General features: G+C 65.2%; 184 protein-coding genes, 2 tRNA genes and 1 other RNA gene (1 of these 187 cut by a window edge). 66 read left to right on the top strand and 121 right to left on the bottom strand.

Annotated elements, in window-relative coordinates; all coding sequences use genetic code 11:
* Both CEY05_RS23265 and CEY05_RS23260 read right to left on the bottom strand, forming a co-directional pair.
* Positions 1-600, bottom strand: the start of a protein-coding gene (locus CEY05_RS23265; protein ID WP_088599644.1) for a CaiB/BaiF CoA-transferase family protein. The gene continues 600 nt to the left of window position 1, outside the view; 600 of the gene's 1,200 nt are visible here — the first part of the coding sequence; the start codon lies at positions 598-600; the stop codon falls past the left edge of the window.
* Positions 601-688: 88 nt separating this feature from the next.
* Positions 689-1,675, bottom strand: coding sequence for a tripartite tricarboxylate transporter substrate binding protein (locus CEY05_RS23260; RefSeq protein ID WP_088599643.1), 987 nt, complete (start codon positions 1,673-1,675; stop codon positions 689-691).
* A gap of 165 nt (positions 1,676-1,840) precedes the next feature.
* Here CEY05_RS23260 and CEY05_RS23255 point away from each other — a divergent pair, with 165 nt between their 5' ends.
* The 8 genes from CEY05_RS23255 (at position 1,841) to CEY05_RS23220 (ending at position 11,816) form a co-directional block, all read left to right on the top strand.
* Positions 1,841-2,569, top strand: coding sequence for an IclR family transcriptional regulator (locus CEY05_RS23255; protein WP_088599642.1), 729 nt, complete (start codon positions 1,841-1,843; stop codon positions 2,567-2,569).
* Positions 2,570-2,820: 251 nt separating this feature from the next.
* Positions 2,821-3,870, top strand: a complete 1,050-nt coding sequence (locus CEY05_RS23250) for an NADP(H)-dependent aldo-keto reductase (protein ID WP_088599641.1) — start codon at positions 2,821-2,823, stop codon at positions 3,868-3,870.
* 184 nt (positions 3,871-4,054) lie between these two features.
* Positions 4,055-5,614 carry an ABC transporter substrate-binding protein gene (locus tag CEY05_RS23245; protein ID WP_088599640.1) on the top strand — a complete coding sequence of 520 codons (1,560 nt, stop codon included), beginning with the start codon at positions 4,055-4,057 and terminating at the stop codon, positions 5,612-5,614.
* Positions 5,611-6,576: an ABC transporter permease gene (locus CEY05_RS23240; RefSeq protein WP_088599639.1), complete on the top strand. Its 966-nt coding sequence runs from the start codon at positions 5,611-5,613 to the stop codon at positions 6,574-6,576. Before CEY05_RS23245 ends, CEY05_RS23240 begins: the two co-directional genes overlap by 4 nt.
* Before the next feature lie 146 nt (positions 6,577-6,722).
* Positions 6,723-7,538, top strand: a complete 816-nt coding sequence (locus tag CEY05_RS23235) for an ABC transporter permease (RefSeq protein WP_233161671.1) — start codon at positions 6,723-6,725, stop codon at positions 7,536-7,538.
* Complete coding sequence (locus CEY05_RS23230) at positions 7,535-9,265, top strand: ABC transporter ATP-binding protein (RefSeq protein ID WP_198952879.1); 1,731 nt, start codon at positions 7,535-7,537, stop codon at positions 9,263-9,265. Before CEY05_RS23235 ends, CEY05_RS23230 begins: the two co-directional genes overlap by 4 nt.
* Before the next feature lie 74 nt (positions 9,266-9,339).
* Positions 9,340-10,506 (top strand): LLM class flavin-dependent oxidoreductase, encoded by a 1,167-nt coding sequence (locus CEY05_RS23225; RefSeq protein WP_158219401.1) that lies wholly within the window; start codon positions 9,340-9,342, stop codon positions 10,504-10,506.
* Entirely contained in the window at positions 10,503-11,816 is a 1,314-nt protein-coding gene (locus CEY05_RS23220; protein WP_088599635.1) for an LLM class flavin-dependent oxidoreductase, read from the top strand. The genes CEY05_RS23225 and CEY05_RS23220 overlap by 4 nt, the downstream gene beginning before the upstream one ends.
* An 88-nt stretch (positions 11,817-11,904) precedes the next feature.
* On the opposite strand, the gene CEY05_RS23215 is transcribed toward CEY05_RS23220, so the two are convergent.
* The 5 genes from CEY05_RS23215 to CEY05_RS23195 all read right to left on the bottom strand — a co-directional run bounded on the left by CEY05_RS23215 (position 11,905) and on the right by CEY05_RS23195 (position 17,646).
* Positions 11,905-13,197 carry a c-type cytochrome gene (locus CEY05_RS23215; protein WP_088599634.1) on the bottom strand — a complete coding sequence of 431 codons (1,293 nt, stop codon included), beginning with the start codon at positions 13,195-13,197 and terminating at the stop codon, positions 11,905-11,907.
* Positions 13,198-13,300: 103 nt separating this feature from the next.
* On the bottom strand, positions 13,301-14,086 hold the full coding sequence (locus CEY05_RS23210; RefSeq protein WP_088599633.1) for an ABC transporter ATP-binding protein: 786 nt from the start codon (positions 14,084-14,086) through the stop codon (positions 13,301-13,303).
* Entirely contained in the window at positions 14,080-15,165 is a 1,086-nt protein-coding gene (locus tag CEY05_RS23205) for an ABC transporter permease (protein WP_088599632.1), read from the bottom strand. The genes CEY05_RS23210 and CEY05_RS23205 overlap by 7 nt, the downstream gene beginning before the upstream one ends.
* The gene (locus CEY05_RS23200) at positions 15,152-16,195 is read right to left on the bottom strand and encodes an ABC transporter substrate-binding protein (RefSeq protein ID WP_088599631.1); all 1,044 of its coding nucleotides are present in this window, start codon (positions 16,193-16,195) and stop codon (positions 15,152-15,154) included. The genes CEY05_RS23205 and CEY05_RS23200 overlap by 14 nt, the downstream gene beginning before the upstream one ends.
* A 215-nt stretch (positions 16,196-16,410) precedes the next feature.
* A complete protein-coding gene (locus CEY05_RS23195) occupies positions 16,411-17,646 on the bottom strand; it encodes a multidrug effflux MFS transporter (RefSeq protein ID WP_158219400.1) in 1,236 nt (411 codons plus the stop codon).
* Positions 17,647-17,930: 284 nt separating this feature from the next.
* Between CEY05_RS23195 and CEY05_RS23190 the strand changes: the two genes are divergently transcribed.
* Positions 17,931-18,773 (top strand): putative nucleotide-diphospho-sugar transferase, encoded by an 843-nt coding sequence (locus CEY05_RS23190; protein ID WP_233161670.1) that lies wholly within the window; start codon positions 17,931-17,933, stop codon positions 18,771-18,773.
* A gap of 7 nt (positions 18,774-18,780) precedes the next feature.
* On the opposite strand, the gene CEY05_RS23185 is transcribed toward CEY05_RS23190, so the two are convergent.
* On the bottom strand, positions 18,781-19,707 hold the full coding sequence (locus CEY05_RS23185; protein ID WP_088599629.1) for a LysR family transcriptional regulator: 927 nt from the start codon (positions 19,705-19,707) through the stop codon (positions 18,781-18,783).
* 119 nt (positions 19,708-19,826) lie between these two features.
* Between CEY05_RS23185 and CEY05_RS23180 the strand changes: the two genes are divergently transcribed.
* From CEY05_RS23180 to CEY05_RS23165, 4 genes are read left to right on the top strand one after another with little or no spacing between them, the layout of a single operon-like run.
* Positions 19,827-20,957 carry a C45 family peptidase gene (locus CEY05_RS23180; RefSeq protein WP_088599628.1) on the top strand — a complete coding sequence of 377 codons (1,131 nt, stop codon included), beginning with the start codon at positions 19,827-19,829 and terminating at the stop codon, positions 20,955-20,957.
* 30 nt (positions 20,958-20,987) lie between these two features.
* The gene (locus tag CEY05_RS23175) at positions 20,988-21,983 is read left to right on the top strand and encodes a tripartite tricarboxylate transporter substrate binding protein (protein WP_088599627.1); all 996 of its coding nucleotides are present in this window, start codon (positions 20,988-20,990) and stop codon (positions 21,981-21,983) included.
* A gap of 9 nt (positions 21,984-21,992) precedes the next feature.
* Complete coding sequence (locus tag CEY05_RS23170; protein ID WP_088599626.1) at positions 21,993-22,823, top strand: polysaccharide deacetylase family protein; 831 nt, start codon at positions 21,993-21,995, stop codon at positions 22,821-22,823.
* On the top strand, positions 22,820-23,701 hold the full coding sequence (locus CEY05_RS23165; RefSeq protein ID WP_158219399.1) for a polysaccharide deacetylase family protein: 882 nt from the start codon (positions 22,820-22,822) through the stop codon (positions 23,699-23,701). Before CEY05_RS23170 ends, CEY05_RS23165 begins: the two co-directional genes overlap by 4 nt.
* A gap of 237 nt (positions 23,702-23,938) precedes the next feature.
* Here the strand turns inward: CEY05_RS23165 and CEY05_RS23160 are convergent, their stop codons facing one another.
* Entirely contained in the window at positions 23,939-24,913 is a 975-nt protein-coding gene (locus CEY05_RS23160; protein WP_088599624.1) for a tripartite tricarboxylate transporter substrate binding protein, read from the bottom strand.
* Between the two features lie 22 nt (positions 24,914-24,935).
* Positions 24,936-25,973, bottom strand: a complete 1,038-nt coding sequence (locus CEY05_RS23155) for an alpha/beta fold hydrolase (protein WP_088599623.1) — start codon at positions 25,971-25,973, stop codon at positions 24,936-24,938.
* 115 nt (positions 25,974-26,088) lie between these two features.
* Between CEY05_RS23155 and CEY05_RS23150 the strand changes: the two genes are divergently transcribed.
* From CEY05_RS23150 to CEY05_RS23140, 3 genes are all read left to right on the top strand, one after another.
* Positions 26,089-27,024, top strand: a complete 936-nt coding sequence (locus tag CEY05_RS23150) for a LysR family transcriptional regulator (RefSeq protein ID WP_088599622.1) — start codon at positions 26,089-26,091, stop codon at positions 27,022-27,024.
* Positions 27,025-27,245: 221 nt separating this feature from the next.
* Complete coding sequence (locus CEY05_RS23145) at positions 27,246-27,890, top strand: LysE family translocator (protein ID WP_198952878.1); 645 nt, start codon at positions 27,246-27,248, stop codon at positions 27,888-27,890.
* Between the two features lie 82 nt (positions 27,891-27,972).
* Positions 27,973-28,710 carry a hypothetical protein gene (locus CEY05_RS23140; protein WP_158219398.1) on the top strand — a complete coding sequence of 246 codons (738 nt, stop codon included), beginning with the start codon at positions 27,973-27,975 and terminating at the stop codon, positions 28,708-28,710.
* A gap of 40 nt (positions 28,711-28,750) precedes the next feature.
* Here the strand turns inward: CEY05_RS23140 and CEY05_RS23135 are convergent, their stop codons facing one another.
* From CEY05_RS23135 to CEY05_RS23120, 4 genes are all read right to left on the bottom strand, one after another.
* Positions 28,751-29,344 carry a cysteine hydrolase gene (locus tag CEY05_RS23135; protein WP_088599620.1) on the bottom strand — a complete coding sequence of 198 codons (594 nt, stop codon included), beginning with the start codon at positions 29,342-29,344 and terminating at the stop codon, positions 28,751-28,753.
* A 119-nt stretch (positions 29,345-29,463) separates the two neighbouring features.
* Positions 29,464-30,219, bottom strand: a complete 756-nt coding sequence (locus tag CEY05_RS23130) for an SDR family NAD(P)-dependent oxidoreductase (RefSeq protein ID WP_088599619.1) — start codon at positions 30,217-30,219, stop codon at positions 29,464-29,466.
* A 1-nt stretch (position 30,220) separates the two neighbouring features.
* Positions 30,221-31,774 (bottom strand): MmgE/PrpD family protein, encoded by a 1,554-nt coding sequence (locus CEY05_RS23125; protein WP_088599618.1) that lies wholly within the window; start codon positions 31,772-31,774, stop codon positions 30,221-30,223.
* A 9-nt stretch (positions 31,775-31,783) separates the two neighbouring features.
* Positions 31,784-33,232, bottom strand: a complete 1,449-nt coding sequence (locus CEY05_RS23120) for an FAD-dependent oxidoreductase (protein WP_088599617.1) — start codon at positions 33,230-33,232, stop codon at positions 31,784-31,786.
* 133 nt (positions 33,233-33,365) lie between these two features.
* Between CEY05_RS23120 and CEY05_RS23115 the strand changes: the two genes are divergently transcribed.
* Positions 33,366-34,331: a LysR family transcriptional regulator gene (locus tag CEY05_RS23115; protein WP_088599616.1), complete on the top strand. Its 966-nt coding sequence runs from the start codon at positions 33,366-33,368 to the stop codon at positions 34,329-34,331.
* Here CEY05_RS23115 and CEY05_RS23110 read toward each other — a convergent pair.
* The 14 genes from CEY05_RS23110 to CEY05_RS23045 form a co-directional block, all read right to left on the bottom strand.
* Complete coding sequence (locus CEY05_RS23110; RefSeq protein WP_088599615.1) at positions 34,279-35,088, bottom strand: aspartate/glutamate racemase family protein; 810 nt, start codon at positions 35,086-35,088, stop codon at positions 34,279-34,281. The genes CEY05_RS23115 and CEY05_RS23110 overlap by 53 nt on opposite strands.
* A gap of 40 nt (positions 35,089-35,128) precedes the next feature.
* Positions 35,129-36,100, bottom strand: coding sequence for a tripartite tricarboxylate transporter substrate binding protein (locus tag CEY05_RS23105; RefSeq protein WP_088599614.1), 972 nt, complete (start codon positions 36,098-36,100; stop codon positions 35,129-35,131).
* A gap of 99 nt (positions 36,101-36,199) precedes the next feature.
* Positions 36,200-37,918: a heparinase II/III family protein gene (locus CEY05_RS23100; RefSeq protein WP_088599613.1), complete on the bottom strand. Its 1,719-nt coding sequence runs from the start codon at positions 37,916-37,918 to the stop codon at positions 36,200-36,202.
* Positions 37,919-38,245: 327 nt separating this feature from the next.
* The gene (locus CEY05_RS23095; protein ID WP_088599612.1) at positions 38,246-39,505 is read right to left on the bottom strand and encodes a polysaccharide lyase family 1 protein; all 1,260 of its coding nucleotides are present in this window, start codon (positions 39,503-39,505) and stop codon (positions 38,246-38,248) included.
* Positions 39,506-39,596: 91 nt separating this feature from the next.
* Positions 39,597-41,726, bottom strand: coding sequence for a Vi polysaccharide transport protein VexE (locus CEY05_RS23090; RefSeq protein ID WP_233161669.1), 2,130 nt, complete (start codon positions 41,724-41,726; stop codon positions 39,597-39,599).
* On the bottom strand, positions 41,719-42,744 hold the full coding sequence (locus tag CEY05_RS23085) for a sugar ABC transporter (RefSeq protein WP_088599832.1): 1,026 nt from the start codon (positions 42,742-42,744) through the stop codon (positions 41,719-41,721). Before CEY05_RS23085 ends, CEY05_RS23090 begins: the two co-directional genes overlap by 8 nt.
* A 121-nt stretch (positions 42,745-42,865) precedes the next feature.
* Positions 42,866-43,585 carry an ATPase gene (locus tag CEY05_RS23080; protein WP_088599611.1) on the bottom strand — a complete coding sequence of 240 codons (720 nt, stop codon included), beginning with the start codon at positions 43,583-43,585 and terminating at the stop codon, positions 42,866-42,868.
* Between the two features lie 9 nt (positions 43,586-43,594).
* Positions 43,595-44,935: an ABC transporter permease gene (locus CEY05_RS23075; protein ID WP_088599610.1), complete on the bottom strand. Its 1,341-nt coding sequence runs from the start codon at positions 44,933-44,935 to the stop codon at positions 43,595-43,597.
* Positions 44,936-44,942: 7 nt separating this feature from the next.
* Positions 44,943-46,058, bottom strand: a complete 1,116-nt coding sequence (locus CEY05_RS23070; RefSeq protein WP_088599831.1) for a polysaccharide biosynthesis/export family protein — start codon at positions 46,056-46,058, stop codon at positions 44,943-44,945.
* Positions 46,059-46,220: 162 nt separating this feature from the next.
* The gene (locus CEY05_RS23065; protein ID WP_088599609.1) at positions 46,221-48,281 is read right to left on the bottom strand and encodes a glycosyltransferase; all 2,061 of its coding nucleotides are present in this window, start codon (positions 48,279-48,281) and stop codon (positions 46,221-46,223) included.
* Complete coding sequence (locus tag CEY05_RS23060) at positions 48,278-50,755, bottom strand: hypothetical protein (RefSeq protein WP_088599608.1); 2,478 nt, start codon at positions 50,753-50,755, stop codon at positions 48,278-48,280. Before CEY05_RS23060 ends, CEY05_RS23065 begins: the two co-directional genes overlap by 4 nt.
* 39 nt (positions 50,756-50,794) lie before the next feature.
* The gene (locus CEY05_RS23055) at positions 50,795-52,054 is read right to left on the bottom strand and encodes a nucleotide sugar dehydrogenase (protein ID WP_088599830.1); all 1,260 of its coding nucleotides are present in this window, start codon (positions 52,052-52,054) and stop codon (positions 50,795-50,797) included.
* Positions 52,055-52,576: 522 nt separating this feature from the next.
* Positions 52,577-53,209 carry an FMN-binding negative transcriptional regulator gene (locus CEY05_RS23050; RefSeq protein WP_088599607.1) on the bottom strand — a complete coding sequence of 211 codons (633 nt, stop codon included), beginning with the start codon at positions 53,207-53,209 and terminating at the stop codon, positions 52,577-52,579.
* Between the two features lie 74 nt (positions 53,210-53,283).
* The gene (locus tag CEY05_RS23045; RefSeq protein WP_088599606.1) at positions 53,284-54,807 is read right to left on the bottom strand and encodes a PLP-dependent aminotransferase family protein; all 1,524 of its coding nucleotides are present in this window, start codon (positions 54,805-54,807) and stop codon (positions 53,284-53,286) included.
* A 234-nt stretch (positions 54,808-55,041) separates the two neighbouring features.
* On the opposite strand from CEY05_RS23045, the gene CEY05_RS23040 reads away from it, so the two are divergent.
* From CEY05_RS23040 to CEY05_RS23015, 6 genes are all read left to right on the top strand, one after another.
* Complete coding sequence (locus CEY05_RS23040) at positions 55,042-55,944, top strand: dihydrodipicolinate synthase family protein (RefSeq protein ID WP_088599605.1); 903 nt, start codon at positions 55,042-55,044, stop codon at positions 55,942-55,944.
* A gap of 100 nt (positions 55,945-56,044) precedes the next feature.
* Positions 56,045-57,463 (top strand): MFS transporter, encoded by a 1,419-nt coding sequence (locus CEY05_RS23035; protein ID WP_088599604.1) that lies wholly within the window; start codon positions 56,045-56,047, stop codon positions 57,461-57,463.
* Positions 57,447-58,031, top strand: coding sequence for a GAF domain-containing protein (locus tag CEY05_RS23030; RefSeq protein ID WP_143220592.1), 585 nt, complete (start codon positions 57,447-57,449; stop codon positions 58,029-58,031). Before CEY05_RS23035 ends, CEY05_RS23030 begins: the two co-directional genes overlap by 17 nt.
* 54 nt (positions 58,032-58,085) lie before the next feature.
* Positions 58,086-59,333 carry an amidohydrolase family protein gene (locus tag CEY05_RS23025; RefSeq protein ID WP_088599602.1) on the top strand — a complete coding sequence of 416 codons (1,248 nt, stop codon included), beginning with the start codon at positions 58,086-58,088 and terminating at the stop codon, positions 59,331-59,333.
* Complete coding sequence (locus CEY05_RS23020; protein WP_088599601.1) at positions 59,330-60,328, top strand: 4-hydroxyproline epimerase; 999 nt, start codon at positions 59,330-59,332, stop codon at positions 60,326-60,328. Before CEY05_RS23025 ends, CEY05_RS23020 begins: the two co-directional genes overlap by 4 nt.
* 107 nt (positions 60,329-60,435) lie before the next feature.
* Positions 60,436-61,659: an FAD-binding oxidoreductase gene (locus CEY05_RS23015; protein ID WP_088599600.1), complete on the top strand. Its 1,224-nt coding sequence runs from the start codon at positions 60,436-60,438 to the stop codon at positions 61,657-61,659.
* 29 nt (positions 61,660-61,688) lie between these two features.
* Here the strand turns inward: CEY05_RS23015 and hpaH are convergent, their stop codons facing one another.
* The 5 genes from hpaH to CEY05_RS22990 are packed head-to-tail and all read right to left on the bottom strand — an operon-like array spanning position 61,689 to position 65,609.
* Positions 61,689-62,471, bottom strand: coding sequence for a 2-oxo-hept-4-ene-1,7-dioate hydratase (gene hpaH, locus CEY05_RS23010; protein WP_088599599.1), 783 nt, complete (start codon positions 62,469-62,471; stop codon positions 61,689-61,691).
* Positions 62,461-63,354 carry a fumarylacetoacetate hydrolase family protein gene (locus tag CEY05_RS23005; protein ID WP_088599598.1) on the bottom strand — a complete coding sequence of 298 codons (894 nt, stop codon included), beginning with the start codon at positions 63,352-63,354 and terminating at the stop codon, positions 62,461-62,463. The genes hpaH and CEY05_RS23005 overlap by 11 nt, the downstream gene beginning before the upstream one ends.
* Positions 63,351-64,223 carry an amidohydrolase gene (locus CEY05_RS23000; protein WP_088599597.1) on the bottom strand — a complete coding sequence of 291 codons (873 nt, stop codon included), beginning with the start codon at positions 64,221-64,223 and terminating at the stop codon, positions 63,351-63,353. The genes CEY05_RS23005 and CEY05_RS23000 overlap by 4 nt, the downstream gene beginning before the upstream one ends.
* On the bottom strand, positions 64,220-64,624 hold the full coding sequence (locus CEY05_RS22995; protein WP_088599596.1) for a RidA family protein: 405 nt from the start codon (positions 64,622-64,624) through the stop codon (positions 64,220-64,222). Before CEY05_RS22995 ends, CEY05_RS23000 begins: the two co-directional genes overlap by 4 nt.
* 13 nt (positions 64,625-64,637) lie before the next feature.
* Positions 64,638-65,609: a tripartite tricarboxylate transporter substrate binding protein gene (locus tag CEY05_RS22990; protein ID WP_088599595.1), complete on the bottom strand. Its 972-nt coding sequence runs from the start codon at positions 65,607-65,609 to the stop codon at positions 64,638-64,640.
* Positions 65,610-65,870: 261 nt separating this feature from the next.
* On the opposite strand from CEY05_RS22990, the gene CEY05_RS22985 reads away from it, so the two are divergent.
* Both CEY05_RS22985 and CEY05_RS22980 read left to right on the top strand, forming a co-directional pair.
* Positions 65,871-66,500, top strand: a complete 630-nt coding sequence (locus CEY05_RS22985) for a flavin reductase family protein (protein ID WP_088599594.1) — start codon at positions 65,871-65,873, stop codon at positions 66,498-66,500.
* Complete coding sequence (locus CEY05_RS22980) at positions 66,497-67,288, top strand: IclR family transcriptional regulator (RefSeq protein ID WP_088599593.1); 792 nt, start codon at positions 66,497-66,499, stop codon at positions 67,286-67,288. Before CEY05_RS22985 ends, CEY05_RS22980 begins: the two co-directional genes overlap by 4 nt.
* Positions 67,289-67,346: 58 nt before the next feature.
* On the opposite strand, the gene CEY05_RS22975 is transcribed toward CEY05_RS22980, so the two are convergent.
* The 7 genes from CEY05_RS22975 to CEY05_RS22945 all read right to left on the bottom strand — a co-directional run bounded on the left by CEY05_RS22975 (position 67,347) and on the right by CEY05_RS22945 (position 75,988).
* Positions 67,347-69,473 carry an FUSC family protein gene (locus CEY05_RS22975; protein WP_088599592.1) on the bottom strand — a complete coding sequence of 709 codons (2,127 nt, stop codon included), beginning with the start codon at positions 69,471-69,473 and terminating at the stop codon, positions 67,347-67,349.
* 64 nt (positions 69,474-69,537) lie between these two features.
* A complete protein-coding gene (locus CEY05_RS22970) occupies positions 69,538-70,956 on the bottom strand; it encodes an NAD-dependent succinate-semialdehyde dehydrogenase (RefSeq protein ID WP_088599591.1) in 1,419 nt (472 codons plus the stop codon).
* Between the two features lie 97 nt (positions 70,957-71,053).
* Positions 71,054-71,863 carry a helix-turn-helix transcriptional regulator gene (locus CEY05_RS22965; RefSeq protein WP_088599590.1) on the bottom strand — a complete coding sequence of 270 codons (810 nt, stop codon included), beginning with the start codon at positions 71,861-71,863 and terminating at the stop codon, positions 71,054-71,056.
* 108 nt (positions 71,864-71,971) lie between these two features.
* Positions 71,972-72,712: an SDR family oxidoreductase gene (locus CEY05_RS22960; RefSeq protein WP_088599589.1), complete on the bottom strand. Its 741-nt coding sequence runs from the start codon at positions 72,710-72,712 to the stop codon at positions 71,972-71,974.
* A gap of 32 nt (positions 72,713-72,744) precedes the next feature.
* Positions 72,745-73,866, bottom strand: coding sequence for an alkene reductase (locus CEY05_RS22955; protein WP_088599588.1), 1,122 nt, complete (start codon positions 73,864-73,866; stop codon positions 72,745-72,747).
* A gap of 100 nt (positions 73,867-73,966) precedes the next feature.
* Positions 73,967-74,572, bottom strand: coding sequence for a TetR/AcrR family transcriptional regulator (locus CEY05_RS22950; protein ID WP_088599829.1), 606 nt, complete (start codon positions 74,570-74,572; stop codon positions 73,967-73,969).
* Positions 74,573-74,662: 90 nt separating this feature from the next.
* Positions 74,663-75,988: an acyl-CoA dehydrogenase family protein gene (locus tag CEY05_RS22945; protein ID WP_158219397.1), complete on the bottom strand. Its 1,326-nt coding sequence runs from the start codon at positions 75,986-75,988 to the stop codon at positions 74,663-74,665.
* 180 nt (positions 75,989-76,168) lie between these two features.
* Between CEY05_RS22945 and CEY05_RS22940 the strand changes: the two genes are divergently transcribed.
* From CEY05_RS22940 to CEY05_RS22925, 4 genes are all read left to right on the top strand, one after another.
* Positions 76,169-77,143: an acetamidase/formamidase family protein gene (locus tag CEY05_RS22940; RefSeq protein ID WP_088599586.1), complete on the top strand. Its 975-nt coding sequence runs from the start codon at positions 76,169-76,171 to the stop codon at positions 77,141-77,143.
* A 348-nt stretch (positions 77,144-77,491) separates the two neighbouring features.
* Positions 77,492-77,698, top strand: coding sequence for a hypothetical protein (locus CEY05_RS22935; RefSeq protein ID WP_143220590.1), 207 nt, complete (start codon positions 77,492-77,494; stop codon positions 77,696-77,698).
* Positions 77,695-79,092, top strand: coding sequence for an amidase (locus CEY05_RS22930; RefSeq protein ID WP_088599584.1), 1,398 nt, complete (start codon positions 77,695-77,697; stop codon positions 79,090-79,092). The genes CEY05_RS22935 and CEY05_RS22930 overlap by 4 nt, the downstream gene beginning before the upstream one ends.
* 9 nt (positions 79,093-79,101) lie before the next feature.
* A complete protein-coding gene (locus CEY05_RS22925; RefSeq protein ID WP_088599583.1) occupies positions 79,102-79,737 on the top strand; it encodes an isochorismatase family protein in 636 nt (211 codons plus the stop codon).
* 18 nt (positions 79,738-79,755) lie between these two features.
* Here CEY05_RS22925 and CEY05_RS22920 read toward each other — a convergent pair whose 3' ends face one another.
* Together CEY05_RS22920 and CEY05_RS22915 are read right to left on the bottom strand one after the other, a co-directional pair.
* Complete coding sequence (locus CEY05_RS22920) at positions 79,756-80,136, bottom strand: hypothetical protein (RefSeq protein ID WP_088599582.1); 381 nt, start codon at positions 80,134-80,136, stop codon at positions 79,756-79,758.
* A gap of 93 nt (positions 80,137-80,229) precedes the next feature.
* On the bottom strand, positions 80,230-81,138 hold the full coding sequence (locus CEY05_RS22915) for a LysR family transcriptional regulator (RefSeq protein WP_088599581.1): 909 nt from the start codon (positions 81,136-81,138) through the stop codon (positions 80,230-80,232).
* Positions 81,139-81,321: 183 nt separating this feature from the next.
* On the opposite strand from CEY05_RS22915, the gene CEY05_RS22910 reads away from it, so the two are divergent.
* From CEY05_RS22910 to CEY05_RS22890, 5 genes are all read left to right on the top strand, one after another.
* Complete coding sequence (locus tag CEY05_RS22910; RefSeq protein ID WP_158219396.1) at positions 81,322-82,308, top strand: tripartite tricarboxylate transporter substrate binding protein; 987 nt, start codon at positions 81,322-81,324, stop codon at positions 82,306-82,308.
* 13 nt (positions 82,309-82,321) lie between these two features.
* Entirely contained in the window at positions 82,322-83,260 is a 939-nt protein-coding gene (locus CEY05_RS22905) for an amidohydrolase family protein (protein ID WP_158219395.1), read from the top strand.
* A 9-nt stretch (positions 83,261-83,269) separates the two neighbouring features.
* The gene (locus CEY05_RS22900; protein ID WP_088599578.1) at positions 83,270-84,265 is read left to right on the top strand and encodes a hydroxyacid dehydrogenase; all 996 of its coding nucleotides are present in this window, start codon (positions 83,270-83,272) and stop codon (positions 84,263-84,265) included.
* 115 nt (positions 84,266-84,380) lie between these two features.
* Positions 84,381-85,082, top strand: a complete 702-nt coding sequence (locus CEY05_RS22895; protein WP_088599577.1) for an RraA family protein — start codon at positions 84,381-84,383, stop codon at positions 85,080-85,082.
* Between the two features lie 151 nt (positions 85,083-85,233).
* A complete protein-coding gene (locus CEY05_RS22890; RefSeq protein ID WP_088599576.1) occupies positions 85,234-86,223 on the top strand; it encodes a tripartite tricarboxylate transporter substrate binding protein in 990 nt (329 codons plus the stop codon).
* Between the two features lie 64 nt (positions 86,224-86,287).
* Here the strand turns inward: CEY05_RS22890 and CEY05_RS22885 are convergent, their stop codons facing one another.
* Together CEY05_RS22885 and CEY05_RS22880 are read right to left on the bottom strand one after the other, a co-directional pair.
* Positions 86,288-86,755 (bottom strand): hypothetical protein, encoded by a 468-nt coding sequence (locus CEY05_RS22885; RefSeq protein ID WP_143220588.1) that lies wholly within the window; start codon positions 86,753-86,755, stop codon positions 86,288-86,290.
* Between the two features lie 214 nt (positions 86,756-86,969).
* Positions 86,970-87,251: a DUF3253 domain-containing protein gene (locus tag CEY05_RS22880; protein WP_088599574.1), complete on the bottom strand. Its 282-nt coding sequence runs from the start codon at positions 87,249-87,251 to the stop codon at positions 86,970-86,972.
* Between the two features lie 34 nt (positions 87,252-87,285).
* Between CEY05_RS22880 and CEY05_RS22875 the strand changes: the two genes are divergently transcribed.
* Positions 87,286-87,690: a cupin domain-containing protein gene (locus CEY05_RS22875; protein WP_233161667.1), complete on the top strand. Its 405-nt coding sequence runs from the start codon at positions 87,286-87,288 to the stop codon at positions 87,688-87,690.
* A 138-nt stretch (positions 87,691-87,828) separates the two neighbouring features.
* Here the strand turns inward: CEY05_RS22875 and CEY05_RS22870 are convergent, their stop codons facing one another.
* Complete coding sequence (locus CEY05_RS22870; RefSeq protein ID WP_088599572.1) at positions 87,829-88,602, bottom strand: aldolase; 774 nt, start codon at positions 88,600-88,602, stop codon at positions 87,829-87,831.
* 104 nt (positions 88,603-88,706) lie between these two features.
* Positions 88,707-89,687 (bottom strand): tripartite tricarboxylate transporter substrate binding protein, encoded by a 981-nt coding sequence (locus CEY05_RS22865; RefSeq protein ID WP_088599571.1) that lies wholly within the window; start codon positions 89,685-89,687, stop codon positions 88,707-88,709.
* A gap of 185 nt (positions 89,688-89,872) precedes the next feature.
* Here CEY05_RS22865 and CEY05_RS22860 point away from each other — a divergent pair, with 185 nt between their 5' ends.
* A complete protein-coding gene (locus CEY05_RS22860) occupies positions 89,873-90,460 on the top strand; it encodes a helix-turn-helix domain-containing protein (protein ID WP_088599570.1) in 588 nt (195 codons plus the stop codon).
* 21 nt (positions 90,461-90,481) lie between these two features.
* Here the strand turns inward: CEY05_RS22860 and CEY05_RS22855 are convergent, their stop codons facing one another.
* Positions 90,482-91,864 carry a PLP-dependent aminotransferase family protein gene (locus tag CEY05_RS22855; RefSeq protein WP_088599569.1) on the bottom strand — a complete coding sequence of 461 codons (1,383 nt, stop codon included), beginning with the start codon at positions 91,862-91,864 and terminating at the stop codon, positions 90,482-90,484.
* A gap of 176 nt (positions 91,865-92,040) precedes the next feature.
* On the opposite strand from CEY05_RS22855, the gene CEY05_RS22850 reads away from it, so the two are divergent.
* The gene (locus tag CEY05_RS22850; RefSeq protein WP_088599568.1) at positions 92,041-92,274 is read left to right on the top strand and encodes a hypothetical protein; all 234 of its coding nucleotides are present in this window, start codon (positions 92,041-92,043) and stop codon (positions 92,272-92,274) included.
* A gap of 230 nt (positions 92,275-92,504) precedes the next feature.
* Here the strand turns inward: CEY05_RS22850 and CEY05_RS22845 are convergent.
* A tRNA-Lys gene (locus CEY05_RS22845) sits at positions 92,505-92,580 on the bottom strand.
* 515 nt (positions 92,581-93,095) lie between these two features.
* Between CEY05_RS22845 and CEY05_RS22840 the strand changes: the two genes are divergently transcribed.
* Together CEY05_RS22840 and CEY05_RS22835 are read left to right on the top strand one after the other, a co-directional pair.
* A complete protein-coding gene (locus CEY05_RS22840; RefSeq protein ID WP_088599567.1) occupies positions 93,096-101,099 on the top strand; it encodes a type I polyketide synthase in 8,004 nt (2,667 codons plus the stop codon).
* Between the two features lie 7 nt (positions 101,100-101,106).
* Positions 101,107-102,456, top strand: coding sequence for an aminotransferase class I/II-fold pyridoxal phosphate-dependent enzyme (locus CEY05_RS22835; RefSeq protein ID WP_088599566.1), 1,350 nt, complete (start codon positions 101,107-101,109; stop codon positions 102,454-102,456).
* Here the strand turns inward: CEY05_RS22835 and CEY05_RS22830 are convergent.
* From CEY05_RS22830 to CEY05_RS22755, 16 genes are all read right to left on the bottom strand, one after another.
* Positions 102,436-103,956: a glycosyltransferase gene (locus CEY05_RS22830; protein WP_233161666.1), complete on the bottom strand. Its 1,521-nt coding sequence runs from the start codon at positions 103,954-103,956 to the stop codon at positions 102,436-102,438. The genes CEY05_RS22835 and CEY05_RS22830 overlap by 21 nt on opposite strands.
* Before the next feature lie 10 nt (positions 103,957-103,966).
* Positions 103,967-105,052 carry a glycosyltransferase gene (locus CEY05_RS22825; protein WP_088599564.1) on the bottom strand — a complete coding sequence of 362 codons (1,086 nt, stop codon included), beginning with the start codon at positions 105,050-105,052 and terminating at the stop codon, positions 103,967-103,969.
* 30 nt (positions 105,053-105,082) lie between these two features.
* Positions 105,083-106,381, bottom strand: coding sequence for a glycosyltransferase family 4 protein (locus tag CEY05_RS22820; protein WP_088599563.1), 1,299 nt, complete (start codon positions 106,379-106,381; stop codon positions 105,083-105,085).
* Positions 106,378-107,382: a polysaccharide deacetylase gene (locus CEY05_RS22815; protein WP_088599562.1), complete on the bottom strand. Its 1,005-nt coding sequence runs from the start codon at positions 107,380-107,382 to the stop codon at positions 106,378-106,380. The genes CEY05_RS22820 and CEY05_RS22815 overlap by 4 nt, the downstream gene beginning before the upstream one ends.
* The gene (locus tag CEY05_RS22810) at positions 107,375-108,337 is read right to left on the bottom strand and encodes a polysaccharide deacetylase (RefSeq protein ID WP_088599561.1); all 963 of its coding nucleotides are present in this window, start codon (positions 108,335-108,337) and stop codon (positions 107,375-107,377) included. The genes CEY05_RS22815 and CEY05_RS22810 overlap by 8 nt, the downstream gene beginning before the upstream one ends.
* A gap of 127 nt (positions 108,338-108,464) precedes the next feature.
* On the bottom strand, positions 108,465-109,256 hold the full coding sequence (locus CEY05_RS22805) for a polysaccharide deacetylase family protein (protein ID WP_158219394.1): 792 nt from the start codon (positions 109,254-109,256) through the stop codon (positions 108,465-108,467).
* 4 nt (positions 109,257-109,260) lie between these two features.
* Positions 109,261-113,868 carry a glycosyltransferase gene (locus CEY05_RS22800; RefSeq protein WP_158219393.1) on the bottom strand — a complete coding sequence of 1,536 codons (4,608 nt, stop codon included), beginning with the start codon at positions 113,866-113,868 and terminating at the stop codon, positions 109,261-109,263.
* Positions 113,869-113,903: 35 nt separating this feature from the next.
* A complete protein-coding gene (gene wecC / locus CEY05_RS22795) occupies positions 113,904-115,169 on the bottom strand; it encodes a UDP-N-acetyl-D-mannosamine dehydrogenase (RefSeq protein ID WP_088599558.1) in 1,266 nt (421 codons plus the stop codon).
* 15 nt (positions 115,170-115,184) lie between these two features.
* A complete protein-coding gene (gene wecB, locus CEY05_RS22790) occupies positions 115,185-116,303 on the bottom strand; it encodes a non-hydrolyzing UDP-N-acetylglucosamine 2-epimerase (protein WP_088599557.1) in 1,119 nt (372 codons plus the stop codon).
* A complete protein-coding gene (locus CEY05_RS22785; protein WP_143220586.1) occupies positions 116,300-118,510 on the bottom strand; it encodes a hypothetical protein in 2,211 nt (736 codons plus the stop codon). The genes wecB and CEY05_RS22785 overlap by 4 nt, the downstream gene beginning before the upstream one ends.
* Positions 118,511-118,530: 20 nt before the next feature.
* On the bottom strand, positions 118,531-119,676 hold the full coding sequence (locus tag CEY05_RS22780) for a chain-length determining protein (RefSeq protein ID WP_198952877.1): 1,146 nt from the start codon (positions 119,674-119,676) through the stop codon (positions 118,531-118,533).
* Between the two features lie 2 nt (positions 119,677-119,678).
* Positions 119,679-120,335 carry an ABC transporter ATP-binding protein gene (locus CEY05_RS22775; RefSeq protein WP_088599555.1) on the bottom strand — a complete coding sequence of 219 codons (657 nt, stop codon included), beginning with the start codon at positions 120,333-120,335 and terminating at the stop codon, positions 119,679-119,681.
* The gene (locus CEY05_RS22770) at positions 120,332-121,171 is read right to left on the bottom strand and encodes an ABC transporter permease (RefSeq protein ID WP_233161665.1); all 840 of its coding nucleotides are present in this window, start codon (positions 121,169-121,171) and stop codon (positions 120,332-120,334) included. The genes CEY05_RS22775 and CEY05_RS22770 overlap by 4 nt, the downstream gene beginning before the upstream one ends.
* On the bottom strand, positions 121,168-122,379 hold the full coding sequence (locus tag CEY05_RS22765; protein ID WP_198952876.1) for a polysaccharide biosynthesis/export family protein: 1,212 nt from the start codon (positions 122,377-122,379) through the stop codon (positions 121,168-121,170). Before CEY05_RS22765 ends, CEY05_RS22770 begins: the two co-directional genes overlap by 4 nt.
* A 243-nt stretch (positions 122,380-122,622) precedes the next feature.
* Positions 122,623-124,260, bottom strand: coding sequence for an LTA synthase family protein (locus CEY05_RS22760; protein WP_088599554.1), 1,638 nt, complete (start codon positions 124,258-124,260; stop codon positions 122,623-122,625).
* Positions 124,247-125,044: an SDR family oxidoreductase gene (locus CEY05_RS22755; protein WP_233161664.1), complete on the bottom strand. Its 798-nt coding sequence runs from the start codon at positions 125,042-125,044 to the stop codon at positions 124,247-124,249. Before CEY05_RS22755 ends, CEY05_RS22760 begins: the two co-directional genes overlap by 14 nt.
* Positions 125,045-125,207: 163 nt before the next feature.
* Between CEY05_RS22755 and CEY05_RS22750 the strand changes: the two genes are divergently transcribed.
* The gene (locus CEY05_RS22750) at positions 125,208-126,827 is read left to right on the top strand and encodes a sensor domain-containing diguanylate cyclase (protein ID WP_233161663.1); all 1,620 of its coding nucleotides are present in this window, start codon (positions 125,208-125,210) and stop codon (positions 126,825-126,827) included.
* Between the two features lie 95 nt (positions 126,828-126,922).
* Here the strand turns inward: CEY05_RS22750 and CEY05_RS22745 are convergent, their stop codons facing one another.
* Positions 126,923-129,331 carry an AsmA family protein gene (locus CEY05_RS22745; protein WP_088599552.1) on the bottom strand — a complete coding sequence of 803 codons (2,409 nt, stop codon included), beginning with the start codon at positions 129,329-129,331 and terminating at the stop codon, positions 126,923-126,925.
* A gap of 285 nt (positions 129,332-129,616) precedes the next feature.
* On the opposite strand from CEY05_RS22745, the gene CEY05_RS22740 reads away from it, so the two are divergent.
* The 4 genes from CEY05_RS22740 to CEY05_RS22725 all read left to right on the top strand — a co-directional run bounded on the left by CEY05_RS22740 (position 129,617) and on the right by CEY05_RS22725 (position 135,173).
* The gene (locus tag CEY05_RS22740; RefSeq protein ID WP_088599551.1) at positions 129,617-131,623 is read left to right on the top strand and encodes an LTA synthase family protein; all 2,007 of its coding nucleotides are present in this window, start codon (positions 129,617-129,619) and stop codon (positions 131,621-131,623) included.
* A 210-nt stretch (positions 131,624-131,833) separates the two neighbouring features.
* Positions 131,834-132,208, top strand: a complete 375-nt coding sequence (locus tag CEY05_RS22735; RefSeq protein ID WP_088599550.1) for a response regulator — start codon at positions 131,834-131,836, stop codon at positions 132,206-132,208.
* Entirely contained in the window at positions 132,205-132,891 is a 687-nt protein-coding gene (locus CEY05_RS22730; RefSeq protein ID WP_088599549.1) for a hypothetical protein, read from the top strand. The genes CEY05_RS22735 and CEY05_RS22730 overlap by 4 nt, the downstream gene beginning before the upstream one ends.
* Before the next feature lie 152 nt (positions 132,892-133,043).
* Positions 133,044-135,173, top strand: a complete 2,130-nt coding sequence (locus CEY05_RS22725) for a bifunctional diguanylate cyclase/phosphodiesterase (protein WP_158219392.1) — start codon at positions 133,044-133,046, stop codon at positions 135,171-135,173.
* Position 135,174: 1 nt separating this feature from the next.
* On the opposite strand, the gene CEY05_RS22720 is transcribed toward CEY05_RS22725, so the two are convergent.
* On the bottom strand, positions 135,175-135,561 hold the full coding sequence (locus CEY05_RS22720) for a hypothetical protein (RefSeq protein WP_088599547.1): 387 nt from the start codon (positions 135,559-135,561) through the stop codon (positions 135,175-135,177).
* A 202-nt stretch (positions 135,562-135,763) separates the two neighbouring features.
* Complete coding sequence (locus CEY05_RS22715) at positions 135,764-138,466, bottom strand: hypothetical protein (protein WP_088599546.1); 2,703 nt, start codon at positions 138,464-138,466, stop codon at positions 135,764-135,766.
* A 570-nt stretch (positions 138,467-139,036) separates the two neighbouring features.
* Between CEY05_RS22715 and CEY05_RS22710 the strand changes: the two genes are divergently transcribed.
* Complete coding sequence (locus CEY05_RS22710; protein WP_088599545.1) at positions 139,037-139,642, top strand: RNA polymerase sigma factor; 606 nt, start codon at positions 139,037-139,039, stop codon at positions 139,640-139,642.
* Here CEY05_RS22710 and sctC read toward each other — a convergent pair.
* The 17 genes from sctC to CEY05_RS22625 all read right to left on the bottom strand — a co-directional run bounded on the left by sctC (position 139,636) and on the right by CEY05_RS22625 (position 156,419).
* Positions 139,636-141,519: a type III secretion system outer membrane ring subunit SctC gene (gene sctC, locus CEY05_RS22705; RefSeq protein WP_088599544.1), complete on the bottom strand. Its 1,884-nt coding sequence runs from the start codon at positions 141,517-141,519 to the stop codon at positions 139,636-139,638. The genes CEY05_RS22710 and sctC overlap by 7 nt on opposite strands.
* Positions 141,520-141,534: 15 nt before the next feature.
* A complete protein-coding gene (gene sctU, locus CEY05_RS22700) occupies positions 141,535-142,692 on the bottom strand; it encodes a type III secretion system export apparatus subunit SctU (protein ID WP_158219391.1) in 1,158 nt (385 codons plus the stop codon).
* Positions 142,689-143,486 carry a type III secretion system export apparatus subunit SctT gene (sctT, locus tag CEY05_RS22695; protein ID WP_088599542.1) on the bottom strand — a complete coding sequence of 266 codons (798 nt, stop codon included), beginning with the start codon at positions 143,484-143,486 and terminating at the stop codon, positions 142,689-142,691. Before sctT ends, sctU begins: the two co-directional genes overlap by 4 nt.
* 12 nt (positions 143,487-143,498) lie before the next feature.
* Entirely contained in the window at positions 143,499-143,765 is a 267-nt protein-coding gene (gene sctS, locus CEY05_RS22690) for a type III secretion system export apparatus subunit SctS (RefSeq protein WP_088599541.1), read from the bottom strand.
* Between the two features lie 21 nt (positions 143,766-143,786).
* On the bottom strand, positions 143,787-144,455 hold the full coding sequence (sctR, locus tag CEY05_RS22685) for a type III secretion system export apparatus subunit SctR (protein WP_088599540.1): 669 nt from the start codon (positions 144,453-144,455) through the stop codon (positions 143,787-143,789).
* Positions 144,452-145,672, bottom strand: a complete 1,221-nt coding sequence (sctQ, locus tag CEY05_RS22680) for a type III secretion system cytoplasmic ring protein SctQ (protein WP_088599539.1) — start codon at positions 145,670-145,672, stop codon at positions 144,452-144,454. The genes sctR and sctQ overlap by 4 nt, the downstream gene beginning before the upstream one ends.
* Positions 145,669-146,475 carry a type III secretion HpaP family protein gene (locus CEY05_RS22675; RefSeq protein ID WP_143220584.1) on the bottom strand — a complete coding sequence of 269 codons (807 nt, stop codon included), beginning with the start codon at positions 146,473-146,475 and terminating at the stop codon, positions 145,669-145,671. Before CEY05_RS22675 ends, sctQ begins: the two co-directional genes overlap by 4 nt.
* Positions 146,472-146,981, bottom strand: a complete 510-nt coding sequence (locus CEY05_RS22670) for a YscO family type III secretion system apparatus protein (RefSeq protein ID WP_158219390.1) — start codon at positions 146,979-146,981, stop codon at positions 146,472-146,474. Before CEY05_RS22670 ends, CEY05_RS22675 begins: the two co-directional genes overlap by 4 nt.
* Before the next feature lie 16 nt (positions 146,982-146,997).
* Positions 146,998-148,341, bottom strand: a complete 1,344-nt coding sequence (gene sctN, locus CEY05_RS22665; protein ID WP_088599824.1) for a type III secretion system ATPase SctN — start codon at positions 148,339-148,341, stop codon at positions 146,998-147,000.
* Positions 148,328-149,017: an HrpE/YscL family type III secretion apparatus protein gene (locus CEY05_RS22660; RefSeq protein WP_088599536.1), complete on the bottom strand. Its 690-nt coding sequence runs from the start codon at positions 149,015-149,017 to the stop codon at positions 148,328-148,330. Before CEY05_RS22660 ends, sctN begins: the two co-directional genes overlap by 14 nt.
* On the bottom strand, positions 149,014-149,652 hold the full coding sequence (locus tag CEY05_RS22655) for a hypothetical protein (protein WP_088599535.1): 639 nt from the start codon (positions 149,650-149,652) through the stop codon (positions 149,014-149,016). Before CEY05_RS22655 ends, CEY05_RS22660 begins: the two co-directional genes overlap by 4 nt.
* A complete protein-coding gene (gene sctJ / locus CEY05_RS22650) occupies positions 149,649-150,557 on the bottom strand; it encodes a type III secretion system inner membrane ring lipoprotein SctJ (protein ID WP_088599534.1) in 909 nt (302 codons plus the stop codon). The genes CEY05_RS22655 and sctJ overlap by 4 nt, the downstream gene beginning before the upstream one ends.
* Positions 150,557-151,375 (bottom strand): hypothetical protein, encoded by an 819-nt coding sequence (locus CEY05_RS22645; RefSeq protein ID WP_143220581.1) that lies wholly within the window; start codon positions 151,373-151,375, stop codon positions 150,557-150,559. The genes sctJ and CEY05_RS22645 overlap by 1 nt, the downstream gene beginning before the upstream one ends.
* A gap of 247 nt (positions 151,376-151,622) precedes the next feature.
* Positions 151,623-152,834, bottom strand: a complete 1,212-nt coding sequence (sctE, locus tag CEY05_RS22640; protein ID WP_088599532.1) for a type III secretion system translocon subunit SctE — start codon at positions 152,832-152,834, stop codon at positions 151,623-151,625.
* Between the two features lie 59 nt (positions 152,835-152,893).
* Positions 152,894-153,859 (bottom strand): hypothetical protein, encoded by a 966-nt coding sequence (locus CEY05_RS22635; RefSeq protein ID WP_143220579.1) that lies wholly within the window; start codon positions 153,857-153,859, stop codon positions 152,894-152,896.
* Positions 153,860-153,897: 38 nt separating this feature from the next.
* On the bottom strand, positions 153,898-154,368 hold the full coding sequence (locus CEY05_RS22630; protein WP_088599530.1) for a hypothetical protein: 471 nt from the start codon (positions 154,366-154,368) through the stop codon (positions 153,898-153,900).
* On the bottom strand, positions 154,365-156,419 hold the full coding sequence (locus tag CEY05_RS22625) for a hypothetical protein (RefSeq protein ID WP_088599529.1): 2,055 nt from the start codon (positions 156,417-156,419) through the stop codon (positions 154,365-154,367). Before CEY05_RS22625 ends, CEY05_RS22630 begins: the two co-directional genes overlap by 4 nt.
* Positions 156,420-156,973: 554 nt before the next feature.
* On the opposite strand from CEY05_RS22625, the gene CEY05_RS22615 reads away from it, so the two are divergent.
* From CEY05_RS22615 to CEY05_RS22580, 8 genes are all read left to right on the top strand, one after another.
* Entirely contained in the window at positions 156,974-157,423 is a 450-nt protein-coding gene (locus tag CEY05_RS22615) for a hypothetical protein (protein ID WP_143220577.1), read from the top strand.
* Positions 157,424-157,429: 6 nt separating this feature from the next.
* Positions 157,430-157,789 carry a M48 family metallopeptidase gene (locus CEY05_RS22610; RefSeq protein ID WP_088599526.1) on the top strand — a complete coding sequence of 120 codons (360 nt, stop codon included), beginning with the start codon at positions 157,430-157,432 and terminating at the stop codon, positions 157,787-157,789.
* Between the two features lie 20 nt (positions 157,790-157,809).
* On the top strand, positions 157,810-159,909 hold the full coding sequence (sctV, locus tag CEY05_RS22605) for a type III secretion system export apparatus subunit SctV (protein WP_088599525.1): 2,100 nt from the start codon (positions 157,810-157,812) through the stop codon (positions 159,907-159,909).
* A gap of 25 nt (positions 159,910-159,934) precedes the next feature.
* Positions 159,935-161,290, top strand: coding sequence for a type III secretion system inner membrane ring subunit SctD (sctD, locus tag CEY05_RS22600; RefSeq protein WP_088599524.1), 1,356 nt, complete (start codon positions 159,935-159,937; stop codon positions 161,288-161,290).
* 46 nt (positions 161,291-161,336) lie between these two features.
* Positions 161,337-161,603: an EscF/YscF/HrpA family type III secretion system needle major subunit gene (locus tag CEY05_RS22595; RefSeq protein ID WP_088599523.1), complete on the top strand. Its 267-nt coding sequence runs from the start codon at positions 161,337-161,339 to the stop codon at positions 161,601-161,603.
* 151 nt (positions 161,604-161,754) lie between these two features.
* Positions 161,755-162,636, top strand: a complete 882-nt coding sequence (locus CEY05_RS22590; RefSeq protein ID WP_088599522.1) for a DNA-binding response regulator — start codon at positions 161,755-161,757, stop codon at positions 162,634-162,636.
* Between the two features lie 271 nt (positions 162,637-162,907).
* Positions 162,908-163,780 carry a DNA-binding response regulator gene (locus tag CEY05_RS22585; protein ID WP_088599521.1) on the top strand — a complete coding sequence of 291 codons (873 nt, stop codon included), beginning with the start codon at positions 162,908-162,910 and terminating at the stop codon, positions 163,778-163,780.
* A gap of 182 nt (positions 163,781-163,962) precedes the next feature.
* Positions 163,963-164,601: a response regulator transcription factor gene (locus CEY05_RS22580; RefSeq protein ID WP_088599520.1), complete on the top strand. Its 639-nt coding sequence runs from the start codon at positions 163,963-163,965 to the stop codon at positions 164,599-164,601.
* Positions 164,602-164,679: 78 nt separating this feature from the next.
* On the opposite strand, the gene CEY05_RS22575 is transcribed toward CEY05_RS22580, so the two are convergent.
* From CEY05_RS22575 to CEY05_RS22555, 5 genes are all read right to left on the bottom strand, one after another.
* Positions 164,680-167,262, bottom strand: a complete 2,583-nt coding sequence (locus CEY05_RS22575) for a hypothetical protein (protein ID WP_088599519.1) — start codon at positions 167,260-167,262, stop codon at positions 164,680-164,682.
* 391 nt (positions 167,263-167,653) lie between these two features.
* A complete protein-coding gene (locus CEY05_RS22570; RefSeq protein ID WP_088599518.1) occupies positions 167,654-168,160 on the bottom strand; it encodes a type III secretion system chaperone in 507 nt (168 codons plus the stop codon).
* A 121-nt stretch (positions 168,161-168,281) separates the two neighbouring features.
* A complete protein-coding gene (locus CEY05_RS22565; RefSeq protein ID WP_088599517.1) occupies positions 168,282-170,450 on the bottom strand; it encodes an AAA family ATPase in 2,169 nt (722 codons plus the stop codon).
* Positions 170,451-170,657: 207 nt separating this feature from the next.
* Positions 170,658-172,271 carry a hypothetical protein gene (locus CEY05_RS22560; RefSeq protein WP_088599516.1) on the bottom strand — a complete coding sequence of 538 codons (1,614 nt, stop codon included), beginning with the start codon at positions 172,269-172,271 and terminating at the stop codon, positions 170,658-170,660.
* A 75-nt stretch (positions 172,272-172,346) separates the two neighbouring features.
* Positions 172,347-173,330 (bottom strand): LysR family transcriptional regulator, encoded by a 984-nt coding sequence (locus CEY05_RS22555; RefSeq protein WP_158219389.1) that lies wholly within the window; start codon positions 173,328-173,330, stop codon positions 172,347-172,349.
* A 172-nt stretch (positions 173,331-173,502) separates the two neighbouring features.
* On the opposite strand from CEY05_RS22555, the gene CEY05_RS31050 reads away from it, so the two are divergent.
* Positions 173,503-174,645, top strand: coding sequence for a mandelate racemase/muconate lactonizing enzyme family protein (locus CEY05_RS31050; RefSeq protein WP_158219388.1), 1,143 nt, complete (start codon positions 173,503-173,505; stop codon positions 174,643-174,645).
* Positions 174,646-174,725: 80 nt separating this feature from the next.
* Positions 174,726-175,697 (top strand): tripartite tricarboxylate transporter substrate binding protein, encoded by a 972-nt coding sequence (locus CEY05_RS22540; RefSeq protein ID WP_088599513.1) that lies wholly within the window; start codon positions 174,726-174,728, stop codon positions 175,695-175,697.
* A 79-nt stretch (positions 175,698-175,776) separates the two neighbouring features.
* Here CEY05_RS22540 and CEY05_RS22535 read toward each other — a convergent pair.
* The 6 genes from CEY05_RS22535 to mnmD form a co-directional block, all read right to left on the bottom strand.
* Positions 175,777-175,853 (bottom strand) — tRNA-Lys (locus CEY05_RS22535).
* 116 nt (positions 175,854-175,969) lie between these two features.
* Positions 175,970-176,767: a MetQ/NlpA family ABC transporter substrate-binding protein gene (locus CEY05_RS22530; protein WP_088599512.1), complete on the bottom strand. Its 798-nt coding sequence runs from the start codon at positions 176,765-176,767 to the stop codon at positions 175,970-175,972.
* A gap of 146 nt (positions 176,768-176,913) precedes the next feature.
* On the bottom strand, positions 176,914-177,567 hold the full coding sequence (locus tag CEY05_RS22525; protein ID WP_088599511.1) for a methionine ABC transporter permease: 654 nt from the start codon (positions 177,565-177,567) through the stop codon (positions 176,914-176,916).
* Positions 177,524-178,612: a methionine ABC transporter ATP-binding protein gene (locus CEY05_RS22520; RefSeq protein ID WP_088599510.1), complete on the bottom strand. Its 1,089-nt coding sequence runs from the start codon at positions 178,610-178,612 to the stop codon at positions 177,524-177,526. The genes CEY05_RS22525 and CEY05_RS22520 overlap by 44 nt, the downstream gene beginning before the upstream one ends.
* Before the next feature lie 145 nt (positions 178,613-178,757).
* The gene (locus CEY05_RS22515; RefSeq protein WP_088599509.1) at positions 178,758-181,001 is read right to left on the bottom strand and encodes a TIM-barrel domain-containing protein; all 2,244 of its coding nucleotides are present in this window, start codon (positions 180,999-181,001) and stop codon (positions 178,758-178,760) included.
* Between the two features lie 266 nt (positions 181,002-181,267).
* A complete protein-coding gene (mnmD, locus tag CEY05_RS22510) occupies positions 181,268-183,604 on the bottom strand; it encodes a tRNA (5-methylaminomethyl-2-thiouridine)(34)-methyltransferase MnmD (protein WP_088599508.1) in 2,337 nt (778 codons plus the stop codon).
* 198 nt (positions 183,605-183,802) lie between these two features.
* Here mnmD and CEY05_RS22505 point away from each other — a divergent pair, with 198 nt between their 5' ends.
* On the top strand, positions 183,803-184,690 hold the full coding sequence (locus tag CEY05_RS22505) for an inositol monophosphatase family protein (RefSeq protein WP_088599507.1): 888 nt from the start codon (positions 183,803-183,805) through the stop codon (positions 184,688-184,690).
* Between the two features lie 93 nt (positions 184,691-184,783).
* On the opposite strand, the gene CEY05_RS22500 is transcribed toward CEY05_RS22505, so the two are convergent.
* Positions 184,784-186,460, bottom strand: coding sequence for an AMP-binding protein (locus tag CEY05_RS22500; RefSeq protein ID WP_088599506.1), 1,677 nt, complete (start codon positions 186,458-186,460; stop codon positions 184,784-184,786).
* A 121-nt stretch (positions 186,461-186,581) separates the two neighbouring features.
* On the opposite strand from CEY05_RS22500, the gene CEY05_RS22495 reads away from it, so the two are divergent.
* Entirely contained in the window at positions 186,582-187,781 is a 1,200-nt protein-coding gene (locus CEY05_RS22495) for a M20 aminoacylase family protein (RefSeq protein ID WP_088599505.1), read from the top strand.
* Between the two features lie 105 nt (positions 187,782-187,886).
* Here the strand turns inward: CEY05_RS22495 and CEY05_RS22490 are convergent, their stop codons facing one another.
* Positions 187,887-188,816, bottom strand: coding sequence for a LysR family transcriptional regulator (locus CEY05_RS22490; RefSeq protein ID WP_088599504.1), 930 nt, complete (start codon positions 188,814-188,816; stop codon positions 187,887-187,889).
* Positions 188,817-189,324: 508 nt separating this feature from the next.
* Here CEY05_RS22490 and CEY05_RS22485 point away from each other — a divergent pair.
* The 4 genes from CEY05_RS22485 (at position 189,325) to pagP (ending at position 193,172) form a co-directional block, all read left to right on the top strand.
* Complete coding sequence (locus tag CEY05_RS22485) at positions 189,325-190,377, top strand: YeiH family protein (protein ID WP_369825982.1); 1,053 nt, start codon at positions 189,325-189,327, stop codon at positions 190,375-190,377.
* A 111-nt stretch (positions 190,378-190,488) separates the two neighbouring features.
* Complete coding sequence (locus CEY05_RS22480) at positions 190,489-190,902, top strand: acyl-CoA thioesterase (RefSeq protein ID WP_088599502.1); 414 nt, start codon at positions 190,489-190,491, stop codon at positions 190,900-190,902.
* 12 nt (positions 190,903-190,914) lie between these two features.
* Complete coding sequence (gene mgtE / locus CEY05_RS22475; protein WP_088599501.1) at positions 190,915-192,402, top strand: magnesium transporter; 1,488 nt, start codon at positions 190,915-190,917, stop codon at positions 192,400-192,402.
* 281 nt (positions 192,403-192,683) lie between these two features.
* On the top strand, positions 192,684-193,172 hold the full coding sequence (pagP, locus tag CEY05_RS22470; RefSeq protein ID WP_088599823.1) for a lipid IV(A) palmitoyltransferase PagP: 489 nt from the start codon (positions 192,684-192,686) through the stop codon (positions 193,170-193,172).
* A 10-nt stretch (positions 193,173-193,182) separates the two neighbouring features.
* On the opposite strand, the gene CEY05_RS22465 is transcribed toward pagP, so the two are convergent.
* Positions 193,183-193,752 (bottom strand): gamma-glutamylcyclotransferase, encoded by a 570-nt coding sequence (locus CEY05_RS22465; protein ID WP_233161662.1) that lies wholly within the window; start codon positions 193,750-193,752, stop codon positions 193,183-193,185.
* Between the two features lie 318 nt (positions 193,753-194,070).
* Between CEY05_RS22465 and CEY05_RS22460 the strand changes: the two genes are divergently transcribed.
* Positions 194,071-196,407, top strand: coding sequence for a molybdopterin-dependent oxidoreductase (locus tag CEY05_RS22460; RefSeq protein ID WP_088599822.1), 2,337 nt, complete (start codon positions 194,071-194,073; stop codon positions 196,405-196,407).
* A 22-nt stretch (positions 196,408-196,429) separates the two neighbouring features.
* Here the strand turns inward: CEY05_RS22460 and CEY05_RS22455 are convergent, their stop codons facing one another.
* From CEY05_RS22455 to CEY05_RS22445, 3 genes are all read right to left on the bottom strand, one after another.
* Complete coding sequence (locus CEY05_RS22455) at positions 196,430-197,149, bottom strand: VOC family protein (protein WP_088599499.1); 720 nt, start codon at positions 197,147-197,149, stop codon at positions 196,430-196,432.
* 34 nt (positions 197,150-197,183) lie between these two features.
* Positions 197,184-199,922 carry a preprotein translocase subunit SecA gene (gene secA / locus CEY05_RS22450; RefSeq protein ID WP_088599498.1) on the bottom strand — a complete coding sequence of 913 codons (2,739 nt, stop codon included), beginning with the start codon at positions 199,920-199,922 and terminating at the stop codon, positions 197,184-197,186.
* Positions 199,923-200,108: 186 nt separating this feature from the next.
* Positions 200,109-201,161: a M23 family metallopeptidase gene (locus CEY05_RS22445; protein WP_088599497.1), complete on the bottom strand. Its 1,053-nt coding sequence runs from the start codon at positions 201,159-201,161 to the stop codon at positions 200,109-200,111.
* Positions 201,162-201,201: 40 nt separating this feature from the next.
* Here CEY05_RS22445 and CEY05_RS22440 point away from each other — a divergent pair, with 40 nt between their 5' ends.
* Positions 201,202-201,693, top strand: a complete 492-nt coding sequence (locus tag CEY05_RS22440) for a DciA family protein (protein WP_088599496.1) — start codon at positions 201,202-201,204, stop codon at positions 201,691-201,693.
* A 125-nt stretch (positions 201,694-201,818) separates the two neighbouring features.
* Here the strand turns inward: CEY05_RS22440 and lpxC are convergent, their stop codons facing one another.
* From lpxC to acpA, 17 genes are all read right to left on the bottom strand, one after another.
* Positions 201,819-202,742 carry a UDP-3-O-acyl-N-acetylglucosamine deacetylase gene (lpxC, locus tag CEY05_RS22435; protein WP_088599495.1) on the bottom strand — a complete coding sequence of 308 codons (924 nt, stop codon included), beginning with the start codon at positions 202,740-202,742 and terminating at the stop codon, positions 201,819-201,821.
* Between the two features lie 214 nt (positions 202,743-202,956).
* Positions 202,957-204,153, bottom strand: coding sequence for a cell division protein FtsZ (gene ftsZ / locus CEY05_RS22430; RefSeq protein WP_088599494.1), 1,197 nt, complete (start codon positions 204,151-204,153; stop codon positions 202,957-202,959).
* Between the two features lie 381 nt (positions 204,154-204,534).
* Positions 204,535-205,761: a cell division protein FtsA gene (gene ftsA / locus CEY05_RS22425; protein WP_088599493.1), complete on the bottom strand. Its 1,227-nt coding sequence runs from the start codon at positions 205,759-205,761 to the stop codon at positions 204,535-204,537.
* Between the two features lie 4 nt (positions 205,762-205,765).
* Positions 205,766-206,584, bottom strand: a complete 819-nt coding sequence (locus CEY05_RS22420) for a cell division protein FtsQ/DivIB (protein WP_088599492.1) — start codon at positions 206,582-206,584, stop codon at positions 205,766-205,768.
* A 12-nt stretch (positions 206,585-206,596) separates the two neighbouring features.
* The gene (locus CEY05_RS22415) at positions 206,597-207,556 is read right to left on the bottom strand and encodes a D-alanine--D-alanine ligase (protein WP_088599491.1); all 960 of its coding nucleotides are present in this window, start codon (positions 207,554-207,556) and stop codon (positions 206,597-206,599) included.
* A complete protein-coding gene (gene murC / locus CEY05_RS22410) occupies positions 207,553-208,959 on the bottom strand; it encodes a UDP-N-acetylmuramate--L-alanine ligase (RefSeq protein ID WP_088599490.1) in 1,407 nt (468 codons plus the stop codon). Before murC ends, CEY05_RS22415 begins: the two co-directional genes overlap by 4 nt.
* The gene (murG, locus tag CEY05_RS22405) at positions 208,956-210,077 is read right to left on the bottom strand and encodes an undecaprenyldiphospho-muramoylpentapeptide beta-N-acetylglucosaminyltransferase (RefSeq protein ID WP_088599489.1); all 1,122 of its coding nucleotides are present in this window, start codon (positions 210,075-210,077) and stop codon (positions 208,956-208,958) included. Before murG ends, murC begins: the two co-directional genes overlap by 4 nt.
* On the bottom strand, positions 210,074-211,267 hold the full coding sequence (gene ftsW, locus CEY05_RS22400; protein WP_088599488.1) for a putative lipid II flippase FtsW: 1,194 nt from the start codon (positions 211,265-211,267) through the stop codon (positions 210,074-210,076). The genes murG and ftsW overlap by 4 nt, the downstream gene beginning before the upstream one ends.
* The gene (murD, locus tag CEY05_RS22395) at positions 211,264-212,865 is read right to left on the bottom strand and encodes a UDP-N-acetylmuramoyl-L-alanine--D-glutamate ligase (protein WP_088599487.1); all 1,602 of its coding nucleotides are present in this window, start codon (positions 212,863-212,865) and stop codon (positions 211,264-211,266) included. Before murD ends, ftsW begins: the two co-directional genes overlap by 4 nt.
* The gene (gene mraY / locus CEY05_RS22390; protein ID WP_088599486.1) at positions 212,862-214,031 is read right to left on the bottom strand and encodes a phospho-N-acetylmuramoyl-pentapeptide-transferase; all 1,170 of its coding nucleotides are present in this window, start codon (positions 214,029-214,031) and stop codon (positions 212,862-212,864) included. Before mraY ends, murD begins: the two co-directional genes overlap by 4 nt.
* Entirely contained in the window at positions 214,021-216,927 is a 2,907-nt protein-coding gene (gene murF, locus CEY05_RS22385; RefSeq protein WP_088599485.1) for a bifunctional UDP-N-acetylmuramoyl-L-alanyl-D-glutamate--2,6-diaminopimelate ligase MurE/UDP-N-acetylmuramoyl-tripeptide--D-alanyl-D-alanine ligase MurF, read from the bottom strand. The genes mraY and murF overlap by 11 nt, the downstream gene beginning before the upstream one ends.
* Positions 216,924-218,654: a penicillin-binding protein 2 gene (locus CEY05_RS22380; protein ID WP_088599484.1), complete on the bottom strand. Its 1,731-nt coding sequence runs from the start codon at positions 218,652-218,654 to the stop codon at positions 216,924-216,926. Before CEY05_RS22380 ends, murF begins: the two co-directional genes overlap by 4 nt.
* Positions 218,651-218,941 (bottom strand): cell division protein FtsL, encoded by a 291-nt coding sequence (gene ftsL / locus CEY05_RS22375; protein WP_088599483.1) that lies wholly within the window; start codon positions 218,939-218,941, stop codon positions 218,651-218,653. The genes CEY05_RS22380 and ftsL overlap by 4 nt, the downstream gene beginning before the upstream one ends.
* The gene (rsmH, locus tag CEY05_RS22370) at positions 218,941-220,095 is read right to left on the bottom strand and encodes a 16S rRNA (cytosine(1402)-N(4))-methyltransferase RsmH (protein ID WP_088599482.1); all 1,155 of its coding nucleotides are present in this window, start codon (positions 220,093-220,095) and stop codon (positions 218,941-218,943) included. The genes ftsL and rsmH overlap by 1 nt, the downstream gene beginning before the upstream one ends.
* A gap of 8 nt (positions 220,096-220,103) precedes the next feature.
* Positions 220,104-220,532: a division/cell wall cluster transcriptional repressor MraZ gene (gene mraZ, locus CEY05_RS22365; RefSeq protein WP_057655355.1), complete on the bottom strand. Its 429-nt coding sequence runs from the start codon at positions 220,530-220,532 to the stop codon at positions 220,104-220,106.
* Positions 220,533-220,779: 247 nt separating this feature from the next.
* An RNA gene (gene rnpB / locus CEY05_RS22360) (RNase P RNA component class A) lies at positions 220,780-221,195 on the bottom strand.
* 146 nt (positions 221,196-221,341) lie between these two features.
* Complete coding sequence (gene acpA, locus CEY05_RS22355) at positions 221,342-223,078, bottom strand: acid phosphatase (protein WP_088599480.1); 1,737 nt, start codon at positions 223,076-223,078, stop codon at positions 221,342-221,344.
* A gap of 365 nt (positions 223,079-223,443) precedes the next feature.
* On the opposite strand from acpA, the gene CEY05_RS22350 reads away from it, so the two are divergent.
* Together CEY05_RS22350 and CEY05_RS22345 are read left to right on the top strand one after the other, a co-directional pair.
* A complete protein-coding gene (locus tag CEY05_RS22350; protein ID WP_198952875.1) occupies positions 223,444-224,964 on the top strand; it encodes a cytochrome-c peroxidase in 1,521 nt (506 codons plus the stop codon).
* A 182-nt stretch (positions 224,965-225,146) separates the two neighbouring features.
* The gene (locus CEY05_RS22345) at positions 225,147-226,991 is read left to right on the top strand and encodes an ATP-binding cassette domain-containing protein (RefSeq protein WP_088599479.1); all 1,845 of its coding nucleotides are present in this window, start codon (positions 225,147-225,149) and stop codon (positions 226,989-226,991) included.
* 34 nt (positions 226,992-227,025) lie between these two features.
* Here the strand turns inward: CEY05_RS22345 and pyrC are convergent, their stop codons facing one another.
* A complete protein-coding gene (gene pyrC, locus CEY05_RS22340) occupies positions 227,026-228,090 on the bottom strand; it encodes a dihydroorotase (protein ID WP_088599820.1) in 1,065 nt (354 codons plus the stop codon).
* Between the two features lie 163 nt (positions 228,091-228,253).
* Positions 228,254-229,447, bottom strand: coding sequence for a M20 aminoacylase family protein (locus tag CEY05_RS22335; protein ID WP_088599478.1), 1,194 nt, complete (start codon positions 229,445-229,447; stop codon positions 228,254-228,256).
* A 150-nt stretch (positions 229,448-229,597) separates the two neighbouring features.
* On the opposite strand from CEY05_RS22335, the gene CEY05_RS22330 reads away from it, so the two are divergent.
* Positions 229,598-229,876: an SWIB/MDM2 domain-containing protein gene (locus CEY05_RS22330; protein ID WP_088599477.1), complete on the top strand. Its 279-nt coding sequence runs from the start codon at positions 229,598-229,600 to the stop codon at positions 229,874-229,876.
* Positions 229,877-230,015: 139 nt separating this feature from the next.
* On the opposite strand, the gene CEY05_RS22325 is transcribed toward CEY05_RS22330, so the two are convergent.
* Entirely contained in the window at positions 230,016-230,381 is a 366-nt protein-coding gene (locus CEY05_RS22325; RefSeq protein WP_088599476.1) for a hypothetical protein, read from the bottom strand.
* Positions 230,382-230,686: the final 305 nt, after the last annotated feature.

The raw sequence follows: 230,686 nt of genomic DNA, 5'->3' as shown, positions 1-230,686 counted from the left end.
CACATCGATGAAGCGCGCGCTGTCACGCTCGCGCTCGGCCAGGGCGGCCGCCACCGCGAAGGCCGCCGTCATGCCGCCGATGGTGTCGGCGATGGGATAGCCGACGCGATAAGGCGCGGTGTCCGGCGCACCGGTGATGCTCATGACGCCGGACATGCCCTGCACGATCTGGTCATAGGCCGGATAGTCGCGCAGCGGCCCCTGCTGGCCGAAGCCGGAAATGGCGCAATACACCAGGCGCGGCTGGTGCTGGCGCAGCACTTCGAAGCCCACGCCCAGGCGATCCATCACGCCCGGCCGGAAATTTTCCACCACCACGTCGGCCTGGGCCACCAGGCGCAGGAACACTTCCTTGCCGCGCGCATGCTTCAGGTTCACGGTGATCGAACGCTTGCCGGCGTTCTGCGCCAGGAAGGAGACGCCCATCAGGCCGCGGTTCAGGTCGGCATCGGCACCCAGCTGACGCGCCAGGTCGCCGGTGCCGGGCGTCTCCACCTTGATCACATCGGCGCCCATGTGCGCCAGCTGGTGGCAGCAGAATGGCCCCGCCAACACATTGGTGAGGTCCAGCACTCGAATGCCGTGCAGGGGCTTGGACATGAATGATTCCTCTAAAAAAATCCCACGCGATACGCACGGATGCACACCGCCAGCCACGCAGCGGCCGGCAGCGTGTCCGCTTCATGCTTTATTCCATCTTGGCGCCCGAGGCGCGCACCGTGTCGCCCCAGCGCTTGTATTCCGACTTCAGGAACGTGGCGAAGTCTTCCGGCGTCCCGCCGATGGGCGTGCTGCCTTCGGCGGCGAAGCGCTCGATGGTCAAGGGCTTTTTCAAGGCATCGTTGACCACGGAGTTGATGCGCTGCACCGCTTCAGCGGGCGTGCCGGTGGGGGCTACCAGGCCCTTCCAGTCGCGCGCGTCGAAATCGGCATAGCCCTGCTGGGCGATCGACGGGACATCGGGCAAGGCCGCCAGGCGGTCCTTGGACGTCACGGCCAGGGCGCGCAGCTTGCCGGTGGAGATCAAGGGCAGCACGGTGGCGGGCGTGGCGAAATAGATGTCGACCTGGCCGCCGATCATATTGGTCACGGCAGTGGACGCGCCCGGATGCGGCACGTGCAGGAACTTGACGCCCGCGGCCTGCATGAACATGGCGCCGGCCAGGTGGCCGACGGTACCGATGCCAGCCGACGCCATCGTGATGGCTTCCGGCTTGGCCTTGGCAGCCTTCACCACGTCATCGAGCGACTTGTACTTGCTGGCGGCGCTGACCACCAGCACCACGGGCTGGCCGGCCACCAGCACGATGGGCACGAAGTCCTTGAGCGAGTCATAGGGCATCTTGGGGTACAGCGACGGATTGATGGCCAGGTTGGACGTCTGGCCCATGCCTATCGTCAGGCCATCGGCCTTGGCGCGCGACAGCAGACCCAGGCCAATGTTGCCGCCGGCGCCCGCCCGGTTTTCCACCACGATGTTCCAGCCGGTGGCCTGGCCCATGAACTGGGCAATCAACCGCGACGCGGCATCCGTACCGCCGCCCGGCGGGAAGGGCACGATCATGGTGATGGGGCCCGAGGGGTATTTGGACTCGGCGCGCGCCAGGGTGGGCAGGGTAAAGCCGGCGGCGGCAGCGGCCATGCCGGCGAGCAATACGCGGCGTTGATGATCCATGTTGTCTCCTGAGTGATCTGGATGAGATCGTTAAGAACCGTCGGTGGATGCGGTTTCAGCCTTGTGTCGGCTGATTTCATTAGATAGAATACTGTTCTATCTATGATGACCGGCGGAAGTTGCGGCTGTCAAGCCGGGGCCCGCAGATCCACGTTCCCTGCCGCCATGCCCAGAAAATCCGCCATCCCTTCCCTCGCCGATGAGAATGCCGCCGCTGGCGGCGTCGCCGCGGTGGACCGCGCGCTGTCCTTGCTCAACGCTTTTTCCGCGTCGCTGCCGCAGCCGGACCTGACCGAACTGGCCGAGCACACGCGGCTGCACAAGAGCACCGTGCTGCGCCTGATGGCCTCGCTCGAACACGCGCATCTGGTCCGGCGCCGGCCCGACGGCCGCTACACCCTGGGCCCGGGCGTCGCGCGCCTGCACCAGGTCTATGCGACGTCGTTTTCATTGGCCTCGGTGGTAATGCCCGCGCTGCGCGAGCTGGTGGCGTTGACCCAGGAAAGCGCCGCCCTGCACGTGCGCCAGGGCGACCAGCGGCTGTGCCTGCATCGGGTCGATTCGCCCCGGCCGGTGCGCGATCACACCCGCGCCGGCGACCTGCTGCCGCTGGATCGCGGCGCGGGCGGCCGCATCCTCAGCGCCTATGGCGGCGGCAACGAAGAGATCCATGCACGCATCCGCCGCGAGCAGGTGGTGGTGCTGGTGGGCGACCGCCTGCCCGAACTGGCCGGCATCGCGGCGCCGGTCTTCGGCGCCGACGGCGAGTTCGTCGGCTCCATCACCTTGACCATGCCGGCGGAGCGCTTCGACGCCGGCTATGAAAAACCGGTCAAGCAGGCCGCGCGCGCATTGACGGCGTCCCTGGGCGGCACCTATCCGCCGCCTGGATAAGCGAGCCACGACACATTTCCGCCTATCCTGCTCAGGCTACGCCGTCGCCGCCCGCCCCCGCGGCGCCGGCCTGCCTTGCGATTCGCTTAAAGCCTTACCCCGCGAGAGCCGCGATGGCTAACTCGCGGACGCCGGGAGTAAGATCGGCCCCTATGCGGGCAGCCGCGCCCCCGGCGCCACGCCCCTCATTCATGCCACCGAGGCCGCAAGCTTGCCGCGCGGCCCACGGCCCATCCCTCCGGAGCACTTCCTTGAAATACCGCAAACTCGGCGATACCGATTTGAACGTCAGCCTGATCGGCCTGGGCACCATGACCTGGGGCGAACAGAACTCCGAAGCCGAAGCGCACGAACAGCTGGACTACGCCCTGGCGCACGGCGTGAACCTGGTCGACACGGCCGAGATGTACCCGGTGCCGCCCAAGGCCGAAACGCAAGGCCGCACCGAATCCTTCATCGGCACCTGGCTGGCCCGCACGGGTCGCCGCAAGGAAATCGTCCTGGCGAGCAAGTGCGCCGGCCCCGCGCGCGATCCCAAGCGTCCCGGCCATATCCGCGACGGCAAGACCTTCTTCGATCGCAAGAACCTGACCGCCGCGCTGGACGCCAGCCTGAAGCGCCTGCAGACGGACTATCTGGATCTGTACCAGTTGCACTGGCCCGACCGCACGACCAACACCTTCGGTGTGCCCTACTACCCGTGGGTGCAGGACGAGCACACCGTGCCCATCGCCGAAACCCTGGACGTGCTGCAAGACTTCGTCAAGCAAGGCAAGGTGCGCCACGTCGGCGTGTCGAATGAAACGCCCTGGGGCGTGGCGCAGTTCCTGAAGCATGCGGAGCAAGGCAACCTGCCGCGCATCGTATCGATCCAGAATCCCTACAGCCTGCTCAATCGCCAGTACGAGAACGGCCTGTCGGAATTCAGCCATCACGAAGGCGTGGGCCTGCTGGCCTACTCGCCGCTGGCCATGGGCATGCTCACCGGCAAGTACCTGGACGGCGCGCGCCCGGCCGGCGCCCGCCTGTCGCTGTTCACGCGCTTCACGCGCTACAGCAATCCCCAGGCTGAAGCCGCCACCGTCGAATACTGCAAGCTGGCGCGCGAGCATGGCCTGACGCCGACGCAACTGGCGCTGGCCTTCATCAACACGCGTCCCTTCACCACCAGCAACCTGATCGGCGCGACCAATCTCGATCAGCTGAAGGAAAACATCGACAGCGCCGAAGTCGAGTTCGGTGCCGACCTGTTGAAGGCGGTCGACGCGATCCACGCGCGCTGGACCAATCCGGCGCCGTAAGGACGACGCCGGGCACAGGCTGCACGGCAGGCGCAGGCGCGGGGCGACAGCAGTCAGCCCTGCGCCTTTTTTTTGCCACAGCCACGGGCTTCTTGCATTTCCAAATGGGCATTGAGTATTTAAGCCTGCGGCTGGCGCCGTTTAGAGTGTCATGCACCGTCGTGACCTCCGAGGCCGTCCACTCATGCAGTGCAGTAAATTCCTTAACCTTGCCGCAGCGCTGCTGCTATGCGGCGCGGCCACCGTGCAAGCAGCCGAGCCGCAGGCCGGCGGCGTACTCAAGGTTGCGCTGGACGGCGACCCGCAGTGTCTCGATCCGCAGCAGGCCGGCAATAATACCGCCCTGAACATCGGCCGCCAGATCACCGATTCGCTGACAGACCAGGATCCGCGGACCGGCGCCATCGTCCCCTGGCTGGCAACGCGTTGGGCCGTCGAGGATGACAGCCGCCGTTTCACCTTCGTGCTGCGCGAGGGCGTCTCCTTCGCCGACGGCACGCCAGTGGATGCCGACGCCGTCAAGGCCAACTTCGAAGCCATCGTCAAGATGGGCGCACGGTCATCGCTGGCATCCACCTACCTGGCCGGCCTGGAGAACGTGCAGACCCCCGACGCCCACACCGTGGTCGTCCGCTTCAAGCAGGCCAATGCGCAATTCCTGCAAGCCACGTCCACCATGAGCATGGGCCTGCTGTCCAAGGCGACGCTGGCGAAATCCTATGATGAGCGCTGCCAGGGCCAGCTCATCGGGTCCGGCCCCTTTGTCCTGCAAAGCTTCGTGCACAACCAATCCGCCAAGCTGGCTCGCCGCAACGATTACGGCTGGGCGTCGTCGCTGGCCGGCCACTCAGGCCGCGCGTATCTCGACGCCATCGAATTCCGTGTGATCGCGGAATCCGGGGTGCGCACCGGCAGCCTGATCTCGCGCCAGATCGACGTCAACACCAGCGTCCTGCCGCAGGACGAGAAGGTCTTGCAGGCGCAAGGCCTGCCCATCCTGGCGCGCAGCAATCCAGGCTTGGTCTACAGCTTCTATCCACAGGAATCCCTGCCCATCGGCGGCGACATCGCGGTGCGGCGCGCGCTGGTCAAGGGCATCAACCGCCCGGAACTGCAGACCATCCTGTCGCAGTACCAGCGCGCGGCCACCTCCCTGCTGGCGCAGACCACGCCGCTGTACATCGACCACTCGGCCGACCTTGCCTACGATCCCGAAGGCGCGGCCAAGCTGCTGGATGACGCGGGCTGGAAGCCCGGCGCCGACGGCATCCGCGTAAAGGACGGAAAGCGCCTGGCCATTGCGCTGGAGTACTGGCAATCGGTCACGTACCTGGAACTGGTGCAGCAGCAGTTGCGCGCGATCGGCATCGACCTGCAGTTGAAGAAAAGCGTGATTGGCCAGGTCAACGCCAAACGCGACAGCGGCCAGTTGGCGTTGCAGTTCTATAACCTGACCCGTGCCGATCCCGACATCCTGCGCACCGTGTTCCTGGCCAGCGGCCGCAACGTCAACTTCCGCCAGCCGGCCGAGGTCGACGACGTACTGGCCCGCTCGGCCGGCACACTGGACACCGACACCCGGCGCAAACTGGTCGACCGGGCGGTGACGCTGCTGCTGCGCGACGGCCACGCGATTCCGCTGGTCGAGCTGGCTACTGTGGGCGCCACCGGTAAGAACGTTCACGGCCTGCACTACGAAGCCTCGTCGCGACTGCAATTCTTCGACACCTGGATAGAAAAATGACTCGTGGCACAACGGCCCGCGGCTATCTTGTTACCCGGCTTGCGCAGGCCGTGTTCGTGCTGTGGGCCGCTTATACCCTGTCGTTCCTGATTCTCTATATCCTGCCCAGCGATCCCATCAGCATCATGCTGAACCAGGGCGATGGCCAGGCCGATCCCGCGCAAGTCGCCGCGCTGCGCGCCGTCTATCACCTGGACCAGCCCCTGATCGTGCAATACGGCATTGCCCTGGGCCATGCACTGATGCTGGACCTGGGCCATTCCATCCAGACCGGCCAGCCCGTGGCCGGCATGCTGGCCCAGGCGGCACCCGCCACGGCTGCGCTGGCGCTGACCGCACTGGTATCTGCACTGGTGCTGGGCGTATTGCTGGCGCTGGCCGCCAGCAATACACGGTCGCCGCGCCTGCGCCAGGTGCTGCATTCCCTGCCTTCGCTGGGCGTGTGCCTGCCCACCTTCTGGATCGGCCTCCTGCTGCTGCAATGGTTGTCCTTCGGCTGGCCGCTGTTCCCCGCCATGGGCAACGAGGGCTGGCGTTCGCTGGTGCTGCCCGCGGCGACCCTGGCGGTCCCCAGCGCGGCCACCGTGGCGCAGGTGCTGCTACGCTCGCTGGAAGGCGTCTGGCACCAGCCCTTCATCCACGCGCTGCGCGCCAAAGGGCTGACGCGCTTGCGCTTGCTGCTGGGGCATGTGCTGCCCAACGCCGCCATTCCGCTATTGACCATGGCCGGCCTCATCATGGGCAATCTGCTGGCGGGATCCGTCGTCACCGAGACCGTGTTCTCACGCGAGGGCGTAGGCCGGTTGGCGCAGAGCGCCGTCGCGGTCAAGGATATTCCCGTCGTGCAAGGCGTCGTAGTGCTGGCCGCCACGGTGTTCGTGCTGGTCAATCTGGCGGTTGACCTGGCCTACCCCTTGCTCGATGCGCGCATCACGCGCCAACGCGGACGGGCGCTCGCATGACGGACGCTGTCAGCACATCTGCCAGCGCATCCGAGGCCGTTTCCAGGTCGGGTTCCGGGTCCACCTCTGCGCGCGCAACCAGCCGCGCGGTGGACTCCCTGGGCTTACCGAGCGCCCCGAACGCCGGCGGCCGCGGGCGCGCTGCCTTGCACGGCGTCGCTTGCCTGCTGCGCCGGCCAGCGTTGCTGGCCAGCATCCTGATCCTGGTGCTGGTCGTCGCCTGGGCCCTCGCGCCGGGCCTGTTCACCAATGCGGACCCGTTGCGCGGCGTACCGCGCGATGCACTGCAGGCGCCCTCGGCGGCACACTGGTTCGGCACCGACCATCTTGGCCGTGACATCTACGCCCGCACAGTCCATGGCACGTCCACCTCCCTGCGCGCGACCGGCCTGGCGGTGCTCATTGCCCTGGCCAGTGGCGGTGCCATCGGCCTGCTCGCGGGTTTCCTGGGCGGCCGCGCCGATACCGTGCTGATGCGCGCCACCGACGTGCTCATGGCCATCCCTACCCTGCTGCTGTCCATGGCCATCGTCACGGTGCTTGGATTCGGCACGGTGAATATCGCCGTGGCGGTGGGCCTTTCCTACATCGCCACCTTCGCCCGCCTGATGCGTGGCGAGGTGATGCGCTGGCGTGGCGCGGTCTTCGTCGAAGCCGCCGTGGCTGGCGGCGTCCGCACCGGGACCATCCTGCTGCGCCATGTGCTGCCGCATGCGGCCGGTCCGGTGCTGGCATTGGCTGCGCTGGAATTCGGCTCCGCCGTGCTGGCCGTCTCGTCGCTGAGCTTCCTGGGGTTCGGCGCACCACCGCCCCAACCGGAATGGGGTCTGCTGATTGCCGAAGGCCGCAACTACATGGCGGCCGCCTGGTGGTACACGACCATGCCCGGTGCCGTGGTGGCCTTGGTGGTGCTGGCCGCCAACCAGGTGGCGCGCGCCGTGCAAGAACAGGGAGCCCCATGATGCCTCAAGAAAAGTCGCCGCTGTTGGCGGTCGAAGACCTGCGCGTGTCCTATGACAACCAGGCAATGCCCGCACTGGATCGCGTCAGCCTGCAGGTGAGACCGGGCGAGATCGTCGCCGTGGTGGGCGAGTCAGGATCCGGCAAGTCGACGCTGGCAGCGGCCCTGACCGGTTTGTTGCCGCCCACGGCCCGCCGGCACGAGGGCACCATTCTTTTCGAAGGCCGCGATGTGGCCACCGCCGGGGAACGTGCGTGGGTCGCCCTGCGCGGCGGCCGTATCGGTTTCGTGCCGCAGGATCCGGGGCTGTCGCTGGATCCGATCCAGCGCGTCGGCGTGCAGTTGCGAGAGGCCATGTTCGTCCATGGGGTACCGCGCCGTCACGCTGCCGCCCAGGTGCCCAGGTTGCTAACGGAGGTGGGACTTGCACGAGCGGAGCACATCGCGCGCAGCTTTCCGCACGAGCTGTCCGGCGGAATGCGGCAGCGCGTGCTGATCGCCATGGCGATCGCGAACGAGCCGGCCCTGATCGTGGCCGACGAGCCCACCAGTGCACTGGACGTCACGGTGCAGCGCCAGGTGCTGGATCATCTGGAAGGCCTGGCCCGGCGCAAGGACATCGCGGTGCTGCTCATTACGCACGATCTGGGCGTGGCCTTGGACCGGGCCGATCGCATCGTGGTCATGCAGCAAGGACGGGTCGTCGAAAGCGGCACCACCGCGGCCATATTCGACCAGCCGCGTCATGCGTATACGCGGACGTTGCTGGCCGCGGCGCCCATCCTTGCCGCGACAGTGCGGCCGGTCGACGCTCGACCCGTGAATGTCATCAGCCTGCCGATCCGCCGGGATGCGCTTTCGACGGACGCCGCCGGCAGCGGTGGCGATGGCAGGATGCTTCCGCGGGAGCCTCGCCCGGACACCCCGGCGCGGCGCGGCGCGCTGCTGGCATTGCGGGGGCTGAGCAAGGAATTCGGCGCGGGCCCGAAGGCTGTCGACGACGTGTCCTTCGACGTGCCGCGCCACGGTACGACGGGCGTGGTCGGTGAATCCGGCTCCGGCAAGTCGACCACCGCACGCATCGCGCTTTGCCTGGAACGGCCCAGTGCGGGCAAGGTTCTGTTCGACGGGCAGGATGTCACGCATCTGTCGCGCGGCGCCCTGCGCGATTTCCGTCGCCGGGTCCAGGTCGTCTATCAAAACCCCTACGCTTCGCTAGACCCTCGCTTCACGCTCGCACGCATCATCACCGAGCCGCTGGAAGCCTTCGGGGTCGGTAATGCTGCCAGCCGTCGGCACCGTGCCGCGCAACTGCTGGAGCAGGTGGAATTGTCGCCGGCCCTGCTGGACCGCAAGCCGGCCCAGTTGTCCGGCGGCCAGCGCCAACGCGTCGCCATCGCGCGCGCGCTGGCCATCGGTCCGGATCTGCTGGTACTGGACGAGGCCGTGTCGGCCCTGGACGTTTCCGTGCAGGCCCGCATCCTGGATCTGCTGGCGCGGCTGCAGAACGACTTGGGCGTGAGCTATCTGTTCATCTCGCACGACCTGGCCGTGGTGCGCCAGATCTCCGATCACGTAGTAGTGCTGCGTGCAGGCGCCGTAGTGGAACAGGGGCCGGCGCAGCAGGTCTTCGATCACCCTCGCCATCCCTATACCAGGGCGCTGCTGGCCGATAGTCCGGGACAGCTTGGCAATGCCCGGCAACGAGCGCTGCATCTCGCGGCATGAAGACCTCGCCCTTGGGGATCGGGGCTACGCCTGGCAGGGCCTTTCTCACAAACAACCGCCCCTTTACGCATACCATGACGCAGACATCTTCCTTTCATTTCGGGTTGGGCCTGAACGCGGCCGCCCACCATGGTCACGCAGCACACCCGGTGCTGCATTGGGAACGGGCCATCCTCGACGCCGACGCCGCCGGCGTGGACTTCGTCACCCTGGATGATCGCGCTGGCCGTGCCAGCGGACCGGGGCAGACGCCGCTGGATGCCATCCTGCTGGCCGCACGCGTGGCGCCGCTCACGCGCCACCTCGGCATTCTGCCAGGAGTGGTGGTGCCCTTGAACGAGCCATTCCATGTTTCCACGGCGCTGGCTACCCTGGACTATGTCACGGGCGGACGCGCCGGCCTGCTCGCCCTGGTGCCGGACACGGGCCATGCGGCGGCGGTGGCGCAACTGGCAGGGGCCGGCCTGCCCGGTTTTCCGGTGCCGCGCGGCGATGCGTTGTACGCCGATGCCGACGATGCCTTGCAGGCCATCAGGCTGCTATGGGACAGCTGGGAAGACGGCGCCATCATCCGCGATGCCGCCAGCGGGCGCTTCATCGACCGCGACAAGCTGCACTACATCGACTTCCAGGGTGCGGGGTGGTCGATACGCGGACCGTCCATCGTACCGCGGCCACCGCAGGGCCAGCCGCCAGTTGCCATCGCGGTGCGCAGCGAGGCAGACGGGGCGTGGGCCGCCCGCCACGCGGATATCGCTTTCATTCCCATCGATGGCGACAACAGCGCGCAGGCTGCGCTGCGCGCACGCCTGTCGGCGGCGCGCCAACTCGCTGGCGCTGCCCTGGCGCCGCTGCGCCTCTACGCCGACCTCGTCTTCTCGCTCGATCCACTGGTGGAGGAAGACAGCTGGGAGCAGGACGCCCACGGCACCTATTACGCCGGCACCCCCGACACGCTGGCCGCACGCATCGTCGATCTGCGGGCGCGCGGTTATGACGGGGTGCGCGTGCATCCGCGCAATCTCACGCGCGACCTCGCTGCCATCGACGAGGCCCTGCTGCCGCGCCTGCGCGATGCCGGCCTGCTGTCCGGGAACAGCGCAACACCCCCCAAGTCGCTACGCCAACGACTGGGCCTGGCGCCGGCTTTGAACCGATATCGGGATATTTCGCAGACTGGCTTGCCTACGTCGGCAGCAGCCGGGAGCACAGGTGAATGGCAAGGAGCACAGCAATCATGACGCGCAAGCAAATCATTCTCGGCGCGCACTTCCCGGGCGTCAACAATATGACGGTCTGGAGCGATCCCCGCGCGGGCAGCCAGATCGAGTTCGATTCCTTCAAACGATTCGCGCAGGCGGCCGAACGCGGCAAGCTCGACTTCCTGTTCCTCGCCGAAGGCTTGCGCCTGCGCGAGCAGCGTGGCCGCCTGCACGACCTGGACGTGATCGGCAGGCCCAATACCCTGGTGATACTTGCCGCGCTGGCCGCGGTCACGTCGCGCATCGGCCTGGCCGGCACCTTGAATGCAACATTCAACGAGCCTTACAACCTGGCCCGCCAGCTTGCCACGTTGGATCATGTGTCGGCCGGCCGCTCGGCCTGGAATGTCGTGACCTCGCCCGGCGCATTCACGGGCGAGAATTTCCGCCGTGGGGGGTACCTGCCCTTCGAACAACGCTATGACCGCGCGCGGGAATTCGTCTTGCTCGCCCGCAAGCTATGGGACGCCGGACGGCATGACTTCGATTACCAGGGCCCGCAGTTCAATGTGCGGGGGCGTTATGACGTGCCGACGCCGCCGCAGGGGCATCCTGTGATCTTCCAGGCGGGGGACTCCGGCGCCGGGCGTGAATTCGCCGCGGATACCGCGGATGCCATTTTCACCCGCCATGGGGCGCTGGCCGAGGGCCAGGCCTTCTACGCTGACGTCAAGGGGCGGTTGGCGCGTTCCGGGCGCGCGCCCGGCGAATTGAAGATCCTGCCCGGCGTGGGCGTGGTGCTCGGCGACACGGCGGAGGAAGCGGCGTGGCGCCATGCCGAGGTGCGCCGCCAGCAAGTCAGCCCACAAACGGCCATCGTATTGCTGGAGCAGGTGTGGAATCGCGACCTGTCCGCGTACGACCCGGAAGGTCCCCTGCCGGACATCGAACCGGATCTGCAAGGCGGCATCGTCGCGCGCGGCCGTACTCGCCAGCACGACGACAACGCAGCCACCGCGCGGCGCTGGCGCGAGCTGGCGCAGCGCGAGGGATTGAGCATCAGGGATCTGATCATCCGCGTGACCGGACGGCAGCAGTTCGTCGGCACACCTGCACAGGTGGCCGATGACATCGACCGTTATGTGCAGGCGGATGCGTGCGATGGCTTCATCATCGCGCCGCATCTGATCCCCGCGGGCATAGAGGAATTCGTCGACCGTGTCGTGCCGCTGCTGCAGGAAAAAGGCGTCTTTCGCCGCGAGTACCAAGGCCAGACCTTGCGCGACCACCTGGGGTTGCCGCCGGTCCGGCGGCATTCGGTTCCCCAGGGCGAAGCGATGGCGTATTGATGCTCGTGGCGCGGCGCGGGCACGGCAACGCGGGCCAGGATGGCGGCCCGTGCTACCGCCACTCCCCCTGGATCGCGCGTGGCGATGGCTACCCGCGCCGGTAACGATCCGGTGCGATCGGGCTGGCGTCCATGGCCTTGAGGATCTGGGCCAGGCCCTGCACGGGCAACGCGACGTGCAGGCGACCGCTCGGTCCGCAGACATCGTCACCGCTAGTCCAGGCGGGTTCAGCGCCGCCTGCGTGGCGGGCGCGCAGCCAGCCCTGCCGATCGACCAGGAACTGGGCGCCGGCCAGGTTATCGGGCGTGACGCCAGCCAGGAAGGCATAGGCCTGCCACGCGTCTGCGTCCGCGCTGCTACATTCGGCGTCGACGGCGTCGCGTGGATCCAGCGGGTCGAGATGAACATTGCCGACCGGCCGGCCCGCCGCCCCGCGCGTCAACACCACCGTGACCAGGCGGGGATCATCGCGCTCGTCCTCCTCGGTCGAGGCGCCATGCGCGACGATGCGCACGGGCTGGCCGCGCAGAGACGACAAGGAAACACGTCCCCGGCCCCGGCAGGACAAGGCAATTTCGGGTGCGGGCACCGACGGCATCCCCACCCCGCCGCTGGCCCCATAGGCGATGGCACGCAAGTAATCCACCACACGCCACGCCGCATCGGCATCCGGCGCCGGCACCCACGTCGTCGAGCTGGTCGTTGCGCCGCCCGCATGGCCCGCATGGCCTGCATGGCCTGTATTGCCCTGCTCGCCACCCGCGGCGCTGGCGCCAGCACTGGCGCTTGCGTTGGCGTCGGTAACGCGCTCGCCACCGACATGGCGGCCGGCGCCGACAGGCGGATGATGCAAGATACGCCAGTAGATTTCCCCCTCCAGGCGATTCTGGAATAGCGCTTCCCCCAGCGTGCTTGGCCAAAGGGCCAGCGCCGCGGCGCGCGGGCCCTGGCCATCGGCGGCCACGCCATGGCAACTGGCGCATTGCGCCTCGTAGGCCACCCTGCCCTGCAGCAGGCTGGTGGGTGTGTAAGCAAGAGACGATCGCTCGAACGAAGTCGGCAACGCGGGCGCCAGATACAGGGCCGGCCTGGGCCAGGAGGCGTTCACCAGCAGCAGCGCGCCCGCGGCCAGGGCGCCCCACCGCCAACGGCGGTGCCACGCTCCGCGCCACACCAGGATCACCCCGCCCGTGGCGCTTGCCACCGCCAACCAGAGCTTGTGCCACACGTAGGGGCTGACCGGAAGGTCCGCGTCGTAACGCCAGGCAAAGGGCCAGGGCACCCGATCCACCGGCCATCCCGGCATCGGCCACCCCGACCATGCCGCCACCACGGCGGTGGCAAGGCCCAGCACCACCAACACCAGTGCGGCGAATAGCAAGCGCTTCCCGGCCGGGCGCCGGGCACGTACCGGTTTCGGCCCTTTCGATGGCGCCCCCGAAGCGCCGCTCACGCCGGGCTGCGTCGCGGGCATGCGCGCCCCCTTACCATGTGGCAGCCAGGCCCAGCAATGACAAGGCACGCCGCCGCAAATCCGCGATGCGGGGATCGCCCCGGTGGCGGGGATAAGGCAGATCGTTGATCAACTCGTCCTTGATGCGTGCCGGACGGTCGCTCAAGACGACGATGCGCGTGGCCAGGAACAGCGCCTCCTCGACATCGTGGGTCACCAGCAGCGCCGTCACGCCGGACCGCTGCCACAGGTCCACCAGCTCCGACTGCATCGCCAGCCGCGTCAGTGAATCCAGCTTGCCCAGGGGCTCGTCCAGGATGAGAATGCGCGGATCATTGACCAGCGCACGGGCCAGCGCGGCGCGCTGCGCCATGCCGCCGGACAACTGATGCGGATAGGCAGACCCGAATGCCGTCAATCCCACCCGTTGCAAGGCATCGTCGATGCGCGCGCCATCCCGCCGCAACAAGCCGCGCGCCTGCAAACCCAGCGCCACGTTGTCGCGCACGGTCCGCCAGGGATAAAGCGTGGGGTCCTGGAACACCAGAATGCGGCTGGGATCCGGCCGTGTAACCGCAATGCCGTCAGCCTCGATCAGGCCTCGATCGGGCGTTTCCAATCCCGCCACCAGCCGCAACAAGGTGCTCTTGCCGCAACCGCTGGGTCCCAGCAACGCGACAAATTCTCCCGGCTGGACATCCAGGTCGATATCGTCCAGCACCGGCAATGCCGCGCCTTCCAGGTCGAAAGCATGGCTCACGCCGCGCACATTCAAACGCACCCCCAGACGGGCACTGCCTTCGCTCACGGCTACCATTTCACCACTCCCTTCTGCCACGCCAGCACGCGATCGCGCACCGCGAACAGCAGCGTGATCAAGCCCGAGAACGTCAGCGCCATGACGATCAGCGCACCATACATGTTGGCGTAGGAAGCCCAGCCCTGAGCCCAGGACAGGTAGAAACCCAATCCCGATTTCACTCCCATCATCTCCGCGGCCACCAGCACCGAGAACGACGCGCCCAGGCCCATGAACAAGCCCACGAACACATGCGGCAGCGCCGCGGGGACAGCCACGCGAAAGATCAGGAACCGGCCGTTCGCACCCAGGGTACGCGCCACGTCATAGAAAGCGCGATTGACGCTGGCCACCCCGGACCACGTCAACACGGTTACCGGAAACCACGTCGCCAGCGCGATCAGGAAGACCGCCGCGGCCCAGCTGGACGGGAAGAAGAAAAATGCCATGGGCAGCAAGGCCGTCGACGGCACCGGGCCAAGAAAGCGCAGCACCGGATGCACCCAATATCCCAGCCCCCGCGACCAGCCTATCGCCACGCCAGTGACGAACCCACTGATGGCCCCCAGCACATAGCCATTGGCCAGCAGCCACAGCGAATTCACCAGGCTGTCGAGCAGACGCTTCCAATCGCCGACGTAGATCTCGATCAAGGACTGGGGCGGCGCGAAGAAGGGGCTGGGCAGCAGGGCCAGCTTGGCCGTGACCACCTCCCAGATTCCCACCAACACCGCCAACAGCACCAGCCAGGGCCCGGCGCGCTGTAGCCTCTGCGCAGCGATCCGCAACCAGGATCCGGGCGTGAACGAGGTCCCGGCCCGAGCCACAGCCTTGGCTTGCCCCAGTTTCCCGTGGGTCACCGCACAACTCAGCGCGACCACCGCCAGCAACACCGCCCACGCCACGGCGGCCAAGCCGAACTCGCGGGTATAGCCCCACTCCTTGAAGCCGACCTCCTGGTTGGGCCACGACAGCGTCAACCCCCCGACCGCCGCCCACAACAGGGCGGCGGCCAGCCCGGTCAGCCAAAGGCGCCCGGGCCGCCGTACCGTCGCCGCGGCATCGGCGACGGCCAGTGCAGTGTCAGCCGATGACATCGGGCACCACCACCTTGGCGTACTTCTGCACATCCAACCCGGGGCTGAGCACCTTGATGCCCTTGAGATCTTCCGCGTAACCGACGATCTCCGTGCGCAGCGCCGCGCCCGTGGAAGCGTGGCCATGCGTATGCGAACGCAGGATCGCGGCGACGCGTTCAGCCGGTACCTTCTGTGGAATATAAGGCGCGAAGATGCGCGCGGTCTCGTCGGGATTGGCGGCGGTCCACTTCTGCGCGGCGATCACCGCGCGCGCCGCCGCCGATGCGGTCTCCGGATCCTTGCGCACCAGATCCCCGCGCAATCCCAGCACGCAGCAGGTGCGGTCCGCATAGGCGCCGTCCAGGTTGGTGGCGATCTGCCGCAGATGATTGTCTTCGCGATACACGAACAGCTGCGGATCGTCGCCGGCGATGGCATCGACCTCGCCCTTGCGCAGCACTTCGGCGAACAGATCCTGCGGATACTGCTTCCACTCGACGCTGTCCGGATCGATACCGAGCTGGGCCGCGCGGATGGCGAAGTAATTCTTCACGGGGCTCGCCTGGTCGGAGACCGCGACACGCTTGCCCTTCAAATCCTTGATGTCCTGGATGGAAGAATCCGTTGGGGTAAGCAGGCGCATGCAACCGCCATGCGTGCCCACCGCGAGCTTCACATCGAAGCCCTGCTCCAGCGGCTTGAGCCAGCGTAGCGCCATGCCGATGCCGCCGTCGGCGTGCCCGGTGGCAATGGCCTCCAGCAACTGGTCCGTGCTGCCGCTGAAATTGATGCGTTCGACCTTCAGCCCATACTGCTCGAAGAAACCGCGCTCCAGCGCCACTGAAACGGGCGACTGGCACACCGCCGTCTGGCTCCAGGCGATGCGCAGCGTGCGCGGTGCCGCATCCACCGCCAGCACGCGCGAGCCCAGCATGCCCAGGGGCGCCACGGCGCCTATCACGCTCGCCGCCCGCAACAGCGCGCGCCGCGACATCCCGGAACGTGGCAGGCCAGCCGGCCCGCCGGTAGATCCAAACCGATGCGTCATGATGACCTCTTTCCTGTTTATCCGCTGTGTTGCGGCTTAGCCGGCAGTATCGGCGCGCCCGCGGGACGAACCAAATACAAAGCCGGGATAAACAAAGCGGGATAAGGAAATACGATGAGGTTGAATCGGGTGAATCCAGGATTGCCGCCGTCAAGGCGTGGCCAACCGGCGCGGGGCGTCCGCGTGGATCGTCGCCGCGCCTGGGCCAGCGGCCTTCAAATCGCCGCCGTGCCCGGCGTGCGCAGCTTCACCATCAGCACGTACACCAGCAGGGCCAGCGCGCAAAAGATCGCCATGGTGCCGGTCACCGCCAACACCCCGATGCGGCCGAACAGGTCGCTGACCAGCCAGCTGGAGAAGGCGCCGATACCCATCATCAGCGCATTCATCACCGCCGCCGCCGACCCGGCGATATTGCCCAGGGGCTGCAACGCCCCCTGCTGGGTACTGGGCGTGATCAAGCCGTAGCAGAAGGCGTTCAACATGAACAGCGGCGCCAGGTTCCACGCGCGCACCAGATGCGTCACCGTCAGCAGCAGCATGATCACGGCGGACACCAGGGCGATGCTCAAGCCGATCTGGATCAGGCGATCGCCCGGCACGTAGCCCGCCAAGCGGCCGCTCAAATACGACGCCAGCATAATGCCCGCGGCCGCCGCGCCGAACAGCAGGCCGAAGGCCTGCGGCGGCACGCCCAGCGCTTCCATCAACACCAGCGACGACCCCGTGACGTAGGCGAAATGGCTGCCGAAGCCCAGGCCGCAGATCAACATATAGGCGATGCACACGGGCTTGCGCAGCAACGCCACGTAAGCGCCTCCCACGGACACCGACGGCGCGCGCTGGTCCGCACCCGCGCGCAGGCGGGGCGCGGATTCTTCCAGGCCCAGCCAGACAATGCCCAGCACCACGACCCCGCCCACCATCATCATGGCGTAGATGGCGCGCCAATTGGCCACCTCCAGCAGGAACGCCCCCACCGACGGCGCCACCATCGGCGCGATCACGCGGATGATGGCGATGTTCGACAACAGCGTGCGTACTTTCACGCCTTCGAAGTGATCCCGCACCAGGCTCATCGACAGCACCGCGCCGGCGCCGGCCCCCGCGCCTTGCAGCAGGCGCCAGGCGAGAAAGGTATCGATGGTGTTGGAGAACGTGCATCCCACGCCCCCCAGCGTGTAGATCACCAGGCCGAACAGGAGCACCGGCCGGCGTCCCCAGCGGTCCGACAACGGTCCATACACCAGCGGCGCCGCGGCGAAACCGACGAAGAAGATGCTAAGGCTCAATGCCACCCGCGCCGCATCGGTATTCATGTCGCGCGCCACCGCGCCGAAAGCGGGCAGGCCCACATCGATGGACAGCGAGGCCAGCGCGGCCAGCGCACCGCAGAACAGGATGAAATAGAAGGAATGCGGGGAAATGCGGAAACGGGGGCGGGAGATCATCGACGGGGGTAGGCGAAGGGGAACGGGACTCGACCGCTTTTGGCGGTCGGACGCCGTGGGAGGCGCATCTGAAAATCGCATGCAAGTTTAGCCCGCCGTGGCTGACAGGTCCCCGTCAGTGTCCCTGCCTGCACATTTCCCACACTTCCTCCATCACTCGATGCAATTTTTTCCAATGCTGAGTTTCGGTGAATTCCGCGCCCGGTTTACAGGATTTCGACGCCAGCACCCCTAGAATCCGCCGCACTGACCCAGGCCACTTATGTAATGACAAGAGGTACTCCATGTGGCGCCGCCTGCAACGCAAACTGTCCGCGTGGACACCCGAACATCAGCGCGTAGCCGTGGATTTTCCCGACGCGCGCGAACTGCGCCGCCGCTCGGCGCGCGCCGGCCAGCCCCAAGGCATGATCGCCGGCTTCTATACCCGGGACAGCATCTACGAAGCGGAAAAGAACCGCTTCGTGCGCTCGGCCCAGCTGATCGGCCTGCCGGCCGACGTCGTGCAGGTTTCCTCCACCGGCAGCTGGGTACGCAATGCCGCCATGAAGCCCGGCGTGCTGGCCACGCTACGCGCCAGGCATCGCGGCGCCTTGCTGTATGTCGACGTCGACGCGGTGTTCCATCGCGATCCGTGGCCGGTGCTGCTGGACCTGGATTGCGACATCGCCGCCTACTATGAACCGGAAGGACATCTTCTCAGCGGCACCTTGTTGATCAACGACACGCCCGCGGCAGCCGCCTTGCTCGACGCGTGGCGCCTGGCATGCGCGGCCGATCCGCAGGCCTGGGACCAGGTCGTGCTCGAACGCCTTATCGCCGAGGACGCCGCGCGCGCGCAGCCGCGCTACCGGCTGGCCCGCTTGCCGGTGTCGTTCTGCTGGATCTTCGACAAGACCAATAACGAAGCCTGCGACGCCGTCTTCATCGAACACCTGCAGGCCAGCCGCGAAGCCAAACGGCGCAAGCGCCTGTTCGGCCGCCCCGGCAAGGCCTTGCGGCGCCGGCGGGAACGTACGCTGGCGATAGAACGCATCCTGTTCGACCAGGATGGCTACCCTGGCGGCGAGAAACAGGACGCGCGGCACACAGTAGACAGCCGCTACGCGCGCCCAGCCTCCCACTAAGCGCCCACTAAGTTCCGCCCTCGTCGCGCATCAATCCCGCCACGGCCTCGCGCATCCAGCGATGCGACGGCACCTCTTCCCACCGTGCGTGCCACACCATGTTGTAATGCGACTTGGGCAGCTCGAACGCCAGATTCCTGACGTGCAGGGGATGAAATCGGGCAATGTAGTTGGCCAGCTTGCGCGGCATCGTCACCGCCAGGTCGGTCTGCTGCAGGATCAGCGGCACGTGGCTCATGCTCGATACATACAGGTCGAACTCGCGCTGATACCCCGCATGGCGCAGCCAGGTATCGACCTCGTTGTCCTTGCCATACATGTCCGTGGTCGTCACGAACCGCAGCGCACTGAAGGCTGCCGGCGTCAGGCGCCGCCGTGCCGCCGGATGGCCGTGGCGCAACAGGCAGACGCGGTCGTCGTCGAACAGGCCCTGGCTGCGGAAGCGTGACCCTACTTCCTCGAAACGGCCCAGCGCGATATCGACGGAATGGTCCTCCAGCTGCTTTTCCGGCAGCGCCACGCCCAGCATATTGACGAAGCTGAAGCGGACCATGGGCGCGTACCGGTCGCAATACCGGCGTAGTCCCGGCGCCAGCATCCATTCCAGCGTGTGGCGCGCGGCGATGCGAAAGGTGCGCGTTGACTTCAAGGGATCGAAGGCGCCGCCCTCCTCCATCAGCCCGCCGATGGCGGCCAGGGCCTCGCGCACGGTGGGCCGGATCTCGATCGCGCGCGGCGTCGGCACCAGTTGCCGCTTGACCAGCACGAACAGCGGATCGGCGAACAGGCGCCGCAACTCCGCCAGCTTGCGGCTGATGCCCGGCTGCGTCGTATGCAGCCGCGCCGCCGTCTCCGTGGCGCTGCGCGTTTCCATCAGCAGTTCGAACACGGTCAACAGATTCAGGTTGACCTTGCGCAGCGTGTCCAGCTCCATGACACCACCGAGTTCATATCAAAAAAAGCATTATATGTTTCATTTAAATGATTTGATGTTATGACAAAGCATCTTTAGGATTTCCCACGCCAGGCATGAGCCGAACCAGGAGATCATTGATGAGCAGGCAGCCCCAGACGCCGTTTCCGCTGTACGAAATCGCCGGCACACCGCTGGCGCGCGGCCGTGCCTACGGCGAACAGGCCAAAAAACGCATCGCGCGGTCCATCGAGCACTACAGCGCGCAGGCCGCGAACCTGAAGATGGCGCCGGCCGAGATGGATCAGGTCATCCACAGCTACATCCCCGTGGTGCGCAAGTTCGACGAGAACTACCTGACTGAAATGCAGGGCATCGCCGAAGGCGCCGGCGTGCGCGTGGAAGACATCTTCCTGCTCAATGCCCGTACCGAAGTGATGAAGCTGGCCGTACGGCCCGAACTGCGCGCGCGCCTGCTGGGCGAGACCAACGACGGCTGCACCTCCGTCAAGGTGACGCGCGCGGCGACCCAGGACGGCGAGCTCATCCACGCGCAGAACTGGGACTGGAAAGAGGAATGCGCGGAAACCGGCGTGGTGCTGCGCATCCTGCGCGACGATGGCCCCGACCTGCTGACCTTCACCGAAGCCGGCATGCTGGCGCGGTCCGGTTTCAATGCGGCGGGCATCTCCATCACCGGCAACAACCTGGAATCCGATCGCGACTACCGCCAGATCGGCGTGCCCCTGCCCCTTATCCGCCGCAAGGCCCTGGAAAGCAGCTTCGTCGCGCATGCCATGCACGCCGTGTACGCCACGCCCAAGACGGGCTCCAACAATATGGCGGTGGCGCATATCGGCGGCGTGATCATCAACTTCGAATGCGCGCCCGACGAGACCTTCCAGCTGCATCCGGACAACGGCCTGCTGGTGCACTCCAACCACTGGCTCAGCCCCATCGCGCTGACCAAGCTCAAGGATACCGGCATCGCCTTTTCGCCCTGCACGCTATACCGCGAACACCGCGTGCGCGAACTGCTGGCGCCGCGGGTAGGCAAGATCACGCTGGACGACGTCAAGAACGCGCTGCTGGACGACTATCAGTCGCCCTGGTCGGTGTGCCGCCCGCCGCGCGGCGACTTCGGCCGCGCCACCCGCAGCGCCACGGTGTCCACCGTCATCATGCAACCCGCCCACGGGTTCATGGAAGTTGCCAACCTGCCGGCACTGGATCCCACCTTTACGCGCTACGAGCTGCCGCGGCGCGGGTAATCCCATCACAAAACCAAGGGGAATCATCACATGAAAGCCAAACTCACCACGCGTCTCCTGCGCCTGGCCGCCGGCGCCGCCAGCGCCGTCCTGCTGACCGCACCGGGCCTGTCCGCCGCCGCCGACAGCTATCCCGACCATGCCATCCGCCTGATCGTGCCTTTCGCCGCGGGCGGCGGCACCGACATCATGGCCCGCATCATCGCACAGGACGTGGGCAAGGAATTGGGCCAGACCATCGTCGTCGAGAACCGTCCGGGCGCCGGTGGTGGCATCGGCGCGGCCTTCGTCGGCCAGGCCAAGCCGGACGGCTACACCCTGCTGATCGGTTCCACCGGCACGCACGGCGCCAACCAGTACCTCTATTCCAAGCTGCCCTACGATCCGGTCAAGGACTTCACGCCCATCTCGGTGCTGGCCACCTTCGACAACGTGGTGGTGGTGCCGGAGTCGTCCAAGGTCCATACGCTGAAGGAACTGGTCGACCTGGCCAAGAAGAACCCCGGCAAGCTGAACTACGGCGTGACCACGGTCGGCAGCTCCTCGCACCTGGCGGTGGAGAAGTTCAAGCGCGACGCCGGCATCGAAGCGGGCGCGGTCCCGTACAACGGCGCGGGCCAGGCCTCCACCGACCTGCTGGCCGGCCGCCTGGACTTCATGCTGGACCTGGTCGGCACGCAGCAGGGCAATATCAAGGCCGGCAAGGTGCGCCCCATCGCCACGACGGACGCCAAGCGCAACGCGCTGCTGCCTGACGTTCCCACCATCGCGGAATCCGGCTACCCCGGCTTCAACGCGGTCGGCTGGATCGGCTTGTTCGGCCCCGCCAACCTGCCGCCCGCGGTGGTCGACAAGTTGTACAAGGCCATCGACAAGGTCTACAACTCGCCCGAATTCCAGGCCACCATGCGCTCGCGCTCCTTCGACATCGCCCACATGCCGCCGGCCGAGTTCACCAAGTTCCTGGCCGGCGAACGGGACAAGTGGGGCACCGTGGTACGTGAAGCGAATATCAAGCTGGATTGAGGAGACGCAATGAATCAACGAACGAACCTGCCCGAAGCCATGCGCTGCGTGGTGTTGATAGGCATCGATTTCGACGGCCCCAGCCATGAAGTGGGCCGCGGCATCGCGCCGCTGGGCAAGCATTCCTGGGGCAATTACTCCGCGCGTTGCGGCGTGCCCCGGCACATGGACATGCTGGCGGGCCATGGCATCAAGGGCACGTTCTTCGTCCCCGGCTACGACGCCGAGCGTCATCCGGACACCATTGCGCAGATCGACCGCAACGGCTTCGAAGTGGCGGCGCATGGCTATCTGCACGAAGCCTGGGAATTGGGCCTGGAAGAAGAAGAGGCCCTGCTGCGCAAGACCGATGGCATCCTGCGCGACATCATAGCCAAACCCGTGCTGGGCTGGCGCTCGCCCTCGGGCCGCAAGAGTGACCGCACCATGGCGGTGTTGAAGTCCATGGGCTATATCTACGACTCCAGCGACAAGGACTACGACCGTCCCTATCGCCTGCGTTTTGGCAAGGGCGCGGAAGACGTCATCGTCGAACTGCCCAACAACACCTACAGCCTGGACGACTTCCCCTTCTACAAATTCAGCCATACGCCGCCGTCCGAAGTGCTGGGCCAATGGAAGTCCGAATTCGACGCCATCTACGGCGCCGACCGCTTCTTCGTCATGTCGCTGCATCCACGCGCGGGGTGGGGTTCCGGCACGCCTTCGCGCACCCGGGCCCTGTCCGACCTGATCACCTATATGAAGGGCCACGACGGCGTGCAGTTCATGGACTACCGCAGCTTCGCACTGTGGTGCCAGGAGCACCGCGACAACCTGGAAGAGGTCTCTTTCGCATGAACACCTACACCTGGCCCCAAGGCGCCCGCACGGTGGTGCTGCTGACCGTCAACTTCGACGCCGAAACCTTCGACCTGAAGGAAACCCCGCCCGAGCGCCTGTTCGGCCGCTATTCCTACGGCCGCTACGCGGTGCGCGCGGGCTTTCCGCGCCTGCGTGAACTGTTCGCCCGGCATGGCGTGCCCGCCACGTTCTTCGTGCCTGGCGGCGACGCCCGGCGCCATCCCGACCTGGTACGCGAACTGGCCGCGGACGGCCATGAAATCGCCGCGCGAGGCATCGACCTGGAAAACTTCGCCACCCTGGGCGACAAAGAGGTCGAGGTGCTGCGCACCGCGCGCACCGTGCTGGCCGACATCACCGGCACGGCGCCGGTGGGGTTCCGCGCGCCGGGCGGTGAGTTGTCCTCGCGCACGCTGGGGCATCTTGCCGAACAGGGGTTTCTCTACGACGCCACGTTCCAGGATGCCGATCATCCTTACGTGTATGGCCTGGCGGGCGGCAAGCGTATCGTCGAACTGCCGTCCAACTTCGCGCTGGACGACGCGCCCATCTACTCCGCGCGGCACACGCATGCGCGGCTGCACACGATCTGGCGCGACGAGATCCAGGCATTGCACGCGGAAAACGTCCTGATCCCCATCACGCTGAATTTGCGTGGCGACTTCGGCTCCACGCGGGCTGCCCGTATCGCCGTGCTGGATACCCTGCTGACGGAGATCAAGCAGCTGGGTGATGTGCGCTTCATGACCTGCCAGCAGCTGGCCGAGCATACCTTGTCGCTGAACCTGGCCACGGAGCCGGATCCCTTCCTGGCCCATGCGGAAACGTTGTCGCGCACGGAGTATCGGGGCGACCTGGCGATCAAGCCGTTGTAGGCGCTGGCAGCGGCAGCCAGCGCCGAGCGGTCCGCGCACCCGGACCGCTTGCAGGGGCATCGCAAAAGTAAACGGGCGGCTCCGTCAGGAGCCGCCCGTCCTTTTTCCCTGGCGTCGCCGCCCGGGCCGTTCTTCCCGTGGTCACATCACCCCCGGCCGAGGCGCGAGGGCTTACTGCCTGCTTCTTACTACTTGCTGCCTGCTTCGTACTACTCACTGCAAATCAGGCACGCGCCATCAATCCAGCTTGATGTTCGCCGCCGCGGCGACGTCCTTCCACTTGGCGATTTCCGAGGTCATGATGGCCTTGAACTGATCCGGCGTGTTGCCGACCACCGTGCCGCCCAGTTCCTTGAAACGCTTCTGCAGCTCGGGATCCTTCAGCACTTCCACCGACGCCTTGTACAAGGTCTCGGCGACTTCAGGCGACAAACCCTTGGGGCCGAGCAGACCGTTCCAGGCCGACACGTCGTAGTTCTTGATGCCCGCTTCGGCGAAGGTCGGCACATCGGGGATTTCCGGCAGACGCTCCGGCGAAGCCACCGCCAGCGCGCGCAGGCGGTTGGACTTGATGAAAGGCAGCGACGACGGCAACGGTTCCCAGATCATCGACACCTGGCGGCCGATCACATCGTTGAAGGCCGGACCGGCACCCTTGTAGGCCACGTGCATGATCTGCGCGCCGCTGTTCTTCTTGAACAATTCCATGGCCAGATTGCCCAGCGTGCCGGCGCCCGACGACGCATAGGTGTACTTGTGCGGCTGGGCCTTGGAATCGCTGACCAGATCGGCCAGGGTGGCCGCTTTCACATCCTCGTTGACGCTCAGCACGCCCGGCACCGTGACGATCTGCGTGATCGGCGTGAAGTCGGCCACCGCATCATAGGTCAGCTTGGTATAGATGGCGGGGTTAGCGGCATGCGTGCTGGAAGAGGCCAGCAGCAGCGTGTAGCCATCGGCCTTGGCTTCGGCCACATACTTGGAGCCGATCACGCCGGCGGCGCCCGCCTTGTTCTCGACCACGATGGTGGCGTCCAGCTTCTGGCCCAGCTTCTGCGCGAACAGGCGGCCGATGACGTCGGCCGTGCCGCCCGGGGCGAAGGGGATGATCAGGCGGATGGGCGCGGACGGATAGTCCTTGGCCATGGCGGCCGGGGCCGCGCCCACAAAGGCGCCGATTGCGGCGAGAGCCACGATGGAACGCTTCAGCATTGTTGGTATCTCCTGTTGTCTTTCATTTTGAAGGGAGGTGGGGAGCCTGGGAACGGCTGCCCAAGGTGGCGTAGAGCCACGCGGTGACGTGCGCAAGCACTTCATCGCTATTGCGGTCCAGCATGCAGGCGTGGCTGTTGCCATGTAGGCCAGCGGCGGGAAGGTCCAGCACCGTCATGGGCGCACCCCGTTGCCGCATGGCCTGGACGTAGCCGTCGACAGCGTGGCGGTAGGTGTGCCACAGCGGGCTGTGGTCCAGGTAGTCGCCCCACAGCACGAGTTGGGGGATGTTCGTGTGGTGGATGCCGCCAACGGTCATGGCTGCTGGCTGGATTGCCGGCGTGCGCTCGGCCACGGGCTCAGTCGCTATTTCCGCTACGGCGGGCATGCCCGTAGGCTCCACCGCGACGACCGCGCGCACCAGCGCGGGGTGGCGCTGCGCGGCGTGGGCCGCGTGGCCGCCGCCCTGGCTGTGGCCAAGGACGATGCAGGGCCCCACCGCGGCGATCAACTCATCGTAGGCAGCCAGCGCCATCTCCCCGTGGTCCAGCCAACGCGGCACGAACTGGCGGGCGAACTGGTCGAAGTGCTCGACGGGGAATTGCGTGCAGGGGTGTGCCGCGGACGGATAGCCTCCGGAAGGGCCTAAGCGAAACACGTCCCAGGCTTCTTCATGGCTGCGGAAGATCGGCGCCGACCGGTAGATTTCCGGGAACATGGCCCATGAGGCACGGCCGCGCTCCGGCGCGTCGCAGACCCACACATCGAAACCGGCCTCCAGCAGCCGCCACAGCCAACCGGGCCGCCCATCGGGAGTCGCTTCCCACTGCGCGCCCGTCATGCCGCCGCCGTGCCACAGCAAGATGGGCAAGGGGAAGCGCGGCTGCGCCAGGGCATACTGCATCGCATACATCTGGCCGACGCTGTAGGTGCCGTTCATGTCGACGGGCCGCGCCGTGCCGGCCGCCACGGTCCTGTCCAGGACCGGCAAGCCTTGCACCTGCGTGGTAACGCCGCCGAAGAAGTGCGAACGGATGCTGCGTAGGGAAACGTTGGACATGATGCGAGCCAGGTCGAATGCGGCGCAGCTTAGCCGCTTTCATGGTGAATTCCGGTGCATGAATACGTTAAGCTGTGCCGAATCAGCACAACTCGAAATTCACGCGGAATCTGCCATGGACGCCCTGCCCAAGGATCTGGACCTCGATCTCACCCTTTTGCGCGACCTGCTGGCCTTGGGCCAGGCCGGCAACCTGAGCCAGGCGGCGCGCCACCGAGGCATCACGCATCCGGCGTTTGGCAGGCGTATCCGTGCGCTGGAGGACTGGGCCGGCGCCGCCCTGGTGGAACGCGGCAGCCGCCGCAGTCCGCTCACCGATGAAGGCCGCAAACTGGCCGCCGCCGCCCGGCAGATCGAAGCCATATTGCGCAACACCCGTGCCGTTTTGGCACATACGCCTGAACAGGCGCTGCAGACCATCACCATCGCCGCCGGCCGCACCTTGTCGCATACCCTGCTGCCGCAGCTGGTCGCCGACATCCGCGATGCCTGCGGTGATCTGCTGTGGAAGGTCAAGACCACCAGCCTGCGTCCCGGCCTGGAAATGCTGCGGGAACGATGGGCCGATTTCATGCTCGGCCATGCGCCGGAGGGGGCGATACCGCCGGGCATGGAAGACCTGTTGTCCTGCTCGGTGGGCCGGGACGCCCTGGTCGCCGTCTCCGCGCCCCTGGTGTCCGGCTATCCCAAATACGCGGTGCCGCAGAATCTGTCCCAACCCATGGTGCCTTACCTGGCCTATGCGCCGGGGATGGCGCTGGGGTCCATCCTGGACAACGCCTTGCAGCAGCAGGCGTGCCGTGATCGCCTGTTCACCATCTACGAGGCCGATCTGGCCGATTCCATCCATGCCATGGTGCGCCAGGGGGTCGGCCTGGCCTGGCTGCCGCTCAGCCTGATCCGAGAGGATCTGCTGCAGGGCCGCATCGTGCGGGCGGGCGCCAAGGCCGAGGACATCGACATCGACGTCCGCCTCTACACCCGCCAGGCGGCCCTGGAGGACGCCAGGACGCGTGGCGTATGGGAAGCGGTCATCGGTCTTTATGGATAGCGGAGAAGGGAATGGAAGAAGGGATCGGGTAAAGGGAAAAAGCGGAACAGGTGGAATAGGCGGGATAGGCGGGATAGGTGGGATAGGTGGATAGGTGGGATCGGCGGGAGCAGCGGCGGCGGGTGAGACGGGTGGGGCCAGGGCCAAATAAAGCGGGGTCGACACTGCGGGTAATATTCCCGGCGAGACCTATTCCCCCTTTTTTTCTGTCCTCGCCCGCCATGCCCACCCTGCATATGCTCCTGCTCTTCCTGGCCGCCGACCTGGCCTTGAAACTCACCCCCGGCCCGGACATGGCATTGACCCTGACGCGCGGCATGACGCAAGGGTTTCGCATCGCCTGGCTGAGCGTGCTGGGCAACTTCTGCGCAGGCTTCGTGCAGATTCCCCTGGTGGTGCTGGGCCTGGCCGCGATCTTCAAGGAATCGCCCACGCTGTTCCTGTTCGTGAAGCTGGCCGGCGCCGTGTACATGGTTTACCTGGGCGTCCAGGCCCTGCGCCGCAGCCGCAAGCCGCGCGACCTGACGGCTGCGCCCGCCAAGGGCGAAGGCCGCCAGGTGTTCATCCAGGGCTTCATGACCAATCTGCTGAATCCCAAGGTCTTCATCTTCCTGGTCGCCTTCCTGCCGCAATTCGCCGACCCCGCCGTCGGGCCGGTGTGGCTGCAGATGCTGATCCTGGCGTGTATCTCCAAGCTGTTCGGCCTGTGCTCCGGCGCCACCTACGCCTACGGCGCGGCGCGCATCCGCAACTGGTTGACGCGCAATCGCTGGTTCCTGCAGGCGCAGGACGGCGTGTTGGGCACCTGCATGCTGGCGATCGCGGGCTACCTGGTATTCAGCGCGGACACGTCGGCATCGAAATAGCTTGCCAGTAACCGACTAGAATCGCGGTTTCCCTCACTCTTGCGAGCGTGTGTCGATGAAAAACCTGGCCTGGATTGCGGCTGTGTCATTAGCGGGTTTGCCTTGGGGTGCGCATGCGGTCACCTTCGACTGCACCAAAGCGCGTTCGGCACCTGAAAAGCTGATCTGCAGCACGCCTGATCTTTCGCGGGCCGATGATCATCTGAAGCAGAGCTTCGAAGCCGCCCGCGCCCGCGCCACGGACAAGAAGGCCTTCAACGACCGCGCCAGGCAGGAATGGCAGCGCCGCGAAAAGACCTGCACCGACGCTGCTTGCGTGCGCCAGTGGTACGCCGACCAGGAACGCCTCTATGCGGCCACGGACGCGACACCGGCCGTCCCCGCACAGCCGGCGCCGAAGCCAGCTACGGCGCAGTCACCGTCCGCGGCTCCCGCGTCAGCGCACCCCGCGGCGCCGCAATCCACGCCCGACACGCGCCCGGCCGCCTCGCCGCAGGCCGCGGCCAACGCCCCTGAAGTCGCGGCGACAGTGCTGTACGCCGATTACCAGCAGAGCGAATCCGCGGCCGACCGCAAGTACAAAGGCAAGACCATCAAGATCAGCGGCACCGTTGCCGGCGTCACCGCGCCGGCCAATGGCGATCCCTATCTCGAACTGACCGCGGCCGACAGCGCCATGCCCAAGGTCCACCTGGATTTCCCCAGGACGGCGTCAGCACAAATCGCCGCGATCAAGAAGGGCCAGAAGATAAGCCTGCCCTGCGTAGGCCAGGGGCTGGTCATCGGCGACCCCGTCCTGCGCTGCGCCGACGCGCCCTGACAAGGCGTCAGTTTTTGGCCGGGCCCCGCGAACCGCACTCTCAGGGGTTGGCGAAAACCACGGTTTCACTGTTTTCGTTCTTGCAGAAGCGGGCGATGCTGCCCACCGAATTGGCGTGCTCCTGGGCGCTATGCGCGGCGCACAGGTCCTCGAGCAGCACCATTTCGTAGTCGCGGTCGTGACCGTCACGCGCCGTGGCCTGCACGACCGCCTGCGTGGAGACGCCGGAGAAATAGATGCGCTGGATGTTCTGCGCGCGCAACTGCGCTTCCAGCGTCGTCGAATAGAAGGGGCTGACCCGATGCTTGATGACCTGGATGTCGCCCACCTTCTGTTCGAGTTCGGGATGGATCTCCGTGCCCCACGCACCCAGCTTGAACAGGCCATGCTGCGGCGCGGCCGAGAATACTTGCGAGCCTTGCGGGCACTCCGGATAGCCTTCGGAGAAGCCGACCCGCACGAACCCCACGGCGATGCCGGCGGCGCGCGCACGCGCGATGGCCTTGGCGGTCTTGGCAATCACCTGGCGCTCCCGCACCTGCTCGCCCAAGGGGCTTTTGCCATTCGGGCCATCCACGTGCACGAGGTCGTTTTGCATGTCGAGGACGAGAAAAAGGGAGCGGGCTTGTTGCATGGTTGAATCTGCCTTGTTGGAAGTTGCGTTACGAACTTGCGTTACGAAATTGGGTTACCTGGACGCGGTGAGCGACCCGGCGCCGCCGTGAATCGTTTTGCTGGCGTGGTTGATCCTTGCTAATCGCACCAGATGCCGCCGTTGACGTCCATGATCTCGCCGGTGACGAAGCCGGAGCGCGGTGACGCGAGAAACAGCACGGCCGCGGCGATTTCATCGGCCGCGCCCATGCGCCCCACCGGGATCAGGTCGCGCAAGGTTTGCGGGAAATTGCTGGTCATCGCCGAAGCGACCGGACCCGGCGCCACCGCGTTGACAGTGATATTGGCCGCGGCCAGCTCCTTGGCCAGGAAGGCTGTCATGCAGTGTACGCCCGCCTTGGACACGCCATAGGCGACGTTGCTGGCGCGCTCCTGCTCGCGCGGATCCAGCCATGGACGCGGATTACCGCCGTTCTTGCCGATGACCGAACCCAGGTTGACGATGCGCCCGCCGCCGCTGCGCTTCATGTGCCCGATGGCGGCCTGGCAGCAGAGGAAAGTGCCCTTGAGGTTGATGTCGATGACGCGGTCCCATTCGGCCTCGGCCAGGGTTTCCGCATTGCCCAGCGAGACGATCCCGGCCACGTTCACCAGGATGTCCAGGCGGCCCAGGCGCGCCACGGCATCGTCCATGCAGCGCAAGACATCGGCACGCCGCGTGACATCCAGGGACACGCACTGGACACCCGCGCAAGGCGGTTCGAATGCCACGCGATCGGCGGCGATGACTTGCGCGCCATGCGTGGCCAGCGCGATGGAGACGGCGCGTCCGATGCCACCCGCGCCGCCGGTGACCAGGGCAACCTGGCCTGAAAACAGATCACTGCTGTACATATCATGCGTCCTTGTAAGCCATGTCGAATGCCGCCAGCACGCGGCCTTCCATAATTGCGTCCCACAAGGCGCCAGCCTGGCCGTCGCGCCCCGCGCGGTCTCCCCCACCGTCCGCCATGTCTTTTGCCGCGCGTTTCGCTGTGCCTTTCGCCGTGCCTTCAGCCGCGTCTTTCGCTGTGCCACCCGCCGCGCTGTTCTCCGCGCCGGCATCAGCAAAATCCAGGCAGTCGTCGAATTTCGCCCGCGCCTGCAAAGCGTCGACGCCCAGGTCTTGCGCCACGAAACGACTCTGCTGAAGCACCTGCTCGCCATCCAGCAATGCCAGAACGGCCGGCGGATGGCCGGGGTTATCAGGCAAACCGTCCTCCAGCTCGATCCGCTCGGCCATGTGCAAGACATCCTTGTCGGACAGCACCTGGCTGGAAAACCCTTGCAGCGTGGGCGCGCCGTGGACCAGGGTGTACGCCGTCATGAAGGGGATGCTGTACTTGGCGTCTTGCAGGGTGACCGGACGGCGCCGCTGGGCCAGCGGTCGGCACAGGCGGCCGGAGGAGGGATTGACCGCCACGCGCACCCGCGCGGCGGGATGCGCCAGGCTGGTGGCGCGGGCCGCCAGCGCCACGGCGATATAAGGGTGGGACAAACGGCAGCTGGGCCAGGGCTTGATGTCCACCTGGCGCGCGTGCCACTGCGAAAAGTCGAGCAGCATGGCGCGCTGCCGCGGCGCCAGCGCCCCCGTCAGATACAGGCGGAACAGTCCCACCGCGCCGTCCAGCGCGCCCGCGGGCCCCGTCACGCCGGCACGCGCCAGCAGGGCGGCCTGCAGCCCGCCCTGTGCCGCGAATGCCGGATAAAGGCCGCGCGCCGTGGCGCCGGTGCCGAAGCCGGCCTCCTTGCCGCCCGCCAATTGCATATAAGCCAGGCCCAGGGTCGAAACCAGCTGGCGCTGGTCCAGCTTCAACACCAGGCCGGCCGCCATGCCGGCGCCCAGATAGCCGAACAACTGTGTGAGAAACCATTCCGAGCCCGGGCCTTCGCCCTGCGGCGCGCAGATCACACCCAGGCGGCACACCAGTTCATTACCCAGCGCCACGGCGTCGACCACTTCCTCGTCCGTCGCGCCCGCCAGCGAGGCAGCGGCCAGCGCGGCGGGCAGCACGCACGTGCTGGGATGCAGTCGGCCCAGGTCGTGGATGTCGTCGTAATCAAGGATATGGATAAGCGCGGAATTGATGAAGGCGGCTGCCAGTGGCGCGGCACGGCCGCCGCCGATGAGGCCGCAGGCGCCCTCGCCATGTCCGGCTTGCAAAGCGTCGATGACCTGGCGGCCCAGGTCGGTGCCGCGCGCGGCCAGGGCGATGCCCAGCGAGTCGGCAATGTGCAGCAGAGTCTTGGCTCGCAGGTCAGCGGGGAGATCGCCTTGGCTGGCCTGAAATCCCGGAGGGGCGCCAGCCAGAGTCCCCGCCCGCGACCCGGCTGGCGCCCTGGCGTGCGACCAGACCTGCAATAGCGCCTGCGCCAGTTCCCCGCTTAGCGATGCGATGTCCGCTGCCATATCGAGCCTCTACTGGCGGCTGTCCGCGATATGTTGCGCCGACCGGCGGCCGAACACCAGGCCCTTCAGCACGGAGGTGGCACCAGTGTAATTGGTGTAGTACGTTCCGACGATCTCGCCCGCCGCATAGAGGTTCTTCATCGGATTGCCATCCGTGTCCAGCACCTGCCCGGCCGGATTGATCTTCAGGCCACCGAAGGTGAACACGTTCGAGGAAATGATGGGATAGGCGATGAAAGGCCCCTGCTCGATGCGGCGCGACCAGTTGGATTTGACGGGCGCCAGACCCTGCGTGGCCAGGCCGTCGAGTTCCAGCGCCTTGAATCCGGCCTCTGCCGGGCAGGCCGCGTTGTAGCGCTCGATGGTGGCCTGCAGCGCGCTGGCGGGCAGGCCGATCCTGGCAGCCAAGGCCTCCAGCGTGTCGGCCTCGATGGCGGGTTGATCGGTACGGATGGCCAGGCGATAGTTGGGCACATCCTTCACACGCTGATCCAGGATGACATACGCGATGCCCTGTTCCTGCTCGTAGATGCGGCGGGTGACGCGCTCGTAATAGGCGTCCACCGTGCCGGGCGCTTCGTCGGTGAAGCGCTGGCCTGCCTTGTTGACCAGCACGCCATACGGAAAGATGAAGATCGACGGTTCCGACACACCCGAGCGCGGATCCACCGGCTCGGCGTGATAACTGCCGAATTCGCCGCTGGGTGCCGCACCGGCGGCGAACGCCATCTCGATGCCTTCACCCCGATTGAAATACCCCCCTTTGCACACCGGCCGCAGGTACACCGAGCGCGGACCCAGGTACTTGGCCATCAGCGCCGAATTGCCTTCGAAGCCGCCGCAGGCCAGCACCACCGCGCCCTTCAGGCGCACGCCACCCTCTTGGGCATGGTGCGCGAGCAAGCCATGCACGATGCCGTCTTCGTCGGTCAGCAGGCGGCGCGCAGTGGTGTGATACAGGAAGGTCACGCCCAGGCTTTCGGCCTTGGCCGCGAGCGCCTCGACCAAGGCCTCGCCGCCGCCGACGGGCAACAGGCGGGGCTGCGTCTTGGTCAGGAATTGCGTAGGCAGGAAGTCGAACTTCACGCCCATGTCCTGCAGCCAGGCAATGGTTTGCGGCACATGATCGGCGAAGCAACTGATCAACTCCGGGTCCAGCACCGACAGCGTGCGCGCGGCATGCGACCAGGACTCGCGCCCCTGCACCATCTCGGCGGTGAAATCGGGGTCCATATAGACGCCGGCATTCTCCGCCAGGTGCTCTTCGAAATCGTCGGACACCTGGTCGATCGCCTTCATGCGCAGATAGGCTTCGGTGTAGCGGCTCTGGCCGCCGCGGTCGGCGCGGCTCGCACGCTCCAGCACCGCCACCGTCAAGCCACGCTCGGCCGCGGCCACCGCCGCCGACAAGCCCGCCACGCCGCAACCCGCCACCACGACATCGAATGTACGTTCCATGCTCTCCATCCTCAATGAAATAGGCATCTGCACCGTATGCGTCGGCGCTACACTCGACAGATTAGGTGCTGCGATGCCTGCGTGTTAGCCCCCGCCGGCTAATGCACGATTAAAAAAAAACGAAAGGAGACACATGGACAAGCTCTGGGCCATGCAGGTATTCGTGCGGGTGATGGAATGCGGCAGCCTCTCGCGCGCGGCCGAATCACTGGACCTTGCCAATGCCACCGTGACCACCAGCCTGCGCAATCTTGAAGCGCATCTGGGCACGACGCTGATACAGCGCAATTCCCGCCATTTGCACCTGACGGAAGAAGGCCGGATCTTCCTGCCGCATTGCCAGGAGATCCTGCGCAACGTCGCGCGCGCGGAGACCGACGTCAAGCGGCAAGGCAGCGATGTAGCCGGCACGCTGCGCGTGGAAGCGCCGTTCGCCATCGGCCACAACCTGCTGTGCCCCGCGCTGATCGAACTCACGCGGCGCCACCCCGGCCTGTCCGTATCCGTGGCGCTGACCAACGACACCCACAACCTGATCGAGCGGGCCACCGATGTGGCCATCCGCATGGACCGCGTGGAGGACGCCGACCTGGTGGGCCGGCCCATCTATGAGGCGCAATACATCGTGTGCGGCACACCGAAGGCGGTCGGCGCCATGGGAACAGCAATGCGGGCCGCGACCCCGTCCGATCTGGATCCTGCCCGCTGCCTGGGGCTGTTCGCCGAGGGTCACCACACGCCCAATCCCTGGCACTTCTCCAAGGACGGCAACGTCGTGGTGGTGAACCCGGTCGGACCGCTCAGCTTCAACAATACCGCCGCCTTGATCCAGGCCGCCTTGCAGAACGTCGGCCTGATCTACGTGCTCGATGTCTTCGTCAGCGATCTCATCAAGCGGGGCGAGCTGGTCGAATTGTTCCCGGACTGGCAGACCAGCAAGCGCACCTTCCACGCCGTGACGGTGAAGTCGCGTTTCGCGGCGCCCAAGGTGCGAGCCTTCATCGATTTCCTGCTGGAAATCTTCGATGCGCGGCGCCGGCCCAGCGTCACGACGATGGTTGCCATCGGTCCAGACCGTAGAAAGAAAAAACCTCACTGACGCGATCGGCCTCGGGGGGATTATGGTAGTAGCCCTTGCGACAGGTCTTGATGCCGCAGATGGTACGCAAATCGTGCATGGTCTCGGCCTGCTTGACCCAGGCGGCCAGCGAATCCAGGACGGGCACCCCGTCCACTTCGACCACGCCATTCTGCACCAGCAATACGTTCAGCGGCGCTTCGCCCGGAATGATGACGTCGGCGCCCTGCGCGATCAGCTTGCGCGCCGAGGTCTTGAAGCGCTCGATCAGTTCGGTGGGGTCGCTGAATCCCTTCAGGACATCACTGAAGGTGAAGCCCACCGGCATGGCGCCGGCGAAGCGCGATTCCAGGCCATGGTTGCGGGCGTTCTCGGCGATCAGTTCGTTCATGTCATCGATGAACAGCAGCACGCCGAATTTGCGGCCCAGCATGCAGGCGGTCAGCATGGCGGACTCGCCATGTCCCACCACGGGAATGTCCACCAGGCTGCGGATCTCGCGCAGGCCCGGTTCGGGCAAGGTACTCAGCGAGAACACATCGTAGCCCTGCTCCTGCGCCTGCACCGCGGCCGCCATCAACTGCATGCTGTGCATGTACTGGAAGGCCACATGGCGGATGTCGGTGCCGGGATAGTTGCTGCGGTACGTGCCGGCCTGCATGCCATGCATGTCGATCTGCGTATCGGGCCGCGCCACCTTGGCGAAATGCCGCTTCAGCGCGTCGCTGTAGGCGCCCAGGTCGGAGAGTACGGTGAAGCTTTGATGCCAGATTTTCATATCACTTCGCTATTGAACGGGTTGATGACCAGGAAGAAGATCAGTCCACGCGGACGTGGGCCTCGTCGACGACCTTGGCCCACTTCTTTATTTCCGATTTGAAGAACGTGTCGAATTCCCGCGGGCTGGTACCCATCGGATCGCAACCGACGGCCTCCAGCGCGGCACGCACTTCAGGCGCCTGCGTGGCCTGCGCGGCCGTTGCGCTCAGCTTCTGGATGACCGCGGCGGGCGTGCCGGCAGGCGCGAACAGGCCGAACCAGGCGGTGGCGTCGTAGCCAGGCAAACTGGATTCCGCCACGGTGGGAATGTCGGGCGCGGCGCGCGAGCGGGTCTTGGTCGTGACCGCCAAAGCCCGCAGCTTGCCGCCCTTGACCAGCGGCAGCGTGGTGACGATGTTGTCGAAAGTCAGGGGCACCTGGCCGCCCAATACGTCGGACATCGCCGGCGCCGCCCCGCGGTAGGGAACGTGCTGCATCTTGACGCCCGCCTGCATATTGAACAGCTCGGCGAACAGATGGGCGCCGGAACCATTGCCGGCGCTGGCAAAATAGATGGGCTTATCGGACGGCTTTTTGGCGGCGGCGATGAGGTCGGCCACCGAGTGGTAAGGCGTGCCGGGATTGACCACCACCAGGAAAGGCGTGGACGCCACCTGCGCCACGGGGGCCAGGTCTTTCAAGGGGTCGTAGCTGAGCTTGGGATACAGGCTGGGATTGACCGCCAGCGAGATGGTGCCGAACAACACGGTATAGCCATCGGGCGCTGCCTTGGCCACATAATCGGAGCCGATGTTGCTGGCCGCGCCACTCTTGTTCTCGACCACGATAGCCTGGCCCAGCAACGCGCCCATCTTGGCGGCGATGGCACGCGCGGCCACATCCGAGGCGCCTCCGGGCGGAAAACCCACGATCAGCCGTATGGGCTTATCCGGATAAGCGGCCTGGGCCGCGCCGGCGACGCCCAGGGCAGCCAGCACGCCGCCGGCGAGCAAAATCTTCAGGTACTCCACGTCTCGTCTCCCTTTTTATGAATGGCTTCGCATTGTGTTTGCGAGCCATTCTGCCTGCCCCGGGAGGATAGGAGAACGTGAAGAAGCCGAACAGGCGTTTCAGTTATCTTGAATGCTGGCCGGCATGCACGAATCGTTCATCATCTCGCTCCAGGGAACACTGGCCGGCAATGCGGCATCGCGTTCGGACAGGGAGAACTCGGACAGGAACAACGCGGTCCTGCATTTCCAGCTCACCGCCTCGCGCACGGCGATGCGCAACACCCAGGTTTCCACTTTCCGGCCCATATCCGGAAAGACATAACCCTTGGGATGACCGTCGGGCCCCTCATCGCCGTGCCCCAGGGTCAATTCGGCCAGGGCATCGGACTCCACCGCAAGCGTGGCCACCGTGCGGCCATCGCGCCGCAGTTGAACCTTGCGCTCGGCCAGGACAGGCACCAGGCCCGGCGCGAACTGCCACAGCAGGGCCATGGGCTGCGCTGCGCGGGTTTCCACATAGTCTTCCACCTCGACCTGGTTACGCTCACGCCGCAGCGTCAACGTGCGGCGATGCAGCACGCCCGGATAGCGGCGATTCGTCGCACTCACCACACTGGTCGCGGGCAACTCGCTCAACAGGTCGATGCTGACCAGGCCGGCCTCGTTGCAGGGCACGGCATCAGGCAAACAAAGGGTGCTGTGGCCGGCCGACGAGTATCCGTGGATGGACATGGGATGCCTGTACTCATATCCGTAGGGTCCGCTCTCGTAGATGATCCAGCCGTCCGCATACAGCATCATGGACAGGTCATCCTGATGCTTGTGATAGTCGCCGTGATGGCTGGCGCACAAGACCGCGAAGGTCTGCGCCGGCCCCTTGCCGGGATCATCGCGCAGGATGGCATAGCCGCCGTCGAAGAACACCGCGCTGCGGTCCGGTTCGTTGTCGCCGTAGCCGAACAGCTTGTTGTGCTTGGCCGCGTTGATCGACACCGGGGAGGTATCGCCGATAGGCGGGTAAGTGCCGTCCGGCGCAATGATGTTGAGGCCGTAACGCCGCATCCCGCGCAGCAATTTCCTCAGACGTTCCCCGCATGGCGCATCCATGCTCTCTATCAAAGCCAGGTGCCGTTCGATATTGTCGGCGATCAGAAAGTGATAAGCGGGCGAATGCTCCTTGTGGACGCCGTCGCTGCTCACGGCACGCTCGAAATAATCCAGCAGGCGGGCCAGGCTTCTTTGCTTTACCGCTTCGACGCCCACGGCAAGTTTGCAGTAGTACAGCAAGGCCAGGTTCTGGAACATGCCATGATTATTGTTGCCGCCGTACATCGCATCCAATCCCAGCAGGTCCACCAGCGCTTCCACCCGCGCCCAGTGCGCTGCCGCGTCAGCGACGCGCCCCTCCTTGCGCAGGCTGACATACAGCCGTAACCAGTAACTGAGGCGGCGTGCGGAAGTTTCGTCGTGGAACGCCATGGCGCGGGCATCGCGGGGATATTGAAAGCGCGCGCACCAGCTCTCGATCAGCGTCAGCGCGGTATCGAACCAGTCCGGCTCCGCGGACCGCACGGCGTACGCCGCCACCAGGTCGCCGATGAACGCGTGCATGTGCAGCGAGCGCTGCTGCGAGCGCAACAGCTGATCAGCGCCACGCCAGTCCGGCCGGATCTTGAATTGCGTGCCGTCGTGCAGGGCGACGAGGCGCCGGCCCACGATGGCGCGCGCGGATTTCAGATAGCCGTTCGTGACCCGTCCCGGCAGCAGCCGATCCAGCAACGCATACTCCTGGGCGAAATCCGCATCCGTCAATTGACCACGCAAAGGACCTGGCATCCGGCGCTCCAATTCAATTGTTTTCAAAGGACCGTGTTGCTGACAACAAGCTTGTGCAAGGCCGATGATAGCGGTCAGAAAGCTGTCGAGGGACGACAGCAGCGCGACAGAAAATGCTTGTCACAATAAGTTGACGTTGGCGTGCGCCGGCCGTTACTCAGCCGGAACCGCTTTGCCAGTCGACGCGATCCAAGACGTATGCGTACTTAAAAGGGCTGCGACATCGTCATCGATTTGATCGCCAGAACATATGGCGGCCAGCAGGCGCCCTGAACGGGAGCAGCCAGGGCCTGGTGAAATCGGAACAGGCCCTGGAACACCTTTTTGTCACGGACAAACGCCGGTGCGCGGCGTCGTCAAAGAAGTATCCTCGCGCGTATTACCCGCCAGCTTGCGGATCTTGTCCACCAGCTCCGGCGTTGGCTTGTCATAGCCATAGCAGTAAGGCGGGGCCGGGACCGCATCCGGCTGGTGGTCTTCCAGTGCCGGCTTGGCGTCCCCCAGGTACAGGTTGTCCTTCAGGCGCAGGGATGCCAGATAGTCCATCTTGTAGCCATATTTCCCCTTCGACCGATCCCAGTTCTCGCGATCGGACTCGCCGTTGCCAAGGGCGCTACGCTTGGGCGCGCCCGGGATATAGCTGCAATAGTTGGCCTTCACGCCTTCCGTCGTCGGGAAAAACTCCGGCTCGGTGCATTTGCGCTGGGCGTAATTGCTGAACATATTCCCTTCGACCAGGGCGCGCGCCTGCAGGCTGAAACTCATGCCGTAGAAATCCCAGTTCTCCAGCAGGTTGTTGAACAGGTGGAAGGTGCCGAATTGCGCGCGCGGATTACGCTGCATGGTGTCCACGAAATAATTGTGGTGCAGCGTCACCCGAGCGATCTTGTCGCGTTCGTAATTCTCGAACAGGTTCTTGGAGGTGATGTTGTTGAGCAGCATCACCTTGTTGGAGTTATGAAACTTGTTCCATGACACCGTGACGTCGGTCGAGCCGTTCTTCACATTCAACAGCCGGTCCGACATGCGCGACAAATCCATATGGTCCACCCACACGTCCCGGCTGTCGTTGGCCACATTCACGGCCTGGGTGAAGCGCTTCAGGCGGCCGTCTATGGTGACGTGGGTCAGGATGACGTTCTTGCTGCCGTACACCCCTATGCCGTCATCCAGCAACGTGACCTGCTTGCCGCGTCCATCGACGGTGGTGTTCGAGGGCACGCGCAGTTGCTTGTCCAGCGTGATGGTCAGGTCGGACGCGAAACGTATCCACGTCGGTCCCTTCTTCGCATGTTCCAGCGCGGCCCGCAGCGTGCCGGGTCCGGTATCCTGGTCGGATGTGACCACGACGACCTGGCCATTCAAGCCACCCGTCGCCTTGGCGCCGTAACCTTCGCGCTGTTGCAGCAGCGAAGTGACGAACGGACATTGCTGGTCCGCGACCTTGCACGATTCATTGGCACCGGCACCGGCATTGGCACCACCGGTCCTGGCGGCACTGGCCGCCTGCGCCGCGCTACCGACCGCGACGCCAAACACTACCGCGCAGGCAAGCAGCCCGCGCATCATTCTCTTGTTCGCCTTCATGAAACATTTCTCCCATCTTCGCTTTCAGTTCACTGAAACGTCGGGATGGTCGAACGCTGCGTTTCGGTGAATCAGCTCAGTCCAGCGCTTCTCAGCCCTGGGGCAACGCGGATCGATCCGGCGCCTGCACATGGCGCCAGATGCCGCCGCTCATGCGCAGGTTCTCCGGCGGGCCGGCCAGGTGTTGCCTGAGGTGTTCGAAATAGGCCTGCTGCCAGCGCTGCGCATAAGCCTCCACATCTTCACCCGGCTTGGCCACGGGAAGCATTTCGAGGGTGTACGTAACGTGACCGTCTTCCCAACGGGGCGCATAGAACACCGACGGCACGCCAAGGCGATGCGCCATATGGGCGGCGAAACCCGAGTAGGTGACCTCCTGCCCTTCGAAGGTGGTACGCGGCGCGGCGGGGTTGGCCGCACCGTCGATCGCCAGACACAACACGTAACCCGATCCCAGCGCGCGCAGGCAAGCCTTGGCGACCTGCGCCTCGGTCTGGTCGGCGGTGGAAATCAAGGCCGGGGCATAGCTGCTCTGGGCAATGGTCGGCGCGGTGGCAAGCCAGCGCGACGGAATGCCGAGCAATTCCAGGGCCATCAGCCCCGCGTACATCGGCCCGACGTGCGCCGTGGCAACCACGACGCCTCGGCCCGCGGCAAGCAGCGGCGCAAAGAAACGTTCGCCTCGGTCCAGGTCGCCGAGCAGGCCCATGGCTTCCTCGACGCGATCCTCGCGGCATTCGAGCCAGTCGAACAGCAGATGATCGATCAGATGGCCCCAGCGCGCCTTGCGCTCCCACTCGGCGCGATCCATGCCGGTGTCGGCGCGCATGGCCCACGCCCAGTCGAAGCGCGCCCGCGGGATCGGCGCCGTATCCAGCCGTTCGTCAAGATTCGCCAAGGCTTCCTGAAAGGTCTCTGGAAGCTGTGCGCTGCGCTTGGCCACGTACAACTTGAACAGGGCTTCCGCTTCGTCCTTGCGGCTGGCCTGGGATAGCGCCCCGATGGTGGCGCGCTGCCACAGCACCTTATCTGGCGCTTTTTCCAGCAATGCCAGCATCTGGTCGGCGGCCTCGCCGTACTGCATGGAATAACGCAGCGCGCGCGCATACAGGCCGCGCGTCTGCTCCAGTTCCGGCGCAAGTTCGACGGCCTGCTTCAAAGGCGCCAACGCGGCCTTGTAGCGTCCGGCGCGCAGCAGGGTCTCGCCGTTCAAGGACAGCAGCCGCACATCCGTGGGCGCCAACGCCAGGCCGGCTTCGAAGTGGGCCAGCGCGTGCACCTTGCGATCTTCCTCGCTGCCGCGCTTCAGATAGGCCTGGCCCAGGCTGGTGCGCAGGGCCGCGCAATCGTGGCCCGCGCCCAAGGCCGCATCGCCCAGCTGCACGGCGGATTGCACCCTGCCATCCTCCAGCAAGGCGCGCACGGCCATCGTCGCCACGCGGTCGTTCGGCAGCTTCAGCGGGTCCAGGTTCGCGGCGATGCGCGCGGCCTCGGCTCCGTCGCCGTTGCGCATGAAGGCCAGCATCCAGATGGACGCGTCGACGGCGACGACGCTGGCTGCGGCATTGGACGCCGCGACATGCGTTGCGCGGGGCGTCGCACTGGACGCTGAATCTGTCGCGGCACTGGACGGATCGGCGGTGGCGTTACTGGCGTCGCCGTCCCGCGTGCCATCGACCAGGCCCAGCGTGGCGCGTGCGACGGCCGCGGCATCGGCCACCCGGCCAGCCTGCAGGCGCAGTTGAATCCGCGCGCCATGCAGCATCGCCGCATCAGGCTCCAACGCACCGGCCGCATCGGCCTCGGCGATGGCGCGGTCCCATTGCTCCGTCCGTCCCAACAGGCTGGCCAGCATGCGGTGATCGTCGGCGTGCGAAGGATAGCTGGCCACAAGTATGTCCAGCGCGGCGATGGCGGGCGCGAACGCGCCTTCCTTCACGAAGGGCGATACCAGCAGGCGCTTGATCTCGCGCCGGCCATTGGCCGGCCGTGCCTGCGCCAGTACCGCGGCCAGCCGGGGCAGTTCCGCGGCAGGCTCCGCCGCGCCGCGTATGGCCTTGATCACATCCAGCAGCGCGGCCATGGCCGCGGCGTCCGGCGAAGCGGCGGCCCGTGACGCGGCGGCGGCAGCGGCATCAGCGGCGTCCGCACGTGCAGGCGAATTTTCAGCAGCGGGTGCCGCACCATTCGCAGGCCGGCCTACGATAACCGTATCAACCATGGCGTAGTCCTCTCAACAAAGCCAGCCCGATGCGGAAGATGAACATCAGCACGAAACCGACGGCCAGCGCTTCCAGCAGCAGGATCCCCAGCTTCGGGCTGCTGGGCCGGTCGGTGGGCACCGGCTGCGCGATGATGGACAGATAGCGCTGCAAGCGCAGCGTGTCCACCATGGCCTGCTGGTACGACTGCTGCGCCAGGGTCAGGTTCGATTCGGCGAATACCTGGGTATTGCGCAGTCCTTCATAGGACTTGAGCATGGTCGCTTCCGTGGTGCCCTGCCCGCTCAGGCGATGCCGCAGGTTCACCAGGCGCTTTTGCAGCGCCACCACCTGTAGCTCGGCCGGCCGCAGCATGGGATGGTCCGGGTTGCCCAAGGCGCGGATCTTGTCCAGGTTGATCTGGGCGCTGCTGAGCTCCCCTTCGAGCTGGCCGGTGAGATTCAGCAGCATCGACACCGTCGCGGTGGGGTCGATATTGCCGTGTTCCGTGCGCCACGCCGTCAGCGCATCGCGCGCCTCGCGCGCCTTCGCTTCCGCTCGGCTGAGCTGCTCCTGGCTCACCTTCAACTTGTCCGACACGCCCTTCTCGTTCATCTGGCTGACGAAGTCTTCGGCCAGGCCGATCAATGCCTTCGACAGCGTCTCCGAGTCTTGCGGCGAGTACGCGCTGACCCGCACGACGTCGATCTGTTCAAGCACGTTGAAAGACACATTGACGGCAGCCTGGTAAGCGCGATAAAGATCGTCCTCGCTTGAGTCTTCGGCCAACCGGTTGGCCGGGTCCATCCCTTTGTTGACCAGGTAATGGCGCAAGTTGATCTTCTGGTCGAGTTGCCGCATGCAATCGCGCGACTTGAGGAAGTCGCTGACGGCCCAGCCGTCGACGAAACCGCCCAGCATGCCGCCCATGTTCCCGGTGGTCAGCAGGTTGGCCGCGCCCCCAGGCTGCTGCCCCCCACTCGACTGCACGAAGAAGCGCGATTCAGCTTCATAGCGTGGCGTCGCCACGTGGAACACGTAGACCAGGGCAAGCACCACCGGCAGCACGACGATGACCGCATTGACCCAGCGGTAACGACGCCGGCCACGCAGCGACGACTGGCGCTCGCGGCGACGACGCTCGATTTCCGATGAACCTTCAGAAGCCGAGCTGGCCGTCGCCGAAGCTGCCCCCGAGGGCGTCCTCGCCTGCGCTGCCGGATTCGCTCCTCGATCGTCTTGGGGGGAATTTGCGGATGCACTGGTCGAGGTCGTCTTCGATTCTGAGGGTGCTTCGTTCATAGATCAGGCCTTTGAGGCAGTAGTCTGCCATCTGGTTCTGGCGATAACTGGAAAAAATGAGCGTCCGGCCGACCAGCCGCTCTTCGAACAGGGACAGCCATAGACGGGTGAAACGGCAGGGCTCGAAGGGGATGGCCCCTTCGATGACATAGACGTCGAACGCGGGCGCCAATGCCAGCGCGAACGAGAATTCCTGCCGCAGGTAGAGCGGCCAATGCTCCATGGGGCGGGCCAGCACGCGGGGATCGCTGATGATGTCCGCAACGAGTTCGAACGTCGCATCCGCGTCGATCTGATACAGGTCGGCGACGAACTCGATGATGTTCAGCCCGGTGGCCTTGCCGCGTATGAAGGCCTGCCGCCCGATCGCCCACGAGACGCTGCCGTCGTGGGTGACGAAGCCCTGGCGTGGTGGCCGCAAGCGGCACAGCACGTCGATGATTTGGCGATGCAGCTCGGGCGCGGGTGAAAGCATCGCATAACGCCCGACGGGTATATCGATGTCGACATCGGCCAGCAAGGCCTGCTTGTCGCCAAAAGCATAGGGTTCGTCGGTTACGCCGTGGAGATGGATCATGGTTGTCGCTCACATCGGCTGGATCTGGCTGCGGGCAAGACGCTCCGCGGACAGCGCGATGACCACCAGGAACACCAGGGCAGTCAGGAAATAGGCCAGGCTCGCGTTCTGCGAGGGATAGTTGGTGAAATACACCGACCGCAACAGCTGCATGCCGTGCGCGAACGGCGACCACAGGAAATAAGGGCGCAGCTGTTCCGGCAATTGCTCCGAGACGAAGAAGACGCTCGAAAATATCTGCAGGAAGCGCTCGATCACCGGCGCCAGGCGCAGGAAGAAATGCCACCCCGTTGCCAGCGCGCCGAACAGCACGCCCATCGCCGCGCCGCCCACGCCCATCAGTACCACGAAGAGCACGAAGGCAGACACATTGTCCGGCAGCGAGATCAGGTCCAGGGCATGCCCGGCCGTGATCAACACGCCGAATACGACAAGGTACACCGTCACATAGATCATCGCCTGCACCAATGCGCACATCAGTGGTGTGACCCCCTGGAAATTCAACATCGCCCGCGCGGAGACATAGCCCGTACTGCTGCGGAAGATGATCTGCCGGAACATGATCCAGGTGGTCGCGCCCAACAGCGAAAAGGTCGGCACATCCATCCCCAGGATGTAGTGCGTACCCATCAGGAAATACAGGGACGAGATCAGCGTCAGCAGGACGACCGGGCCCACCAGGGACCACGCCAGGGCAATCCGGCTTTCGCCGTGCATCACATGCAACTGATAGATGAACAGGGGCAGCAAGGTACGCAAGCGCGGCCGGCCCTCTTCCGTATCGCCCGCCCGATAGCCGTCGTGCAAACCACGCATGCGGTCGCGCAGGATCGCCAGGTCGCCGACTTCTTCCGGCAACAGTTCGATCTCCATCGCGATATCGTTACGCGACGCATGGCGGCGGGCGCTCTGCGCCTCCTCCGTCTTGCGCCGCTGCACGCGCCGTTCGTTCGCGACTCCCAGGCGTTCGTCTTCCGCCGCCAGCTTGGCCGGCACATAGCCCGGCTCGTACACCGCCACGTCCGCCCGGATATCGTTTTCCAGCAGGCGCACGATGATGCGCAGGCGCCGCTTGGCGAAGTCGGCCGCGAGGTCGTCATGGCCACTGCGGGTTATCTCTTCGTCCAGCTCCGTCTGCAATGCGTCATAGACCGCGCGGCGGGCAGCCACGCTACCGTGCGGCTCCCCCTGCAGGCGTGCCACCAGCTGCTTCAGCACGGACGCTACCGGCTTGTCCGTGTCGAACAACGCCGTCAGGTCCAGGCGCCATGCGGCCACGCCCGTGCCTACCGCGTAGGTGCTGTCCTGCCGGCGCGACCGCCAGCCCTTGATCCTGTCCTCGTTACTCATCTACGCGCTATTGAGTAACGTTGTTGGTGTTGGTGGAGCCGCCGCCGGAATCCTGGTCGATCGCTCGCGTCGCGCTGAAGCCCGCGCTCATCGTCACACGGAATGCCGACAACACCTTCTGCACCTGGGTAAACGGTGCGTCTGAAATATAGATGGCTTGCCCCTCGCGTACGCTGAACTGACCGGCCAGCGCCACCTGCGCCGGCTGGGTCAGGTCGAATTGATACACGATGGGCAGCGTGTCCGGCGCCCCCTGGGTACCGGGCTTGGAAGGCGTGAACAGGAACACCGAGCGCGGGTCGGCCGTCTTGTCGTCCAGTCCTTTCGAATCCGCCAGGGCATCCAGCACGCTGTAGTTGCGCTTGCTGATGGCCACGCGGCCTTGCGTGCCCGCCGCGCCGAGCACGGTCAGGAATTCACGCGAGTCGTGGGCGGTGATGACATCGCCGGCATGCAGCAGGATGTCGTTGTCCTGGTTCCGATAAATATCCGACAGCCGCAAGGAAGTGATCTCCTTGCCGCGCCGTAGCGTGATGACCAGCGCCTCGGGATTGGTCTGCACCGGGGCCGCTTGCGCCAGCGCGCTGCTCAGGCGCTGGGTGGTCTGCGTGATGGGATAGAGCCCGGGCTTGGTCAGGTTGCCCTGCACCGTCACCATCTGTCCGCGCGCATCGCCGACACGGGTCACGCTGACATCGGACCCGACGATCAGCTTGCTCAAGCGAGCCACCACAGCGTCATGCAGCTTCGACAGCGTCATGCCGGCAGCGTGGAACTTGCCCAGCATGGGCAGGTAGATATAGCCACTCCGGTCTATTTCCTGGTTGCCCAGGTCGCTCACCCCGGAAGGATTGGCTGCGAACACGCCCAGTCCGTCGCGCTCCCAGACCGTCACGTTGATGCCGTCGCCGGGGACCAGCACGTCGAACGTGGAATTCGCGGAATCGCGGTAACGCGCGGGAAAGTCCATGACCTCCGGCACATTGCTTTGCATGGCGTTCTGCCGCGTGACGGGCACCACGACGACATCCTTGTCGTCGTGCGCGCCCACCATCTCGCTCAGCATCGGACCGGAACGCGGCAACTGGCACCCCGTCAGGGCGAGACCGGCGAACGCCAGCATCACCAGGGTGGCCAGGCGCTTCAGCCGCTGCCGCGAGCCGGTGTGCCGCAGGTCAGGATGCTGTGAATCGGGGTGCTGTGAACCAATGTGCTGTGAGCCAGCGGCCAGGCAGTTCTTCATCACTGTCATTATTTTTGGGGTCGCGCAAATATTGCCGGGCAATCAGGCCTCCATCAGACGCATCGGCCCGAGATCGATGCGTTCATCGTTTTCCGGTACGCGCATGAAAGGCACGCACAGGCTGAGAAATTTCTCCAGCATCGCACTGAGTGAAAACAACTCGCGCGCCCGTTGCCGGCAGTGTTCCCGCAACACGTCATTGCCACGGACCATGTCCACCATGGACGAAATCTTGCCGCATGCCTCGGTCAGGTTCGGATGATCCAGGTCGTCGATTAGATGACCCGTCACATTCTGCACAAAGCACTCACCCGCACCGCCGGCTGGTGTAGACACCACCGGCACACCCAGCAACTGGGCTTCGATGAGAACATTGGGAAGACCTTCGAACCGCGACAACAGCACGCTGGTGTCCATCCGCGAATACCAATAACCAACGTGATTCGACAGGCCCACCAGCAAGATTCGTTCCGTCACCTGTAATTCTTCCGCCAGCGCGACGATGTTCTCTTGCAGGCGCCCATCGCCGACAATGACGAAGCGCGCTTGCGGCCGGTCCTTCAGATACTGAGCGGCAAGTTTTATCCACAGTTGCGGACGTTTATCGGGTTCCAGGCGGAACACGCCCCCTATCGTCTCGGTGGCATCCGTGGTCCTGGCCTCGAACTCCGTCCACTTGCGCTCGTCTTCTTCCGAGGAACCCGTCGTCAGCTCGGGCACGCCGTTGTAAAGAATGTGGAAACGCTCCAGCGGAATTCCCAGCCATTGCGAGTACGCCTGCGCCGCCGCCAGGCTGTTGCTGGCGAAGCACACACCGGGCACGCGCGCCAGCGCCTGGTACAGCACCGGATACTCCTCGCGGAAACGGTCCTTGCGTATATTCGGCGGCAGCCCACGAAACACCAGGTGTATCGTGGGCACGCCGGCAAGCAGGGCGGCCAGCGCCCCGAACAGGCACGTGCCGTCCTGCCACAAGCTGACGACGTCGAACTCGTGCGCGCGCAAGTGCGGCGTGAGCCGCGTGACGCCATAGTGAACCGGCGGCGGCAACTGTTCCAGCAAACGGTTCAGGCCCGCATCGGCCACCGGTTGATGGGCAATCGACACCGGCGGCAGTCCGTTGATTTCCGTCACTGGGATCCGCGCATTGAGCAACACGGGCAGGAAGAAATTCAAACCCTGCTTCTTTCCCGTTCCGGAAGGCTCGGTATGCTGCTTCACCAGCACGGCAACGTCGGCCGGCCGCAAGCACGTCGGTGCCGGCAAGGCCTCGCCGATATCCGCCAGGCGGTTCAGTTCACCGGCAAGCCGCGTCAACTGGCGCTCGGCGCCGCCGGGCCCCAGGCTGCCGGTGACCAGCGCGATCGACACCGGCCGCTCCGGCGGCTGCTCGGCGATCTGGCGATTGCGGAAGTGCAGGATCGCGTGCTTCATCGACACGATCCTGATGTCCTGGCCAGTGAGTTCATCCTTGGACGCGAAGCCCTGGTAGAACGCATAGTCGTTGGCCAGCGCGCTCGCCAGCTCGGCCGCCTTGCTGCCGGGGACCAATGCACCCATGACGGGCTCGATGGCCTCGAAGGCATCGGCCAGCAAGCCCCGCTTGCGCAGGCGCTTGGCGAACTCGATACGAACGTTGCGGTCTTCGCGCTGCGCGATGAGACGGCGGAACAAGTCGTCCGACTGCTCATATGCGCGGATGTCGTTAAGCAACTTGGCGCGGGCGAACAGCAGATCCCAGTTACCGCTCGTCTCCGGAACGTGCTTCTCGATCAAGGAAAGGGCTTCGTCCAGATGCCTTTCCTTGACGAGACGCGTGGCGCTATACCGGACGATCAGCAAATCGTCCGGGCATTCGCGCAGCAGTTCCGCCCACTGCTCGGCCATCCCCTCGTTGACACCCGCCACTTCCTTCAGCCGTAGCAGAAGAAAGCGGACTTTGGGGTCGGCCATGTGGTCGCGGGCCAGCACGATGGCGCGCGGCAGGTTGCCTTGCGCCAGCTGCACCCGCGGGGATCCCGCGACTATCTCCTCCAACTGAGCATGAACCGATCTGAGATCGGATAACTCGTTCTCTTGTTCGGCAGCCAGAGGGGAGTTCATGCGGCTTTCCTCCGATTGATCTTCTCAATCCAGACTTGGCAACGCTTGATTTGATGATCGAACTGCTGCCCCTCTTCACGCTCATTGAGCGCCTGCCAGTAGGGCAAAGCCTGCTCGAAACGGTGCAGGCGCATGGCGCCGACCGCGGCCAGGCGCAGGCCGATGGCGTCGTCGGGAACGAGTTCCAGGATGCGCTCGCCCAAGGCCAGGCGCTCGGTCGTGCTGGTGGGCTCCAAGGCGCGCGCCTCGGCATACAGGGTTCCCAGGATGCGACGCTTCTCGTGGGGAACTTCCGTCATGTCCGGCCACGACTGCGCAATGCGGTCCAACAGCTTCCAGGCCGCACGCTGATCGCCCGTGGCAAGGATCTCGCGCGACGCGCGGATGGCGCGCGGTCCGAGCCTGGCCAGCTGGCGCTGCGCTTCGTCCTTCGCCGCCTGATCGGCCGACGGATGATTCAGCACCGCGTTATAGGCATCGATGGCCTCACCGAACCAGCCGCCGTTGAACGCCACCCGGGCGAAATACAGCTGCGTGCTGAGCTGGGCGGAATCGTCCGCCGCCGCCTGTTCCAGGTGGTGCATGGCGGTTTTCTTGTCGCCCAGTGCGTCGGCGGCGCGGCCGCGCATGGCATCCAGTTCCGGAAACTCGATCTGGGTGTCCAGCGCCAGGTCCGTCAACTCGATCACTTCCTTGTGGTTACCCGCCAGCAGCGCGGCGCGCACGCCCAGGCGCAGGGCCCGTTCGAAGGCGCGTTGCGCACGCACGCTGGTCAGGGTGCCCGGCGCCAGCAGGCGGTGGCCGCAGATCATGTCCGCGGCATCGCGCAGGCGCCCTTCTTCCAGCGCACGGGCGCCTTCCTCGGACCACGCCTTGGACTGCCCTTGCAGCCATGACGTGATTTCTTCGTTGTCGCTCTTGTCCAGGCCGCAAGAGACGGCCAATGCGCAAGCCGGCATGACGCAACCGCGCCACGACGCTTCCTTGACCAGTTCCAACGCTTCCTTTTCCGAAAGCACCGGCGCTTCCGCGGCCAGGGCACGCAACCCCGCGCGGTCGCCGGCCAGCAGGCGGTCGCGCCACAGCATGATGAAGCTGCGGCCATGCGACGGCAGCGTTTCGCGCACCTCGCTCACCCAGCGCGTGACGCCTTCCATGTCGCCGCTTGCCTGCAGCATGGCCAGCACCGTGTCGGCGGCTTCCGCGGCCCACGGGTCAGTAGGCGCGGAGACGCGGAACAGCTGCTTCCACTTGCCCAGCGACTCATCGCCATTGCCCAGCTGGGCGCCGGAGATGGCGGCGATACGGATGATTTCCGGCGTTTCGATTTCGTCGCCCAGCAGACCGGCCGCCAGCGAGTACGCCTGGTCGTGATGGCCCAGCTTGAAGTGGTTACGCATCAGGATCTGCTCGGCCTTGCTGCCCGTGGCCAGCGCGCCGTCGGCGGGGCCCAGCAGGGCCAACGAGCCGTCATAGTCGCCCAGTTCTTCCTGGATGCGCGCCAACAGCAGCGTATGGTCGGGCAGCGCGGGATGGCGGCGCAGCACTTCACGAACACGGCGCGATGCTTCGCGCAGATTGCCCGCATCCCATACCTTCTCGATGCGGTCGGCGCTTTCTTCGGCGGTCAGCTTCGGCGCCGAGGACTGCGGCGTGGAGGCACTCATCTTCGGCCGCATGAAATTCTTGTACCAATCGGCGCACAGGCGCTCCGAGAAGGCTTCCGAATAATGCGTCAGGTCCAGCCCGCCGTCTTCCAGGGCATCGGCCTGGCCGAGCTTGTTCATCAGGGGCGTGGGATCGTAGCAAGGCACGCCGATACGCTGGGCCGCGGCCGTGACAGCGGCAATCAGCTGCTCGCGGTGCTCGATCGTCACGTTGTCCGGCGTCACGGCATTGACGTGGGTGACGAAGACCACTTTGCCCTTGCCGAGCAGATCGACGATCTCGCGCATTTCGCTTTCGATCTCTTCGTCCGTCAGGTCGCGCCTGACGATGCGGGCCAGCAATTCCTTGTCTTCCGTGGGCAGGCTCTTGAACAACGGTTCCTGGTCCAGCCAGGCGCGCCGTTCCGCCAGCTTGTCGGGAACAGCCATGGACCAGTACGTGCGGGTGCGCGTACGGTCAGCGAAGAACTCGCTGAAATAACGCCCCATGTAATTGGATTGGATGGGATGGCCGTCGATCGTCAGCAGCTTGCGCGAAGACAATTCGACGATGTACAGGTCAGCCGGCTTGTGCGTCCCGCGACGTGCCTGATCGCCATTCGAGGGCCGGAAAACCAGCCTTTGAACGGCAACGGGAATATCGCCTTTGCCGAACATGAAGCGCGCCTGTTGCAGCGCCTCCGTGCTGGTATGCACGAAACCGTAGTTGCGTCCGAGTTGCAGCTTGATCGGGTAGCGCCCTACTGCCCCCCGCAAGGGGGTATGGATTCGGCAAGTTCCAATTGGAGCGGTCGTGAAAGCAACCATTCATGGTCTCCTGAAGTGTTAGATCGACGGCCGGAACGCTTACAGCGTCCAGTACAAGACGTCAGACTGAAGGCGGTTGCTGTCCAGCACCGACTTCAGGTCGCACACCATGCCGCCGCTCTTGACCAGATCGGGCATGTCTTCCCAGATCGTGTCCATGGTTTCGCGGTGGGGGACGGCCAGGATCAGCACGTCCATGTCGTTGAAGTGCGCGCGGTCGACCAGCTTGATGCCGTACTCGTGCTCCATCTGCGCCTTGTCGACCATGGGGTCGCAAGCCACCGGCTCGATACCGTATTGACCCAGGGCGTTGTACAGATCGACCACCTTGGAGTTGCGGATGTCCGGCACGTTTTCCTTGAACGTCATCCCCAGGATGCCGACCTTGGTCTCGGCATTCAGGCGGCCGTTGCGAGCCAGCGTTTGTACCACTCGCGACGCCACGTGATTCGCCATGCCGTCATTGATGCGGCGGCCCGACAGAATCACTTCGGGGTGATAGCCCAGTTCCTGCGCTTTCGACGTCAGGTAGTAGGGATCGACACCGATGCAATGGCCACCGACCAGGCCCGGCGTGAAGCGCAGGAAGTTCCACTTGGTGCCGGCGGCTTCCAGCACTTCCGAGGTACGGATGCCGACCAGATCGCAGATCTTCGACATCTCGTTCATCAGCGCGATATTGATGTCGCGTTGGGTGTTCTCGAGTACCTTGGCGGCTTCCGCCACTTTGATCGAGGACGCGCGATGCACACCTGCATCGATGATCTTCTCGTACACGCCGGCGACGGTCTCCAGCGACTCGGCATCCTGGGCCGACACGATCTTGACGATCTTTTCCAGCGGGTGTTCCTTGTCGCCCGGATTGATCCGTTCGGGGCTGTAGCCCAGCTTGAAATCGATGCCGCAACGCAGGCCGGAGGCTTTCTCCAGCTCCGGTCCGCAGATTTCCTCGGTGGCGCCGGGATGTACGGTGGATTCGAAGACAACGATGCAGCCGGGGCGCAGCACCGGACCGATCAGGCGGCAAGCCGAGACCAGCAGCGAGAAGTCCGGGTTGTTCTTTTCGTCCACGGGCGTGGGAACGGCGACCACGAAGAAGTCGCAGCCCTCCACGTCGGTGATGGTGTCAGTGAAGCGTATTGGAGAATCAATCAACAGTTGACTTTCGATCTCGCCGGTCCAGTCGTCCCCCTCTTTGAGGCGTTCGATTCGTCGTTTATCGACATCAAAGCCGATCACATCAAAGCGCTTGGAAAGCGCCACGGCTACCGGAAGGCCCACATACCCAAGGCCACACACTGCGATTTTCTTGACCACTGCTACCTCTCAATTTCTCATCGTGTCGCGGACACTAGAAGTCGACGCGCCTAGACAATTCGACATATATCGGAAACGTCTTGTCTTATTTAGCGCGAGTGCACCACTAAGAACGTTCACAGATCGTCGGCGGGCTGTGGCCATTTGGCGTAATGCACACCGACGGCGAATCCTAGACGGAGGTCAGAGCAACTTTCTTTCTAAAAATTTTGATTGCTCTGGAAATGAATCAAGCGACCACGGGCAAACCCGCAATTCACCGCAATAAATTACACTCTTTACGCAAGTGGCAACACGCCCGCTACGCCGAGTTATTTGTAGATATTTAAAAGCGTTTCTTTTGTCTTATTTAATATGAACGCAAAGAAATAATGACTCATCCACGCGGTGCTTGTCTAGGACAAATAGATGCCTACCGAGTAGTTACGCCCCGGGATGAACGTTGTCTCGGCATGGTAAACGCGTGGTAACGACGCCGTAAGAATTGAGTAGATATAGAGGGTCTCAACTTTTCTTTTCGTTCGCACAGGCCAGCATCGCCGCGCCGATCTTTGCGCCGCCTTGTGCCATCACGCCCTCACCCGCGCCTTCGATATCGCGCCGCTCCTTGTTCTGGCTCAGCTTGTACTTGCCGACCAGACGCGTGACTTCCACCTGGATGCCGACGATCGCCTTGAGCAAGGTGTCGATGTATTCGGCTTTGCTGTCCGTCATCTTCCACGGCTTGGGTTGCGTGGCCTCATGCGTACGCGTCAGCCGCGCGACGACACCACGGACATAGCGCTCGTCGTCCCTGACCGTGATCCTGCCGTGCGCATGCGCCACCATGTAGTTCCAGGTCGGCACCTGCTTATGCAACTCGTGCTTGCTCGGATACCAGTTCGGCGAGATGTACGCATCGCCCGCGCGGAAGACGACCAGCACTTCATCGCCATCCTTGACGTCCTGCCACAGGGTGTTGGCACGCGCGACATGCGCATGCAGTGCCGTGGTGGCGCCGGTCTCCAACTCGAATGGCAGATGGTTGGCATCCAGCCCGGCACTGCCATGGGTAAGCAGCATGCCGAAGGGGTTGGCACGAATCAGGTCGTGTATTTTGTCGACATCCGGGACGGCAAAGTGCTCGGGAACGTACATGGAGTGGCCTGCGAGAAAGGTGGAATCGGATAGGCTGGCAACGAGGCGCCATCTTCCCGCAAAACTGGCCTTGGCTAAAGTTCCAGTTTTTGCTTATCTTTCCGGACCACTTCCGGGAACTTGCGCAACGCCGTCGCCAGCCGGCGTACGCCCGGGACAATGTGTTCCACCGGCAAGCTGGCATAGCCGATGACGTATCCCGCGCAATCCCTCTGCCGGCTGGAAGACGCCGACGCATACAGCGGCGACAACGGACGTATCCCCACACCATGCGCTCGCGCGTGTTCGGCGAAGCGCGCTTCGTCTTGCGCCGGAACGCGCGCCAACCAGATGACCATGTGCAGGCCCGACGCCGCGCCATCGACGATCACCGCTTCAGGCAGATGCTTTTCCAGGGCCTGCAGCAAGGTGCCACGACGCTGTTCATTCATGCGCCGGCAACGGCGCACATGGCGTTCGTAGGAACCGTCTTCGATCAGCGCCGCCAATACCAGCTGGTCCAACCTGGGCGCATGCCGGTCGGCCAGGCATTTGGCCTGGCGAAACAAGGCCACCAGAGAGGTCGGCAGCACCACATAACCCAGTCGCAGCTGCGGCGACAGCGCCTTGGAAAACGTGCCGACATAGATGACGCCGTTGGAATCATCGATGGACTGCAAGGCGTCGACCGGCCGCATGCCATAGCGGAATTCGCCGTCGTAATCGTCCTCGACGATCCAGGCCCGCTGCCTGACGGCCCAGGCCAGCAACTCCTTGCGCCGGTTGATCGGCAGCACGCCCCCGAGCGGAAACTGGTGCGACGGCGTCAGGTAGATCAGCTTGCAAGCCTTGGCGGGCAGCCGGCGCGTATCCAGGCCCTGCTCGTCAACCGGCACAGGCAGCACCTGCGCACCGGCCGCTTCGAACACCCGCCGCGCCATCACGTAGCCGGGATCCTCGACGACGACACCATCCCTGGGATTTACCAGCAGCTGGGTGCATAGCGCGATCGCTTGCTGTGAACCATGCACGATGACGATCTGGTCCGCCTCGCACCGCAGCCCGCGCGCCCGGTGCAGATAGCCGCGTAGTGCTTGCCGCAACGGCGCTTCGCCTTCCGGCTCGCCGTAACCCAGGCGCTGCTGGCGTTGCACCAGGATTCGGTTATAGGCCTTGCGCCAGGCCAGCAGGGGGAAGTCGTCCGCCGACAAGGCCCCGTAGCGGAAGTCGATGACCGATGCGGGCTCAGTGCCGGTACCTGTGGCGGGGTCGAAGCCCGAGATCCGTCTGGCATAGCTGCTGACGTCCCGGTGGTTGAAGTCCTGGTCGCCGACCTCCCGGTCCTGCCGGGGTGCAGGCGCGACGCCCGCGGCGACGACAGCCCGTTTGCCCCGCTGCGTCTCCAGATATCCTTCCGCCGCCAACTGCTCATAGACGGCGGTCACGGTGGAGCGCGACACCGCCAGCTCGATAGCCAGCGCGCGTGTCGACGCCAGCGGCGCGCCCGCACGCAGGCTCCCATCGAGGATCTGCCCACGGAGAGAGCGATAGATGCGCTGGCTGGTCTTCGTCGGCGCGACGGCGGCGGCTGGTCGTCGGCTCGGCGGCAGAACGGACATTTCCAAGTACCGAGAAGTCAAAGAGCTCCCTTTATCTAGGGAAAACCCCTGGAAATCAAGCCCCCTTGCGTTTTCGTCTTGGCATATATTGGATCCAGGATCCCGTCGTCAGCATCGTGTCCTCCTTTCCAGACAGCTCGCTGACGCTTTTTTCGGCGGTATAAATTGGATCCAATATAAAGTAACCAGCGATTCAACCGCCATCTTCTCCCTCATTTCTCAAGGAAGCCAGACATGACTATCCAGTGGCAAGGCGTTTTCCCCGCGGTCACCACCAAACTCAAAGCCGATTTCTCGCTGGACGTGGACGCCATCCGCGCCGGCCTGGAACGCCTCATCGCCAATGGCGTGGGCGGCGTCGTGATGATGGGCATGGTCGGCGAGAACGCGCAGTTGTCGCCCGAAGAAAAGCTGACCGTCCTGCGCACGGCCAAGGAAACCATCAAGGGCCGTGTGCCCATCGTGTCGGGCGTGGCGGAGACCAGCACCGAAAAGGCCGTGGCTTACGCCAAGGAAGCGGAAAAGCTGGGGATAGACGGGCTGATGGTGTTCCCCGCCCTGACCTATAAATCGGACAACCGGGAAACCATCGCCTTCTACAAGGCCGTCGCCAGCGCGTCCAAGCTGGAAATCCTGCTTTACAACAATCCCCGCGGCTACGGCGTCGACCTGACGCCTGACGTCGTGGCGGAACTCCTGCAGGCGCCGACCATCACCGCCATCAAGGAGGAATCCTATGACACCACGCGTGTCACCGACCTCATCTCGCGCTTCGGCGACAGGCTCAATGTCGTCTGCGGCGTTGACGACCTGATCCTGGAAAGCGCGGCCCTGGGCGTGAAAGCATGGGTGTCGGGCATGGCCAACGCCCTGCCGAAGGAGTCGGTCGAATTGCTCAAGCTGGCCGTTGCCGGTGACTTCGCCAAGGCGCGCAAGCTCTACGCGGTGCTGACGCCCCTGTTCCACCTGGACACGGTGGTCAAGCTGGTCCAGCACATCAAGCTGGCGGAAAACATGGTCAGCGGGTCGTCCGAAACCGTCAAGCCGCCGCGCCTGGACCTGGAAGGCGCGGAGCGCGAAAAGACCATCGCCATCGTCAAGAAGACGCTGGCCGACCTCAAGGCCCTCGGCTACTGACCCAGGCCGGCCGAAGCGATGCGCGCTTCGGCCGGACGCAAACGACATGACGACGCCAGTGCCACCGCGCGTACTTCACCAGAACAAGGGAAATACCAACATGTCCACGGTCTCAGCGCGCCTTGAGCGCATTCCATTCTGCCGGGTCCACCTGATGCTTCTGCTCATGGGCGGGCTCGGCTTCGCATTCGAAGCATTGGACGCCGGCATCATTGCCTTCGTCCTGCCCGTATTACGCACGCAGTGGGAGTTGAGCAGCATCCAGGTGGGCGTGCTGGCCAGCAGCACGTATGTTGGCTTCCTGATCGGCGCCCTGGCCGCGGGCCTGCTGGGCGACCGCTTCGGCCGCCGCGGCGTCATGATGTGGGCGCTGTCCATTTTCTGCATCATGTCGGTTGCCAATGCGCTGACCCATGACTGGCACTGTTTCCTGGCCTTCCGCGTACTGGGCGGCATAGGCATGGGCGCTGAAGGCGCCATCATCGCGCCCTTCCTGGCAGAGTTCGTCGCCAGCCGGTACCGCGGGCGTTTCACGGGCGCGCTGGCGGGATTCTTCTCGTTCGGCTTCGTCACGGCGGCGCTGCTCGGCTACTTCGTCGTACCGCTTTCGGACGATGGCTGGCGCTGGGCGCTGTTCATCACCGCCGCGCCGGTACTGGTCCTGCTGTGGTGGCGCAAGGCGCTGGACGAGTCACCGCGCTGGCTCGAAAGCCAGGGGCGCGACGCCGAGGCCGACGCCGTCGTCAGCAAGCTGGAAGCGCAGGCGGAACGCATCCTGGGTACCTCGCTACCGGCATTGCAGCCTGACGCGGCGCCGCCGGTTGCCCAGGCCGCCAAGACCACGCCGTTCCATCTGCAGCTGCTGGCCTTGTGGCAGCCGCCCTGGCGCGGCATCACCGCGATGACGTGGACGTTCTGGCTGTCGATCACCTTCTGCTCCTACGCGTTCTTCACCTGGATCCCTGGTCTGCTGGTCCAGCAAGGGCTGACGATCACCAAGAGCTTCTCGTATTCCATCGCCATCTACCTGGCCCAGATCCCGGGCTACTACTCCGCCGCGTACTTCAACGACAAGATAGGCCGCAAGGCGACCATCGTGATGTACATGGCCTTCGCCTGCGCGGCGGCCATCGCGCTGGTGTTCATCAAGGACCCGACCGGCATACTGGTCGCATCGATCTTCCTGTCCTTCGGCATGAATGGCGTGAATGCCGGCCAGTACGCCTACACCCCCGAGCTTTACCCCACGCATATGCGCGCCACCGGCATGGGCGCCGCCTCGTCCTTTGCCCGTCTCGGCGCCATTGCGTCGCCGACCATCGTCGGCGTGATCTATCCCGCGCTGGGATTCGCGGGCGTGTTCGGCATGACGACGCTGGTGCTGCTTACGGGCGCCCTGGCGGTCCTCTTCTTCGGCATCGACACCACCGGCCGCACACTGGAAGACATCGCGGCATCCAATGCACACGCAGGCGGCGCAATCGCTGCTTCGGGAGATCGCCTTGCAGGATCACGATAAGCAAGCCGTCGATGAGCAAGCCGCCGACTCGCTGGCCGTAGCCAGGCTGACGATACTCGCGCAGCTGGCGGCAGCGCTCGGCGCCGCCACATCCCATGCGCGGATGTGGCAGGCCAGCGACCTGGCGCTGCAGCAGCTGTACGGTCATCGGCTGTACACGATACTCGCCTTCGACACGAAGGCCGGGCTGCTGCAGCGGCTCCACAGCAGCCGGCCCGACATCAACCCCGTGGGTGGCGTCAAGCGCGTTACGCAAAGCGCCTGGGTGGACCGTGTACTGCTGACGGGCACGGGCTACCTGGGCTCGACGCCCGCCGATCTGGCCTCGGTCTTTTCCGATCATGCCTTGCTGACCAGCCATGGGCTGGGCAGCGTATTGAATGTCCCCGTGCGCAATCGCGGCACCGTGGTGGGGTCGCTCAACCTGCTCGATGGTCCCGCCCACTATGACGGCGCGGACCCGGCCGCCGCCAACGTGGTCGCGCAACTGCTCTCCGCCGCCTTGACCGAAGCAGCCTCGACCCTGGACGGCGCATTGCCGCCAGGAGTCACGCTGGAAACGGTCTGAAAAAAGGTCTGAAAAAAACGTCTGAAAAAAAAGGTCCAAACCATGAAAACCCAGATGATCATCCTGAAAAACTGCAAGGTCCTCGATATCCATCATCCCGACGACCAGACGCTTTATTCCATCCTGGTGGCCGACGACAAGATCCAGGAAATCGCCGCCGGCGACCTGGCCAACAAGGACGCGGTCGTCATCGACGTCGCCGGCAAGACCGTCATGCCGGGCATGATCGACTGCCACGTGCATGTGATCGCCTCCGTGGCCAACCTGGGCCTCAACGGCCGCCTGCCCAATACCCTGGCCATCCTGCGGGCCGTGCCGATACTCCAGGGCATGATAGAACGGGGCTTCACGTCGGTGCGCGATGCCGGCGGCGCCGACTACGCCCTCACACGCGCCATCGAGGACGGCACCATAGACGGCCCGCGCCTGTTCATCAGCGGCAAGGCCCTTTCGCAAACCGGCGGCCATGCCGATTTCCGCGACCGCTACGACGGTTCGGACCCGGACCCATGCGGTTGCAACCGCAATGCCGGCGCCATCGGGCGTATCGTCGATGGCGTCGATGCGATCCGCAAGGCGGTGCGCGAGGAAATGCGGTCGGGCGCCAACCAGATCAAGATCATGGCGTCCGGCGGGGTTGCGTCGCCGACGGATCCCATCGGCAATCTGCAGTTCTCCGTCGATGAGATCAAGGCCGTGGTGGAGGAAGCGCAGTCCCACCAGACCTATGTCATGGCCCATGCCTACACGCCGGCCGCGATCAGCCGGGTCGCCAAGCTGGGCGTGAAGACCATCGAACACGGCAACCTGATCGACGACGAGGCTGCTGCCGTCATGGCGCAACACGGTACCTATGCCGTCCCTACGCTGGTCACCTATGACGCCATGAGCCGCGTGGGCAAGCAGCAAGGTTTGTCGGACGATACCCTTGCGAAAAACGAAAACGTGCGCCTGCAGGGCATCGAAGCCCTGAAGATCATGCAGCGCCATGGCGTGAAGATGGGTATCGGCAGCGATCTGCTGGGCGATATGCAGCAGTACCAGACCGAGGAACTGGAGATCCGGGCCAAGGTGCTGGGCAACTTCGAGGTGATCTGCCAGGCCACTGCGATCGGCGCGGAGATCCTGGACCGCAAAGGGAAGCTGGGCGTGATTGCCGTGGGCGCCTGCGCCGACCTGCTGGTGGTCGACGGTGACCCGGTGAAGGACATCTCGGTACTCGTCAGGAACCAGGGCGAGAAGATCGTCGGCGTGATGAAAGCCGGGACGTGGATACGCCAACCGTCAGGACTCATGCAATGAATCACACCTTTTTTTGTATCGACGGGCATACCTGCGGCAACCCCGTCCGGCTGGTCACGGGCGGCGCCCCTGCCTTGCAAGGGAACTCGATGATCGAGCGGCGCGCACATTTCGAACGCGACTACGACTGGATCCGGACTGCCCTGATGTTCGAGCCCCGCGGACATGACGTCATGTCCGGCACGATCGTCTACCCCCCGACGCGGCCGGACTGCGATGTGGCGATACTCTTCATCGAAGTCAGCGGCTGCCTGGCCATGTGTGGCCACGGCACCATCGGCACCGTCACCTTTCTAATCGAGAATGGCCTGGTCCAGCCGCGCGAGCCCGGCGTGCTGCGCCTGGATACACCGGCCGGTCTGGTCCTGGCCCACTACACCATGGCTGGCGAGTACGTCGAATCCGTGCGGCTGACCATCGTGCCGTCATTTCTGCACTCGCGCGACCTGGTGGTCGACGTCGATGGCTTGGGGGAGATCCGCTTCGATGTCGCTTATGGCGGCAACTTCTACGCCATCGTCGAAGCCCAGCCCAATTTCGCCGACCTGGACAGCCTGGCGCCCTCGGACATCCAGCGCCTGAGCCCCATCCTGCGCCGCAAGGCCAACGAGAAGTACACCTTCGTGCATCCCGAGACGCCCGCGATCAACGGCCTGTCCCACGTCATGTGGACCGGCAAGCCGCATATGAAAGGCGCCAGCGCGCGCAATGCCGTGTTCTACGGCGACAAGGCGATAGACCGCTCGCCCTGCGGCACGGGCACGTCCGCGCGGATGGCGCAGCTGGTCGCCAAGGGCCAGCTGGCGATCGGCGAGAAGTTTGTCCACGAGAGCATCATCGGCACGTCGTTCAACGGCGTTGCGGTGGAACCTGTCAAGGTGGGCGACCATGACGGCATCCGTCCCAGCGTCGAAGGCTGGGCCCGCATCACCGGCCACAACACGATCTTCGTCAATGACCGCGATCCGCTGTACAAGGGCTTCCTGGTGAAGTGACCGAGCGCTCCCGGTACCCTTGGACCGTTGGACCGTTGGATCCTTGGAAACGTCCAGGCCCACAGCATTGCAGGCCGGACGAGCGTCATAGAACTTGAAGGATTGAAATGCGTCATCTCGTCGTGGTGGGGGCTGGCATCATCGGCCTCTCTTGCGCGTGGGCGGCCCGGAAGCGCGGCTTCACCGTCACCGTGGTGGATCCGGACTTCGAAGGAGACCGGGCCTCCCATGGCAATGCCGGCGGCATCGCCGTCTCCGAATGCGTGCCGCTTAGCCTGGCCGGCATGGGACTGAAGCCGCTGCGCTGGCTGCTGGATCCGCTGGGGCCGCTGGCGATCCGGCCCGGTCACGCGCCACGTCTTCTGCCCTGGTACCTGGCGCTGCGCAAAGTCGGCGACCCGGGCAATTACGCGCGCATCGGTGACGCCCTGGCGTCCTTGAACCGCCTGTGCCTGGCGGACTTCGAAGCGATGCTTGGCGACCTGGACCTGTCCGGGGATCTGCACAAGCGTGGCGCCCTGACCGTCTATGAGACCGACGCGGCCTACGCCGACGAGCGGGCCTCGTGGCAGTTCAAGCGGGAGCGCGGCGTGCGCTGGCGACCCGTCGATCTGGCGGAACTGCGGGAACTGGAACCCGGCCTGGCACCGGTCTTCAGGCACGCCGTCATGCTGGAAGACTGGGCCCACATCGACGATCCCAAGCGCATCGTCGACGTGCTGCGGCAAAAACTGCGCGAGCGTGGCGTGGAATTCGTGCGTGGCGAAGCCGCGCGCATCGAGGGGAACGCGGTGTGCACCAGCGACGGCAGGCAGGTGACAGGCGACAAGCTCCTGGTCGCCGCCGGCGCATGGTCGGCCCGGCTGGCAGGCACCGTGGGCGACCGCGCCCTGGTCGAAAGCGAGCGCGGCTACAACACCACGCTTCCGCGCAGCGTCGGACGCCTGAATCGTGAAGTCATCTTCGCGGAACGGATGTTCGTCGCCACGCCCTTGGCGATAGGCCTGCGCATCGGCGGCGCCGCCGAATTCGCCGGACTCGAAGCGGCGCCCAACTTCAAACGCAGCGATGCCCTGCTGCAATTGGCGCGCCGTTATCTGCCGGACCTGCAGGATGCCGACGCCAGGCAGTGGATGGGTAATCGGCCCACCACGCCCGACTCCCTGCCCGTCCTGGGCCTGTCACCGCGGCATCCGGACGTCCTGTATGCATTCGGCCACGGCCATCTCGGCCTGACCCAGTCCGCCACCACGGCGGCGCTGATCGCGCAGCTACTGGTGAATGAGCGCCCGAGCGTAGACCTGGCGCCATTCACCATCGCGCGGTTCTGATCCGCCGCGCCGACCGATCGCCTGCCGCCTCAGGAGAAATGAACGGAGATACCGCCCAGCTTGCCGTAGTCGGCATGCAGGGTGTCGCCCGGTCCTACGGCGACGGTTCGTGTGAAGGAGCCGGCCAGGACGATGTGGCCGGCTTCCAGCCCGGCGTCATGCAGGGCCAGCTTGTTGGCCAGCCAGGCGATACCCAGGCCCGGATGCCCCAGCACGGCGGCTGACACGCCGGATTCCTCGATGACGCCGTTCTTCAGCAGGATGGCACCCACCCAGCGCAGGTCGATGTCCATGGGCCGTACCGGCCTGCCGCCCAGGACGATGCCGGCGCAGGCCGCGTTGTCGGCGATGTTGTCGACGATGGTGCGGGGATAGCGGCTGCGGCCATCGATGATTTCCAGCGCGGGCACGACATAGTCCGTGGCGTCCAGGACGTCGAACAGGGAAACAGCCGGGCCACGCAGCGGCTTGCCCAGCACGAAAGCCAACTCGACTTCGACACGGGGCACGATGAGCTTCTCCGTGGAAATCGTCTGGCCATCCTGGAAGAACATCGTATCCAGCAGATGGCCGTAGTCGGGCTCGTCTATGCCTACGGTGCTCTGCATGGCCTTGGACGTCAGGCCGATCTTGTGGCCGCGCAGGCGCGCACCATCGGCGATCTTGCGGTCGATGATGCGCTGCTGGATGGCGTAGGAGTCGGCGATCTCCATCCCCGGAAAGGCCTGGGCCAGCTGCTGCGTGGGCACACCGGTGCGCTCGGCCTCCAACAGCAGTTCGGCGGCGCGTGCACGGTCCTCGTCATTGAGCATGAGCAGCTCCCGGTTCGTCGGCAACGGTGTTCGAAAGCGTGCCGATGCCAGGCACCTCCACTTCGACGACGTCGCCCGGTTTGAGATAGCGCGGCGGATCGAAACGCACGCCCGCCCCGACCGGCGTGCCGGTGGAAATGACGTCGCCCGGCTCCAGCGCGGTCCACAGAGAGATATAGCGGATCAACTCGGCGAAGGGGAACATCAGGTTCGCCGTGGTGTCATGCTGGCGTTGCTCGCCGTTCACGCGGGTGGTCACGGTCAACGGCGCGGCGGGATCGAACTCGTCCGCCGTCACCATCCACGGTCCCATCGAGCCGCTGGCGTCGAAATTCTTGCCCTGTGTCACATTGAACTTGCCATGGCGCACCCAGTCGCGCACCGTCCCCTCGTTGCAGCAGGTCAGGCCGGCCACGTGGGACCAGGCGTCAGCGGCCGGGATATGGCGGCCCCGCTTGCCAATGACGAGGGCGATTTCTCCCTCGTAGTCCAATTGCCGCGACACGCGTGGCCGCAGCAAGGCCTGGCCATGTCCCACGAACGAACCCGGGAAGCGGGGAAACACGCTCGGATACGCCGGCGGCGCGCTGCCGTCCTTGTACTCTTCGTTGCGATTGCCGTAGTTGACGCCGACGCAGATGATTTTCTCCGGCGCGGGAATGGGTGGCAGCAGCTGCACGTCCGCCAGGCGCAGCGGGGTGCCGGCGGCGGCGGATGAAGCGGCCAAGGCCGCCGCGCGCCGCGCCAGGTCGGGCAGCGCCCCGGCCGCGATGGCCTCGCGCAGGCTGGCATGGCCCAGCGCGCCCAGGTCGACGATCTCATCGTCACCGCGCAGCAGGCCGTAGCTGGCGCGGCCTTGGTATTCGAAGGACAGCAGTTTCATTTGTCGTATCCAAATAGCTGGGCCGGGTTATCGACCATGATTTTCTTCAAGGTGGCCGCGTCGCCGGCGTAGCGAGCCAGTTGATCCACCAAGCGGCCTTCGTCGGGCGTGGCCTTGACAGAGACTGGATGGGGCCAGTCGCTGCCCCAGATCACGCGATCAGGGTTGGCCTGGATCATGGCCTGCGCCAGGGGTATGACGTCGTCCCACGGCTCACCCGTGCGGGACAGCTTTTCCGACAACGACAGCATCACCCAGAAGTTGCCGCGCTCGAGCAGTTCCAGCAGTTTGCGACGGCTGGGATCGCCCTCCCCCGCTTGCGGGTTGGCGCGGCCCATATGGTCGATGACCACCGGGATGTCCAGGTCTTCGAACTGCGCCACCTGGGCCATGATGCCGTCAGGCTCGGGCTGGAATTTGGCGTACCAGCCCAGCTCGCGCAGGCGTGCGATCGAGCGCTGGTAGACCGCAGGCTCCATGCTGATGCCCAGCCCTTGGCGGGTATAACGGGCGCCGCGCACGCCGGCATCGTGCAGCCTGGCGATATAGGCATCGTCGCGCTCGGCCAGCACAGCCGCGTTGGCACACCCGCGATAGTTGGGACCGGCCACCGCCAGGCCGTCGAGGACCACTTGGTGGTCAGCGCCATAGGTGGTCGCCTGCACGATGACGCCACGTTCGATGCCGAGCAGGCGGTGCAGTTTCAAGGCGACCTCGATGGTCGCGCTGGGCATTTCGTAGGCGGCGCCCGCGCGCACCGGATAGCGCTCGACCGACCCGAACACATGGAACTGGCTGTCGCAGGCGCCCGCCGGCAGCCGGGTGCGGGGCGCGGTGGGATGCGGCTGGAAGGATTGGTAGTCGCTCATGCCGCCGCCCCCTTATCGTGGCCAGCGATGACCGCGATGAAATCGCATTCGATGAGCTTGTCGCCGTCCAGGTCTGCCTTCATCGTGTGGCGTGCGGGACGATCATCAGGATTCGGAAAAGCGCGCAGCCAGGGCGCATTCAGGGCGGCCCGCTGATCGCGGTCGCGCATCCACACCGTCATCTTGATGATGTCGGCGAGCGACCCGCCGCCGGCCTCGACAATGCGGCGGACATGATCGAACATCAGTTCGCACTGGCGCTCTATGGTTGCGCCATAGGCGCCGCTGGCGGGATCGGTGCCCTGGATGCTGCCCGAATAAAGCATGGCGCCGATACGGCAGGCGGCGGGAATGGGGTTCTTGTGGCTGAAGCCTTCGGCGTAGATGCTGCGTCTGGTCATGGCGATTCCGTGGTCAGTTGGCGGTGATGTGGGCGCTCTCGATGATGGGCGTCCAACGGGCGTCCTCGGCGGCCAGGTAATGGGTGAATGCTTCCGGCGAGCTGCCGCGCGCTTCCGCGCCCAGGTCGGCGAAGCGCTTGATGATGTCGGGCTGCTCGAGGATGCCTTCCAGTGCCTTGCTCAATTTGGCGAGGATTTCCGGCGAGGTTCCCTTGGGGGCCAGCAAACCGGTGAAGGTCGACGCGTCCATGCCCGTCACACCCGCCTCGGCGAACGTGGGCACATCCGGCAGCATCGGCACGCGCTGGGAGGTGGTCACGGCCAGGGCGCGCAGCTTGCCGTCCTTGATGAAGGGCGAAGCCACGGAGATCTGGTCGAACTGGAAGTCGACCTGGCCGCCCAGCAGGTCGGTATTGGCCGGCGCATTGCCCTTGTATTGAGCCGTGGTCCAGCGCGCGCCGGTGATGTGCTGCAACAGTTCGCTGACCAGGTGGTTGGTGGTGCCGGCGCCGGGCGACGCCATGGTCAACTTGCCCGGCTCCTTCCTGGCCAGTGCGATCAGCTCAGTCAGGTTTTTCACCGGCAGCGACGGCTTCACTTCCAGCACCAGCGGGGTGTAGGAGATCGAGCTGATCGGCGCGAAGTCGCGGTTCCACTTGTAGGCGTCGCGCTTGAAGATCAATGGACTGAACAGCAAGGGGCCGTTGGCCGCCATGAACAGCGTATAGCCGTCGGGATCGGACCGCGCGACGAACTCGCCGGCGATCATGCCGCCGGCGCCCGGCCTGTTCTCGACGATGAAGGGTTGGCCCAAGGCCGCTTGCAGGCCGGGAGCGATCAGGCGGGCGGCGACGTCCACATTGCCGCCGGGCGGATACGGCACGATGACGCGTACGGGTTTATCAGGCCACGCGGCATGGGCGAGGGAAGTCAGGCTGGCGAGCGCGACGGCGGCGCAAGCCCGGGCCAGGAAATGGCGGGTCATGTGTCTGTCTCCGATATCGGGTTTGTTGTTGTTTTGAACTCGTGAACTTCTGCAGACAGACTCTAGGAATTCGCGCGGCGGGCGACAATGCGAGAATCACCAAAAAGTCCAAATGACGGACTTATTCCGCGAAAGGCTTTTTCGGCAGGATCGCGCCACCATGCGAATACACCGAAAATGGCTCGTGAACGGTCGATCGGAAAGTTCAATAATTGGACATGCCGGCAAGAGCATGTCGTAAAACACAGAGACAGCCTCATCATGCGTATCGCCGCAACGGAACTCACGCCGGAACAGACCTACAAGCTCATGAGCGGCATCGTGGTGCCGCGCCCCATCGCCTGGATCAGCACGCTGGGCCCGGGCGGCAAGGTCAACCTGGCGCCCTTCAGCTGCTACACCTTCGTCTCCAACACGCCGCCGATGATAGGCGTGAACCTGGGACGCAAGGCGGGCCAACGCAAGGACACCGCGCGCAACATCCTGGAGCAAGGCCATTTCGTGGTGAATGTGGGCGACGAGACCCTGCTCGATGCCATCCATGACAGCGCGGAGGAGCATCCGCCCGAGGTCAGCGAAGTGGAGTTGCTGGGGCTGGAGGTGATTCCTGGCGAGGCCGTGGCCACGCCGCGCCTGGCCGCCGTGCCCGTCAGCATGGAATGCCGCTTCCATAGCGTCACGCCCTTCGGCGATACGGGCGCCGAATTCTTCGTCGGCGAGGTGCTGGTCTTCCACATCCGGGATGGCCTGGCACGGGACGGCAAGATCGATACGGCGCTATTGCGTCCGGTGTGCCGCATCGGCGGACCCAACTATGCGTCGCTGGGTCCCATCGTCACCAAGCGGACGCTGCGGCAGACGCCCAAGTCCGTCCTGGCGGACGGCCAATGACAGACGCTGCCGAAGACACGCCGACGGGTGCGCAGACGGTACGCCGCGCCGTCGCCATCCTGCGCCTGGTGGCCTGCGGCCAGGAGCGCGGCGTGCGGCTGATCGACCTGGTGCGCATGTCGGGCCTGAACCGCCCGACCGTGCACCGCCTGTTGAAGACCCTGATCCAGGAAGACGCCATCGAGCAGGATCCCGAGACGCGGCGCTACCTGATCGGCCAGGAAATCAGCCTGCTCGGGCTGGCGCGCACGCGCCGCTTTCCCTTGCAGACACTGGCGGATCCTTATCTGGCGGAACTGGCGGACCAGGTAGGCGATACCGTGTTCCTCAGCATCCGGCACGGCCACGATTCGATCTGCATAGGACGGCGCACGGGGCATCATCCCATACAGGTCCTGTCCATCGAAGTGGGCGTGCGGCGGCCTCTGGGTGTCGGCGTTTCCGGGGTGGCCTTGCTCGCCTGCCTGCCGGAGCAGGAGAGCACCGCCGTGGTCGAGGCAAACGCCGCGCGTTTCGCGGTGCTGGGCGAAAGTCCGGCCGACATCCTTGCCCGGGTGGCCAAGGCACGGGCAAGCGGTATCGCCCATGCCCCCCTGGGACTGATGCAGGGCACCAGCGCGGTGGCGATCCCCATTCCTGGCCCGGACGGCAGCGCACTGGGGGCCGTGACGGTCACCGCCATGGCCGAGCGCCTGGCGCAAGACAATTTCCCCCGCGTGGTGGAGCGCATGCGCTACGCGGCCCAGGCCATCGCACGCCGCCACGCGGAGATTGCGGCAAGGCGGTGAGCGGAACGCGGCCGGGACATGGACGTAACGTCGCCGGACGGCATCGCCCACGGTGCCCTCAACTGGAAATCCGCTTGCTGAATAGCTTCGTGCTGGAAATACTCGCGTAGTGGTTCACTTCGGCAACGAGATTGCGGATAGCCTGGTCCAGATCATCCACCGGCGCCGTCGACGCTGCCATGGATGGAACCGGGCCCGACTTGGCCAGGGCGGCCACCAGGCCGGCGGCCAACGCGTCGTAGTCGTCGGCCCGGCGACGATTCAAGTCGCTCGCGGTCCCATCGGCCAGGACTTCGACAACGGCCGCGGCGCCGCAAACCGAACGTATATCGACGATCAGCGCGCGCAGGCAGTCCAGGCGTGCCGAGCGCCGCCGCCCCTCCAGGAGCAGACGTTCTCTCGTCGTTTCGAGCCGGGCGCTGGCCAAGCCCGCCTGGCGTTGCTGTACATCCAGTTCGGGGGTGGCACCGTCCTGATTTCTCAGCGCCGCCGCCGCGAACTTCATATTGGCCGATATCGCATCGCTGATCGTCGACTGGATCACGTTAGTGCCCTTCTCCGGCCACAGGAGAAAGCTTGCCGCGATGGCCAGGGCCGCACCCAGCGCTTCATTGAGGAAGCGCGCATAGATCAATCCGTGGGCGGGATGGATGAGATCCGACGTCAGCATGAACATCGGCGTGAGGAATACGACCAACAGACCGTAGTTGACCAGCCGGGAGGCAATCGCTGCCGCCGCCAAGGGAATGATGGCCAAGGCCATCGCGCCGGGACTGGATACCTGCGTCAGCAATAGCGCGGCGATGGCACCGCCAATGACACTGCCGACGGCGCGCTCCAGGACACGCGTCCACGTACTCGTCGACGCCGGCTGCGTCACGATGATGGCGGCAATCGCGCCCCAGTAGGCGAACGTCACGCTTAGCCAGGAACCGACTGCGTACGCGACCACGGCAGCAACGCTCACCCGCAAGGCATGGCGCCAGACGATCTGGTCGACACGGTGCCTGGCAGCCGCGCCGGTGATCCAGTTCGATAGACCGCGCGCCGACCGCGAAGATCGCACCGGCGCGGGACCGGCTTCAACGAGGGGCGGACTGGATACATCGTGCTTCTCGGACAGGCGCGCCAGCGCAGCGGCGGCGAACACCACCGCGCGCGTGATGGCGTCATCGAGCGCGCAGGTGCCAGGGGATTGCAGGCGAGCCTTGGCGTCCCGCAGCAAGCCGGTGGCCTGGACTTCATAGGGCGCGCCATGCAATAGCGCCAGGCCGTCGGCCTCGGCGATGACACTCAACAGCTGGCGCAGGCGCGCGAGCAACTTTCTCGAAACCTCGTCCGGCGACCGGGAAGCCCCGCGCCGCGCGTGGCCGATCGCGACCAGCGCTGAAAACACCCGGCCGGCGGCATCGATGCCGCGCTCGAAGTCCGCACCGATACCTGGATCGCGGGCCGCCAGCGCTCTGGCGCGTTCGATGGCAATGCGCACGCCGCGGCGATAGACCGTGTCGTATTCATTCCACTTCTGTGCGTTGGCGCCATCGACGGTCGGCGCCGCGTCCAGCGTTTGCAGACAGGCTGCCATGCCTTCCAGCCGTCCGAAAACAGCCAGGAACGTCAGCGTGGCGGTACGCCGCAGGGGAATCGGCCACAGGAATACGCAGAACACGATGGCCCAGACAGACCCGAGCAGAAAGAAGCCTGCCAGTTCGACTGCTGGAAGAAAGGGCCTGGCGGAGGCGATACCGATGACCACCGCCAGCTGGGCGATGAATCCTCCTTGCGCGGGCATGGGGCCCAGCGCCGGCTTGAACGAGCGCGCCAGGCCGCACAGGAATACCAGGAGGAACAGCACCGCAAGGCTGGCCACCTGGCCCAGGTGCGCAATGTACGCTGCCATGGGCAGGACGATGGCGCCCAGCACCGTGAAGCTGGCCATGCTGCGCAAGCGCTCCGGCCTGGCGCCCTGGGGGTCGCAAAGGCAATTCCAGAACACGCCGATGGCGGCGAAGGCCAGTTCGGACCGGTTCATCACCGCCGCTGCCGCCAGCAGCGGCGCCATCGCGATGGCGGCTCTCAATCCCTCCGCCAGCGCGATGCGTTCAGGCGTAACGGCGAAGACATGGCCATCCGCCCATTGGGTCCGGCGACTTACGAACGACACGAGGCGAGCGATAAGTTGCATGGCACTGTCTACTGGAAGATGGAGAGAATCGAGGACACTTTACCGCTCCGGCGTACGCTGGATATCAAGCGATTTTCCTTGCCCACACGGCCTGGGCATTGGTGAATTCGCGCAGGCCAAAGTGCGACAGTTCGCGCCCGTAGCCGCTCTTCTTGACGCCGCCCACCGGAATCCGCGCATTCGTTGCGGAGAATCCATTGATGAAGACACCGCCGGTTTCAAGGCGCCGGGCAATGCGTTGAGCGCGAGCCACGTCGCCAGTCCACAGATTGCCGCCCAAGCCGTAGTCACTGGTGTTGGCGAGTTCGATGGCGTGCTCCGCATCCTCCGCAACCGTGATCGCCGCAACCGGGCCGAAGGTTTCCTCGTCGAATGCCGCCATGCCTGGCTTGACGTCCGCCAGTACGGTCGGCGCATAGAAATTTCCCGGACCGTCGATCTTGTTCCCGCCCAGGAGGAGCGTGGCGCCGGCATCCAAGGTGCGTTGGACCTGGCCGTGCAGTTCATCACGCAGATCGCCGCGCGCCATCGGGCCCATGGTCACCGACGCGTCCAGCGGATCGCCCGCCGTCAGTTGGGCAGCGGCGGCGACGAACTTGCGGGTGAATGCTTCGGCAACGGGCTTTTCCACGATGAAACGCTTGGCGGCAAGGCAGACCTGGCCGGCATTCTGGAACCGCGCCTCGATCGCCGCTTTCACGGCCAGGTCGATGTTGGCGTCCTTCAGTACGATGAAGGCATCGGCGCCCCCGAGTTCAAGCAGGCTTTTCTTGAGGGCCTTGCCGGCCAGCGCGGCAACCGCCGCGCCAGCGCGCATGCTGCCGGTAAGCGTGATGGCGGCAACGCGGCCATCCTCGATGACATGAGCCACGGTCTCGTTATCGGCGTTCAGGTTCGCGAACAGTCCAACGGGGAAGCCAGCCGTCTCATACAGGCGTTGAAGGGCGTACGCCGACCCCATGACGTTCGGGGCATGCTTCAGTATGAAGCCGTTGCCGGACAGCATGATGGGGGCGGCGGCGCGCACTACCTGCCACAAAGGGAAGTTCCAGGGCATGACCCCCAGGATGCTGCCGATCGGCAGATACGAAACATGTACCTGGTCATCGCCATCGACCGAAACCGGTTCGTCGGCGAGGATGGCCGGCCCGTTGTCAGCGATCCACAGGATGGTCGCCGCGCACTTTTCGACTTCAGCCCGGGCCGCGGCAATCGTCTTGCCCATTTCAGCGGTGATGATGTGGGCCAGGTTCTCGCTGTTTTCGCGCAGTGCCTGTGCCAGCCGGCGATAGGCGGCGACGCGCTCGCCCATGGGGGTTGCACGCCACATGCTGTAGGCCGCCGCGTTGTCCTGCAACAGTCGCTCGACTTCGGCGGGAGTCTGGAATGGGTAGGTGGCGATGAGCTCACCGGTAGCCGGGTTGCGGGAGACGGCGGCGGCGATCTGCGGATTGGCGATCTGGGCGGAGTTGAGTTGCGACATGTCTTTGCCTTTGGTGGGTTGAGAGCAGTGTTCAAGAACTGCTCAGACGTCACTTTAGGCAGTCACGGCGCCCCCAGTAAGGCGTCTTGTTATCCTATTACTCGCGGTCCCTGGCAGAAGAATGCGGCGTGGGAATATAGGTAACCAGCGACAGATCCGGCCGCCCGGCCGGCGTCAACGCCACATAAGTGAACGCCGTGATCTCACCAGAGGGCAAACGCATACGCTTCGCGCCCTCGTCGAATCCCTTTACCTCGGTGTCCTGCCACCACACACGGAATTCCGGACTCAATTCGTTCAGCTCGGCGATCAGGCTGTTGAACGGCGCTTTGTCCGGCGCCTGCGCGCGGGCGGCCCGGAAGGCGGATATCATCCCGCGCGTCATCTGCTCCCAGTCGAGAATTTGAGTGCGGTAAGGGGGATAAAGAAAGAGCAGACGCAAGGTGTTGCGTTCGTGCGCCTGCAGAAGACCGTAGTCGACGAACATGTCGGCAATCGGATCGTTCCAGGCCAGGATATCCAGCCGCGTATTGCGGACATAAGCCGGCACGTGGATAGACCGCACGAGCATTTCGAGTCCCTCGCTCAGCGCGCCTCCCGTAGCGACGGCGGGTGCCTCGCGCGAAGACAGCGCGAACAAATGGGTCGATTCGACCTGATCGAGCTTGAGTACCCTGGATATCCGCCGCAGCGCATCGGCAGACGGCTGGATTTCCCGCCCCTGCTCCAGCCAGGTGTACCAACTGACGCTGACGCCGGCCAGCACCGCGACTTCTTCGCGGCGCAGCCCCGGGGTACGGCGGGGTCCCGTCTCCAGTCCGTATTCTGCCGGCTGCAAGCGCGCACGCCGGCTGCTCAGGAACGTTCCCAACTCGCGGCGTTGCTCGGGCGATGGTCTGCTTGGCATGGTGTACTCAGCGAAGAGAGGGTGGACATTCAAAAAGCGCGGGGCCGCTCTTGGAAGAGCGGCCCCAATCATACGGCGCAATCGAGGATTTCGAGCCGGCTACGCGGATCAGAATTCTTGCCTGGTCGGGCGAAGCACGATCTCGTTGATGTCTACGTCGGCGGGCTGTTCGATGGCAAAAGCGATGGCGCGAGCGACGGATTCGGCAGGGATGGCGTCCTTGTAGAAATTCAGCACGGTTTCCGCGGCCGTGCCGGATGTGCTGTATTTCAGCTCGCTGTCAACGGCGCCCGGCTCGATCGAGGTGACGCGGATCTTGTCGCCGACTTCCTGCCGCAAGCCTTCGGAGATCGCGCGCACCGCGAACTTGGTTCCCGAATAAACCGTGCCCCCCGGTGCGAATACCTTGACCCCGGCAACCGAACTCAAGTTGATGATATGGCCATCGCCCTGGGCGAAGAAGCGCGGCAGGACGGCAGCGATACCGTAAAGCGTTCCCTTCAGGTTGACGTCGATCATGGCGTCCCATTCATCGGTGTTCACTTCCGCCATCGGACGAATCGGCATCAGGCCGGCATTGTTTATCAACACGTCTACCTTGCCGAAATCCCGCACGGTTGCCGCGACGACCGCTTCCACCTGGGCCTTGTCGGTGACGTCCAGTTCGTAGGCACGCGCGGTGCCCCCCGCGGCCGTAATTTGCGCCACAACCGCGTCCAGCTTCTCCTTGCGTCTTGCCGCCACCGCGACCTTGGCGCCGCGCGCGGCAAGGAACTTGGCGGTTGCGGCGCCAAGGCCGGTGCTGCCGCCAGTGATCAGGATGACTTTATTTTCGATACCGTTGTTCATGGAAGGACCTCTTTGATGTTGAGTGGAGTGGTTCATGCGTAGGCTGGATAATCCGTGAACCCCTGCTCCGCACCGCCATACATCGTGGTCGGGTCGAGCGGGGCCAGGGGCCAGCCGTTGGCGATTCGTTCGGGCAAATCCGGATTGGCGATGAAGGGACGGCCGAAGGCGATGAGGTCGGCCAGTCCCGTGTCCAGCAGCCGGGCGCCACGCTCGGCGGTGTAGCGCCCGGCGTACAGAATGCGTCCGCTGAAAACGCGGCGGACTTCCCGGCGGAAGGTCTCCGGCAGATCAGGCGCGTTATCCCAGTCGGCCTCGGCGATGGATACGTAGGCGACACCAGCCGCTTCCAGGACCTTGATGGCTTCGATATACGTCTCGTGCGGATCGTCTTCGACCAGTCCGATATAGACCCGGTCCTGGTCCGTGCTGGTGAACAGCGGCGTGAACCGCACGCCCAGTCGATCCGGCCCGACGACGGCGCCAACGGCGGCCACAATCTCGGTGAGAAAGCGCAAGCGGTTGCGCAGCGATCCGCCATACTCGTCGTCGCGCAGATTGGCATGGGCCGAGATGAACTGGTTGACCAGGTACCCATTCGCGGCGTGGATTTCGACACCGTCGAAGCCGGCCGCCAGGGCATTCTTCGCAGCGTTGGCATAGGCGGCCACGAGTTCCTTCACCTCGGCGGTCGTGAGTGCGCGCGGTGCCGAAGGTTCGACCAGCACACCGGCGCCGGGACCGGTTTCGATAAAGGCCTTGACCTTCTTCGCCTGTAGGGCGGAGGGCGCGACGGGCGCGGCGCCATCCGGCTGCAACGCTGCGTGGGAGACCCGGCCGACATGCCACAGCTGCGCGAAGATGATGCCGCCTGCGGCGTGGACCCCATCGGTGACCTTGCGCCAACCGTCGACCTGGGCCTGGCTGTGGATTCCGGGCGTCCACGCGTACCCTTTGCCGCGCGGTTCGATCTGGGTACCTTCGGTGACCATGAAGCCCGCGCCGGCTCGTTGTCCGTAATACGTGGCCATCAGGTCGGTAGGCACGTCCCCAGGTTGGCCGCTGCGCTGGCGCGTCAGTGGCGGCAGGACGATGCGGTTTCTCAGCGTATGGCGGCCCAGGGTGACGGGCGCGAATAGAGCGGGATACTGCATTGGAGCTCCTTGTACGGACTGGACCGTCACTATTAGACCAGTCGTCTAGTCGTCGATTAAAAAAAGACGCACTTGAAAAAATGCGTCGTGTGCTTCTACTTCAGTTCTTCGGCTGCAGGATTACGCGGGTGGTCGCAAGCGCGGTCGCGAAAGGCTGGGTGCTACGCTGGATCTTGACCATCACACTGGCCCCGAGCCACAACTGATACAAGCTCTGGGCAATTACTTCGGGCTGGCCCTGCACGGCAAGGGAGCCTTCCGCCACACCCGCTGCGATTGCCTGCGCCAGCCGGCTGGTAATACCTTCCGTGCCGCGCTTCAGCGACCGGCGCATGGCGTCCGACAGGTCAGCCACTTCCGCGCCCAGCTTCACCGCCAGGCATTTTCCCTGGCAATCGGCGAACGATTGGTTGTCCTGCCATGCCGTCCAATAGTTCATCAGGCGCTGCGCCATGCTTAGCCCCGGCTCCCTCAGGGTGCGATCTATCTCGGCAAGGTAGTCCTCGAAATAGTTCTCCAGCAAAGCCTCACCGAAGGCATCCTTGGATCCGAAGTAATGATAGAAGGACCCCTTGGGCACAGCGGAAGCCGTCAGGATCTCGTTGATACCAACGGCGGAATATCCTTTACCCGCCATGATGCGCTGCCCATTCGCGAGTATGGTCGCTCGCACATCGTTGGTCGCTGGGGTAGTGGCTGTGTTCATGGGCTGCACTTTAGAACACATTAGACCGGTCGTCTAGTAATTTTTTATCAGGCTCGCTGCGGAACATACCGGCACCAACGGCGCGCGCGCTCACACCCCCAGCGCCGCATCCTCGCTTTCGCCACCGAGCGCCGCGGTCTGGGTGTTGGACAGGAAGTTGTACGGCGGGTTGCCGTTGAGGCGGTTCTCGCCCAGCTGGCGATGGCGGTAGATCAGGGGATTGTGGGACGCCAGGGTGCGCACGTTGCGCCAGTGGCGGTCCAGATGGCGATTGCGGTCCACGGCCGACGAGCCGCCCACTTCGAAGATCTCCGTCGTGGTCTTCAACGCCAATTCGAAAACCACCGCCTGCGCGCGATACGTATCCAGGCCTGCTTCGATATCACGCTCCTTCAGCGCGGCGAGGGCAGCTTCGGTCCGCGCCGCTGGGGGCCCGACTCGCAAGGCCCATTGCGCGTTCGCCACGTCGTCCAGCGTGGCCGCGGCCTGCAATACGATGGCCTGCAAGGCATATGCAGTGGCATCGGCCCGCCCAACCACGGCCTGGATCAAGGGATCGTCCTTGGCGATGGCGGCGCTGGCCTGCCGGTAGGTCCGCGCCCGCTGTTTGACGAAGTCCGTAATCTCGTCGGTCGCCCGGCGCACGATGCCGGCGGTCGTGGCCAGATGCGACAGCTGCACATGCGCCCAGCGCGCGCCCGATCCGCCAACCGGCGGCGCAACGTTGGCCGCATCCACTGGCGTATCGCGAAACACCGTGGTGCCGCTGCCGCTGCCCTTCTGGCCAAATCCGACCCAATCATCCACGACCTCCACGCCCGGCGCCCTGGTGCCGACCACCACGGTCGCCAGTTCGCCGTTCTCCGTGGTGACGGATACCGACACGTAGTCCGCGTAAAGCGAACCCGTCGTGTAGTACTTCTGGCCGTTCAAGACATAGCCGTCGCCTTGACGCCGGATATTGGTGGCGAACTTGCCATGCTCGCCCGTGCGCTCGGCATTGCCGGCGCCGATCACCGCGCCATCGGCGATGCGGCGCAACCATTTCTGGCTTTCCGGCAGGTCGCGCTGCGACCAATGCCCTTCCGTGAACCTGAAGTGCACACGCAATGCATGCGACAAGTTGGAGTCCGCCGCGGCCAATGCGATCAAGAGCAGGTGCAACTGGCGCAAGCTGGCGCCGCCACCGCCCAGGGCACGCGGCACACGCACGGCGGTAAAACCCGACTCGCGTAGCCATTGCACCGCTTCGGTTGGATGCTGCCCAGCACGTTCGCGCGCCAGGGCACCCTCGGCGATGCGTTGGAACACGGGCGTAAAGCGCGCAAGCAAGGCCTGGTCGTCTGGCGCTTGATCGTCTGCAACCTGTTCATCGGTGATGGCGGCACTATCGATAGATCGGGCGGTATGGCTCAACGTGGACTCCTTGGGAAACAGCAGCAAAACTAACCCGTCGCCGCGTTGCCTTCAATTGAGCACGTGAGCATGAACTTATCCGGACATGAGCTTATGCTTGCGCCTAGGGATAAGCCCCATTCAATGAATCGCGGCTCGAGCTCATCATAGAAGCCTCGACCATCCTGAATCGATCGGACCATGCCCTCCCACCACATATCCGCTTCGCCCGAGACCATCCACTGGGGCTACTTGAGCGCCGCGCTCAAGCCCTCCGTCATCATCGACTCCGGCGACACTGTCGTCATCGATACCGTCAGCGGAGGACCGGGCTACCTGAACGAACTGGGTCTCGAACTCCTCCCCGAACATCGCCTGATACACGAACAATGCAAGCCCATGTTCGCCGGCCACATCCTGACGGGTCCCGTCGGCGTGCGCGGCGCGGAGCCTGGCGATGTGCTGGAGGTACGGGTGCTGGACATCAAGCTGCGCTACCCGTGGGGCTGGAACTCGCAGCTTCCCTTGCGCGGCACCTTGCCGGAAGACTTCCCCAACCGGCGCATCGTCGCCATCCCCATCGACCGCGAACGCATGACGGCCGAAATGCCCTTCGGGCCGTCGGTACCCCTGGCGCCGTTCTTTGGCGTCATGGCCGTTGCGCCCCGTCCTGAGTACGGCCCGGTCAGCTCCATCGAACCGCGCGAATACGGCGGCAACATGGACAATAAGGAGCTCGGCGTCGGTTCGACCACGTTCTTTCCGGTGCAGACGCCCTTGGCCTTGTTCTCCACAGGAGATGGACACGCCGTGCAGGGAGACGGCGAGGTCTGCCTGACGGCGCTGGAAACGTCCTTGACCGGCACTTTCCAGCTCATCCTGCACAAACGCATTGCGCTGGATCTGCCGATCTCGAAGACCGACACCCACATCATCACGATGGCCTTCCACGAAGACCTGGATGACGCCGCCAAGATTGCGCTGCGCAAGATGATCGCCCTGCTGTCAAAGACCCAGGGGTGGTCGGAGCAGGACGCCTATACCTTCTGCAGCCTCGCCTGCGACTTGCACGTGACCCAATTGGTCGATGGCAATAAAGGCATCCACGCCATGGTCCGGCGCGAACTCCTTGCAACGGATATAAGCATGGCGCAACTGGGTGCGTCGCTACGTTAATGGCTACGGCAATGGCGCCGCGATGCGCATCGCACCAAACCAGGGACACGCCGACGCACAACATTGGGGTGACCCCGCCTGCGCGCCGCGAACGCCGGGGTTAGGGAACACCATCCGGCCGAGGCCATGCGCCGGCGCCTCATAGCGCGGCGCCGGCGGTACGAAGTGCGATCGCACCCAAAGGAAAGTTTGGCATACATGTTGCTTGCCTCTTTCGAGACGACACGATGATCCATCACCCGGCCTTCGCCACGGACTCAGCCGACCTGTTGCGCGGCCTGTGGCAAGACCGGGCGCAAGATTTGGCGCAAGACTTTGTGCGAGACCCGCCGCAAGGAGCGTTTCATCATGACCGAAGAAGTGATCAGCAAGGAAGCCTTCGACCTGCTTCTGGCGCAAACGGGACTGCCCAGGCTGGATGCGCGCCAGACCGAGGATTTGCGGTCCGCGTATAAGTTCGTCGAAGCCATGAAGATGCGTGTGCGCACGCCCCGGGGGTTCGACGCGGAGCCCGCCCTGACCTTTGCCCTGCCGATCCCGGGTGATGCCAAATGAGCCAGGAGTACCTTCCCACCATCGCCCAGGCGTCACGAGCCATCGCGGCCGGAACGCTTTCTCCTGTCGCGCTGACCGATCTGCTATTGAGCCGGATCGAGTCGCATAACGCGACGCTCAACGCCTTCATTACGGTGACCGCCGACCTGGCGCGCAAGCAGGCCCGCCAGGCGGAGACGGATATCAAGGCGGGACGCTATTGGGGTCCGCTGCACGGGATTCCGATCGGCTACAAGGACATCTTCCAGACAGCGGGCATCCGCACCACAGGCCACTCGCACTCCCTGATCGATCGCGTGCCCAGCGAAGATGCCACCGCGGTCGCCAAGACGGCTGCCGCCGGCGCCATTTGCCTGGGCAAGCTCGCCACGCATGAGTTCGCTTTCGGCGGGCCCAGCTTCGACCTGCCCTGGCCGCCCGCCCGCAATCCCTGGAACACGGACCACTTCACCGGCGGCTCCAGCAGCGGCACCGGCGCGGCGGTGACCGGCGGCCTTGCGCTGGGCGGCTTCGGCTCGGACACGGGCGGGTCCATCCGCTTGCCCGCGGCGTTCTCCGGCCTGGTCGGCATCAAGCCCACTTATGGACGCGTCAGCCGCCACGGCGTCTATCCGCTCTCGTTCAGCCTGGATCATGCAGGTCCCCTGGCGTGGACCGCCGAGGATTGCGCGCTGATGCTGCAAATCATGGCGGGCCACGATCCCGCCGATCCGGCCAGTGCGAACGTACCGGTACCGGACTATGGAAAATTGCTGGATCGTGATTTGACCGGCATTCGCATTGGTGTGGTGCGCCATTTCTGGGAAGAGGCCGATGCCACGGCCGAGACCGCCCAGGCCATGGAAGCCGCGCTGGCCGTGCTGAAAAAACTTGGCGCGCACCTGGTCGACATACAACTGCCGTCCTTGCTGGACTATGCGGAGACCACGTCGCTAATCCTGCTGGTGGAGGCCGCTGCCGTGCACCAGGAAGTACTGCAGAAGTCACCGGAACTGCTGGGGGAAATCCTGCGCAAGCGGCTTTACCTGGCCTCCATGTTCTCCGGCGCGGATTATGTGCAGGCCTTGCGTCGCCGGCGCGAACTCTGCGATGCCTATGAGCAAGCGACGCAGGATGTCGACGTGGTCTTTACCGCAACGGCAGCCGGCCCGGCCAAGCGACTGGAAGACATGCACTGGTTCTACACATTCACCACGCCATCGCTGACGATGCCCTTCAATCTGACCGGTAGTCCTGCGGTGGCGACACGCGCGGGGTTTTCTTCGGATGGACTGCCGCTATCCTTCCAGCTGGCCGGAAAGCCGTTCGACGAGGCGACGGTACTGGCCGTAGCGCACGCTTATGAAAAGGCGACTGACTGGGTCAATATGCGCCCCGCCATCGCCAGGCTTTAGGATCGAGCGATGACCGACTTCTTCGATATGGCAGGCTACGGCGAAAATCCGGTGGGGTTCGGTAAGACGCCCGCCGTTCTCGTCGTGGATTTCCAGCGTGCATTCACAGACCCCACGTTGCCCGCGGGCAAATCGCCCCATATCCACGCCGCGGTCGAAAATACCGTTCCCCTGCTGGCCGCGGCACGGGCAGCCGGCGTGCTGGTCGTCTCTTGCTACACCGCCTGGAGCAACGAGCGCGGCATGATCCCCTGGAAGACCACCGCGGTGCGCAGCGGGATGTTTTATGGCGACCCCGCCACGGAGATGGACTCCCGCATCTACGACCCGCGCCACGACGTCAATCTGGTCAAGGCGGGTCCTTCCATTTTCTTTGGCACGCCACTCAGCACCATCCTGCACAGGAATGGCGTCGATACCGTAATCATCGCGGGCTGCACGACGTCAGGCTGCGTGCGCGCATCGATCATCGACGCGTTCTCCTACGGTTTCCGCACCATCGTGGCCAGCGATTGTTGCGGCGACATGGAAGCCGGCCCCCACGAAGCGAACCTGCTCGATGTCAGCCGCCGTTATGCCGACATCGTCGACTCCCAAACATGCATCGACTATTTTGACCAGATCAAGGCGGTCGCCGTCGGATAGTTGCAGTTTCTGGGCGCCCTAACCCTTGGGCAGCGCGATGCGCCCGCCCTTGCGCCTGGGCTTCGGTTCCACGCCTATGCGTTCATCGCGCGCCAGCACCAGCGTCGCTACCTGCTGGGCCGTGTCCTCGAACTCGGGGGCGCTTTCGGGAACGTACAGCCACTTGCCCAGCACAGGATGCGGACGCAATGCCGGCAGGTCTTCAACCAGCGCCGCATGGCGGTCGCGCGAGGTGCATACCAGCAGGCCGTTCCAGGGATCGCCACGGTCGGCGGCCACCAGGCATAGCTGGCCGTCCAGGTACGCGGCCAGGCAGCCGAACATGGGCTTGCATAGATAGGTCTCCTCGCGATCGAGGAGGTCGAAGATCCAGGCGAGTGTATTCAAGGCGGCAGGCATCGGTAAATTCCTTCAAGACGATAGCGACGCTGCGCACACCGGAGCCCCGGATGCCGTGGGCCCGGCAGGGGGGAGTCGCCTTGCGCCATCGCATCAGTCCATTTTATGGAACAGCGCCTGCCCATGCTCGCGCAACAACTCCACCAGCTTCTCCGCCGCGGGTGACAGGCTGACATCCTTCGGATAGGTCAGCCCGAAATTGCGCACCAGCGTGGTCGTCTCCAGCGAAATCTCACGCAAGCGCCCGCGGCTGGCCTGGATGGTGCGCCGGGAAACGAAGCTGAGCAGATGCGTATCGGCAATGACGCGCGGGATCAGCGGAATGGAATTGGTCTCGATCTGCGTCTGCGGCGGCGCCAGGCCGCGCGATTCGAAAACCTGGTCCAGCCACACGCGGCTGGCCACGCTGACATTTGGCAAGGCCCAGCGATAACGCGCCAGCTGCTCCAGCGTCACCGGCTTACGGGCGCGCAAAATGGGATGTCCGGCGCCCGCGGCCACTACTACGATGTCTTCAAGCAAGGTGTCGTAGACGAACTCGGCATCGTCATGTTCAGGCACGAAACCCAGAACGAGATCCAGATTCCCATCACGCAGTTCGATACGCGACTCGTAATTCATGCGGATCAACAGCTTCAGCTGGACGTCGGGGGCCTCCTGCAGCAGGCGCTGCGAAATGGTCGGCAGCAGGTATTCGGCACCCAGCGGCCCGCAGCCCAGGCGCACGATGCCGGCCGTGCCCTGCCCCAGCGCGGCGACCTCGTCGCGCACGGCGTCCGCGGCATTGAGCAGCGGTGTGGCCCGCGTGAGCAGGGCCATCCCTGCCGCGCTCAGGCGCTGCCCACGGCCCACGCGTTCGAACAGTCGCGCTCCCACCGAGGCCTCCAGGCGCGTGATGGCCTTGATCAGCGCCGGCTGGGAACGATGCACCGCATCCGCCGCGCGCCGGGTATTGCCGGTCTGGGCGACAGCAACGAAATACTTGAGATCACGCAGGTCCATGGACTTTGATATCCAAAAGGATTCAATTGATCAAAATTTTACAGTAGACCTGATCAATCATCCGCGTCGACAATTTTGGCAGTGCCGGGACATGACGCTCTCGATGCGTCGGCACACCGCAAAAGGGCCGCACTCAGCCCCATGCAATGACAACAACAGCAACAACGAGACGGAGACGACATCTTGACCTCATCGCCTGGCGCCCTGGCCGGACGCGTACTATGCGCCGCCGCCCTCAGCCTGTCGGCCGCGGCACACGCCGACGACCATTACCCTGCCCGTCCCATCACCCTGGTCGTGCCTTTCGCGCCGGGTGGCAACATCGATACGACGGCCCGCATCATTTCCGCCGAGCTGGGCCGCCAGCTCGGCCAGTCCGTGGTAGTGGAAAACCGCGCCGGCGCGGGCGGCGTGATCGGCGCCACCTACGTGGCGCGCGCCAAGCCCGACGGCTACACCTTGCTGCTGGGCAACTCCGGCCCCAATGCCGTGGCCAACGCCGTCAGCAAACGCGTGCCCTATGACGGCGTCAGCAGCTTCACACCCATCTCCCCGATCACCACCAATCCTTCCGTACTGACGACCTCGACCAAGGTGCCCGCGCGCGACTTCAAGGGGTTCCAGCAGTACGCGCAGTCCCGGGAGAAAGGCGTCACGGTGGGCATCGCCGGATATGGCTCCTACACCCATCTGGTGGCCGCGCTGATCAATGACAAAGGCGGACTCAAGGCGACCATCGTGCCATACAAGGGCACCGGACCGGCCGCGACCGACCTGATGGGGCAGCAACTGGACGCCATGGTCGACCAGATCACCACGGCCGCGCCGCTGGTGCGCGATGGCCGCGTCAAGGCAGTGGCCCAGACCGGCGAACAGCGTTCGCCCCTGCTGCCCGACGTGCCCACGATGGCCGAACAAGGCCATCCCGAGCTGACTTCGATTATCTATACCGGCCTGTTCGGACCGGCGGGCATGCCGGCCGACGTCACCGCCAAGCTGGCGGCAGCCATGGACAAGGTGCGCGGCAACGACGCCGTGCGCCAGCGCTTCAAGGAAATCGGCGCGGATGTTTCCACCGTGTCGAACGCCCAGTTCCCCGATTACGTCCGCGCCGACGCGCAGCGCTGGGCGCTAGCCGCCCAGCAGGCGCACGTGTCGGTCGATGAGTGAAAGGGAGATGACGATGGCAGCGTCGTCCTTGCAGGCAGGGTGCCTGGCACCAGGTGAGGCAACCGCAGGCTCCGGCGCTTCAGCGTCGGGCGTCTGCGACTGCCACATCCATATCAACGATCCGGCCTATGCCTATGCGCCTGGCGCGGATCTGCACCCTCCCCCCGCCACCGTGGCCGCGTACCGGCCCCTGCGGCAGGCCCTGGGCATCACTCGCGTGGTCGTCGTCCAGCCATCGAGCTACGGCCTGGACAACCGCTGCACGCTCGATGCAGTGCAGCGCTTCGAAGCGGAAGGCGTGGCGGCGCGCGCGGTGGTGGTCATCGATGCGGACATCGCCGAAGCCGACCTGGTTGCCCTGCACCAGGCCGGCGCGCGTGGCGTGCGCTTCAACCTGCTGCGTCCCACGCCGGTGTCCGGCGACGCGCTGGCCCGGGTTGCACGCCGCATCGCGGCCTGGGGTTGGCACCTGCAGTTGCATGCCGGCGCGGACACCATCGCGGCGATGGCGCCGGCGCTGCTGGACCTGCCGGTGCCGCTGGTGATCGATCACATGGCACGCCTGCCCGCCAGGCAGTGGGACGCGCATCCCGCCATGGCGGCGCTTGCCAGGCTGCTGGCGCGCGGCCGCACCTGGGTCAAGCTGTCCGGCCTGGAACTGGACGGCGCCGCGGACGCGCCGGCTTACTCGCCGCAAGCCGCGCTGGCGCGCCGACTGCTGGATATGGCAGCGGACCGCATGGTGTGGGGGACGAATTGGCCGCATCCCGCCACCGCCTGCCGCGGCGAGCCCATGCCGGACGATGCCGCCCTGCTCGACTGGATGGCCACCGTGGCGCCCGATGACGCGCTGCGCCGCCGTGTCCTGTGGGACAACCCGGGCCAGCTGTATGGCTTCGAGCAGCACATCGCTGAGCCCGCCGCGACGGCCGCCACGCCCATTTCTTCCTGAGAGCCTCCGATGACCCATACCGTTTTCGTTACCGCCCCCAAGCTCGCGCAAGCGGGCGTGGACCTGCTGCAAGCCGCCGGCGCGCGCGTGATCTATCTGCCGGATGCCGATGACGTCGAGGGCGTGCGCGCCATCATGGCCCGCGAGCCCATCGATGCCGTCATCTCCCGCACCGTGGCCCTGGATGCCCAGGCGATCGCGGCGTGCCCGACATTGAAGGTCGTCTCCAAGCATGGCGTGGGCGTCAGCAATATCGATGTGGCCGCCTGCACCGAACGCGGCATCCCCGTCTACATGACGCCCGGCGCCAACGCGCAGTCCGTCGCGGAAATGACCCTCGGCTTGCTGTTCGCCGCCGCGCGCCGCATCAACTGGATGGATGGCGAACTGCGTGCCGGCCGCTGGTCACGGGCGCAGGATGGCCTGGAACTGCAGGGCCGCGCGCTGGGCCTGGTGGGCTTCGGCCAGATCGGGCAACGCGTGGCGCGCGTATGCCTGGCGCTGGGCATGCGCGTGCATGCGCACGATCCGGCCTTGCGTGGGGCATCCAGCCCGGTTGCCGATGTCACGCTGTGGGACACGTTGGACGACATGTTGCCGCGGTGCGACGTGCTCAGCCTGCACGTGCCTTTGAACGCCCACACGCGCAATCTGCTGGATGGCGAACGCCTGGCGCGCCTGCCCAGGGGCGCCATCCTCTTGAACACCGCGCGCGGCGAAGTCGTGGACGAGGCCGCGCTGGTGCGTGCGCTGCAGGACGGCCAGCTTTATGCTGCTGGCCTGGATACCATGACCATCGAGCCCCTGCCGTCCGGCAGCCCGCTGCTGCAGCTGCGCAACGTGGTGCTGACGCCGCACGTCGGCGGGTCGACGCCGGCGGCGCTGGCGGGCATGGCCTCCGGCGCCGCTCGCAATGTGCTCGGCTACTTGCGTGGTGATACCGTCGATGCCGCGGCGTGCGTGAACGCGGAAGTGCTGACGCGCGCCGCCACGTCGGCCGCCTAGCGCGGAATCTTTCTTGTGAAGCCACGCCGGCGGCTTGAGGCAGCATTTTTCTTGCGCTGCCACGCCGGTGGCTTGAAGCGGGCCTTTTCTTTTTGAAGATTTTCTGGAGCGATCTATGACGACAACCTCGACGCAACCTTCCTGGCCGGCCGGCTACCGCATCAATCCGCGTGCGGCCGGTCCCGCGGCCGACATCGTGCAGGGCTTCCAGGGTCTGCCCGCGGCAGCCATCGGCGATGCCATGAGCCGCAATGTCGGCACCCTGGGATTGCGCCAATATCACGCCAGGCTGGACACGACGATCTGCGGGCCGGCCTTCACGGTGCGGGTGCGCCCGGGCGACAACCTGATGATCCACAAGGCCCTGATGATGGTGCAGGCGGGTGACGTGCTGGTCATCGATGGCGGCGCCGACCTGACGCAGGCGCTGGTGGGCGGCCTGATGCGCACCACTTGCGTGGCGCGCAAGCTGGCGGGGCTGGTGATAGACGGCGCCGTGCGCGACCTGGTCGAATGGGCCGAGGACGGCATGCCCATCTGGGCGCGCGGCCACACGCACCGTGGGCCGACCAAGGACGGTCCGGGAGAGATCAACGTGCCGATCACCTGCGCGGGCATGGCGGTACTGCCGGGCGATCTCATCGTCGCCGATGCGGACGGCGTGATCGCCGTGCGTGCCGATGAGGCCGCCGACATCCTGGCCCGCACGCGCGCCCATCTGGAGAAGGAAGCCAAGATCCGCGAGACGAATCGCACCGGTAGCGCGGATCCTGAGCGCTTCGATGCGGTGCTGCGGGCCAAGGGCCTGCCTGTCTGAACGGGCGTTGCTTTTTTTGTGCAGTCCAGGCGCCGGGGCAATGTGGTGCCATGTAGGACCATGAGCGCCGGCGCAGCCGTTACCATGAAGCCAGCGCTGGCATCGGCGCGATATACAGCGGCAAAACCGCGATAAGAAACAGGAGACTCACATGGATCGACGTCATTTCCTCCAGGCAGCGGCGACCGCCGCGCTGGTGCCCTCCGCGCTGATGCCCGCCTGGGCGAGGGCGCAATCGGCCGACTGGCCCAAGTCGCCCATCAAGCTGGTGGTGCCCTTCCCGCCGGGCGGTGGTACCGATACGGTATCGCGGCTGGTCGCGGAAAAGCTGACCGTGCTGGACAAGTGGCAGGTGATCGTGGACAACCGCCCTGGGGCGGCCGGCAATATCGGCCTGGACCAGGTCTCCAAGGCCCGCCCCGACGGCTACACGCTGGCCATGGCGCAGACCTCCAATATGGCGATCAATCCGGCGCTGTATGCCAGCATGCCTTTCGATCCATTGAAGGACCTGACGCCCATCGTCGAAGTGTGCGCGCAACCCGTCGTGCTGGTCGTGCGCAACGAGTCGCCCTTCAAGACCTTGGCGGACCTGGTGCAGGCGGCCAAGCGCGAGCCGGGCAAGTACACCGTGGCCCAGGCCGGCCTGGGCACGGTGGGCCATCTGGCTGGCGAGATGCTGGTACGGGCGGCGGGCATCCAGATGATGCAGGTGCCGTACAAGGGCGCGGGTCCGGCCATGACCGATCTTCTGGGGGGCCAGGTGGACACGTACTTCGGCAGCGCGGCGTCGGTGATGCCGCAATTGCAGGCCAGGAAGATACGCGGCCTGGCGGTCACGTCCGCGCACCGCTTGCCGGGGCTGCCCGACCTGCCGACCGTGGCCGAACAGGGTTATGCGGATTTCGAAGCCACGACGTGGCTGGGGTTGGTAGGGCCGGCGGGATTGCCGCCGAACGTAGTGGCGGCCGTGAACGCCGCGGTCAATGCCGTGGTCGCCCGCAAGGAAGTCCAGGATCGCCTGCTCGCCGAGGGCAATGCCCCGCTGGGCGGCACCGCCCAAGCGTTCGCGCAAGTGATACAGGGCGAACATGCGAAGTGGGGCAAGCTGATACGGGAGGCGAAGATCAAGGTGGAGTAGGAAGGATCGTCAGCGTCCCGTTGCCGCGCGCTTGCCTGGAGACAGCGAGTCCGCGTGCGGCAGCTTAGTCCTGCAGCGTCTTCACCCAATCGCGAAAGTTCTCGTTCTCGAACTCCCACGTCTCGTTGGGCGTGCGTGTGAGGACCATGAGGCGGCTCAGCGCGCCCAGGGCCTTCTGCACAGACGTTGCTTTAAGACCCGGGACGCCAAGCTGCTTGCCCAAAATGGCGCGGGATGCCTGTGAGTATGGCCGGCCTAACTCCAACTGGATTTCCCCGCCTACCCCGGCAGCCTTGGCACTGGCTTTCACATTTTTCACCGGCTTGAGCAGTGCGAGCACGCGGCCCATTGCACCCTTGGGCTCAGCCGCCTCCTCCAGCGCTTGCAGCAGCGCAAGCGCCGGGCTCTGCGTCTGCCACAGGTCGGCGCAGGCCACGGTGAAACCCGCTTTTTCCGCCGCGGGCTTGAGGTCTCGCATCAAGAACTGCGTCTTGCCGGGCCGGCGTGGCGCGAAAATGGTGGTCGACTGCACGGGCCCCGCCGTCAGGAGCCTCAGGAACTGCTGCGCCAGGCTGCGCCGAGGAAAGTGCCAGGGGACTGAGATGTCCACAATTATCCCAATTATCTTCAATCTGGATATTTATACCGACCAAGGATAATGCAGATAACGCGCGTTCACTGCTGCAAGAGTGCCTTCCTCCACGCACGACCGCCTGGCTCACAACGCTGCTCACATCCCTGGCCGCTCAGCCAACCTTCCCTGGAAACCTCGGACCACGTCGCAAGCGGATCGGGCCATGGTCGATCGCGGCGGGATCCAGGGTGGCTTCGCCTTGCGTGATCACGATGATCTGCTTGCGCGCCAGTTGCGCGGCCACTTGCCGGACGGCGGGCATCGAGGCGCGCCAGTCGGCCTGCTCGTCCACGAGGGCCCGCGCCACGTCGGACGGGCAGATCGAGGCGGTGGCGGCACGATGGCCGAGCAGGTCCAGCATGCAATGTTCGATCCGCGCATTCGTCAGGGCCATGGGATTCTCACGCCGAACAGTCGGCTTGGTTAATATGTCGCGCACTCAGGATAAATCCGTCCTTGATCCACCGACAAATGAAGGCAGTTCGATGACCATACAGAAATTCGCCCAGCTTGAAGTTCCCGGTCTGCTTGGCGAAAAAGAGGTACACCCCGGTTCGTTGGGGGACGTGAAAGCCGAAACCCGTTCGCTCGACGTCACGATAGCCAACCGGCCGGGGTGCGAAACCGGTTTCTGGGAATGCACGCCGGGAAGCTTTCCAAGGACGATCAAGTCTGGCGAAATCATGCACATCCTGGCGGGCGCCGGAAGCTTTCAGCCGGAGGACGGTGACAAGGTGAACTTCGCCGCTGGCGATACGCTGTTCTTTCCCGCCGACACGCGCGGTCTCTGGGAAATCCGTGAGACGGTGCGCAAGCTGTACGTGATGGTGTGATATTCACGACAATTCGCCCTGACGATGAAACGCCACCTTTTCAAGGTGGCGTTTTTTTTCCTGATCCCGTGCGCAGAGCCCCGCACTGCGGGGGGGCGGGCGGCCGCCAGCAGGGTGATCGGCACCTCGGTCAGCCGATCAAAGCGGCGGCAGTTCCCGCCGCGCGCGCCGCGAGTAATAGGCGAACGTCGCCTCAAACCGTCGCGGCGTGCTGACCCACTTCTGCGCCTCCGCGCCCAGGTCATGCGGAATCGGCTGGATCTCGCCCGCGGCCATCGCCAGCAACTGCAGCCGCGCCGCGCGTTCGAACATCACACCCAGCACGCAGGCTTCTTCCACGCTGGCGCCGCACACCAACAAGCCATGGTGCGAAAGCAGGATGGCCTTCTTGTTTCCCAGCGCGCCGCTGATGATCTCGCCCTCCTCATTGCCCACCGGGATCCCGGGCCACTTCCCCAGGAACGCGACCTGGTCATACAGCACGCAGGTATCCATGTGCGAGATATTCAGCGGCACTTCCAGCATCGCCAATGCCGACGCATGCGGCGCGTGCGAGTGGACGATACAGTTGATGTCGGGCCGCGCGCGATACAGCCACGAATGAAAGCGGTTGGCGGGATTGGGCATGCCTTCGCCCTTCAACACGTTAAGGTCTTCGTCGACCAGCAGCAGGTTGTCGCTGGTGATCTCGTCGAAGCCCAGGCCCAGGCGCTGCGTCCAGTAGGTTCCCGGCGTCTCCGTGCGCGCGGTGATCTGGCCGGACAGACCGGAATCGTGTCCGAAAGCGAAGAGGATGCGGCAAGTCTCGGCGACCGCCTCGCGCAGCGGCATCTTCTCCGTGCGCAGATCGCTTTCCATTTTCTTGAGCGAAGCACTGACGATTTCGCTCTTCTTCAGTTGCATGGTTTCCATGTATGTCTCCTGATTCGAGAAGAGTGTAAAGGGAATATCCGAAGGAATCCGTAGCGGGGCATGTCGTGCCGTGTGCGAGGCACGCAGTCGCCCCGTTCAGGCGGTCACTTTTCTTTCGCCTTGGCCATGATCTTGGCCCAGCGCGTGTCTTCCTCTGCCACGAGGCGCCGGAACTCCTCTGGCGAGGACGACGCCGTGGCCGTACCCTGCTTGAGCAATGCGTCCTTGAATGCGGGATCCGCCACGACCTTGGCCACCGCCGCATTGAGTGTGCTGACGACCTCGGCCGGCAGGCCGGCCGGGCCGATCAGCCCCGACACCGAGCCCGACACGATGCCCGGGAAGCCCAGTTCCGTCGTGGATGGCACATCGGGCGCGCTCGCCAGACGCTGGGTATTCGCCACCGCCAAGGCGCGCAGCTTTTGCGAAGCGACGAAGGGCATTACCTGCGGCGTTGCCTCGAACGTCATGTCCACCTGCCCGGCCACCACACCGGTCACCGACTCGGCGCCGCTCTTGTAGGGCACGTGCAGGAACTGGATGCCCGCCGCCTCCTGCAGGATCTGCATGCCTTGATAGGGAGAACTGCCCACACCCGCGGTGCCGAAGCTGATCGAGCCGGGCTTGGCCTTGGCCAGCTTGATCAAGTCGCCCAAGCTGGTCGCTGCCACGCCCGCGTTCACGGCGATGAGATGCGGTGTATTGCCGACGAGGGAAATGAAGGAGAAGTCCTTCTTGCTGTCGAATGAAGCCTTCATGTCCGTATGCGGGTTCACGGCCAGGACGCCCATCGTGGTGAACATCAGCGTGTAGCCGTCGGGTTTGGCGCGCCGGATGAAGTCGGCCGCGATGTTGCCGCCGGCGCCGGGGCGGTTCTCGACGATGATGCTCTGGCCAAGCTGTTCGCCCAAAGCCTTGCCGGTGGCGCGCGCCACGATGTCCGTGATCCCGCCCGCGCCGAAGGGGACGATGAGGGTGACCGGGCGGTCCGGATAAGCGCCGGCCAGCGCCGGCGCCGAGCACAGCGACAGTGCGGGAACACAGGCAAGCACGCTGAGCAGCGCGCGGCGGTGCGATGGCTTCATGGATATATCCCCTTTTGCTGAGAATGCATTGATGTCGATCAAAAGACACTGCAGTGTTTATAATGACACAATGGTGTCCTATCGGGCAACTCAAGTTGATCCGGTAAAACCCTCGGTCTAGAATTTCCGCTTTGCGCAAAGCAGCCCGATACGGCTGCGGCGCGGTCAGGGGTATTTGCAGGGACATGGAAGACAAACCGCGCGACAACGCCTTGGGGGAACGCCTGGCATCGTTTCGGAAGCTGAACGCACTGACCTTGGAGCAGGTGGCGGAGCGCGCCGCATTGACCAAGAGCTATCTTTCCAAGCTGGAACGTGGCCTGTCGTCCCCGACCATCGGCACGTTGCTGAGGTTGGCGAAGGCGCTGGATATCAGTGTCGACCAGTTGATCGGGACGTCCGCGCAGTCCAGCGAGGTTTTGCTGGTGCGCGCTGCCGACCGGGTTCCTTTCAGCCCGTCGCGGGAGCGCCTTGGCTACACCTATGAAGCCATCGCCTCCGAACGCCTGGACAAGGCGATGACCCCATTCATGATGACCCCGCCGTTTTCGGTGGAGGCCGAACACGAACTGGTCAGCCATGCGGGCGAGGAGTTGATCTACGTCGTCAACGGCGACATGGAGGTCATCTTCGCCGACCACACCGTGGCGATGACGGCCGGCGACTCGCTGTACTTCAATGCCTCCCTGCCCCACCGGTCACGCTCGCTGGGCAACACGCCCGCGCAGGCGCTGGTCGTGGTGTCGGATCCGACGAAGCGGCGTGGCGCGTAAAGTGCGGGGAGGATGCGCCAGCTAAACCACGGCCGCGCTGAACGGCTCGGGTTGTCGCGCCAGCAGGTGAGACAGCCGTTGCAGGGCCGCCTGTAAGCGTCCACGGTCCTTGATGCTGCCCAGGGAGATGCGGACGGCATTCACGGATTGGCTGCCGGTGGCGAAGGCTTCCGCCGGCGTAACGGCTATGCCTTCGCTGTCGGCGGCACGTGCGAACTGCGCGGAGGTCCAATACCCCGGCAATTCGAGCCATACATGCAGGCCATCGCCAGCGCCGCCATACCGCCCCGCCAGGATATCCCCGGCCATCCGGTAGCGCAGGCGCGCCTCCTTGCGTACGCCTTCCATCAATCCGGCAGCCGAACCATCGAGGATCCACTGCGTGGCCAAGGCAGCCGTCAGAGGGGCGACCATCAGCGCGAATGATCTCAGTGCAACCAGGAAACGCTCCCGCTCTTGCGGGTCTCGTATGAGCACGAAGGCCACACGCAGGCCGGGCGTCAGGCATTTCGACAGGGTCGAGATGTAATACACCTGCGCCGGCGCAAACGTGGCGATGGGCGGCGGCGGGGCATCGGCAAGCAGCCAGTAGGGATCGTCCTCGATGATGCGTACATGGCAGCGCTGCGCGATGCTGGCAAGTTCCTTGCGCCGGCGCTCCCCAATGGTGACGGCCGTCGGGTTTTGCAATGTCGGATTGAGGTACACCAGCGCAGGCTTGTGCTTGCGGCACGCTTGCTCAAGCATCTCCGGCACCATCCCGTGCCGGTCCGCTCCCACTGCAATGATGCGCCGGCCGAATTGGGTCGCGGCGGCACGCAAGCCGGGATAGCTGGTCGGCTCTGCCAGGATCACATCGCCAGGCTCCGTCAGCGCAAGGATCAACGCGGCGATCGCCGCCTGCGCCCCTGGACAGACGAGGACCTGTCCGGAATCCAGATATCCAAACATCGGCTCCAGCCATTTGGCTCCCGCCTGGCGGTCGGAGTCGCTGCCCCCGCCCAGGTGGTAAGTCATCAGCAAGTCGGTATCCGCCCCCATCAATACCTGGGACAGGCCTTGCTTCAACATGTCGTCGAAGTCCACGCCATCCGGCGGCGGTGGGGTATTCATGCTCAGGTCGAGGACCGAGGTCAATTCGACTTTCGGCGCGGCGACATAGGTGCCGCGCGCGCCACGCCCCTCCAGAAGGTGGCGTCGCCTGGCTTCGTCGTAGGCGCGCGTGATCGTCGTCAGGTCGACGTCCAGCTGTGCCGCCAGCTGGCGCTGCGGAGGCAGCCGGTCACCGGGTTTCAGCGCCCCGCCTGCCATCGCCGCCTGCAACGCATCCGCGATCTGCAAGAAACGGGGGCCGCCCTGCGCGGTCAAGCGCGGCAACCAGCGGGGCAAATTGTCGTGTTGCATGGCTGTCAAAGGCGGCGTTTTTCTTCGATGTATGGATATTGCTTTTTAGTAGTATGTCTGTAAACGCGCAACGACTGCCATACAAGAACCGCGGTCGCCGACGTTTCCGCCCCCCTGATTCGGGAGGTGGTGCTCTTCACAGCAGGCAGAGTCAAGTCATGGCTGATAAATCTCAAATGATCGATTGGATCCCGGTAGTCTTCCTTACCTTCAAGGTGCTCGTGTTCGGCACGTGCATGTTCTTCGCCATCAAGTGGCATTACGACCAGGGGAAGAAGGGGAAAGACACGCGCGCATTGCTGCTCACGAGCGGCAAGGTGGTTGCCGTCTTCGTCGTGGTGCTGGTTGGCGTCCTGTTCCTGGCCTTCGGCCTGGCCAGGATGCTGGGTATGGATATGAGCCTTCCCTGAGGGCAAAGGGTGGTCGGCGATAGCGTGCGGCTGCCATGGTCACCCGAAGATGGCCATGAAGCGAGCGCTGCGCCATGTTGCTCGCCGCGGAGGCAAGGACTTACGCCGTTCCATCGGGCAGCGCGAAGGAGAGCAATAGGCCAGGGCATCGACCAGGCATTCTGCAACGCCGTCGGCATAGCCAAGACGCAAAAAGCCCACCATGAAGGTGGGCTTTTTACTTGATATTCTGGTGGGCTGTGAGTGGCTCGAACACTCGACCTACGGATTAAGAGTCCGCTGCTCTACCAACTGAGCTAACAGCCCGGCAAGCTACTTTGCTTGGCACTTCGTGCCGCGCTGCAACTGCTGAGAGGGAGAATTATACATAGTTTTTTGCGCTTGTCCAACGCCGCGCCAATCTCGGAGCAAAGTAACAGCGAACCTGTCGGCGCCGCGCGACAGCCCGGCCGCCTCCTCTTTGCATCCCGGCTCGCGCCTGTTCCTGGAAATCCCTCGACAGCTTCTCACCTGTCCACGGCGGAATCGCCCCCACGCCTTCCACCGCCACTTACGTTGCAATTCCATCCGCGCATCTCGCGCGGACATACGTAACGCCGCAATCGCCATATTCAACATGACCGAATATTCACGCGCGCCGCACTCGCGCAACGCAACGCGCGAGATTACGTTTTTCCAGTGCCGGAGTATCAATTGAAACGCCAATTCAACTTCTCCAAACGTCCAAGTAAAGTGGCACACCAATAACCCAGCCCGATCGAAAAAGCCCTGGCTATACGCGCCTGCGGCATGAATCAGACGTGACGCTGTAAGGACCGTTCATGGGGAAGCGTGTCGCTATCGTTGGCCTCGCATTCAGATTCCCAGGCACCACGGCCGCAACGTATTGGGCCGACCTGCTTGAAGGCAAAGACTTGATCACGCAGGTCCAACCCGGACGCTGGTCATCCGATGCCTATCTGCACCCGGACAAGGAACAACCCGGCACCGCGTATACCCACGCGGCCGGGACCATCGGCGATATCACCGGCTTCGATGCCGACTTCTTCGGCATCTCGCCACGCGAAGCCGCACAGATGGATCCGCAACAGCGCCTGCTGCTGGAAATGACCTGGGAAGCGGTGGAAGACGCCGGCATCAAACCGACCTCGTTACGCGGCAGCGATTGCGGCGTCTACATCGGTATCGCCAGCGCCGACTACGCCTATCGCATGGCTGAAGACATGGACGTGGTCGATGCCTCCACGGCCACCGGCAATACGTCCAGCACCGCGGCCAACCGGCTGTCGTATTTCTTCGACCTGCGCGGCCCCAGCATGGCCATGGACACCGCCTGCTCGTCATCGCTGGTGGCGTTCCACCAGGCCTGCCGCGCCATCCTCGGTGGCGAATGCAGCCATGCCATCACCGGCGGCATCAGCCTGCACCTGCACCCCTACGGCTTCATCTCCTTCTCCAAGGCGTCCATGCTGTCGCGCCGCGGCCACTGCAGCGTGTTCGACGCCGCCGGCGACGGCTACGTGCGCTCCGAAGGCGGCGGCGTGTTCATCCTCAAGGACTATGACCAGGCCCTGGCCGACAGCGACCGTATCCTGGCCGTGGTCGCGGGCACCGTCGTCAATACCGATGGCCGCAAGACCGGCCTCACCGTCCCCAGCGCCGACGCCCAGGCCGACTTGATGCGGCGCGCCTACGCACAGGCCGGCATCAAGCCCATCGAACTGGACTACCTGGAAGCCCACGGCACGGGCACCGCGGTGGGCGACCCCATCGAGACGCACGCCATCGGCGCGGCACTGGGCCAGGCACGGCCCGCCAACCGGCCACTGCCCATCGGCTCCATCAAAAGCAATATGGGCCACCTGGAACCAGCCTCCGGCGTGGCGGGGCTGGTGAAAGCCATCTACACCTTGATTCACCGCACGGTGCCCGCAACCATCGGCGTGCGCAATCTGAATCCCCACATCGACTTCCAAGGCTGGAATATCGAGGTCGTCACCCAGAACCGGCACCTTAAACCACGCGGCAAGCTGACCGTCGGGGTCAACTCCTTCGGCTTCGGCGGCGCCAATGCGCACGTCATTCTGCAAAGCGCGCCCCGCCCCGCCCAGGCCCCCGCGACCAAGCTGATCAAGAATGCCCCCGTGCCGCTGGTCGTCACGGGCCGCACGCAGCAAGCGCTGCGCGCATCCGCCGCGGCGCTGGCCGCCGCCCTGCGCGCCGAACCGGATCGGCCGATCTATGACTTCGCCTATCACGCCACCCGCCGCCGCGACTGGCACGCACAACGCGCGCTGGTGTTCGCCAGCGACCGGAAGCGCGTCGCTGCCGACCTGCTGGCCCTGGCGGAAGACCAGGCGCCCAAGCTCTCCGTGTCGATGGCCACGGGATTGCGCAACGCGCGCGGCCCGGTCTTCGTCTACTCGGGCAATGGTTCGCAATGGGCCGGCATGGGCAGGCGGCTCATGGCCGACCCGGTGTTCGCGGCGGCGGTCCACGAGGTGGATGCGCTGTTCGCGGAATACGCGGATTTCTCCGTGGCGGCAGCGTTGGCAGGAGACCCGGCAACCACCCAGGCACTTACATCAGCGACCGCCGTTGCGACCGAAACGACGGTCGATAGACCCACGGACGCCGCCGCGGAAACCGTCGCCTCCGACCGCTACGACCGCACCGAAATCGCCCAGCCTGCGCTCTTCGCGCTGCAGGTGGGCATCACCCGCATGTTCGCGCAACGCGGCGTGGTGCCGCTCGCCACGATGGGACACAGCGTGGGTGAAGTGGCCGCGGCCTGGGCCTGCGGCGCGCTGACCCTGCCCGAAGCCGTCAAGGTGATCTATCACCGCAGCCGCTTGCAAGGCCAGACGCGCGGCCAAGGCCGCATGAGCGCCGTCGGCCTGGGCGCCACGCAGGCGCAGGCCTTGCTGGACGAACTCGAAGCAGGCACCCGCCTGGTGCTGGCCGGCGGCAACAGCCATCGCGGCGCCACGGTCGCTGGCGATCCCGCCGCGCTGGACCTGATGGAAGAAGTGCTGCGGGAACGCGGTGTCTTCCATCGCCGGCTGGATCTGGACTACGCCTTCCACAGTCCGGCCATGGATGCCATCGAAGGCGAGATCAAGCATGCGCTGGCAGACCTGCACTGCGCGGACAGCGACGTCGCCTTCTATTCAGCGGTAAGCGGCACCCAGGAAGCAGGCAGCAAACTGGATGCGACGTACTGGTGGCACAACGTGCGCCTGCCGGTTCAATTTTCCGAGGCCTGCCAGCGCGTCATCGCCGACGGCCTGAACGTCTTCGTGGAGATAGGCCCGCATCCGGTCCTGCGCGGCTACATCAAGGACGCCCTGGACATCGCGGACCGGCCCGGCCGGATCCTGATTACCGCCGCCCGCAACGAAGACCTGCCGGCGCGTATCCACGATGCGGCCGGCCAGACCATACTCAGCGGCGCCGACGTGGACTGGCAGGCGCTGTTCCCCTGGAAGGGCGAACATACGCCCATGCCCGCCTATCCCTGGCAACGGGAACGCCACTGGTTCGGCGACACGCCCCAATCCCTTGGCGTGCTGATGCGCGAACGGGTCCACCCCCTGCTGGGCTATCCCGTCCGCCAGCACGAAGGCGTGTGGGAAAACATCCTGGACACCGGACGCCATCCAACGCTGGCCGACCATGTCGTGGGTGGCGCCGCCGTCTTCCCCGGCACGGGTTTCGTGGAACTGGCCCTGGCCGCCGCCATGGAATGGCAGCCGGGCAGCTATGCGGACATCGAAGACCTGGACATCCGCTCGCCCTTGGTGCTGAACGCCGCCCCGGGCAAGCGCGTGCGCCTGGCGCTGGACCACGAGGACGGCCGTTTCCGCATCCTCGGCCGCGACATCAACGGCGATGCGTCATGGACCGTCCACGCCGGCGGGCGCATCCGGCGCCAGGCCAATGCCACCTGCCTGCGTGGCGCGGCCGCCGTCACGCCGCCGATGCGCGAACCGGACTTCGACGAAGGCGAGCACCACGCGCTGACATGCGCCGTGGGCCTGGCCTATGGCCCGGCCTACCGCGCCATCGTCCATGGCTGGCGCCTGGCCGCCGACACGGTCTTCGCCCGGCTCAAGCCGCCGGCCAGCCTGACGCAGGAACTCAGCACCTCGCACCTGCATCCGGCCCTGCTGGATTGCAGTTTCCAGCTTCTCATCCATCTGCTGCGCGACGATCCCGCCATGGGCCAGGGCATTGCCTTCGTCCCGGCGCGCATCGGGCGCGTCAGCCTGCATGCCGGCCAGGGCCTGCCACGCTATGCGCAGGCGCGCCTGCGCCGACGCGCCCCCCATTCAGTGGGGGCGGATTTTGCGCTCTACGACGGCCAGGGCCGCCTGGTGGCCAATGTCGACGACGCGAATTTCCGTGCGGTCAGGCTGGCCAAGCCGGCCGCCGAGCAGTTCGACTACGTCGATTGCGTGCTGACGCCGCGTCCCCATCTGTATGCGCCCATGCCGCCGCAAGCCCTGCCCGCCGCCGCGCTGGAGGCACGCTTGCGCGAGCTGTGGCCGACGGTGCCGGACCATGGCAAGGGCCAGGGCAGCAGCAGCGAGGAAACGGACCGCTACAGCCAGGAAGTCGACCCTTTGCTGGAGAGCCTGTGCGACCGCTATGCGATCGAGGCGTTACGCACACTGGCCAAGGATGGCGCGCGGCTGACCAACGCCCAGGTGGAACGCCACACGCGCCAGCATCCCCGCTCGGCCCCGCTGTACGAGCACGTGCTGACCCGGGCGACGTTGGCCGGCTATGCGCACGCCGATCCGACGGGATGGACGCTCAAGGATGACGCGGCGAACGAGGCCGAGAAGGCGGACGAAGCCGACCAGGCGGATGAAGCCAGGGAAGCCACCGCCGCCGACATCTGGAACAGTCTGCTGCGCGACTACCCCGACTACTTTCCTGCCATCCTCGCCGCCGGCCGCGTCGGCATGCATCTGCCCGCGCTGCTGACCGGTACCGTGGACATCGAACAGATCGTGCCGCGCTCGGCCACGCCGACGGCGCTCAGCCGCATGGTGCTGGGCGCCGCACGGGGCCAGATGCTGGCCGAAGCCTTGGCCGAAGCCCTGCAGCGCGCCGTATGCATGCGCGCGCCGGGCCAGCGCATCGCCGTACTGGAAGTCGCCCAGGGCCTGCCGCTGATAGGCAGCGCGTGCTGCGCGGTGCTGGACTTCGACGTGGCGGACTACCGCTATGCCTCGCCCGACCCCGATGCCGTCGAGGCCGCCCGTCACGGTCCGCTGGCGGGATATCCCCTGGCAAGCGCCGTCGCCATAGGACCCGATGCGCCGTCGCCCGATGGCGAACGCTACGATCTCGTCGTCCTGCATGGCGAATTCGATACGCTTGAACGCTTCCGCCAGGCGCTGGCCTACGCCCGCACCAGTTTGCGCTCGGGCGGCAACCTGTTACTGCGCGGCACGCCGCCCACGCCCTGGATGGATTTCCTGTTCGGCGGACGCACCTCCTGGTGGCTGGCCGGCAAGGACGGCAGCCATGCCCCCTTGCCGACGGCGGAAGACAGCATCGCCGTCTTGCGCGAAATGGGCCTGCATTGCGCGCCGGCCATCACCCTGAGCGCGTATCCAGCGTCCGCCCCCTACCTGATCCTGGCCAGCGCGCCAGCCATGGACGAACAGGCGCCGGCCCCGGCGTCGCGCACCCGCCTGCTGATTGGCGATGAACAAAGCGCGGCCCTGGCCCAGGCCTTGCGGCTGGAACTGGACGCAGCCGGCCAGCAGACCGTGCTTGCCACGGACGTGACGCCCGCGTCAGTAGCGGAGGTTCTGCGCCAGGCGCGCAGACGCCACGGGCAGGTTCACGACATTGTTTTAGTAGAGGGATGGCAGGCGGGTTCGGACATGAACCCGGCCATGAACTCGAACATGAATTCGGACACCGGTTCGGACACAAGTGCGAGCACGGGTTCGCGCACGACGTCGAACAGGGATCCGCGCACAGGTTCACCCGCGCCCGAAGCGCCCTCCTTCGACGGCCTGGTGCGCCGATGCGCGCTGGCGGCCGCCATCATCCAGGCCTGCGAAAGCAGCGACCCCACGGCGAGCGCGCCGGCCACCATCTGGCTGGTCACCCGCAACGCCGGCCTGGCCATGGGCGGCGGCGATCCACGCGAAGAAGGAATCTTCGACGCCGCGCTGTGGGGCTATGGCCGCACGCTCGCCAACGAAGCCACCAATTACCGCATGCGGCTGGTCGACGTCATGGCCACGACCGCGGTACCGGCCTTGGCGTGCGAACTGCTGCATCCCGACCTGGAAGATGAAATCCTGCTGGACGCCGACGGCGCGCGCCGGGTCCCACGCGTGCGCGTCGTGCCCCGTCCCGCTGAATGCGCCGTGAACGGCATGGACGGCCTTGTAGACGACCTGGAGCATGGCCGCGACACCAGCCCTATGCAGAATCCGCCGGCCACCCAGCCGGCAGCCCAGGCAGCCGCCCTCCCACCGATCACGCACGCCACCGGCCCGTTGTACGCCCGCCTGGACTTCGACCTTCCGGGCCAGCTGCGCAACCTGCATTGGCAGGCCGTTCAATCCATTGCGCCGGCGCAAGACCAGATCGAAGTCCGTGTCGCCGCCACCGGCCTGAACTTCCGCGACGTCATGTACACCCTGGGCCTGCTACCCGACGACGCCATCGACAATGGCTACGCAGGTCCCACCCTGGGATTGGAATTCGCCGGCGAGATCACGCGCCTCGGTGCCGCGGTCACCGGCTACAAACCGGGTGACCGGGTCGTCGGTTTCGGCCCGTCCAGTTTCGGCGAACACATTCTGACGCAGCCCAGCGCCATCGTAACCATCCCCGCGGACTTCTCCTTCGAAGCCGCGGCAACCATACCCAGCACCTTCTTCACGGCGTGGTACGCGCTGCACCATCTGGCACACCTTGAGCCCGGTGAAAAAATCCTCATCCACGGCGCCGCCGGCGGCGTGGGGATCGCCGCCATCCAGCTGGCGCAGAGCCTGGGCGCCGACATCTACGCCACCGCCGGCTCGGACGAAAAGCGCGACTTCCTGCGCCTGATGGGAGTGACGCACGTCTACGACTCCCGCTCCCTGTCCTATGCCGACGAGATCCTGGCCGATACGGGTGGCGAAGGCGTGGATGTCGTGCTGAACTCGCTGGCCGGGGAAGCCATCAACCGCAATCTGCATGTCCTGCGCCCGTTCGGCCGGTTCCTGGAACTGGGCAAGCGCGACTTCCACGAAAACACCCGCATCGGCATGCGCCCATTGCGCAACAACGTCAGTTACTTCGGCATCGATGCCGACCAGCTGATGTCGGCCCGGCCGGACCTGACCCGCCGCCTGTTCGGCGCCATGATGGGCGGCTTCGGGGAAGGCCTGCTGCATCCCCTGCCCTACACCGTGTTCGACGCCAACGACGTGGTCGACGCCTTCCGCTACATGCAGCAGGCACAGCAGATCGGCAAGATCGTCGTCACCTATCGCCATGGCATCCGCCACATCCGGGCGCCGCGTCCGTCAGCACCGCAGCGCTTGCGCCTGCCGGCGCAAGCCACCTACCTGGTGACGGGCGGCCTGGGCGGCTTCGGCCTGCGCACCGCGCAATGGCTGGCCGAAAAGGGCGCGCGCCATCTGGTCCTGGTCGGCCGCCGTGGTGTGGCCGACGACACCGCGCGCGCCGCCATCGCCGCGCTGGAGGACCAGGGCGTGCAGGTTCATGCGCAATCCTGCGATGTCACCGACGAACAGGCGTTGCAAGGCTTGTTGCAGCACATCGCCCGGGCCCTGCCTCCGCTGCGCGGCATCGTCCACGCGGCGGTGGTCATCGAGGATGGCCTGGCCCGCAACGCCAGCGCCGAGACGATAGAACGGACCATGGCCGCCAAGGTCCTGGGCGCGCAGCACCTGCACGCCCTGACCCAGGCGCTGCCGCTGGATTTCTGTATCTATTATTCCTCGGCCACCAGCCTGTTCGGCAATCCCGGCCAAAGCAGCTACGTCGCGGCCAACCACGCGCTGGAAGCATTGGCGGTACAGCGGCGCGACCAGGGCCTGCCCGCCACCTGCGTGCGCTGGGGCGCCATCGACGACGTCGGCTTCCTGGCGCGCAACGAGAAGGTCAAGGACGCCCTGCTGGCCCGCATCGGCGGGCGCGCCCTGGCGGCGGCGGCCGCCCTGGACGCACTGGAAGGCCTGCTGCTGGCCGACGCCAGCGGCCAGGCCGTGCTCGATCTCCAGTGGCCCACCCTGGCCCGCCTGCTGCCCACCGCGGCCGCCCCGCGTTTCGTCGAACTGGCACGTGGCGACCGTGACAGCGACCAGGATCCCACCCACGACGTTGCCCACCTGCTCGCCACCCTGGACGACACGGCGCTGCATGCGGCCTTCGGCGACATGCTGAAAGCCGAGATCGGCGAGGTGCTGCGTGTAGCGCCGGACAAGATCGACCCTGAACGCTCCCTCTATGACATGGGGCTGGATTCCCTGATGGGCGTGGAGTTGATCGCCGCGCTGGAAAGCCGCTTCGGCGTCAGGCTGCCGGTGATGACCTTGTCGGAAAGCCCCACCGTCATCAAATTGACCGCCAGGCTGATCGCCATGCTGCGGGGCGAAGGCGCGGCGGCGCCCGCGGACCGCACGTCGTCCATGGTCGAGAAGCTGGTCGCCGACCACGCCGCCGACATACCGGATGCGGCGGTCGCGCAGTTCGTCGCCGATATCAAGAGTGGCAAAACCGAAAACGGCAAACCCGAAAATGGCAACGCCGCGCCGCCACACCGCATGACCCCATAGGCCACCCGTGATAAAGCACAAACTGCCAGGCCTGGCGGCCGGCCTGAAAGACAAGTTGATCCAGCAATCCCTGGAACGCAAACTGCGCCAGGTCGAACAGGAGCACGGCCGCGCCGCCATGCCGCTGCCCCCCAGCGTGCGCCCTGGTGTGCCCGAGGAACACTACCGCTTCGACCTGCACCCGGGTTACAAGCAACTGCGCATCATGCATGACGGTGCCACGCGGATGGGGCTGCAACATCCCTTCTTCAAGCTGCATGAAGGCACGGCCGGCGAACATACCAGCATCGGCGGCCAGACTTACATCAACTACGCCAGCTACAACTACCTGGGCATGTCCGGTGACGCCGTCGTTACACAGGCCGCCAAGGACGCGATCGACCGTTACGGCACGTCGGTCTCCGCCAGCCGCCTGGTGTCCGGCGAACGCCCCGTCCATCGAGAACTGGAAATGGCGCTAGCCCGCCTCTATGAGGTCGACGACGCGGTTACCTTCGTCAGCGGCCACGCCACCAACGTATCGACCATCGGCCATCTGTTCGGTCCGCGCGACATGGTCCTGCACGACGAGTTCATCCACAACAGCGTGCTGCAGGGCATCCAGTTGTCGGGCGCTCGCCGCCTGCCCTTCCCGCACAACGACTGGCGCACCCTGGACCGCCTGCTGGAGGAACAGCGCCGCGACTTCGAGCGGGTGTTGATCGTGCTGGAAGGCGTCTACAGCATGGACGGCGACTATCCCGACCTGCCCCGCTTCATCGAGGTCAAGCGCCGCCATCGCACCTTCCTGATGGTGGACGAAGCCCATTCGCTAGGGGTCATGGGGCTGCACGGCCGCGGCATCCGCGAACACTTCGGCCTGGCGGGCACGGACGTGGACATCTGGATGGGCACCTTGAGCAAGACCCTGGCCGGCTGCGGCGGTTATATCGCGGGCGAAAGCGCCCTGGTCGAGCACCTGAAGTTCCTGGCGCCGGGCTTTCTGTACAGCGTCGGCATGCCGCCCTCGGTGGCGGCGGCGTCGCTGGCGGCGCTGCAACGCATGCTGGCCTTGCCCCAACGCGTGGCGACACTGCAGGTGCGCGGCCGTTTCTTCCTGGAACAGGCGCGCGCCGCCGGCGTCGACACGGGCAACAGCCAGGGCCTGGCCGTGGTGCCCGCCATACTGGGCAGTTCGGTCAAGGCCACGCGGCTGTCCGCGGCCTTGTTCGAACGCGGCATCAATGTGCAGCCCATCATCTACCCCGCCGTGCCGGAAAAATCGGCGCGCCTGCGCTTCTTCATTTCCTGCCAGCACACGGAATCGCAGATCGAGCGCACCGTGGAAGCCCTGGCCTCACTGACCGCGCTGACGTAAGCGTGCCTCCTGCCACGACCAGTACAGCACCATGCCGAAGCCCACGCAGGCCGTCACGTCCAGCGGCAGCAGAATATAGTTGCCGTCGCGCACGGCCTGCACCAGCGCCACCAGCGCATAGCCGAACGTGAAAGCCTCGCCCACCATCAACGTCCGGTTGATCGGGGGCAGGGCCACGCCCCGTTCGACGTCGCCCTTGGGCGTGCGATGGAAATCGCCATTTACGCCCAGGAACGCGCGTATGCCGCCGACAAAGTAATACCAGGCCATCGGGATGAACATCGCGATGTAAAGGTAGTTGTACCAAAGCGTGGCCGCCACGCCGGCCCTGTCGGCGGGACGGGTGCGCCGGCGCGCGCCCAGCGTGCTCCCCAGCGACCATAGCGTGACCAGCGCGAACAGGGTCACGGCGCCCACCTGCACTTCGATCCGGTCGAAGTTCACCAGGTAATTCAGCGGCAGCCCCAGCAGGACCAGCACATACATCGACGCCAGCAATACCGACGAGAACATCATCGACACCGCATGCAGGCGCTTGAGCATGGGCATGCGCTGGCGCGCCATCTTGCGCGCGTGCAGAAAGGCGCTGTGGATCAGGCCGCGGCCCCAGCGCTCGCGCTGGATCCGGAACGTGCTGATCGCCTCGGGCAGGATGGACATCGACACCACATCGCCCAGATAGGCATATTTCCAGTCGTCGAACTGGGCCCGATACCCCAGGTCCACGTCCTCCGTCACCGTGTCGGCATTCCAGCCACCCAGCGCCTGCACGCAGGTACGGCGCCAGATACAGGAACTGCCGCTCAGGGACGCCATGCCGCCATCTTCGCTGAGGCCCGCGGTCAGGTACTGCTGATGGCCCATCTCCATGGCCTGGAAGCGGGTCAGGAACGAGGCGTCGCTGTTCTCGTAGCCGATGGCCGTCTGCAGATAGCCCAGCCGCGGATCGTCGAAGCACGGCATGCAGCGCAGCAGGAAATCCTGCGGCGGCACGAAATCCGCATCGAAGATGACGAAGAACGCGCCCGTGGCGGACTTCAAGCCATGCATCAGGTTACCGGCCTTGAAACCGCTGCGGTCCCGCCGCCGCAGCAGGCGGATGTTCACGCCCCGGCGCTCGTGGCGCTCGACGCGGTCGCGCGCCACGGCGCAGGTATGGTCGGTGGAATCGTCCAGCACCAGGATTTCCAGCGCTTCCGGCGGATAGCGCAAGGCGCACACGGCGTCGATGAGCCGCTCGACCACCGCCGCTTCGTTATGGATAGGCAACAGCACGCTGACGCGCGGCTTCGCCCCCCCCGGCGGCGCCGTCGCCGTGGCGTCCAGCGAAGTATCCTGCGCGGCGGGCTGCGCGGCGCCACCCTCCGTCAGTTCCGTCAACCGGCGCCGCTCGGTCTTGCGCGAGATGCGCAGGATGCGCATCTCCAGCGCCACGTAAACACCCAGCGACAGAACGATAAGGATGAAAGCGGCATTCGCCAGATAAGAGAGCCAGGTCATGATGATCGGCTCAGCGTTTGACGGCCGCGCAGACATCGGCCAGGCGATGCGCCCACGTGTGGTGCTGCTTCACATAGGCCGCACCCGCCTCGGCGCGCGCCAGGTCGTCGGCCGAGGGGCCGCGCCGCAGCCGCGCGAACAGATCGCGGGCTTGCTCCGCCGACGTCACCACATGGCAGAAATCCTGGAAGTTGCGCTCCACGGCCAGGCTGGGATTGGTCACGGCGATGCCGCCGCAAGCCAGGATTTCCAGCAACCGGCGCGAGAACATGGTGCCGGACCCGGTCACCGAATTGACGTTCACCGAAATCACGTGCTGCTTGTAGACATCGGCCGTGCGCCGGTGCGGCACCTTTTCATGGATGCGCAACTGGGCATGGCGCGGATACTCGAATTCGAACAGGCGCGACAGCCGGTCGTGATTGCGGTCGTACACATTGAGCGGCAGTTTCGTCGTCGCGCAGGCGCCGAAGATCATGTCCAGGAAGTGCCGGCGCTCGCTCAGGATTCGACGGTAGTAGCTGCCGGTGAAGCAGGCCTCCTGGCGGCCGAAGTGAAACCCGGTGAAGTGATGAAAGGCCGGCTGATACGGCATGCTCAAGGTGTGCACCGGCACGTGGGCCGGCAGGCGCCGACGATAGTCCGCCACGCGCCCCTGGTCGGTCGTGAACACGTAGTCGAAGACCTGCGCGACGTCGATGAAGTCGTCGAAGAAGGCACCGTCGTCCTTGTTCCAGAACACGGTCGGCACGCCGCGCGCCTGCGCCAGGGCGACCAGCCGCAGGATCACCTTGGGCGGCCCGATGCGCAGCCACGCCGGTTGCCGGGCCAGGCGATAGCGCCAGCTGCCGTCCGCGCCATGAAAGGCCGACTCCACGAACACCAGGTCCGGCTTCCAGCCTTCTATCACTTCCCGGTAGTTACGTGGCGTCAATATGCGTACCCGGCACTCGACCGACAGGCAATCGGCCGTGAAAGCGTCCGTGACCAAAGCCACCTTCAGCCGCCCGAACGCCCCCTGCCCCGCCACATCCTGCGCCACCGGGGGATAGTCGTACACCGCCGCCCCCACCTTTCTTATCAATCCGCCGATCATGCCGGTCCCCGCCTTTGGTTCACGTTGTCTTTACATGCCAGGTAAGATGTCTTGTACATAGGCACTCCAGCTGCGGTGCGCGACGGCGTATTGCCTGGCCCGCGCGCCGGTCCGTTCCAGCGCCGCGCGGTCGCTCAATGCCCTGCCCAGGGTTTTCGCCAAGTCGGCGGCGTCGCCGGCCTTGAAGAACCAGCCCGCCGGACGCTCGCCGAACTCGTCGCGCAACACAGGCAGGTCGGCCGCGACCACCGGCCGGCCCAGCGCCATGGCTTCTACCAGCTTGATCGGCGGCACGATGCGACAGACGTCGAAGGGCTTGCGCGGGATGCACACCAGCGCACAACGCGCCAGATAGGCGCGCGCTTCGGCCGGCGGCATCCGTCCCATGAACAGGACCAGATCCGTCAGCCCGGCGCGGGCCACCTGCGCACGCAGATCCGCTTCAGCCTCGCCGTGGCCGATCAAGGTCACCGTCACGCGACGTCCGGCGCGCCACAGGCGCCCCACCGCCTCGATCAGCGTGTCCAGGCCTTCGTAGGAAATCAAGGAGCCCGCATAGCCTATGGTGTCGGGCTCCACATCCAGCGGATCGGCGGGCGGGAAACGGGCGGGATCGACGCAATTGGGCAGCAGGGCCATTCGCTCGGCATGGATCGGCCAGTGCGCCTGGGCATAACAGCGCAGCTGCTCGGAGATGACGAACAGGCGGTCGGCATGGCTGGCCACCAGGCCCTCCAGCTGCAGGCCTTGGCGAAACCCCTGCGTTTCTTCGTAGCGTGGGCGCCGCGCACTGCGGGTCAATTCCCACAGCCCTCGCATCTCGTACTGGAAAGGCACGCCCAACTGGCGCGCCGCCAACAGGGCCGGCAAGGCATTGACATGATTGGACGCGGCATGGATGACCGCCACGCGATGCTGCTGTGCCACCTGCGCCACCGCCTGCGCGGCTTGCACGGCATATTGCAATACCGGCCGCAGATTGGACGGTGCCCGCAGATGGGTATAGGTGATGTTTTCCACCTGGGTCGTCTCCACCTCGCTGGCGGGCCCCTCCGTCTCGCCCAGGCGGTCGCGCCGGTCCCAGGGGTAGCCGGGCCGGGTCATGACGTGCACATTGGGCCGCGCCGAACGCAACGCGCACATCACCTCGTGCGTGCGGGTCACATAGCCGCTCATGTGATAGGGCAAGGCGCTGGCCGCCACATAAAGCAGGCTGCCGGAATCCGGGGCGTACGGTGTCGCCGCGGCGGGCCGGTCCAGTTGGCGCTGGATGGCACCCGTGGTCAGCATGCGGCTCAAGCCCAGCCATGGCTGCGTCAACCATCTCATGCCACGCGCCTCGCGGCGGACGCCCGGGCGGCGCCGCCCGCCGCCGGGTTTTCGTCCGGGTTTTCCGCCCGTTCCACCGGTACCGTCCGCGACGTCGCGATCTTGCCTCGCGCACGCAGGTCCAACAGGTCGGCGGTGGTGATGACTTCGTAGTTCCTGGTCAGGCGCTGCATCAGCTTGCGGTAGCCTTCGAGGCGCTGATCGTCCCGGTAGACGCCGTAACCCTGTTCATCCCAATACAACAGCGACCAGGAGTGCAGCAGGAAGACGGAAAAATCCGGACTGCCGCTGAAGGTTTCCAGCAGCAGCTTCCCCCACCACGGCCGGAAGCGGAAATAGCTGGACTCCGGATAAGTCAGGCGCGCCCACCAGGCATCCTTGCCGATGCTGGGCAGGATGCGCTTTTCCGTCATGGGAATTTCAATCACACCGTTGGACCAGGCGTACGGCACATTGGTGTCCTCGGCATAGGGGCACTGCCCGGCACGCACGGCGCACATGGAATTGTTGAAGGACAGGGGAATGGCCACGTCCTCCAGCGCGCGGATGGTGCTGGCATTCCAGCGGAAGGAGCCCGCGCGAAACGCCCGTATGGCTTTGCCGGTCACGCCGGTTATCAAGCCACCGAAGTGCCGCAGGATGAACACCGTGCGCGCGTCGTCGGTGTACTGGTTCATATACTGCGGCCGCGGCGCCAGCCCGTGCTCGTCCCAGAAGCGCATCGGCAGATATTCCGGATGCGCATGCAGCTGCACGTCCTGCCCTTCGGCGTGCAGCCAACGGGCCACGCGCAGGGCCGCGCCCAACTCGTCATAAGCCCCGCACAGGTCCATGAAGAACACATGCTTCGCGCCGAACTCGTCGCCGATCCGGCACATCTCCCGCACCCCGGCCGTGCCGCCCTTGTGCTCGCCCCACATCAGTCGCTTGACGTGATCGCCGGGCGCACGCTTGGGTAAGGCCTCGGTGTCCACGGTGATCAGGGCATAGCGGTCAGGCATGGTGTGCGTCTCCCCACATTTCCGCCACTCTCAGGTCCAGGGGAGTGCCCCGCCTTATCCTCCCGCGCCGGTACAGGTCCAGCAGCTCTGCGCTGGTGATCACGTCGTAGTCCGCTGAAACCCGCGCCACCAGCGCGCGATAAGCCTCCAGCCGGCGGTCGTCCAGGTAGACGGCGCGCCGCTTGTCATTCCAGTAGAGAAAAGACCAGGAATGCATCAGCAGCACGGCGAACGAGGGGCTGCGCACCAGGAAGCCGGGCAGGCCGGCGAAGCGCCGGGTCTTGAAGGGGAAGTAGCTGGATTCCGGATAGGTCAGGCTGACCCAGCGTTCGCGCCGTCCCGTGCCGGGAGGGATATGCCTTTCGGTCAACGGCACCTCGATGACGCCATTCGACCAGGTAAAAGGCTGGTTGGTCGGCTCCGCATAGGTGGCCCGTCCGGTCATGTAGGCCCGCATCGAATTATTGAACGACAGCGGAATCTCCGCCGCCCGCAGCGCCCGGATGAAATCTGCATTCCAACGCAACGAACCCGCCCGGCAGGCCAGCACGCGCTTGCCGGTGATGCTGGCCAGCTCACCGCCGAAGTGCTTGAGCAGGAACAAGGCCCGGTCCGGCTCGGCGTACTCGTTGATATAAGCGGGAGTCGGCGCCAGTCCGTGGCCCGACCAGAATTCGCGCGCCAGGGTTTCCGGGTGCAGGTGCAGCTGCACGTCCTGCCCCGCCATGTCCAGCCAGCGCACCACGGTGCGCAGCTCCTCCGCATGGCGCAAGGCGGCGCACATGTCGACGAAGAACACATGCGGCACACCGAATTCGGCGCCTACCGCGCATATCTCCCGGATTCCGGCCGTCCCCTGGTCATGGTGCCCCCAGATCAGGCGCTGGACGTGATCGCCGTCCGCCCGCTTGGGCAAGGCCTCGGTGTCCACCGTCAGTAGGGCGTATCGGGTCATTGGACGCTCGCACGTGGGCCGGCCGGGCAATCCAGCGAGGGAACGCCATAGCCGATGAACAGCGGCGTCAACGCCAGCAGGCACAACATCGATCTCCAGTCAGGCATGGTGGCTCCCCTTGCGTTACCTATCTGGTCCGGGCCATCAGCCGGCCGAATTGCTCCACGGTCAGGCGCGGCGAGACGTTCAGCCGCCGCAGCACGTGCACGTCGTGGCCGGGGTCCGGGTAGGCCAGTCCATCTTCCGTGGAATAGAAATAGCGGTAACCCACCTCGACCAACGTATCGATGACGCGCGGGTTGTATTGGCCGAACGGAAAGCAGAAGTGCTCGGTGCCGCCCAGCGCAGCGCGGCACTTCGCCGCATCCTCCCTCAATACCGCCGGCTGCGAAGAGACCAGGCGCGACACCAGCTGCTCGTCGCGTGCGTGCATACGGTGGGTATGCGCGGCCCATTCGTAGACGTCGGACTGCGCCACCATTTCCTGCCTGGACACGTACTGCAGCACGTCGGGGTCCAGGACCTCCACCGGCAGTTCGGGCTGCTTGCCGGTAATCAGGAATACCACCGCCGTGAAGCCGTGGCGCTTGAGAATGTCGTAGCAGTACCTGGCCACGCTCAGGTGGCCATCGTCGAACGTGATCATGAGCTTGCGCGAGACTTCCATCTCCACGCCCTTCATATAGTCCTCCAGCTCGGCCAGCTTCATCGTGGCGTAGCCGTTGTCCCGCAGCCACGCCATCTGTTGCTCGAAGCTTTCAACGGTATTGGTGACGGTGCCGTCCCTGAAGCAGCTCCTCTCCTTGAGTTCAAGCGGCAAATGGTGGTGGTAGGTAAGTATCGACAGGGCGCGCTTCTCGGCCACCGCCACCTTGGGCTTGACACCGAACAGCCTGCGCAAGCGGTTCCACAGGGCCACGTTCTCACTCCGAGAAAAGCTTCTGTTCGTCCAGCTGGCGCCGGACCGCATCGAAGGTGTAGCGCTGCGCCACGTCGCGCAGCCGCCCGCCCGCATCCGCGCGCAAGGTGCGCGATGTCGCCACGGCATGCAATAGCTCCCCGGCTTGCGCGCACGTCGCGGCGAACAAGGGATAGTCCTTGCCCAGCACACCTTCGAACACCGCGCTGCGCGCCAATATCATCGGCACTCCCAGGCTGGCGTATTCCAGCACCTTGGTGGACAGCTCCAGGGTCTCGTGCTCGAAGCGCGGATCGCGGAACGCCCAGCTGGCGTGCATGCCTTGCAGGCGCCGCATCAGCGCGTCGCGGTCCAGCGCCCCGTGCCATTGCAGGCCGGCGCCTGCCTCCAGCCGGCGCTGCACCAGCGGACGGAAATCCGGATCGTCGGCGGGGTTGTGGATCTTGTCGCCGAACACATGCAGTTCGGCGTCAGCCACCGCGCCACGCAAGGACTCGTGCGCCTCGAACAACTCCCGGATGCCCCAGCGCGGCGCGAACTTGCCTGCGTAGCAATAGCGGAAGGGCGTGGCGGCTTCGATCTCCTGCCGCTGCCGCGCGTTCTCCGCCTCGTTGGCGGCCGGCACCATGGGCGGCAGCAGCCGGGTGCGCGAGGCCGCCTGCGGAAACAGGCGCGCGAAATAGGCCATCATCTCCGGTGTCTGGCACAGGATGTACTCGCTCGCGCCAATGATGGTTTCTATCTTCGACCGGCTTTCCGCATCCAGCAGTTCGGCCTGCTGCGGAATGTCCGTCAGGTAGGCCCACAACCGCCCCGTCAGGCAAGGCGACCGCGCGGCCTGCAAGCACACCTCCAGCCCTCGCATGATGAAGGCCCGGAAAGGCCGCTCCCCATCCAGGCGCGCCAGCCACGCCACGGCATCGGCTTGCGACAGGCCGGTACGCGCATCGGGAAGTTCGGGCTCGATCAGCCGTACCGCGGGCGTCAGGTCCAGCAGGCGCGATATCACCTGGGTACGGTGCACCCGCGCCTTGAGCACGACGGAAACACGCAAATTGCCCAGGCCACTCAGCACCTCGGCCAGCGACGCCGCCCAGATGGCCGACCCGTCCATGATGTTCAGGTTGACGTCGCCATACAGGGCAACGTCCGTCAGGCTCAGGTCCTGCGCCAGCAGGCGCTGGTCCGCCACCGCATTCACCGTGTCGCCGCCGCGTCCGCTCAACAGCGCCAGCTCCTGCGACACAGTCTGGCGGTAGCTGGACTGGGCACGCACCCGCTCGGCGGCGGCGCGCGACATGGACAGGAAGGTGGCGGGATTCTCGACCAGGCGGCGTACGCCCGCCGCCAACCCCAAGGCGTCCTCGGGCTCCGCCATGATGCCGCAATGCTCATCGACGAATTGGGGGATGGCAGCCACGCGCGTGGTGACCGGCACCAGTCCGGACGCCATGGCCTCGTCGCGCGACACCCCCTGCGAGTCCGCCCGCGAGGGCACCAGGAATATTCCGTACTCCCGATGCAGCGCGGCGATTTCACGCTGCAGCAGGAAGCCCTTGTGCAAAGTCACGTTTGGATATTGGCGCAGGGGCTCGACCGTGTCGTCGAACAACGGCCCGTCGCCGACCAGGCGGATACGCAGCTGCGAGAAAAACGGTTCCTGTGCCAGTGCCTGGATGGCCCGCACGGTCAGGTCATTGGCATAGACCGTGGAGGCATACGGACGGATAGACAGCAGGTCGAAGCGCTGCTCGGGCGCCTTGGGCAGGTATTCGAACAGGTCGCCGTCGACGAAATTGTGAATCACCGCGATATTGCCCACACTGTCCATGGACAGTCGCAAGTCGGACAACGCTTCCATCGCCTGGTTATCGGAAATGAAGGCCACCGTCAGGTTAGGATGCCGTAGCGTCAGTATTTCCCGCCACATGACCATGCGCGCATCCGAGGTTCGGCGCGACGCGTTGCGCGTGTCATCGGTGCTGTGGTTCGTCGCCCGGCGCCACCAGGGCTGGATCTCCGAACCGTGGGCCCAGATGACGACACGGACGTGGTCCAGCTGTTCGCGCACGGCATTCCAGATTGGACGGTCGCAGATGTGCACCGCCACGCTGTCGTGGGTGCCCGAGGCCAGGGCGTGCTTCAGCTGGCCGACCTGCGCATCCACCACATCGACATTTTCGAACTCACGGAACTTGCCGCCTCCCGCCATGGTGATGCGCATTACCTCGGTCGGCCAGCCGGACCGGTTGTAGGCCTTGACGCGGGAATGGACAAAGCCGAATCGGTAGAGGTCGTCGTAGCTGGGATATTGCCGGCTCACCACCAATTGCCGCCCGCAGGGCAGCAGGTCGAATTCCGGCGGGCAGGCTTCCAGCAAGACGATGCGGCCGATCTTGGCCTGGCCACCGCCCTGCACGCGCATGCCCAGCCGGATGGCGGCCGTACCGGGCGGCAGCGCGATGCCGTCGCGCATGCCCAGGGTATGCATGTAATGGGAGATCTTCTGCCCGTTGCCGTCGAGGAACACGAAGACCAGGCGGATATCCAGTTGCGCATCGCCGTGCACGATGAAGCCGAAGTCCTGTCGCATCGTCACCTCTTGCGGCGGGAACTCGCGGCTCAGGTAGACGTACTTGTACTCCTCAGGCGCCAGCTTGCTGTCGATATGGACCAGGCTATCGTCACCCAGGCTCAGCTTCATGCTCTTATGGATGGACTTGGGCGGCACCAGCGGCAACCAGTCCTCCGCCTCCAGCGCCACCCGTTCGTCGACCTTGAGCGCACGTACCCTTTGCGCACGTGGCTGCATGTCCTGGGGCAGGCTGGCCCCCGTGCGCTGCACGTCATCGGCGTCGACGATGGCTGCCACCGTCTCGCTGCCGGCGCCGTCGGCGCAATAGCTGAACGCGTCGACGGCAATCAGGGAGTCGGCCTCGATGCAGGCATCCTCCAGCCGCAGCGCGGGGTTCTCGGCCCAGGCCTGCAGGCCGCCGGCGGGCCCGGCTTGTGAAGCGGCATGTGAAGCAGCTTGTGGCCCGGCTTGTGATCCGGCTTGCAAGAGCCCCTGTGGCAGCAGGCTGCGCCGCAGCGCCGCCCGGCGTACCGGCACATATTCCTGGCCGCCGTCTCGCTCGACCACATGGCCACCGGCGGCCAGGGCGTGGAACGACGCCTTGGTCACCCCGGCGCCGCCGGCGAAGGACGTCGCCAGGACCAGGTCATTCAGATAATGCTTGCCGTAATAATCGCCGCTGCAGATCGGCGCCACATAGTCGAAGCGCTGCGCCCGGTGCCAGGCGGCCTGCCTGCTTTCCACCACCACCACACGCGAGTGGCTGCAGATTCCGCGCGGCCCCACCAGCAACAGCACCACCCGCGGCCGCGCCTGGCGCTCCATCGCGGCCACCAGCAGGGCGGCCTCTTCCTGCGTGGAGGCTTCGGCCAACAGCGCGACCCGCGGCGCGGGCGGCACGGTCGAACGATTGAACACCTTGCCGACAATATAGGCCAGGCGCTGTGTATAAGTATGCTCGGTCAGTACCTTGCGCAAGGCTTGCAGGCGCAGCTTGCGATAGGCCGCGTCATTGCCGACCAGCGGTGCCAGCCGCCCTTCCAGCTCGCCCGCGTCATCCGATGCGACGACCAGATCGCCGAACAGCTGCCGCAGGCCCTTGGAGAAATTGCTGACCACCACCGTGTTGCTGGCCATCAGCTCCAGCGCCCGGCGCGCGAACATGGTCTGCGACTGCTTCACCGTGTTCACGGTAATACCGTAGCGGTAACCCTTACAGCCCTTGTCCATCTCGGTATAAGGAAGCGTGCCGCGTATCTCGCCGTGGAACTCTTCCGGGAAGGCGAAGTCATGCGGCGGCGGCCGGTTGCCGTTGCGGTCGTAGATCTCCACCCACTTCAGCTTGCGCGCCACGCTGACCAGAGTACGGAAATCCGCTTGCCGCTCCAGGTAATGGGGATACCAGGATCCCGCAAAGGAAAAGCCTTCGCGCCGCTGCACTGTCGCCATCGGATTGTGCATCGAGATCTGCGCGGCGAAGGGCAGGAAATACACCCGCTCATGGCCCACGGCGCGCTTGTATTTCGCGATGCAGTCCATGTCCGTGGTGAAGACGTGGTCGACCATGCGCGCCACCGGCAGGAAGCGCGAGAAATGGACCGGGTCTTCCTTGCACCACAGCAGCGTGGGCACGTTGTGATCGCGCGCCCACTTCACCAACGCGCGCAATTCCCCGGAGGCCTGGCTGACCTTCTTTTCCCAGGAGTCGTCCAGGCCGCGCCAGGCCGATTCGATGAACACGATGTCCGGCTGGAACTCGACGATGTCCTGGTGCCAGGTGGCGGCCGACAAGGGCAGCAGGCGGCACTCCGGCTCGAAAGCGTGATGGGTGAAATCGTCCATCACGGCCGCCAGCCGCAACTGCTGCAGCGCCGGCGCCCCCTGGTCCTGCGACAGCCGGCGCTCGCATAGCCGGATATTGGCCTCGAAATACTGATTTCCCAGCAAGGTCCCAAGCTGCTCGTACAACTCCACCGCCGCCTGGTAATTTCCGCGCAGATATTCGCTTTCCGCCTCGCGGACCAAGGATCCCTGCATGACTCCCTCCTGTCGTCCGGTGTTTCGTCCGGTCATCACGCAGCCAACAAACCGACCACATCGATGTTCCTGGCGTGTTTGCGGATTTCCTCCACCGCCAGGACGAAGGGCTGGTGCTTGACCAGCAGGCACAGCACGTCGGCCTGCGCCATGGCGTCCTCCAGCGAGACCAGGCTCAGGTTGTCCGCGCGCAGGCTGGCCGGCAGGAAGTCGATATTGGGTTCGACCACCTGCACCTGGCAGCCCAGCTCCACCACGTGCCGCACGATTTCCACCGCCGGGCTCTCCCGCAAATCGTCGATGTCCGGCTTGAACGCCACGCCCAGGCAGGCCACTTTCAGGTCGCCCTGCCTGGCGGTGGGTTTCAACTCGCGTAACTCGTCCAGGGCGGATCTGATCTTCTCCAGCACCCAGACAGGCTTGTGGTCATTGACCTCGCGCGCCGTGCGTATCATGCGGGACGTCTTCGGCGCCGAATCGACGATGAACCAGGGGTCGACCGCGATGCAGTGGCCGCCGACGCCGGCGGCGGGCTGCAGGATATTGACGCGGGGATGGCGGTTCGCCAGGCTGATCAGTTCCCACACATCGATGCCCAGCTCGTCGCAGACCAGGGACAGTTCATTGGCAAACGCGATATTCACGTCGCGGAAGCTGTTCTCCGTCAGCTTGCACATCTCCGCGGTGCGGGCATCCGTCACGATCAGGGCGCCTTCGACGAAGGTCTGGTAGAGCTCCACGGCCATCGCCGACGCGGTCTGGGTCATGCCGCCGATCACGCGGTCGTTGGCCACCAGTTCCTGCACCACCTTGCCCGGCAAGACCCGCTCCGGGCAGTAGGCGATCTGCACGCCCGCGGCGTCGCCGGCCTGCGACGGGAACGTCAGGTCCGGACGCGCCTCCGCCAGCCACTGCTCCAGCTTCGCGGTGGCATCCACCGGCGAGGTGCTTTCCAATATCACCAGATTGCCCGTGGCCAACACCGGCGCGATCGACTTGGCGGCCGCTTCGATATAGCTGAGGTCGGGCTTGTGGCCGTCCGTGAACGGCGTGGGCACGGCAATCAGAAACGCATCGGCCGGCTGCGGCGTGGTGGTGGCCACCAGGAAACCCTCGGTCACCGCGGCGTGCACCAGGATGTCGAGCGCGGGCTCGACGATATGGATCTTGCCCTGGTTGATGGTATCGACGGCGCGTGGATTGACGTCCACGCCGATGACTTTCTTCTTGCGGGAAGCGAACAATGTCGCGGTGGGCAGCCCTATATAACCCAAGCCAATCATGGAAATGGTATCGAACACGGCGAGCCTCTTCTATCAATGTTTGAGTTTCAGGACGTCAACGATGCGGGAGGCGGCGCGGCCGTCCCCGTAGGGGTTGTGGGCGCGCGACATGGCCTGGTAGGCCTGGGCGTCGTCGAGCAGCCTGTGGGCCTCGCGCACGATCACACCGGCGTCGGTACCGACCAGCTTGACGGTGCCCGCCTCCACGGCCTCCGGCCGTTCGGTGGTATCGCGCATCACCAGCACGGGCTTGCCCAGCGACGGCGCTTCTTCCTGGACACCACCGGAATCGGTGATCAGCAGGTCGCTGCGATCCATCAGGTAGATGAAGGGCAGATAGTCCTGCGGCTCGATCAGATGCACATTGGGCACGTCGGAAAGAATCCGCCGCACCGGCTCCTGCACATTCGGATTCAAATGCACGGGATACACCACCTGCACGTCCCCCCGATTGGCGATCTCGCGCAAGCCAAGACAGATGTTCTCGAAGCCGCTACCGAAGTTCTCGCGCCGATGGCCGGTCACCAGCACCATCCGCCTGGCCGGATCGAGAAACCCGAAGCGGGCCGCCAGCGTGGCGCGCAGGTCGCGGTCATCGCGCACGCGCTTGGCGACGTCCAGCAGCGCGTCGATCACGGTATTGCCGGTGACGTGGATGGCGCCCTGCGCCACGCCTTCACGCAGCAGGTTGGCGCGCGCCTTTTCCGTCGGCGCGAAGTGCACATCGGCGGTGGCCCCGACCTGGCGCCGGTTCATTTCCTCCGGCCATGGGGAGTACTTGTTATTGGTGCGGAGCCCGGCTTCCACATGCCCTACTTCCACTTTGGCGTAGTAGGCCGACATGCTCGCGGCGAGCGTCGTGGTGGTGTCGCCATGCACCAGTATCATGTCCGGTTGCCATTCGCGGAAGACGTCACGCATACCCAGCAGCACCTTGCTGGTAATGTCGGAAAGGTCTTGCCCCGGCGCCATCAGGTTCAGGTCGAAGTCGGGGGTTATCGAGAAAATGTCCAGCACCTGGTCCAACATCTGGCGATGCTGCGCCGTTACGCAGACTTTGCTTTCCAGGTTGGCGTCGGCCGCCAGCGCCTTGACCACGGGCGCCATCTTGATGGCCTCGGGTCGGGTACCGAATACAGTCAGGACTCTCATGTTTTTTCACTCCGGGGACGCGCGGATATCAGGCAAGCGCCTTTTTCCAGCTGACGCTCGGTGACCTGGCAGGTGTAGCCACTGGCCTGCAGTTCTGTTTGCCATCGCGTGGCAATTTCTTGTTCGTCGTCGCGGATGTAGTCATCCAGGACAAAATCGATGGCAGCCCTGGGAAAAAGCTGCCGGATGATGGGCCCGGCGGGATAGCGGGCAAACTTCCCTACTGTCGCTGGCGGGCCGTCGACCACCACCAGGACGGACAGGGAGCGGCCGCGCATGCTGGCCGCCAGGCCTTTGAGCACGGCGCCGTAGTCGTAGTAGGGATAGGTCTCTTTCCTGGCGTTGGCCCACGGCGACAAAGGCGCGAGCAGCAGCTCCACCATGCCGGTGACACCCGCCGCCTGCAACTGGGCCAGCGTCTGGGCGTGATAGACGTCCTGATGCTCGAAGGAAATGAATTTGGTCTTCACTGCGTTGGTTTTTATTGCGTCGGCCTTCACCGCGGCCCTGGTCCGCCGTGGGGCCGACTGGCGCGCCAGGGCCTTGGCAATGACGACCGTCGACAGGCCGGAGCCGAACTCGATGACGACGTCGTAGCGCTTGAGTTCGAGCAGCTGCACCAGATACACCGCGAAGTCGGGACTGACCGGCCACGTATTGCGCTCCGGACTCACCAGCGGCAGCTCGCCATTGTTGTAGTAGCCAAGCAGGCCGACCAGGGCCTGCAGCTGCCGGCTGGCGTTGCCCACCTCGTCCTTGACGGTGATTTGTACTTCCTCCCGCAATCGGGACAAAGCCTCGACTTCGTGCTTCGAAGCCGTTTCGCGTTCGAGCAAGGCCAGGCGTTCGCGCTCCCACTGCAGCCGCAACCACTGCAGCTGCTCGACCTGCCGCCGCTGGTGGGCCACATCGCGATCCCTGTCCTGCACCGCGCGCGTCAGTTCGTCATTGGCCTGCACCACGCCGTCATGCTGGCGCAGCAGGTTTTCATGCCGCTTGACCAGGTCATGGTGATTCCGCAGCACCCCATCGTGGGTCCGCAGCACGTCTGCGTGCTTCCTGGCCAGCGCCTCATGCTGCACGGCCAACGCATCGTGCTTGCCGGCCAGGGACCGATGCGCCTTGACGGCATCCTCGTGCTGGCCCACCAGGGCTTCGTGCGCGGCGATCGCTTCATCGTGCTTGCGCGCCAGCTCGTCGTGCATGCGATACAGGGTGTCGCGCTCCTCCGCCAGGCTAAGCACCTGGGTGCCTTGCCGCGCCAGCTCCAGCGCCAGCGCGGCACGCGCCCGCTCCGCCGCGACCTGCTCCAGCTTGGCGGCGTCCAGCTGCCTCATATACCGCGCCGCCAGGGCCTGCTGCTCGGCACGCTCATGCTCCAGCTGCCGCACCTTCTGCTCGATCACGCGCGACTGCGAGACCGGATCGTATTTCTGCGCGATCTCCCGTCCGCGCGCCTGTCGGGCGTCCGCGCGCAGCTGCTCCACCTGGCGCTCTTCCGATTCACTGAACTGGATCTCCGGCGGCAACGCCTCCAGCATGGCCTCGGCCAATTCGGGCCGGCCCGCGTCGTGCTCGCGGAAGGCCAGCCACTTCAGGCGAAACGGCCTTGGGTCCAGCTCGTAGGCCTGGCGCGCGTAATTGGCGGCGCCCAGCACGTCGTTGTTCGCCAGGCTGCGCGCCAACGCGGTCAGGGCACTGGCTTTGACACTGGCCGGCGACCGTTGCAGCAGGGCCTGGACGGCCCCGTCGCCGCCGCTGGCGTAGGCGGAGATCAGCGCCTGGCACCCCTTGCCGCCCAGCTTCCTGGGTGGCGCATAATCCTTTACGTCGCGCCAGATCGACCAGAGCTTGCCCGGCAGGCGCAGCGCCGCGCCCGGGCCGCTGACGCCATGGACCATCGCCGTACCGAAGCGCGACGCAAAGGATTGCCGCCCCTGCAGCCGGTACAGATCTTCGCGCGCCTCCAGCGCCTTGCGGTAACGCAAGCTTTCGGCGGCCACTTCCGGGAAGCGGCTATCCAGCATGACGAAGCGGGAATTGGCGCTGGCCGGTTGTTCCGCCGCCAGGTAGTGCCCGCGCTCCAGTGCTTCCTGCACGTCATGCAGCTGCGCGAACAACATCGTGTTTTCTTCGCGCAACGACGTCAGTTCAGCGTCCCCCGCCTCGAGGGCCGCGATTCTTTCCTTGGTTCGAGCAGTGCTCATCGGATAGTCCCCCCGGACGATCAGTCCACGTGATCCAGTACGATGCTTTCCAACAGCTTCAAGGTTCCAGCCACCACCAGCGAGATCAACAGCGTGAGGACGATGTTGTATCCACGCCGTGGCTCCATCGGGTACTCGGGCACGGTGGGCGACTGCAGGACCGATACCTTTTCCAGCAAGCGCAGTGAATCGCTCCTGCCCTTCTCCAGGCCCAACAGCGCCGACTTGTAGAGGTCTTGCGTAAAGACCACCTGCATCTGCAGGCGCTGGAAAGCTTCCACCGAGGCGTTCAAGGTCGAGCCGCTGGGCGTGGCAAGCTTGGCTTTCTCGTCGTCGATCTGGCGATCGACCGCGGCAATCGCCTGCTTGAGACTCAGGATGTTGGGATGCGTGCGTTCCAGTGACTTGGGCAGGGAAGCCAGCTGCGTCTGCAACTGCGCGCGTTGCCCCTCCAGGGACGCCACGATGGCGTTGATGCTCTCGGCCGTGGCGGTGGGCGACAGCAGGCCCTTTTCGTTCTGGTACGCCAGCAGCGCCTGGCTGGCTTCCTGGAACCGTTCCTGCGCCTTCTCCACCTGCGATGTCAGAAAGCCTATCTGCGCTTCCGCCATCTCATGGCCCAGCACGTTCATGTAGTCTTCGCCCTCCTCGACCAGCATCCTGGCGATCGCATGTGCGGTATCGCGGTCGTAGGCCTGGACCCTGATACGCAAGACGCCGGCGTAGTCGTCGTACTCCACTTCCACCATCCGCAAATAGAAGCGGTAGAAGAACTCGATGTCCTTGAACCACAGGCGCGACATCACGTCATGGGCGGAATCGCTGAAGTGGTGGCGCAAATCGAGCTTGGCATCGAGCTTCTTCAGCATGTCCAGCGACAGCAGATAGTCGCGCAACAGCAGTTGGTCCGCGCGCGTGGCGCCCAGGGCGGCGCCTGCCGTCACCAGCGCGGTCAGGTCCGGGCTGGGCAGGTTGGCGTTGTCGGTCTTGCGGATGATCACATTGGCTTCGGACACATAGCGATCCGACGAAACGAAGCCCCAGTACAGGGAGATCACCACGCCCATCGCCAGGCTCAGCTGGATCAAGCGATCGAACACGCGCGTCGGCCAGCTGGCCGAAGAGGGCGCTTGCAGCACATGCGCGGTATTTTTCTGTTCAGCCATTTTCACTGTGCCGCCTGATAAGCCTTGAGCGCGTCGTCGAGCTTGTCGAACCAAAGCGCCTTGCCCTCGTGGATCCATATGCCCGACTGGCAAAAATCCTTGAGCGTGCCTTCGTCGTGCGAAACCATGATCAGGCCCGCGCGATTGACCATGGAACGGAAAGCGCCCGCCGCTTTGCGCCGGAAGGCCGCGTCTCCCGCCGCCGTCACTTCGTCCGAGATATAGACATCGAATTCAAAGGCCAGCGACAGGGCGAACTGCAGGCGCGAGCGCATGCCCGATGAATAGGTGGTGACCGGCTCATCGAAGGCCCCCTGCAATTCCGAGAAATCCTGGATAAAGCGCAGGCGATCCGCCAGGTCGGCCGCATGCCCGTGGATACGGCAGACGAACTTGGCGTTCTGGCGGCCTGTCAGCGTGCCTTCCAGGCCGCCCTGCCCCATGGGCCACGACACCCGGCATTGCCGCTCGACGTAGCCACGGGTGGGCTGGTCGACGCCGCCGATCAGGCGCAGCAGCGTGGATTTGCCGGCGCCGTTCTTGCCTATCAGGCCGACATTGCATTTGCGCGGGATCGTCACGTCGACCCCGTTCAGCACCCACTTGCCCATGCCGTGCTCGGTGCGGTAGCGCTTATGGACGTCGCTGACGATGATCATTGTGTCACCAGCTGACGAGCGAAGGACCGGTACAGGGCCAGGCCCAGGAAGAAGCTCAGCCCGGCCCACCCGTACAGATAGCCGAGGCTGACACCCGACACGACGTGGTACTCGGTGCCGAAGCCCTGGCGCACCAGTTCGAGCCCGTGCGCGATGGGATTGAACAGCAGCATGTCCAGGTAGGGCTGCGGGATCGCCGACAAAGGTGAAATCGTGCCGGAGACCAGGTACAAGGGCAGCATCAGTATCTTCAGGATGTGCTCGCTCTCCGGCACCAGCACCATCAGCACCGACGTCACCAGGCCATAGCCGACGCCGAACAGCCACAGACCGAATACGGTGACCGCGACCAGCAAGGGATCGTTGGGCAGCGCGGGCCGTCCGGTCAGCTCGGCCACCGCCAGGATGACGGCGGACACGATGATCATCAGGAAGGCTTCCAGCACGGCGCGCGCGACCGCCACATCGAAAGCCTTGACCTGCCGGTACGCGAACAGGGGCTGGTTCGACTCCACGGCATAGGTGACCTGCACCGCCGTGCGGCGAAACATGAAGAAGGCCAGCATGCCGGCGATCACCCACATCGCCGCATCGATGCCGCCGACGAAGCGCACGCGGATGACCGTATAGATATAGGTGAAGAACCCGATGTGTATGACCGGCTCCATCAACATCCACATCCACGCGGCCCGCATGTCGAACAGGCGGTCCAGGGCTTCGCGCAGGAACAATGCGCGCCACACGGAGAACGTCACCGTATAGGGGCTGCGCGCCTTGAACCGGGCGGCCGCCGCGCCGGAGGGCGGATCGACGGGACGATAGCTGACTCTCATCATTGGAAAGTCCTGTCCAGCGTCACGGTCGGTACCGCCACCGACACCACCAGGCGCAGGAACTTGTTGAATTCCGCCTCGGGCGAGTTCGCTACGTAGATGACGTCGCCGTTCTGGATGGGAAAATTCTGCACCACGAAGAAGGACGAGGGATCACGCAGATCGACCTGGTACACCACGGGCACCGTACCGTTCACCCCGCTCGGCAAGACCGTGCCGGCGTCCTTGCCGGCCAGCAGCTTGGGATCCTCGAAGCGGAAGATGAACACGCCTCGCGCATCGGCCCGGTTGTCGGCCAGGCCGCCCGCCCGCGCCAATGCCTGCGCCAGCGAGATACCCTGCGCTTCGAGCGGCAACTCGTCGTTCTTGCCGGTAGCGCCCAGCACCGAGAAGCTGAGCGGCTGGAACAAGGCCGTCACCACGTCGCCAGGCTGCAGCAGCAGGTTCTGGCGCGGGTCGCGAATGATGCTGTCCAGGGCCATCGTCGATGTCACGGCGCCGCGCGTCAGCTGGATGGCGACGCGGCTCACCGGCTGTTTCACGCCGCCGCCCGCCGCGATGGCATCCAGCAGGTGCTCGCCCTTGGGCGTCAGGGGCATCTGCAGGTTGCTGGTGACCTCGCCGACCACCGTCACGCTGGCGCTGTTGTTCTTCACGACGCGCACCAGCACCTGCGGGCTATTGGCCTTGCCGGCCAGCCGCGCGGCCACCGTGTCCTCGATCTGCTGGCTGGTCCGGCCTTGCACGGACACCCGCCCGGCAAAGGGAACCGTGATGGTGCCCAGGTTGGAAACCATCTGCGCGGGGAAAGTCACTGCGTTGGTGGTGGCCGGCACCGGCTTGGACGGATCCATCGGCGCGGCATTGTTGAACAGCATTGCCGGCGGCGATTCCCAGACCGAAACCTCGATGACGTCACCGGCGCCGATCACGTAGTTGTTGGGAACGCCGCGCGGGAACACATCCGAGAACTTCCCCAGTGCCTTGCCACGCGCCAGGTTCCTGGCCACGGCATCGCTGACGTCGATCAAGGCAATGCCCTGGATGCGCGCCCGCTCGCCGCTACCTTCCGGCGCGTTCATCACCTGCTCCCGGCTGGCCCCGCTGGATGAGATCCAGCCCGGCATGGTGCCGCAACCCGCCAGGGTCAATAGCAACGCAGGCACGACACACCGCAAGACCGATCCGAACGAACGCTTGTCTGCTCTCATGGGCTCTCTGTTTCCACTACGCAGACCCGGCGTTACAGCCATGCTGCTCGGAATACGCTTCTCAAGACAAACCTTCTCAAGGCAAGAGAGGCTTGTTGCTGCTTGAAGCTGGATGCACACACCAGCCGTGCCAGTGCGCGCATTCTGATCAGAAAACCACCTTGCGACGTTTCATCCCCGGCGTTTCGTTTTGGCCTTACACGCTATTTACAGTTGATTATGTAAGCCCTGCTTAATCGCAATTTATTGCTTCCGGAGCAGGCCTGCGCTGGCCAGGAAAATAGCGGCCAGCGAGGTCACGGCCAGCCTGCGTGGACCGTCCTGGCGCGCCGCTGTATCCGTGCCTGTTGCAATGCCCGGGGCTATTAGCGGGTCCATGCATGGGACTATGCCGGGCGCTTTTTCCGAGCCCGTTCCTGGGGCCATGCCTGTGTCCATGCCTGTCAGCCAGATCAGTGCGTCCGTCGTTCCGCTGGGTTCTCCCAGCGCACGGTAGACCTTGGCCATGATGGGAATGTGATCGCCGAACACGCACATCCCTGCCGGCCGTCCGTTGCAGGCCAGCGTTTGCGCCAGGGAAGAGAACATGTCGTCGGCGTTACGCAGATGCCTGGCGTAGGCCACCAGGTCTTCGCAACCCGCCGGCATGGGCCCGCTCAACACCTGCCGCGCGTCTGCCGCGCTGACCGATTCCAGGTGCAGCGGCCCATGGTTTTCCATCGTGATGACATGAATGTACAAAGGCCGCGGATCGTCGCGTTGCAGTAGCGCACTGACGTAACCACCCAGGGCACGATCACCGATGTTTGCACCGTCTTTCTGGTTTTCACCAAAGGCCCGGAGGTCGATGAATTCGTCAAAGCCCAGCGCGGGGAGCACGGTATCGCGGCCATAGAAACTACCGTGATAAGGGTGCACGCATACGGTGCGGTAACCCAGTCTTCGCAAATAGGAAGCCACCGTGGGGACACCGCGCCGCGCCAGCTTGCGATAGGGATTGAAGCGATGCACGCCCAGATCCCGCGGCGCCAGGCCGGTCAGGAAGGCGAATTCGGTGCGCACGGTGTTCGCGCCCCGCGCGGCCACGTCCAGTTCGCCGTACATCGCGGCCTGTGCGCACAGGCGATCGAAGCCCTGCAGGACGCCCCGCTTGACGATGGGATAGGCGCGCCGCACATCGAAGAAGGATTCGCTTTGGATAGTGACGAGGTCGGGCAGGGATGCCGACGTGCGCGCGGGCGGGACAGCGCCGAACGGTCCGCGCACTGGCGCATCGCCGGTGCCCACGCCCGGCGCAGCCCGTTCCGCGCGGCCGTAGGCCCACAGGGCCGCCAGCAGCCCCAGCCGGCGCAAGTCGTCGTCGGCATCGAACGTGGGGGCCAGCCGCCGTCCCCCTACCCGCGCCAGCCCCCATCCCCACAACGCCAGCAACAGGATGACCGCCAGCCCACGCAGCCCGGCGGCGTGGATGACGGCGGGCTCCAGAGCCAACCCCAACCACAGCGCGGCGCCATAACCCACCGCGGCAGCCACGGCGTACCGCCAGGGAAAGAAAGGCAGGTACAGGCGCGGATGGCGGATCGCGTCGGTGAAGTAATCGAAATCCTGGAACACGAAAGGTTCGCGCAGCGCGTCGTACTTGGCCAGGCTGACCAGGATGATGACGCCCTCGATCGCCAGCACGTTGAACATGGCGAAACAGGGCCGGCCGAACAGCAGCAGCTCGGCTGCGTAGGCCATCAGCCAGATCCCCGCATGCGTCGCATTGGCGGCCCAGGGCCGGCGCCACGGCGGCACCGGCCGTGGCTGCAGCACCGCCCCCATGAGGGTGCTGGCCACGAGTCCCAGCGCCAGCGCCAGGCTTACCTCACCGCCCCCCATAACCCATCCTGCGCAGAATCCAGCCGGACACCGCGGGATGGAGGACAGAAAGCAGGAAAGTCCCCAGGTTCAGCGGGAAGGGAAAGCTGATACGGGCCCGATTGGCGCGCAATCCCAGCCGTATTGCCCGCGCCGCCCGCGGCGCTTCCCACAGGAAGGGCTTGGGGCCGGGCATGTCGAAGCACATGCGTGACGCCACATAGCCCGGCAGGACCACATTGATACGCACGCCCGCGCCGACCAGGCCGTCGCGCATGGCTTCCCCATAGACCTTCACGGCCGCTTTGCTCGCGCTATAGCTGGGAATTTCCGGCAGTCCGCGCCAGGCCGCCAGCGAACTCATCAAGGCAATCTGGCCATGGCCACGCGCGCGCATCGCCGGCAGCACGGCATCGACGGTGGCGAACACGGCCCGGATGTTGACGTCCAGCAGGCGCTGCACGTCATCCCAGGACTCGCCCTGCCCCTGCGGCCCGGTATCTATATTGACGCCGGCATTGGCCACCACCAGGTCCGGCGCCTCATCACGGCTGATCCGCGCCAACCACCCGCGCAGGGCGTCCAGATTGCGGACGTCCAGGCGCTCGGTCAGCACCTGGGCCCCCGCCGCGGCGCAGGCGTCCGCCACCTGGCGCAGGCGGCGGCCGTCGCGGCCCTGCAGGATAAGGGTGCGCGAACCCGCCTGGGCGTATTCCAGGGCCAACGCCGCCCCGATCCCGCCAGTAGCGCCCGTAATGAGTACGCATACGGGAATGCCTGGAATCGCGGGGCGCTGTATCATCATCGGGTTTTGAGGGAAACGTTTGTCACAGGCATCGGGCGCTCGCGCCGCGTCCGGTAAGCATAGGGGCGGCATCCCTGCAACGCCGCGGAGGATACGTGCACGTAAAGCAACCGATTCCTACAACGCCCCGGTTAGAATCGCGCAACGCGCCGTAACATCCTTAATGTCCCTCTCCGCAGCCATGTTCCGCATCGACCTGCGCCGCCTGATTCTCTGGCTTTGCCTGCTCTCCGTTCTGGTGGCGCTAGGTAACAGCTTCTATGCCAGTTACCAAGTGCAGCGCGACATCCTCCTGACCAACACGCTGGAAGGCAACCGGGCGTATGCCACCAAGCTGGCCGGCGCCACCGACAGCTACATCAACGCCATCCGCCAGGAACTGGCTTTCAGCGCCGGGGTGCTGTCCCACATGGCCTTGCAGCCGGGCTTGATGGAGCAGGAGGTCGACCGCCTGCGGCGCCAAAGCGATCACTACAACTCCGTGGTGATCGTGAGCGCGGACGGCAAGATCGCGGCCATGTCGCCGCCCCAGCCCGGCATGGCCGTCGGATCGCAACTAGGCAGCAGCGCGGTCCAGGACGCCCTGGCCCAGCGCAAGCCCCTGGTCAGCGAACCCTTCGTCGCCACCACCGGCCGCTGGGTCATCGTCTACTCGCAACCCATCTTCGACAAGTCCGGCGATTACATGGGCTTCGTCGGCGGTTCCCTGTACCTGCACGCCACCAACGGCTTGCACGCCCTGCTCGGAGACCATTACTACCGCGATGGCTCCTACCTGTTCGTGGTCGACCGCCACGGCACCCTGCTGTATCACCCCGACGCCGCCCGCATCGGCCAGACCGTCACCGACAACAAGGTCGTGACGGCGCTGATGCAGGGCGCCAACGGCCAGCAACGGGTCGTCAACACCCAGGGCGTGCCCATGCTGGCCGGCTATGCCGTTGTGCCCTCCACCGGCTGGGGCCTGGTGGCCCAGCGCCCCCTGGCAGGCACGCTGCAACGCATGGACGAATTGCTGTGGATGACCATCCGCAATTCCCTGCCCCTGCTGCTGGTGCTGCTGTTTTGCATAGGCTGGCTGTCCAAGCTGATCGCCCGCCCGCTGTGGGAGCTGGCCAGTGTCGCCAAGCAGATCGACGAAATCGAGGCGTCCGACCGTATCCGCAAAGTGCGCTCGTGGTATTTCGAATCGAACCAGCTCAAGCGCGCCCTGCTTACCGGCCTGGGCAGCATCAATCACAAGATGCGCAATCTGCGCCGGGAATCGACCACGGACGCCCTGACGGCATTGTTGAACCGGCGCGGCCTGATCAAGGCCATGGACGAATTCGCCTCCACGGGCATGCCGGTGGCCGTCCTGGCTGTCGATATCGACAATTTCAAGTCGGTCAACGACCGCTTCGGCCACGACGTCGGCGACGAAGTCATCCGCACCCTGGCCACCCTGATGCGCAATGGCTCGCGCAGCAACGACATCCTGGCGCGGCCCGGCGGCGAGGAATTCACCGTGCTGCTGCCCGGCACTTCGCTGGAAGACGCCATCACCGCGGCGGAGCGCCTGCGCGGCGCCATGCACAAGGCGCCCAATGCCACGGGGGGGCCGGTGACGGTTTCCATCGGCGTGGCCCGTTTCCCCGAACACGGCAAGGATCTGGAAGGCGCGTTGAAGGAAGCGGACAAGGCCCTGTATCACGCCAAGAACGCCGGCCGTAACCTGACCTGCGTGGCCCAGCCGGAAGGGCCGGACGGCTACCTGGCGATAACGCGGCGCCACGCGGCCTGAGCGTGGCCGTGGGGCCAGGGGCCCGGAACCGGCAGCGTGAACCCTCAAGAACAGGGGCCTCAGGTTTTACACCTGAGGCCCCTCTTGCTACCTGATCACCGCGCCGCCGGCTTGGCTGACCTGGGCGCGGCCTTGGGTGGCGGCGCCTTGGGCGGCTGGCGGATTTCCCGCAACATCGTGCCGCACTCGTTCTCCTTTTCTTCGCTCGCGCTAGGCACGATCAGCGCCAGCAGGCCGGCCGCCGGCGTCAGCAAGGCGCCAAGCGCCACCGCACCCGCGCCACGCGCAGCCAGGGGCAGGGTTTTCACCCCGGGCTTGGGATTCTTCAACGTGCCGGCCACATACAGCGGCGACCGCAGGGAAATGATGCGCAGCCCCTTGCTGTGGGGGGTGATGTCCAGATCGAGTGCTTCGGTCTTGAAATTCACCGAGCCCTGGATCTCGACCAGCGTATTCTCCGTATCGAACACAAAGATCCGCGGCGTGGCGATGCCATCCTTGAAGCCCAGGTCGGCCGCGCCGCAATTGATGTTGACCTCGTCGTCGCCGAACAGCTTGCTGACCACGTAATTACCGACGTTCAGCCCGGCCAATTCCATCAGGCTGCGGCTGATCACGCCGTCGTTGATCAGGAGCTTGGTTTCGCCATTCGACGTTGCCATCAACTGCGCCACCGAATTGCCGTTGCCGCTCAGGGCAGCGTCGCCATTGAGTTCGCCGAGGCTTTTCTCCATGGACTTGACGCCCGGGAACAATTGCTTGAGCTGCAGCTTGCGCGCGCTGATCTTGGCGGAAGCCGGCATGGGCCGCTTGCTGCCGTCCAGCTGGATGTCCGCGGTCAATGAGCCACCGGCCATGCCGAAGCGCAGGGGCCGCAGGGTCAACACGCCGTTGTCCAGGACCACATGCGCCTGCAGATTGGTGATGGGCAGGTTATCGGTCTGGACGATGCGCTTGGCCTCCAGGGACACGTCCGCGTCCATGTCGCGCCAACGTTCCGTGCGGAATTCCTGCACCGGTAGCGCCTTGTCGGCGGGCTGTTGCGCCGGGCTGGAACCTTGGGCGCGCGTGGCGGCGGTGCTATGCGAAGCGGCCTCGTCCTGCTTGGCCTGCGCCTGCGGGTGGTCGCCCGAAGCGGCAGCATCCTTGGCCGCCTTGGCCGCGGCGGCCGCACTGGTGCGTTCCGCCGCCGCCACCTTGCTGGCATCCGTGGCGCCCTTCTTGCCGGTGTCGGCTCCGACCAGGGGCCCCAGGTCCGCGAAACGCAGCAATTGCGAGGTGAACTTGCCCGTCAGCTTGGGGCGCGGCTTGGTGGCGGCATAGGTTACGTCGCCATGGATATCGCTATTGCCCACCTTGCCGTTGAAATTCTGGTATTCGAACACCGAGCCCTGCGCGTCGTTGAGCCGTGCGGTCAGATGGCCGTCGGTGCTGTAGGGCGGCGTGTCCGGCAGCGTCACGCCCGTAAGCGGATAGAGATCGGACATGCTGTTGCCGGACAGCTTGAGCCGCAGGTCCAGCGCGCCGACGTGCATGGGATTGGTCACCGTGCCGACGACCGATGCCTTGGTATGGCCCAGGGCGACATCGGCCTGCACGGGGAACGGGTTGTTGCCGTCCTGCAAGGCCAGCATGCCGCCGGCCTTGCCCTCGCCGGAGACATCCAGCCCCTTGAAACGGCCCTTGGCGGCCCAGCCGAAAACATAATCGCCCGGCGCCGCCGCCTGGGCGTCCGCCTGGCCACCCGACGCTGTGGCCGGGGGCGTGTTGGGTTGTGGGCTGGGGGGTGCGGCGGGTTGCGCGCCGGGTTGCGTGCCGGGTTGCGTGCCGGGTTTCGTGCCGGGTTTCGTGTCCACTTGGTTGCCAGGCGCGGCATCCGGCTTCACGCCCGCCAAGGCCGCGCCCGCCAGCTGCGCGAAGGGCACCGGCTTGCCAAGGGGATCCACCGTCACTTCCACGTCCGCCTGCAGCGTCACGTCCTTATAGCCGACCCGCCCCTTGTCGAAGCCGATCTGGTTGACGTCCAGGGTCCAGGGCGTGGCAGGCTCGGCTTGCTGCTCGTCCTGCTTCTTGGGCGTGAACACCCAGTTGGCCCGCCCGTCCGCCAGGCGTTCCAGGTCGGCCGACGGCTGCGTCAATTGAATCCGGCGGATGATCACGCGATGCGACAGCAAGCCCAGGAGCGAAATACTGAACTGCGCCTGCTTGAGCTGCGCGAACTGGGGCGCCTGTCCCCACTCCGTATTGCCGATGGTGATGTCGTTGGCGGTGACATGCGGCCATGGCACCCAGGCACGCCAGCCCCCCTCATCGGTTTCGCGCTGCCAGGCCACGCTCAGGTCGCCATTGATGGCGAAGGGACGGCCCAGGGCGTCGGTCGCTTTGCTATCTATATAGGGCTTGGCCCGGTTCCAGTCGAAAGTGGCGATCACGATGACCACCACGACCAGGAATAGAATGAGTACCGTGACGATACCGGTCAGGATTTTGTGCTTTCGTGCCATGCGTCGGTCCCATTTCCTTGCCGCGTGGGTTTCTGCGTAGGTTGTTGCGTATTTCGTTATGCCGGCCGCGCATATTTCGTGCCCGCCCTTTCTCCCTTTCCCGGCGCGGAGGGCGGCTTCGACGTCGAATCGACGGCCGACCGTGTAAGCTTTACCCCCTCGCGCCTTCCCCGGCAGGCGCGGCAGGGAATAGAGAAGCCGGCCCGGCGCCCAGCGCCAGGCCTATTTTTAGATAGATAAGTAAGGGGACGTCCCCGGCCACAGGCCGGCCGTCCGGGAGAGCCCATGCGGCACCTGACTCTGGTTTTCATCATCGCGGCCTTTGCCATGCTCAGTCTGAGCCGACTGGCGCTGGCCGGCTGGCAACATCAACGCGTGCGCAACGCCGGCGGGCTGCGGCCCATCATGCTGGGCGGCCTGCGCATCGACGCGCACGAGATCGGGGTGCTGGCCGTGGCGCCGGCCGTGCTGGCGCCCTGGTTCGGCCACTATCCCCTGGCGACCGCCATCACCTCGGTGTGGCTGCAGTTCGCCTGGCTGCTGCTGGTTTTCATGGAAGTGGCCACCCCGCCCTTCATCCTGGAATACGATTCGCGCCCCAACCGCCTGTTCGTCGAATACCTCAAGCACCCGCGCGAGGTCACCGGCATGTTGTGGCGTGGCTTCAAGGTACCGGTCCTGGGCGGCACCGTCATCGTCATCCTGGCGGCCTGGCTGGGCCATGCCATGTTCTCCCAGCCCGTGCCGGATGCCCCCATGCCCTGGTGGCTGATTCCCGTCGTCAGCCTGGTGGCGCTGGCTATCGGCATCCTGGCCATCCGCGGCACGCTGCAGCATCGTCCCATCAACCCATCCACGGTGGCGTACTGCTCGGACGGCATGCTGAATATGCTGCCGCTCAACTCACTGTATAGCGTGCTGTACGCCATCTACAGCATGAAGAACGAAAAATCCGCCTCGGCCGTCTACGGCAATATGCCGGAAGCGGACATGCACGCCCAGGTGCTGGCCAGCGCCGGCCTGCCTTATCCACCCGCCGACGCCGAATTTCCCAGCATGCACACCCAGCAGCCCGCGCGCCCACGCCAGCGGCCGCTCAATCTGGTGATCATCCTGGAAGAAAGCCTGGGCGCGCAGTATGTCGCCAACCTGGGCGGCGCACCGCTGACGCCCAATCTCGACAAGCTGGCCGAACTGGGCTGGAACTTCACCCGCGCCTATGCCACCGGCACCCGCTCGGTCCGTGGCCTGGAGGCCGTGGTCACCGGCTTCATGCCGACGCCGGCCCAGGCCGTGGTCAAGCTGCCCGATGCACAGCGCGGCTTCTTCACACTGGCCGACCTGCTGGGACGCCACGGCTATCACTCCCGCTTCATCTACGGCGGCGAAGCCCACTTCGACAACATGAAGGGGTTTTTCCTGGGCAACGGCTTCGACCATATCGTCGACCGCGGCGAATTCGTCGACCCGCAGTTCGTCGGCACCTGGGGCGCCTCCGACGAGGACATGTTCAACCAGCTGCATCGCCTGCTCAGCGCCGACGGCGACCAACCCACCTTCACCCTCGCCTTCACCGTTTCCAACCATACGCCTTGGGAATACCCCCAGGGCCGCATCGAACCGGACGGCAATCCAGCCACCGTGGAAAACACCGTGCGCTATGCCGATTGGGCGCTCGGCCGATTCTTCGACCAGGCGCGCCAGTCGCCCTATTGGGAAAACACCGTTTTCCTGATCGCCGCGGACCACGATTCGCGCGTGTCCGGTGCCAGCCTGGTGCCGGTGCGCCACTTCCAGATCCCCGCCCTGATGCTGGGTGCCGATATCGCGCCGCGCCGCGACGATCGCCTGATCAGCCAGATCGATTTCGGTCCCACCCTGCTGTCCCTGATGGGCGTGCAGACCCAGCATCCGATGCTGGGCCGCGACCTGACACAGGCACCGGCCAGCGACGATGGAAGCGGGAACGACAGCGGCCGCGCCATCATGCAGTACGGCGACAACTACGGTTATCTGAAGGGCGACCAGTTGCTGGTGCTGGGGCCGCAACGACCGCCCGCCCAGTTCCTCTACACCGCACCGGAAAAATACGAACCCGTGGCCGTCGATGAAAGCCTGGCCACCGAGGCCTTGGCACACGCCTTATGGCCCAGCTGGGCCTATCGCGAAGGCCGTTATGCCTTGCCGGCGCGGCACGGCGCGGGGCAGCGTGCAAGCACGGCCCGGCCGGCTGCGACGATGAATGCGGAGACTACTGCGCAGGACACGACTTCCGCAGGCAAAACGGCCTGAAATTAAATCGTGTTTATCGGCATTAGAAATTAATAGTTTGTTTTGTAACATAAAATCGTGGCGCTCTCTGCGCCATTCGGTAATCGTGTCAAACTACGCCGCAGCAAGGCAGTATTCAGCATGGGCCAGGACCAGGGGCTCCGGCTTATCACCTACCGAAATTATTGACAGACAGCGTCCGACTTGGCGGCGCGTGGAGTGGATTTGAGTATGAGCGCCGCAGGCCTCCAGGTTTTAATCGTCGACGACAATGACATGGCAGCCGAGCTGCTTTCGGAGTTTGTCGGCCTGCTCGGCTACGAAGCCAGGATGTCGTCGACCGGCGCCGCGGCGCTGGCGGAATGCGCGAAACAGCGTCCGGACGTCATCATTACCGACATCATGCTGCCGGATTACGACGGCTACGAATTGGCTTCCCGCTTCCGCAGCGAATTGGGCCAACAGATCCACATCATTGCATTGAGCGGTCTTCCCAAGAACAACCAGCGACCGGAGGCCGTGGCCTTCAACCACTGGCTGGAAAAGCCCGTCGACCTGTCCACGCTCGAAGACCTGCTGGCGCAGGTCGATAGGAAGCCGGCATGACTCGGACCGAGCAGCAACGCGCCCAGGCCTTGGCAGGCATCCAGTTCAAAGTGCTCGCCCAGGTTTTCCCGGTACTGCGGCATGATGCGCTCAAGCCGCTATCCAATGCCAAGCTCACCATCGTCCTGCTCGAAAAGTCCATCGCCAAGGGCACCATCCTGGATCCGGCGGCGCCCCCCTTCGTCAATGACCTTGACGGCATGCTGGACGAGAGCGTGGAAACGATCCGTCTGCTCAACACCTGGTTCCAGGACGAGGGCCGCCGCGCCGACACGCAAGACATATTGCTCGAATGCCGCAAGCTGGCGTTTTCGCATCTGCTGCTGTCGGGCAAGAAGGTGCAGCTGCAGACCCAGCCCCACACCGCGCTGGTGTCGCAAAGCGCGGCGCGCTATGTATTGATGGCGTGGCTGATCCACGCCATCCAGTCCCTGCCCGAACGGGGTATCCTGGATATCAGGCAAACATCGGCCGACCGGATCGAGGCAAGCGTCCTGCCGGCCCCCACGGAACATAACGGGCGCGAGCCGCGTCCTGACACTTCCCCGCCCCTGCTGATGGAAGAAGTCGAGATAGTGGCGCAATGCTACGGTTGGCAGGTGCGACGCAACGATGACGGGTGGACCATCACCCTGCCGGCGGAAGACCAGGCCAGCATGGCGCCATCAGGAAATCATTCGTAAGGACGGTACGGGTCGACCACGAGTCGATACGGCTGATGGTTAAACTGGCAAACGCGGCTTCCCGGCCGCGGCGATCCTCTTGATAGCGGCCCAGAATGAGCGTCTTGCGCTTTCCACCCTCGAAAAGCGAATCGCGATCCGTGCACACACGCGTGGCGGAAGCAGCGGCCGAAACGAAGCAGGCCAGCGTTGCTGCCGCGCTTCCCGATGCCGATGCACCGCCCCCAGGCCTGGATGCACTCTGTTCCCTGGTGGCCGTGTTCTTCGGCGTCCCCATTGTGGTGTTTACCGCCCATGACGATCCCGCCGCGCCGCTGGCCATACACGGCACCACCCAAGCTCAGGCCGCGCTGTTCCACCGGCTGAGCCTGCCGACACAGCAGGCGCAGGACGTCATCCAGCTGGACACCGAGGCCCTGGCCGCCGCCGGTGCCGCCACTGACCTGCACTTCTTCACTGCCGTACCGCTGCTGCTGGATGGCATGGGCCGGGCTGCCGGGGTTCAGGCTACCGGCGTGCGCGCCGGCGCGCTATGCATCGCCGGCAGCCAGGCGCGCGCGTTCTCGCCCGATGACCTGCGCCACCTGCGCGACTATGCAGCGGTGGCGGCCGCCGCCGTGCGCGGCAGCCGTGCGCTGAACGAAGCCCGCATGCGCGAACAGATGCTGGCGCGCGCCTCGCGGCTGGCGCGGGTGGGCGGCTGGGAATACAACGTCCAGACCGGCAGCCTGACGCTGAGCGAACAGGCCATGGACATCTACGGACTGGAGCCCTCCACCAAGCCGACGCTGGACATGCTGATGCGGCGCTTCTATCCAGGCGACGCCTTGATCGATGCCCGTGAAGACCTGGCCCGCATCCTGCGCGACAGCAAAGGCTACGATTCGCGTCGGCGCATCCAGCGGCTCGATGGCACCTCGCGCTGGATCCATGTGCTGGCCGAACCGGAACTGCACGAAGGCCAGGTGATCCGGGTGCATGGTCTGATCGAGGACATCACCGAAGAGGTGGAGGCCCAGCGCCGCTTCCACGAACTGGCCTACACCGACAAGCTGACGGGGCTGCCCAATCGCGGCGCCTTCCTGCTGGAACTGGGCCGCCGCTTCGTGCGTACCGAAGCCATCAACCTGGTGGCCGTCGACGTCGACGGCTTCAAGGACGTCAACGACACGCTGGGCCACCATGCCGGCGACCAGTTGCTGACCGACATCAGCCAGCGCATCACCACCTTCTTCGCGGTCGGCACTTTTGTCGCGCGCATCGGCAGCAATGAATTCGCCGTCATCGTGGAGGCGCCGGACGACAGCCCCGCCGACTTCACGGCCGCGGTCGACCAATTGCGCCTGGCGCTCAAAGCGCCCATGGCCTATCCGGAATATACGTTGATGGTGTCCGTCAGCGCCGGCATCTCGGCGGCCCCGCGCCAGGCCGAGGACGCCGACCAGTTGATACGCAACACGGACATCGCGCTTTACCAGGCGAAGAAGGCTGGCGGGGACTGCTCCGTCATGTTCGAGCCGCATATGCGCGACCGCCTGGAAGAACGGGTGCAACTGCTGCGTGACGTGCGCATGGGCATCGCCCGCGGCGAGTTCATCATCTATTACCAGCCGATCTACGACATGCGCAATCAGACCCTGTCGGGTTTCGAGGCGCTGATGCGCTGGTCGCGCCCGGAACGCGGCATCCTGTCACCCGCGGTGTTCGGGGCCGCGTTCGACGACCAGACGCTCGCCCCCGCGCTCGGCACCGTGGCGTTGCGCGCCGCGTTCACGCAGATGCGGCGCTGGAACGAGCATGGCTTCGCGTTCGGGCGCGTGTCGGTCAACGTCGCGGCGGCGCAGTTCTATACGGGTGACCTGGCGGGGCAGATCCTGTCCCTGCTGGACGAATACGGCCTGAGCGCGCAACAGCTGACGCTGGAGATCACCGAAAGCGTCTATCTGGGCCAGGGCAGCAACGCGGTGGAAAGCACCTTGCGCAAGCTGCACGATGCCGGTATCCACATCGCACTGGATGACTTCGGCACGGGCTACGCGTCACTGTCCCAGCTGCAGCGTTTCCCGATCGATTCCTTGAAGATCGACAAGTCCTTCGTGCAGGAGCCGGACGCCCGCTCCATCGTCGATGCCATCATCGCATTGGGAACCAGCATGAACCTGGATATCGTCGCTGAAGGGGTGGAGACCCGCGCCCACCAGGACCAGCTGCTGCACAGCAACTGCCGCTACGGCCAGGGGCATTACTACGGCAAGCCCATGCCGGCGGAGTTCTACGGCTGACTCAGCCCACCCGCGCGGAGTGGTAAGCATCCACACCGCCGGCGTGCAGATTCGCATTGGCCTCGTAATTTCTGGCTTCGTAGTTGCTGGCTTCGTACTTGCCGGTTGCTTCGGCCGCGCCCTCATCGTCCGCCGTGATGCTGTCTTCCAGCAAGGTCTGCTCCATGACACGCGCGGCCGTTTCCGTGGCGCGGCGCAGGATGGATTGTTCGACGCTGCGCTTGGCGACGTCCAGGCTATAGGACATGCCATTGTCGTACGCCGTCTGCCACCAGTAGCCGATGTCGGCGATATTGTCGAACCAGTCGATACGACCATGCTGTTTGTAAGCGGCATCGATGTACGTCCACGTACCACCAATGCCCGAAACCCAATAGAACGTTCTCATTTTTCTTCCATTCCATGCCCGCCAAGGCGGGCTTCAGAGATCAGGGACGCCGACGCACATACACATGGGACATAGGGCGCGCCGGGAATCGCCTCGCCTGGGAGGACGAGTGATGAAATTCTAAGTAGCAGGTCTGTATCAAAAAATAAGAAGAATCTGAAGCGGCCTGCAAAGACGCGGGCGCCGTCCCCCTGCGGTTCCGTCATGCCGGGTCGCGCGCGATCAGGCGATAGCGGAAGCCCGCGGAACCGATCAAATAGGAGAAATTGACGAAACCGGGTTCTGCCTGCACGGCATAGGTCACACATACCCGGCTGACGTGCGGATCGAGTTCCATGCGCCGGCGCCCCCCTTGCGTATCCTCCACGTCGACGCAGCGCAATTGCTCGAAGCACACCGCGACATCCAGCCGGTAGGCGCCGTCCGGCATGCGCACCACGTCGACGTGGATCTGGCTGCTGCTGTCCTGCGGCAACCACGCACGCGCGTCGCCCATGCTGAAGGGCGCATCGCGCCCCGCCATGGCAAGCACTCGCCACACCGGCTGTACCAGAATGCGATTGAGCAGCATGGTCAACCGTCGCGCATCGCGCGGTCCGGCCAACAGCAGCAAGGCCTGCACGGCCTGCGTCACCGCGACATCGCGGCCACCCTCCACGCCGGCCCAGGGCGACAGTTCGGTGCGCAAGGCCAGGCCCTGGGCGTTGACACCGCTGATGCCGAACGACAGGCACACCCGGTCCAGCACGTCCGCCAGGAAATCACGGCACACCTGCACGACCATCTCGTTACCGTCGCGCCCGGTGACCACGTAGCGCACACAGCGCGAGGCACGCTTGCCGGTCGCGAACAGGCGCGCGGGCAACACTGAACAGGCGTGCAGGAACGCCCGCTCCACGCCCACGCCCAACACCGTGGGTGGCAACGCCGGCCGTTCGGCCAGCAGGACGCCGAACTCCCCCGCCAGGGCCGCCCGCAGCATCGCCGGCCACCGCTGCGGCGTCGCGCCGCTCCACCCCGGCGGCGCGGGCAGTTGTGGCGCCGCCCACTCCGACACACCCGCCAGCCGCATCCATCGATGCCACAGCGCGGCATGGATCGCTTCCAGCCACACGATGGCGGTGCGCAGCCGCCATGCACGCCCGCGCCCGGCGCAAGGCCACTCGAAGGCCGTCTCGCGGCCCTGCGCGATGCCCCCACGCGCGGCCAGCAGGCCCCGCATCGCCAGCGCGGCGGCGGGGCCGGCCAACGCCGCGACGGCATGGTCCCAGCCGGTCTGCGCGGTGGCCTGCGCCAACAGCGCGTCGGCATGTGCGCGGGTGGTCTCGTCGCGCCACAGATCGGTGGCCAACAAGCCCAATGCTTCGCTGCGCGTGTTGCGCGCATGCACGATCTCCGCCAGATCCCGCAGGGCGCGCAACAATGCATCCACGCCAACCTGCGGCAGGCGCAGCAGCTGCAACAAACGCTGTGCCCCCGCACGCACCGCCTCGTCGGCCACGGCGATGCGTTGTGCGTACCCTTCGCGCCAGGCGCGCGTGCGCGTGCGCCAGCCAAACAATTCCAGACCCATGGCGGCCGCGTAGAAACAACCGAACTCGTGATCGCTCATCGTCATCACGCCGTCCAGGCTGTCCAGCGACACCCCGCCGCGCGCCCGCCGCAGCGCGGCGCGCATGCGCGGCGGCGCATTGCCCGAGACGGTGTCGTTGGACATATCGCGCAGGAAGGACAACTCACGCAACTGCGACCAGCCCTGGGCGCGGTTGCCATTGTCCGGATCGGGCAGTGGCGCCTTGCGGGCCACTTCCTGGGCCCGCTGCAAGGCCAGCAGCAGCAGGCGGCGCGGCACCGCGTCATCACGGGCCGCCAGGGCTTGCGGCAAGCCCTCGTAGATGCGATAGAGCAGCCCCGGCTCCAGGCTGTTGCCACCCAGGCGCAACAGATCCGCCATCAGCATGCCGATGTCCGGCAGGGAGACGCCCGCCGCGCGGATGGCATGCGTCTGCATCAGCTCCAGCGCGTGACGGCAGCGCCCCCATGCCAGGCGCAAGGCCGCCGCCGCGTCGCCGCCCGCGTCGATCTCTGCCCGCATGGCGCCTGCCACGGTGATGACGCGCGCCTTCAGCCGGTCCCGCACCGTATCCGCCGCCGCCAGGAACAGCAGCTTGGGCAAATGGCGCGCCAGTCCGCCGTCATCGGACGGCGCATGAACCGAGGGCTGGACAGCGGCCATCGCCTGGATATTGCCCGCCTGTGCCGCCGCCCCCGCCAACGCACCGAGCGCCATGTCCGGCAAGCACTGCACCGCACGGCCGATGAACTGGGTGATCGATTCGCGCGAGGCCTTGAGCACTTGCACATGCCCTGCCTGCACCCGCAAGGCGGCGTGCAGGCGCGCGCGCGAGGTGGGCAGCGGCTCCACGCCGGGACAAAGGGTCTCGGCCGCGAACAGTTCCGCCACCTCGCACAAGGAACGCGACATGGCGCGCGCCGCGCAATGCTCCAGGCCTGCGTCCAGGGCGCCGAGAAACAGCGACAGCAAGCGCTGGCCGCGTTCCCCCCCTTCCCAACGCCAACGTTCGACCAACTGGCGTCCGGCGTCCTCCAACCGTTTGCGGCTGCTGGCATAGCCTTGCCGCAAGCGCACCAGATCATCCACCTCCTGGGCGGCCAGACATGCCTGCACGCAGCGCTGGACGCGCGCCGCGATGGTTCCCGCCTCGCGCGGATTGAGCATCACCCGCAGCAACGTGGCCAGCAAGGGCCGCACATCGGCACTGCTGAACACGCCATTGCCTTGCGCGATCATGGGCAGCAGGCCCGCCACGGCCTCCAGCAGCCGCGCTTCATAAACATAGGAACGCAATGGCACACGCGTCGGCGGGCCGGCGCGCACCCTCATGCCTATCGCCTCTATCGTTCCATCGTCCGCGCCCATCGTCCTGAGCGCGCCGGATGCCCTTCGCGGCAGGCGTGTACACCCACGCATGCCCGCTCGAAAGGCCGCCCCTCCCAGGACGCCAAATCCGCCCGCACCGAATTCGTATGGTAGGGACCGTGGAATCGTATCCTGGCCAGAATCCACCGTTCTCTCCTAGTCATCGATCTAGCAGGAGCACGCTGCATTCGTATTCACCGACATGCGTGGCGACCACGCTGGTCGTCCCGTGTTCCAGCCACCTTTGTAACGTTGATGAATTTTCGTTCCGAACTTTCGGAAAAATGAACGTGAAAGACGGGCTTAGGGAGGACAAGAACAGGAAATTAACAAGCGTTCAATTGGCTTCAAAAAATGCCATGAGAAAAGTCTCAAATGATTCGTAAATTGCGAGGATTCTGACGCTTTTTATGATCTCCCCCGGGCTTCGTAAAAGCGACGTCAAATGAGAATCTTACGGGCCATGTGGTGAACGCGCCATGCTCGATTCGATGAGGCGATACTCGGTCGCATCAAAACCTCACTCGAGCGATCATGACACATCTAGCCCCCCTCGTTGAGCGGCCAAAAAAACGCGCTCTACCCACCAGGTCGGTACCGGCGTTGAAGAATTGTCATGACGACATCTTCATCGACCTCGTCAAGAATCACGCCACCCGTCTTCATCGCTTCATCATTCGACAGATAGGTAACTGCCCTGATGCGGAAGATCTCGCGCAACAAGCTTTTCTCGAAGCTGCGCGCTCTTACGATACCTTTCGTGGCGAATCGCAATTGTCGACCTGGTTATATGGCATCGCGTTGAATCTCGTGCGCAACTATCTATCCCGCGCGCCGGAATGCCGTTACTACTTCGTCAACGAAGAAGTACTGGTCGACCGCGCTTCGCACGATCCCGCGCCCGACTTCGTCGCGGAACAGAACCAGACCATGACCATCCTGCAAAACACCCTGGATGAATTGCCGTCGCATATGCGGGAAATATTGTTGATGATGGGACTCAATGGCTACACCTATGAAGAAGCCGCGGACCGCGTCGGCGTTCCCGTGGGAACCATACGCAGCCGCCTTTCCCGTGCGCGTGCGGAACTGCGCCGCCGCCTTCACGACAAGGGATTCCATCTGGACGATCATCATTGACGCAGCCGGGTCGCCACACGACGATCCATCAGTATCAGTCCAAGGGAATCCCCCATCTCCGATCCCGAGGTCCATGTCGCACTCAACGCAGTGCTCCGCGGAACCAGATCCTCGTCTTCCGATATTTGCCGGCCGTTGATGGCCACGACCCGAGGCCGGATCATGAACAGGCGTTCGGTCCGCCTCTGGCTTTTCTTCTCGCTGGTGAACAATCCGCCCAGCAGGGGAATGTCTCCCAACAGCGGCACTTTGTTGACACCATTGGTCGACTGATTGGTGTTGTAGCCGCCGATCACCAATGTCTGCCCGTCTCCCACCAGCGCCAGCGTGCTGATGGAATTCACCTTGGTGGTCGTGCGCTTGTCCGTCGCCTTGGGTTCCACCACCGTGCCATCCTCGATATCGACGGTCAGTTCCACCTGCCGTCCATTGGGCGACTCGATATAGCGTGGCACCACCCGCAGCGACGTTCCCACCGACACCGGTGTGATATTCGTCACCCGCTCGCCGGTCTGCTCGATGTACAAGGTCTGCTTCAGGTCGAGGATCGCACTGGTATTGTCCGTGGTGAGCACTGACGGACGCGCCATGATTTCCGCCAGGTTCTTCGACTCCAACGCACTCAACTGCGCGTTCAGGAAGGACGAGGAATACCCCAGCCCGACGGAGCCCCCCTTGAGCGTGCCCGCCAGGGCTTCCTTGAGTTTCCCTTCCGGGCCCGCGCCATTGTCGAACTTGTAGTTGAAGCGTCCGGCCTTGCCTTGCCAATCGACGCCCAACTCGTCGGCCGCGCTGGCATCCACGTCGACGATGGTGGCTTCGATCTCGATCAAGGTGCTGGGGACATCCAGCTGGGCGATCAAGGCCCGGTAAATGGGCATGCGCTCCGGGGTATCCTGGATGATCACCGCGTTCAGCCGCGGATCGGCCTGGATGGCCCGCGGTACGCGTACGCCACCGCCAGGCCCCGTGGATTCGGCGTCGGCCAGGCCACCCACGCCGAAGGCCGGATTCGGCAGCGCGCCGGTATATGCCGAAGCAACGCCGCCGCGCTCCACGACGCCCGTCGTCGCCTCGTTGGACAAAGGCGCCGCGGAACGCAAAGGCTGCGCCAGGACGCGCAACGAGGCATCCACCTTGGCGTCGCTCGGCCCCTCGATGAGGTTACGCAATATCGTCGCCACGCCCGGCGTGGTCGTGGTCTGGTCCCGGTACGTAATGGTGCGATCGTTGACCGAAGCGTACTTCAACCTGAAGACCTCGATTTCCTGCTTGGCCGTGTTGGTCGGCAAGGCCTGCGACATGCTCGCCACCAGATCCACATACGCCCTGGGCCCGGTGACCAGCGCCATGTTCTGTCCGGGCAGCTCGCCCCAGCCAAAACGGGGATCGAGCACGCCCAATTGCGTCAAGGCCTGGCGCATGCCGCCGACGCCGCCAGGCCCGGCACTGACGGTGCGCGTCTGTACCTCCGACGCATCGCTGACATAGAGCGTGCCGGCGTAGACGAACCAGTTGAACCCATACACGCCGCCCAGCCGGTCGAGAAAGTCGGTAGGCGTGTTGGTGTTGAACTTGCCGCTGACCACGCCACCCACGCCCTTGCCCAGGCGCAGCGACAGGCTGAAGCCGGAAGCGAACTGCTGCAGCACTTCCTGCAGGCTCTGCTGGTCGGCGAAGTAGGTGTACGGCACCTGGGGCCAACGCGGCCCGGCCAAGGCCTGCCCCGCGGCGCCCATCAAGGCGGCGGCCAGCAGCAACCGTACGCTGTACATCGCCATGCAGCGCCACGCCGTTCGCGCGCCGGCGTGGGGATTGTTTGCGAGCGTACGCTTCGCCGCAACGGTAGGGACAGCGTCCACGGGTAATTTGTTCATGATCCGTTCTTCGATTTATCGGTCGTCTTTGTTTTCGTCGTGGGCAGTGGCAGCGCCATCTGTCCGCTCCGCGGTTTGCCCATCGTTCACATCGTTCCCATCTTTTCCATCGCTCACCCCGTCCACATCGGCGCCATCGCCATCCAGGCTGCGGGCCCAACGCAATACCGCCGCCACGGGTTCGATGAACTCCGTCGGGATGTAGGCCTCCACGGGGGCGTCCGCATACAGGCGGCGGGCCAGGGGGATGTCGCGCATGATGGGCACGCCCTCTTCCTTGGCGGCGGCGATCATGTCCAGGGCTTCGTCGTCGCACCCCTTGGCCAGCAGCACCGGCAAAGGCGTGCGCTCCTGCTCGTAGTACAAGGCGATGGCAATGTGCGTGGGATTCGCCACCACCGCGGTGGCCTTCTTCGCCAGCTGGGTCGAGTCATTGGCATTCTCGTTGCGTATCTGCTTACGCTTCTGCTTGATTTCCGGCGACCCTTCCTGCTCCTTGTATTCGCGCTTGACCTCCTGCTTGGTCATGCGCAAACGCTTGGTGCGCTGCATGCGCTGCCAGGAGAAGTCGAAGGCGGCCAGCACGGTGCACAGCAGCGCGACGTACAACAGCAGCTTCTTCATCAGCTGCGATACCAGCGCGAAGAACGGCGCTATGCCCGCGTAACCCGCGTAGGCCAGCGGCCGCACGGCGTCCTTGATCAACACATAGATGAACCAGGAAAACGCCACGATCTTGACGACGGCCTTGAGGGTCTCCACCAGGTTGCGGGCCGAGACCAGATTCTTGGCGTTTTCCACCACATTCAATTTCTTTCCGGACGGCTTCACCTTTTCGAAGGCCACCAGGAACCCCACCTGCAGCACGTCCGCCATGAAACCCACCACCAGCAGAATGCCGATGAACGGCAGCGTGATCTGCAGCATCAACGTCAGGCAACGTGTCCCCACCACGGTCAATGCCTGGTGAAACGGCAAGCCATAGACGCCGGTGGGCACTTCCATCAGTGCCTTCAGCGCGGGCAGCAAGGCGCCGCCGCCAAACAAGGCATAGCCCAGCAGGGACACCAGCAGGATGGATTGGCTGAAGTCCTTGCTATAGGGCACGTCACCCTTCTTGCGCGAGTCACGCAATTTCTTGTGTGACGGCGGTTCGGTCTTGGCTTCGCTCACAGCGGCTCCCAATATGGCCGCAAGATGGCCAGCACATCACCCATGCCGCTGCCCAGGCCGGCCGCATACTGCGCCAGGACGTGCAGGTACAGGGCCAGCATCAGAATCCCCAATGCGCTCTTGATCGGCATCGCCAGGAAGAACACCTGCAGCTGCGGGGTAAAGCGGCTGGCCAGTCCCAGCCCCACCTCGGCCAACAACATGACGATGACGGCCGGGCCGGAATACAGCACCGTCAAACGCAACAGCGTATCGACCTGGCCCAGGCACAGCGGCAGCGCATCCAGGCGCAGCACCGGAAACCAGCTCCAGGGGTCCCACAGGCGATAGCTGTCATACAGCACGGTGAGGAACAGCGTGAAGCCACCAGTGGTGAAGAACAGCACCGCGTAGGCACGCCCCAGCAGGGTCCCCAGCGGCGTGGTTTCGCTGCCCAGCTCCGGATTGAAGATCGATGCGATGCCCGCGCCCCGCTGGTTGTCGATGAAAGTGCCGATGGACTCGAAGATCCAGAATGGCACGGCCATCAGGTAGCCCATGCACATACCCACGAAGACCTCCTTGAGCAGGATCACCGTCAGCAGCCCGATATTGAACTTCTCGGGAGCCTGCGCCATCATCAGCGGCAAGGTGAAAGCCCCCAGCACGCCCGTCAGCGTCACCCGCAAGCGGCCGGGCAAGGCGTTGCGGCCGAATGCCGGGATGAACGAGCACATCGCCACGATACGGGCCTGGGTCAGCACCAGGCAGACCAAGGCGCGCAAGATGTACTCCTTCTCGAAGGAACCCTCCATGCGATATCCTGCTCAGCGTATCGCCGCGAAGCGCGCCATCAGCATGACGGTGAACTGGTAGATCTCGCCGCCCATCCAGACACCGGTCAATAGCAAGGTGGCCAGCACGGCAATCAGTTTGACGCCGAAGGACAGCGTCTGCTCCTGGATCTGCGTCAGGGCCTGGAACAGCGAGAACAAGGTACCCACCACCGACGCGACGGCGATCGGCGGCAGGGACAGCCAGAAGATCAGGTACAAGGCCTGCTTCATGTAATAGACAAATTCGGCATTGGACATGGGTCGATGAGCCCTTCGTATTCAGGTGTAGGTGAGCACCAATCCCTGCAGCAGGCGCGTCCAGCCGTCGACCATGACGAACAGGAACAGCTTCAGCGGCAAGGAGATCGTCATCGGCGACACCATCATCATCCCCATGGCCAACAGCACGTTGGAGACGATCAGGTCGATGATGACGAAGGGCAGGAACAGCAGGAAACCGATCTGGAAGGCCGATGTCAGCTCCGATACCAGGAAGGCCGGCGCCAGGATGATCAGGTCGTCCTGCCTGGTGTCCTTGGCGGCTTCCTCGCCCCATAGGCGGTGAGCGGTCTTCAGGAAGAATTCGCGGTTCTCGGGCTTGCTGATGCGCAACATGAACTCGCGCAGCGGCTGCACGCCCTCGCTCAGGGCCTTGCCGATTTCAGGCAGGCGGTCCGCCATGGGGCCCGGCTGCTCCAGCGTTGCGACCACCGGTTCCAGCTTCTGGAAGGACTGTGTGAATACCGGCGCCATGATGTAAACGGACAGGATCATCGCCAGCCCGTACATGGCGGTATTGGGCGGCGCCTGTTGCAGGCCCAGCGCGTTGCGCAGCAACACCATCACCACCGACAGCTTGACGAAGGACGTGGTCAGCACGACGGTCAAGGGAATGAGCGACAGCCCGACCGCGACCATGAGCAGCGCGATGGGATCGATGCCGGTCATGCCCGCTTCTGCCGCAGGCTGACGATGCGCACGCCCAGGCGTCCGTCGATCTCCACCAGCTCGCCGTGGCCTATGCAGAGTCCATTGGCGCGGATGGACACCGGTGCCGTGCCGACCTCGCAGTCCAGCACTACGGTCTGGCCCTGGCGCAGGCGCCGGACATCGCCCAAAGGCATGGCACGCGCGCCCAGATCGAAGCCGACACGCATGGGAATGGCATCCATGGCGTCGCTGCCGGCCTGGTCCGCAAGAACGTGGCCGGCAGCCTCGTCGTCGTGACCCGCGCCGTGACCGTCGTCGTCTTCGTAGACGGCATCATCGTCGTCACTGACGTGCGATGCATCGAAATCCAGAGAACCATCGTCCTCCGGATAGTGTTCCTTCTCTTCTGGAGACATGATCGAAATCCAATCCGCAACTATCAAATACGGCGCGGGCATGCCGGCCCGGTCACCCGCGACATCCGGGGTGACCGCGGCCAGCCTCAGGGCCCGGCCATCGGGGGCACGCAAGCAGATCTCGCCACGGCTCCCGCCTAATTCCTGGTCCAGCAACACCACGTCCCCGGCGTTGAGCCGGTGCACGTCGCCATAGGTCAGGTCGGTGTATCCCAGCATGGCGCGCATGGGGATGGGAACGTCGTCCAGCCAGACGTCATCGCCCGTGACGGCCTGCCGCGGCAGGCAACGCGCGAGTAAAGCCAGGCCGCCGGCGTCGGCCTGCAGCGCCAATGTCCAGGCGTCCTGGGCGGCGGGCGCCGCCAGCAGCACGCTGCCGCGCCAGGCGATGTCGGCGGATGACGATGCTTGCCGGTCGTCCCGGCCCAGTTGCCAGCCCGCCGGCAGACCCAGGACGCGCAGCCGCGGGCGCAGGAAGTCGATCAGGCACTCCACCGCGGCATCGGTGACCCAGCCGCACTGATCCAGATCGACCCGGCCCACGCCCGCGAACGCAGCCTCCAGCCATGCCGCGAGCGCGGCGGGCGCAACGGCCAGGCGCACATCCGCGCCATCGGCCCGCAGCCGCAGCGCCGGCGCGTGGGCGGCGTCGCTCACCGGCGCCATCCCTATGCTCAGGCGCCAGCGTCCATCCCGTCCGTCCAGGGCCGGCCAGTCCAACTGCTTGCCGTAACGCGCCAGGGCGTTGTACGCAGCGACGCTGGCCGCGGCCAGGCGTGGCAAGGGATAGGGGCGAACCGCCGGCACGTGAGGGCTCATACCGACGTCGGCGCCGCCGGGTGGCCACCCGTCACATCCGACCGGTAGCGCGTTTCGGACTGCGGCGGCGCCGTATTCACCAGCACGCTACAGTCGCGCTGGCGGCGCAGCGCCAGGCTTTCGGCCAGGCGCGGGGTTTCCTTGCCCAGCAGATCCAGCGCCCTCGCTTCACCACATTCGAAAGTGACCTGCAGGCGCTCGGGCAGGTTCTCCAGCATGACCGACGTCTTCGGCAGCCTGGCGTGCCGCAGATCCATGCGCACCGCGCGCCTGCCGTCCTTGTCGATGACGGTCAGCAGGTTGACGATATCGGCGGACAGCGTGGCAGCCAAGGGGACTGGAGGACGCAGGGCATGGGTAGCCTGCGCATCCAGTCGGGCGTCGTGATGCACGGCTGGCGCGGCCCCGCTATCGCTACCGTCGGAATTGCCGGGAAAGCCGTCATCGCCGGCGGTGTTCGGATCCTTGTCCAGGTAGTGGGATGCGAAGATGCCGGCCGCGTAGTCGAGATCGTCACGCCCTCCCGCACGCAGGTCGGCCTTCGTCAGCACCTCGTTCATCGCCGGGTCGGCCACCGGCCGGCCGCGCGCGCCGTTATCAGGGCCGCGGACATCCCGGCGCTCGGCCCCTGGCTTGTCCGGTGACCGCGCGGCCGTACCGTCGGCTCGATCGTTGGCGGATGCCTTGGGCAGCGGGTTGGGCCGCAGCGCCTGCGCCGCGTACGCCGCCGGGGAGGCTGGCCCCGTACCTGGTCCTGTGCCTGGTCCCAGCGCTGCCCCACCCACGGGTCTGGTCGTCGTCATATCGTGAACCTCCGCGGGGAGCCACGCAATGAACCGCGCGATGAGGCGCGCAGTGAGCCAATTTCTTCCATTTCCAGATCCTCTTTTCGTTCTCTTTGTGCCGCCATTTCACGTTCCTGCACGGTGTGCATTTCCTTGGTCTTGCCGACCTGCTTCTGGCTGCGCCGATGGACGGCCTGCGTCGCCTCCAGCTGCTCCTGGCTGGCCTGGCGCTGTTCCTCCGCCTCGGCCACACCTGCGCGCAGGGCTTCGGCACCCTGCCGCAAGGACTCAAGCTTGCCGTGCATGCCCTGCACTGCCGACAAGGACCACAGCTGACCGCGCATGCCGTCGAACAAGGCGTCACCTTCGCGGCGTGCGTCAAGCAGCCCCTGTTCCAGGATGCGCTCCGCCGTGGCGACTTCCTCGTCGGCCTGCGCCCGCGCATGGCGCGCGTGCCGGACAGACTGCGCATCGCGCTTTTCCCGGGCTTCGCGCAAATTCAGCAGGCGTTTCAACAAGGTCATCGGCTCTCCCTTTCCCTTAAGGCATGGACGCGTGGCCAAAGGCCAGCTGCTCCAGCTGCGCGACGGTATCGACGAAGTCCTGCGACTCCGAAGCGCGCTGCCGCAGGAATGCATTGATCGCGGGCATCTTCTCGATCGCCTCATCCGTATCGGGGTCGGCACCCGGCGTGTATTCGCCCATGCGTAACAGCAGCTCGACGTCCTGGTAGCGCGCCATCAGCTCACGCACGCGGCCGGCCGCATCCTTATGCCCTTGCTGCACCACCCGTCCCATCACCCGGCTGGCCGACGCCAGCACATCGACCGCCGGATAGTGGTTGGAGGCGCCCAGCTTGCGCGACAGCACGATGTGCCCGTCCAGGATGGAGCGCACTTCATCGGCGATGGGCTCGCTCATGTCGTCGCCCTCGACCAGGACGGTGTAGAACGCCGTGATCGAACCGCGGTCGTTGTTGCCGGCCCGCTCCAGCAGGCGTGGCAGCATGGTGAAGACCGATGGCGGAAAGCCGCGCCGCGTGGGCGGTTCGCCCGCGGCCAGGCCGATTTCGCGCTGGGCCCGTGCAAAGCGCGTGACCGAGTCCATCAGGAACAGCACGCGCTTGCCTTGGTCGCGGAAATACTCGGCGATCGCGGTGGCCACGAAAGCAGCCTTGCTGCGCTCCATGGGCGACTTGTCGCCGGTGGCGCACACGACGACGCTGCGCTGGAGCATCTCCGGCCCCAGCTCGTCCTGCAGGAACTCGCCCACTTCGCGCCCCCGTTCGCCGATCAAGGCAATCACATTGATGTCGACCTCGGCGCCTTTGACCAGCATGCCCATCAAGGTGGACTTGCCGCCGCCGGCGGCGGCGAACACGCCCATTCTTTGCCCCTCGCCACAGGTCAGCGTGCCGTCCAGCACCCGCACGCCCAAGGGCAAGGGCCGGTCGATCACGCTGCGCGACAGCGGATGCGGTGCGTCCGCCAGCACCGGATAGACATCGGTGGTGACCAGTGCGCCCCGCTCGGCGACGTCCAGCGGCCGTCCCAGGCCATCCAGCACGCGGCCCATCAACGCCGGGCCCACCGGCACCGTCATGGTCTTGCCGGACGGGATGACTTCAGTGGTGGGGGCGATGCCGCACATATCGCCCAGGGGCGTGAGCAGCGCCGCGCCGGCTGCGAATCCGACCACCTCCGCCAGGACCGCCGTGCCGTCGTCCGGGTTGCGCAACTCGCATATTTCACCGATGCGCGCCTGCGGCACCGCGGCCCGGATGATGGTGCCGATGGACTGCGTCACGCGACCGGTGATGCGGACCGTGCGGATGTCGCTCAGGGCCCCGCGCAGCCGGGGCAGTATGGTTTCAAGTTTCATCATCGTGCCCTCCCCCGCCATCCTGCCCGGCCGCGGCGACGACGATCTCCGGCTCGACACTCCGGCGTAGCGCCTGCTCCAGCGCCGCCAGCTGCGCGTCCACGCCGGCCTCGATCACGCCGATTTCCGTCTCCACCCGGCAGGCGCCTCGCGCCATCTGTGCCGTGGCCACGATATCCAGGTCTTCGACCGCGGGAAACTCCGCCAGCAGGTCATCCCGCCAGGCCAGCACCGTGGCCACATCGTCCGTATGCAGGCGCAAGACGGCCTGCTTCTGCCGCCGGGCGCGCCCGAGCGCGCCGCGTACGATACGCACGATGCGCTCGCCCGCATCCAGTTCGCCGATGATCTCGCGCACGCAGTCCATCACCAGGTCGACCATCTCACCCTCGATGGCGTCCAGGTAGGCGCGCGCCTGGCGCAGGGTTGCGTCTATCTCCGCCACCTGCACCGCACGAGCCTCCCGCAGCCCCTCCTGATAGCCACGCTCGCGTTCCGCCACGTGCTCCTCGCGCGCGTGGTCGCGTATCACCTTGGCCTGGACCCGAGCCTCGCCCAGCACGTGTTTCGCCCGCACCCAACGCGAGTAGTCCGACGCGCGCACCACCTTGCCGCCGGCCGCGACCCGCGCCGCGCCCATCGCCCTGGGCGCCGATTCACATACGACGCGGAATCTCATGCTGTACGCTCCCGCGCGTCCAAGGCTTCGGCCAATGCCAGGGCCTGCGGCGCAGCCAGGCCCCGCGGCGCGATCGCCGCCGCCGGCAGGCGCAGGGCCAGGCGCAGGCGCAGCACGTCGTCCTCATTTTCCAAGGCCAGCAGCAGGGCGCCCCACCCCAGCCATTCGATCTGTTCCAGCGCCGTCGCGGGATCGTCGAACGCCGGCCCCGCCAGGCCCGGATGGGGCGCGGCATCTCCCAGCAAGGTCAGCGCATACAGATCCTGGCCCATGGCCGCGGCCAGTGCCCGCACGAGCGCACCCGAGACGCAACGGCGCAAGCGCGGCGCACACAACACGGCCCCCATGCGCCGGGCCAGCAAGCGCAGATCGGACGAGCCATAGGCGACCAGCCAGTCCGCGGCGCCGGCTGCGGGCGACGCCGGCCGCTCCCACATGCCCAGGCATTGCAGGATGTGGCGCGACCAGTGGCGATGCCATACGTTCGCCAGATCAGGCCTGGCTTGCATGGCCGCCAGCGCGGGGCCGGGGGGATACGCCTGCCAGTGGCTCTGGTGCAGGGTCGCGCTGGGCAGCATATTGAACTGCCACCAGACCGCGTCGAAGATCAGGGCGTGCGCCGACGAACTGCTCATACGCGCGAGGCCTCCCTGTCCTGATTGCCGGAGGCCGGCGTTGCCGTCTTGCCGGCCTCGCCATCCTTGCCCTTGCCACTGTTCTTGTCTTGGCGCGCCTCGGTCCTGCCACGGCCGTGGCGCCACCAGAACAAGCCGCCGGCACCGATGGACACCAAAGCCGCGAGCAAGAGGCCGCCGATGATGAATTCCATTTTCGCGACCGATTCGGGCGCCACCGTCACGCCCATGATGTCCTTGCCCGGCGTCGGCTTCACGGGTTCCTTTCCCGTCGTCGCCGGCACCAGCGCAACGGAGACGTTGTCCGCGGTCAAGCCGGGAATGGCATGGGTGATCATGGTGCGCAGTTGCGGCAGCACCGCGTCCAGCGGTTGATCCGCGTGATACTTGATGAACACGCCAGCCTTGGCCGGCGTCGCCACCCGATCCACGCCCGCGGCCTCCGGCAGGACCAGATGCACGCGCGCCACGACGACACCGTCGATCTTCGACAGCGTATTCGCCAGTTCCTGCGACAAGGCATGGACGTAAAGGGCACGCTCCTCCACCGGAGAGGAAATCATTCCCTCCTTTTGAAACGTCTTGCCCAGGCCCTCGAAACGTTCACGCGGCAGGCCAGCCTGGCGCAACACCTCCAGCGCATTGGCCATGGCCGAGCTGGGGACGGCGATGACGATGCCAGTCTTGGTGGTGCTGCGCGACGGCGTGATGCCGTTGTTCAGCAACGAGGACATCACCTCATTGGCATCGCTCTCGCTGGTCACGGTCAGGATGTTGACGTCCGAGCTGCAGGCCGACAACGTTGTCAGGCAGGCGAACAGGAGCGGCAGCCACCGCCCCCGTCCCAGGCGCCGACCGCCCAGCCGCCGGCAGGCGTGCACGAGTACCATAAGCCGCCGCAACATCAGGCACTGCTCTTCATGAAGGTATCCGCGTCGCGCACGACTTTGAATACGGCCTTGGACAGCGTCTCGAAATAGATCGAATACATCCCGGTCATGCGCTGCAACTTGATCATGCTGGCGGCACTGCTATAGGACGCCGGATCGACGATGCGCTTATCCAGATCCGCATGCATGGCTGAGATTTTTCCGAACAGCGAAGAGATGCCACCTTTCAAGCCGACGGGCTGGTTCGGCTCGTCGGCGTCGGCGGCATCGGCGGCACCGGCCCCGATCCCCGTGTCAGCCGCCGTGGTCGCGGTGCTACGCCCCGACGGAGACGCCGTCTTGGCATCGCCCCGCTCCAGCTTTTGCGCCGAGTTCATCGTGTCGATGAAGCGTTGCCTCACCGCGTCGGCATTCCTGGGCGGCGTCCCGGCCAGTGCCACATGCTGTGCGGCGGCGCTACGGAACACGGAGGACGCGCCGGGGACTGAGAGGCTGGCTGCTTGCGGGCTGGCCGCGGGCGGGTTGACCGCTGGCCCCGCCGCCGGCAGCGGGGCAGCGGCGCTCACGTGTCCCGCGCGCTGCCCGGCATTCATGATTTCGGCAAAACGTTGCGTTGCGACGCCATCGGCGCTGCCGGTCTTGGGCAGCAGCGAAGTGGAAGTCACCGACGGCGTCAGGCCACCTGGGTTGGGCTCCAAAAGCGTGATCCGCGAGATGGAAGCCCTGAAATTTTCTTGGGCGCTCATAGTCGAATTTAGTTTTGAATTGGGGGGAGAAAAATGCGTTCCCTGTGTTCGCTTCGGTCGGGAAGTCACTTTTCGAAGGGCGTTCACTCGTTATTTACGCGAACGCAACCTTCATCAGGAAAGAACAACCCCCTTCTGGTTCCACCTGGAGATGTAAAGAAGATAAAAAAATGTCTGAACCGTGCAGATGAGGCGATTTTTCTTATGCTTCCACAACGTAAAAAAGACCCATCGAACGCGGCCAGGCGCCTGATGGGTCTTGAGGGGAAAGACAGCACGGGGGCCGGACAGAAAGCGAATCGCAATAACGCTTTCCCCCCGCTCACGACAGCGGTCAAGCCCCGACCGGCACATCCCCAAAGACGGAGCCGGTCAGTCGTCGCAGCATGTCGCCGTGCCCACCGAGCATCGTGACGTATGCCTCGCGCCACACGTTGAAGCTCGCCGCACTACGCTTCAGGGTGTCGGATTCGACCGAGCCGTAGCGGTCGCTTGCCTTCAACTCAGCCTGCAGAATCTGCGCCTGGATGGCGATCTTGTCCGCGTCGCGAGAGTCCCAGGTGGCTGTCCCATTCATCACGCCCACCGCGGCCCCCGTGCCGGCGCTCAAGAGTTGTCCGCCCGCATCGCTTGCCACGGCGAAGTTCTTGACGTTCACGCCGCTTTTCAAATTGGACGCCAATTTTGAAAAGCCACCCATGGAGGACGCGGACGCCTTCGCGCCGTAGAACGAAAAGGCCATGATCCCGATGGTGGCGCCTATGGTCATCACCTGGTCCACGACGTCGGCGATTTCGTCCGGTACGCCAACGAGCTTCAGCTCATTGGAGACCAGTTGCCCCACCGCCGAGGGATCGTTGATGACGCCCACGACTGTCGCGATCACCAGGGCCGCGCCGATGGCATTGCCCAACTTTTCGGCAAATTCATCGGAGCCACCAGCCCACTTGATGATGGCTTTCGCCACCGAGCTGAACCCGCTCATGAACGTGAAGTTCTCGTCGACCGCGAATTGCACGGTTTTCTCGACTATCCCCACGACCGAGGCGCACAACATGGCGATCAGCAAGGGGCTGGCGACCACGCCGACGCCCGACACAAATGAGGCGGCGACGGCCACGGCAAGGAAGACCGTCGTCACGACATCCGAGATCAGCGAGCCTATGCGTGCCCAGAAACTCTTATTTTGCGCCTCGGCGCGCTTCTTGTGCTCCTCCGCGCGCTTCAGGTTCGAGCTTTCCCGCATGGCTTCGTTGGACTCAAGCCTGGCTTTCAGGCTCTTGCTGCCATCGCTCATCCGCTGGCTGAAACCCGTCCCGATCAGCAGGTCGATCGCCGGCAACATGGCCATGATGTCCATCGTCGCCCACCTGGCTTCCTCCGCGCTCGTATAGCGCCCGGGCAGCGAGGGGGCGCCGTTGCCGTTCGATAGCGGCGCCTGCTCCTGGAGAGAGGGGAAGTCTTGCGTATCCTCTCCAGCCAAGCCGTTCAGCGACGACTGCGCGGCACCAATGAGCGGCATGTTCACGCCGGGGACGCCCAGCAAGGTAAACGGAGCCGTTGCTCCTGCAGTTCCCATGGATAACATAGTGCCTCCCCCGGACGTCAGAAGCGCATCTGGGCCTGCAGGGCTTGCACGGAGGCGTTGTTCATGACCTTCTGATTGCCGATCATGTCGTTCGCCTGCCCCAGCATGCCTTGCTTGGCCGATGCAGACAGCCCGTTCCTTGCATCCGCCTCGTTCTTGTCCGCATCCGCCCTGACCTTTTCCGCATCGTAGACGCCGCCGAAGGCGCCCCCCGTCGAAGCCGCTGCATTGGCCGCATTCGCCACGGTCGACCCGGTCCGGGAATTTTCCAGGTGCTGGTTGCGTTGCGCGGAAGCGGTCGAGCTATCCATCGTTGCCATTGTTCGGTCATGCGCATGGTCTCTTTCCTTACCCTGCGCCTCGATAGCATCCGCATCGGCTTTTTCGGCAGCGTCCAGATGCGTTTTTATTTCGGCGGAATTCTTCTCCATTGCGTCCTGCGCGCCCTGCCCGTCCGTCGATGTTTTCTCCAGGTCGGCGGCCTGCGACTCCTGCAGCGCCTTGGCCTTGGCGCGCGACTGCTCGGCCTGTTGCACGGACGCCCTGGCCTGGTCGCCGGCCATCTTTTCGCTTGCCATCGCATCCTTCACATTCAAGTTGGCGGCGATTTCGTTCTTCGCCGCGGGAGCGGCCTGCATGGCGGACTTGATGGCGTAAGCGGCGGCAACGGTTGCTACACCAGCGCCGGCCAGGCCGGAGTAGAACCGCCATTTCGACGCCTTCTCCGCCTCGTCGGCAGCGCGACGACCGGCCTCGTTCCCATTCTCGATCTGCTTGCGCAGGTCGTTGTCATTGTTCATGCCGGCCAGGGTGGCGAGAATGATGACGCCGCCCAGCAGGGCCTCATAGCTGAGGGTATCGTCGAATCTGCCCGCCAGGCCCGCCAGGCCCGCCAGGCCGGGATTGTCTTTGGATTCACCAGAGCCCGGAGCAAGCACCGGAGCGACAGATGAGTCCGTATAAGGGCGTTGAATAGCTAACATGGCTTTCTCCAATAATCAGAACTTCGATTGCTTGATACTCAGCACCGGGATACCTGGCGCTGAAGGGTGGCGCAGTACTCCCGCACCGCGCCATGTTCTTCGCCGACACATTGCAATTGCGCCAGGTCCAGTGCTTCCCTGGCTTGCTCCGTCTTGCCCAACTTCAGCAGGCATTCGGCGAAATGCATGAGATTCACAGGGTCTTCCGTCGTCATCAGTAAAGGCACATAGAAGCCAAGGGCGACTTCGTGTTTGCCCTGGGCCTGCGCCGCCGCCGCCGCGGCCTTCAATCCCAGCGGATTGAAGGGGTCTTCCGCGATCAGTTGCACGAACACCGCGTAGGCCTCCTCGTAGCGGGCAGCCTCGTAAAGTGTGTGCCCCTGCTCGTAGAGACGCTTGCGCAGGGCCGGCGTCAGCTGCCTGCCCTGCTCCAGCGCAAGTTTCGCCATGGTTTCCCGCAGGCTTGCAGCGGCGGCGGCCACGGCCTCCTTGTTTATTTGCGCGGTCATCGAGCCAGGCTCGTCGCGATGCCGTTGAGGGCCTGGTTCTCCTTGGTAAGGATGCTGTTCATACCGGTGAGATACGCTTGCGCGCCTTGCGCTTCACGCGTCAGGTCGTTGGTCTCGATACTGTTCATGTTGTTGTATGAAGTCAGTTTCGAATCCATGTTGGAGATCAGGTCATCCAACTCCTGCTTGGTCGTTTCCTTGGAGATTCCCTTGCCGCCGGCATACGTCTTTGGATCCCAGCCGATCTCGTTGAGCGTCGTCTGGGCCTCCAGGATCTGCTTGTTGAGATCAGCCTCCGAGATACCGCTACCCTTGTCCTTGAGCTTGGTCTTGCCGTCCGCCCCGGGCTTGAAGCCTTGGCCCAGGGTCCGCACCAGCTGCTGGGCGCTGCGAATTCTTTCCTGGTCGGCGTTGATCTCCCTGACCTTGAGGGCTCTTTGCCGCGTGTTTTCCATCGCGCTGCCGAACATCACGCTCATGATCGCGTAGACGATTTCGAACACATCGCCGGTAGCGATCGCGGCCGCCAGCTTGGAGTCGGCGGCGCTCAGGTACCGCGCGCCGAGCGGATCACTCGGTTTGTCCGGGTTGAGGCGGCGCTCTGCCTTGATACCCAGATAACTGTCGAGCAGCTTGGACTGCCGCTTCAGGTTCGGAAACCTGGGATCGTCGAAGGCACCGGGAGGCACCGCTGCCATGATTTGCCCCAGCAGCTCCTGCATGTTCCTGTAGCTGCCTACCGTCCCGGCCTTCTCGTCGGTACTGGCGTCCCACGCCTTGGCAGCCAGGTTTGCGAAAATCCTTCTTATCCTCTCGGGATCCACGTCTCCCACGCTGATCTTGGGCACGCTGGCCTTACCGTCGGCAACCGGCGCCTCCGTGGCCGCCGCGTTCGACGCCACCGCCTCGCGCTTGCGCCGCGGGCCTGGTTTGCCCGGGTTGGCAAAGTCAGTGACAGAATCCTGGCCGGACGCGTACCCTTCGTCCGAACCGCCGCCGTCGCCACCGCTCGCGTCCGAATTTGAATTCGAATTCGAATCCGACGACTGCTTGCCCGTGAGCGGGGGGGGTGCCATGCGGCGCTTCCTGCTGCCCCTGGTGACCGTTCCCTCCGTGCTGTCCTCGGTGCTTTCTTCCGCGCGCTCTTCCACGGCATCCTTGCCGGGCCCTTTCGCTGCATGCCGCTGGTGAAGGTCGCCTGGACCTTGGGATGCGAGGGCCTGCGGCAGCAACACCGCATGCTGGGCCGCAAGCTTGGCAGCGGCTTGCGCGGACGCCGGGGCCGACATGGCGCCTGTCGCTTGCGCCAGGCTGGCGCCTGGCAGGGGCGGGGTGCCTGGCGGCGGGGTGCCGGCCGGCGCCTGGCCGATCGATGGGGAAACAAGCTGCTCTGGCCCCGGGGTAGGGATGCCCACATTGGCGCCGCCCTGGGCCAGCGCTGGCCGGGGCTGTTGATGAGACATCTTGTTCGCGGCCAGGTTGGCCGCGCCTGCAGGCGCGCCCTGACTTGCCTGGCCACTCGCCGGGCTGCCGCGCTTTTGCGTCTGTGCATTTCCTTGGCTGGCGGTGGCCATCGGCGGGCCGGCCTTGTCCTTGCCGGTACCCGTTTGACCTGCACCGTCTCTGCCAGCGCCTTCCCTGCCAGGGTTTTCCTTGGCCGCGCCTTCCCTGCCGGCGCTGCTCCTGGGCGCGCCCGTATCGGCACCCTGCCGCTCCGTGCCCTGGCCTTCATGCTTGCCCTTGGCGCCGGCGCCACCTTCATCACGCAGCCCCTGCTGTTCGCCAGCCTGGCCCTTCATGCCTTTGCCGGCGCCTTGCGCGCCATGACCGGCGCCCTTGCCCGCGGCATGCGCGGGACGCGTGGTGAAGCCAGGCGCGGGAGCGTCGTCGTCCGTGCCAGGATCAGCGGGAAGAAGGTCACGAAGTTCTTGGTCGAGTGCTTCCGAATCACCCGTCAGCCCGGTGAAATTGGCCGGATTGCTGCCGCCTGCGACAAACGCTGCCTGCATCAAGGCAACGTCGTTGAAACTGGAATTGCGGATGTCTGCCATCTCGCCACCTAATATAAAAATTGCGTGAAAGTGAGTCGTCCACTTGTGGGACCCCGTTCCCCGGAGGGACGGGCTTGAACGGTATGTCGCCAGCTATCGCCGTCGGTTCCAAGCAAGAAAAAACTTAGTTCCATCCGCCTCAGGACGAGCCCTTGGAACCTATCTGGATAGGTCCGTTACTACGAACGACGCCCGCTTCCAGATACGCGACTTCAGAGACACGATGTCTGTCGCCGTGGATCCTGCCCGTGAGGATGCTGTCGGCGCTGCCCAACGGGGCATCGCCGGCTCCCTCCGGGATCGCGGGAATTTTCTGAAATTCGTTTTCGGCGCAACACGCGTCGGATATGGCACCCCTCGGTTCCGCGAACGCCGCGCCTTCGGCCTCCATTCCAGCGCCACGCCGGGATGGAGCTCCCTCGCGCAGGCAAAGGCTGGACCGTGGCGCGTCGTGCAGCGCGCCCCGCGATGTGCGTTGCGACGGGCGTTGCGATGTGCGTTGCGATGTGCGTCGCGATGTGCGCCGCGGTGCGCTTACTTGAGGCTTGAATACTATGAGCAGAATTCCTACATCCACATCCGGCCCTTCTTACGTGGGTTCGGCCGCCGCACCTACCGCGGTCGACGCCAACGCCGTTTCGCAGGGCCAAGGCGTCGCCGGCGTGCGCCCGGACGCCGAGCGCACGTGGGCGGCGAACACCGGCACCGGCCCCGCCATCAGCCTTGACCTCGCCATGTTCCGGCAACTGCTTTCGCGCGATACCTATCGCGAGGCCATGCGCGGCGCGGATTCTTTCGCGGATGCCATGAACACGACGCAAGCCTTTCTCGCGGACAAAGAGAAAGCGCTGTTGCAACACGCCAAGACGACCGATCCGGCCAGCGCGGACCAGGCCAGCCGGAAGGCAGCGGATATCCGCGCGGGAAAATCCGTGGTCGGCGGGTTCTGCACGCGCAGCGATACGTTCATCGTCTACAAGCACCGCTCGCCGAAACTGGGCTGATCGCTTGTGACCCAGGATCCCAGACAACCCGCCGCCTGTGCCGTACTGCGCCTGCTCGCGTATGCGCTACTGCAGAACAACCAACCCGGCAGCGCCCTGCAGTTGCTGACGACGCTCGGCCACCTGGACCGCCTGGACGTGCGCTCGCGCGCCATGAAGGCCTTGGCCCAGTTGCGCACCGGCGCCCCCGCCGACGCGCTGGCCACCTTGCAGGAAGGCACCGACAAGGGCGAGGAAATGCCGCTCTTCAATCTGATTCGCGCCCAGGCCCACATGAAACTGAGCCAGGCAACGCTCGCGCGCGCCGCCATGCAAAGGTACGTCGCGACCCGCGGCCACGTACCCACTCCCCCCCCCACAAGCTGATCGCGGCTCAGGAACCCACCATGCAAAGAGTATCCCGCCTGGTTATGGCGGCCACCAGCCGCAACGACATCGTCCTGGCGTTCTTCGTCATCGCGATCATCTTCATGATGATCCTGCCGCTGCCGACCACCCTGGTCGATGTCCTTATCGGCGCCAACATCACGCTGACCTGCGTCCTGTTGATGGTCGCCATCTACCTGCCATCCCCCCTGGCCTTCTCCTCGTTTCCCTCGGTACTGCTGGTCGGAACGCTGTTTCGCCTGGGCATCTCCATCGCCACCACCCGCCTGATCCTGCTCAATGGCGACGCGGGCCACATCATCGAAACCTTCGGCAACTTCGTGGTCGGCGGCAATCTGGTGGTCGGCCTGGTCGTCTTCCTGATCCTGACCATCGTGCAATTCATCGTGGTCACGAAGGGATCCGAGCGCGTGGCCGAAGTGGCTGCCCGCTTCTCCCTGGACGCCATGCCGGGCAAACAGATGTCCATCGACGCCGACGTGCGCGCCGGCACCCTGGACAAGGACGAAGCCCGCCGCCGCCGCGGCCTGGTGGAGAAGGAAAGCCAACTTTACGGCGCGATGGATGGCGCCATGAAGTTCGTCAAGGGGGATGCCATTGCCGGCCTCATCATCGTCGCCGTGAACCTGCTGGGCGGGCTGGCGATCGGCGTCCTCCAGCACGGCTTGAGCGCCAGCGAGGCGGCCACCACCTACTCCATCCTGAGTATCGGCGACGGCCTGATATCGCAAATTCCCGCCCTGCTGACCGCCATCGCCGCCGGCATCATCGTCACCCGCGTGCCGGACGAGCAGCGTTCCAACGTCGGCAAGGACATCGGCAAGCAAGTGATGGCGCATCCGCGCGCGCTGTTGATCAGCGCCGCCGTGGCACTGTTCATGGGCCTGATTCCCGGCATGCCGACCGTGGTCTTCCTGATTCTTGCGGCCATCTTGGGCCTGGTCGGTTTCACGCTGGGACGCGCGGCCAAGGACGGACCGGTCGGGGGGGAAGACGGTGGCGGGCTGGCAGGCACTGCGGACAAGGAACAGGAGGACGACGCGGCCAAGCTATCGTCGGCCCGTCCGCTGACCATAGAAATCACGCCAGAGCTGGACGCGGAACTGGAGCCGGAAGACCTGAAGCGCGACTATCTGGCTGCACGGGGGGAACTGTATCGCGAGCTGGGCATCCCCCTGCCGGAGATGCACGTGCACATCGGCGAGGCGACACCCGCCGTCGGCGAAGAAGAGGACGACCTCGCGCGCGCAGGGCGGCAGTACCGCATCCACCTGTACGACGTTCCCGCCGACCAGGGCTATTGCCCGCCGGATGCCATCCTGGCGCGCGAAAGCGCGGAAAACATGGAGGCGCTGGGCATTCCGCGCCTGGGCGGCGCAACCTGGCATGACCAGCGCGAGTATTGGATCGCCGACAAGCACGCGACCATGCTGCGCACCGCCGGCGTGCCCTTCCTATGGCCGGCGCAGGTCATCGCCGACCGTGCCGCCGAAACGCTGCGGCGCCACGCGGCCGACTTCCTCGGCATCCAGGAAGCGCGCCTGCTGCTGACCGCACAGGAGCCTCGCTATCCGGAACTGGTCAAGGAAACCCAACGCATCATGCCGGTACAAAAGGTGGCGGAGATCCTGCAGCGCCTGGTGTCCGAGCACATCTGCATACGCGATATGCGCGCCATCCTGGAAGCCCTCATCGAATGGGCCCCAAAGGAAAAGGACACGGTACTGCTGACCGAGTATGCGCGCATGGGGCTGAAGCGTTACATCAGCTACAAGTATGCAAACGAACATGGCTTCCTGCCCGTTTACCTGCTCGCTCCCGCCACCGAACAAGCCGTGCGCGATGCCATCCGTCAAACGTCGGGAGGCAGTTATCTTGCGATGGACCCGGAACAATCCGCCCTGCTTCTGGAACGCATAAAGCAGACGGTCGGCCCACAGGCAACAACCGCCCAGCGTCCTGTCCTGCTGACCACCATGGACATCAGGCGGTATGTGCGCAAACTGATCGAGAACGACCTGTATCACCTGCCGGTCCTGTCGTATCAGGAACTGTCCGCGGAACTGAACATACAGCCGCTCTCCCGCATCGAACTCTGAATCTTGCCCACCATTTCCCCGCATCATGAGCGCCCATCAACTTGAACTGAGGATACTTACCGGTTTGCACCAGGGGGCCCGCGTGCCCGCCGCAAACACGATGAGCGTCGGCAGTGACGCCGATTGCGACATAGTCCTTTCCGACCCAGGCATGCCCGCGCAAGCCGGACACATCCGCGTCGTGAACCAGTCCTGGCATTTCGACGGCACACAAACAGAAACCACGGAAACCGCCGGTTCCACCGATTCGACAGCGGCCGCCGACACCGCGGATGCCAAGGCGGCCGCGTCCTCATCGGCAAGCCCGCTCGTGCCGGGCATGCCGTTGCGGGTGGGGCCGGTATGGATCAGCGTCGCTCCGGTCAGCGATCCCTGGCCCGATCCCACCACCGTCGAAGCCAGCGCCGCGGCAGCGGCCAGGCGGGCCGCCGCGGCGCATGCTGCCGCCCTGGACCGGACCAGCGCGGCACGGCGTGCCAGGCCTTACAAGCGGGCGGCGGCATGCGCCATGGCGGCGGGCGTCATCCTGGCCCTGGTGCTGGGCACCCGGATGTTCTGGAACAATGCCACGGCCAACGCCACGCCGGCGTCGCCTTACAAGATGGAGCTCGAACGCGCCGCGCGCCAGGCTGCGGCGGCCCTGGACGCGCTGGCCCTGGCGTCCGACGCGCAGGTGCACCAGAAAGACGACGATCCGGTCACCGTCACCGGCTGGGTGCGCAACGACGTCGAATACGAGCAGCTGGCCCAGGCCCTTTCACGCATTCAGCCACGGCCGGCCATCAAGGTCGAGATCGCCACGGTGCAGATCCGCGCCGCACAGAATGTGCTGAAGGATTTCCTGGTGCGTTCCAACGTGCAATATCTAGGCTCCGGGCGCCTCACCATCCAGGGCATCGCGGCCACCGCGGAACGCCGCAGCGCCGCCGTCCAGACGCTGGAGGCAAAACTGGCGGGCGTCACCGTGGAAACCCATGGCATTGTCCTGCTGGCGGACGTCACGAACCGCCTGCAGCGCGCCATGAACGCCGTGCTGCTGCCCATGGGGCCCATCAAATGGGCCGATGACGCCTTGAACATCGACACCGAACGTCTCGACACCCCGCAACTGCGCGTGCTGCATCCCTTGGTGGCACAGTTCAACAAGAACAACTTCAACAGCGTGCATGCCGTCCCGGAGCCGCCCCCCGCGCTGCCCCCTGAAGCATCGATTCCCTTTCGCATTACCAGCGTGGTGGGCGGCGCGCATCCCTGGCTGATGCTGGCATGTGGAACCAAATTGATGGTCGGCGGCACGTACGATAACTACAGGCTGGAGTCGATCGCCAAGGACAAAATCGTTTTCAGAGGTCCTGATGCGGTAGTCACCATCCAACGATAGTTCTGCCGCATTTCTTTCCGAACTACCTACTCCCCCCCAGGTTCCCATGTCCTATTCCGTAGACGACACAAGTGATGATCTGAGTACGCTCGCCAATGGTAGCGGGCCTTCCGACCCCCTCAGCCGTGTATTGAACGCGGCACAAAACAAGGTGATCCCGCCGGGTGGCCTGAACAAGAAGTTGAATTCGACCGACATGATCGATATTCAGCGCAACGTTAATCGATATCAGCTTTTCGTGAGTACGCTGAGTAATCTGATAAAGGCGTTTTTTGACACGCTGAAGGGGATTGCCCGAAACCTGAGCGCTTGATCCATAACCTCGACCAGTCTCATGCGAATAGCGGGTATGGGCGGGCCGGACAGGTTACTCAAAGATACTCCGCCCGAAATCACGGCTATACTCCGGTGACATTTGCTAGCTGCAGCCACGCCTACATATCGCAATGTTACTGGAGTTGCTGATGCGCCCGGTCGATGATCGCGAATACTCCCCTCATATCCTGCTGGTGGATGACAGCCCGGCAGATCTCAAGCTCCTGGTCCAGGAACTCGATAAAGAGGCTTATCGGCTGACTGTCGCGATGAACGGTCGCCAGGGTTATGCCCGCGCGCAGGCGCTTCCGCGTCCCGACCTGATTTTGCTCGATGTCTGCATGCCCCAGATGGACGGCTATGCGACGTGCACGCTGCTGAAAGAAAATCCCCAGACCGCCCATATCCCCATTATTTTCGTCACGGCCTCCGGGCGCCTGGACGAACGTCTGAAAGGTTTCCATTCCGGGGCCGCGGATTACGTTCTCAAGCCCTATAACCCGGTCGAAGTGCTGGCCCGTATCCGCGTCCATCTGAACAAACCTGCCGCCACCTCGGAAGACAAGCCCGCGGCGGAACAAGCGCTTGCCCCGGTGGCGACGCCGGCCTCCCCCGGTCCGGCAACCGCCTTGACGCCGGATATGGACATTCGCCTGCCGCCGCTGATGGCGAATCCGACGGACGAGACCATCGTCGCCATGACGCGCCGGTATTTGAATGAGCGCCTGGCCAATCCGCCTTCCCTCAAATCGCTGGCGCGGCTCATGGGAGTGCATGAGCGCAGATTGACCCAGGCGTTCCGCGTGTCCCTGGGTAAATCGGTCAAGGATTATCTGCGAGACGAACGCATGAGTACCGCGCAGAAACTGCTGCATCTGCGTCAGCTGAGTATTTCCGAGATTGCCGAAACGCTGGGTTTTTCCAGTCCCGCCAACTTCGCCGCCGCTTTTCGTCGCCACGTGGGCTGCAGCCCCGTGTTGTTTCGAAAGCAGGCGCGCGGCGATTCGCTGTCCTCCGGCGAGCAGAAATAACCGTCCGGACGAACTAAATCGTCAAAAATTTGTATAAAAGTACAAAAATCAAAACGTTTCTCTTCTATTTCAAAAGTCTATTTTGCGTTCCTTACTTAGGATAGCGGCGCAATCTCATTCTGCGCCACCGCGCAACCAGTCGATAAAAAGCGATGACGCGGTATGCCGGAATGAGCTCCGACCCGGGTTTGCGGTGCACATGAAACCGTGAACCCACCGTTGCACTGCAACGGAATGGGCTTTTACAGGCGTCCCGTATCAGGAGAGGAATATGGCTGCTCAACCCCAAGCCCTGCACGAGTATTCGTCGGGTCACTCCGCGGTTATGTTCGCCAATGCGAACCCGAGCAAGAAAATGTTGTCGCGGCACCGCAAGCCGGCCCATGTCCTGATCATCACGGATCAGGAAGCGCCCCTGGCCGGCGCCGTGGCGTTATTGCGCAACCAGCTGTTCAGGGTTTCTTTCGCCTCCGGCTGGCACGGTTTCTACCAGGCCCAGGCCTGGCGCCCGGATATGGTCCTGCTCGATGGCGATATGCAGCAGATGGACGCCTTCATGATGGCGCGGCTGCTGTCCCAGTCCCAGGACACCAACTCGATACCCATCATTTTCCTGGTGAAGCCCGGCGTCAACGGCGCCACCACTGAAGCCTTCGCGGTGGGCGCGGTGGATTGCGTGCCCAAGCCGATTTATGCCGAAGAACTGCTGGCGCGTATTTCGGTACATCTGCGTCCGGTCGGCGCCGCGGAAGCGAGCAACCCTGGCGCGGCACCGGAGGGCGGCTCACAGGAAGACATCCTGCTGCGCTATGCCCTGGATGCGATCCAGGCCGACGTCGGCAGCATCCATACGGTTCGACAACTGGCCCATAGTGTCGGTACGCACGAAAGAAAACTCTCTTCCATTTTCAAATCGCGAACGGGAAAATCGGCCCACAAGTTCATTTTCGATAAGAAAATGGCTGCCGCACGCCGCCTTCTTGCCCGCACGGGAATGCCCGTACACGCTATCGCCCGGCACGTCGGTTTCCCCAGTGTCTGCAATTTCACGGTAGCATTCCGGCGCCACGCAGGCATTACGCCCACGACCTATCGCAATCAAGCGAAAGAGGAAATGCGCGCGGGAACATACACGGAAATTTGATGCACTTCTGCGTTAAAACGCGCCGTGTAGTGCCGGGAACGATTCGGGCAGTCAGAAGGTCAAAACGCGCACGCGTTGGTAGTCAATCAGATATCGCGCGCTGATGAACATCCGCTGTCTTTACCGGGTCGATTCCTACCTGGGTCAGCGGACCTGCTTGAGCTTTGGATGGAGTTTTCAACATGATCCGCGTCGTACTGGCCGATGATCACCCCATAGTGTTGCTGGGGATAAAGAATGCGCTCGCGACCTCACCGGATATCAGCGTGGTCGGCTCGGCCGATAGCCCGGACAGCCTGTTCGCCTGTCTGGCTCAAACGCCCTGCGATGTGGTGGTCACCGACTTCTCCATGCCTGGGGGCACGCAGCCGGACGGTCTGGCCATGCTGCAGCAGTTGCGCGCGCAATATCCGCATATCCACGTAGTGGTGCTGACGAAGATCGCGACGCCCACCATGATCAGCCCCGCGTTGCAGGCCGGCGCCCTGGCGCTGGTGGAAAAAAGTGCCGCGATCAAGGAAATCAGTACTGCCATTCAACGCGCGGCATCCGGCTTGTCGTATTTCACCGAAAGCATACGCAACGAATTCGCGGCATTGGGCGTGGCGCAGTCGCAGTTGACGGCGCGCGCCGCCTTGTCTCCCCGTGAAATGGAAGTCGTGCGGCTTTTTGCCAGCGGCCGCAGCAATAACGAAATCGCCCAGATCCTGGGATTGAGCGCCAAGACCACCAGCCGCCAAAAACAGGATGCCATGCGCAAACTGGCGGCGCGCAATGATGCCGAATTGATCGCCTACGCGAAAGATCTGGGTCTGCTCTGACTGGGTATGCTCTGACTGGGCCGGCGCTGCTTGAAAAGCGCCAGCCCGTTTCCGGCGAGAACGTGGACGCGCCAACGTCTATGCCGGCACCAGGCAATATCGATATTCCGGAAGTCGCAGCGGCTGCACGACAGGCAGCTCGTCCGCGATCACCCGCCAGGCATAGCGGACGGCCTTGCGGCTGAGCGCGGGATCCAGGTCGAGGGTTGCCGAGGGCAGACACGTGTCCTGGTCCACCAGGTTCGCGCCCTTCACGTTCAGCCATTCGACGTGATAGCTCATGTCGAAGGTGTCATCGAGGTTCTGTTCGATCAAGGTGTGCGTATGCGCGGGGCCACCGACTTGCAAGGGCGTGCCCGACGCCAGGCGCAACGGTGTGCCGATCGCCGAGCGCGTCTCGGCCACCGCTGTCGGCGCGGCCGCCATTTGGGACAGCAATCGGGTTAGCTGTTGGAACTGGCCTGCGTCCACCATTCGGCTCAGGCATCGCAAGGCATCCTCGACAGCGTTCGAGCGAGCGCGCTTGCGCGCCTGCGCGTCCGGGCCTGCGTCGACGATGGGGCCAGCCATGACCGCATCGAACGATATTGGCGTCCCATCGGGGGCCCGGCCGCGGACCGACAAGGAACAGGAACCACGCAGGTAATCCTTGGCGTAATCCTCGTTCACCACCGTCGCGTCGACGGGATAACTGCCCGGTGCGCCTGTGGCGGCTACCCCGGACAGCCTCTGGATGGGTGGATCCTTGAACGAGAGTTCCTCTTTGTAGATTTCGCGCACTGCCATGGGCTGCGCCCAATCCGGCCACCGCACGGAACGCGCCAGGGCATCCCGCAGCAGGTTTTCCTGTACCTCGATGCCGAAGTCGCTTTGCAGTGCCAAGCGAATGTCGGCATCCGCCAGCACATCCTCGTCCTGATCGGGCTCGGCCACCTTCCCCGCCACAGCACCATCCACGATGCGCGCTGGCGCCGACGACACGAACGCCCCAAGCCTGGCCGCGAATGACGTGCGCCGGATCAGCGTGAAGAAAGCACCTTCAATGATGTCAGGGACCTCTTCCTGGCAGGCCAGGCCCTCAGCGATGCCCTGCATCAAGTCTTCACGCGCCAGAAGGTCGTCGGGATCGTCGTGCAGGAGGCCTGGATCGTGGCTGGCAAGATCCACCCGCGCGTGGTTCAGCGCAAGACTGAGGCGGTGCAGTACCTGCGCGCGCGCGGGTGCGATGCGCAGACCGGGCAACGCAAGATTGACGGCCTTCTCAATGAATGCGGCGGTTTCCTCCGCGCCGTCCAGCTTGCCGCCGCAGACCGAATACAGCGTCACCATCGCCAGCAAGGCATCCGTGGCGTCACGCAAATACACGCCGACGTCGGCCATCCGGTGCAAGTCCTCGGCATCGCCCTCGGCGACGAGTCGTTCCAGGCACGGCCTGAACCGCACCTGGCCGAACTCGCCGACCCGGCGATCCCGTTCGGCGGTGACGGCACGTGCGTCGACGCACCGCCCGAACGCAGCCATGACGTCAGCCGCGGACACGAGAGCGGCGAATTCCTTGTCGGACAAGGCGCTGAGTACCGTTGCCTGGCGCAAGACACGCGCCCCGTCATCCTCCGCGTGCGCCGGGGCGCCATGCAAGCCCAACGCCTCTGCCGCGGCCCGCACTACCTCCGCCACCTGCGCGTCCCGATGGCCGATGTCGCCATGCCGTGCGGGGTCCAGCCGCGCGTCTGCCGGTTGATCCTCCATGCCCTGGCCGGCCAGGCCAACCCGCAACAAGGCCGCCAACTGGCTCAAGCCAAGCGCGGCCCGCCGTGTCCGGATGCCGCCGTGGCCATCCGGCAAACCGCAGGCCTCCTGCAGATCTCCGATGATCCTGTCCAACGCGGCGATGCGCCTGATGTACTCATGTTTCCAGCTCTGGCAGTACTGCTGCCATTGGTCCGCGGCTATCGCCAGCGGGGTGGGAATCCGGATGCGTTGGAGTTCCTGTCTCGCTTCATTCAGGATGCCGAATGGCAGGCAGCGTTGGTACAAGGCATACACCGCAGCGCCAAGCCTGGCGAGCGCGAGAAGGACACCGACACCGGCCTCCAGGGTGGCGGGCTGGCCCTTGTCCACACCCAGGAAGATGCCGTGCAGAGCGGATTGCAGCTTTCTCCTGTCCTGCTCCACGGTCAGGCAGGCGGCGCGGCGCGCCAGCGTGGCTGCGGTACGGTGGCCCAGTTCACGCCTTGCCGTGGCCAGCCACGCCACATGAACCTGGTCGATATGTCGTCCGCGCAACGCCTGTTCCAGGCTTGCCAACACTGTCTGCGCCGGCAGGTCCGTGCAACGATGCAGACGCATGAGCAGCGCGTCGCGGTAATGGGCATCGGCTTGCTCCGCTCGGGGCGACAAGGGGCCCTGGGACAAACGGCTGAAGGCGGCAGACGACAGGGCGTCCACGCAGCGATACGCTTCCTTCTCGAAGACAGAGATCACCGCACTGGCGCCTCGCGGCACCTCGTCCGGCATCAACGCCGCAAGTCGCTTCACCTGTTCGAACAAGCGCTGGATGGTGGCCACTGTCTTCCGGGTGGCTGCGTCGCTGCGCTTCCCGACGGGGATGGACAAATCGCGAACCAGGAAGTCGAATGACGCCGTGATGGTTTCCTGCAAGCGCGCACGCCGGACTTCTTCAGTGATGACGCGCGGCCTGCGCCCAGGAAACCAACACTGGATACAAGAGACGTCGGTAGCCACCGATTTTACTGAATGGGCAATCGAGGCCCGCCTTGCCGAGGCGATGTGGAGCGTGGGAACGGTGGCGGTATCAGCAGCGGTATCAGCGGCGGTATCAGCGGCGGTATTGGCGGCGGGATCAACACCAATGCCGGCGGCGGCAGGGTTAGGGTCTATCCGGTCCGCGGGCGCGTCCGCGCACCACCCGTCGAATCCCGGGCTGGCTCTGCCCACGACACTCATTGTCTCTCCCCGGATATTCGCTTCGATATCCTTTTTCGCTTTGAACGGCACTACGTGAACGACACTGCGCGGCGAGGCGCCTGGATCAGGCGCGCATCGATCCACCGCGCGGTAGATCGTCATAGCCCTGTGGTGTCGCCCTGGCGACCTGCGGCTCCTTGGTGTTCGACAGCTTGGGCGCCTTGACGTCGCCCCGATCGACGGTGCCCAGGTATTCGCGCCACACGACGGCCACGTTGACCATCTTCTGCACGATATTGCGCAACAAGCTGACGTTGGCGTCCAGCAGTTCCAGACGCCACGACAGCAACACTTCCCCGGTGTGCTTATCGACTCCCAGGGTGGCGCCGTCAGTCTCGTGACCGAAGAGATTCGCTTCCAGCAAGTCGCCGTAGACCGTGAGGCGCTTGGCGTCTTCAGTGGGAATGCGGCCCAGCACGACATAGCAATGCAGCAAGTCTTGCGGGTCGTCGTGTTCCAACGTCAGGGTAACGCCATTCTCAAATACCAGATCAACCGTGCCGGACTCTCCCAGGCTGAGGTTGATGCAGCTTTCCTTGCCAAACAATTCGATCAGACTATATGCGTCCATGGTTTCATCCGCAGTGCGTTAGATGGAGGGACCCCGCCTTGCGCCGTGGTCCATTCAGATTGCGGATAGGTAACCGTGATGCGCTGTTCAGTTCCCCAGGCAGCAAGTCGAACGCGCGTGCTCAATCCAGATTCATGCTGGGCACCGCGCGCGAACGCAGGCCGGCATTGCCCTCGGCGGGATCACAGCCCCCCACCAGCGTCAAATCGGCTTCGCTGCCATCGAGCGGGAAGTCGCGCACCATCTGTTCCGCCCGCAGCGGAATGCCGCAAGCGCCTTCGACGATATGCCGGCGTATCTTGGGCGCGAGGCGTTTGCCGCGCGCGCGGGCATTGACCAGTTCCACCATCGCCGCCGAACTCAACGGCTCCACGTGCACGGCCGCCGCCGAGGGCAGATCCGCCGACGGCGCGCGCGCCGCCATCACCAGCATTACCGGTGAGCTCTCCACCAGCCGTGCCAGGCGCGCAATCAGTTCTTGAGTGGCGCGGTCCGCCCATTGCAGGTTGTCGACGACCAGCAGCATGGGCTGGCCGGAGCGTTCCCGTTGCAGCAGCAGCGCGGTGACGGCATGCAGCACGCCTTCAGTGGGGCCGGCGTCGCTACCCTGCCCGCGCTGGCGCGGCGTTGCCGGACGCAAGACCTGCTCATGGACGCTGGCGCTGGTGTGGCGGTCCAGGCCCGCGCGATAGCCCAGGGACTCGACCAGGCGCGCCACTTCCTTGTCCGCCTCGGACAAGGCCAGGCTGGCGGCGCCGGCGCTGTCCAGCACATGGCGCACGAGATAGTCGTACACCGGATGCAGGCTGCGCTGGCGATTCTCCTGGCGGCACTCCAGCACGCGCACCGCGCCGCCGGCGCGCCTTGCGTACTCGCTGAAGACCGACATCAGCAAGGTCTTGCCGACGCCCCGTTCGCCGTGCAGCAGCATGGTGCGGCCGCGGCCCGACGTGGTGATTTCCGACCAGCGCCGCACCAGGATGTCGAATTCCGCCGCGCGCCCGAACATGCGGTGCACGGGCGGGGCCTCGGCGGCACAATCCAGCACGCCGACCCGCAAGCCATAGCGTTCATCGGGACTGATGACGTAGCGGTCATGCAATTGCGCGCTGGCGGTATCGCTGACCAGCGTTTCGCCCATGCCCGCCAGATAGGCCAGGCGGATGGCGCGCTGGCCGATCAGCATGATCGCGCCATCCGCGCTGTCGCCGTCCAGGGCGGCGAGGTCGGCATGGATGCCCATGCCCAGAATGGCGTCGCGTGGCGGCGCGAAACGGCGCAGGTCACAGGCCAGCCGGGCCGCGGCATCCGCGGGCGACTCGCAGGATTCGGGATAGCCGAAAGTAATGGAGATGCTGCCGTCGGCGCCCGCCGACACCAGGCCGCCGCGTCCGCTGACCAATTGCAGCAGATGTTCGCGGGTGTTCTGCAGGCGGTCTACCGCGCAGCGGCTCTGCCCATCGTCGTCCTGCGACACCGCCAGGGCCAGGATGGCCACCGGTCCGGAGGCCCATTGTCCTTGCGTATTGGCGGGCGCTGCCGGCGTGTCGCGCAATGGCGCACCGGCCTGCAGCAGCGCGCGGGTTTCAGCGGAAGGTTCGGTCTCGTAGTATTCGCCCATGACGGCCGCGCAATGCTCATAGGCACGCAGCGCCGCTTCGCGGCTGCCCGCGTCGCGCAACAGGCGGATGAGGTTACGATGCGCCAGTTCGTCGCCCGGATGCAGCGAAACCCATTTGCGTGCGCCAGCCAGTGCTTCGTCGATGGCGCCGCGACGGGTCAGCGACACGATGTATTGCTGGCGGCAGCGCGACACTTCCTGCGCCAGCCTCGATTGCCAGCTGACGCGCCACGCGTTCAGTCCGGTGCCTGCCACCGGCGGCAGATGCTCAAGCAGTTCGCCGCGATCGAAGACGAGCCGGTCCTTGAGCGCAAGATCGCCGTACTCGCCCATGCCCAGCAGGACCATGGCGTCGACTTCGACCAGGCGGAAATCCAGCGCCACCGTGCCTGAAGTGGTCAGCAAGGCCTGCCCTGCCGAGGCCAGCAGACGGCGCAGGACGCACAGGGCCTGGCGCAGGTTGGCGCGGCCATCGCCGTTGCCCTGCGGCCAGAGCAGCTCTGACAGCGCGGCCCGTGACCACACGCGTTCGTGCGCCAGCGCCAGCACGGCGAGCAGATGCTTGGGTTTGGAATAACCGATCTCGTCGGTGCGATCGACACCATCGACCCGGATGCTGAAGCCGCCGAGCAATTGAATGACGATCGCTTTGGTTTGGAGTTGGGACATGGCATCGACTGCGTAACGGCATCGCGGGAGGTGCCGTTGCAGTCGAGCCCGCGGTTTGCGCGCAAGAGCGACGCGCGTCAAACAGCATGTACGACGTGAAGCAGCATCTCGGCTCAGGCACCCGCGACAATACGGTTGCGCAAAACGTAAAAAGAGGAGATGCCCGCAGTCTATTTGCTGATCTAAGCGTCAAAAATAAGAAAAGTCTTATTCTTGCGAAGTAATGCCATGCCCGCGCCCCTGCTCCCGCAGGATGGAGGGCGTGTCCTGCAGCGTCAGCCGTTGCCGCAGTGCCGTCATGGTCTGCTGCCAGCGCGCCAGGTCCATGTCGCTGGGATCGCTCTCGCTGGAGGGATCCTGCTTGAGCGTGTCCAACAGGTTCTCCACCTGCGTGGCGCTGTCCGGGACGATGGTATCTTCCACGATCTTGGCGCCGATGAACTTCTGCGTATGCGTGCTCTGGCTGGCCGAACGCTGTGCCACCGCGTGCACCAGCTTGCCGTCGCTATAGCCCAGGTCGACTTGCGCGCTGGCGCTGTCGTCGATCTGTGTGTAGTAGTAGTTTTGCGTGTTCGGATCCATTTGCAGATCCATCGGGATATCCGGATCGATCTGCTGGTGATAGCTGGCCGTCAGATGCGAATACTGTTGCTGGCTGATGGCGCGGTCGCGCATGCCGGTGCCGCGAATCTCCGTACGCTGGTTGGCCTGGAAAGAGAACGTATCCTGCTCCTCGGGCCGTAGCGGGTTGGGCGACGTGGCCGTCTGCTTCACCGATGCGGTGAAATCGGCCAGTCCCGACGTCAGGCTGTGATCCCGTTCGCTCAAGGCGATGTGGCGGCTGTCGACGGGGCTGGGCAAGGTGGCCTTGCCGTAGCTGCTGTTCATCTGCGCGAACGCATCCTTGAACAGGTCCACCAGGCCGGCATCGCCGTGGCCGCGACGGCCGGCGTCATCGATCTGGGAAAGATAATCGGCGACGGCCGCGGCGCGCTGGTCATCGTTGCCGAACACGCGGGCATCGGACAAGTCGACATCGACCTTCACCGTGCCCACCGGCCCGTCGAATTCGACGCTGCGGTTCTTGCTGTCGGCATGGAAGCTCAAGGTCTGGACGCCGCCATTGACCTGGACGCTGGCCTGCAGATCGACCGATGACAACACCGAACTGTCGAACTGCGTCAGGCCGCCCAAGGCCAGCTTGGGCGGCACCGCGGCCAAACCGTCGACGGCGTCCTGGAAACTGTCCGCCAACGCGCCCAGCGCCTTGCGTTCCGCATCGCTGAGGGTTTTGCCATCGGCCACCTCGATGCTGGCGGCAAGACCGTTCTGCTGGCTGCCCAGCGTGATCGTCACCGCCACGCCGCTGGCCGTCTTGACGGACAGCGTCATCTGGTTGTCGGCCAGGGTGTGCAGGGACTGCTGCCGTATCGCGGTGGCCGCGGCGGCCACCTCGTCGGACAGGCCGGTGGAGGTCCCTTGCAGCACCGATTGCGAATACGTACCGCCGCCGTCGGCCAGACTGTTCAGCAAGGCCGCGCCCAGGCCATTGAAGCGGCTGGACAGTGTGCCTGTGCGGCTGTTGGCGGCCATCAAGGCGCTGACGGCGTCGGTGGAATTGCTTTCCCACACCGGGCTGGCGGCGGCATTCACGCTCTGCACGGAGTAGGTCTGGACGGTGCCGCTCTGCCCCAGCGTGACCGCGGTGGACGAGGACGCGGCAGGCGCGCTCTGTTGCGCCACGGCGCTCGGCGCCAGCGACGAGGCGGTACTCAGGCGAGTGACGGCATCCAGCGAGGACAGCGACGACAGCGTGGTCATGGGCAGGCAACGGCAGAAAGCGTGGGAGCGGCATGCTCCCATCCTTCCTGCATTACGGCTGCTGAGCAGTGAAACTTAAATCCCGATGCCGGTGCCGGCGGGCTGGTCCACCAGCGCCGCCACCTCGTTTTCCGTATCCACGCTGACCCCGGGCCAGGCGCCTTCGCGCACGCACTCCACCACGATGCGGCGCACCGCCTGCAGGGCGCTCCAGGAACCGGCCGCCGTATCGCGGTTGCGCGCCATGGCCAGCACGATGCCGCGGTGCAGCGGCGGGTCCGCCAGCGGCGCCGCCTGCAGATGCCCCAGCGCGATCTCGTCGCGCACCATGGCATAGGGCATCAGGGTGTAGCCGGCGCCATCGGCCACCATGCGGGTCAGTGTGGCGCTGCCCGTGTCGCATTCGACGCGCACATCCAGGGTGATGCCCAAGTTGCGGGCCAGCATCTCGGCCTGCATGCGCAAGCCGTAGGAAGTGGTCGGTAGAACCAGCGGGAGTTCGCCCAGCCGGCGGGCCGGAAACGACGCTCCCAGCGGCGCGGCGTCGCTCGGCCCCACCAGGTGGATGGCCTCGGTCAGGCGCAGGCTGTCCCAGGCCAGCGCGGCTGGGGCGGGCGCGTAGACCAGCCCGATATCGGCCTGCCCATCGGTAAGCAGCTTCAGGACGTGGCTGCCCATGTCTTCGACGAAATGCAGCGCGGTGGCGGGATAGGTCGCCAGCAAGCCCACCGCCAGGCGGCTGAAGATGACGCTGCCTATGGTGGGGGGCGCGGCGATGACCAGGCGGGCCGGTCCCTGGTGCGCCAGGGCATGGGCCACGCCCTGGGCCTCATCCATGGCATCGAGCACTTTCTGCGCCGCCCGCAGGAAGGCGGCGCCGCTGTCGGTCAGGGCGGTGCCGCGTCCGTTGCGAAAGAACAGCCGCACACCTACCTGCTGCTCCAGGCGCGCGATATGGCGGGTGATGGTGGATTGGTCCACGCCCAGCTCGATGGCCGCATTCGAGATGCTGCGGTGCCGCGCAACCTTGGCGAACAGCGCCAGTTCATCCGAGTTCATGGCTGCCTCCTCTTTGCGGGATTCTAACGAACGCCGCGCGCGCCCCCGCAAGAACGGCATAACCGCTATGCGGATCCGGCCAGCCGTTGCGCAGCGACTGACTCCTATAGTTGTCCGAAACCGCCACCGCGAACCAGAGCACCAGAGCACCAGACCAGGAGGAGACAGACCGATGAAAATCCGCAAAATCCAGGCTTATGCCGTGACCATACCCTTGCGTGCGCGCTACTGGGTCAGCAACGAGGTCATCGACCGCTGCAGCCAGATCATCGTAAAGATAGAAACCGACGGCGGTCCGACCGGACTGGCCACGCTGCATGGACGCAATATGCCGCGCGTCCTTGAAATCGTCGCGGAACTGGACGGCTATCTGCATGGCCGCGATGCCCTGGCCCAGGAGGCGATCTGGGCCGACCTGTTCGGCCTGACCACACAGTCGCCGGGCACCGTACGCAAGCTGAAGCTGCCGGACGTGGGCGGCCCTGACAAGCGCGCGGCCATGCTGGCGGCGTTGGCCGGCATCGACATCGCGCTATGGGACATCAAGGGCAAGGCGGCCGGACTGCCCGTATGGCGGCTGCTGGGCGGCGAGCGCACCAGCGTGCGCGCGTACGTCACCGGCGGCTATTACCAGGATGGCGCGGACGTCCTGGATATCGCGCCCGAGATGGCGGGATACGTGGCGCAGGGCTTCAACGGCGTCAAGATGAAGGTAGGCGGCATGGCCCTGGACGTGGACGTGGCGCGCGTGCGTGCGGTACGGGAAGCCATCGGCCCGGACACCATGCTGATGGTCGACGCCAACTGCGCGTACAACCTGCCGCAGGCGATCGCGGCCATCCGCGCGTTCGAGCCCTACGGCATCCATTGGTTCGAAGAACCCCTGCACTGGTACGACTCGGTGCGCGCGCTGGGCCGCCTGGCGCAGCATACCCGCGTGGCGCTGGCCAGTGGCGAGTCGGAGATGCACAGCTGGGCCTGCCGCGACCTGATCGACCTGGGCGGCGTGCGCTACATGGAGTTCGACGCGACACGCTCGGGGGGCATCACGGAATGGCTGCGGGTCGCCGCCTACGCGCAAGCCCATGGCGTGCTGATGGCCACGCACCACGATCCCCATATCCACGGGCATCTCGCCGCTGCGGCCGCCAATGGCGATTGCGTGGAAGTGTTCGTCGACGAGAACCGCGACCCGCTGTGGGCGCAGCTTTTCACCGAACGCGCGCAATTGCGCGACGGACGGCTGCACCTGACCGACCGGCCCGGCTTCGGCTTCGACATCGACTGGGATCTGGTGAAACGCCACCACATCTGAAGGATGAAAAACAAAGACGGTGATCCGGTGAAACGCCACCGCATCCGAACGACATAAGAACAAAAGCAAGGAGACTGCATATGCCTACCATCCCTCGCGCCTTGGCCAAGGCGCTGCTGGTCCTGTCCGCGGCCATGACCGCCTGGCCCGTGCTGGCGGCCGGCTACCCCGACCATCCGCTGCGCATCATCGTTCCGTTCGCGCCCGGCGGCGCCAGCGACCAGACCGCGCGCTACATGGCGCAGAAGCTGACCGAACGGCTGGGACAATCCGTCATCGTGGAAAACCGTACCGGTGCATCCGGCGCCATCGGCGCGGCCTACGTCGCGCGCTCAGCGCCGGACGGCTACACGATGATGCTCGTCGACACCTCGTTTTCCATGGTGACGGCAATCGGCACGAAGACGCCCTATGACCCTTTGAAGGACTTCACGCATCTGCGCCTGATCGTGACGACGCCGGCGGTGGTCGCCGTCAATCCCAAGAGCGCCATGCACACGCTGAAGGACCTGCTGGACGCCGCGCGCGCCCATCCCGGCAAGGTCAGCTATGGCTCGGGCGGCGTCGGCAGTCCGCTGCATCTGGCGGGCGCCCTCCTGGCGGAAAAGTCGGGCACCACGATGCTGCACGTCCCTTACAAGGGCGCGGCACCGGCGGTAATGGATACGATCTCCGGGCAGGTCCAGTTGAGCATCCCCGCGCTGCCCGCTGCCTTGCCCTACCTGCAGTCCGGCCAGTTGCGGGCGCTGGCGGTCACCTCGGCGCATCGCGCGCCCTTGCTGCCGCAGGTACCGACGGTGGCCGAGGCGGGCGTTGCGGGCTACGACGCGGTCAGCTGGTTCGGCCTGACGATGCCGGCCAATGTCCCGGCGCCGATACAGCAGAAGCTGCGCACCGAGCTGGACGCGATACTGGCGCAAGCCGACACCCAGGCGTTCTTCGCCCGGCAGGGCGCCGAAGTCGATACCGCGGGGCGCCCCTTCCCCGCTTTCATCGCGGGCGAAATCGGCAAGTGGACGGATATCGCGAAGAAGGCGGATATCCAACCCTGAGCGAGCAGGCACAAAAAAGCCTCCACATGGAATGGGGAGGCTTGAATGCGGCTTATCGATTCAATGCTGCGAGGATTTATGGTGGGGTGGGTGGGACTCGAACCCACGACTCTCTGATTAAAAGTCAGATACTCTAACCGGCTGAGTTACCACCCCCGCCCTCGAAACATTGCCCGAAAGCCAGGAAAAGCCTGCTGCTCGAACATGCTGAGCTGCCGACTCGACCGAAGCCCATGATTATGGGCCAAGATCGGCCTGCCTGTCAAGACACCTTACCAGGCAGTGACCACCGCATCCTTGTATTTCTTGGCAATGAAGTCCTTCACGGCCTGGGAGTGGTAAGCGGCAACCAGCTTGGCGAACTCGGGGCGAGCCTTGTCCTTTTCACGCACCGCCAGCACGTTGGCGTAGGGCGAATCGCCCGCTTCCTGGGCGATGGAGTCGGTCTTGGGGTTCAGGCCAGCCTGCATGGCGAAATTGGTGTTGATCACCGACGCGTCGGTGTCATCCAGCGAACGGGGCAGTTGGGCGGCGTCCAGCTCGATGAAGCGGATCTTCTTGGGATTTTCCACCACGTCCAGCGGGGTGGCCTTCAGGCCGACCTTGGGATCGACCTTGATCAGGCCCTGGGTCTGCAGCAGCAACAGGGCACGGCCGCCGTTGGTGGGATCGTTGGGCAAACCGACGCGGGCGCCTTCCTTCAGGTCGGCCAGGCTCTTGACCTTCTTGCTGTACACGCCCATCGGGAAGATCACGGTCTTGGCAATGCTCACCAGCTTGTAGCCGCGGTCGGCATTGGCGTTGTCCAGATACGGCTGGTGCTGGTAGCTGTTGGCATCCAGGTCGCCCGCCGCCAGCGCGACGTTGGGCTGCACGTAGTCCGAGAACTCGATGATCTGCAGATTCAGGCCTTGCTTGGCGGCCTCCTGCTTGACCACTTCGAAGATCTCCGCGTGCGGGCCGGCGGTGACGCCGATCTTCAGCGGCTTGTCCTGGGCCTGCGCGGCCGGCAACACGAAGCTGGCGCCCAGGGCGAGCGTGGCCAGCACTTTGAGAAGGGTCGATTTCATTTGCACTATTCCTGTGGCCGGATCGGCTCGAGTGGATATAAAAAAATGGCAACCGTCAGTCCCGGATCACGGGCGGTTTCCTGGAAAATTCGGGGCTTGTTGTGGCCTGACGCAAGGGCGTTCCCGGCGTCGACCGTCCCCGCGCATCAGCGATGCGACATCCGTCGCACCAGCCAGTCGCCGAAGCTCTGGATCACCTGCACCAGCAGCACCAGCACCACCACGACGGCCAGCATGACTTCCGGCAGGAAGCGCTGGTAGCCGTAGCGGATGCCCATGTCGCCCAGACCGCCACCGCCGATGGCGCCAGCCATGGCGGAATAGCCGATCAGGCTGACCACGGTGACGATGGTGGCCGCGACCAGGCCCGGCAAGGCCTCGGGCAGCAGCACCTTGAGTATGATTTGCAGGGGCGAGGCGCCCATGGCGCGCGCCGCCGTGATCAGGCCGGGATCCACCTCGCGCATGGCGTTCTCGGCAATGCGCGCCATGAAGGGAATGGCGGCAACCGTCAGGGGCACGATGGCCGCGGCGGTACCGATGGACGTCTGCGCGATCCAGCGCGTGAACGGAATGATCGCCACCATGAGGATGACGAAGGGCACCGACCGCGTGGCATTGATGACGACCGCCAGCACGCGATTGACCGGCAGGTTCTGCAGCATGGCGTCGCGGCCGGTGACGATCAGCGCCACGCCCAGGGGCACGCCCAGCAGCACCGCGACGCCGCTGGAGACGCCCACCATCAACAGGGTCTCAAGCAGCGAGGAAAGCAGAAGATCGATCAGTTGCGGGCTCATGGGCAATTTCCAATACGGTAATGTCACGGGCTGCCAGGGCGGCCGTGGTTTGCTTCAGGGCGGCCGGCAGGCCTTGCGCGAGCACGAACAGCGTGCCGACGGCAACGCCCTGGACGTCATCGACGCGGGCCTGCACGATGTTCAGGTCGAGGTCGAACTGCCGCGCCAGTTGCAGCAGCTCAGCGGCGCCATCGGCGCCACCGCCCACGGACAGGCGCAGCAGTTGCATCGGCGCTTCCGGCCGGCGCGCCACCGCGTCCTTCATGCGCTGGCGCACCGCCTGCATGCTGGCGTCGCTGAGGTCGGCCGCCGTCGCCGCCGACACCATGGCGCGCGTCACTTCGTGGCGCGGCGCGGCGAAGACGTCCAGCGTGCGCCCCATTTCGACGATCTGCCCTTGCGCCAGCACCGCCACGCGGTCGCAGACCTCGCGCACCACTTCCATCTGATGGGTGATCATGACCACCGTGACGCCGGTCTTGCGATTGATGTCGCGCAACAGGGCCAGGATGTTATGCGTGGTTTCCGGATCCAGCGCCGACGTGGCTTCGTCGCTCAGCAGCACGTCGGGCGCATTGGCCAGGGCGCGGGCGATGCCCACCCGCTGCTTCTGGCCGCCGCTGATCTGGCTGGGATAGCGGTCGCGCAGATGTTCCAGCCCGACCAGCGCCAGCAGGTGCTCGACGCGCGCCGGAATCTCGGCCTTGGCGATGCCCGCGATTTCCAGCGGCAAGGCGACGTTGCCATACACGGTGCGGCGCGCCAGCAGATTGAAGCCCTGGAACACCATGCCGATGCGGCGCCGCTGCTGGCGCAACTGCACTTCGGACAAGCCGGTCAGCGCCTGGTCGCCGATGGCGATCGTGCCTTCGTCCGGGCGTTCCAGCAAATTGATGCACTGGACCAGCGTGCTCTTGCCGGCCCCGCTGGGGCCGATGATTCCAAACACCTCGCCCTGGGCGATGTCCAGGTTGATGCCGCGCAAGGCCTCGAAACGGCCGTGCGGCGTGGCATAGGTTTTATGGAGATTCTGGATATGGATCATGGCGCGACATTCTGAACGATGGCCATTCTTATTAGAACGACAGTTTCTTCCGTTTTTTATAACTTTTGATTATAAAGGCTCGAAGCGAAACAAAAACGCCATGGTCCTTCCGGGGAAGGAACCATGGCGCGGCATGGGAAAAACGTCAGCGCGCGCGTGAAATACGCACTTCGGCGCCGCGGCGTTTGACCTCCAGGCCCTCGGACGGCAGGATGCGCAAGCCTTCCAGGCCCTTGATGTAACTGGAGCCCTGCATCTGCATGACACGGATCTTGTTGCGCATGACCACAGGGTTATGCACCGGCATGCCGAACATCCAGACTTCGTCCAGGATACGGGCGGAATTGAATTCACCCGTATGCTGGGCGGCCGGTCCCAGGCAAAGCATGTGGCCTTCGCGCCCGAACACCGGATACTGGCCCAGGCCGCACTCGATATTCCAGACGCTTCCGCCTTCGTAACGGTGGCCCGTATTCAGATCCCACCAGGCGTCGCCCTTGGGCAGATAAACCTGCACGCTCTGGCCCGGTTGCACGATGGGCGCGACCAGCAAGGCCGGCCCCAACAGGTATTGCAAGTCCCAGTCGTGGGCTTGCGGGTCGTTGGGGAAGGACATCGCCATCGAGCGCTGCACCGGCAGGCCGGTGCGGGCGGCGTCTTCGATGGCGCCCAGGACGTAAGGCACCAGGCGATAGCGCCACTGCAGCCAGGTCCGGGCATGCGCCAGCGTTTCCTCGCCGAAAGCCCACGGCAGCAGGCGATCCACGCCTTCGAAACAGAAGTTGGCGGAAAAGACGCCGAAGGTCAGCCAACGCAGATACAGTTCCGGCGTCATGCCGTCCTGGGGTGCGGTGGCGCAACCCAGGTTGTGCATCTGCACAGGGATACCGCTGGCGCCCACCGACAAGGCGGTACGCAGGCTGTGCTGCAGGCCGTCCCAGTCATTGCTGACCACAGGGCCGGTCTGCCACGGCAGGCGCTGGGCGCCCGGGAACAGGTCGGCACCCGGCGCGACGCCTTCGGGCGGCACCTTGAGGCCGGCCACGGCGTCATACAGGGCACGGCGGGCCAGCAGGGGATAGATAGTGCGCAAGGCCGGGCCCGATTCGCCACCGCGCGCGGTGACGGTATCGGGGATAGCCGGCTGGGCATCGCCCGCGGGCGCGTCCAGGCCGTCGTCGATCAGTTGGCGATGGCGTTCGACCCAAAGCGAATACACGTCGCGATGGGTCAGGTCCAGCAGGCCGAAAGGCTTGCCGCCCGATGCCGGCGTACCGTCGAAGACCTGGGCGCCGCCCTCGTCCTTGAGCAACAGCCAGCCGCGATCCTCCAGTTCCTCGAACAACGGCGTGTGCAAGACGACACCGGGGAAGCCGGCGGCGCACACATGCACGTTGTGCTTGTGGAACAGGGCCAGCATCTGCTTGGCATCGGGGAAGCGCGCGGCGTCCCATTCGAGCAGCGGCTTGTCGGCCTGGAACGACCAGGCGGCCGGCTGTGCCAGCGCCACCGCGTCCAGCGGCAGTTGCTGTTCGCGCAGGCGCTCGATCAGGGCGGCGGTCTGCGTCGGCATCTCGCCTTCGGCCTGGCGCAGCCATACGCCCATCGCCCACAGCACCGGTTGCCCGGCGCGGCCCGTGAGCGCGGTGTATTGATTGAGCACCTCGGCCGGCTCGCCGGCGAACAGGAACAGGTCCAGCACCGTGTCATCGACCGTGACGATGTACGCATCGTCGGCCGGCGCCACGCCCGGTGCGTGCTGCACGCGCCGGATGGTGTTCACGTAGACACCCCAACCCGCCGGGCTCCACGCCAGAGGCAGGGCACGGTGTTCAGGATCGTCGGAGACGACGTCTTCGCCGCGCCGGTCCAGGTCGCCCGGCGTCTCGCCCAGGCCGTAGATACGGTCCTGCGCGTTCAGCGCGAAGCCGGCGGTCCAGACCGCCTCGTTGGCGTCGTCCAGGGCATTGAAGCCAAAACCAGGCGTATGTTCATTCAGCGCCGATTCCAGGACGCATTGTTCGCCCTTGAACAGCGCGACGCTGAGTGGATCGTTACGCACTTCCAGGGCCGAGTCGCCCTGGGTGATACGCCAACCGGTGCCAGGACCGTCACCATCGCTGGCCCCCAAGGGGGCCACGGTGGCCTCGCCGACGGCCTCCTGGCGCGCCAGCAACATCTCGGCGACCGCGCGCGCACGCGGCGTCAGTTTGTCGTCCGCAAACTGATGCGCTAAACCGAATCGCAGGCGAAATACATTAGGCGCATGCGCCTCAACCACCAGGCGCAGACCGTCGCCCGCGTCGAAATCGATACGGCTGGGGCGGGCAGTCAGCAACTCGACCGTCTCGAGTTGGTTAGTGTGGGCAAAGTCGTACTTAGACGGCACAGAGCATCCCCCGCTGAAGCCAAAAAAGCATCAAAAGGCGCTATTTTGACGGATTTATCCGCTGAAATAAACTCGTCTCACTTTTTGGGGCCGTATGAGGGGCCCGACAGGCGCGCGTAAGTATGCGCCCAGGCGGCGAAGCGAGCACTCATTTTGCGTGGATTACACCGCCCGGCGGTGCCGTGACGGAATGAGAAGAACGCTCAACTGACGGCAAAATTGCCCCAATTACGCGTATTTTTTGATAACCGGCAAAATTCAAAAGATCAGCGCGGCGTGATCTCCGCCAGAAGGTCGTCCTCCAACGGTAGCGGTTCGCCGCACAAAATCGCCGCAATGATATCCCCTGCGAGGGCACTCCAACTGAGGCCGCGAGAGGCGTAACCGGTGGCCAGGAGCAGACCGGGGGCCTCCGGGACGGGGCCGATGGCCGGCAGGCGCCCGGGCAAGACTGCCCGCCAGCCGGCCCAGCCTGGGAGGTGGGTTGGCACGGCTGCGGCGCCATTTGAAGGATTCCCTTGCGCTGGATCCCCTGGCGCTGAATTCCCCGGCGCCGGGCCACCACTCGCTTGGCCGGCGGAGGCGCCGGCGAGTTGCCGAGCCAGGTGCGTCAGCGCGGCAGCGGGCGGGCCGCTTAGCAGGCCGGCGGCCTTGTCCAGGCATACGCCCTGGCCCGCCGCACTGATTTGGGCGGAACTCGCGCCGTGCACATAAGTGCTGCCCGCGACGCATCCGCCGTCGACCGCGGGCAGAAGATAGCCCTCGCCGCCGATGATGCAGCGTGGGCCGCCGTCCAGCAGTTCGGCGTCGACCCGCGTGACTTCGCCCGCCAGGGCGTGCATCTGGGCCACGCGGGGCAGGCGCGCCAGCAGCCCGCTGGCCGCCAGCACGGCAGGCGTCCCGGCCGCATTGGCCAGCACCACGGCGGCAGCCGGCGGCAACCTGCCTGTTTTGCCGCCCTGAGCCCCGACCAGACCCGCTACCGCAGCCTCTCCCGGGCGCGATTCGCCACCGGCTTCGCCCTCGGCCTCGATTTCGGCAACCCAGCCTTCCGCTGCCGCTTCCAGCCGCAGTACGCTTGCGGTCCGGCGCGTGATGCCGGGCGTCGCGAGCAAGGCGTCGATCAGGGGCTGGGGCTGGACCAGCAGGCCATCGCCAAAGTACAAGCCGCCACGCGATACCGGCACGCCGGCGAGTCCCGCTGCTTCCTCCGCATCCACGGCGCGCACCCACTCCGCCGGGAAAGCCAACGTTGCCAACATGCTCTCGTTCGCCGCATCCAGATCCTTGTCGCCAACCGCAGTCTGCGCCTTTTCCGCAGCGGCGCCACGGCCCGCCGCAGCGCTCGCCGTCGCAGTCGCGGTCGCGGTCGCGGTCGCGGTCGCGGTCGCGGTCGTGGTCGCGGTCGTGGTTGCGGCAACGGCCGTGCCGGCCTTGGCGCCGCGGCTACGGTCGCGCGTCAATTGCAGCGTGCCGCAACGCACGGGCGCGGCCGGGCCGGGCAGCCCGAGCCAGCGGGCCAAAGCGCGCTGGCTGCCCGCGCGCGACAGCCGCGCGCGCACGTTGTCATCACGCGAGACCAAGGGCGTGAGCGCCGCCGCCAGATGGCCGCCATGCGGCGTCGTGGCTGCCTGACCGGCCGTGGCGTCTCCAGACTCAACTGAAAATCCGGGTCGAGGTCCGAGCTCAGGCCCAGATGCCGGCGGGGCATCCACCACCATGACGGCAACACCGCGCAAGGCCAGGGCGTGCGCCACGCCGGCGCCCGCGAGGCCCGCTCCAACCACCAGGACGTAACCCTCACGTACCCGCTCGCTCAGCGTTTCGGCCAGGGATACGCCAGCACCGGCATCTGCGTCCGTGCCGGGCGCGGCCACCCCTGCCCACCGCCCGGCCACCATATGCGTCTTGGTACCGAACCCGTCCTCCCGTTCGACGTCGAAACCCGCGTCCCGCAAGGATCGGCGTACCGCGCCCGCGCTGCACCAGGTGGCCAGGGTCGCGCCAGGCGCCGCGTGCGCCGCCAGCGCCTGGATCAACTCGGGCGTCCACATGGCCGGGTTACGCTTCGGCTTGAAGCCATCGAGAAAGAATGCATCCGCGCCGAAACGCACCCGCGGCACGCAGGCGGCCGCATCGCCGAATACCAGCGTCAACGTCACCGCCCCCTGCTCGAACTCCAGCCGATGCACCCCCGGCAACAGCGGCGGCCATTGCTGCAACAGCGCTTCGGCCAAGGGCCGCACGTCCTCCCCGCCCGCCAGCTCGCCCAGTTGCCGCGCCAGATCCTCGTGCCGCCAGGGATGCGCTTCGAAAGACACCATGTGCAAACGCCGCGAGCGCGCCGGATCCGCGCGCCAGGCCCGCCACAAGCCAAGAAAATTCAGCCCCAGGCCGAAGCCGGTCTCGCAGACCGTAAAAGCCTGCCGCCCCCGCCAGCGCCCAGGCAGGCCGTTGCCGCGCAGGAAAACATAGTCGATCTGCCCCCACGGCCCGTGCGGGGAGTGATAGACGTCGCCATAGCGCTCGCTATAGGGAAGGCCGCGCGCATCCAGGGCCGGTTCGGCGGAAATCAGGGGCTGGTATGAAAACAACGAGGACATCGGTAATGTGACCCGGCGATCCGGGTCGTACATATTGCGTTGAACTTGAAAGCGTAGAATCGCGAGTAATGCGGCCGGCAGATTACACCCTGGGCATGGTCTGGCGCACCGAACCGCCATCGCCTCGTGCGCGGGGCGACGGCCGCCGGCACACCGCCAGGTTCGCCGCCTGCCTCCTACGTATAAAGGTCACACTGCATGCAAAACACCAGCCAGACTCCGTCGACGGATGCACCTCTCGACCTGGGCGCGGCCTTGGATGCCGCGGTAACGGCGGCACACGCCGGCGCCGCCATCCTGCAATCGTATTCGCACCATCGCGCCGATCTCGTGATCGACCGCAAGGCCCGTAACGATCTGGTGTCCCAGGCGGACCGCGAAGCCGAGGAAGCGGTGATCCAGGAACTGCGCGAGCGCACGCCCCACTTCGGCATAGTCGCCGAGGAAACCGGCGGCAAGGTCGCCGGCCGCGCCACCTGGTATATCGACCCGCTCGACGGCACCACCAACTTCCTGCACGGCATCCCGCATTATGCCGTGTCGATCGCGCTGATCGCCCATGCCGGCACGCAGGTCGCCGCCGGTACCACGGTGGACGTGGATACGCCCGTGGTGGCCGCCATCTACGACCCCTGCCGCGAAGAACTGTTCAATGCCGTCTACGGCATCGGCGCCTGGCTCAACGGGCACCGCATCCACTGCTCGCGCACGGCCACGCTGGACGATGCCGTGCTGGCCACGGGCTTTCCTTTCCGCGACTTCTCCTTCGCCAACCAATACATGCCCAGCCTGCACCACGCCATCGAGCACACGCGCGGCGTGCGGCGCCTGGGCGCGGCCTCGCTGGACCTGGCCTGGACCGCGGCCGGCCGTTTCGACGGCTACTGGGAAATGGGCCTGGCCCCGTGGGACGTCGCCGCCGGCACCTTGATCCTGCGCGAAGCGGGCGGCGTGGCGGAAGACATGTATGGCATCGATCCGTGGCCCATCGGCGGCTATGTGGTCTCGGGCAACCCGCATATCGCCCAGGCCTTGAAGGGCATGCTGGCGCCGCATCTGACAGCGCCGACGAAGGCGCCGACCTAAGCAGCGAGGCGCGGGCACCGGCGCAGGCGCCGGCGTGAACACCGGGAAACAAGCCCGAGCGTGAGCACCGCGGCCCACCATGGGCTGCCCCAATCACTGCTCGCGCAATTCGCGCCGCAGGATCTTGCCCACATTGCTCTTGGGCAACTCCGCGCGGAACTCGACCATGCGCGGACACTTGTACCCGGTCAGGCGCGTGCGGCACCAGTCCTTTACCTGGGCTTCGGTCAGGGCCTCATCGTCGCGCACCACATAGGCTTTCACCACTTCCCCCGAATGGGTGTCGTCGACGCCCACGGCCGCCACTTCACGCACGCCCGGCAAGGCGGCGATGGCATCCTCGACTTCGTTGGGATAAACCTTGAAGCCCGAGACCGTGATCATGTCCTTCTTGCGATCGACGATGCGGACATAGCCCTGGTCGTCCATCACGCCGATGTCGCCGGTACGGAAAAAACCGTCCTCGGTCATCACCATGCGCGTCTCGTCGGGCCGGCGCCAATAGCCCCGCATCACTTGCGGCCCACGGATGCAGACCTCGCCCCGCTCGCCATAGTCCAGCTGCCGGCCGGCATCGTCCAGGATGGCAATGTCGGTGGAGGGCACCGGCAAACCGATGCTGCCGGAATAAATGAGGGAATCGGTGGGATTGACGGCGGCGACCGGCGCGGTCTCCGACAGGCCATAGCCCTCGATCACCGGCCGCCCGGTCATCTTCATCCAGCGCTCCGCCACCGCGCCCTGCACCGCCATGCCGCCGCCGAAGGTCAGCCGCAAGGCTGAAAAATCCAGCGCGGCGAAGGCCGTGTTGTGCGATAGCGCATTGAACAGCGTGTTGACGCCCGGGAAGATGTTCACCGGCGTCCGCTGCCACGCCTTCACCAGCGTCGCGTGATCGCGCGGATCGAGGATCAGCAGATTGCGCATCCCCGCGTGGATGCCGTACAGGCCGCACACCGTCATGGCGAAGACGTGATACAGCGGCAAGGCGCTGAGGATGGTCATCTGCCCGGCGATATCGTGCAAGGCCGGCCACGCCACGGCTTCGGTCTGCAGGACGTTGTTGGCCAGATTGCGGTGGGTCAGCATCGCCCCCTTGGGGATGCCGGTGGTGCCGCCCGTATATTGCAGCACCGCCAGGTTGTCCATGGACAGCACTGGCGGCTGGAAGCCGGCGCGCCGGCCCGCGTGCAATACCGCCGTCAGCTTGCGGGCGCCGGCGATGCGCCAGCGCGGCACCAGCTTCTTGACGTGGCGTGCCACGACGTTGACCAGGACTTCCTTGAACCCGCCCAGCAGGTCGCCGATGGCCACCACCACCACGTGGCGGAGCGCGGCCGGCGGGGTGGCGGCGCCGCGCACTTCCTGCACCACGTGCGCGAAGCGCTCCAGCACCACGATGACCTCGGCGCCGCTGTCCTCCAGCTGCCGCTGCAGTTCCATGGCCTTGTACAGCGGATTGACGTTGACCACCACGTGGCCGGCCCGCAGCACGCCCAGTACGCATGCCAGGTAGGCGGGTACATTGGGCATCATCAGGGCCACCCGCGTGCCCGGTGCCAGTTGCAGCGATTGCAGCCAGCCGGCGAAGTAGCGGGCGTAGCGGTCCAGCCGTCCATAGCTGATGTCGGTTCCCAGCGCCGTGCAGGCCACCCGGCTGGCGTAGCGTTCGCAGGCCCGGTCCAGCAGATCGACCAGGGACACATAGCCATCGGCGGAAATATCCGCGGGGACACCCTGCGGATAGTGGCTGAGCCATGGACGGGGCATGGTTAGTCTCCATTTAGTATGTTTTGGGTTTGATGATACGCTCAGATGTCCTCTCCCCGGCGTGCGCCCACCGGCGCCGCCCGCAGCCGCGCCTATCCGTAGCGCGCCCCTATGGTGCCCCATGAATCTGCTCGAACCCATCATCGCCTGGCAGGCGGAAATCGCCGCCATACGCCGCGACTTGCACGCGCATCCCGAACTGGCCTACGAAGAACATCGCACCGCCGACGTGGTCGCCGCCCAACTGGAGGCCTGGGGCATCCCCACGCATCGGGGGCTGGCGGGCACCGGCGTGGTCGGCACCATCAAGGGCCGCAGCGACAATGGCCGCGCGGTGGGCCTGCGCGCCGACATGGATGCCCTGCCCATGCAGGAAACCAACACGTTCGAGCACGCCAGCCGTACCCCCGGGAAGATGCACGCCTGCGGCCATGACGGCCACACCGCGATGCTGCTGGCGGCGGCGCGCTACCTGGCCGACCAGCGCAATTTCGACGGCACCGTCTACGTGATCTTCCAGCCCGCCGAGGAAAATGGCGGCGGCGCCAAGCGGATGGTCGACGACGGCCTGTTCGAAAAATTTCCCATGGAAGCGGTGTTCGGCATGCATAACTGGCCCGGGATGAAAGTCGGCACCTTCGGCCTGACTTCCGGCCCCATCATGGCGTCCAGCAACGAATTCATCATCAACATCACCGGCAAGGGCACGCATGCGGGGATGCCCAATCTGGGCGTCGATCCGGTGATGACGGCGGTGCAGGTGGCGCAATCGCTGCAGACCATCATTACGCGCAACCGCAATCCGCTGGATGCCGCGGTGCTCAGCATCACCCAGATCCACACCGGCAGTGCCGACAATGTGGTGCCCACCGAGGCCGTCATGCGGGGCACGGTGCGCACCTTCACGCTGGAGACGCTGGACCTGATCGAGCGGCGCATGCGCGAAATCATCGAGCACACCTGCGCCGCCCTGGATTGCCAGGTCGAGTTCATTTTCGCGCGCAACTATCCGCCTACCATCAACCATCCTGCCCACGCGGCTTTCTGCGCCGAGGTGATGCGCGGCATGGTCGGGGCGGAGAACGTCAATGCGGACGTCCAGCCCACCATGGGCGCCGAGGACTTTGCCTTCATGCTGCAGGCCAAGGAAGGCGCGTATGTGTGGATCGGCAATGGCGAAGGCGGCCATCGCGACGCCGGCCACGGGCTGGGGCCCTGCATGCTGCACAACGGCAGCTACGACTTCAACGACGATCTGCTGCCTTTGGGCGGGACGTATTGGGTGGAAGTGGCGCGCCAGTGGCTGGGGCAGGATCGCTGAGAAACGGGCGAGGCCCTGGGTCGGCGTGACCGTGGCTGGCGGCGGCCAAGTGCCGGCCCGCCGCGGTCGGGGACGCGCCTGGCTTCAGGCTTCAGGCGTCACGCGTCAGGCGACCGGGGCCGCGGCTTCGCGGCGGCAGAGTTCGAGGAATAACGCTGCGGCGCGGGCCGGGGCGGCGGCGTGGGGCAGCAGGATGCTCAAGGTGCGGGTCAGTCCTTCGGCATCGGGATTGTCCGGGCCGCCCGAGCTGCCGGGAGCGCCGATGCGCAGGCCCTTCAATGCCCCGTCCTCGTGCCGCATCGACATGACCGAGACAAAACCCACGCCCAGGCCGGCGCGTACTGCCTGCTTGACGCCCTCCACCCCCGCCAGCTCCAGCGCGACTTCGGGCGCCAGGCCGGATTGCGCGAAGGCCTGCTCCACCAGGCGCCGCACGCCTGAGCCGGGTTCCCGCATCACCAGGGAATAGCTGGCCAATTGATCCAGGGTGACCGAGCTGCCCTGCCCCAGCGGGTGGTCGGCCCGCACGACCGCCACGACCTCGTCGCGGCGCCAGGCATGGGCTTCGGTGTCGGCGGGCAGGCCGGTGGGGACCTCGCCTTCGATGAACGCCATGTCCAGCAGGGGTAATCGCTGCACGATCTGCGCGGTGTTGCCGTCCGACAGATGCAGCGTGACGGCCGGATAACGCTGGCGGAATTCGGCCACCAGGGCGGGCAGCAGATAGCTGGCTGGCGTCGTGCTGGCGCCCAGGCGCAGGGTTCCCGACGCCACATTGCGCCAATCATCGCGGACGGCGCGGGCCTGGCCATACGCCTGTCGCAGCAGTCGCGCCTGATCCGCCAGGCGTTCACCGGCGCTGGTCAGCACCACGCCGTGGCCGCGGCGGCGGTACAACGGTTCGCCGAACCAATCCTGCAGGGCCCGTAATTGTCCGGATACGGCCGGCTGCGACAGATGCAACATCTCGCCGGCCCGGCTGATATTCCCCGCGTCCGCCACGTAGGCAAACGTCAGAAGCTGCTCTGGGGTCATGGTGAAACCTCGTGAGAAGAATTTTTAAATGATGGGGTATCCCCCATCGCCCCTTCCTCGGGCTATCGCCCCTGCGGCCGTGCCCTGTCTGCGGGCGCGACGCGGATGCGGGACGTAACCTCCGCTCCGGTGGAGATATTTGGGTGATGGGGGATCCCCCCGTCACCCCTGCTTTGGGCTATCGCCCCGTGGCTGCGCCCTGCCTGCGGGCGCGGCGAAGATGCCAAGTGCAAACCTGCGCTCCTGCGGAGATATTTTTTGAGGGGAAATTCCCCCCATTTCCCAGTTCCCCATTTCCTCATGCCTTGCGTCGCGCGCCGGGTTCCGCCCCGGCGCGTTCTGTCGTGTCGCACGACGCGACGCTACGCGCGGGAGAGCGGGGAGCGCTTTCGATGCCATGGCCCACCATATCAGAATTTCCGATATTACATATCCATAAATGCCATTTTCCAAATAACACGATGCGATTTATTATTTCTTTAAGTTATTTGTTAATAAAGATATTCACATGTCGACCGCTGCTCTCCCCCTCCCCTCGCCCTGGCGCGACAAGCTCAACGGTGTGCTGTTCGTAGGCCTGCTGGCCGCCGCGGTGGTGCAACTGGCCGACCTGCCCTTCATCCGCGGGCTGGGTTTTTCCCCCCTGGTCGTGGGCATCGTCTGCGGCATGATCTACGGGAATTTCCTGCGCGGTACCATGCCCGCCGATTGGGGCATGGGCGTCAACTTCACCGCCCGCAAGCTGCTGCGTATCGCCGTCGCGTTCTACGGCCTGAACATCAGCATCCAGCAGATCGCCGCCGTCGGCCTGCCCGGCCTGGCGGTATCGGTGACAGTCGTGGTCGGCACCCTGGTCCTGGGCAACGTCGTCGGCCAGCGCCTGCTGGGCCTGGACCGCGACACCGCCATGCTCACCTCCGCCGGCAGCGCCATCTGCGGCGCCGCGGCAGTGCTGGCCTTCGAACCCACCTTGCGCGCCCAACCGCACAAGAGCGCCGTGGCGGTAGCCACCGTGGTGCTGTTCGGCACCTTGTCCATGTTCCTCTATCCGGTCTTCTACCACGCCGGCTGGCTGCACTTCGACACCCAGGCGCTGGGCATCTACATCGGCGGTACCGTGCACGAAGTGGCGCAAGTCGTAGGCGCGGCCAGCAACATCGACCCGGCCACCACGGAAGTCGCCACCATCGTCAAGATGACCCGCGTCGCCTTGCTGGTCCCCGTGCTGCTGGTACTCGGCTTGTGGCTGCGCAACAGCCGCGCCAAGGACAGCGACGGCACCACGGCAGGCGCCCCCGCCGCCAAGCTGCCCGTGCCCTGGTTCGCGGTGGGCTTCCTGGTGCTGGCCATCATCAACTCCCTGGGCATCCTGCCCGAGCAGGCCATCACCGTGGCCAAGCGCCTGGACGTGTTCGCCCTGACCATGGCCATGACCGCGCTGGGCATCGAAACGCGCTTCAGCCAGATCCGCAAGGCCGGTCCGCGCGTCCTGATCCTGGGCCTGATCATCTACGCCTGGCTGATCTTCGGCGGCTACGCCATCGTCAAGCTGGCCACCTGATGCGTGGACGCGACGCCGGCATCCGGCGCCGCCCTGTTGAGCACAAACGCGGCAGCGTTTTTCCTGCATAATCGGCCGGTTGTCCCAAGTTGTTCGTTCGGAACCGGCCTTATGACCTCCAGCAGCAAGCCCCAGCACTCTACTACCCTGCCCAAGGATCGCGAGCCGGCCCTGCGCGTCATGCCGCTGCCGGCCGACGCCAATGTGCACGGAGACGTCTTCGGCGGCTGGATCATGGCGCAGGTGGATATCGCCGGCTCCATTCCCGCGGCCCAGCGTGCCGCCGGACGCGTGGCCACGGTCGCCGTCAATTCCTTCCTGTTCAAGCAACCCGTATTCGTGGGCGATGTCTGCAGCTTCTATGCCGAAATCGTCAAGACAGGGACCACATCGGTGACCGTCTCGGTCGAGGTCTACGCCCAGCGCCGGCGCCTGGACGCCGAAATCGTCAAGGTCACCGAGGCCACCCTGGTCTACGTCGCCACGGACGACGCCCGCCACAGCCGCCCCTTGCCCGCTCTCTGACGGATCGCACGCATGACGGAAGCCGCCGCCGCGACTCAGTCACCGGCCCCCGCCCGCCAGCACACGCTGCGCCGCCTCGATCCGGAGGATGCCCAGCACGCGCTGGCCGAAGTGCATGAACTGCTGCGCCGCCAGCAGGTGGTGGCCAATCTGGTCCATCGCCAGGAGGAAGGCGACAACAAGGCCGACCTGGTCGAACAGCTGGTACAGCGCCAGCACGAAGCCGAACTCAAAGCCCTGGTCGACGGCCTGCATCCCGCCGACATCGCCTTCATCCTGGAGTCCCTGCCCAAGGACGAACGCCAGAATGTCTGGCGCCTGGTCAGCGCCGAACACGACGCCGACGTGCTGCTGGAAGTGGAAGACTGGGTCCGCGAATCGCTGATCGAGGCGATGGACCGCCAGGACCTGGTGGCCGCCACCGGCAGCCTGGACGCCGACGAACTGGCCGACCTGGCGCCCGACCTGCCGCCCGACGTGGTGGCCGAGGTGCAGAAAGGCCTGACGGAAGAAGAACGGGCCCAGTTGCTGGAAGCGCTGGGCTACCCCGAGGACAGCGTCGGCGCCATCATGGACTTCGAGATGGTGCGCGTGCGTGAGGACGTGACGCTGGAAGTCGTGCTGCGCTACCTGCGCCGCCTGCATGAACTGCCCGACCACACCGACCAGATCTTCGTGGTCGACCGCCAGGACAAGCTGCAAGGCACGCTTTCCCTGTCCACGCTGCTGGTCAGCGAACCGGAAACCGACGTCCGCGAAGTGATGACCACCGACTACCTGTCGCTGGCCCCGCTGGATTCCGACGCCGACGCGGCCGGGGCCTTCGAACGTTACGACCTGGTCTCCGCGCCGGTGGTGGATGACCAGGGCCGCCTGATCGGCCGCGTCACCATCGCCGAAGTGGTGGACGTGATCCGCGAAGACTCGCAGGAACAGGACCTGTCACGTGCCGGTCTGCAGGAAGAGGACATCTTCGCCCCGGTCAAGATGGCCTTGCGCAACCGGGCGCCCTGGCTGCTGTTCAACCTCTGTACGGCGGCCACGGCCTCCTTCGTCGCTTCGCGCTTCGAGGACACCGTCAGCCACATTGTCATCCTGGCCTTCCTGATGTCCATCGTCGCCGGTATCGGCGGCAACTCGGGCAACCAGACCATGACCATGATCATTCGCGCCCTGGCGATGGGCCGCATCACCGGCCGCAATCTTTGGCAACTGGTCAAGCGCGAGCTGCTGGTGACCTTGCTGGTGGGATTGTGCGGCAGCCTGGTGGCGGCCGGTTTCGCCTGGGGCATCTCGCATTCGATTTCCATCGCCCTGGTCATGATGGCCGCGATGATCTGCAATATGCTGGTCGGCGCCTCCGTCGGCGTGCTGGTGCCCATGGTGCGGGCGCGCTTCGGCAAGGATCCCGCCATCGGGTCGTCGGTGCTGCTGACGTTCGCCACCGATTCGCTGGGATTTTTCATCTTCCTGGGACTGGCCACCGTCTTCCTGCTGTAGCCGGTCCACCGGCCTTCCGCTTGCATCTTTCATCTTGCCCTCCGGGGCAAGGCGTCTTACCCTGCAAAACACGGCAGGTCAGACGAAACGGAAGAGGGGGCGCAGCCTTGTTCATCCAGTCGAAAGTCCGAGTCACAGCCCGAGCCACGGATCGAATCACCGCTCGACCCGCGGCGCCACCCACAGCGCGCCCTACCCCCCCACCGCCCCGACCGCCATCCACCGCCGCGTGCCGCCATGCCGCCGCGCTGGCCCTGGCCGCCACGGCCACGGTGCTGCCCATGGCAGCCACCGCCTGCGACAGCATGCCAAGCTACATCCAGTTCGCCTGCAATCGCGCAGACCAGATCTGGACCGAAGGCAACAGCGATCTTTATCTCAGCGGCTGGGCCTGGCATAACCGTAACCACTATGCGCCCTCCACCATCAGCCGTTTCCGCGAATTCGCAATCGGCGGCGGCTACGGGCGCAGCCTCTACGATGCCGATGGCGACTGGCATGCCATCTACGGCATGGCCTTTCTCGATTCGCACAGCAACGTGCAGCCCGTGGCGGGTTACGGTTACCAATACGTCGGCCACTTCGCCGGTGATTTTCGTCTAGGCGCGGGCTACACGCTGTTCGTGACAGCGCGCAAGGACATGATGCACTACATCCCGTTTCCCGCCGCCCTGCCCCTGGTCTCCATGGGCTACAAGCAGGCGAACATCTACGCCACCTATATTCCGGGCGGCAATGTGCTGTACATGTTCGCGCGATGGTCGTTTTGAATCGACGCGCTCAGCAGAGCGGGAGCAGGCGCCGCACCAGGGCGCCCAGGCGGCAATCCTCGATGCCGTTGGCGCGCAGCGCCTTGTCGGTTTCCACCACGTATTCCAGGCAGGCGCCCGAACGGCCCACCGCGGTACGGATGGCGGCCATGCGGTTTTCTTCGGTAAGTTCGCCGGCGTAATTGGTGCAGCCGCGATTGAGCACGAACACCAGCCCGCTGACGTTGCCGGCGTCGCTATGGCAGTTGAGCCAGCGCGGCGTGTAGGCGCTGTCTATCATCTCGCGTTCCCACAGCGCCGCGAAAGCCTGGGGTACGTCGGCGGCGGCCACCCGGAACGCGACGCCGCGGCAGCAGCCGCCACGATCCAGCCCGAACACCAGGCCGGGAATTTCACGGGAACCGCGATGATGATGGGACCACAGGCACAGGGAGCGGTGGTAACCCTTGACGGTGGTGATGCGGCGTTCCTGCCAGGCGAAGCCCGGGCGCCAGATCAACGAACCGTAAGCAAAGACCCAGAGGTCGTCGGTGCCGTTCCAGTGTCCCAGGACACTGTCCAAAGAATCATGCTCCGGCATTTGCGCCTGCAGGCATGGCAACTCAGAGACTACCGCCGACATAGAGGACCTATCCTTTTGCCCGTTCGCTCCGTTCGGGTCAGTGTTAATGCTAAACCTCGGCATGGAAAAAAGGATTGCACGATGACGGCGGCGTGACCGGTTGAAATAAAAATCCTGTTCCCGTTGCTGCGCCACAACGAAAAATTTTGCTCCTTATCCCCGGTAGCTCTGAACAAGGCGGCGGATGCAGCCTGACGGTAGCGCAAGTGGCGGCGGCGAACGGGCGCGGGGCAGGCGCGGCGAAAGGTGCGCCGCAATCTGGGCGACAATGCCCGCATGTCCGCAGTCACCCGCCACCCCACGTTGTCGCACTGGGGCGCCTATACGGCGCTGGTCCAGGACGGCCGCCTGATCGCTTGCGAGCCCTTCCCGCATGACCCGGCCCCCTCCAGCCTGATCCACGCCATGCCCGCCATGGTGCATTCGCCCTTGCGCGTGCGCCGGCCCGCCGTGCGCGAAGGATGGCTGCGGGGACGCAACGCCGGGCCCGGCGCGACGCGCGACACCACCGGCCGGGGCAGCGACCGCTACGTGGAAATCGGCTGGGACCAGGCCCTGCGCCTGGTGCACGAAGAACTGCAGCGCGTGCGCGCGGCGCACGGTCCCCATGGGATCTTCGGCGGATCCTATGGCTGGGCTTCAGCCGGCCGGGTCCACAGCGCGATCACCCAGACCCATCGATTTCTCTATGCCGGCGGCGGCTGCATCGAACAGGCGGGCAATTACAGCTGGGGCGCCGCGCAATTCCTGCTGCCGCACGTGATCGGCACCTTCAAGCCGCTGACCGGCCGCGTCACCGACTGGAACAGCGTCGCCCACCACACGCAACTGCTGCTGGCCTTCGGCGGCATGCCCTTGCGCAACGCGCAGATGATCGCTGGCGGCGCCGGCGCCCACACCACGGAACAGTGGCTGCGCCGCACGGCCGAACGGGGCGTGCGCTTCGTCATCATCTCGCCCACCCGCGGCGACGTGCCGTCCTGGCTGGACGCGGAATGGGTTCCCATCCGCCCCAATACCGACGCGGCCATGATGATCGCCATGGCCCATACCCTGCTGGTGGAGTCCTGGCACGACGAAGCCTTTCTGCACACCCACTGCGAGGGATACGCCGCCTACGCCGCCTATCTGCGCGGCGACGCCGACGGCCAGCCCAAGGACGCCGACTGGGCCCAAGCCATCTGCGGCGTGCCGGCCGCCACCATCAGGGCGTTGGCGCGGGCTGCCGCCGGCAGCCGCACCCTGGTCAATTGCACGTGGTCGCTGCAACGCGCCCACCGGGGCGAACAGCCTTACTGGGCCAGCATCGCGCTGGCGGCCATGCTGGGCCAGATCGGCTTGCCCGGCGGCGGGTTTTCCTTCGGTACCGGGTCGATCAACAGCGCCTCCAATCCACGGCCGGACGTGGCCGGCCCGGAGATGCCCGACCTGCGTAATCCGGCGCCGCGCGCCATCCCGGTGGCGCGTATCGCCGACATGCTGCTGGCGCCCGGCGCCGAGTATCAATTCAATGGCCGCACGGGCATCTATCCGGACGTGCGCCTGGTCTATTGGGCAGGGGGCAACCCCTTTCACCATCACCAGGACCTGAACCGCCTGGCGCGCGCCTGGCAGAAGCCGGAAACCATCATCGTGCACGAGAGCTGGTGGACGCCCACCGCCAAGCGCGCGGATATCGTCCTGCCCGCCACCACCACGCTGGAACGCAACGACATCGGCGGCTCCACGCGCGACCGCTACGTTTTCGCCATGCACCAGGCCCTGCCGCCGCAGGGCCAGAGCCGCAGCGACTTCGACATCTATCGTGAACTGGCCGCCCTGGGAGGCTTCGAAGCGCACTTCACCGAGGGCCGCGATGAGATGGCCTGGATCCGCCACGTCTATGCCCGCATGGCCGAGCGCTGGCGTACCGGTCCGGTCGCCATGCCGGAGCCGCCGTCCTTCGACGCGTTCTGGCGGCAAGGCTATATAGAGCTGCCGGAAACCGAACGCGATTTCATCCTGTTCGAGGATTTCCGCCGCGATCCGGCCGCGCATCCGCTGCAGACGCCCTCCGGCCGCATCGAACTGTATTCCAGCAAGGTCGCGGGTTTCGGCTATGAAGACTGCCCGCCGCATCCGTGCTGGCTGCCGCCGGCCGAGTGGCTGGGCGCGCCCGCCGCGCGACAGTGGCCGCTGCACCTGATCACCAGCCAGCCGGCTGACCGCCTGCACTCACAACTGGATCCGGCGCCGCAATCGCGCCGCCACAAGATCCAGGAACGCGAACCTGTGCGCATCCATCCCGCCGATGCCGCGCCGCGCGCAATCGCGGACGGGCAGGTGGTGCGCGTGTTCAATGCACGGGGGGCGTGCCTGGCGGGCGCCATCCTCGATGACGGCGTCAGTCCGGGCGTGCTGGTGATGTCGACGGGGGCGTGGTTCGATCCAGGCAAGCATGTTGAACGCCACGGCAATCCCAATGTGCTGACCCTGGATATCGGGACGTCGCAATTGTCCCAGGGCAGCAGCGCGCTGTCTGCACTGGTGGACATCGAAGCATGGCAGGGGCCGGTACCGGCGTTGCGGGCATATGAATCGCCGCTGGCGAACGACGCCGCGGACGCAGGCTGAAGCCGAAACTACGGGCCGCGAACTACAGGCCGATATCCAGCGTGTAGTGGCTGCCCGCCCGGTTTTCCAGCGTCAGCGCCACCAATCCCGGCTGGCTGGCGGCGGCGTCGGGAGCGACGTGCAGCCGCACATTGCCCAGCAGCACATCCCAGCCATCCCCGGCCGCCTCGACCGGTACGTCGGCCACGTGCGCCAGCGTCTCGGCCGTGGCACGCGCATCAGGCGAGCGCGCATCGATGCGCGTCACGCCAAGCGCGCCATTGGGATGATCCATCAAGGCCGGCGTCCACACATACTCCGGCGTGATATGGCGGCAGAAGTACATGCGGATCCCCGGCACGGGTTGCTCGGCGAAACGCACGGTATGGAATTGCGCCTCGACCTCCTGCCCGTCGAACTGGGCGCTGCGCTTGAGCACCTGCACCGGATTGACGGCATAGCCGGCGTCGCGCAGACGCTCGTAGGTCGCCTGCGCATCGTTGGTGCGCAACACCAGCGCTTCCAGGCCCAACGGCGAATCGGCGATTTCCTTGCGCGCCGGCGGCTTGCCAGGCGGCCAGCCCAGCAACTCGATGTACGCGCTTTCCAAGACGATCAGGCGATTCCACGACCCCAGGTTGTGGATCGCCGTTTCGCTCAAGGTATAGCCCTGGCGCTCGAAGTGCGGCGCCATTTCCTGCAGGCGATCGCGCACCATGATCACGGCATGATCGAATTCAGTCCGTCCCACCGCATGCAACATGGCGCGCTCCTCCATCGTGTCCAGGCTGTGCCGGTCAGGCCAGCTTGCCGTGGCACTGCTTGTACTTCTTGCCGCTGCCGCAAGGGCAGGGATCGTTGCGGCCCACCTTGGGCAGGACATTGCGCTGGGGCGCCTGGCCTTGCGGCTGGTCGTCCTGGCCGCCCAGTGCCTCGTCGTAGTCCGAGTGGTGGTACTGCACGTTCTGCACATGCGATTGCGCGGCTTCCGCCTCGGCTTCGGCAACCTGCTCCTGCGACTGGATGCGCACGGTCATCAGCACGCGCACGACATCGTCGCGGATGCGGTCCAGCATGCCCGAGAACAATTCGAACGCTTCGCGCTTGTACTCCTGCTTGGGATTCTTCTGCGCATAGCCGCGCAGATGGATGCCCTGGCGCAGGAAGTCCAGCGAAGACAGATGCTCGCGCCAATGCTGGTCGATCGCCTGCAACATGATGGAGCGTTCGAACTGGGCCCACGCTTCCGCGCCCACCTGCGTCGCCTTGGCACGATAGATCTCGCGCGCCGATTGCAGCACACGCTCGTGCAGGTCTTCGTCGGTCAGGTTGGGTTCTTTCTCCAGGATGGCGCCCAGGGGCAGCTCGATCTGCCAGTCGCCTTCCAGGGAGCGCTGCAGGCCGGGAATGTCCCACTGTTCCTCGACCGACTCGGCCGGGACATAGTTGCGGAACATGTCGGTGACGGCGGCGTCACGCAGGTTTTCCACGGTCTCGCTGACCGAAGCAGCCTCCAGCACGTCATTGCGCTGGGAGTACAGCACCTTGCGCTGGTCGTTGGCGACGTCGTCGTATTCCAGCAATTGCTTGCGGATGTCGAAGTTGCGGCCTTCCACCTTGCGCTGTGCGGTCTCGATGGAACGCGACACCATGCCCGCCTCGATGGGCTCGCCTTCGGGCAGCTTCAGGCGTTCCATGATGGCGCGCACACGGTCGCCCGCGAAGATGCGCATCAGCGGATCTTCCAGCGACAGGTAGAAACGCGAGGAACCCGGATCGCCCTGGCGGCCGGCACGGCCACGCAGCTGGTTGTCGATACGGCGCGACTCGTGACGCTCCGTGCCGATGATGCGCAGGCCGCCGGCGGCTTTGACCTGCTCGTTCATCGGCTTCCATTCGGAGCGGATCTTGGCGATGCGCGCTTCCTTGTCCGCCTCGCTGACGTCGGCATCGGCACGGATCAGGTCGACCTGCTTGTCGACGCTGCCGCCCAGCACGATGTCGGTACCGCGGCCCGCCATATTGGTGGCGATGGTGATGTGGCCAGGCTTGCCGGCCTCGGCCACGATCTCCGCTTCCCGCGCGTGCTGCTTGGCGTTGAGCACTTCATGCTTGAGCTTGGCGCGCTGGAGCAAACCCGACAGCAACTCGGAATTCTCGATGCTGGTGGTACCGACCAGCACCGGCTGACCGCGTTGATGGCAGTCGCGGATGTCTTCCAGGATGGCGTTGTACTTTTCCGGATTGGTCTTGAAGACCTGGTCGTTCTGGTCCTTGCGGACCATGGGCTTGTTGGTCGGGATGATGACCGTTTCCAGCCCGTAGATTTCCTGGAACTCGTAGGCTTCCGTATCCGCCGTGCCCGTCATGCCCGACAGCTTGTCGTACATGCGGAAGTAGTTCTGGAACGTGATCGACGCCAGCGTCTGGTTCTCGTTCTGGATCTTCACGCCTTCCTTGGCCTCGACGGCCTGGTGCAGGCCGTCGGACCAGCGGCGGCCTGCCATCAGGCGGCCGGTGAATTCATCGACGATGACCACTTCGCCGTCCTGCACCACGTATTGCTGGTCGCGGAAGAACAGGGTGTTGGCGCGCAAGGCGACCATCAGGTGGTGCATCAGCGCGATATGGCGCGGGTCGTACAGCGATTCGCCTTCCGGCAGCAGGCCCAGGCGGCCCAGGATCTGCTCGGCATGCTCGTGGCCGGCCTCGGACAGGTGAACCTGCTGGCTCTTTTCGTCGACCCAGTAGTCGCCTTCCGGTTCCGGCTCCTGCGGCTTGGGCTCCGTCGTCATGCGGGTGAGCAGCGGCGGCACCGCGTTCATGCGGATGTACAGCTCGGTGTGATCCTCGGCCTGGCCGGAGATGATCAGCGGGGTGCGCGCTTCGTCGATCAGGATGGAGTCCACTTCATCGACGATGGCGTAGGCCAGCTCGCGCTGGCGCCGGTCCTCGATGCGGTACTCCATGTTGTCGCGCAGGTAATCGAAGCCGAATTCGTTATTGGTACCGTAGGTGATGTCGGCCGCATAGGCGGCCTTCTTTTCCTCGTTGGGCTGCTGCGGCACGACCACGCCGGTGGACAGCCCCAGGAAACGGTACAGGCGCCCCATCCACTCGGCATCGCGCCGGGCCAGGTAATCGTTGACCGTCACGACGTGCACGCCGCGGCCGGACAAGGCATTCAGGTACACCGGCAGCGTCGCCATCAGCGTCTTGCCTTCGCCGGTACGCATTTCGGCGATCTTGCCGTTGTGCAGCGTGATGCCGCCCAACATCTGCACGTCGAAGTGGCGCATGCCGAAAACCCGCTTGCCAGCCTCGCGCACCACGGCGAAGGCTTCCGGCAACAGGTCGTCCAGCGAGGTGCCCTGCTTGTAGCGATTGCGGAACTCGTCGGTCTTGGCGGCCAGCGCTTCATCCGACAACGCGGCGATGCTGGACTCGAACCCGTTGATCTTGCCGACGGTCTGGCGATATTGCTTCAGCAACCTGTCGTTGCGACTGCCGATGAGTTTCTTGAGCAGAAAAAGCATGCGTATTGGGGCCGCCCGCCAGGCCTCCATTACATGGGAAACCCGCCGTGCGGCGATCTTTTAGTTGGTGGAGCGGACGCGTCCGCTGGCAAACGATCGAGTGTAACGCACCTGGGGACAAAGCCCCGGGCGGGTGACGGGAATGTCACGCCTGTAGAGCCAAAAGCGCAGGCGTGCCTGTCACACTCAGCCGCCCTTGGCGGACGGCGCAGCGGCCAGCGTCGGCGGAGCGGTCGCGGGCGGACCGATGAAGAGCTTGGGATCGAGCGGCTGGCCGGCCAGCCGCACTTCGAAATGCAGATGCGAGCCGGTGGAGCGGCCGGTGGATCCGACCCGTGCGACGATCTGGCCGCGTTCGACCACGTCGCCTTTCTTTACCAGCAGTTCGGAGGCATGCGCGTAGCGCGTGCTCATGCCGTCGCCGTGGTCGATTTCCAGCATATTCCCGTAACCGCTTTCGGGACCTGCTTCGGTTACCACACCGCCGGCGGCGGCTTCGATGGGGGTGCCGCGCGGCGCGGGAAAGTCCACGCCTTCGTGCATGGCGTAGCGGCCCGTCACCGGGTTGCGGCGCCAGCCGTAGGATGAACTCAGGTAGGCATAGCCTTCCAGCGGCATGGAGGTGGGCAGGCGGGCCAAGTCGCCGGAACGGCGCGACAGCGCGGCATCCAGCATGTCCATGGTGCTGGACTGGGCCGAGGCGTTGGCCAGCAGATCATCGAGCTGGCGCCCCAGGGCCTGGGCCGAGCCGGGATCGAGCGAAGGGGGCGCGCGATCCGTGAAGTTGTCGTCCATGACGTCGTCGGCCTGCGGGTCCGTCGAGGCCATGACCGGCTGTCCGGCGGCCGCCTGCTGTGCAGCACCCGGCGCCACACCCGTCGACGCATCCGCCTGCGGCATGGCAGCGCCCGCGTTGGCAGCGGGGTCGGTCAGCGTCACGCCCGCCGCCGCGGCCAGGCGCCGGCTGAGGGCGTCGATGCCGATCAGCTTGGCCTGCAAGGCACCCACGCGCCCCGCCAGCATGTTCAGGTTGTCACGCACGAAGGCGGCATTGCGTACCGCCTGCTCGGAAGCCAGGGGCGTCGCATCGCTGCCCACCTGCGGGGCGGACAGATTGCGGTACATGGATGCGCTGTAGGCGCCTATCATTGCAGCCAGCGCCAGCAAGGCGCCCAGCAGCAAGGCCAGGCGGCTGCCCCCGAGGGTCAAATGCCCGTCCGAACCGCCACGGGCATGCATAATGACTATCTTCAAAGCTCGCTATCCTTTCTAGTCCGGCATGAAAAAGATTCCATACCGTCGTCCGCGCTCCGCGCCGGGTCGCCAGCAGGCTACCGCGTTGCGATGGCTGGGGCATGACAATCATGCCGCCGGCATGCTGGCCACCGCCCGCCTGCATATGCAGGTACAAGCTACCGTGGCCAAGATCCTACCCCCAGCGCTGGGCGAAGTGTGCCGTGTGGCACGGCTTGAAACCGATAAGTTGCAACTGGCCGTGCCAAGTGCCGCGCACGCCGCGAAACTGCGCCAGATGGCACCACGCGTGGCGCAGGCCCTGGCGGCGGCCGGCTGGCATCTCAACGAGATTTCCGTCAAGGTGCACGCCGGGCTGCTGCCCCCTGCCGCGCCGCCCCCGCCACGGGAGGCCGCGCCTTTGGATGACCGAGCGCTGGAAGCGTTCGCCACTTTGCAAAAAAACCTGCGGCCAGGCACGCTGGCCGACGCCGTGGCACGGCTGCTGAAGCATCACAAACCGGGATCTGGATCCTGAAAGTGCTCGGGTCCAGGATGCTGATCCGGGGATGATCGCCGCCCCGGGGATGGTTTCCACCCCAAAGCGCCAGTTCGAAAACCGCCGGCCAGGCAAACCAGTCCGGGATGCGCCCGTCGTTCGGATTACGCCAGCTTCCACTCGTAGCGGAAGGCCTGGGGCGCGGCCGCTTGCGACTCGTACGTTACCATTTCCCAGCTTTCCTGCTGGGCCAGCAGCGCGCGCGCCAGCTGGTTGTTCATATAGTGGCCGGACTTGCACGCCACGTAGCGCGCCACCAGGGGCTTGCCGATCAGGTACAGGTCGCCGATGGCGTCCAGGATCTTGTGCTTGACGAACTCGTCGTCGTAGCGCAGGCCGTCACTATTCAACACGCGGTACTCGTCCATGACGATCGCGTTGTCCAGGCTGCCGCCACGGGCCAGGCCCATGGAGCGCAGCGCCTCGACCTCGTTGACGAAGCCGAAGGTACGAGCACGGGCGATTTCGCGCGTGTACGAATGGGTGGCGAAGTCGATCTCGGCGAAATTCGCCGTGGAGTCGATGGCCGGATGGCGGAAGTCGATGGAGAAAGCCAGCGCGAAACCGTCATGCGGTTCGAGGCGCGCCCACTTTTCATTGCGTCCTTCGCCTTCGCGCACTTCGATCGGCTTGAGCACGCGAATGAACTGCTTGGGGGCGTTCTGTTCCACGATGCCGGCCGAGCGCAGCAGGTAGACGAAAGTCGCCGCGCTGCCATCCATGATGGGCACTTCTTCAGCGGTCAGGTCGACGTGCAGGTTGTCGATGCCCAGGCCGGCCAGTGCCGACATCAGGTGCTCGACCGTGGAGACCCGCACATTGCCCTGCTGCAGCACCGATGCCATGCGCGTATCGCCGACCCCGGTCGCTTGCGCCGGCAGATCGACGACCTCGGGCAGGTCGATGCGATGGAAAACGATTCCCGTGTTCGGCGCGGCAGGGCGCAAGGTGAGTTCCACCCGACGGCCGGAGTGGACGCCCACCCCGGTCGTTTTGACCAGATTTTGAATGCTGCGCTGACGGAACATGGGAATTAATCTTATTTTTGAGGATAGGCCGGCAAGATCGCTGCAGATGCCAACTTAATCCAAGGAGTGTAACCCTATTGCAATGCAGCGACAAACCGAGACGCGTAGATCGTCCCTGATTACATCGCACAAGGGAGAAATCCCCTCCGGCCGCGCGCGGGGACAGCGCGCGGCCGGAGACCAGGGAGGTTGGAGCCGCCGGATGAAGCTAAGTTCAATCCGCCTGCTTGCGCAGGAACGCCGGGATATCGAAGTGATCCATACCCGAGCTTTCCAGGGCACGCACCTGGGCCGACGCCTGGCTGCGCGGATTGCGCATCACAGACGGCATGTCCAGATTGCGATAGTCGCCCTGGGGAGCGGCGCCGCCAGTGTGTTGCATACCGCCCATCGGCAGGTTGTCGGTGCCGGTGCGCAGCACTTCAGCCGTGCTTTGAACCAGTTGCGGACGGCTCTGCGCGCGGCCCAGGCCGGTGGCGACCACGGTCACACGCAGGTTTTCGCCCATCGACTCGTCATAGGCCGTGCCGAAGATCACGGTGGCGTCATCCGAAGCGTAGCCGCGGATGGTTTCCATGATTTCGCGCGTTTCGCGCATCTTCAGCGAGCGGCTGGCGGTGATGTTCACCAGCACGCCACGGGCGCCATGCAGGTCGATGCCTTCCAGCAGCGGGCAGGCGATGGCGTGCTCGGCGGCGACGCGGGCACGGTCGGCGCCGGCGGCGCTGGCGGTACCCATCATGGCCTGGCCTTGCTCGCCCATGATCGTCTTCACGTCTTCGAAGTCGACGTTGACGTTGCCTTCGACATTGATGATTTCAGCAATGCCGGCGCAGGCGTTGTGCAGGATGTCGTCGGCCGACTTGAAGCAGTCTTCCTGCGTCGCGTCCTCGTCCATCAGGTCGTACAGGTTTTCGTTCAGCACCACGATCAGCGAGTGAACGTGCTTGGCCAGTTCGCCGATGCCGTCCTCGGCCATCTTCAAACGCTTGTTGCCTTCGAACGTGAACGGCTTGGTGACCACGCCGACGGTCAGGATGCCCAGTTCCTTGGCCACTTCGGCCACGACCGGACCCGCGCCCGTACCCGTGCCGCCGCCCATGCCCGCGGTGATGAACACCATGTGGGCGCCATTGAGCGCGGCGCGGATTTCTTCGCGCGCGGTTTCGGCCGAAGCACGGCCCTGTTCCGGCTTGGCGCCGGCACCCAGGCCGGTACGGCCCAGGCGAATCTGCACGGGCGCGTTGGTCGCCGCCAGTGCCTGTGCGTCAGTGTTCGCGCAGATGAAATCCACGCCATTGACGCCGTTACGAATCATATGTGCCACGGCATTGCCGCCGGCGCCACCAACACCAACCACCTTGATTACGGTGCCTTTGGTGCTGTTATCCAACATTTCAAAGTTCATCATGATTGACGACTCCCTCAAGTCTTAAACGCAAATCACAAGAAATTCCCCGTTGCCGCTTTCTCTGTGAATCGCCTCAAAGCCGATGCCGGTCCTGTGACCCGCAACGGGTTTGAAGCGCCTCCGTCAGCGCGTCGTCAACGATCTTGACGCGCCCCGGGTATCGGCGACAGCCCGCTACCCTTTTGCTACTGCAAAACTATCACTGCACACGTAAATTCAAAGCCCCTGGCAGTCTGCTACCAACTACCAATTGGCGCCACTACTAATTGACGTGAACTACTAAATACTTACCAACTAAGTGCTGTTCTTATTAAACGCTGAACTGCAGACACTGCTTCTTACTAGCCCTTGCGCATCACACGCAATCAAACGCAAGGACCGTTAGTTCATGAACCACTCTTTCATTCGCGTCAGCAGGCTTTTGAAATTTCCTGTCTGCGCGGCAACCTTACGGCCTCGCACTCGTTGCATGCGTGCTTCCTGCAGCAAGCCCATCACCGTCGAGAAGCGCGGATTGCGCATGACGTCGGCCAGGCTGCCTTCGTACTCGGGCACCGCCACGCGGACCGGCTTCAGGAACACGTCTTCGGCCAGTTCCACCATGCCAGGCAGTTGCGCGGAGCCACCGGTAAGGACCACGCCCGACGCCAGCAGGTCTTCATAGCCGGAATCGCGCACGACCTGCTGCACCAGGGTGAACAACTCTTCGATGCGCGGCTCGATGACGGCGCCCAGCGCCTGGCGCTTGACCAGGCGCGGACCACGATCGCCCAGGCCCGGCACCTCGACGGTTTCCTCGGGGCTGGCCAGCACCTGCTTGGCGACGCCGTAGCGCAGCTTGATTTCCTCGGCGTCCGGCGTGGGTGTACGCAACATGGCCGCGATATCGTTGGTGATCTGGTCGCCGGCGATCGGAATCACCGCAGTATGGCGGATCGCCCCACCGGTGAATATCGCCACATCGGTGGTCCCGCCACCGATGTCCACCAGCACTACGCCCAGCTCTTTTTCATCCGCGGTCAGGCAGGCCAGGCTGGACGCCAGGGGCTGCAGGATCAGGTCCTGAACTTCCAGGCCGCAACGGCGTACGCATTTGACGATGTTTTGCGCGGCACTCACCGCGCCCGTCACGATATGGACCCGCACCTCCAGGCGCAAGCCGCTCATGCCGATCGGTTCGCGGATGTCTTCCTGGCCGTCGACGATGAATTCCTGCGTCAGCACGTGCAGCACTTGCTGGTCCGTGGGAATGTTCACCGCCTTGGCGGTTTCGATCACGCGGGCGACGTCGGTGGACGTCACTTCCTTGTCCTTCACCGCCACCATGCCGCTGGAGTTGAAGCTGCGGATATGGCTGCCGGCGATGCCCGTGTAGACGTCGCGAATCTTGCAATCCGCCATCAACTCCGCTTCCTCCAGCGCACGCTGGATGGAATTGACGGTGGTTTCGATGTTCACCACCACGCCCTTGCGCATGCCGCGCGACTCGTGCTGGCCCAGGCCCAGCACCTCGAAGCGGTTCTCCGGCAGGATCTCGGCGACCACGGCCACCACCTTGCTGGTGCCGATATCGAGGGCGACGATTAGGTCCTTGATGTCACGGGTCATGTTGTCAACGCTTCTTGGGGGTAGGTTTCGATTTCGATTTTTCGGGTTCGGGCAGCGGCGCCAGCGCCAGGGCAAAGCCATTGGGATAACGTAGATCGGCTTGCAATACCGCACGGCCCTCCAGTTTCGACACCAAGGCTGGCCAAGCCTGCACAAAACGCTGGATGCGCGCCGCGAACGGCAAGGCACCCGGCGGCCCGTTGGGATCCGGCGCGTCCGCGCCCGGATCGCGGCCCAGGTCCAGCAACAGACCGTTGGACAGCTTCGCGCGCCAGGCATAGCGCGCACTCAGATCCAGTTCCTGCACATGCATGTCCAGCGGCGCGAACCAGCGCGCCAGTTCGGCATAGCGCTGCACCACCAGGCTTTCGCTGCCATCGGGCCCGGAGAAATGCGGCAACGCGTCCTCGTCGTCCAGCTCGCCGGTGTTGGCCGTGAACGATTCGCCCCAGGTGTTGATCATCTGGTTCTCGTTCCACAGCGCCAGCGGCTGCTGCTCCTCGATACGCACACGCAGGGTGTTGGGCCAGATCCGGCGCACCGACGCATGCCGCACCCAGGGCACCGACTCGAACAGCTCCCGCGCACTGTCCAGGTTGACCGTGAAGAAGTTGCCCGCCATTTCGCCGGCTATCGTGGCCCGCACGCTGGCGGGCGACACATAGTGCAACTGCGAGTCCGGCATGGGCTCCAGTTCGATGGCGGCCAGATTGAAATACGGCCGCTTGGCCAGCCACACAACCCCACCGGCCAGCATGGCCAGCACCGCGAACACGGCCAGCGTATTCGCGATGAGGTTGGTGGTGCGAGCGTCGTTCCACACGGATCTTCCAGGTCAAGCGTTACGGGCCGGGGCGCGCACTTTGAGCGCGGCCTCGGAAAGAATGGAAACACACAGTTCGGGATAGCTCATGCCAACAGCCTGGGCCGCCTTCGGCACCAGGGAATGGCTGGTCATGCCCGGCGACGTATTCATCTCGATCAGCCAGGGACGGTTGTCCTTGTCCAGCATCAGGTCGGCGCGGCCCCAGCCTTCGCAGCCGAGCGCCCGATACGCGGCCACGCTGATGCGCTGCACCTCGCTCGCCAGGTCCCGCGGCAGGTCGGCCGGGCAGAAGTACTGCGTGTCGTCGGAGAAATACTTGTTTTCGTAATCGTAGTTGCCGCCGGGGGCGACGATCTCGATCACCGGCAGTGCGCGCGCGCCGCGGCCGGTACCCAGCAGGGCCACCGTCAGCTCGCGGCCGGTGATGAATTGCTCGGCCAGCACTTCGCTGTCGAAGCGCGCGGCCAGCGCATAGCTTTCCTTCATGTCGGAGTAGCCGCGCACCTTGCTGATGCCGACGGTCGAACCTTCATGCGGCGGCTTGATCATCAGGGGCAGGCCCAGGCGATCGGGCACCAGGCGCAGTTCGGTGTCCTCGCCCAGCACTTCGAAGGCCGGCGTGGGCAGGCCATGCTGCAGCCACACGCGCTTGGTCATCACCTTGTCCATGGCCAGCGCCGAGGCGGCCGCGCCGCTGCCGGTATAGGGAATGCCCAGCAGCTCCAACGCGCCCTGGATGGTGCCGTCTTCGCCATAGCGGCCGTGCAGCGCGATAAAGACGCGGTCGAAACCGGCCTGCTCCAGGTCGGCGAAAGTCTGCCGGCCGGTGTCGAACAGATGGGCATCGACGCCGGCGCTCACCAGGGCTTCGTGCACGCCGGTGCCGGACATGATGGACACTTCACGTTCGGCCGAACGGCCGCCGTACAACACGCCGACCTTGCCGAATTGTTGGGGGGCAATGGTCATGCCAGTTCTCCAATTTGCGCGGGCACGCGGCTGATGGAGCCGGCGCCCATGATGATGACGACGTCGCCATCGCGCACGAAATCGAGCGCCGCGGCGGGCAGTTCGGCCACGTCCTCGACGAAGACGGGCTCGATCTTGCCGGCCACGCGCAGCGCGCGCGCCAGGGCGCGGCCGTCGGCCGCCACCAGGGGCGCCTCGCCGGCGGCATAGACTTCGGTCAACAGCACGGCGTCGGCGGTGCCCAGCACGCGCACGAAATCCTCGAAGCAGTCGCGGGTACGGGTATAGCGATGCGGCTGGAAGGCCAGCACGATGCGGCGCTGGGGCCAGGCCCCGCGCGCGGCGGCCAGCGTGGCGGCCATCTCGACCGGGTGGTGGCCGTAGTCGTCGATGACGGTGAAGGAGCCGCCGCCATGCGCGGCCGGCACCGGGAAATCGCCCGTGTGGGTGAAGCGGCGGCCGACGCCGTGGAAGGATTCCAGCGCGCCGCGGATGGCCTCGTCGTCCACGCCCAGCTCGGACGCGACGGCAATGGCGGCCAGCGCGTTGCGCACATTGTGCAGACCCGGCAGGTTCAGGGCCACGGACAGCGGCGGCAATTCCTGCTTGCGGCCGCGCCGCGTCACGTCGAACAGCATGCGCGTGCCATCGGCGCGCACATTGTGGCCGGCCACCTGGGCGTCGCCATCCAGGCCGTAGGTGGTGACGGGACGCGACACGAAGGGGATGATCTCGCGGACGTTGGCGTCGTCGGCGCACAGCACGGCGGTGCCGTAGAACGGCAGCTTCTGGGTGAACTCGATGAAGGCGCTCTTCAAGCGGGCGACATCGTGGCCATAGGTGTCCATGTGATCGGCGTCGATATTGGTGACGACCGCCATCACGGGCAGCAGGTTCAGGAAAGACGCGTCCGACTCATCGGCTTCGACCACGATGTAGTCGCCCTGCCCCAGGCGGGCGTTGGCGCCGGCCGAGTTCAGGCGGCCGCCGATGACGAAGGTGGGATCCAGGCCGCCCGCCGCCAGCACGCTGGTCACCAGGCTGGTGGTGGTGGTCTTGCCATGGGTGCCGGCGATGGCGATGCCGCGCTTCAGGCGCATCAGCTCGGCCAGCATGACGGCACGCGGCACCACGGGAATCCGCGCGGCGCGGGCCGCGATGACTTCAGGGTTGTCGCCGGCCACCGCGGTGGACGTGACGATGGCGTCGGCGCCTTCGATGTGGGCGGCGGCATGGCCCAGGGCGATGGTCACGCCCAGGCCCGCCAGCCGGCGCGTGACGGCCGAATCGCTGAGGTCGGACCCGCTGATGCGGTAACCCAGGTTGAGCAGGATCTCGGCGATGCCGCTCATGCCGGCGCCGCCGACGCCGACGAAATGAATGTGCTGGATACGGTGCTTCATGTTGCGCGCCTCGCTGCCTGTTCGCAGGCGTCGGCGATATGCTGGGCGGCGGCCGGCAACGCGCGGGCGCGTGCCTGGACCGCCACCATCTGGAGTTCTTCACGGCTGCGCTCGCCCAGCCACTGTGCCAGCCACTGCGGCGTCAGTTCGGCCTGCGGGCGCGTCCAGCCGGCGCCGGCGTCGCTGAGATAGCGCGCGTTGGCGGTCTGGTGATCGTCGATGGCATTGGGCAAGGGGATGAACAGGGCAGCCACGCCGGCGGCGGCCACTTCGGCCACCGTCATCGCGCCGGCCCGGCAGACCACCACGTCGGCATCGGCCAGCGCGCCGGCCATGTCGTCGATGAAGGCGCGGCAGTCGGCGTCGACACCCGCCTGTGCATAGGCTTGCTTCAAGACCTCGATGTGCAGTTCGCCGGCCTGATGCGTCACGGCCGGCCGCTGCGCGGCCGGCAGCAGCGCCAGCGCCTGCGGCAACACGGTATTCAAGGCTTGCGCGCCCAGGCTGCCGCCCACCACCAGCAGCCGCAGCGGACCGGTGCGGCCGGCGTAGCGCCGTTCGGGTTCGGGCAGCGCGCAAACCTCGCGGCGCACCGGATTACCCATTACTTCGCCACGCGGCAGCACGCCGGGGAAACCGGTCAATACCCGCCGCGCCATGCGCGCCAGGGTACGGTTGGCCGTGCCGGCAACCGCGTTCTGTTCATGCACCACCAGCGGCACGCGCCGCAGGGCGGCGGCGACGCCGCCCGGGAAGGCCACATAGCCGCCCATGCCCAGCACGACATCGGGACGCAGGGACGACAGATAGCGCAAGGCCAGGCGCAGGGCCGAGGTCAGGCGGAAAGGCAGTTGCAACACGGCCTTGATGCCGCGGCCGCGCAGGCCCTGGAAACGCAGGGGCATCATCTCGATGCCGCGCGGCGGCACCAGCTTGCCTTCCATGCGGTCCGGATTGCCCAGCCACAGCACACGCCAGCCGCGTTCGCGCAGCACATCGGCCACGGCCAGGCCAGGCATGATGTGGCCGCCGGTCCCGCCCGCCATGATCAGCGCGGTGCGGGGCGCGGTGGCGCGGGTGGCAATGGCGCCTGGGAGATTGCCGGGTGTATTGCTCATACCCGCCCTCCCCGCATCATGGTCCGGTTCTCGAAGTCCACGCGCAGCAGCATGGCCAGCGCTACCAGGTTCATCACCACGCCGGAACCGCCGTAGCTCACCAGCGGCAGGGTCAGGCCCTTGGTAGGCAGCAAGCCCAGGCACACACCCATATTGATGAAGGCCTGCACGCCGAACCAGATGCCCACGCCTTGCGACACCATGCCGGCGAACGTGCGCTCCATGGCCACGGCCTGGCGGCCGATCTCGAACGCGCGTTGCACGATGATGGCGAACAGCGCGATGACCAGCAGCACGCCGACGAAACCCAGCTCTTCGCCGATCACGGCCATGATGAAGTCGGTGTGCGCTTCCGGCAGGTAGTGCAGTTTCTCGACGCTGGCACCCAGGCCCACGCCCAGCCATTCGCCGCGGCCCAGCGCGATCAGCGAATGCGACAGCTGATAGGCGCTGCCGTAGGCGTTGTCCTGGTTCCAGGGATCCATATAGGCGAACAGGCGCGCGCGCCGCCAGGGCGACAGCCAGATCAGCATCAGGAAGGTGCCCAGCAGCACGCCCAGCAGGCTGCTGAAGAATTTGCCGTTGATGCCGCCCAGGAACAGGATGCCGATGGCGATGGCCACGATCACCATGAAAGCACCCAGGTCGGGTTCGAGCAGCAGCACCATGCCCACGCCGCCGAGCGCGCAGGCCATGGGCACGAAGCCGCGCACGAAATTCTGCATGTGCTCCTGCTTGCGCACCGTGTAGTCGGCGGCATACAGCAGCGCGGCGACCTTCATCAGTTCGGACGGCTGGAAGTTCAAAGGCCCCAGCGGGATCCAGCGGTGCGCGCCATTGACCTCGCGGCCGATGCCCGGCACCAGCACAGCCAGCAGCAGCACCAGCGCCACCATGAACAAGGGCACGGCCAGGCGCTGCCACATGCGGATGGGCAGCGTCAGGGTGATGGCGGCAGCCACCAGGCCGACGGTGACGAAGGCGGCGTGGCGCACCACGAAATAGTATTGGCCGTAGGAGGCATAGCGCGGGCCGTCGGCCAGCGCTATGGAGGCCGAGTAAACCATCAACAGGCCCAGCGCCAGCAAGGTCGACGACGCGATCACCAGGGACATGTCGAAGGAGCGCATGCGCGTGCGGCCAGGGCGCACGGCGTTGACGCTGCCGGTGAGGTCGGCGAACAGGCTCATGCGACCTCTCCTTGGTCCAGGGCCAGTTCCTGCACCTCTTCGGTGTAGACCTGGCCGCGATGTACGTAGCTGCGGAACATGTCCATGCTGGCGCAGGCGGGCGACAGCAGCACGGCATCGCCGGCCTGGGCCAGGCCATGGGCCTGGCGTATGGCGTCGCGCATATCGGTGGCGAACACGCAGCTGACACCGGTCGATTCCAGCACGCTGCCGATTTCCGGGCCGTCCTTGCCGATCAGCACCACGGCGCGCGCATGGCGTGCCACCGGCGCCACCAGCGGCGAGAAATCCTGCCCCTTGCCCAGGCCGCCGGCGATCAGCACGACTTGCTGGCCCAGTCCGTCCAGCGCGGCCACGGTGGCACCGACATTGGTGCCCTTGCTGTCGTTGATGTAGTCGACCCCACCGATGCTGCGCACGAACTCGACGCGCAGCGGTTCGCCTTCGTACTCGCGGGCGGCGCGCAGCAAAGGCGCCCAGCCCAGGTCGATGGCGCGCGCCAGCGCGCAAGCCGCCAAGGTATTGGTGGCATTGTGCAGGCCGCGGATCAGCAGCGCATCCACCGGCATCAGGCGCGACAGGCGGCCCTGGTCGCGGCTGGGCGGCGGCGCGTCTTTCTTGCGGCGCTTCGGCGCCTCGACCGGAATATCGAAATCGCTGGGCTCGCAGGCGGCCAGCCAGGCCACGCCACTGGCCTGGTCCAGGCCCAGGTCGCCCACCAGCGTCGGTGCGTCGCGGCCGATGGTGCGCACGTTCAAGCCTTCCACGCGCTCGACCATGGCTACCGTGAGCGGGTCGTCGCGATTGATGATGGCGATACGGGCCATGCCCAGCAGACGCGCCTTGGCGGCGGCGTAGGCCTGCATGTCGCCGTGCCAGTCAAGGTGATCCTGGGTGACGTTCAACACCACGGCGGCATCGGCCGACAGGGTGTGCGTGGTGTGCAGCTGGAAGCTGGACAGTTCCAGTACCCACACTTGCGGCAGGTCGTTTTCGTCCAGCGCATCCATCAGCGCGGCCAGCGCGGCCGGGCTGATATTGCCGGCGGCGCGCGCGCTCAGGCCCGCGGCTTCGACCAGATGGCGTGCCAGGGCGGTGACCGTGGTCTTGCCGTTGGTACCGGTGACGGCCAGCACACGCGGGTGGTAGTCGCGGCTATCGGCCAGCGCCGCCAGGGCGCGGGCGAACAATTCGATTTCGCCGATGACCTCGATACCGCGCGCGGCGGCGGCTTCGAGCAGTTCGAGCGCCGGCGCCTGGTTGGGCGCCAACCCCGGGCTGATCACCACCTGCGTCACGCCGTCCAGCAGGCTGGCATCGAAGGTAGCCAGGCCCAGGTGGAATTCGGCTTCGGCACGGGCCTGGAACTTGCTTTGTTCCTGCACGTGATCAGGATCCTGATCCTCAGGCGCCAAGTCGTCTTGCGCTGCCAACGCCGCACGCAAAGCGTCAAGGCCGGCCGGTTCGGCACGCGTGTCGGCCACCCGCAGCCGCGCGCCGCTGCGCGCGCACCAGCGCGCGGCGGCAATGCCGGTCTCGCCCAATCCGAGGATCAGGACCAGAGCCGGCGCGGGGGCGGAGATGTCCGAAACGCTCATCGCAACTTGAGGGTGGAAAGGCCGATCAACACCAGCATCATGCTGATGATCCAGAAGCGCACGACGACCTGGGTTTCTTTCCAGCCGCCCACTTCGAAATGGTGATGCAGGGGCGCCATGCGGAATATCCGCCGCCCCTCGCCGTATTTACGTTTGGTGTATTTGAACCAGGTGACCTGGATCATCACCGACAGGGTCTCCACCACGAACACGCCGCCCATGATGAACAGCACGATTTCCTGCCGCGCGATCACCGCGACGGTGCCCAGCGCGCCGCCCAGCGCCAATGCGCCGACATCGCCCATGAACACCTGGGCGGGATACGCGTTGAACCAGAGGAAGGCCAGGCCCGCCCCGCCTAGCGCCGCGCATAGCACAATCAATTCGGAGGCCCCTGGCACATAGGGGAACAGCAGGTATTTGGAATAGTCGGCGCGGCCGATCACATACGAGAAGATGCCCAGCGCGCTGCCCACCATCACGGTCGGCATGATGGCCAGGCCGTCCAGGCCGTCGGTCAGGTTGACCGCGTTGCTGGTGCCGACGATGACGAACCACGTCAGCGCCACGAAGCCCAGCACGCCCAGGGGATAGCTCACCGTCTTGAAGAAGGGCACGATCAGGTCGGCACGGGTCGGCAGGGGCATGGTGAAGCCGCTCACCACCCAGCCGCGGAACAAGGGCCACAGTTCAGTATTGGCCGGCGCCGACACGGCGAAAGCCAGATACACCGCCGCCACCAGGCCGATGATGGCCTGCCAGAAGAACTTGGTACGCGACCGCATGCCTTCCGGATCGCGGTAGACGACCTTGCGGTAGTCGTCGACCCAGCCGATGGCGCCGAAGCCGAAGGTCACCAGCAGCACCACCCAGATGAAACGGTTGCTCCAGTCGCACCACAGCAGCACGCTGATGCCGATGGAGATGAGGATCAGCGCGCCACCCATGGTGGGCGTGCCGGTCTTTACCAGGTGGGTCTGCGGACCGTAGGCACGCACGGCCTGGCCGATCTTCATCGCGGTCAATTTACGAATGACCTTGGGGCCGGCCATCAGGCCGATCAGCAAGGCCGTCGCGCACGCCAGCACCGCGCGCAGCGTGATGTACTCGAACACGCCGAACGTACGGATATCGTCAGACAGCCAGCGGGCAATCTCAAGCAGCATGCTTGCCCTCCTGTGCCGTGGGCACCTGGCTGCCTTCACTCGAATACAACTTCACAACCCGCTCCATGCGCATAAAGCGCGAACCCTTTACCAATACGGCGGCGGGCCGCATGGCCCGCGTCGCCGTCACGATGTCTTCGACTGAATCGCACGCCGTGCCGGCCGGCCCGAAGGCGGCCGCGGACGCTTGCGCGGCCGTGCCCAGCGTGAACAGGGCGTCGATCCCCCGCTCACGGGCGTAGGCGCCGACCTCTTGATGCATCGCCGGTCCGTTGGCGCCCACTTCACCCATGTCACCCAGCACCAACACGCGCGGCGCCGGCAATTGAGCCAGCACATCGATCGCGGCGCGGACCGAGTCAGGATTGGCATTGTAGGTGTCGTCGACCAGCACGGTTCCGTCACCCATTTGCTGGCGCTGCATCCGGCCCTTCACCGCGCTGAAATCGGCCAGCGCGCGGCAGGCGGCGTCCAGGGGCGCCCCGGCCGCCAGCCCGCAAGCCACGGCGGCGAGCGCGTTGCGCAGATTGTGCAAACCGGGGACAGGCAAGGTCAGCTCTGCGGTACCGGCCGGCGTCACCAGGCGGCAACGGGTGGACAGTACATCGCATTCGATCGCTTCGGCGTAGACGTCCAGGCCGGCCTGCAGACCGAAGCGCAGCACGCGCGGCGTGGCGGCCATTTCGTCCCACACGCCTGTATGCGCATCGTCGCCGGGATACACGGCATAGCCGGATTCCGGCAGCGTCGCCAGCACCGCGCCGTTTTCGCGCGCGACGGCCTCGACGCTGTGCATGAATTCCTGATGCTCGCGCTGGGCGTTGTTGACCAGGCCCACGGTGGGCGCGGCCATGGCCGTCAGCGCGGCGATTTCACCGGGATGGTTCATGCCCAGCTCGATCACCGCGGCGCGATGTTGCGGCCGCAGGCGCAGCAGCGTCAGCGGCACGCCGATGTCGTTGTTGTAATTGCCCGCCGTCGCCAGGCGCTGGTCCGCGCCCAGCCATTGCGCGAGGATGGCGGCAATCATTTCCTTGGTGGTGGTCTTGCCATTGCTGCCGGTCACACCGATCACCGGCAGATCGAAGCGCGCCCGCCAGGCCGCGCCGATGCGGCACAGCGCAGCGCGCGTATCGCCGACCACCCACTGGTCCAGCGGCGCGCCATCCACCGCGTGCGCGACCACGGCCGCGCGGGCGCCCGCCTGGTGGGCTTGCGCCAGATAGTCATGGCCATCGAAGTTCTCACCACTCAAGGCGACGAAGACCTGGCCTTCGCTCAGCGTGCGCGTATCGGTCGACACACCCACCGCCTGCGGCAGGGACAGCGCCAGCGCGCCCCACGCACGATCGTCGAAGGGCAGGCGCTGCCCGGCAATTTCCTGATAGCTTTCATGGCCCTTGCCGGCCAGCAGCAGCACGTCTTCGACAGCCGCCGACCACACTGCCTGCATGATGGCGCGGGCGCGATCGGCCTGCACCGTCACCGCACGCGCCGCGGGCATGCCGGCCAGGATCTGGTCGATGATGGCGTCAGGGGCTTCACTGCGCGGATTGTCGCTGGTCACGTAGACGCCATCGGCGTCGGCGGCGGCGATGCCGCCCATCAGCGGGCGCTTGCCCGGGTCGCGGTCACCGCCGCAACCGAACAGGCACAGCAGGCGGCCGCCGCGCGCCTGCGCCACCGGACGCAAAGCAGCCAGTGCGCGCGCCAGGGCATCCGGCGTGTGGGAATAATCGACCACGACCAGCGGGCCGGGCGCCGCCAGCGCCTGCGGCGCCGCGACGACTTCCATCCGACCCGGCACCGGCGTCGCCGCGGCCAGTTCGCGCGCCACATCGGCAAGCGAACCGCCCAGCGCGGTCAGCACGCCGGCCACCAGCAACAGGTTCTCGACGTTGTGGCGGCCCAGCAGGCCGGTCATGATCTGCGCTTCGCCCTGCGCGGTGGCGAGCGTGAATATCTGTCCGTGGGCGGTAGCGCTCAAACCCGTGGCGCGGATTTCGGCACGGGTTTCGACACGGGTGTGCGCATCCTCGGCTGCTTGCCCCTCAAGGCTGTATGCCAGCGCCAGCCCGGCGGGCAGACGTGCCAGCAGGCGTTGGCCCGCGGCGTCGCCGGCATTGATCACCGCGCGCACCAGACCGGGCCAGTCGAACAGGCGCGATTTGGCCGCCTCGTAGGCGTCCATCGAGCCGTGGTAATCAAGGTGATCGCGCGTCAGGTTGGTGAACGCCGCCACGCCGATGCGCACGCCGTCCAGCCGGCCCTGCTCGATGCCGATGGAGGAGGCCTCCATGGCGACGCAGCTGGCGCCATGGTCGCGCATCGTCGCCAGTTGCCGATGCACGGCCAGCACGTCCGGTGTGGTCAGTTGTCCGGGCAGCGCCTGGCCATCGGGCAGCGTCGCGCCCAGGGTGCCCAGGGCGCCACACGGACGGCCGCTATGCGACAAGGCGCGCGCCAGCCATTGCACCGTGGAAGTCTTGCCGTTGGTGCCGGTGACGGCGATGACGGTCAAGGCGGCGGAAGGCTCGCCGTACCAGATATCGGCCATCCGGCCCAGTTGCCCGCGCAGTTCGGCCACGGGCAGAACCGGCACGGAACCAGCGATCGCGGTGACGGCGGCGGCCCGCGCGGCGTCGTAGCCGGCGGCCTCGTACACCACGGCCGCGGCGCCTTGCTGGATTGCCTGCTCTATATATAGACGGCCGTCGCTGGTCCCACCCGGGCAGGCGACGAAGACGTCGCCCGGCGCGACCTCGCGCGAATCCAGGCGGAGATGGGCTTGCGGGCCATTTTCAGAACGGACCTGGCCCGGCGCACGCGCGCGCAGCCAGTGCACGATGTCGGCGGCAGGCAGGCGATTGTCGTGCGTATCGGCCAGGGCGTTCATCGCATCGGCTCCTGCAGTCCGGCCACGACGGTCGACTGGAAAGGCGCATCGGGTTGCACGCCCAGCATACGCAGGCTGGGGCCCATCAGCGCGGAAAACACCGGCGCGGCGATGGCGCCACCGTAATAGCCGCCCGTCTTCGGCTCATCGATGGTCACGGCAATCACCAGCCGCGGGTTCGACACCGGCGCCAGGCCGACGAAGGAACTGCGATAGCGCTCGCGGCTGTACTTGCCGTCGACGATCTTGCGCGCCGTACCGCTCTTGCCGGCCACGCGATAGCCCTGCACCTGTGCCAGCTTGGCGCCGTCCGGCCCTGCCGCCGCTTCCAGGTAGCCGCGGATCATATTGGCGATCTTGGGCGTGTAGACCTTGACGCTGGTGGGCTCGCTATCGCGCTTCACCAGGGTCAGCGAAACCATGTCGCCATTGCGGGCGAACACGGTATAGGCGCGCGCGATCTGCAGCAGCGACACCGACAGGCCATAGCCGTAGGCCATGGTGGCCTTCTCGATCAGGCGCCAGCGGTCCCACGGCCGCACGCGGCCAGGCGCGGCGCCGGGAAAGCCCAGTTGCGGCGCCTGTCCCAGGCCCAGCTCGGTGAATTTGTCCCACATCTCGCGCGGCTGCAGCGTCTCCGAGATCATCGTCATGCCGATATTGCTGGACTTCAGCAGCACGCCCGCCACCGTCAGCGTGCCATTGCGGCTGACGTCGCTGATGGTCGAACCTTGATAACGGAACTGGCCGTTGCCGGTTTCGAATTGCGTGCTGGGGGTGATGCGGCCCAGTTCCAGCGCCAGCGCGGCGGTGAACGGCTTCATGATCGAGCCCGGCTCGAACGTATCGGTGATGGCCTGGTTGCGCATGGACGCAGGCTGGAAGGTGCTGCGATCGTTGGGATCGTAGGTGGGCAGGCTTGCCAGCGCCAGGATCTCGCCGGTGTGCGCATCGATGATGACGGCCGCGGCCCCGCGCGCATGGTGCAGGTCGATGGCGTCCTTGAGGGTCTTGCCCACCAGGTATTGCAAGCGCGTATCGATGGACAGGTTGATGTCCTTGCCGTCCACCGGCATGGTCACCGCCTGCACGTCCTCGATGACCCGGCCCAGGCGATCCTTGATCACGCGGCGCGAACCGGCGCGGCCTTGCAGCGCCTGGTTGAACGCCAGCTCGACGCCTTCCTGCCCCTGGTCTTCGACATTGGTGAACCCGACCACGTGCGCCATGACGTTACCGTCCGGATAGTAGCGGCGCGTCTCGGGCTGCTGGTGGATGCCGGGCATGGCCAACTGCTTGATCTTGTCCGCCACGTCCATCGGCACCTGGCGCTTCAGGTAGACGAAGTTCTTGTCCTCGTTCTTCAGCCGCTCGGTCAGGTCGGCCACCGTCATGTCCAGCAGCTTGGCCAGGCTGGACATCTGCGGCGCCGTCGCGGTGTTGGCGTCTTCGGGAATCGCCCAGATCGCGCGCGCGGGCACGCTGGAGGCCAGCACGACGTTATTACGATCCAGGATCTTGCCGCGCGTCGCCGACAAGGTCAGCGTGCGCTCATAGCGCCGTTCGCCCTGCTGCTGCAGGAAGTCGGTGGTCATGCCCTGCAAATAGAGTGCGCGGCCGCCCAGGGTGATGAAGCCGCAGAACAGCAAAATCAGCACCAGCCGGGCGCGCCAGGCCGGCAGCTGTCCCCGCAGCACGGGGTTGTTGAAGAACGGCAAGCGCTTCATTGCGCCCCTCCGTTGACCGGAACCGGCGGCTGGTTGAGATACAGCGTGCGGTCCGGCGCGATGGAAATCATTTTAAGATCTTCGCGCGCGGCGCGATCGACGCGGGCGTTGCGCGCCAGTTCGGCACGGTCCAGCTGCAGGCGGCGCCAGTCGTTTTCCAGGTCGCGCGCCTGCGCTTGCGCGCGATCGACGTCGACGAACAGCTGGCGCGCCTGATAACGCGCGGTCACCAGGGAGATCGCGCAGAGCATCAGCACTACAGCCAGGACCAGGCTCATCCTGCCCATCAGCGCCTCCCCTTGCCGGCGCCGCGCGTGGGCGCCGGGATCTTGGCTTTCGCCGGGGTTTTCGCTTGTGCTTTCGTTGACGCCTTGGTTGAAGTTTTAGCGGGCGCGGTTGCCTGCATCAACCCCGGCACGAACGCGGCGATGCCGCCCTCAGGCAGCGGTGCGTCAGTGCGTTCGGCCACGCGCAGGACGGCGGAGCGGGAGCGCGGATTGCCGGCGACTTCCTCGTCGTCGGCCAATACGCGTCCCAGTGCATGCATGATGGCGGGCGGCAGCTCATCTTCGCGCAGCGGCATGCGGCGCATGGTCTCGCTGGACGGACGCGCCGCGGCGGCGATGCACTGCTTGACCATCCTGTCTTCCAGCGAATGAAAGCTGATCACCGCCAACCTCCCCTTCGGGGCCAGCAGCTCTAGAGCTGCCGCGAGGGCGCGAGCAAGTTCCTCGAGCTCCCGATTGATGTAAATCCGTAGAGCTTGAAAGGTGCGTGTGGCCGGATGCTGACCCTTTTCGCGCGTGCGGACGGCGCCTGCGACGAGCTCGGCGAGTTCGAGCGTGGTGTGTAGTGGCGCTGTTGCGCGGCGAACTGCAATCGTTTTTGCAATCTGAAAAGCAAACCGTTCTTCGCCATAATCCGCTATGACCTCCCGCATCTCATCCACACTGGCTTGCGCCAGCCATTCCGCGACCGTGGGGCCGCGCGTCGTATCCATGCGCATGTCCAGCGGGCCTTCGCGCATGAAAGAAAAACCTCGCCCTGCATCGTCAAGCTGCGGGGACGAAACCCCCAGGTCCAGCATGACGCCATCGATCTGTCCGATGCCCAGGTCCGCCAGCGCCTGAGGCATCGTCGCAAAACCATCGTGCACCACCGTCACGCGCGCATCCTTGGCGGCCAGCTCGCGCGCCACGCCGATGGCGACGGGATCCTTGTCGAACACCACTACACGGGCTTGCGGTCCCAGGCGGGACAGCAGCTCCCGCGTGTGGCCGCCGCGCCCGAAGGTGCCGTCGACGTAGATCCCGGCCAGCCGGGGATCCGCCTCGTCCGCCTGCGCGGAAGCCGCGCGGGCGCCACCGCGACGACCGAAATGCGGCTGTAACAGCGCATCCACCGTCGGCGCCAGCAGTACGGGCCGATGTTCGAATTCCATAGCCCGCGTCAGAAAGAAAACTGGTTGAGAACGTCCGGCATGCCCTGCGCCAGATCTTCCGCCTCACGGCGGGCCAATGCAGTGGCATCCCACAACTCGAAGTGCGCGCCCATGCCGAGCATCATCACTTCGCGGGTCATGCCAGCGGCATTGCGCAACTCCGGCGCGATCAAAATGCGGCCCGAGCCGTCCAGCTCCACATCCTGCGCATTTCCCAGCAGCAGTCGTTGCAATGCGCGCGCGGACATGGGCAAGGCAGCGATTGCCTCACGCTTCTTCTCCCACTCCTGGCGCGGATACATCAACAGGCAGCCGTCTGGATGACGGGTCAGGGTGAGGCGGCCTTCCGCCTGGGACGTCAGGGCGTCGCGGTGCCGAGTCGGGATAGACACCCGACCCTTCGCATCCAGCGTTAACGCGCTGCTTCCCTGGAACACCCCTCTCCCCCACTTAATTGCACAAAAACCTACTTTTTCCCACTCTACGGGATGGTTAATGCGCGGTCAAGCAGAGCGACACAATTTTTTCAATCACAACAAGGACTTAGCCGAACCCGCCGTTGAGCACAAAAGAAAACCCCCTGATAAATCAGGGGGTTGTCGTCTGAAATCAAAGTCCTACATGAGACTTCGGCGCTAAAAGGTAACTTCCTCGCCTTACTTGTGTCGATTTCAGTGGAAAGCAAGGCAAGACGAATCTATGGGCCGGATTCTGTACACCGGGGATAACCCCGATGGGCAATCATTCCTCTGGCCCGGCCATTACTGGCCGGATCTAGCCACCTACCCGCATGCTCGAACGGAGCCGCCCTTCCCGATCCGAAGACCGTGCGCATGCCTATTTGATGTTGCTCCGGGTAGAGGTTGCCGCGTTTCACCCTGCGATGCCGCCGGCCGTTACCGGCCGGCGCGACACGGAGTGGCCGTGCCTGTGCGGAAGTTGCCTCCCGCCCGCTTCGCAGACTCGTCTCTGTGGCCCTGTTCCTCACCTTGCCGATGTTGCCACCGGCCCGGCGGACGGCCGTTAGCCGCTACCCTGCCCTATGGAGTCCGGACCTTCCTCGAAGCGCGTGAGCGCCCCGCGATTGCCCGATTCGTCTTGCGGAGCGCATTGTACCCGGCTTAGGCAAGCCGCTTCAGCGAGCCGCTTCAGCAAGCCGCTTCAGCAAGCCATGGAAAAGCCGTTCCCCGTCGGGGGACGGGGAACGGCTTTGGCTGGAGCAGGACTGGCCCCCGCTCGCGCGGGATTACGACGCCGTGGCGCTCGTGTCCAGCGTGTTGCTCAGGTCGCCCTGGTCCACACCGTTGGCCTTCAGGCCATCTTCACGCACCTGCAGACCCGGCAGCGTGGGCAGGTCCCAGCGGCGGGTGATGAAGCGCAGGATCGAAGTGGTGTCGTACATCGTGTGGTCGACATAGCCCTTGCGCACGGTCGGGCCGGCGACGATGGCGGGGATGCGCGAACCCGGCCCGAAGCGATCGCCCTTGGGCGGTGCCACGTGATCCCAGATACCGCCGTTTTCGTCATACGTCACGACGACCAGCATGTGGCCCCACTGCGGGCTCTTTTCCAGTTCGGCGATGATGTCGGCGATGTGCTGGTCACCACGCTTCACGTCGGCGTAGCCGCTGTGCTCGTTCAGGTTGCCGACCGGTTTGTAGAATGCCACCGGGGGCAGCTTGCCGGCACGGATATCGGCGATGAACTGCTCGCCGTTCACGCCGCCGTCCTTCAAGTGATCCGCACGCTCGGCGATCCCGGCCGCCGTGGTCGGATCGAAGCGCTTGAAGTAGTTGAAGGGCTGGTGGTGAAACTGGAAATTGACGAAGGCGGTCTTGCCGTCAGCCTGCAGGCCGGTGCCGGAGTAATCCGAACCGACGTAGCCGGCGGGATTCGTGGCACGCGCCGTCTGGAAGGCCCAGCCGCCCGAGTACCAGGCCCACTCGACGTTCTTGTCGGTCAGGTAGTCGCCGATGGTGGGGCCGGATTGCGGCGGCAGCACGCCCGTGTTTGACTGGTCGGCCAGCAGAGGCTCGGGGGTCGCGCCCGAAACCGTCGCCGGTGCGACGCCGCTGGGCTGGTAAGGCGGCTGCATGGTGTTGACGGCATAGCCGTCAGGCGTCAGCGCGCCGCTCAGCGTGAAGATCGACGCGGCACTCGTGGTCAGCGCCGAGACGCCGGCGGAGGCAGGCTTCACGGTCAGGTGGTAGCCCTGCGGACCATCGTCCAGTACGGAGACCTTGCCCACGTTCGCCGTGGTGATCGGATCGACCGGCGCGGCGGCCGTGATCAGGTATTGGTGGTTGAGGAAGGAACCACCGAAGGCGCCCATGAAGAAATGGTCGGCCATCGTGTACTTCTGCGCCACTTTCCACAGGGGCAGATTGGTGGCATTGCCCGTGAAGTGGCCCATCACCAGACCACCGCCGTTGTCGGCCCAGGCGGCGAACATATTGTTCTTGCCACCGTTGATCTGCATCTGGTTCTGGTAGAAGTTGTGCCACATGTCCGCGTTGACCGCGTTGATGTCGACACCCGGATATATTTCATTGATGGCGAACGGCGCGTTGACCATGCCCGTGGTCTGGGTGGTCGTCACCGTCGGCACGGTCGTGTCGAATTGCGCGGCGGGGACGGTCAGGCCGGCCCACACTTGCGGCAGCGAGGTCAGCACCGTGGTGCCGTCGCGATCGACCTGCTTCTCGTACGTCGCGGTCGCCAGCGGGCTGTCGATGCCGGGAAAGTCGCTGTACAGGTTGTCGAAGCTGCGGTTTTCCGCGTAGATCACCACGACGTTCTGGATGTTGTCCACGGCCTTGGTGGCCAGCTCTTCCTGCGTGGGGGCGGGGGTGGACGTTACAGGCGGCGTAACGGGCGTCGACGGGGTATCGTCGTCATCGCCACTGCTGCCGCCACAGGCGGCCAGGCCGGTGGCCAATGCCACGGCTACCAACGGCGCAATGATCTTATGCGTGTTCTTCATTTAGGGCTTTCCTCTTTCTTGTGCGGGGGAAGTATTCGATGTCCGGACATCGAGCGCCGCTATGTTGAAGTTCAACGATGTGAACTTCGTGAACAAGCGCTTAAAGAAATCTGAATGCATGAAGAAAATTCAGGGCTGCGCTGTATAGGCATTCAGACTTCAGTCAACGGACTTGAGCAAACCTGAAATATTGGCTGTTTACGCTGCGGACCGCGGCCTGCCTGATAAGTAAGCAGGCAGGCCCGTGATTCGCGCGTTCGATTTTTCCCCGTCTGGCGCGTGGGCCATCCCGATCAACGTTGACCACGGCAACTTTGCCGCGGCGATTTACGCCACGGCTCCCTCCGCCGCTCTGCTGCCACGACATGCCTTTGCCTTCACGCCCCACGGTTCGTCACACCGTCTCCCTTCCCTCCCGCCGCCTGCACTGGCGCGGCGTGTTGTGCACCGTGGTGGCCACGATGCTGGCAATCGGTATCAGCGGAGCGCTGGCCTTGTGGGGTGAACGCAGCCAGGGGGCGACAACGAGCGGTTCCACGCCAGCGGCCACGGGCGCTGCCCCGGCCACGGCGGCGGCTACGTCCGCCCCTGCCACGACCGCCGCCGCTGGCCAGCAAAGCGTCTACGATAAATTCCCGGAACCGCCGGTGACGTACGACCGGGCTTACGCCAGGCAACGCGCAGCGGACATCGCCAATCTGGGCGCGCTGTTGTTCAAGGACAAGACGCTGTCGGCATCGGGACAGCAATCCTGCGCCACCTGTCATAGCCCGGAAAATCATTACGGTCCGCCCAATGACCTGTCGGTACAACTGGGCGGCCCGGACATGAAGCACCCGGGCGTGCGTGCCGTGCCGTCCCTTATGTATCTGGAGACGGTACCCAACTTCGATGAACACTTCGTCGACTCTGAAGAAGAAGGCGACAACACCACCGATGCCGGCCCCACCGGCGGCTTGACCTGGGACGGCCGTGTCGACCACGCGAGCGCGCAGGCGCGCATTCCGCTGCTCGATCCGCAAGAGATGGCCAACTCGGATATCGCCAGCATCGTCGAGAACGTGCGCAAGAGTCCGAATGCCGACACGATCCGCAAGTTATTCGGCGGCCATGTGTTCGATACGGACGAGAAGGCATTCCACGCCATCACCCAGGCGCTTGAGTATTACCAGAACGACGCACGGCTCTTCTTCCCGTTTTCGAGCAAGTACGACGCCGCCGTGCGCGGCCTGACCAAGCTCACCGACCAGGAGATGCGAGGGGCGAGGTTGTTCGAGGCCGCCGACAAGGGCAACTGCGCAAGCTGCCACCGCTTCGCCGTGCCGGGACAGTTGCCCGTCTTCAACGACTTCGGCCTGATCGGCCTGGGCTTGCCGCGCAATCCTGCGATTCCTGCTAATAAGAACCCCGCGTATTTCGACCAGGGGCTGTGCGGTCCGCTGCGCAAGGACCTGACGGATCATCCGGAATACTGCGGCCTGTTCCGCTCGCCCACGCTGCGCAATGTCGGCACGCGCAAGGTCTTTTTCCATAATGGGGTGTTCCACGATCTGCACCAGGTGGTCGAGTGGTACGTCACGCGCGATACCAATCCGGAGAAGTGGTACCCGCGCAATACCGACGGCAGCATCGCCAAGTTCAACGACCTGTCCTCGGCCAGCATGCACGAGAACGTCAATATGGATCCGCCCTTCGGCGGCAAGCCCGGCGGCAAGCCCGGCGACAAGCCGGCGCTGACGCCGGCGGAAATCGACGACGTCGTCGCTTTCCTCAATACGCTGACCGACGGCTACTACGACCCCAGCAAGCCGCCGGCACCGGTGGCGCAGGCGCAGGCGCAGGCGCAAGGTGCCGGGACGGCAGCAGCGCCCGCCACCACACATTGAGCATCCGTGCAGTCACGCACAATGCGGTCCAGGGGCCTCGGCTTCGGGCCATGGCCATGGCCCGGGGCCATGAGGCCCCGGCCGAGCGTCTCGGGCCACGACCGCCGGCCTGAGGCCCGCCTCGGGCGGGCGCCCCGGCTTCCTGCGACAATAGCGCTTTGCACGCACCTGCCTCGGCGCTCATGGCCCCCACCACGCTCATCACCTTTACCAACGTCCAGCTGGCCTACGGCCACCACCCATTGCTGGACCATGCCGACTTCTCCATTCTTGGCGGCGAACGCATCGGCCTGATCGGCCGCAACGGCGCGGGCAAGTCGTCCATGTTGCGCCTGCTCGACGGCCGCACCCAGCCCGATGACGGCGACGTCGCCCGCGCCGCCGGCCTGCGCGTGGCCACGGTGGAGCAGGAACCCGAGCTCGACGAGACCATGACGGTGTTCGACGTGGTCAACAGTACCGACGAAGACCACGAAGACTGGCAACGCGCCTCGCGCGTGCGGGCGCTGCTGGAACGACTGGGCCTGCCCAATGACGCCCTTATCGCCGGCCTGTCCGGCGGCACGCGCAAGCGCGTCGCCCTGGCGCGCGCGCTTGCCGGCAACCCCGACCTGTTGCTGCTGGACGAACCCACCAACCATCTGGACTTCACCGGCATCGCCTGGCTGGAAGACCTGCTGCGCGGGTGGAAAGGCAGCGCCGTCATCATCACCCACGATCGCCGCTTCCTCGATGCCATCGCCACGCGCATCGTCGAACTGGATCGGGGCCGCCTGCTCAGCTTCCCCGGCAATTTTTCGCAGTGGCAGGAACGCAAGGCGCAATGGCTGGAGTCGGAACGGCTGGAACAGGCCCGTTTCGACAAGCTGCTGGCGCAGGAAGAAGTCTGGATACGCAAAGGCGTCGAAGCCCGCCGCACCCGCAACGAGGGCCGCGTGCGCCGCCTGGAACAGCTGCGTTACGAACGCGCCGAGCGGCGTGAACGCCAGGGCAACGTCAATCTGGCGCTGGCCGAGGGCAATCGCTCCGGCAAGCTGGTGGCTGAACTGGAGCACGTCAGCAAGGCCTTCGAAGGCCGCAACGTGGTCAGTGACTACTCCACCACCCTGTTGCGCGGCGACCGCATCGGCATCATCGGACCGAATGGCGCCGGCAAGACCACGCTGCTCAAGCTGATGCTGGGCCGCCTGCAGCCGGATAGCGGCACGGTACGCATGGGCACCAACGTTGAAGTAGCGTACTTCGACCAGATGCGTTCCCAGCTCAATGAAACCGACACGCTGGCCGACGTCATCAGCCCGGGCAGCGAATGGGTGGAAATCGGCGGCACGCGCAAGCACGTCATGAGCTACCTTGGTGACTTCCTGTTCTCGCCCGCGCGCGCCGGTTCGCCCGTCAGCAGCCTGTCGGGCGGCGAACGCGCGCGCCTGCTGCTGGCGCGCCTGTTCGCCCGGCCGGCCAACGTCCTGGTGCTGGACGAGCCGACCAACGACCTGGACATCGAGACGCTGGAACTGCTGGAAGCGCTGCTGCAGGAATACACGGGTACGGTGCTGTTGGTCAGCCATGACCGCGAATTCCTCAACAACGTGGTGACGCAGACCATCGCCAGCGATGGCCCCGGCATCTGGAACGACTACGTCGGCGGCTATGACGACTGGCTGGCGCAGCGGCGTGTGATTGCGCCGGAAACGGAAGCCAAGCCGGAGGGCAAGTCCGCCTCGTCCGCTTCATCCGCCGAGCCGGCCGCGCAGGACAAGAGCGCAGCGGCGCCGGCCAAACCCAAGCCGGCCAAGACCGCTCGCCTGAGCAGTTGGGAAACGCGCGAACTGGACGGCCTGCCCGACGCCCTCGCCGCGCTGGAGGCAGAGCAGGCGGAATTGTCCGCCAAGCTTGCCGATGGCTCGCTTTATCGCGATGCGCCCGACGAGGTGACCCGCATCAACGCACGCATAGCGGCCATCGAGCAAGAGCTGGAAACCAAGCTGGAGCGCTGGGAAGCGCTGGAAGCGCGGCGCGACGGCTGAAGCAAGGTGCCGCAAGGTGCCGCGAGCATCCTGCTTACGCGTGCACCTGCCAATCCAGCGTTTCGCCTGCGGCCAGAGGGACAAGCGTGGTCGCGCCGTACGGCACTTCTTCAGGAATGGTGTAGGGCTTGCGGATCAGGGTCAGCGTATCGCGATTGCGCGGCAAGCCGTAGAAGTCCGCGCCATGGTGGCTGGCGAATCCTTCCAGTTTGTCCAGCGCCCCCGCCAGGTCGAAAGCCTGCGCATACAGCGACATGGCATGCAAGGCGTTATAGCAACCGGCACAACCGCAACCATGTTCCTTCAAGCCGCGCGCGTGCGGCGCGCTGTCGGTGCCCAGAAAGAAACGCGGGCTGCCGCTGATGGCGGCCTCGACCAGCGCCGCCCGGTGCACCTCGCGCTTGAGGATGGGCAGGCAATAGTAGTGCGGCCGCACGCCACCGGTGAAAATGGCATTGCGGTTGTACAGCAAGTGCTGCGGCGTGATGGTGGCGGCGACCGGACCTTCGGCATCGCGCACATAGTGCGCCCCTTCCTTGGTCGTGATGTGCTCGAAGACCACCTTCAATTCGGGAAAGGCCTTGCGCAGCGGCAGCATCACCTGGTCGATGAACAGGGCTTCGCGGTCGAACACGTCGGTGGCCGGGTCGGTCACCTCGCCATGCACCAGCAGCGGCATGCCCTGTTTTTGCAGGGCTTCCAACGCCGGGCGGCATTTGCCGAGCAGATCCGTCACGCCAGCCGCCGAGTTGGTGGTCGCGCCTGCCGGATACAGCTTCACGGCATGCACGAATCCCGATTCGCTGGCGCGCACGATTTCTTCCGCCGGCGTATTGTCAGTCAGATATAGCGTCATCAAGGGCTTGAACGCATTCGGTGCGACGCCGGCGGCGGCCAGCGCGGACAGGATGCGTTCGCGATACGCCGCGGCCTGTTCCGTGGTAGTCACCGGCGGCTTCAGGTTGGGCATGATGATGGCGCGAGCGAACTGGCGTGCGGTATCGGGGACCACGGCTTGCAGTGCCTCGCCGTCGCGCACGTGCAAGTGCCAGTCGTCGGGGCGCGTGATGGTCAGGAGCGCGGGCGTGGAGGTAGTCATAAGCTTGGATTCTTCAATACAGCCGCGCATGGCGGTTTGAGGTTTCGGCCCCGCCATGGCGTTGGCGAGGCTGCAAAGAGGTCGGATGAGCGGTCTTACCAGGACGGACTTTCCCGAAAGGTCTTACCCGAACGGGTCTTCCTGAATCGCCCTTCTCCAGACTTTACTGCGACAGGGGCATGCCGCGCTCGGCCAGGGCGCAAAACATCGCGCTGCCCAGCGGGATCACCGCGTCGTTGAAGTCGAAGTGGGAATTATGCAGCGTGCAGCCGGATTCGGCGCCACCTTGGCCGAGCCGGAAATACGCCCCCGGCCGGGCCTGCAGCATGAAGGAGAAATCCTCCGACCCCATGGACGGTACCAGATCGCGCACCACGTTTTCCTTGCCTATCATTTCGGTGGCGATGTCGGCGACCAGGTTGGCGTGCTGCGGCGTGTTGAGCGTTGCGGGGTAGATGCGCTCATACTGCACCTCGGCCGTCGCGCCAAACGCGCCGGCGATGGACGTCGCCAATTCCCGCATGCGCTTTTCCAGCAATTCCTGCACGGTCTTGCGGAAGGTGCGCGCGGTGCCGACCAGCTTGGCTTCGCGGGGAATCACGCTCATCGCCCCCGGATTGCCGGCCTGCATCGAACCGATCGACAGCACGGCGGAATCCAGCGGATTGACGTTGCGCGACACGATGGTCTGCAGCGCCGTGATCAGGTGGCCCGCCACCACCACGGGATCGATGGTCTGGTAGGGATGCGCGCCATGCCCGCCGCGGCCGTTGATGGTGATCTCGAAGCGATCGGCCGCGGCCATCATGGGGCCGGGATTGATGCCGACCGAATTGGGCGGCAGGCCCGGCCAGTTGTGCAGGGCGTAGATCGCGTCGCAGGGAAAGGTATCGAACAGGCCGTCCTCCAGCATGGCCTTGGCACCGCCGCGGCCTTCTTCGGCCGGCTGGAAGATCAGTACCGCGGTACCGTCGAAATTGCGTGTCTGTGCCAGGTAGCGCGCCGCGCCCAGCAGCATGGTCGTATGGCCATCATGGCCGCAGCCGTGCATCAAGCCCTGCTTGGTCGAGCGGTGGCCGAAGGCATTGTCCTCGGTCATCGGCAAGGCATCCATGTCGGCGCGCAAGCCTATCATGCGGCCGCTGTCGTTGCCCTTGCCGCGAATGACGCCCACCACCCCGGTTTTGCCGATGCCGCGATGAACTTCGATGCCCAAGGCTTCCAGGCCGCCGGCAACAATGCCCGACGTGCGCACTTCTTCGAAGCCCAATTCGGGATGTGCATGCAAATCCCGGCGTATCGCGGTCAATTCGTCGTGAAAAAGCCGGATCGATTCCAATGGTGTGCGTGGGTACATGGATGAAGGTTACACAAATCCAAGTTGAAGAGATTCGGAGGTGATTTTAGTTGCTACAGACCATAAATGCCTTTGTCTTTGCTGCGTAGACACGTTATGCTCCGGCCGCAGGATTCATTTTTCCAACACTCAGAGAAGGAGAGCCGGATTATGGCCACCCCCTCCAAAACCGCGACTGCCCGCAAGCCGAATGCCGCGTTCATGAAGCCGCTGACCCCCAGCGCGGACTTGGCTGCCGTCATCGGCCCCGAGGCTGTGCCGCGTACCGAGGTCACCAAGAAGATTTGGGAATACATCAAGAAGCACAACCTGCAAGACGCCAGCAACAAGCGCAATATCAATGCTGACGACAAGCTGCGCCCGCTGTTTGGTAAAGACCAGGTGTCGATGTTCGAATTGACCAAGCTGGTCAATGCGCACTTGAAGTAAATCGCGTCAAGCGAAATCAGCAGGAGTCGTGCACTGCATGCTGCCCGTTGCGCAGCTGCGGCACTCCTGCCGAAACGAATAAAAAAAATGGCTGGCATTGCGCCAGCCATTTTTCTTTTCGCATATTCCTTTCAGCCAATCACGCGTAGGCCGCGGGGCCGCGTCCTTCCAGCAAGGCAAGCCAGCCCTTGATAAGGCGATAGAGCACCCAGACGACGGTAGCTGCCACACCTATCCAACCCAGGAAGATCAGCGTTGCAATGGCGCTGATGGCCAGCCACAGCAGGGCCCACCAGAACGTGCGCAGCAGCCAGTCGAAATGGCTGGCATAGAAGGTACCCGCGGTGTCCGCGCGCTTGACGTACATCAGCACGACGCCCGCGATGGTCGCCATGCAAAGCAGGCCACCGGTAAGAAAACCAAGCGCGAACAACCCGTATGCGACATGCGTCAGCGTGCGCAGATCGAGGCCGTTGGAGGTGACAGGGATCTGGGGGTCACTCACGATGCTGCTCCTTCGAAATAGTGCCGGACAATGTTACCCCACATCGAAAAGCGAGCGAGCATGGTCGCGGCCACGCGGGCGTTACGTTGTTATTTGCTGACGATTGCGCAGGAAAGGCTTGCGTTCGCGCATAAAGAGAAAAAGCCCACCAGGTCTGCCTGGTGGGCTTTACGTTTTCCGCGCGTACAAAGACAGAACTGCAAAGACAAACCCCCGCTGGGGATACCAGCGGGGGTTTGAGCAATAAGAGCCTGACGATGACCTACTTTCACAGACGTCCGTCCACTATCATCGGCGCAAAGTCG

It is taken from the genome of Achromobacter sp. HZ34 (genome assembly GCF_002209485.1).
In the GTDB taxonomy this organism is placed as follows: domain Bacteria; phylum Pseudomonadota; class Gammaproteobacteria; order Burkholderiales; family Burkholderiaceae_B; genus Bordetella_C.
Note: the sequence above shows the minus strand (reverse complement) of the source record. Positions and strands in the feature narration are given on the sequence as shown.

Coding starts and splice junctions, on each gene's coding strand:
- CEY05_RS23260 (WP_088599643.1), bottom strand. CDS start 1,675: ATGGATCATCAACGCCGCGTATTGCTCGCCGGCATGGCCGCTGCCGCC.
- CEY05_RS23255 (WP_088599642.1), top strand. CDS start 1,841: ATGCCCAGAAAATCCGCCATCCCTTCCCTCGCCGATGAGAATGCCGCC.
- CEY05_RS23245 (WP_088599640.1), top strand. CDS start 4,055: ATGCAGTGCAGTAAATTCCTTAACCTTGCCGCAGCGCTGCTGCTATGC.
- CEY05_RS23240 (WP_088599639.1), top strand. CDS start 5,611: ATGACTCGTGGCACAACGGCCCGCGGCTATCTTGTTACCCGGCTTGCG.
- CEY05_RS23230 (WP_198952879.1), top strand. CDS start 7,535: ATGATGCCTCAAGAAAAGTCGCCGCTGTTGGCGGTCGAAGACCTGCGC.
- CEY05_RS23225 (WP_158219401.1), top strand. CDS start 9,340: ATGACGCAGACATCTTCCTTTCATTTCGGGTTGGGCCTGAACGCGGCC.
- CEY05_RS23220 (WP_088599635.1), top strand. CDS start 10,503: ATGACGCGCAAGCAAATCATTCTCGGCGCGCACTTCCCGGGCGTCAAC.
- CEY05_RS23210 (WP_088599633.1), bottom strand. CDS start 14,086: ATGGTAGCCGTGAGCGAAGGCAGTGCCCGTCTGGGGGTGCGTTTGAAT.
- CEY05_RS23205 (WP_088599632.1), bottom strand. CDS start 15,165: ATGTCATCGGCTGACACTGCACTGGCCGTCGCCGATGCCGCGGCGACG.
- CEY05_RS23200 (WP_088599631.1), bottom strand. CDS start 16,195: ATGACGCATCGGTTTGGATCTACCGGCGGGCCGGCTGGCCTGCCACGT.
- CEY05_RS23195 (WP_158219400.1), bottom strand. CDS start 17,646: ATGATCTCCCGCCCCCGTTTCCGCATTTCCCCGCATTCCTTCTATTTC.
- CEY05_RS23190 (WP_233161670.1), top strand. CDS start 17,931: ATGTGGCGCCGCCTGCAACGCAAACTGTCCGCGTGGACACCCGAACAT.
- CEY05_RS23185 (WP_088599629.1), bottom strand. CDS start 19,707: ATGGAGCTGGACACGCTGCGCAAGGTCAACCTGAATCTGTTGACCGTG.
- CEY05_RS23180 (WP_088599628.1), top strand. CDS start 19,827: ATGAGCAGGCAGCCCCAGACGCCGTTTCCGCTGTACGAAATCGCCGGC.
- CEY05_RS23175 (WP_088599627.1), top strand. CDS start 20,988: ATGAAAGCCAAACTCACCACGCGTCTCCTGCGCCTGGCCGCCGGCGCC.
- CEY05_RS23170 (WP_088599626.1), top strand. CDS start 21,993: ATGAATCAACGAACGAACCTGCCCGAAGCCATGCGCTGCGTGGTGTTG.
- CEY05_RS23165 (WP_158219399.1), top strand. CDS start 22,820: ATGAACACCTACACCTGGCCCCAAGGCGCCCGCACGGTGGTGCTGCTG.
- CEY05_RS23160 (WP_088599624.1), bottom strand. CDS start 24,913: ATGCTGAAGCGTTCCATCGTGGCTCTCGCCGCAATCGGCGCCTTTGTG.
- CEY05_RS23155 (WP_088599623.1), bottom strand. CDS start 25,973: ATGTCCAACGTTTCCCTACGCAGCATCCGTTCGCACTTCTTCGGCGGC.
- CEY05_RS23150 (WP_088599622.1), top strand. CDS start 26,089: ATGGACGCCCTGCCCAAGGATCTGGACCTCGATCTCACCCTTTTGCGC.
- CEY05_RS23145 (WP_198952878.1), top strand. CDS start 27,246: ATGCCCACCCTGCATATGCTCCTGCTCTTCCTGGCCGCCGACCTGGCC.
- CEY05_RS23135 (WP_088599620.1), bottom strand. CDS start 29,344: ATGCAACAAGCCCGCTCCCTTTTTCTCGTCCTCGACATGCAAAACGAC.
- CEY05_RS23130 (WP_088599619.1), bottom strand. CDS start 30,219: ATGTACAGCAGTGATCTGTTTTCAGGCCAGGTTGCCCTGGTCACCGGC.
- CEY05_RS23125 (WP_088599618.1), bottom strand. CDS start 31,774: ATGGCAGCGGACATCGCATCGCTAAGCGGGGAACTGGCGCAGGCGCTA.
- CEY05_RS23120 (WP_088599617.1), bottom strand. CDS start 33,232: ATGGAACGTACATTCGATGTCGTGGTGGCGGGTTGCGGCGTGGCGGGC.
- CEY05_RS23115 (WP_088599616.1), top strand. CDS start 33,366: ATGGACAAGCTCTGGGCCATGCAGGTATTCGTGCGGGTGATGGAATGC.
- CEY05_RS23110 (WP_088599615.1), bottom strand. CDS start 35,088: ATGAAAATCTGGCATCAAAGCTTCACCGTACTCTCCGACCTGGGCGCC.
- CEY05_RS23100 (WP_088599613.1), bottom strand. CDS start 37,918: ATGCCAGGTCCTTTGCGTGGTCAATTGACGGATGCGGATTTCGCCCAG.
- CEY05_RS23095 (WP_088599612.1), bottom strand. CDS start 39,505: ATGAAGGCGAACAAGAGAATGATGCGCGGGCTGCTTGCCTGCGCGGTA.
- CEY05_RS23090 (WP_233161669.1), bottom strand. CDS start 41,726: ATGGTTGATACGGTTATCGTAGGCCGGCCTGCGAATGGTGCGGCACCC.
- CEY05_RS23080 (WP_088599611.1), bottom strand. CDS start 43,585: ATGATCCATCTCCACGGCGTAACCGACGAACCCTATGCTTTTGGCGAC.
- CEY05_RS23075 (WP_088599610.1), bottom strand. CDS start 44,935: ATGAGTAACGAGGACAGGATCAAGGGCTGGCGGTCGCGCCGGCAGGAC.
- CEY05_RS23070 (WP_088599831.1), bottom strand. CDS start 46,058: ATGCTGGCGTTCGCCGGTCTCGCCCTGACGGGGTGCCAGTTGCCGCGT.
- CEY05_RS23065 (WP_088599609.1), bottom strand. CDS start 48,281: ATGAACTCCCCTCTGGCTGCCGAACAAGAGAACGAGTTATCCGATCTC.
- CEY05_RS23060 (WP_088599608.1), bottom strand. CDS start 50,755: ATGGTTGCTTTCACGACCGCTCCAATTGGAACTTGCCGAATCCATACC.
- CEY05_RS23050 (WP_088599607.1), bottom strand. CDS start 53,209: ATGTACGTTCCCGAGCACTTTGCCGTCCCGGATGTCGACAAAATACAC.
- CEY05_RS23045 (WP_088599606.1), bottom strand. CDS start 54,807: ATGTCCGTTCTGCCGCCGAGCCGACGACCAGCCGCCGCCGTCGCGCCG.
- CEY05_RS23040 (WP_088599605.1), top strand. CDS start 55,042: ATGACTATCCAGTGGCAAGGCGTTTTCCCCGCGGTCACCACCAAACTC.
- CEY05_RS23035 (WP_088599604.1), top strand. CDS start 56,045: ATGTCCACGGTCTCAGCGCGCCTTGAGCGCATTCCATTCTGCCGGGTC.
- CEY05_RS23025 (WP_088599602.1), top strand. CDS start 58,086: ATGATCATCCTGAAAAACTGCAAGGTCCTCGATATCCATCATCCCGAC.
- CEY05_RS23020 (WP_088599601.1), top strand. CDS start 59,330: ATGAATCACACCTTTTTTTGTATCGACGGGCATACCTGCGGCAACCCC.
- CEY05_RS23015 (WP_088599600.1), top strand. CDS start 60,436: ATGCGTCATCTCGTCGTGGTGGGGGCTGGCATCATCGGCCTCTCTTGC.
- hpaH (WP_088599599.1), bottom strand. CDS start 62,471: ATGCTCAATGACGAGGACCGTGCACGCGCCGCCGAACTGCTGTTGGAG.
- CEY05_RS23005 (WP_088599598.1), bottom strand. CDS start 63,354: ATGAAACTGCTGTCCTTCGAATACCAAGGCCGCGCCAGCTACGGCCTG.
- CEY05_RS23000 (WP_088599597.1), bottom strand. CDS start 64,223: ATGAGCGACTACCAATCCTTCCAGCCGCATCCCACCGCGCCCCGCACC.
- CEY05_RS22995 (WP_088599596.1), bottom strand. CDS start 64,624: ATGACCAGACGCAGCATCTACGCCGAAGGCTTCAGCCACAAGAACCCC.
- CEY05_RS22990 (WP_088599595.1), bottom strand. CDS start 65,609: ATGACCCGCCATTTCCTGGCCCGGGCTTGCGCCGCCGTCGCGCTCGCC.
- CEY05_RS22985 (WP_088599594.1), top strand. CDS start 65,871: ATGCGTATCGCCGCAACGGAACTCACGCCGGAACAGACCTACAAGCTC.
- CEY05_RS22980 (WP_088599593.1), top strand. CDS start 66,497: ATGACAGACGCTGCCGAAGACACGCCGACGGGTGCGCAGACGGTACGC.
- CEY05_RS22975 (WP_088599592.1), bottom strand. CDS start 69,473: ATGCAACTTATCGCTCGCCTCGTGTCGTTCGTAAGTCGCCGGACCCAA.
- CEY05_RS22970 (WP_088599591.1), bottom strand. CDS start 70,956: ATGTCGCAACTCAACTCCGCCCAGATCGCCAATCCGCAGATCGCCGCC.
- CEY05_RS22965 (WP_088599590.1), bottom strand. CDS start 71,863: ATGCCAAGCAGACCATCGCCCGAGCAACGCCGCGAGTTGGGAACGTTC.
- CEY05_RS22960 (WP_088599589.1), bottom strand. CDS start 72,712: ATGAACAACGGTATCGAAAATAAAGTCATCCTGATCACTGGCGGCAGC.
- CEY05_RS22955 (WP_088599588.1), bottom strand. CDS start 73,866: ATGCAGTATCCCGCTCTATTCGCGCCCGTCACCCTGGGCCGCCATACG.
- CEY05_RS22950 (WP_088599829.1), bottom strand. CDS start 74,572: ATGAACACAGCCACTACCCCAGCGACCAACGATGTGCGAGCGACCATA.
- CEY05_RS22940 (WP_088599586.1), top strand. CDS start 76,169: ATGCCCTCCCACCACATATCCGCTTCGCCCGAGACCATCCACTGGGGC.
- CEY05_RS22935 (WP_143220590.1), top strand. CDS start 77,492: ATGACCGAAGAAGTGATCAGCAAGGAAGCCTTCGACCTGCTTCTGGCG.
- CEY05_RS22930 (WP_088599584.1), top strand. CDS start 77,695: ATGAGCCAGGAGTACCTTCCCACCATCGCCCAGGCGTCACGAGCCATC.
- CEY05_RS22925 (WP_088599583.1), top strand. CDS start 79,102: ATGACCGACTTCTTCGATATGGCAGGCTACGGCGAAAATCCGGTGGGG.
- CEY05_RS22920 (WP_088599582.1), bottom strand. CDS start 80,136: ATGCCTGCCGCCTTGAATACACTCGCCTGGATCTTCGACCTCCTCGAT.
- CEY05_RS22915 (WP_088599581.1), bottom strand. CDS start 81,138: ATGGACCTGCGTGATCTCAAGTATTTCGTTGCTGTCGCCCAGACCGGC.
- CEY05_RS22905 (WP_158219395.1), top strand. CDS start 82,322: ATGGCAGCGTCGTCCTTGCAGGCAGGGTGCCTGGCACCAGGTGAGGCA.
- CEY05_RS22900 (WP_088599578.1), top strand. CDS start 83,270: ATGACCCATACCGTTTTCGTTACCGCCCCCAAGCTCGCGCAAGCGGGC.
- CEY05_RS22895 (WP_088599577.1), top strand. CDS start 84,381: ATGACGACAACCTCGACGCAACCTTCCTGGCCGGCCGGCTACCGCATC.
- CEY05_RS22890 (WP_088599576.1), top strand. CDS start 85,234: ATGGATCGACGTCATTTCCTCCAGGCAGCGGCGACCGCCGCGCTGGTG.
- CEY05_RS22880 (WP_088599574.1), bottom strand. CDS start 87,251: ATGGCCCTGACGAATGCGCGGATCGAACATTGCATGCTGGACCTGCTC.
- CEY05_RS22875 (WP_233161667.1), top strand. CDS start 87,286: ATGTCGCGCACTCAGGATAAATCCGTCCTTGATCCACCGACAAATGAA.
- CEY05_RS22870 (WP_088599572.1), bottom strand. CDS start 88,602: ATGGAAACCATGCAACTGAAGAAGAGCGAAATCGTCAGTGCTTCGCTC.
- CEY05_RS22865 (WP_088599571.1), bottom strand. CDS start 89,687: ATGAAGCCATCGCACCGCCGCGCGCTGCTCAGCGTGCTTGCCTGTGTT.
- CEY05_RS22860 (WP_088599570.1), top strand. CDS start 89,873: ATGGAAGACAAACCGCGCGACAACGCCTTGGGGGAACGCCTGGCATCG.
- CEY05_RS22855 (WP_088599569.1), bottom strand. CDS start 91,864: ATGCAACACGACAATTTGCCCCGCTGGTTGCCGCGCTTGACCGCGCAG.
- CEY05_RS22850 (WP_088599568.1), top strand. CDS start 92,041: ATGATCGATTGGATCCCGGTAGTCTTCCTTACCTTCAAGGTGCTCGTG.
- CEY05_RS22840 (WP_088599567.1), top strand. CDS start 93,096: ATGGGGAAGCGTGTCGCTATCGTTGGCCTCGCATTCAGATTCCCAGGC.
- CEY05_RS22830 (WP_233161666.1), bottom strand. CDS start 103,956: ATGACCTGGCTCTCTTATCTGGCGAATGCCGCTTTCATCCTTATCGTT.
- CEY05_RS22825 (WP_088599564.1), bottom strand. CDS start 105,052: ATGATCGGCGGATTGATAAGAAAGGTGGGGGCGGCGGTGTACGACTAT.
- CEY05_RS22820 (WP_088599563.1), bottom strand. CDS start 106,381: ATGAGATGGTTGACGCAGCCATGGCTGGGCTTGAGCCGCATGCTGACC.
- CEY05_RS22815 (WP_088599562.1), bottom strand. CDS start 107,382: ATGCCTGACCGCTATGCCCTGATCACCGTGGACACCGAGGCCTTACCC.
- CEY05_RS22810 (WP_088599561.1), bottom strand. CDS start 108,337: ATGACCCGATACGCCCTACTGACGGTGGACACCGAGGCCTTGCCCAAG.
- CEY05_RS22800 (WP_158219393.1), bottom strand. CDS start 113,868: ATGCAGGGATCCTTGGTCCGCGAGGCGGAAAGCGAATATCTGCGCGGA.
- wecB (WP_088599557.1), bottom strand. CDS start 116,303: ATGAGAGTCCTGACTGTATTCGGTACCCGACCCGAGGCCATCAAGATG.
- CEY05_RS22785 (WP_143220586.1), bottom strand. CDS start 118,510: ATGAGCACTGCTCGAACCAAGGAAAGAATCGCGGCCCTCGAGGCGGGG.
- CEY05_RS22780 (WP_198952877.1), bottom strand. CDS start 119,676: ATGGCTGAACAGAAAAATACCGCGCATGTGCTGCAAGCGCCCTCTTCG.
- CEY05_RS22775 (WP_088599555.1), bottom strand. CDS start 120,335: ATGATCATCGTCAGCGACGTCCATAAGCGCTACCGCACCGAGCACGGC.
- CEY05_RS22770 (WP_233161665.1), bottom strand. CDS start 121,171: ATGATGAGAGTCAGCTATCGTCCCGTCGATCCGCCCTCCGGCGCGGCG.
- CEY05_RS22765 (WP_198952876.1), bottom strand. CDS start 122,379: ATGAGAGCAGACAAGCGTTCGTTCGGATCGGTCTTGCGGTGTGTCGTG.
- CEY05_RS22760 (WP_088599554.1), bottom strand. CDS start 124,260: ATGGGGGGCGGTGAGGTAAGCCTGGCGCTGGCGCTGGGACTCGTGGCC.
- CEY05_RS22755 (WP_233161664.1), bottom strand. CDS start 125,044: ATGATGATACAGCGCCCCGCGATTCCAGGCATTCCCGTATGCGTACTC.
- CEY05_RS22750 (WP_233161663.1), top strand. CDS start 125,208: ATGTCCCTCTCCGCAGCCATGTTCCGCATCGACCTGCGCCGCCTGATT.
- CEY05_RS22745 (WP_088599552.1), bottom strand. CDS start 129,331: ATGGCACGAAAGCACAAAATCCTGACCGGTATCGTCACGGTACTCATT.
- CEY05_RS22740 (WP_088599551.1), top strand. CDS start 129,617: ATGCGGCACCTGACTCTGGTTTTCATCATCGCGGCCTTTGCCATGCTC.
- CEY05_RS22735 (WP_088599550.1), top strand. CDS start 131,834: ATGAGCGCCGCAGGCCTCCAGGTTTTAATCGTCGACGACAATGACATG.
- CEY05_RS22730 (WP_088599549.1), top strand. CDS start 132,205: ATGACTCGGACCGAGCAGCAACGCGCCCAGGCCTTGGCAGGCATCCAG.
- CEY05_RS22720 (WP_088599547.1), bottom strand. CDS start 135,561: ATGAGAACGTTCTATTGGGTTTCGGGCATTGGTGGTACGTGGACGTAC.
- CEY05_RS22715 (WP_088599546.1), bottom strand. CDS start 138,466: ATGAGGGTGCGCGCCGGCCCGCCGACGCGTGTGCCATTGCGTTCCTAT.
- CEY05_RS22710 (WP_088599545.1), top strand. CDS start 139,037: ATGACACATCTAGCCCCCCTCGTTGAGCGGCCAAAAAAACGCGCTCTA.
- sctC (WP_088599544.1), bottom strand. CDS start 141,519: ATGAACAAATTACCCGTGGACGCTGTCCCTACCGTTGCGGCGAAGCGT.
- sctT (WP_088599542.1), bottom strand. CDS start 143,486: ATGGAGGGTTCCTTCGAGAAGGAGTACATCTTGCGCGCCTTGGTCTGC.
- sctS (WP_088599541.1), bottom strand. CDS start 143,765: ATGTCCAATGCCGAATTTGTCTATTACATGAAGCAGGCCTTGTACCTG.
- sctR (WP_088599540.1), bottom strand. CDS start 144,455: ATGACCGGCATCGATCCCATCGCGCTGCTCATGGTCGCGGTCGGGCTG.
- sctQ (WP_088599539.1), bottom strand. CDS start 145,672: ATGAGCCCTCACGTGCCGGCGGTTCGCCCCTATCCCTTGCCACGCCTG.
- CEY05_RS22675 (WP_143220584.1), bottom strand. CDS start 146,475: ATGACGACGACCAGACCCGTGGGTGGGGCAGCGCTGGGACCAGGCACA.
- CEY05_RS22670 (WP_158219390.1), bottom strand. CDS start 146,981: ATGACCTTGTTGAAACGCCTGCTGAATTTGCGCGAAGCCCGGGAAAAG.
- sctN (WP_088599824.1), bottom strand. CDS start 148,341: ATGATGAAACTTGAAACCATACTGCCCCGGCTGCGCGGGGCCCTGAGC.
- CEY05_RS22660 (WP_088599536.1), bottom strand. CDS start 149,017: ATGAGATTCCGCGTCGTATGTGAATCGGCGCCCAGGGCGATGGGCGCG.
- CEY05_RS22655 (WP_088599535.1), bottom strand. CDS start 149,652: ATGAGCAGTTCGTCGGCGCACGCCCTGATCTTCGACGCGGTCTGGTGG.
- sctJ (WP_088599534.1), bottom strand. CDS start 150,557: ATGTTGCGGCGGCTTATGGTACTCGTGCACGCCTGCCGGCGGCTGGGC.
- CEY05_RS22635 (WP_143220579.1), bottom strand. CDS start 153,859: ATGTTAGCTATTCAACGCCCTTATACGGACTCATCTGTCGCTCCGGTG.
- CEY05_RS22630 (WP_088599530.1), bottom strand. CDS start 154,368: ATGACCGCGCAAATAAACAAGGAGGCCGTGGCCGCCGCCGCTGCAAGC.
- CEY05_RS22625 (WP_088599529.1), bottom strand. CDS start 156,419: ATGGCAGACATCCGCAATTCCAGTTTCAACGACGTTGCCTTGATGCAG.
- CEY05_RS22615 (WP_143220577.1), top strand. CDS start 156,974: ATGAGCAGAATTCCTACATCCACATCCGGCCCTTCTTACGTGGGTTCG.
- sctV (WP_088599525.1), top strand. CDS start 157,810: ATGCAAAGAGTATCCCGCCTGGTTATGGCGGCCACCAGCCGCAACGAC.
- sctD (WP_088599524.1), top strand. CDS start 159,935: ATGAGCGCCCATCAACTTGAACTGAGGATACTTACCGGTTTGCACCAG.
- CEY05_RS22595 (WP_088599523.1), top strand. CDS start 161,337: ATGTCCTATTCCGTAGACGACACAAGTGATGATCTGAGTACGCTCGCC.
- CEY05_RS22590 (WP_088599522.1), top strand. CDS start 161,755: ATGCGCCCGGTCGATGATCGCGAATACTCCCCTCATATCCTGCTGGTG.
- CEY05_RS22585 (WP_088599521.1), top strand. CDS start 162,908: ATGGCTGCTCAACCCCAAGCCCTGCACGAGTATTCGTCGGGTCACTCC.
- CEY05_RS22580 (WP_088599520.1), top strand. CDS start 163,963: ATGATCCGCGTCGTACTGGCCGATGATCACCCCATAGTGTTGCTGGGG.
- CEY05_RS22570 (WP_088599518.1), bottom strand. CDS start 168,160: ATGGACGCATATAGTCTGATCGAATTGTTTGGCAAGGAAAGCTGCATC.
- CEY05_RS22565 (WP_088599517.1), bottom strand. CDS start 170,450: ATGTCCCAACTCCAAACCAAAGCGATCGTCATTCAATTGCTCGGCGGC.
- CEY05_RS22560 (WP_088599516.1), bottom strand. CDS start 172,271: ATGACCACGCTGTCGTCGCTGTCCTCGCTGGATGCCGTCACTCGCCTG.
- CEY05_RS22555 (WP_158219389.1), bottom strand. CDS start 173,330: ATGAACTCGGATGAACTGGCGCTGTTCGCCAAGGTTGCGCGGCACCGC.
- CEY05_RS31050 (WP_158219388.1), top strand. CDS start 173,503: ATGAAAATCCGCAAAATCCAGGCTTATGCCGTGACCATACCCTTGCGT.
- CEY05_RS22540 (WP_088599513.1), top strand. CDS start 174,726: ATGCCTACCATCCCTCGCGCCTTGGCCAAGGCGCTGCTGGTCCTGTCC.
- CEY05_RS22530 (WP_088599512.1), bottom strand. CDS start 176,767: ATGAAATCGACCCTTCTCAAAGTGCTGGCCACGCTCGCCCTGGGCGCC.
- CEY05_RS22525 (WP_088599511.1), bottom strand. CDS start 177,567: ATGAGCCCGCAACTGATCGATCTTCTGCTTTCCTCGCTGCTTGAGACC.
- CEY05_RS22520 (WP_088599510.1), bottom strand. CDS start 178,612: ATGATCCATATCCAGAATCTCCATAAAACCTATGCCACGCCGCACGGC.
- mnmD (WP_088599508.1), bottom strand. CDS start 183,604: ATGTCCTCGTTGTTTTCATACCAGCCCCTGATTTCCGCCGAACCGGCC.
- CEY05_RS22505 (WP_088599507.1), top strand. CDS start 183,803: ATGCAAAACACCAGCCAGACTCCGTCGACGGATGCACCTCTCGACCTG.
- CEY05_RS22500 (WP_088599506.1), bottom strand. CDS start 186,460: ATGCCCCGTCCATGGCTCAGCCACTATCCGCAGGGTGTCCCCGCGGAT.
- CEY05_RS22495 (WP_088599505.1), top strand. CDS start 186,582: ATGAATCTGCTCGAACCCATCATCGCCTGGCAGGCGGAAATCGCCGCC.
- CEY05_RS22490 (WP_088599504.1), bottom strand. CDS start 188,816: ATGACCCCAGAGCAGCTTCTGACGTTTGCCTACGTGGCGGACGCGGGG.
- CEY05_RS22485 (WP_369825982.1), top strand. CDS start 189,325: ATGTCGACCGCTGCTCTCCCCCTCCCCTCGCCCTGGCGCGACAAGCTC.
- CEY05_RS22480 (WP_088599502.1), top strand. CDS start 190,489: ATGACCTCCAGCAGCAAGCCCCAGCACTCTACTACCCTGCCCAAGGAT.
- mgtE (WP_088599501.1), top strand. CDS start 190,915: ATGACGGAAGCCGCCGCCGCGACTCAGTCACCGGCCCCCGCCCGCCAG.
- pagP (WP_088599823.1), top strand. CDS start 192,684: ATGGCAGCCACCGCCTGCGACAGCATGCCAAGCTACATCCAGTTCGCC.
- CEY05_RS22465 (WP_233161662.1), bottom strand. CDS start 193,752: ATGCCGGAGCATGATTCTTTGGACAGTGTCCTGGGACACTGGAACGGC.
- CEY05_RS22460 (WP_088599822.1), top strand. CDS start 194,071: ATGTCCGCAGTCACCCGCCACCCCACGTTGTCGCACTGGGGCGCCTAT.
- CEY05_RS22455 (WP_088599499.1), bottom strand. CDS start 197,149: ATGTTGCATGCGGTGGGACGGACTGAATTCGATCATGCCGTGATCATG.
- secA (WP_088599498.1), bottom strand. CDS start 199,922: ATGCTTTTTCTGCTCAAGAAACTCATCGGCAGTCGCAACGACAGGTTG.
- CEY05_RS22445 (WP_088599497.1), bottom strand. CDS start 201,161: ATGCATGCCCGTGGCGGTTCGGACGGGCATTTGACCCTCGGGGGCAGC.
- CEY05_RS22440 (WP_088599496.1), top strand. CDS start 201,202: ATGAAAAAGATTCCATACCGTCGTCCGCGCTCCGCGCCGGGTCGCCAG.
- lpxC (WP_088599495.1), bottom strand. CDS start 202,742: ATGTTCCGTCAGCGCAGCATTCAAAATCTGGTCAAAACGACCGGGGTG.
- ftsZ (WP_088599494.1), bottom strand. CDS start 204,153: ATGATGAACTTTGAAATGTTGGATAACAGCACCAAAGGCACCGTAATC.
- ftsA (WP_088599493.1), bottom strand. CDS start 205,761: ATGACCCGTGACATCAAGGACCTAATCGTCGCCCTCGATATCGGCACC.
- CEY05_RS22415 (WP_088599491.1), bottom strand. CDS start 207,556: ATGACCATTGCCCCCCAACAATTCGGCAAGGTCGGCGTGTTGTACGGC.
- murC (WP_088599490.1), bottom strand. CDS start 208,959: ATGAAGCACCGTATCCAGCACATTCATTTCGTCGGCGTCGGCGGCGCC.
- murG (WP_088599489.1), bottom strand. CDS start 210,077: ATGAGCAATACACCCGGCAATCTCCCAGGCGCCATTGCCACCCGCGCC.
- ftsW (WP_088599488.1), bottom strand. CDS start 211,267: ATGAGCCTGTTCGCCGACCTCACCGGCAGCGTCAACGCCGTGCGCCCT.
- murD (WP_088599487.1), bottom strand. CDS start 212,865: ATGAGCGTTTCGGACATCTCCGCCCCCGCGCCGGCTCTGGTCCTGATC.
- mraY (WP_088599486.1), bottom strand. CDS start 214,031: ATGCTGCTTGAGATTGCCCGCTGGCTGTCTGACGATATCCGTACGTTC.
- murF (WP_088599485.1), bottom strand. CDS start 216,927: ATGAACGCCCTGGCCGATACGCACGACAATCGCCTGCCTGCCGCCGAC.
- CEY05_RS22380 (WP_088599484.1), bottom strand. CDS start 218,654: ATGAAGCGCTTGCCGTTCTTCAACAACCCCGTGCTGCGGGGACAGCTG.
- ftsL (WP_088599483.1), bottom strand. CDS start 218,941: ATGGGCAGGATGAGCCTGGTCCTGGCTGTAGTGCTGATGCTCTGCGCG.
- rsmH (WP_088599482.1), bottom strand. CDS start 220,095: ATGGAATTCGAACATCGGCCCGTACTGCTGGCGCCGACGGTGGATGCG.
- acpA (WP_088599480.1), bottom strand. CDS start 223,078: ATGAAGAACACGCATAAGATCATTGCGCCGTTGGTAGCCGTGGCATTG.
- CEY05_RS22350 (WP_198952875.1), top strand. CDS start 223,444: ATGCCTTTGCCTTCACGCCCCACGGTTCGTCACACCGTCTCCCTTCCC.
- CEY05_RS22345 (WP_088599479.1), top strand. CDS start 225,147: ATGGCCCCCACCACGCTCATCACCTTTACCAACGTCCAGCTGGCCTAC.
- pyrC (WP_088599820.1), bottom strand. CDS start 228,090: ATGACTACCTCCACGCCCGCGCTCCTGACCATCACGCGCCCCGACGAC.
- CEY05_RS22335 (WP_088599478.1), bottom strand. CDS start 229,447: ATGTACCCACGCACACCATTGGAATCGATCCGGCTTTTTCACGACGAA.
- CEY05_RS22330 (WP_088599477.1), top strand. CDS start 229,598: ATGGCCACCCCCTCCAAAACCGCGACTGCCCGCAAGCCGAATGCCGCG.